This window comes from Saccharothrix stipae, from assembly GCF_054781895.1.
The window spans coordinates 113,912-344,597 of sequence record NZ_BAAGTN010000001.1 but is presented as its reverse complement, the minus strand read 5'-3'; the positions used below and the strand labels follow the sequence as shown (position 1 = coordinate 344,597).

Below are 230,686 nucleotides of genomic sequence, written 5' to 3'. Positions count from 1 at the left end.
GCCGTGGTCACGTCGTCGGGCGCGCGCCGCTCCACCTCGCGGGCGAACGCCAGCGCCGCCCGCCGCACGTCCGCGAAACCCCACTCCGGCTTGATCCGCACGTAGACGTGGAGCCCGGAACCACCCGACGTCTTCGGCCAGCCCACCGCGCCCAACTCGTCCAGCACCTCGTGCGCCACGTGCGCGACCCGCCGCACCCGGTCGAACGGGCAGTCGGGCATCGGGTCGAGGTCGATGCGCCACTCGTCCGGCTTCTCGGTGTCGGCGCTGCGCGAGTTCCACGGGTGGAACTCCACCGTCGACATCTGCACCGCCCACACCACGTCCGCCACGTCGGTCACGCACAGCTCGTCGGCGTGCCGGTTGTACCGGGGGAAGTGCACCCGCACGGTCCGCACCCACGGCGGCGCCCCGCTCGGCAGCCGCTTCTGGTGCACCTTCTCGCCGGTCACCCCGGAGGGGAAGCGGTGCATCATGCACGGCCGATCCCGCAGCGCGCGCACGATCCCGTCACCCACCGAGAGGTAGTACCGGGCGAGGTCGAGCTTGGTCTCCCCGCGTGCGGGGAAGTAGACGCGATCCGGGTTGGAGATCCGCACGGTGCGGTCCCCGACCTCCAGCTCCACCGAAGGCACCTTTCCGGCCATGCGGGCAACCTAACCCGGATCGCGTCGATCAGCGCGTCACCAGCCTCCTCTCCCGGTTCGTGGCGGCGATCGCGGTGGCCGCGACGGCGACGGCGGCGCCCACGAGGGGGACGGCCGGGGCGTCGACCGCGCCGCCGAGCACACCGGCGGCCGCGATGCCCGTGTAGATGGCGGAGGCGTTCAGGGCGAGCAGGAGGTTCGCCCGATCCGGGTCCACCGCGACCAGCGCCGCGAACAGGGGCGGGTTGAACGCCCAGAACAACGCGCCCCACGCGGCCATCACCACGAACCCGCTGGGGCCCGCCACCGTGGCGGGCAGCATCACCAGCACCGCGGCGCAGCCGCCCAGCGCCACCAGCAGCGGTGTTCGCGGCCCGTGGCGGTCCGCGGCCAGCCCGCCGACCGCGTTGCCCACCACCCCGCCCACGCCGTAGGCGAGCAGGTGACCGCCGTCGGGCGGGTGGCCGGTGATCGGGCCGAGGTAGCCGTAGACGCTGAACGTGGCCAGGCACGCCAGCAGCGACACGGCGAGCAGCCGCTGCACGGGCGGGTCGGCCAACGGCGCGAGCCGTTGCCGGAACCCGATCACCGGGCCGGGGCGCACCCTCGGCACGGCGGACCGCACCACCAGTGCCGCCACCACGCACAGCACCGCGACCAGCACGAACGCCGCCCGGTAGCCGTGCCGGTCGGCGACGAACCGCCCGGCCGGCACGCCGAGCAGGGTCGCGGCCGTCAGCCCGGCGGTCACCACCGCCATCGCCTTCGCCTTGTGGTCCGGGTTGAGCTGCGCGGCGACCGCCGTGGCCGCCGGGGTGGCCACCGCCGCACCGCACGCCGTGATCACGCGCGCCACCAGCAGCAGGTCCAACGTCGGTGCGAACGCCGCACCGACGTTGCCCAGCGCGGCGACGAGGAGCGCGGCCACCAGCAGGGCCCGCCGCTCGAACCGCGCGGTGAGCATCGCCAGCACCGGCGAGCCGACCGCGTAGGCCAGGGCGAACGCGGTGATCGTCTGACCCGCCGCGGCGGTGGTGACCCCGTGGTCGGCGGCGACCTCGGTGAGCACCGCCGCGACCACGTACCCGCTGGACCCCGCCGCCACGGTCGTCGCGGCGAGCGCGCAGGTCCGGGAGCGCATCAGGACACCAGTCGGGGCGGCGCCGGGGTCAGGTAGGGCGTCAGGTCGGGTGGTCGGCGGCCGGTGAACGCGACCCGGTAGACGGTCTCGCGGACCAGCGCCACGGGTCTGCCGGCGCTGAGCAGGGTGGCCTGGCACCACAGCGCGGGCACGTCGTCCGGGTCGTCGGGCAGCGGGTCGGCGAAGTCGGGGTCGTCGGGCGCCGGGGTGGTGGTGGCGAAGTGGGTGGCCCGGCGGGCGCCGGTGACCAGCATGCCGAGCGGCGTGTAGCCGCGGCCGAGCTCCTCGCGGCCGGGCTCGTCCAGTTCGAGACCGCGCTGGTGCACCAGCGCGGTGATCGCGGCCAGGCGCGGGCCGCTGTCGCCGAGGTGGGGGACCAGGTAGCCCTCGCGCCGGGTCACCTCCGCGTGCGGGGGTAAGCCGAGCAGGTGCGCTTGACGAGGGGTGAGGTGGTGGCGGGTGTCGGGTTGCCGTGGGTCGCGGCGCAGGCGGTAGCCCACCCACAGGGACAGCACGCGGGTGAAGGGGACGGGTACGTCGCGCAGGAACCGGGCCATGGTCTCGGCCCGGGCCCCTGCCTCGTCCGCGTGAGCGGCGGGTGCTGAAGTGATCATCGGGGTGCACCTTCCGGTGAGGCCGCACACGTCGTTGTGCGGGCGTCGGTGCGATGCACCCACGATGAGGCCGCATTGATGCGGAAACATCGGTCGGGTGACGTAGAAGATCGCGCATTTACTCCACTGTGGACGGCCGAGGGTCGCGTCCGACCGGGTGCACCGCGGTGTGGGCCGTCCGGCCGCGCGCGCTACGTGCTCCCGTACCCCGCCTCGTGCGGCGGTCGCCCGGCACGCGGGGGTCCGGGGTCGCCGGATTGCCCAGGTCCGGGACCGCGGCGCTGGTCGGAGTGCGCTTTCCACGTCGCCCGGCCACCACTTCCGTGGTGCGATCGGTCAATTGTCGTGAACCGTCCTCGCGATTAGCGTGACGCCGCGTTCGCGAAAACACGACGACCGACCGAGGAGAACACCGAAGGCGGGCTGCCGGCCCGTCATCAAAAAGGCGAATGCCGATCACGGCCCCATAGGGGTGGCCTATCAGGTCGTCGCCGACGTCGCTTCGAATTAATTTCTTCGCGACCCCGCGTTAACACATCGGACCAGGTGGTCGGTGCCGTGACCCGGCACGGCGCCCGGTCGGACCAGTGCTGCCCGAAACAGGTCGAGGTGCTATGCGCTCTCTTTTGCTGTTTGACGGTCTGGGTGGGACCAACGATCACCTGATAACCAGCCTGCGCGACCTCCGGTCCCGGCCGGAGAACGCCGCGTTCTTCCACGCCGTCTACCGCGCACTGGACGACGCGGTCGATTACCTGGGCCCCGACGCGCTGCCCGCCGGGCTGCCGTTGGAAAAGTGGCTCGGCGGTGTCGAACCGCCGGCGCTGGACTCCGTCGCGGCCGGGGTGTGCGTGCACGCGCACCAGCTCTGCCTGCTCCAGCGGCAGGACGCGGCCGCCGACGTGGTGGCGGCGCTGGGCCACAGCATCGGCCTGCAAGCCGCGGTGGTGGCGGGGGTGCGGGCGCGCCGGTTGGACGAGTTCCTGGCGTTGACCGTCACGTCGGTGAAGCTCGTCGTGGTCAGCCTGGTCCGGGCGCACGGGATCGCGCCGGACCGGGGAGCCGCCCGGGACGCGACGTTCGGTGACCCGGCGTTCGGTGACCCGGCGTTCGGTGACCCGGCGCTCGGTGACCCGGCGTTCCGTGATTCGGCGTTCCGGGACCCGGCCGTCGGGGGCCGCCGCGGCCGGGGTGGCGCGCCCGGCCCGATGGCGTCGGTGACCGGGATGCGGCGCGAGGAGCTGCACGCCCTGCTGGCCGACTTCGCCGCGGTGTCGCTCGGCTTGGCCAACGCGCCCACCGCGCACGTCGTCAGCGGGCCGACCGCCGACCTGCTCGCCCTGCGGACCGCGCACGCGGACGCGTTCGACCGCCCCGGCGTCTCCTGGGCGTTCCTGCCCAACACGATCCCGTTCCACAGCCCCGCCCTGGCGGACGTGCCCGCCCTGGTCCGCGATGACCTGGCCTTCGTCGGCCCCGCGCCCGCGCCCGACCGGCTGGAGCTGCCCGTCTACGCGGGCGACGGTGCGCGCGACCTGCGGCACGCCGACGACCTGGTCGACGAGTACCTGCGCCAGGTGTTCGTGCGGCCGATCGACTGGGAACCGGCCGTGCGGCACGCCGTCACGGACGCGTCGGTGGACCGGGTCCTCGACTGCGGGCCCGGCGCGGGCGCCCGCCGGTTCACCCGCGAGTGCCTGCGCGCCGGCGATCGGGCCGTGCGCGTCGAGACGTTCCACCCACACCGCCCAGCCGGATAGGAGATCCGCCGTGTTCTGTCTGCTCTTCCCCGGTCAGGGCGTCCAGCGCAAGGGCATGGGCGCCGAGCTGTTCGCCCGGCACCCCGACGCCACCGCGCTGGCCGACGACGTCCTCGGGTACTCGATCGAAGAGCTGTGCGTCCGCGACCCCGACCGGCGGCTGCGCGACACCCGGTACGCCCAACCGGCCGTGTTCTTCGTCAACGCGCTGTCGGCGCTGGAGCTCGAGGCCGAGCACCCCGGCCGGTACGCCTACTTCGCCGGGCACAGCCTGGGCGAGTACAACGCGCTGGTCGCGGGCGGCGTGCTCGACCTCGCCGACGCGCTGCGGCTGGTCAAGCGGCGGGCCGAGCTGATGTCGGCGATCAGCGGCGGCGGCATGTCCGCGGTGCAGGGCGTGCCCACGGCGTTCGTGCGGCGCGCGTTGGCAGAGACCGGCCTGCCGAACGTCTTCCTGGCCAACCTCAACGCCGACACCCAGACCACCATCGCGGGCGACCGCGCGGAGGTCGCGGTGGCGGCCAAGGCGATCGGCGCGCTGCCCGGCGCGCGGGTCGTGCCGATCAACGTCAGCGGACCGTTCCACACCCCGCTCATGGAGCCCGCCGAGACGGCGTTCCGCGAGGTGCTGGCCGGTTTCACGTTCGCGCCCGCGACGACCCCCGTGGTCTCCAGCGTCACCGGCGAGCCGTTCACCGGCCCCGACCTGCTCGCCCGCCAGCTGTCCGCGCCGGTGGAGTGGGTGCGCGCGGTCCGGACCCTGCGCGCGGCGGGCGTCACCGAGTTCGACGAGGTCAACGGCCGGACCTTGACCTCACTCGTCAACAAGATCCACTGAGGGGTACCACCATGAACACCGACATCGCAGTAGTGGGCCTCTCGGTGGACGTGCCCGGCGCACGCGACCTGGACGCCTTCTGGCAGGTCGTCAGCACCGGCGCGAGCACCAGCAGGCCGTTCCCCGCCGACCGGCGGGAGAAGCTCTCGGAGTACATCCGCTACCTGCGGGCCACGAGCATCGACCCGGTGCCCGACCCCGACATCGACTACCACAACGGCTACTTCCTCGACACCGTCGACCACTTCGACCACGCCGCGTTCGGCATGAACCCGCGGCAGGCCACGCTGACCGACCCGCACCACCGGATGGTGCTGCGCGCGATGTACCTGGCGTTCGAGGACGCGGGCTACTCGCTGGACCGGTTGCGCGGCAGTCGCACGGGTGTCTACGTCGGGTTCGCGGTCAACCCCGGCTCCACGTACCTGGACTACATCAGCCGGGTCGACCCGTCGGTCGGCCAGCAGGCCATCACCGGCAACATCCCGGCGATGCTGGCCAACCGGCTGTCGCACTTCCTGGACCTGCGCGGACCCAGCATGGTGGTGGACACCGCCTGCTCGGCCACCCTCGTCGCGGTGCACCTGGCGAAGAACGCCCTGCTGCTCGACGACTGCGACATGGCCGTGGTCGGTGGCGCGCGGATCGTGTTCGCGCCGGTCAAGCACCGGCACTCCAACATCGGCATCGAGTCGTCCGACGGCGTCACCCGCACGTTCGACGAGGCCGCCGACGGCACCGGGTTCGGCGAGGGCTCCGGCGCGGTGGTGCTCAAGCGGCTGGACCGGGCGCTGGCCGACGGCGACCAGGTGTACGCGGTGATCAAGGGCAGCGCGGTCAACCACGACGGCAACACCGAGGGCATCACCAACCCCGACTCCGACTCGCAGGCCGACCTGCTGCTGTCGGCCTGGCGCAACGCCGACGTCGACCCGCGCACCATCGGCTACTTCGAGGCGCACGGCACCGCGACCCGCGTCGGCGACCCGATCGAGCACGAGGGCATGAAGCGGGCGTTCGCCAAGCACACCGCCGACCGCGGCTTCTGCGCCGTGGGCACGGTGAAGGCCAACGTGGGCCACCTGTTCGAGGGCTCCGGCGTGATCGGCCTGATCAAGGCGATCGCCGTGCTGCGCCACCGGATGATCCCGCCGCAGGCGAACTTCTCGACGCCCAACCCGAAGCTCGACTTCGCCTCCGGCCCGCTGTACGTGCCGACCAGCCTGGAGCCTTGGGAGTCCGACGGCCCGCGCCGCTGCGGCGTCAGCGCGTTCGGGCTGGGCGGCACCAACGCGCACGTCGTGCTGGAGGAGTTCACCGCCGCGCCCGACGAGCGCCCGGCGTCGTCCGGCGCGCACCTGTTCACGCTCAGCGCGGCCACCATCAAGTCGTTGACGCGGATCGTGGAGCGGCACATCCGGTTCATCGACGGCGGCGGGCTCGACGGCGTCGACATCGCCGACGTCTGCCACACCAGCCGGGTCTCGCGCGGCGGGCACCGGCACCGGGTCGCGCTCGTCGTCACCGACGCCGCCGACCTGCGCCACCAGCTCGCCGAGCTGCTCGCCGACCGGCCCACCCCGCTGCCCGAGGGGCCGCTGGGCGACCAGGGACGGGTGTTCACCCGCGGCGGCGAGGTGGACTGGAGGTCCCTGCTCGGCGACCGCGCGCCGCACGTCGTCCGGCTGCCCGGGTACGCGTTCGACGAGTCGCCCGCGTGGGTGAGCTTCCCCGACACCTGGCGCGAGAAGCTGAACCTCGACACCACCGACGAGCGGCACCCCGTCACGCACGACGTCGAGTTCCACGAGGCTCCCGCGGCACGGCCGGTGGCCGCGCCCAACGCCAGGGTGCTGGCCCTGGTCGACCCGGACACCGACGCCGAGGCCGTCCTGGCCGGTCTGGGCGACGTCACGTTCCTGCGCCTGGGCGAGCCGATCGGAGCGGGCGCCCCGTTCGCCGCCGACGACACCGCCGCGTACGAGGAGATCGCCCGGCTGGTCGGCGACGGCGTCACGCACCTGGTGCACGCGCTGGCGTTCGAGGACGCGCCGGCGGCCGACGTGGCCGAGCTCGACCGGCGCGCGGGCAAGAACCTGCACAGCCTGTTCCTGCTGACCAAGGCGCTGATGGCGGCTGGGGTGAAGGTCGACCTCACCGTGCTCACGCGCACCGCGGTGTGCGCGGAGGAAGGCGACGCCGTCGTGGCGGAGAACGCCGCGCTGGTCGGGTTCGGCAAGGTGGTCGGCCGCGAGTACCCGTACATCAAGGTCAAGCACGTGGACGTGGACGCGGCCGTGCCGCCCGCGGCGCTGCGGGCCGAGGTGTTCGCCGACGAGCACGGCCTGTTCCTGCTGCGCGCCGACCGACGCCTGCGCGAGGTGTTCGTGGAGGTGCCGGAGGTCGAGCCCGCCGGCGCGGAGGACTACCTCAAGCCCGGCGGCACCTACCTGATCACCGGCGGCACCGGCGCGCTCGGCCTGGCCGTGGCGGAGCGGTTCGCCGCCACCCGGCCGGACCTCGCGCTGGTGCTGCTGAGCCGGTCCGGCGTGCCGCCGCGCGAGCGGTGGGACGACCCGATCGCGGTGCCCACCGGTTCGGTCGCGGCCAAGCGGGTCGCCGCCGTGCGCGCGCTGGAGGCGGCGGGCGCGACGGTGACCGTCGTGGCGGCCGACGCGGGAGACCCCGCGGCGCTGGCCGAGGCCGTCACCGCGATCCGCCGCGACCACGGGCGCATCGACGGCATCGTGCACGCGGCCGGCCTGCCCGGCGGCAGCACGATCATGTTCCGCCGGTCCGCCGACTTCGACGCCGTGGTGCGGGCCAAGCTGCACGCGGCGTTCGTGCTCGACCGGCTCACCCGGGACGACCGGCCGGACTTCATCGCCCACTTCTCGTCCGTGGCCTCGGTGTTCCCCGCGCCCGGCCAGGCCGACTACGCGGCGGCGAACTACTACCTGGACAACCTCGCCCGCGCCCAGGCAGGCGGGCCGTGCCACGTGATCGCGCTGGACTGGGTCGCGTGGAAGGAGATCGGCATGGCCGTCGACTTCGGCACCAACGGCGACACCATGTTCAAGGCCCTGCCCACCGCGGTCGGCCTGGACGTGCTCGACGCGGGCCTGAGGTCGACGCGGTCGCGGCTGTTCGCGGGCGAGCTCCACTACCGGGGCGAGCTGATCCACCTGCTGCGTTCCTACGACGTGACGCTGTCGGCCGACATCGAGGCCAAGGTGGAGGCCGAGATGCAGGCGCTGGAGCAGCGGCTGGTCGAGGCCGCTGACAAGACCAAGGCGAGTGTCGCCGCGGTGTCGGTCGAGCTGGAAGGCCGCGCGGACGGCGGGTACAGCGACGTCGAGCGGTCGGTCGCCCGGTGCCTGGCGCTGGCGTTCGGCTACGACGCGCTCGACGTGGAGGCCGACTTCTTCGACCTGGGCGGCGACTCCATCATGGCCGCCGGCGTGGCGGGCACGATCGCGGTCTGCCACGGGGTGTCCTACGACGTGGCCGACCTGCTGGCCGACCGCACCATCGCCGAGATCGCCTACCACGTCGAGGACCTGGCCGCCTTCGCCGCGGAAGTCGCCTGATGGCGGACGTCTCGGACATGACCGCGGGGCCGGCGCTGCGGCGCATCGTCGGCTTCGCGCTGCCCCTCACCGCGGCGAACCTGCTGCAACAGGGCTACCTGCTGGTGGATGGCATCGTGGTCGGGCACTACGTCGGAGTCCAAGGGCTGGCCGCGGTCGGTGCGAGCGGGCCGTTGTTCTACCTGCTGAACGCGATGTTCATCGGGTTGGGCACGGCCTTCACCATCCGGCTGGCCCACCTGCGCGGCGCGCGGCAGGACGGCGAGCGTCGCGGTGTCGTGCTGTCGTTGGCGCTGCTGACGGCCGTGTGGTCGGTCGGGTGCATCCTGCTGGTCACCGTGCTGGCCCGGCCGACGCTGGCGTTGATGGGCATCGGGGGCGCGCTGGCCGACGACTGCGCGGAGTTCATCGGCGCGCTGTCGCTCGGGTTCCCCGGCATCTTCGGCTCGGCCGCGGTGAGCGCGTACCTGCGCGGCCTGGGCGACTCGCGGGCCGCGATGTGGGTGCAGGGGTTCGGCAGCGTCGTCAACGTGGCGCTGGTGCTGCTGTTCGTGGCCGTGCTGGACCTGGGCATCTCCGGCGCGGCGCTGGCCACGGCCGCGGCCGCCACGGCGGCGCTCCTGATCGGCCTGGTGCACGCCGCGCGCACGCACCCCGTGCCACGCGCGGGGGAGCGGCCGGCCGTGCGGCGGGAACTGGTGGACGCGGTGCGGCTGGGGTTCCCGCTGGCGAGCCAGCACATCATCCTCGCGGTGGGGATCATGGTGCTGGTCTGGATCATCCAGGCGTTCGGGCCGGTGGTGCTGGCCGCGTTCACGATCGTGTCGCGGATCGAGCAGTTCACCGCGATCCTGTTCCTGGACTTCTCCGGCGCGGTCACCGCGTTCACCGCGCAGAACCTCGGCGCGGGCCGGGAGGAGCGCACCCGGCGCGGCCTGTGGCAGACCCTCGGGCTGACGGTGGGCCTCACCGCGGCGCTGGCGGCCGTGGTGCTGCTCGCGCGCGGCCCGATCGCGTCGCTGTTCACCGACGACCCGGCCACCCGCGAGCTGACCGAGCGCTACATCCTGATCATCTACCCGTTCTTCGCGCTCTACACGGTGATGGTGGTGCTGCACGGCCACCTCAACGGCGCCCGCCGCACCACCGCGCCGCTGGTCTGCACGGTGATCGCGTTCGTGCTGGTGCAGATCCCGTTCGCGTACCTGTTCCACGGCGTGTTCGGCATCGAGGCGGTGATGTGGGCGGTCGTCGCGGGCTGGACGGCGGGGCTGGCCTACTCGGTGTGGTGCCTGCGCCGCGTACTGTTCACCCAACCCGCGGGAGTCGTGTCGTGATCACCGAAGGCAGCGCCGAGGTCGAGTTCCACGGTGGCCGGGCCCGCACCGGCCACCTGACCTGGGGCCAACAGGGCACGTGGGACGGCCTGGAGCACTGGCTGCCGGAGATCAAGCCGTTCTTCTTCCTCACCCGGTGGCTGCCCGTGCCGCTCCTGCTGGAACTGGGCGACGTGCTGGAGGTGGTGGGCGAGCTGCTGCGCCGGCACGAGTCCCTGCGCACGCACTTCCACGTCACCCCGAGCGGTGACGTGACGCAGGAGGTGCTGGGCTCCGGGGTGCTGCGGGTCGACGTGCACGACCGACCGGCCGACGACCCCGTGCAGTTCAGCGACATCGTGACCACGTGCTGGCAGCGCGGCACCGCGACCCCGTTCGACCACGCCCGGGAGCTGCCGATCCGGCTGTCGGTCGCGCTGCACGAGGGCATCCCGGTCCTGGTCGTGTTCGCCCTGTCGCACATGGCCGCCGACTACACCGGCACCGAGGTGCTGGTGACCGAGATGGCGGCACTGCTCAAGGCCCGCGCCGACGGCACGCCGCCACCGCCGCCACCGCGCCCGTCGGTGCAACCGGTCGACCTCGCGTCGACCGAACGGTCACCGGACGGCCAGCTGCTCAACGTCGAGGCGATGCGCCGGCTGCGGGCCGAGCTGGAGCGGATGCCACCGGCCACCCCGGCCCGCGCCGAGCCCGCGTCACCCCGGTACGTGGGCGCGGACCTGGACTCGCAGGCCCTGCCGGTGGCGGTGCGGCTGGCCGCGCGCCGCTGCCGGACCACCACGTCCGTGGTGCTGCTGGCGATCACGACCGCGCTGGTCCGCTGCTTCTGCCCGGGCCCGCTGCACCGCCTGGACGTCATGCAGAGCAACCGCGTGACGCCCGAGCTGATGGGCAGCGTCACGACCCTCAACCAGGCCGTGCGCACCGTGGTCGACCTGCGCGCCGACTCGTTCGCCGACCTGCTGGGCCAGGCGCGGCGCACCATGGCCGACGCCCGCGCCCGGTCCCGCTACGACACCCGCGCGGCGCGGGAGGTGGTCCGCGCGTGGGGCGGGACGCTCGAACCCGGCACCCAGTTCAACGACATGTGGTCCACCGTCCCCAAACCCCGGGCCACCAGCTCGGAGATGGACACCTCGGTGTCGGAGCTGACCTGGCCCGCCACCTCCGACGCCGAGGACATGGTGCTGTACCTGGACACCCGGGGCACGGCCGACCGGATGCAGCTGGTGCTGATGGCGGACACGGCGGTGCTGGCGCGGGAGGAGATCGGCGGGTTCCTGCTCGCGTTCGAGCGGATCGCGGTGCTGCTGGCCACGGAGGACGTGCCGTTGGCACGGGTGGGGGAGTTGTTCGCGGAGAGCCGGGTGGAGCCGATGGCGGGCTGACACCCGACCGGATCGCCTGGCCGTTCCGCTGACCGCCGTCAGCTGTCCACCGGGCGGGACGCCAACCACATCCGGTGCTCCCGGTCGATCAACTCCTCGGCCTCCGCGACCGCCTCGGGCCACGCCGCCTCGTCGGCCTCCTCCAGCTTCACCAGCACCAGCACCAACGCCTGCGACGCCGCCGAGTAGCCGGTCGCCTGCGTCGAGTGCCGCCGCACCCCGAGCCACGCCGCGGCACCCGCCACGACCGCGGCGAACATGCCGGACAGGTCCAGCGACCACTCACCGAACGCCCGCCCGCCGGCGAGCACCACGGCGGCCACCTCGCCCACGACCAACGCGGTCCGCCACTGCGCCGCCCGCGTCCGGTTGGTCTTCGCCCGCTCCGCGTACCAGTGCTGCTGCCGCAGGACCCGGTGCTCCAGGTAAGCCGACCGGCGCTGCTCAAACGGTGCCGCCCGCATCTCGGTCATCGCCCGCGTGACGGAGGTGTCGTTGCCGCGCAGCGGCCACTGCTGCTCACCCTGCTCGACCACCTCGACCACGCGGTCCCGGAACAACGCCTCCGGCCTCGCCACGTCGGCCGAGAACGGCGCACCCGCCGCCGCGTACCGCCACGCCAGTGTCTTGATCTCTTCGGCGACCGTGCGCCCGGCGTACCAGTGGCGCTCGGGCTGCTGCACCCACAGCATGATCCCCGCCGCCAACGCCACCGCGAACGCGACCATCGCGAGCGTCCACCACGGGTAGAAGTCGTCGTGGATCTTCGTGTCGAACGCGGCGAACAGACCCGCCGCGACGGCGCTGAGCAGCCGGACCCGGGTCAACCGGAGTGCCGACCGCTGACCGCGCCGCGACGCGTCGTCGGCTTCGTGGAAGAGACCGGGTAGATCGGCATCGGTCATGAAGCTCCGTCCGTCGCGCCCGCCGGGATCACCGCCCGCACCACGGCGCCCACCCCGGTGCCGGCGGCGACGATCATGCCACCGGACGGGGCCCACACGGCCGAACGACCCGCCGCCGACTCGTACCCCTCACCCGTCGAGCCCGCGAAGCTCGCCATAGCCACCCACACACCGTGGTCGGCCGCGATCCGCCGCGCCCGCGCGTCCAGCACGCCCGAGTCCCACGCGTGCTCCAACACGCCCGCCACGTACACGTCCACGCCCAGCGCCACCGTGTCCGCCGCGTGCCGCGGCACGCCGGTGTCCTTGCACACCGCCAACCCCAGCCGCACCCCGTCCACCTCGACCACGGCCGGCGCGTCACCCGGTCGGAAGCGCGTCGGCTCCCCACCACCGAGCCACATCTTCCGGTACGCCACCCGCACACCCGCGCCGGACACCTCCAGCACACCGATGTGCGCTCCCGCCACCGGCGCACCCGCGAACGCCACCGCCCCCGTCTCCGCGCACGCCGCCACCAGCGGCTCCACCAGCTCGAACGGCACCACGGGCGCGTCGAAGTGGTACCCGGTCAACGACAGCTCCGGGAACAGCACCACCCTCGCCCCGGCCGCGCGCACCGCCTCCGCGTGCGCCGCCACGTTGGCGGCCACGTCGTACGGGGTGCAGCGCGGCTGGGCCACGGCGATGGTGATGGGTGCGGTGGTGATCACCACCGCACCCTAACGCCACCCCTAACGCGGCACCTTCGCCCAATCGACGTCCGACGCCAGGTAGAAGCCGGTGTACGCGGGCTGGTTGTAGGAGGTCTGCTGACGCGCCACGTCGACCCGGTACTGAGGGTCGTGCATCAGCGTGTACAGCTTGTGCCCGGTGACCTCCGTGCTCAGGTGGACCCGCAACGCCGAGCTGTCCGCCGTGCGCACCACCAACTCCTCGCGCCAGTCGCCCAGCACGTCCGCCACCAGCGCCGGGTTGCCCTTGGTGCCGTTGTTGGTGCGCGTGCCCTCGGCGGTGAGCAGCGTGCCCCGCCGCCAGTCCTTGATCGTCGGCGTCACGTCCTGCGCCCCGTCCACGACCTGCGTGGTCAGGTCCGCCGCCCAGCGGATGCTCGCGTTCGTGCCGGGGATCGCCGTCGACAGCGGACGCCCGTCCGCCGACCACAACCCCGCCGCGTCCGTGCCGCCCGGCAGCGACGCCCACGTCTCCAGCCCGGGCTCGTCCGGCAGCACGTCGCCGATCATGCCGCGCCCGGTGTCCCGGCCGGTGTACCCGCCGTAGACCACCTCGCCGGTGGCCGCGTCGCGCAGCGCGTAGCCGTAGGGCGCCGAGGTCGCGCCCTCGTGCACCATGTAGATCTCCAGCCCCGGCCGGGCCGGGTCGATGTCGGCCACGTGCAGCGCGTCACCGTGCCCGAGCCGCGCCACCGCGCCGGGGTTCGCGCTGCCCGGCGGCAGCACGTCCGACGAGTGGTAGAGCACCTCGCCGTCGTGGTCGATGGTCGACGCGCCGTAGACGATCTCCTGCTTGCCGTCGCCGTCCACGTCCGCCGCGCTCAACGAGTGCGCGCCCTGCGTGGCCAGCCCGCCGTGCGTCGGCGACGTGCCGTCCCGGCCGTGCACCGGGAAGTTGAACGGGTTGCTCATCGGCACCCAGCCGCTGTCCACGAACCAGTCCTTGACCAGCTTGCGGCCGTTCCACCGGTACGCGGCCAGGGTCGTGCGGGTGTAGTAGCCGCGGGCGAACACCGCCGACGGCCGCTTGCCGTCCAGGTACGCGACCCCGGCCAGGAACCGGTCCACCCGGTTGCCCGGCTCGATCCGGCTCAACGCGTAGTCGCCCCACATCAGGCCGTCGTCGTGCCGACCCGGCTCGTACCGCACCGTCTCCAGCTCACGGCCCGACCTGCCGTCGAACACGGTCAGGTACTCCGGGCCGTCGACGATGAAACCGGCGAACGCCCGCAGGTTGTTGCGCGCGCTGCGACCGGGCGCGTACACGTCGACGAAGTGGTCGGCCAGCGCCCTCGCGTCCACATCGGACAACGGGTAGGCGTAGCGCGGCTCGATGCCGAACGCCTGCTCCAACGTCGCCGGCCACCGGCCCGCCACCACCTCGGGGTGCTCGTGCCAGCCCTGGAACATCGCCACCACGTGGTCGTAGTAGCCCGCCGGGCTGAGCCGGTAGTCGTCGGCGTGCGAGAAACCGGCGCGCACGTCCTCGCGCGGCATCGTCACGTGCCGCTCGGACACCGCGTTCCCGCGCCGGTCGTACGTCGTGACCTTCGACCCGGGCGCGGTCTTCATCATCATCTCCGAACGGCCGTCGCCGTCGAAGTCGTAGACCAGGAACTGCGTGTAGTGCGCGCCGGAGCGGATGTTCACGCCCAGGTCCACGCGGTGCAGCAAGGTGCCGTCGAACCGGTACGTGTCGACGTAGGTCGGCCCGGTGTAGCCGATCTGCGAGACGTCCTTGGAGTTGGACGGGTCCCACTTCACCACGTACTCGTAGCCGCCGTCGCCGTCCACGTCGCCGACGCTGACGTCGTTGGCCGAGTACGTGTACGCCTCACCGGTCGGCGTGACGCCGTCGGCGGGCTTGCGCAGCGGCAGGTCGTAGGACCCGGCGGCCCAGGGCGACACGGGCTTGCTCGCCTCGCCCTGCCGACCGCGGACCACCGGCGCCACCCGGTACTCCCCGCCGCCCTGGGGGTCGAGGTAGTTGGTGCTGTCGGTGACCGTCGCGATGCGCCGGCCGTCGCGGTAGACCGCGAACGCCGGACCGGCCAGGCCGGTGCCGGTGTGGCCGGTGACCTCGTGGCGCAGCAGCCGCCAACTCAGGAACACCCCGCCGTCGGTGCGCGCGGCCACCAGGCCGCGATCGAGCCGTTCCAGCCGCGGGCGGTCGGGCGACGCCACCTCGGGCGACGCCACCTCGGGCGACGCCACCTCGGGCGACGCCGCGACCGGCGACGCGGCCAGGACTAGCGCTAGTGCCGCCAGGACGGCGGGCAGGGGTCGGACACGGGTCATCGGCGGCCTCCCAGGGCGCGACAGTGCGCGAGGTGCGTGACGAGGCCACACGATGAACCGTTTCAACCGGATTGGCAAGAGTGGGTGAGGATCGGGTTGCGGCGGAGGAACACGAGCCTTGACGCCCTGATCGGGCTGAACTAGGTTGCTTGAACCGATTCAATCGAGAGGTGAAGGCCGAAGTGCTGCTGATCGGGGTGCCGGTGAGCGTCGCGGCGCCGCCGGTGCTGCCCGCGCCGCCCGCTGTCGCGGCGGGCGACGTGCTGGGCGAACCGGTGGCCGACGGCCGCACGCCGACCGCGCGGCGGTTCGCCGTGCTGCCGGTCCGGGCCGTGCGCGCCCCGGTCGCGGTCGTGGTCCCGCTCGTGGTGCTGGTGGTCGGCGCGCGGGTCGTGCCGGCGCTGCCGGGCGGGCTGCCGGGCGCGTCCGTGCTGGGTCTGGTGCCGGCCGTGCTGATGCGGGCGGCGGCGCGGTGGCGGCCAGGCGATCGGTGGGCCGAGCCGCGGCGCGACTGGGTGGGCTGCGCCTGCCTGATGTTCGCCGCGGTCGCGGTGGAGAGCCGGTGACGCGGAGGGTGGTGCTCGCCGGCGCCTCCGGGTACGGCCGGCTGTACCTGCGGGAGATCGCCGCGCTGGAGGCGTCCGGCCTGGTCCGGCTCACCGGCGTGTGCGAGGTCGGCCCGCTCGACGGCGAAGCCCGCCGGCTCGTCGGCGACCGCCCGGTGCGCGAGGACCTGTCCACGCTGATGGCGGACGCCGACATCGGCATCGTGTCCACGCCCATGCACACGCACGTGCCGCTGGCGCACCAGGTCCTGGCCGCGGGCCGGCACCTGTTGCTGGAGAAGCCGCCCACGCCGACGTTGGCCGACTGGCGCGACCTGGTCGACCGGTCCGCGGGCCGAGTGGTCCAGGTCGGGTTCCAGAGCCTCGGCTCGCACGCGGTGCACCGGCTGGCCGTGCTGATGCGGTCGGGCGCGCTGGGCGAGATCCGGGGCATCGGCGTGCAAGGCACGTGGTCGCGTGACGACAGCTACTACACGCGTGCGCCGTGGGCCGGCCGTCGCACGCTCGACGGCGTGCCGGTGGTGGACGGCGCGTTGACCAACCCGTTCGCGCACGGCATCGCGACCGCGTTGGCGCTGGACGGCAGCACGGGCGTGGACGACGTGCACGACATCGAGCTGGAGCTGTTGCGCTCACGCGCCATCGAGGCCGACGACACCTCGTGCCTGCGGCTGCGCACCGGCAACGGCACGGTCGTCGTGGTCGCGGTGACGCTGTGCGCCGAGGTCGCCCGGGAACCGGTGCTCATCGTGCACGGCAGCCGCAAGCGCGCCGAGCTGCACTACACCGAGCACCGGTTGGTGATCGACGGCATCGAGGAGCGGTACCGGCACGACTCGCCGCTGCGCAACCTGCTGGACCACCTCGACGACCCCGCCGTGCCGCTGAACGCCCCCCTCGCCGCGACCGGCGGCTTCATGAAGGTGCTGGAGGCGGTCCGCACCGCGCCCGACCCGGCGCCGATCGACCCCGCCTGGTTGCGCCGCAACGGCAAGCGGGTGGACGTCGACGGCGTCGACCACGTGGTGGCCAAGGCCGCCGAGCACCTGCGCACGTTCGCCGAGCTGGACGTGCCGTGGTCGCCGCTGGCCGGCGTGGCCGGGTACGGCTGGGACGGCGTGCGGCGGCCGCTGGTCGTGCCGCGACCGGCGTTGCACCCGGTGCGCACCCTCGGCGGGGTCGTGGTCACCGGGGAGCACCCGGACGACCACCCCTGGCACCGCGGCATCGGCCTCGCCCTGCCCGACGTCAACGGGGTCAACCTGTGGGGCGGGCGCAACTACGTGCCGGGGGAGGGGTACGTGCCGGGCGAGCTGGGTCGGGTCGAGGAGACCGGTCCCGACAGGCTGGCCTGGTGCGACTCGGCGGGCGCCGTGCTGCTGCGCGAGCACCGCCGGGTGCGGCGCCGGCCGGTGACCGGCGGCTGGGAGCTGGAGTGGACCAGCGTGCTGACCGCCGCGGACCACGTGGTGCTGCACAGTCCGGCCGGCCTGGGCCGAGAGGGCGCGGGCTACGGCGGCTGGTTCTGGCGGCTGCCCGACCTCGACCCGCTCTCCGTGCGGGTCTACAGCCCCGACGGCGTCGGGGAGGAGGAGGTCAACGGCCGGAGCGCGCCGTGGCTCGCGGTCGTGGTCGGCGACCCGACCCGCACCACGACCAGACGACCGTGGACCGCCGTGGTGTCCGGTCCGACCGACCCGTGGTTCGTGCGGGTCCGGGAGTACGTGGGCATCGGCTCCGCCCTGGCCTGGGACGCGCCGGTGGTGCTGCGGCCGGGGCAGCAGCGGGAGATCACCGTGCGGGTGGCGTTCTACGACGGTGTGCGTCCCCCGTGAGGCGAGTGGGGTGGTCCAGAGCATTGACAATCTTTGCGGCGCAACAATAGCGTCGTGTGAAACGTTTCATTCCCGGAGGTCGACGTGCGACGTGTCTGCTTCCTGCTCCGGGTGCGCCCGGAGCGGCTGGACGAGTACCGGGAGCGGCACCGCGAGGTGTGGCCGGAGATGCGGGAGGCGTTGCGGGAGACCGGGTGGGGCAACTACAGCCTCTTCCTGGCCGACGACGGGCTGCTCGTCGGTTACCTGGAGACCCCGGACTGGGACGCTGCCCAGCGGGGCATGCGCGACCGCGAGGTGAACGACCGGTGGCAGGCCGAGATGGCCGAGTTCTTCACCGCGCTCGACGGCAGGCAGCCCGACGAGGCCATGAGGCCGCTGACCGAGGTCTTCCACCTCGACTGAGCAGGTAAGGAGTCCGGCGTGGACGCCCAAGCAGGATCGACCGGAACAGGATCGCGATCGCCCGGTGCGGGTGGGGTGGCACGGGCCTTGGCCGGGCAGCGGATCGAGCTGCCCTCCTGGGCGTTCGGCAACTCCGGCACCCGGTTCAAGGTCTTCGCCCAACGCGGTGTGCCGCGCACGCCGCACGAGAAGGTCGCGGACGCCGCGACCGTGCACCGGTTCACGGGTGTGGCGCCCTCGGTGGCGCTGCACATCCCGTGGGACGCGGTGCCCGACTACGCCGAGCTGGCCAAGTTCGCCGAGGACCAGGGCGTGGCGATCGGCACGATCAACGCCAACGTCTTCCAGGACGACGCCTACCTGCTGGGCAGCGTGTGCTCGCCCGACCCGGCGGTGCGCCGCAAGGCGGTCGACCACCTGCTCCAGTGCGTCGACATCATGGACGCCACGGGGTCGCGCGACCTGAAGCTGTGGTTCGCCGACGGCACCAACTACCCCGGCCAGGACAGCATCCGGGCCCGGCAGGACCGGCTCGCCGAGGCGTTGCGCGAGACCTACCGGCGCATCGGGCCCGACCAGCGGATCCTGCTGGAGTACAAGTTGTTCGAGCCCGCGTTCTACACCACCGACGTGCCGGACTGGGGCACGGCGTACGCGCACTGCCTGGAACTGGGGGAGCGGGCGCAGGTCGTGGTCGACACCGGCCACCACGCGCCGGGCACCAACATCGAGTTCATCGTCGCGGTGCTGCTGCGCGCCGGCAGGCTCGGCGGGTTCGACTTCAACTCCCGCTTCTACGCCGACGACGACCTGATGGTCGGTTCGGCGGACCCGTTCCAGCTGTTCCGGATCATGGTGGAGGTCGTGCACGGCGGCGCCCTGGCGGTCGAGTCGGGGGTGGCGTTCATGCTCGACCAGTGCCACAACATCGAGCCGAAGATCCCCGGCCAGATCCGGTCGGTGATGAACGTGCAGGAGGCCACCGCCAAGGCGCTGCTGGTCGACCGGGAGGCGTTGACCGCGGCGCAGCTGGCCGGTGACGTGCTCGGCGCGAACGCCGTGCTGATGGACGCCTTCAACACCGACGTCCGGCCGCTGGTGGCGTCCGTGCGCGAGGACATGGGGCTGGATCCGGACCCGATGGCCGCCTACGCCCGCTCGGGGTACGGCGAGCGGATCGTGGCGGAACGGGTGGGCGGCGAGCAGGCGGGGTGGGGCGCGTGACCCCCGCCGGAGGTGGCGATCGGGTGAACGACCAGGTGCGGGCACTGCTGGCCCGCTCGCACGAGCTGGGCGCGGATCCCGCGACCACGAACTACGCGGGCGGCAACACGTCGGCCAAGGACGTGGAGACCGACCCGGTCACCGGCGCGCCGGTCGAGCTGCTGTGGGTGAAGGGCTCGGGCGGCGACCTGGGCACGTTGACCGAGCGCGGCCTGGCCGTGCTGCGGCTGGACCGGCTGCGCGCCCTGGTCGACGTCTACCCCGGCGTGGACCGCGAGGACGAGATGGTCGCCGCGTTCGACTACTGCCTGCACGGCAGGGGCGGCGCCGCGCCGTCGATCGACACCGCCATGCACGGCCTGGTCGATGCCGCGCACGTCGACCACCTGCACCCCGACGCCGGCATCGCGCTGGCCGCGGCGGCGGACGGCGAGGCGTTGACCAAGGAGGTGTTCGGCGACCGGGTGCTGTGGGTGCCGTGGCGGCGCCCCGGGTTCCAGCTGGGCCTGGACATCGCGGCCATCGCCCGGGAGAACCCGCAGGCGATCGGCGTCGTCCTGGGCGGGCACGGCATCACCGCGTGGGGCGCGACCTCCGCGCAGTGCCAGGAGCGGTCCCAGGAGATCATCCGGCGGGCCACCGAATTCCTGGCCGCACGCGGCCGGCCGGACCCGTTCGGCGCGAAGCTGCACGACCCGCTGCCCGCCGACGAACGCCGCGCGCGGGCCGCCGCGCTGGCCCCGCTGCTGCGCGGCCTGGCGTCCGCGGATCGCCCGCAGGTCGGCCACTTCACCGACGCCGACGTGGTGCTGGACTTCCTGGCCCACGCCGAGCACCCGAGGCTGGCCGCGCTCGGCACGTCCTGCCCGGACCACTTCCTGCGCACCAAGGTGCGGCCGATGGTGCTCGACCTGCCGCCGACCGCGCCGTTGGACGAGGTGACGGCCCGGCTGCGCGAGCTGCACGAGGCGTACCGGGAGGACTACCGCGCCTACTACGAGCGGCACGCCACGCCGGACTCGCCGCCGATGCGCGGCGCGGACCCGGCGATCGTGCTGGTGCCCGGTGTCGGCATGTTCTCCTACGGCAAGGACAAGCAGACCGCGCGCGTGGCGGGCGAGTTCTACGTCAACGCGATCAACGTGATGCGCGGCGCGGAGTCGGTGTCGAAGTACGCGCCGATCGACGAGGCGGAGAAGTTCCGCATCGAGTACTGGGCGCTGGAGGAGGCCAAGCTCCGGCGGATGCCCGCGCCGAAACCGCTGGCCACCCGGGTCGCCCTGGTCACCGGCGCGGGTTCGGGCATCGGCCGGGCCATCGCGCTGCGGTTGGCCGCCGAGGGCGCGTGCGTGGTCGTCGCGGACGTCGACGCCGACGCGGCGCGGGCCGTGGCGGACGAGCTCGGACCGGACACCGCCGTGGCCGCGGTGGCGGACGTGACCGACGAGGAAGCGGTCACGGCGGCCGTCGGTGAGGCGTGCCTGGCGTTCGGCGGGGTGGACCTGGTGGTCAACAACGCCGGCCTGTCGATCTCCAAGCCGCTGCTGGAGACCACCGCGCGCGACTGGGACCTCCAGCACGACGTGATGGCGCGCGGGTCCTTCCTGGTCGCGAAGGCGGCGGCGAGGGCGATGATCGAGCAGGGGATGGGCGGCGACATCGTCTACATCGCCTCGAAGAACGCCGTCTTCGCCGGGCCGAACAACGTCGCCTACGGCGCGGCCAAGGCCGACCAGGCCCACCAGGTCCGGTTGCTCGCGGCCGAACTGGGTGAGCACGGCATCCGGGTCAACGGCGTCAACCCCGACGGCGTGGTGCGCGGCTCGGGCATCTTCGCCGGCGGCTGGGGCGCGCAGCGCGCCGCCGTGTACGGGGTGCCGGAGGAGGAGCTCGGCGCCTTCTACGCGCGGCGGACGTTGCTCAAGCGGGAGGTGCTGCCCGAGCACGTGGCCAACGCGGTGTTCGCGCTGACGGCGGGCGAGCTGTCCCACACGACCGGTGCGCACGTCCCCGTGGACGCGGGGGTGGCGGCCGCGTTCCTGCGGTGATCACCGCGATGGGCCGGCGGGTTCGGGAGGTGAAACGATTTAACGCAGGCCGCGGCCGGTTAGGATGAGAAGTGCGTTGTGCCGGACCGGGAGCGGTACCGGCAGCTAGAGTCGTCTTCTCCACACCTTGAGCCCGCCGAGGAGGCGCGTTGGTGGCACCGGTGAGCATCCGCGACGTGGCGACGCGCGCCAAGGTGTCGGTCGGCACGGTCTCCAACGTGCTCAACCGCCCCGAGGTCGTCGCGCCGGCGACCCGCGACCGGGTCATGGGCGCGATCGAGGAACTGGGTTTCGTCCGCAACGACGCCGCCCGCCAGCTGCGCTCGGGCACGCCGCGCGCCATCGGCCTGGTGGTGCTCGACGTGGGCAACCCGTTCTTCACCGACGTCGCCCGCGGTGTCGAGGACACCGCGAGCGAGGCCGGGCACGCGGTGATCCTGTGCAACAGCGACGAGTCGGCGCAGCGCGAGGCGCGGCACGTGGAGCTGTTGGCCGAGCAGCGGGTGCACGGCGTGCTGATCACGCCCGTGGACACGGACCTGGCCGCGGTGCACCGGCTGCGCGAGCGCGGCATGTCGGTCGTGCTGCTGGACCACCCGACCACCGACCCCGGGCTGTGCGCGGTGGCCGTGGACGACCGGGCGGGCGGCGAGCTGGCGGTCACGCACCTGCTGGCCGAGGGCTACGAGCGGATCGTGATGGTCAACGGGCCGTCGCGCATCCACCAGGCCCGGCAGCGGCACGAGGGCGCGGTGGACGCCGTGCGCAAGGCGGGCCGGGACGAGGGCGTGCTGGAGGAGCTGAAGGTCCCGGCGCTCAACGTGGTCTCCGGGCAGCGCGCCGCCGAGCAGCTGCTGGCCCGCTCCGCCCGGCCGGACGCGGTGTTCTGCGCCAACGACCTGCTCGCCCTGGGCGTGCTCCAGGTGTTGGTGCGGGCGGGTGTGCGGGTGCCGGAGGACATCGCCATCGTCGGCTACGACGACATCGACTTCGCGGCCGCCGCGGCCGTGCCGCTCACCTCGGTGCGCCAACCGCGCCAGCTGATCGGCCGCACGGCCGCGGAGCTGGTGATCGAGGAGACGATGACGCCCGCCGAGCACGAGCACAAGCACGTGCTGTTCGCGCCGGAACTGGTCGTGCGCGAGTCGAGCCGCCGGGTGCAGCGGACGCGCCGCCGTGCCAGGTGAACGCCGGTAGTTGAACCTTTTCATTCCTCCTCCGACCTGGTCGTGACGCACCTCCGCGCTATGTGGGGCGAGCCGGAATGAATCGTTTCATCCTTGACAGCGGCTTGGCGGCGGTGCTGTCATGTGGCGGGCGAGGGCGTTACCCGGGTCACTTCTGGGAGCGCTCCCAGACAATCGGCGACGAAGGAGCAACGGTGCTCACCAACTCGTTCAGAGTGCGGGCGATCGCTGCCGTTACGGCGATCAGCGCACTGACCGGAGGCCTGCTGGTCGCCGGCGTGGCGGCCGCGGCCCCGGGCTGCGGGGTCGACTACGTGGTGCAGAACAAGTGGCAGGGCGGGTTCAGCGCGAACGTGACGATCAGGAACCTCGGCGACCCGGTCGACGGGTGGACCCTGGCCTGGTCGTTCCCCGGCTCCGAGCGCTTCGCCCAGGGGTGGAACGCGACGTTCGCGGCGTCGGGCGCGAGCGTGTCGGCGTCCAACGTGGACTGGAACCGGTCGATCCCGACCGGCGGCACGGCGTCGTTCGGCTTCAACGGGTCGGTGACCGGCGACGTGGTCGGCACGCCCACCACGTTCACGCTCAACGGCACCACGTGCACGGGTGGCGTCGACCCGACGACGACCACCTCCACCTCCACGTCGACCAGCACCACTACCACCACGACGACTACGACCACCACCACGACGACCACCACGGGTCCGGGCCAGTCCGACCCGACCGGGCGCAAGCAGGTCGAACGGCTGGACCGGGGCGTGGTGAGCGTGCGGTCGGGCAGCGGCAACCTGGTGAGCTGGCGGCTGCTGGCCGGTGACCCGCAGAACGTCGGGTTCAACGTGTACCGGGGCGGCACCAAGGTCAACGCCTCGCCCATCACGTCCTCGACGAACCTCCTGGACGGCGGCGCGGCGGCGGATGCCTCCTACACCGTGCGCGCCGTGGTGAACGGGGCCGAACAGCCGGCGTCGCCCACGTCGCTGGCGTTCGGCTCCGGCTACCGGGACGTGCCGATCCAGTCGCCGGGCAGCGGCTACGTCGCGAACGACGCGAGCGTCGGAGACCTGGACGGCGACGGTGACTACGAGTTCGTGCTGAAGTGGGACCCGGACAACGCCAAGGACAACTCGCAGTCCGGCGTCACCGGGAACGTCTTCATCGACGCCTACCGGCTCGACGGCACCCGGATGTGGCGCATCGACCTGGGGCGCAACATCCGGGCGGGCGCGCACTACACCCAGTTCCAGGTCTACGACTACGACGGTGACGGCCGGGCCGAGGTCGCGATGAAGACCGCCGACGGCACGCGGGACGGTCGCGGCACGGTGATCGGCAACGCGAGCGCCGACCACCGCAACTCGTCCGGTTACATCCTGGCCGGTCCGGAGTTCCTGACCATGTTCAACGGTCAGACCGGCGCGGCGATGTCGACGGTGAACTACGACCCGCCGCGCGGCAACGTCGGCTCGTGGGGCGACACGTACGGCAACCGGGTCGACCGGTTCCTGGCGGGCACGGCCTACCTGGACGGCGCCCGACCGAGCCTGATCATGGCCCGCGGCTACTACACGCGCGCGGTGATCGCCGCGTGGGACTTCCGCAACGGCACGCTCACCAAGCGCTGGACGTTCGACTCCAACAGCCAGTCGGGCTACGCGGGTCAGGGCAACCACTCGTTGAGCATCGCCGACGTGGACGCCGACGGCCGCGACGAGATCGTCTACGGCGCGGCCACGATCGACGACAACGGTCGGGGCCTGTGGACCACGGGTCTCGGGCACGGTGACGCCGGGCACGTGGGCGACCTCGACCCGTCCCGTCCGGGCCTGGAGTACTTCAAGGTCTCGGAGGACTCCTCGAAGCCGGGTTCGTGGTTCGCCGACGCCCGCACCGGTCAGCGGTTGTGGACCACCGCGTCGGGCAGCGACAACGGCCGCGGTGTCTCGGCCGACATTCACGCCGGCAGCGCCGGGGCGGAGTCGTGGTCGAACGCCGACAGCCAGCTGCGCAACCCGAGTGGCGCCGGCATCGGCCGCAAGCCGTCCTCGGCGAACTTCCTGATCTGGTGGGACGGCGACCCGACCCGCGAGCTGCTGGACCAGACCCGGATCGACAAGTACGGCACGGGCGGCGACACCCGCCTGCTCACCGGGTCCGGTGTGGCCTCGAACAACGGCACCAAGGCCACCCCCGCGCTGTCCGCCGACCTGTTCGGCGACTGGCGCGAGGAGGTCGTCTGGCGGACCTCGGACAACTCCGCGCTGCGGATCTACGCCACGCCCAACCAGACCGACCGCCGCATCCCCACGCTGATGCACGACACCATGTACCGGGTCGCCATCGCGTGGCAGAACACGGCCTACAACCAGCCGCCGCACCCGAGCTTCCACATCGGCAGCGGCATGGTCACGCCGCCGTGGCCGGACGTGCACTACGCCGGCTGACGGCCATCCGCACGATCACAGCGCGTTGCCGGTGGCCTACCTCACTCGGAGGTAGGCCACCGGCCATTCGGGGTGTGAACCCCACGGTCGGTGGGTACCAGTCCGGGGATCGAGGGAGGTCACACCATGGGCAAGCACAGACTGGGCCAGTCCGAGGGACGTCAGTGGGGCGGTCCCGACCTGGTCAACGGCGCCGAGGACGCGCCGGGCCGGTCCGACGGCGAGCAGTCCGAGGCCGCCGCGGAACGCGTGGAGGACGACTAGACCTCGATGTCCGGGTCCTCGGCGACCGAACGCAGTGGCGTGACGGTCGCCCGACCCTCGGCCAGCAGGGCCGCGTCGGTACCGGGTGCCAGCGCTTCCTCGGAGAGGACGGCGGCGAGGCTGATGCTGCCGTCGTCGGTGTCCTTGACCCTGGTCCGCACCGCGCCGAACTCGGCCAGGCCCGCGCGCTTCGGCGCACCGACCTCGGCGAGGTTGGGCACGTTCAGGTTGAGCACCGCGCCGGGGTCGAGGGCCGCGACCCGGTCGAACAGCTCGGCGGCCACCGCGACGGCGGTGTCCCAGTGGTGCGCGACGTCCGGGTCGAGCCCCACGTCCAGGGACACCGCCATCGCGCGTGCGCCGTTGATCGCGGCGGTCAGCGCGGCGCCGACGGTGCCGGAGTGCAGCACCGCCCGGCCGACGTTGGCGCCTCGGTTCACGCCGGACAGCACGATGTCCGGCGGGTCGCCGAACGCGCCCTGCGACGCGACCAGGGCGATGAAGCCGGGGTGCGCGGAGACCGCGTAGGCGGGCACGTCCGGCAGTCCGGGCAGCTCGCGCCGCCGCACCTCGACGCGCCGGTCGTCCTCGGCGGCGGTCAGGCCCGCGCTCGTGCCGCTGGACTCGCGTGCGGGCGCGGCGACCACGGTCGTCCACCCGTGCGCCACCGCACCGCGCGCCAGGGCGACCAGCCCCGGCGAGTCGATGCCGTCGTCGTTGGTGATGAGCACCCTCATGCGTCCTCCCACGGGCGCAGCCGCACCCGCTCGACCAGCTCGCGCACCACGTCACCGCTGCCGGTGCCGAGCCCGTGCCGGGTCACGTTGACCGCGCCCGCCGCCGCGCCCAGCTTCAGCGACTCCTCCACGGACTGGCCCAGGGCGAGCCCGGCGGCCAGGCCCGCGGTCATCGAGTCGCCGCCGCCGCGCGTGTCGACCGGGCTCAGCTCCGGCACCTCCACCAGGTACAACGCGCCGTCGATGCACGCGAGGGTCTCCTCGGCGGCGCGGGACACGACCACCGTGCTCGCACCGGACTCGGCGACCTTCCGGCAAGCCGCGACGAGGTCGGGCAGCGAGTCGGACGCGGCGAGCCCGTCCGACACCAGCTCCTCGTGGCTGACCTTCACCACCTCCGGCCCGCCCGCGAGCGCGGCGGCGAGCCGTGCGCCGGACAGGTCCACGACCACGCGGCAGCCGTTGCCGCGCAGGTCCTTGGCGAGCCGCTCGTAGACCGAGTCGGGCACCGGGGTGTCCTGCGCGGCGGGCCCGCTGAGCACCGCGATGCCCGCGCCCAGCGCCTCGACCAGCGTCATCTCGTACAGGTCGTCCAGCTCGTGGCGGGACAGCGCGTCCGCGGGCATCCGCACCACCTGGTCGCGCCCGCCGTCGCGCCGGTCGTGCACGTACCCGCCGTTGCGGGCGGCGACGTCACGCGCCTTCAGCTCGACCCCGATCAGGTGTCGCAACACCTGGCCGGTCTCACCGCCCAACGCCGAGCACAGCACCACCTCGGCGCCCAGGGACTCGATCATGCGCGACATCCACACCCCCTGCCCTCCGGCGTGGATGTGGATGTCGGGCGTGCCGTCCAGCTCTTCCACCGTGACGGTCAACTCGGGGGACGGCGCGAATACCGCTACTCGACCGGGCATAACGGACAGCTACCCGGTTCCACCGTGATCGAATCACGCGAGCGGGAGTTCCTCCAGCACGGTCCCGGACGCGTCCTTGACGACGATCCGCACCTCCCGGTCGTCCGACCTGAGCCCGGGCACCACCACGGAGCCGGCCACGGGTCCGACCGTGATCCCGGCCTGGCCGGGGCCGACCAGGGTCACCGTCGCCACCCGGACGTCGGTGATCTCCGCGACCAGGGCTTCGGTGTTCGAGGCGCGGTACGTGGTGTCGCCCCGGGTGACCTCGCCGAAGCCGTAGAACATCCGCACGCCGCGCAGGGTCGTGCCGGTCACGAACGTCCCGGCCGACCGCGGTGCGCCGGCCCGCCGGAAGTCGTGCACGGTGACGGTCCCGTCCTCCCGGCACAGCGCCAGCAGGTCCTGGTAGTGGCCCAGCCGCACCGACTCGGTCGCGGTGAGGGCGGCCGCCTGCCCGGCCCGCCAGGCGGCGGCGTCGGGAACCGGCGGGGACTGGTCGGCGAGGCACTCGGCCGGCCGGTGGTCTTCGGGGCGGTGGGCGTCCTCGACCGCCACCGGCCGGTCGACCACCGTGCCGGACGGCGGTGGCGTGGCCAGCTCGAACCTCTGCACGAGCTCGGCGGAGGTGGCCACCTCCGGTTGGGCGAAGACCCCCTCCGAGACGAGGCCGTTGGGCATCAGGAACACCCGGTCCACGCGCGCCACGACGGCGCCTCCGCGCTGCTCGTCGGTCCGGGGGACGAGTCTGAAGGAACGGGGGTCGGTGCCGGTGAACCCCGCCATCGACCCGGTGGCCGTGGTGAACGCGACGGCGAGCGCGCCGGGATCGGCCTGCGGCGACGACACGGTGACCGACATGGGGGTCGTCTCGCAGAACACCGTCCCCGCGCTCGTCCGGAACGCCGTCAGGTCCACCCGGTGCCGGGAAGCCGTGGCGATCGGGGTCCACCGCTGCGCCGGGGGCAGCCCGTTCGACCGGGCCCGGCAGCGCTGCTCCGCGCCGTCCGGGGCGGAGCCGGTGCGCAGGTCGTACCAGGCGGACGCGTCCTGGAGGGGCAGTTCGGGGACCTCGCGCGCGGTCGAGGAGGTCGCCGAGGTCGAGTCCTCGCGACCGGTGAGCTGCACGGCGAGGGTGGTCGCGGTGACCGCGGCCACCGCGATGGCGGCGACCTTCAGCGGGAGGCGGCGCGGTGGAGGTGCGTCCAGCCCCGCGCGCAGGCGGGTGAGCGCGGCGGCCCGCACCCCGTCGGGCAGCGGGCTGTCCGGTGGCAGGTCCAGGTCAGGCATCGGGATCCTCCTTGATCAGCTCGCGGAGCCGGGCACGGGCACGGGACGTCCGGGCGCGGACGCTGGCCTCGGCGATGCCGAGCAGCCGGGCCGCGTCGGCGGTGGAGACCTCGCCGAGCAGGCACAGCCGCACGACCTCGCGTTCGGCGCGGGGCAGGCGGTCGACGGCCTCGACCACGCGGCGCAGGCGGCGTTCGGCGAAGTCGCCGTCCACCACCGCGTCGGCGTGGTCGCGTTCGGCGGACGTGCGGGACAGCCGCTGGAGCAACGCGGTCAGCCGCCTGCCGGCGCGGCGCTCGTCCCGGGCCAGGCGGGCGGTGACGGTGAACAGCCACGGCCGTGCGGAGTCCCGCGTGAGCACCGCCGCGCCGCGGGTGCGCCAGGCGTTGAGGAACGCGGTCGACAGCAGGTCGTCGGCCTGCGCCCAGGACGCGGTCAGCCGGTAGGCGTAGTTCCACACCGCCTCGGCGTGCCGCTGGAACAGCTCGGTGAACGCGGCGTGCGCCCCGGGTCCGTCGGCCGCGATCGCCCGCCACAGCTCGGCGTCCGACTCGGGCGGTGGGCCGACGCCGGGGGCGTCGGTCAACGCCACCACCCCGCTCGGCTTCGCGGAAGTTTGTCCCATGCCGGGTATGAGGACGCCGAGCGGCGAGTGCTGCGTGACCCGTGTCACATGACGGGCAGGCGTGGCTCCGCCAGCCAGGCGCGGAAGAACGCGGTCAGCGGCTCGGGCGCGCGGCGCTGGGCCAGTGCCACGAAGTCGCCGGTGGTCGCGGTGCCGTGCCGGTGGCCGTCGGTCCACTCGCGCAGCGTGCCGAAGAAAGCCGCGTCACCCAGGCGGGTCCGCAGCCCGTGCAACGTCAGCGCGCCCCGCTGGTAGACCCGGTCGTCGAACAGGTTGGCCACGCCGGGGTCGCCGATCCGGAGGTCCTGCGGCGACCGGGCCAGCCGGGCGTGCGCGCGGGCGGCGTGCGCGGCCGCGGTGTGGCCGCCGGAGCGCTCCGACCACAGCCACTCCGCGTAGCAGGCGAAGCCCTCGTTCAGCCAGATGTCGCGCCAGTCGGCCAGGCCGACGCTGTTGCCGAACCACTGGTGCGCCAACTCGTGCGCGACCAGCCGCTCGTGCCCGCGGTTGCCGTCCACGTGGTTCGCGCCGAACACCGACATGCCCTGCGCCTCGACCGGCACCTCGAGGTCGTCGTCGGTCACCACGACCTGGTAGGTCCGGAACGGGTAGGGGCCGAACAGCTCCTCGAACACGCTCATCATCCGCGGTTGCCGGGCGAAGTCGTGCCCGGCGGCCCGCAGCAGCCGGGCGGGCGCGGCCACGTCCTGGCCGTCGGCCAGCCGCAGCCGTTCGTAGTGGCCGATCTGCACCGACGCGAGGTAGGTCGCCATCGGCTCGGCCTGCTCGTAGACCCACGTCGTGCTGCTGCCGCCGGTGCGGCGCCCGACCGGCACCCCGGTGGCCAGCACCGCGTACGGCGACGGCGCGGTGACCGCGATCCGGTAGGCCGCCTTGTCGCGCACCAGGTCGTTGCACGGGAACCACGAGGGCGCGCCGATCGGCTGGCTCGCCACCAGCGCACCGTCGGCGAGCTGGTCCCAGCCCAGCTCGCCCCAGTGCCGGGAGCGGACCGGGCGGGCGACGCCCGAGTACCGGACCTCGACGGTGAACGGTCCGTCCACCGGCCGCGTCGGGCGCACGCGCAGCTTGCCGCCGCCGTGCACGTGGCGCGCGGGTCGGCCGTCCACCAGCACCCGGTTGACGGTCAGCGTGCCGAAGTCGAGCACCACGCGCGCGCACGGTCCCGCGGCCACCGCCGACAGCGTCGCGCGCCCGGCCAACCGGCCGGTGTGCGGCTTGTAGTCCAGCTCCAGGTCATAGTGCGTGACCCGGTAGCCGCCGTCGCCGTGGTCGGGCAGGTACGGGCCGGTCATCGCCAGGCGGAGATCGGGTTGCCCAGCCACCGCGTGCCCGCGGGCACGTGCTCGCCGCGCATCACCAACGACGCCGGGCCGACCGTCGCGTGCGCGCCGACCGTCGCACCCGGCAGCACGATCCCGTGCGGGCCGAGCGTGGCCCCGTCCGCCAGCTCCACCTCGTCCATGCGCAGGATCCGATCGTGGAACAGGTGGGTCTGCACCACGCACCCCCGGTTGACCGTCGCGCCGTCACCCAGCCGCACCAGGTCCGACTCGGGGAACCAGTACGACTCGACCCACGTGCCGCGGCCGACCCGGGCGCCGAGCGAGCGCAGCCAGACCGCCATCACCGGCGACCCGCCGGCCGAACCGACCAGCCACGGCACCGCGAGCACCTCGACGAAGGTGTCCGCCAGCTCGTTGCGCCACACGAACCCGCTCCACAACGGGTGCTCCCGCGCCCGGAACCGGCCCACCAGCAGCCACTTCGCCGCCGCCGACACCGCGCACGCCAGCACACCGGCCGCCAGCAGCACCAGCCCGGCGAGCAGCGGCCAGGCCCACAGGGACATCACCGCGCGGATCGCGAACAGCACGCCGACGACCAGCGCCACGTGGCACATCACCGGCACGATCCGGCACAGCTCGACCAGCGCCCGGGCCACGACCAGCCGTCGCGGCGGGTCGAACGTGCGGCTCTGGTCGCCCTGCTCGGCCGCGCGGGGCAGCTTCATCGGCGGCATGCCCAGGTACGAGCTGCCCGCCTTGGCGCGCTTCGGCGTCGCGGACAGCACCCCGACCAGGCCCCGGTTGGGCACCGAACGGCCGGGCGCCGTCATCCCCGAGTTGCCCAGGAAGGCGCGCTTGCCGACCCGTGCGGCGGCGATGCGCAACCAGCCACCGCCCAGCTCGTAGGAGGCGACCATGGTGTCGTCGGCGAGGAACGCGCCGTCGCCGATCGTGGTCATCTTCGGCAGGGCGAGCACGGTCGAGGCCTCGACCCGGCGGCCGACCCGCATCCCGAGCGCCCGCAGCCACACCGGCGTGAACAGGCTCGCGTACAGCGGGAACAACACGACCCGGGCGGTGTTCATCAGCCGTTCGGTGGTCCACGCCTGCCAGGCGATCCGGCTGTGCACCGGGTACGTCCCGGCCCGCAGCCCGATGCCGAGCAGCCGCACGCAGACGAGCACCAGCAGCGCGTTCGAGCCGAGCCAGGCCACCGTCGCCAGCGGCACCGCGAGCAGCGCCGAACCGAGCGTCAGCGGCTCGCGCACGACCAGCAGCACCGCGGGCACGGCCGCCGCGACCGGCAGCAGGCCCAGCACCGACGTCGTGAACGCGTAGACCAGCTTCCACCACGTCGACCGCGGCGGCCGCGGGCCGGGACGGGAGGCCTTGCCGTCGCGTTGCGCCGGGACACCGGCCCACCGCTGGCCCGTGGGCACCGAGCCGGTCACGCCCGAACCGGGTGCGACCTCCGCCCGCTTGCCGATCCGCGCGCCGGGGAACAGGGTGCCGCGCGCGCCGACCACGGCGCCCGCGCCGACCCGGATGCGGCCGACGTGCAGCCGGTCGCCGTCCACCCAGTGCCCGGACAGGTCGACCTCCGGCTCGATCGCGCAGCCCTTGCCGAGCTTGAGCATGCCGGTCACCGGCGGCGCGGTGTGCAGGTCGACGTCCGGGCCGATCTTCGCGCCGAGCGCGCGGGCGTAGTGCGTGAGCCAGGACCCGGCCAGGTTCGTCGCGCCGCTGAACTCGGCGAGCCGTTCGGCGGTCCACAGCCGCAGGTGCACGCCGCCGCCACGGGGGTACGTGCCGGGGCGCAGGCCGCGCAGCAGCAGCCGCGCGCCGCCCGCCGCGATGGCGATCTTGCCGGGCGGGCTGACGAACGCCAGCCACCCGGCGGCGATCCACCACCACGACACCGGCGTGGTGAAGCCGAGGACGTTGCCGGCCGCGGCCAGCGCCACCGACCAGCGCAGCCCGACCAGGCTCAGCAACGGCACCAGCAGCAGCGACTGGACCACGCCGGTGCGGCGGGGTGTCGGCACGATCTCGCGGGTGGCGGCGCGGTGGCCGCTGAGCTCGTCCAGCCGCGCGGCCAGCGCCCGCAGCGTCGGGTGCTGGTAGACGTCGTGGACCGACCCGCTGGGGTAGCGGGTGCGGATCGTGGAGACGAGCCGGGCCGCGGCGAGGCTGCCGCCGCCGTGGGCGAAGAAGTCCGCGTCGGGGTTGCCCACCCGTGCGCCCAGCAGCTCCGACCACTGCTCGGCCAGCCACCGCTCGGTGTCGGTGAGCCCTGTCACCTGCACGGCCGCGTCCAGCGACGGCAGCGGCCAGGGCAGCGCGGCCCGGTCCACCTTGCCGGACGTGCGGGTGGGCAGCGTGTCGACGGTGGCCAGCAGCGGCACGATGGCCGCGGGCAGCGCGTCGCGCAGCCGGGCCGACGCGGCGGCCTGGTCGAAGCCCTCGCCCGCCACCACGTACCCGACCAGCACCTGGTTGCCCGCCCTGGTGGTGCGCACCGCGGCGGCGGCGCCGGCGACGGACGGCAGTGCCTGGAGCGCCGCGTCCACCTCGCCGAGCTCGATGCGCCGCCCGCCCAGCTTGATCTGCTCGTCGGCCCGGCCCAGGAACAGCAGGCCCTCGGGCTCGGCGCGGACCAGGTCACCGCTGCGGTAGGCGCGGTCCCAGCCCAACGCCGGCAGCGGCGCGAACTTCTCCGCGTCCTTGGCCGGGTCGAGGTAGCGGGCCAGGCCGACGCCGCCGATCACCAGCTCGCCGTCGCCGCCCATCGGCACCGGCGTGCCGGTCGCGTCGACCACGGCCAGTTCCCAGCCGTCCAGCGGCAGGCCGATCCGGACCGGGCCCTCACCGGTCAGCCGGGCCGCGCACGCCACGACGGTCGCCTCGGTCGGCCCGTAGGTGTTCCAGACCTCCCGGCCGTCCACGGCGAGCCGTTCGGCCAGCTCCGGTGGGCACGCCTCGCCGCCGAAGATCAGCAGCCGGACGTCGTCCAGCGCGTCCACCGGCCACAGCGCGGCCAGCGTCGGCACCGTGGACACCACCGTGACCTCGCGCTCGACCAGCCAGGGGCCCAGGTCGAAACCCGTGCGCACCAAGGCGCGGGGCGCGGGGACTAGGCACGCGCCGTTGCGCCAGGCGAGCCACATCTCCTCGCACGAGGCGTCGAAGGCGACGGACAGGCCCGCCAGGACCCGGTCGTCGGGGCCGATCGGGTCCTCCGGCAGGAACAGCCGGGCCTCGGCGTCCACGAACGCGGCGGCGGCGCGGTGCGAGACCGCGACGCCCTTGGGCTTGCCGGTGGAGCCGGAGGTGAAGATGATCCACGCGTCGTCGTCCGGCGAGGGCGGGCCGACCAGGCCCATCGGCGTGCCGCGCGGCTCCAGCTCATCGGTGATGACCGCGCACACGCCGGCTTCGCCGAACACGAGTTCGGCGCGCTCGTCGGGGTCGTCGGCGTCCACCGGCACGTACGCCGCGCCGGCCGCCAGGACCGCCAGCACCGCCACGTACAGCTCGACCGTGCCGGACGGGACGCGGATCCCGACCCGGTCGCCCACGCCGACGCCGGCCGCGGCCAGCTCGCGGCTCCGCGCGTCGACCACGTCCAGGAGTTCCCGGTAGGTCAACGACGTCGTGCCGTCGTCCAGGGCGGGCGAGTGGGGGTGCCTGTCGGCCGTCTCGGCGAGGATGGCGACCAGGGTGCGCTCGGGCGCGGCGACGCCGGCGCGGAACAGCGCGGGCGTGTCGATCAGCGTGGGCAACGCGGTGTCGGGGGCGATGGTCACCGGCGGGCACCGGTGGGAACTGGACGCACTGTGTAGTCCTCCGAGGAGTGGGATCGCTGCTCCGCACCCGGGGGGACCGGCCAGGCAGCCTCGGTGGTCGCAGCCGCGAACCGCCGACGTGCGACTTTACCGGTGATTCACCCGACCGTCGCGTCCACGTGACCGCAAGTGGGTGGTGTCACACAGCGTCATGGTCGTGCGCCGGGTCGACCCAGGGGAGTGAAAATCCACAGTGGACGGTGGTTTCTCCCGGAGTGCTGTCCCGGCGGGAATGCGTCGGATAATCCGCGCCGCGCAAGGGTTCTCGGCGACCATCGAGTGGTCAGGTCGGGTGTGGAAGCGCCCGACGGAAAGAGGGGGGACCTCATGACACGCATCCAGTTGGACGACACGGACAAGCCCGGCGTAGCCGGGTTGCTCGCGTACCGCCCGGAGGCCGCGGGACCACTGCTCGACCTCACCGAGGTGCTGATGCGCGACGAGAACACGCTGAGCCGGGGTGAGCGCGAGTTGGTCGCCGCCCTCGTCTCGGAGCGCAACGGCTGCCGCTGGACGAGGCGGATCCACGGTTCGTTCGCCGCCGCCCAGTTGGCCGGCGGTGCACGGCTGGTGGACGAGGTCTGCGTGGACCTCGACCACGCGCCCATCCCGGAGAAGCTGCGCGCGTTGCTGCGCCTGGCCGAGACCGTGGCGGTCGGCGGCAAGGCGGTGACCGACGAGGTGGTCGACCGGGCGCGCGACCTCGGTGCGACGGATCGCGAGATCCACGACGTGGTCCTCATCGCCGCGACCTTCTCGATGTTCAACCGGTACGTCACCGGCCTCGCAGCCGTGGTCCCCGACGACCCGGAGGTGTACCGGCGGTACACCGAACGGTTGCTGGCGACCAGCTACCCGGTGCTCGGGGGTGCGCGGACCGCGGCCGAGTGACGGCCGGCCGGGGGCGACCCTGCCGCCCCCGTCACGCGCGCCGCGCCACCCCGCGCGCACCTCGCGTCACCGCCGCCGCGCCATCCGGCCCGCGTCACCGGGCCCGCACCGCCCGACCCCGCCTCACTCGGTCCGCCTCATTCGGCCCGCGTCACCGGGCCCGGATCATCCGGCCCCGCCTTATTCGGCCCGCCTCACTTGGCCCGCGTCATTCGGTCCGCCTCATTCGGCGCCGACCTCCGGCGAGCCGACCTCCGCTGAACCAACCTCCGCTGAGCCGAGTTCCGCGCGCACCAAGGGCATGACCTCGGTGCCGAGCAGCTCGATCGCCTCCATCACCAGTCGGTGCGGCACGCCGGACCAGTCCATCTGCATCGCGTAGCGGTCCGCGCCGACAAGTCGGCCCACCGAGATGAGCCGTTCCGCGATCTCCGCCGGGCTGCCCGCGAAGATCGACCGCGCGCCCCGCGTCCACTCGTCGTACTCCGCCCGCGAGGGCACGGGCCAGCCGCGCGCCCGGGCGCCGTACTTCATCGTCTCCAGCCAGTACGGGTGGAACGCCTCCTTGGCGTCCTGCGAGCGACGGGCGATCAGCCCGATCGCGCTCATCGTCACGTCCGAGCCCGCCGGGTCCTGCTCGCCCGCCTCGCGCGCCCGCCGGTACAGGTCGACCAGCGGCGCGAAGCGCTCCGGCTCACCGCCGATGACCGCGTACACCACCGGCAGGCCGAGCACCCCCGCGCGGATGGACGATTCCGGGTTGCCGCCGGTGCCGACCGAGATCCGCAGCCGCGAACCGTACGGCCGCGGGTACACGTGCGCGTTCCGCAGCGGCTCGCGGAACCGCCCGGACCACGTGATCGGGTCCTCCCGGTCCAGTCGCACCAGCAGTGCCAGCTTCTCCTCGAACAGCTCGTCGTAGTCCTCCAGGCTCGCCCCGAACAGCGGGAACGACTCGGTGAACGACCCGCGCCCGGCCAGCAGCTCGGCCCGGCCCCGGCTGAGCTGGTCGAGCGTGGTGAACTGCTGGTAGACCCGCACCGGGTCCTCCGTGCTGAGCACGGTGACCGCGCTGCTCAACGTGATCCGCGACGTGACGCTCGCCGCGGCGGCCAAGACCGTGCCGGGGTTCGAGATCGCGTAGTCGGCCAGGTGGTGTTCGCCCAGCCCGTAGAACCCCAGGCCCAGCTCGTCGGCCAGCTTGATGCGCTCCAGCGTCTGCGCGAGCTTGTCCGCGACCGAAACCCGCTCACCCGTCAGTGGGTCGGCGTGCCGGTCGCCGAAGCTGTAGACACCGAGCTGCATTCCCTTTGTGGACACGTCAACAACATAGCGCAAGGATTGATGACGCGTCAACATCTTGCTAGCTTGGGCGCATGGACGAACCGCGGTGGCTGGACGAGCGGGAGGCGCGGGTGTGGCAGGCGTACCTGGCGGTCAACCGCGAGCTGCACAGCGCGTTGGAGCGGCAGCTGGTGCGCGACTCGGGGCTGTCCAACGCGGACTACGCCCTGCTGGTGCCGCTGTCCGAGGCGGCGGACGGTGTCGTGCGCTCACGTGAGCTCGGCGCGCTGGTCGGCTGGGAGCGCAGCAGGCTGTCCCACCAGATCGGGCGGATGGAGAAGCGCGGACTGGTCGCGCGCGAGGAGTGCGCGGAGGACGCGCGCGGTTCGATGGTGCGGCTCACGCCCGCCGGGCGTGCGGCGATCGAGTCGGTGGCGCCCTCGCACGTGGAGACCGTGCGGCGGTACGTGTTCGACGGGTTGTCGGCCGAGGAGGCGGACGTGCTGGACCGGGTGTTCCGCCGGGTGCTGGACCGGATCGCCGCCGACGGCTGAACGGACCGGCCTAGGGAAAGGACCCGGCGGCAGGAAGCCCGTGACGGGAAGCCGGCGTCGGGGAAAAGGGGCCGCGCGGGTGCGGCCCCTCCCCGTCCCCCCGGGATGCCGTGCGGTGGCCGGGCGGCCTGCCCGCTCGGCCGGTGTCCGGCCGTCGGGGTGCCGAACACCCTTCAGCGTCCCGTACTCGTGCGGGAGTCCGCATCAGCAAACCTCCGTATGTGCCTCCGTATCCGCGATGTCACGGCTACGTGCACCGATCTCCGTACGCTGTCACCCGGAATACGGAGAGCGGTGGATGCGCGGCGTGTGGCGTTCACACGAAAGTGGACGCCGTATCACCCCGATCGCATCACAAGGAGACGACGTGCAGCTGACCGCGGAGTTCGCCCCGGACCGACAGGCCCTCGTCGGCGGCCCGCTGCGCGGATGGCAGCACCACGCCCACGAGGACGCGCTGGCCCGCATCGGCCCGGCGCACCCGGCCGAGCTGCCCAACGGTCTCGAGGTCTTCGTCACCACCATGGGGTTGGAGGCGACGCGCGCCCTGCTGGGCGACGAGCGGCTGGCCAAGGACGCCGCCGGGCTGCGTGCCGCGATGCAGGACCAGTTGGCGCGCAAGGGCCGGCCGACCGACCTGTCGCGCATCATCGGCCCGTCGATGCTGAACACCGACCCGCCGCACCACCGCAGGCTGCGCGCGCTGGTGTCGCAGGCGTTCACCGCGCGCCGGATCAACGCTCTGCGCCCCGCGGTGGAGAAGGCCGCGCGGGAGATGGTCGCCGCCCTGCCGGACGACGCCGACCTGATCGAGGGCCTCGCGTTCCCGCTGCCGCTGGCGGTGATCTGCGACCTGCTCGGCGTGCCCGCCGAGGACCGCGACCGGCTCCACCACTGGACCGCGGCGATGATGACCGAACGGCCCGAGCTCGTGGTGCCCGCCTCCGACGCCATGTTCGGCTACCTGGCCGGCCTGATCGAGTACAAGCGGGAGCAGCCGGACGACGCGCTGCTCAGCGGGCTGGTGCAGGCGCAGGTCGACGGCGAGCGGCTGACCCCGGAAGAGCTGCTGACGACCGCGATCCTGCTCGTCGTCGCCGGGCACGAGACGACGACCGGTCTGATCGGCAACGCCGCCGTGGCCCTGCTCTCGACGCCGGGCGCGTGGGAGGCGCTCACCCCCGACACGGTGGCCGCCGCGGTCGAGGAGGCGGCCCGCTGGGACCCGCCGGTCCGCGTCACGCCGCACTACCGGGTCACCGCCGACATCGCCCTGCCCGGCGGCGTCCTCCCGGAGGGCTCGGTGGTGATGATCGGGCTGGGCACGGCGGGGCGCGACCCGCTGGTGCACGGCCCGACCGCGGGCCGGTTCGACCCGACGCGCGTGCCGGCGGCGGGCAACGCGGCGCTGGGGCACGCGGCGTTCGGGCACGGCGTGCACTACTGCCTGGGCAACCACCTTGCCCGGATCGAGGCGCAGGCCGCGTTGACCGCGTTGCGGGCACGTGCGCCGCGCGCCCGGCTGGCGGTGGACCCGTCGGAGTTGGAGCGCGGCGACAAGGTCGTGCCCAACACGTTCGCCGCGGCGAACGTGCTGCTGGAGCCGTGATCACGCGGTCGTGATCACGCGGACGGGGATGTGCGGGGGACAGCGGCCGGTCGGACCGACAGACTGCGGGCATGGCTGATCACGACCCGACCGCGCCGGCCGCCGGTTTCCGCGTCAAACCCACCCTGACCGGTGAGCTGGTCGTGCTGCGACCCGTCACCGCGGCCGACCTGCCCGCGCTCCTGCCGATGCTGCTGGACGAGGACGTGGCGCGGCTGACCGGGAGTCACGCCGAGCTGGACGACGCGCGGCTGCGGGCGTGGTACGGGACGCGTGGCCGCCAGGACGACCGGCTCGACCTGGCCGTGGTGGAGCGGGCGACCGGCGAGGTCGTGGGCGAGGCGGTGCTCAACGACTGGGACGCGGCCAACGAGAGCTGCGGCTTCCGCGTCGCCCTGGTGCCGGGCGCGGTCGGTCGCGGCCTGGGCACGGAGGCGACGCGGCTGATCGTCGGCCACGGGTTCGAGTACCTGGGCCTGCACCGCATCTCGCTGGAGGTCTACGCCTCCAACCCGCGCGCCCGCCGCGTCTACGAGAAGGTCGGTTTCGTCGCCGAGGGCGTGCTGCGCGAAGCGCTGCTGTGGAAGGGCGAACGGGTCGACGCCGTACCGATGTCCATCCTGGGCCCGGAGTGGGCCCGCCACCGCGGCCGGCCGGGTGCCGTCGCCCCGACCGGCGTGCGGGTCGACGGCCCCGCTAGTCCGCCATGCTCGCCAGCAGGCTGATCAGCTGGTGGCGGTTGGTGATGTCGAGCTTGCGGTAGATGCGGGTCAGGTGGGTGTGCACGGTGGCGGGGGAGATGACCAGCCGGGTGGCGACCTCCGGGTTGGACAGGCCGTCGCCCACCAGCCTGGCCACGTTCCACTCCGCCGGGGTCAGGCCGCCGGGTCGGCGGTCGGGGTCCGGGGTCGGCACCTCGTCCAGCACGACGGCCAGCGCCTGCTCCACGGACTCCGCCGGGCTCGAGTAGGCCCGCGCGTACTCGTCCTCGCCGAGCACCGCCTTGGCCCGCGCCACGGCCTGCGCGGTGACCCACGCGAACGGCACCAGGCCGTCCACCCGGACACCGGTCACCCGGTGCAGGCCGTGCGCCAGGCCGAGCATCCGGGCGGCGGCGGAACCGTCGCCGGCCCGGGAGTGCGCCCACCCCAGCGCCTCGATCGACCACAGCGGACCCCACTTGTCGCGGATCTCCCGCTGCACCCGCAGACCTTCCATCAGCACGTCCAGCGCGCCGACCGGGTCGCCCCACCGCGTCTGCACCACACCGCGGCACCAGTGCGCCCAGCTCAGGCCCCACAGCGCGCCGAGCCGCCGGCACTCGGCGTGGAACTCCTCCGCCGCGAGCTCGGCCTGCTCCCGGGAGCCGAGCAGCACCAACGACACGGTGAGCAGGATGTGCGCGAGGTGGTGGTCGACGGCGAAGGCCGGGCCCAGCGCACCGAACTCCTCGTGCCCCTGCCGCAGCAGCTCCACCCCGTCGATGGCGCCCAGCGCCAGCACGGCGTACGCGCCGCGCACGAACGTCACCGCGGGCACCGGCCCGCCGACCTCGCGGGCCATGGCGTCGGCTTCGTCCACCCGCCGCGCCACGAGTTCACGCTCCACGCCCAGGCACAGCGCGATCCACGCGTCGAGGGCGATGGCGCTGGCCCGCAACGGGTCCGCGGCCGGCGGTGTGGCGGCCAGCGCGCGTCCCAGCCAGAGCCGTTCCTCGGGTAATCGACCGGCGTAGGTGTACCAGCGGGTGCGGGCCAGGTCGACGCTCATCTGCAGCCCGGCTTGCGCGGTGCCGGGGTGGCGGATCAGGTCGGCCAGCACCACCCGGTGGTTGGCCATGTCCGCGTCGACCGCCGCCAGCAACGCCGCCTCGTTGTGCCCGGCGAACGACTCGGCCAGCCGTGCCGCCTCGCTCCGGAAGTAGTCCTGGTGCCGTTGCCGCACGTCCTGCACCTCGCCGGCGGACCGCAACCGGGCCGCGCCGTGCTGCCGCAACGGCTCCAGCAGATGGTAGCGGCTGCGGTCGGCGGACGGCAGCGCGATCGACTTGTCCAGCAGCCCGGCCAGCGAGTCGGCGACGTCGTCGGCGGCCAGCCCGTCACCGGCGCACACGGCCTCGGCGGCGGTCAGGCTGAACCCGCCCTCGAACACCGACAACCGCGCCCACAGCAGGCGTTCGGCGGGTGTGCAGTGGGCGTGGCTCCAGTCGATGAGCGCTTCCATGGTCTGGTGGTGCTCCACCGCCGTGGTGTCGTTGGCGGTGAGCACCCGCATGACGTCGTCCAACCGGTCGGCCAGCAGCGACACCGGCATGGACCGCATCCGCACCACGGCCTGCTCGATGGCCAGCGGGATGCCCGAGACGCGGCGCAGCACCCGCACCACGTCCGGCCAGTTGTCCGGCGTCACGTGCCAGCCGGGCACGCTCGCCTCGGCCCGGTCGACCAGCAGCGCCACGGACTCGTAGCCCAGGTCCATCGGCGCGTCCTCGGCGGGCACGTCCAGCGGCGGGACCATCACCAGCACCTCGCCGGGCACCCGCAGCCGGGCCCGGCTGGTGGCCAGGACCCGCACGCCGGGCGCCGCGCCGAGCACCGCGCGCACCAGCTGCGCGACCGGCTCGACCAGGTGCTCGCAGTTGTCCAGCACCAGCAGCACCTGCCGGGGTCGCAGGTAGTCGACCAACGTGTCCAACGGCGTCGTGGTGGCCTGGTCGGGCACGCCCACGGCGCTCAGCACGACCTGCGCCAACAACTCCGGGTCACCGCCGCGCGCGGACGCCAGCTCCACCACGCGCACACCGTCGTCGTACGCGCGGTGCACCTGAGCGGCCAGTTCCAGCGCCAGCCGGGTCTTGCCGCCGCCGCCCACGCCGGTGAGCGTGATGAGCGGCGCGACACCTATCCGTCGGCGCAGCTCGGCCAGCAGATCCTTGCGGCCGACGAACGAACTCAGCGCCCGCGGCACCACACCGCCTCCCGCTGCCCGCTCGGTCATCCGGACACCGTACGACATGGACGCGTGCGCACGACGTGAGATCGACGAAGCAACGCGTGGGCGAACCAGTTTGCCAGGAGTCGCGACGATCGACGTGCGTTCGCCCTCGTCACGCCGTCGCCGCCGGTGCGATGCCGGGTCCGGTTCGCACCACGTCGCGGTTCTCGGGTCGGCCGGTGGCCTCGACCGCGCGGCGGGCCCAGGCCAGCACCGACTCCACCTCGACGTCGAGCTCGGCGACCGGGATGTGGCCGAACTGCTCCACCACCACCCGGCCGTCACGACGCCGCCACGTGCCGCGCACCTGGCCGTCCACCACGACGTGCGGGCCCGCGGGCCGGACGAGAGGCGCGTGCGGCGAGTCCAGCAGGAGGGTCCGGTCGGCGTAGCCGAGCAGGAACGTGTCGAACGGCCCGAGGAGGCGGACCGTGCCGTCCAGGTCGGCGGCGTCGGTGGCGGGCGGCTGCCAGCCGTGCTCGCCCTCGACCAGCTCGTCGAACGGGAACGCGGCGCGCACCTCCACCTCCGGCAGGCCGCTCCACGCGGTGAAGTCCTCGACCGTCGCGGGGCCGTACGCGCGCAGGTAGCGGCGGACCAGCTCGGCGGCGCCGCGTGGCTCGTGGTCGGTGCGGGGGAGCAGCCGGTAGGTCGACTCGCCGGCGACGACGACGCCCTCGTTGGCCGCGTAGGCCAGCAGGTAAGAGGGGGCGGCGGTGGCGGGATCGAGCGCCACGCCGACGTCGGCCAGCCGGGTGACGACCTCGGACCTGGGCAGCGGCTCGGTGAGCACTTCGCGCAGGGCCGCCAGGGCCCGCGCGCACACCTCGTCGGTGAGGCCGAGCTCCAGCCGACGACGTCGGGAGCGGGCCACGTTGACCGGGCCGAGCAGCGCCACCAACCAGCCGACGTCCTCCCGGCGCAGCAGGTGCACCGCGCCGCGCATGGCACACGTCCGCACGACGTCGCCGGCGTCGAGCGCGGCCCGCAGGTCGGCGGGGGAGACGTCGGTGGTGCGGGCGCGGACGGCCAGTCCGGCGGCGGTGATGTCCTGCGCCTGCACGGCGAGCACGTCGTGCAGCAGCTCCGCCAGCGAACGGGCCGGGGTCGTCAGGCGTTGCGCCCGCATGCGCAGCGCCCTGGCCCGACCGGCGGTCACCTCGGCCCCGCGCCCGTCGAGCCGCGCACCACGAGCTCGGGCAGGAAGACGAACTCCGCGTGCGTGCCCGTCGGGGAGTGGCCCCGCGCGCCGCCGATCTCCTCCAGCAACGCGTTGACCGCGGCCCGGCCCATCGCCTCGACGGGCTGGCGCAACGTGGTCAGCGGCGGGTCGGCGAACACGATGAGCGGCGAGTCGTCGAACCCGACCACGGACACGTCCTGCGGCACGCCCAGCCCGCGCTGCCGGGCCGCCCGGATCGCGCCGAACGCCATCAGGTCGCTGCCGCACACGATCGCGGTGCAGCCCTCGTCCAGCAGCGACGCCGCCGCGGACTGCCCGCCCTCCACGGTGAACAGCGAGTGCCGCACCAACGCCTCCGCCTGCTCGGCGGTGTAGGGCAGGGCGGTGCGCATGTGCTGCACGAAACCCTCGATCTTGCGCAGCACCGGCACGAACCGGCGCGGGCCCACGGCCAGGCCGATGCGTTCGTGCCCCAACTCGACCAGGTGCGACACCGCGAGCCTCATGGCGGCGCGGTCGTCGGTGGACATGAACGGCGCGGAGATCTTCTCCGTGTAGCCGTTGATCATGACGAACGGGATGCCGCGGCCGGCGAGCTTGGTGTAGCGGCCCATGTCGGCGGTGGAGTCGGCGTGCAGGCCGGAGACGAACACGATGCCGGCCACACCGCGGTCCACCAGCATCTCGGTCAGCTGGTCCTCGGTGGAGCCGCCCGGTGTCTGCGTGCACAGCAGCGGCGTGTAGCCCGCGCTGGTCAGCACCTGCTCCACGACCTGCGCGAGGGCGGGGAAGATGGGGTTGCCCAGCTCGGGGGTGATCAGCCCGATCAGCCCGGCGCTGCGCTGCCGCAGCCGGGGCGGGCGTTCGTAGCCGAGCAGGTCCATCGCGGCGACCACCGCCTGGCGGGTGGCCGCGGACACGCCCGCCTTGCCGTTGAACACCCGGCTGACCGTCGCCTCGCTGACCCCGGCCTGCGCGGCGATGTCGCTCAACCGGGCGGTCGCGCCGTCCATGTCGGTCCTCTCCGTCGCGGCGACGTGCGAACACGAAGGAAAGTCCTTGCAAGGACTTTCAGCAAGACCTTGACGGTCACATTTCCGGCGCCAGGCCCGCTGAACCGAGACAGCGGGCGGCCTGCCCGGCGCCGGCGGCCAGCGCCGAGGGCACGTCGGCGCCGGCGAGGTGGGCGACCAGGAAGCCGGAGAAGAAGGCGTCGCCCGCGCCGTTGGTGTCCACGATCTCCTCGATCGGCACGGCGGGCACGCGGTGCACGGCGCCGTCGGCCACGGCCACCGCGCCGTCGGCGCCGAGCGTGGCCACGGCCCGCTTGTCGAGGGACTTGAGGAACACCAACAGCGCGTCGTCGTCGGGGAAGCCGTCGTTGTTCAGGAACACGTGGTCGGCCGCGTCGAGGAAGTCGCGGTGGAACTCCGCGCCGCCGTCGTAGTCGTGCAGGTCGCACCACACCTCGACACCGGCCTCGCGGGCTGCCGACAGCAGGGGACGGGCGTGGTCGGCGAGGTCGATCACCGCGGCGTCGGCCGCCGCCAACGCGGCCAGCGCGCGCTCGTCGTGCCGCGCCTGGCGCAGCCGGGGGAGTTCGAGGTAGATCGACACCCGACCGCCGTGGGGGTCCATCAGGTTGAGGTGCTGCTCGGTGGCGGTGTCGACGACCTCGGCGATCACCTCGACACCGGCCCGTTCGAGCACGCCGAGCACGGACCGCCCGGCTTCGTCGTCGCCGACGACGGTCCGCAGCGTCACGTCCGCCCCGAGGGAGGCGAGGTTCAGCGCCTTGCCCGCCGACGTGCCGCCGACGGCCATCCGGTGGCCGGTGGCGAACGCGGTGTGCGGCCGCGCGTGCGGCAGCCGGTCCAGCCGCACCAGTCGGTTCCACGACACCGGTCCCGCGACGAACACCTTCGGCTTGTGCATGGGCGCCATTGTGCGGGGTGATCAACAAACCGGCGAGCGAGAAACGAGGCGGACCGCAAGTGCTTTCATGCTCATCTTTATAGCTTCAGTGTTGACTAAAATGGCTTGCCGTCGTGATCGCTTGTGATGAGGTGGGGGAGTACGCGCCACGACCGGTCTCCGCCGCACGAGTCGTCGTCCGCGTGCAGCTCATGGTCTTCTCTGGAGAGGTTCTTCGATGCCGCAGCGCAACAAACCCGGCAGACGGCCGGTCGTTCCCATCGCCACGGCGGTGGCCACGGTGGGAGCGCTCGCCCTGCCCGCTTCACCGGCTCACGCCGCCGACATCGACGTCCCCTGTGATCCGTCCGCGCTGGTCGGCGCGGTGGCCGCGGCCAGCGCCTCGACCGACCCGGACACGCTGTCCCTGGCGCCGAACTGCGTCTACACGCTCACCGCTCCCGCCGTCGCCGGGGGGAAGAGCGGGCTGCCCGAGATCCGGGGCACGCTCACCATCCGCGGGAACAACGCCACCATCCGGCGTGCGCCGGACGCGCCGCAGTTCCGGCTCGTCTCCAACTGGGGCGACCTGACCCTCGACCGGGTCACCCTCACCGGCGGCCACGCGCCGGACGGTGTCGGTGCCGACACCTCCGGGCAGGGGAGGTCCGGTGACAGCGGTGGCGCCATCCAGAACTGGGGCCCGCTGACCGTCACCAACAGCGTCCTGACCGGCAACAGCAGCGGCGCGGGCGGTCGCGGCGCCGACGCGACCGCCACGACCTCGGCCGGTGCCGGTGGGCTCGGCGGGTTCGGCGGCGCGATCTCCTCCTACATCATCGGCGTGGGGACGGTCGCCGTCATCGACAGCCTGGTCAGCGACAACCGCACCGGCGGCGGTGGTCGGGGCGGCGACGGCACGGGCTCGAAGCCGGGCGGTCGGGGCGGCTCGGGCGGTTACGGCGCCGGCGTCGAGGTGATCTCCGGTTCCGTCCTGCGCATCACCGGCAGCACGATCACCGGCAACGTCACGGGGGACGGCGCCCCGGGCGGCTCGGGTGGCAGCGAGGGCGGCGGGGGAGGGGACGGTGGTGGCGGCGGCCTGGGCGCCGGGGTGTTCGCGTCCACCCGGGAGGGCGAGTCGCTCAACCCGAGCATCGCCGCGACCACGACCAGGGGCAACCGGGCGGGCCGGGGTGGCGACGCCGGTGTCGCTGGGCCCGGCGGGTACGCGGGTTGGGCCGGCTCCGGTGGTCGTGGGGCAGGGGTGGCGGTGTTCTACGACAACCTCACCCTCGACGGCGGCAAGGTCACCGACAACACCGCGGGCGCGCCGGGGGCGGGTTCCTCGCCGTTGCGGGCCTCCGGTGGCGGCATCTACACGTTGCAGGGACGGGTCGCGCTGGCCAACGGCGCCGTCGTGACCGGCAACCGGCCCGACAACTGCTACTCCACGGAGGACGTGCCCGGCTGCGTCAACGCTCGGCGTGCGACCGGCGGCCAGGGCACCGTCGCCCCTTCGGTCCGGGATCGTCAGGCCGAGGAGTTCGCGGTCGCGGCCCGTGCGGCCACGGCGCTGTCCCGATAGTGCTGTCCTGGTAGTCAGTCATCTCGATAGCTTCAGTGTTGACCGAAGTTAGCCACTTCGTCGGCGCCGGTCCACGCGAAAACTGAAAAGACGCCTCGAAGCCCTGGACGCGACCCACCGCGTCCAGGGCTTCGAGGTCGGGTCAGGGTTGTTCCGACCACCAGCGGCGGCCGGTGTCGCCGAGGGTGGAGATCGGGTCGTAGTAGGGGTACCGGCGGTCGAGGGCCTCGGGGTCGTCGAGTTCGATGCCGGTGCGGTAGTTCTTGGTCCAGTAGGAGATGCCGAGTTCGCGGTCGTACTCGTGGAGTTGGTGGACCCAGCGCTTGCCGACGTAGGGGACGTCGCAGACGATGCGCGGGGTGGCGTAGCCGGGCAGGTAGCCCATGATCGCGTGTTGGAGTTCCTGCGCTTCCCAGACGGCGACGCGCCAGTGTTCGGCGTTGGGGATCATGTCGCACATGTAGAAGTAGTAGGGCAGGATGTTCGCCTCGCCTTGGAGCGCGAAGCAGAGGTCGAGCAGGTCGTCGGGGGTGGCGTTGACGCCCTTCATGAGCACGCCTTGGTTGCGGACGTCGCGGACGCCGACTTCGAGGGCGGTGCGGGCGGCTTCGGCGACCAGTGGTGTCACCGACTGGACGTGGTTGACGTGGGTGTGGATGGCGAGGTTGACGCCGCGGCGGCCGGCGGTGCGGGCGACGCGTTCGAGTCCTTCGACGACCTTGGGTTGGAGCCAGTGCTGGGGTAGTCCGGCGAGGGCCTTGGTGGCGAGGCGGACGTCGCGGACGGTGTCGATGTCGAGCAGTCGCATGAGGAACGACTCGAGTTGGGGCCAGGGGACGTTGGCGACGTCGCCGCCGGAGACGACGACGTCGCGGACGCCGGGTGTGCGCTTGAGGTAGTCGATCATCCGGTCTTGGCGGTCGACCGGTTTGAGGGTGAGTTTGTGCTTCTGGACCTGGGGTGTGGAGTTGCCGACGAGGTCCATGCGGGTGCAGTGGCCGCAGTACTGGGGGCAGGTGGAGACGAGTTCGGCGAGGACTTTGGTGGGGTAGCGGTGGGTGAGGCCTTCGACGACCCACATCTCGGCTTCGTGGAGGGAGTCGCGGGCGGAGTGGGGGTGGCTGGGCCAGTCCGGGTCGCGGTCTGATCGGACGGGGATCATGTAGCGGCGGATGGGGTCGGCGAGGAAGGCCTCGGTGAACGCCTCGGGGTCGGTGGGGGCGTGGGGTGCCATGGTGTTGAGCATCTGGGGTGGCACGAGCATGGACATGGTGGCCGAGTGCTGTTGGTCGGCGGCGAGGTCGTCGTAGAACCGGTCGGTGAGCAGGTTGCCGGTGAGGGTGCGCAGCTGCTTGGGGTTCTTGACGCAGTTGGCGCGCTGCCATTGGGCGTCGCGCCACTGGGTGTCGGTGGTGTCGCGCCAGCCGGGGAAGCGGCGCCAGTCGGGTTCGACGAGTTCTTGGCGCGCGTAGGTGTAGGGCTGGAGGTCGGCCTTGTGCTGCGGGGGTGTGACCTCGTGCAGCGCAGTCATCCATGCTCCCTATCGGTCGAGTGGCGTGAAGATATGCTGCCAGATGGCCGGTTGGGCGTAAATATTTCGGCGGGGAGCGTTTCGGGGGGTTCGTGCGTTGGGTGGGGTATGCGCGTGTTGGTGGTTGTGCTCATCGGCTTGGCGGTGGAGGTCACCGCCCTGGTGGCGGCGTTCGGCGCCTGGGGGTTGTTGCCGACCTTGGGGCTGCTGGTCCTGGGTGGGGTGGTGGGTTCGGTGTTGATGCGTCGTGAGGGCGCTCGGACGGTGGCGGCGTTCTCGGAGGCGTTGCGGAGTCGTCGTGCGCCGCATCAGGAGTTGGCGGACGGGGTGTTGATCGCGGCGGCGGGGTTCTTGATCGTTGTGCCGGGGTTCGTGAGTGATGTGGTGGGGTTGTTCCTGTTGTTCCCGCCGACGCGGCGGTTGATCAGTCGGCGGATCGCGCGGCGGGCGGAGGAGCGGGAGCGGGCGATGGCGTTGAACTTCCGGTACGGGCAGCACCCGATGGCGGGTGGTGTGGTGGTGGACGGTGTGGTGGACGGCGATGTGGTGGATGTGCGGCCGGAGTCGCCGTCGGGGCGGCCGGAGTTGCCCTGATCGGCGGGGGTGTGCCGGGTTGGTCCGGTTCGTCGGGCGGGTGGTGGGGTACGTGAGACGGCATGACCGTCATCGGTGTGCACGCTTCGCATGAGCAGGTCCACCCGTCGGCGTTGTTGTCGGCGGTGCGGCGGGCGGAGGAGGTGGGGTTCGACGCGGCGATGAGTTCGGACCACTTCTCGCCGTGGAGTGCGAGGCAGGGGCAGAGTGCGTTCGCGTGGTCGTGGTTGGGTGCGGCGTTGGAGGCGACGGGGCTGCCGTTCGGGGTGGTGAACGCGCCGGGGCAGCGGTATCACCCGGCGGTGGTCGCGCAGGCGATCGGGACGTTGGGTGCGATGTACCCGGGTCGGTTCTGGGCGGCGTTGGGCAGTGGTGAGGCGAGCAACGAGCACATCACGGGTGGCGGGTGGCCGCGCAAGGAGGTGCGCAACGCGCGGTTGCGGGAGTGCGTGGACGTGATCCGTGCGTTGTTGGCGGGGGAGGAGGTCAGTCACGACGGCCTGGTGCGGGTGGATCGGGCGAGGTTGTGGACGAGACCGGAGGAGCCGCCGTTGTTGATCGGTGCCGCGGTGAGCGAGGCGACGGCGCGGTGGTGTGCGGAGTGGGCCGACGGGTTGATCACGGTGAACGCGTCCGCGGAGCGGTTGGAGCGGATGGTGGCGGCGTACCGGGATGCGGGTGGTCGGGGGAAGTTGCACTTGCAGGTGCACTTGAGTTGGGCGGAGTCGGAGGACGAGGCGCGGTCGATCGCGCACGAGCAGTGGCGGAGCAATGTGTTCCCGCCGCCGATCTGTTGGGACCTGGACACGGCGGAGCACTTCGACCTGGTGTCGGAGGACGTGTCGGTGGAGCGGGTGGCGGCGGTGGTGAACGTGTCGTCGGACCCGGGGTTGCACGCGAAGACGATCCGGGATTACGCGGAGTTGGGGTTCGAGGAGATCTACCTGCACCACGTGGGGCGGGAGCAGGAGCGTTTCCTGGATGTTTTCGGTGAGCGCGTGCTGCCGGAGGTGCGGGCGTGAAGCTGACCCGGACCGCGGACCTGTGGTGGAAGAACGCTGTCGTGTACTGCTTGGACGTGGAGACGTTCCACGATTCGAACGGTGACGGGCACGGTGATTTTCGGGGGTTGATCGACCGGATCGACCACTTGCACCGGTTGGGGGTGACGTGTTTGTGGTTGATGCCGTTCTTCCCGACGCCGGATCGGGATGACGGTTATGACATCACGGATTTCTACGGTGTGGATCCCCGGTTGGGGACGTTGGGTGATTTCGTGGAGTTCGTGCGGACGGCGCGTGACCGGGGGATGCGGGTGATCGCGGACCTGGTGGTGAACCACACGTCGGATCAGCACCCGTGGTTCCAGGCGTCGCGGGATCCGGGGAGCCCGTTCCATGATTGGTACGTGTGGCAGGACGAGCCGCCGGCCGATCAGCACGAGGGGGTGGTGTTCCCGGATCAGGAGACGTCGCTGTGGACGTACGACCGGAAGGCGAAGCAGTACTACCTGCACCGGTTCTACCGGCATCAGCCTGATCTGAACGTGGCGAATCCCGCGGTGCGTGACGAGATCGCGCGGGTGATGGGGTTCTGGATGGAGTTGGGGCTGTCGGGGTTCCGGGTGGACGCGGTGCCGTTCCTGTTGGAGGCGCCGATCGAGGCGTTGCCGGATCCGCACGATTATCTGGCGGATCTGCGGGCGTTCTTGTCGCGGCGCAACGGCGAGGCGGTGTTGTTGGGTGAGGTGAACCTGCCGTACACCGAGGCGATGGCGTTCTTCGGTGGGTCGGACGGTGTGGGTGACGAGTTGCACATGTGTTTCGATTTCATCGGGATGCAGCAGATGTACTTGTCGTTGGCGCGTGAGGACGCGAGTCCGTTGACGCATGCGTTGAAGGAGCGTCCGCATCCTCCGCGTGATTGTCATTGGGCGACGTTCGTGCGCAATCACGACGAGTTGACGTTGGACAAGTTGACCGAGCCGGAGCGTCAGGAGGTGTTCGCGGCGTTCGGTCCGGATGAGGACATGCAGTTGTACGGGCGGGGTCTGCGGCGTCGGTTGCCGTCGATGTTGGGTGGTGACCTGGGTCGGATCAAGATGGTGTACAGCCTGTTGTTCTCGTTGCCGGGTACGCCGGTGTTGTTCTACGGCGAGGAGGTCGGCATGACCGAGGACCTGTCGTTGGAGGGCAGGTTGGCGGTGCGGACGCCGATGTGGTGGGACGCGGTGGACGAGCAGCGTCGTGAGCCGGATTCGTTGTTGGGTTGGGTGCGGTTGTTGGTGGAGCGGTACCGGGAGTGCCCGGAGTTGGCGTGGGGGACGTTCACGGCGATCGACACGGCGGAGCCGTCGGTGTTCGCGCACCGGTGCGAGATCGACGGCGGGGTGGTGGTGGCGGTGCACAACTTCGCCGGGCGGGACGTGACGGTGGAGGTGCCGAAGGTCGACGGTGTGCTGACGGATCTGTTGGTGGACGGGACGGTGAAGCCGGGGAAGGACGGTACGGCGGTGGTGGAGTTGGGTCCGTACGGGTGTCGGTGGTTCCGTCAGGTGAGCCGGTAGTCGGGTCCGCCACGCGGACCCTGGTCGTCGTGCCCGGTCCGGAGTTCGCTCCGGACCGGGCATGCCCGTGTTCCGTCTTTCGGCGATGTGCGGTCTCTCTTGCGGAATCTCGCTCTTTCACGTGAAGATATCCGCGTCCTGGCCCTGTCGACCGAAGGATTTCCATGGCTTCGCCGTTTGGTCTGCATCGCGTCCTCGAACCCGCCGGGGTGCTGCCGCAGCAGGCCCTGCGGCTGGACGCCACGCCGACGTGCGGACCCGACGAGGTGCTGGTCGACGTGGCGCGCCTCAACCTCGACGCCGCCTCCTACCGGCAGCTGCGCGAGCGGCACGGTGTCGGCGGTGTCCGGCAGGCCGTGCTGGACATCGTCGCCGCGCGGGGCAAGATGCAGAACCCCGTCACCGGTTCGGGCGGGATGCTGCTGGGCACCGTGCGCGAGGTCGGCCCGGCCTCGCCGCTCGGGCTGCGTCCCGGTGACCGGATCGCGACCCTGGTGTCGCTCACCCTCACCCCGCTGCGCATCACCGACGGCCTCGCCCGCTGGGACGGCGACGACGAGCAGGTGCCGTGCGAGGGCACCGCGGTGTTGTTCGGCCGGTCGGTCGCCGCCGTGCTGCCCGACGACCTGCCCGAACGGCTCGCCCTGTCGGTGCTGGACGTGTGCGGGGCGCCCGCGCTGACCGACCGGGTCGTGCGTCGCCGCGCCGCGCCGTCGGTGCTGGTGCTCGGGGGAGGCGGCAAGTCCGGGTCGTTGTCGCTGGCCGCGGCCCGCCGCGCCGGCGCGTCCCGCCTGGTCGCGCTCGTGCCCACCGACTCCGAGGCCGCCGCGGTCCGCGACGCCGGGCTGGCCGACACCGTGGTCGTCGCCGACGCCCGCGATCCCCTGGCGGTGGCCGACGCCGTCGGCGCGCGGGTCGACGTGACCGTGGTGTGCGTCGACGTGCCGGGTTGCGAGCACGGCGCGATCCTGGCCACCGCGGACGGCGGCACGGTCGTGTTCTTCTCCATGGCGACCTCCTTCGCCGCGGCCGCGCTGGGCGCCGAGGGCCTCGCCGCCGACGTGGAGATGCTCGTGGGCAACGGCTACGTGCCAGGTCACGCCGCGTTCGCCCTCGACCTGCTGCGCGCCGAGCCTGCCGTGCGGTCGCTGTTCGAGCACCGGCAGACTCAGCAGGCGTGACTACAGTGAACGGCGCCTCCTCCGCGTCGACCGGTGCGTCGACGCGTCTGCTCGTGGGGGGACGCATCCATTCCCCGACCGCACCCGACGCCACCGCGATGGCGGTCACCGACGGCACCGTGGTGTGGCTCGGCCAGGACGGCGTGGGCCGCGCCCTGCACCCCGACGCCGAGGTCGTGCACCTGGACGGCGCGTTCGTGGCGCCCGCGTTCGTGGACGCCCACGTGCACGCCACCTCCGCGGGTCTGCTGCTGACCGGCCTGGACCTCACCGGGTGCCGGTCGTTGACCGAGCTGCTCGACGCCGTGCGCGCCGCCGACGGCCCCCTGGTGTGGGGTCACGGGTGGGACGAGACCCGTTGGCCGGAGAACCGTCCGCCGACCCGCGCCGAACTCGACGACGCCGCCCGCGGCGCGCGGGTCTACCTGTCCCGCATCGACGTGCACTCCGCGCTCGCGTCCACCGCGCTGCTCGACCTCGCCCCCGCCGCCCGCACCGCCGACGGCTGGCACCCCGACGGGCCCCTGTCCCGCGCCGCGCACCACCACGTGCGCCGTGCCGCGAAGGACGCCATCCCCGTCGACCGGCGCCGCGCCGCGCAACGGGCGTTCCTGGAGCACGCGGCGTCGCGCGGTATCGCGTCGGTCCACGAGTGCGCCGGGCCCGACATCTCCGGCCGCGACGACCTCGCCGACCTGCTGGCCACCGACCTGCTCGACGTCGTCGGCTACTGGGGTGGCCTGGACCCGGTCGACCTGCCCGTGCGGGGCCTGGCGGGCGACCTGTTCGTCGACGGCGCGCTCGGCTCCCACACCGCCGCCCTGTGCGCGCCCTACGCCGACGCCGACACCACCGGCGCCCTCTACCTCGACTCCGACGCCATCGCCGCACACCTGATCGGCTGCACCGAGGCCGGGTTGCAGGGCGGGTTCCACGTCATCGGCGACGCCGCCGTGGCCGCCGTCGTGGAAGGCTTCGACAAGGCCGCCGTCGTCGTCGGCGCACCCGCCCTCGCCGCCCGCCACCACCGCCTCGAACACCTGGAGATGGTCACCGCCGAGCAGGCCGCGGCACTGGCCTCCCGGGGTGTCGTCGCCTCCGTGCAACCCCTGTTCGACCGCGAGTGGGGCGGACCCGACGGCATGTACGCCCGCCGCCTCGGCGTCGACCGGGGCACCGCGCTCAACCCGTTCTCCCACCTCGCCGCCGCCGGCATGATCCTCGCCCTGGGCTCCGACGCCCCCGTCACCGCCGTCGACCCCTGGGCCGCGATCACCGCCGCCGTCCACCACCGCACCGACGGCCACGGCATCTCACCCCGTGCCGCGTTCAACGCCCACACCCGCGGCGGCTGGCGCGCCGCGGGCGTCGACGACGGCGTCACCGGCACCCTGCAACCCGGCGCGCCCGCCACCTACGCCGTGTGGGACGCGGGGGAGCTGGAGGTCGCCGCCCCCGACAGCCGCGTGCAGCGCTGGTCCACCGACCCGCGCTCCCGCGTCCCCGCCCTGCCCGCCCTGCACGGCCCGGCGCCGACGTGCCTGCGCACCGTCCTGCGCGGCCGCACCATCTGGGAGGCGTGAGGTGAAGGTCTTCATCTCGTGGTCGGGCGAGGCGGAACGCGGGTTCGCCCTGTTCCTGCGGGAATGGCTGCCCCTGGTCATCCAGGCCGTCAAGCCCTGGATGTCGGACAAGGACATCGCCAAGGGTTCGCTGAGCATGGCCGAACTCGGCGGCGCGCTCGACGGGACCTCGTTCGGCGTGGTCGTGCTGTCCGCGGCCAACCAGCACTCGCCGTGGATCAACTTCGAGGCCGGCGCCATCTCCAAGAGCGTCGGCCAGGCCAGAGTGGTCCCGCTGCTGCTGGATCTCGCCAAGACCGACGTCGTCGGGCCGATCAGCCAGTTCCAGGCCGTCGACGCGGGGGAGAAGGCGGAACTGCTCGCCCTGCTGGAAGCGGTCAACGCCGAACTGCCCGAACGACTGCCCGCGCAACGCCTGGCCCGGTTCCTGGACCGCGAGTGGGACGACTTCACCGCGAAGGTGGCCGACTTCCGCGCCACCGCACCCGGCCGCGGGCCGGTCCGCTCCGATCGCGACGTGCTCAACGAGATCCTCGAACTGACCCGTGAGATGCGGCGGCCCGCCCCCGCCGTCACGGACCGCCCGCTCCCGCGGGTCACCGATCCGCGCATCCTCGACCAACTGCGGCCCGAGCAGCGTGCGGTCTACACCCTGCGCCAGATCGAGGGCCTCACCGTGGCGGAGACCGCTGCGACGCTCGACATCCCCTGGGAACGCGTGGTCATGCAGCTCGCGCTTGCCCGCGCGGAAATCCGCAGGCTCATCGACCCCGACGGACAGGAGTGAACCCGATGGCGTTGCTCGACCTCGACCCGAAGGTGGTCGCCGCGGCGCGGGACCTCGCCGCCAAGGCCGCCGAGCCGGTGGTGGCGCTGGCCAAGGCCCACACCACGGTGGCGGTCGAGCGCGCCACGCTCCGGCTGGCCGGCATCACCGGCGCCGACACCACCCACCGCGCCGGCGACGTCCCCTGGGTCAACCGGGTCGTGGACACCGTCCGCGAGCACTGCGGCCTCGAACACGGCGTCGCCCTGCCCGTGTTCCACGCCCTGCGCGAACACGACCTCGCCACCCTCACCGACCTCGCCGAGGCCACCGCCGCCGGGCAGGTCCGCTACACCCTGCCCACCGGCCGCGACCGCGACCACGCCCGCACCGCCGCCACCGCCGCCGTCACCGAGGGCCTGCGCACCGTCGACCGCAACCGCGCCGACCGCGACCGGCTCGTCAGCACCCTCGGCGACCCGCCCCGACGCCCCTGGATCTACCTCATCGTCGCCACCGGCGACATCGACGAGGACGTCGTCCAGGCCCGCAACGCCGCCCGCGCCGGCGCCGACATCATCGCCGTCATCCGCTCCACCGGCCAGTCCCTGCTCGACTACGTCCCCGAGGGCGCCACCCACCACGGCTTCGCCGGCACCTACGCCACCCAGGAGAACTTCCGCATCATGCGCGCCGCCCTGGACGAGGTGTCGCACGAGGTCGGCCGCTACGTGCGGCTCACCAACTACGCCTCGGGCCTGTGCATGCCCGAGATCGCCGTCCTCGCCGGCCTGCAACGCCTCGACATGATGCTCAACGACTCCATGTACGGCATCCTGTTCCGCGACATCAACCCCGTCCGCACCTTCGTCGACCAGCGGTTCTCCCGCCAGGTCCACGCCCGCGCCGGCATCGTCATCAACACCGGCGAGGACAACTACCTCACCACCGCCGACGCCGTCGACGCCGCCCACACCGTCACCGTCTCCCAACTGCTCAACGAGCACTTCGCCCACGAGGCCGGCCTGCCCGACCACCTCCTGGGCCTGGGTCACGCCTTCGAGATCAACCCCGACGTGCCCGAGTCGTTCCGCCTCGAACTCGCCCACGCCCTGCTGGCCCGCGAACTGTTCCCCGACGCCCCGCTGAAGTGGATGCCCCCCACCAAGCACATGACCGGCGACGTGTTCCACGGCTACCTGCTCGACGGGTTCTTCAACCTCGCCGGCCTGCTCACCGGCCAATCCATCCTGCTGGTCGGCATGATGACCGAAGCCGTCGCCACCCCCTTCCTGTCCGACCGCGACCTCGCCCTGGCCAACGTGCGCTACGTCCTGGGCGCCGCCGCCGGCCTGCGCGAGGACTTCCGGCCCGCACCCGACGGCCTCATCGTCACACGCGCCCACCAGGTCCTCGGCGAAGCCGTCGACCTGCTGCGCCGCATCGTCGACGACGGCCTGCTCGACGCCATCGCCGACGGCACCTTCGGCCTCATGAAACGCCCCGCCGACGGCGGCCGCGGCGCCGACGGCGTCGTGGCCAAGGCCGACGACTACCTCAACCCCGCCGCGGACCTGCTGGAGGCACACCCGTGAAGCGCCACGTCCGCCCCTACGGCGACACCACCGGCGACGGCATGGTGCAGACCTCGTTCACCCTGCCCATCCCCGCCGGCCCCCACGCCGACGGCGCCGCCCGACAACTGGCCAACAAGATGGGCATCGACCCCGCCATGGTCGTGCACTCCCGACCCCTCGGCGACGACTTCACCTTCTTCGTCGTCTACGGCTCCGTGCGCCACATCGTCGACCTCGACGACGTGCGCGTCGTCGAACGCGACTACCCGCTGCTGCCACCCGCCGAGATCGACACCGCCGTCAAACGGCGACTGCGCCGCAAACTCGTCGTCGTCGGCGCCTGCATCGGCACCGACGCCCACACCGTCGGCATCGACGCCATCCTCAACATCAAGGGCTTCGCCGGGGAGAAAGGACTGGAGTACTACCGCGAACTCACCGTCGTCAACCTCGGCGCCCAGGTGTCCGTGCCCGACCTCGTGCGCCGCGCCCGCGCCGAGAAGGCCGACGCCGTTCTCGTCTCCCAGGTCGTCACCCAACGCGACGCCCACATCCTCAACACCCGTGAGATGTCCGCCGCGTTCCGCGAGGCCATGGGCGACCGCCGCCCCCTGCTCATCGCCGGCGGCCCCCGCTTCGACCCCCTCATGGCCGACGACCTCGGCGTCGACCGCGTCTTCGGCCGCGGCACCACCCCCGGCGACGTCGCCTCCTACCTCGTGCACGCCCTGCACACCACAGCCCCGCGCACCACAGCCCCGCACGCCACACCCGCCACCCAGGAGAACCCGTGAGCCCCACCGAGGGATTCGCCGTCACCCACCGCCGCTACGTGCCCCACTCCAACGCCCACTACGGCGGCAACCTCGTCGACGGCGCCTACGGCCTGGGCCTGTTCGGCGACGTCGCCACCGAACTGCTCATCCGCACCGACGGCGACGAAGGCCTCTTCGCCGCCTACTCCGCCGTCGAGTTCCTCGCACCCGTCCACGCCGGCGACGTCATCGAGGCCACCGCCACCCTCGTCCGCGTCGGCACCCGCTCCCGCGAGATCGACTTCGAAGCCCGCGTCGTGTGCCGCTCCGCACCCCACCGCGGCCCCACCGCCGCCGACGTCCTCGACCCGCCCGTCGTCGTCACCCGCGCCCGCGGCACCGTCGTCGCACCCCCACCCGCACCCTGACGCCACCCCTGAAGGTGGAGGTCACTCCTGAAGGTGGAGGTCACTCCTCCCACGCACCCGGGTCCTCGCACACGTCGACGTGGTTGACCCGGTACTCGCCCCGCAACTCCGCGACGAACCCGTCGACGTCCACCCCGAACGCCTCCACCACCCGCACCGACGCCGGCGTCGACCCCACCCGCGCCGCGTCGGCCAGGTCGTGCCGGCCCTCCGCGCGCAACGCCGCCGTCACCCGGTCGTGGTTCTCCGACTTCGTCCGCTCGTCCCGCACCTCCCGCACCCGCCGGTCACCGCGCAACTCGCCCGCCACCCGCCGCATCTGCTCGTCGGTGTCGAACAACACCCGCACCACCGTGCAGTACGGCACTGGCCGACCCGCCACCGACCGGCCCGGCCCGAGCAGCACCACCAGCACGACCACACCCGTCACCAACGCCGACACCACGGTCAGCGCCAGCACTCGACCCGGCGATCGGCGGAACACGGACACCACCCTGCCACGCCCCGTGCCACACCGGCCACCCAGCGTCACCCCGACCGCCGGCGGACGCGGTGACGCGCACCCCCACCGCCCTCTGCCACTATCGACCACGTGATCAGCATCGACCCGGCCTCACCCGTGCCGCCCTACGAACAGGTGCGGTCCCAGTTCGCCCGCGCGATCACCGACCGCGACCTGGCCGTCGGCGCCCGCCTGCCCACCGTGCGCGCCCTGGCCGCCGACCTCGGCCTCGCCGTCAACACCGTCGCCCGCGCCTACCGCGAACTGGAGGAAGCGGGCCTCATCGAAACCCGCGGCCGCGCAGGCACCGTCGTCAGCGCCGCCGGCCAACGCGGCCGCGAACGCGTCCTGCGCGCCGCCCGCGCCTACGCCACCACCGCCCGCGAACAAGGCCTCGCCGCCGACGAGGCCCTCGACATCGTGCGCGCCGCCCTCACCGACACCCACCACCCGTAGGGTGACGCCGATGGCCACCGAACACGGCGGCGGCGACCCGGCCCGGACCCTCGCGGTGCTGTGGCGCACCACCGGCCGGACCGCCCGCACCGACCTCGACGTCGACCGCATCGTCACCACCGCGATCACCCTCGCCGACACCGAGGGCCTCGACGCGTTGTCCATGCGCCGCGTCGCCCGGGAACTGCGCGTCGGCACCATGTCCCTCTACACCCACGTGCCCGGCAAGGCCGAACTCCTCGACGCCATGGTCGACGCCGTGCACGGCGAGACCCCACGCCCCGCCGACGTGCCCGGCGGCTGGCGCGGCCGACTCGCCCGCATCGCCCGCGACAACCTCGACCTGCACCTGCGCCACCCCTGGCTGCTGCACGTCGTCGCCCACCGCGCCGTCCTCGGCCCCCACGTCGCCGCCAAGTACGACTACGAACTCGGCGCCGTCGACGGCATCGGCCTCACCGACACCGAGATGGACTCCGTCCTCACCCTCGTCCTGGCCCACGTCCGCGCCGCCGCCCGCATCGCCGTCGACGCCGCCCACGTGCGACGCAGCACCGGCCTCACCGACGAACAGTGGTGGCAGGCCGCCGCCCCCGTGCTCGCCAAGGTCCTCGACCCCGCCCGATACCCCACCGCCGCCCGCGTCGGCGCCGCCGCCGGAGCCGCGCACGGCGCCGCCCACGACGCCGAGCACGCGTTCACCTTCGGCCTGGAACGCGTGCTCGACGGCATCGACGCCCTCGTGCGGACCCGTCAATAAGGACGCTTCGGCATCATCACCCACAACAACAGGTAGATCAGGAACTGCGGCCCCGGCAACAGGCACGACACCAGGAACACCACCCGCACCGTCCTGGCCTTCCACCCGTACCGGGCAGCCAGCCCCGCACACACACCCGCGATCACTTTCCGGTCCTGAGGCCTGGTCAACGTGGTCATGCCACCACCATTCCCGCGCTCGACGCCCCCCACATCGGTGGGCACCCTGATCCCTACCCCGACCCGCCACCACCCAACCCCAGGGCAACCACACCCCGCCCCACACGTCCCAACCCACCCGCCGCCCGACCCTCACACCCCGGCACCCGCCCACCGGGTATGCACAACCCGGACACGCACAACCCGGGGGCGCACGACGCCCGGCACCGACCGGCGGTTCCCCGCCCCCACCACCGACCACCGCGGACACCCCGGCACCGGCGGCGGCCCGATGGGGGTCGTGCACCCGTGGGCGGTCGCGGGGGAGGACCTCGCGCCCGTCTCCTACCGCTACCGGGTCCGGTGAGGGGGCGTGACGGGCTGGCTGCGGGTTCGTGACCGCGGGCTCGTAGGCTGGCCCGGTGGTCGCCGCCCCCGTGACGCCGGATCAACCCGTCGCCGACACGCCCCCCGCCCGCCGTCGCCGGGACGTGCGCGGCACGCTCGCGCGGATCGCGGCGGCCGCCGCCGGCGGGGCCGCGGTGTTCCTCAGCTTCCCCCCGCGCACCACCTGGTGGCTGGCCCCCGTCGGGTTCGCCGTGCTCGGCGTCCTGCTGCACGGCCGCCGCGCCCGCGCCGGATTCGGCCTCGGCCTCGTGTGGGGGCTGGCGTTCATGGCGCCGCTGCTGCGGTGGACCGGCGAGTTCGTCGGCCTCATCGCCTGGCTGCCGCTGGCCCTGCTGTGCGCGACGCTCATCGCGATCGGCACCGCCGCCATGGCCGCGGTGTCCCGCCTGCCCGGCGCGCCGCTGTGGATGGCGCTGGTGTGGGTCGCCGACGAGGCGCTGCGCGCCGTCGTGCCGTTCGGCGGATTCCCCTGGGGCAAGATCGCCTTCGGTCAACCCGAGGGCTGGTACCTGCCGCTGGCCGCCCTCGGCGGCGCCCCGCTGATCGGGTTCGCCGTCGCCCTCACCGGCCTGGGCGCCGCCCACCTCGTCCACACCCGCGGCCGCGGCTGGCCGCTCGGCGCGGCCGCCGTCGTGCTGCCCCTCGCCGCCGGCGTCGCCGCCTCGACCCTCGTGCACACCGACCCCGACCAGGGCACCGCCACCGTCGCCGCCGTCCAGGGCAACGTGCCGCGCGCGGGCCTGGACTTCAACGCCCAACGCCGCGCCGTGCTCGACAACCACGTCGCCCGCACCCTGCAACTGGCCGCCGACGTCGACGCCGGCCGCACCGAACGCCCCGACCTGGTCATCTGGCCGGAGAACTCCTCCGACATCGACCCGTTCCGCAACGCCGACGCCGCCGCCCGCATCCGCCAGGCCACCGAGGCCATCGGCGCGCCCATCGCCGTCGGCGCCGTCCTCATCGACCCCGGCGACAACCTGCCCCGCAACACCGTCGTGCTCTACGAACCCGGCGTCGGCCCGACCGACACCTACACCAAGCGGCAGCTGCAGCCCTTCGGCGAGACCATGCCCTACCGCGCGTTCTTCCGGATCTTCACCGACACCGTCGACCGCGCCGGCACCTTCCAACCCGGCACCGACCCCGAGGGCTTCACCATGGGCCCCGCCAAGGTCGCCCTCGACACCTGCTACGAGGTCGCGTTCGACGGCGTGGTCCGCGACTCGGTCACCGCGGGCGCGAACCTCATCGCCATCCCCACCAACAACGCCACCTTCGGCTACACCGAGATGACCTACCAGCAACTGGCCATGTCCCGCGTCCGCGCCGTCGAACACGGCCGATCCGTCGTGGTCGCCGCCACGAGCGGCGTCAGCGCGATCGTGGCCCCCGACGGCACCGTCACCCGGCGGACCGGCCTGTTCACCGCCGACGCGCTGGTGGCGACGGTGCCGCTGCGCGGGGAGGCTACGCTGGCCACCCGGCTCGGCGCATGGCCCGAGTGGGTGATGACCGCCCTGGGCCTCATGGCCGTGGCGTTCACCGTGACGATGAGACGACGACGATCGCGTCCGACCCCTGGTGCGGGTGTCGGCGAGGAGGAAACGGATGGCGGACCAGCAGGCGCAGCCTGACCGCGAGCTCGGGCCGGTGCTGGTGGTGATCCCGACCTACAACGAGCGGGACAACATCGGGAAGATCGTGCAACGGCTGCACACCGCGCTGCCGGACGTGCACGCCCTCGTGGTCGACGACGGCAGCCCCGACGGCACAGGACGGCTGGCCGACGAACTGGCCGCCGCCGACGACCGCGTGCACGTCCTGCACCGCACGGAGAAAGCAGGCCTGGGCGCCGCCTACATCGCCGGGTTCGGCTGGGGCATGGAACGCGGCTACCAGGTCCTCGTGGAGATGGACGCCGACGGCTCCCACGCCCCCGAGGACCTGCCCCGCATGCTCGACGCCCTGCACGACGCGGACCTCGTCATCGGCTCCCGCTACGTGCCCGGCGGCACCGTGGTCAACTGGCCCAAGAAGCGCGAGATCCTCTCCCGCGGCGCGAACCTCTACTCCCGGCTCGCGCTGGGCGCCTCGGTCAAGGACATCACCGCGGGCTTCCGCGCCTACCGCACCGACGTGCTGCGCAACCTCAACCTGCACAACGTCGCCTCGGCCGGCTACTGCTTCCAGATCGACCTGGGCTGGCGCACGATCGAACTCGGCTACCGGGTCGTCGAAGTGCCCATCACGTTCACCGAGCGTGAGATCGGCGTGTCCAAGATGAGCGGCGACATCGTCCGCGAAGCACTCATCAGGGTCACCAAGTGGGGACTGCGCCGCCGCGGCACCCAACTGCGCGACCTGTTCGCCCCGAAGGCCAAGGCGAAGACCCCCACCAACCGCTGAACCACCCCGATACGCCGAGGGGCCCGCCGGGACGATCGTCCCGGCGGGCCCCTCGCACGTCGTGGCGGATCAGGCGGTGCGCGTGCGCCGCCCCTTCAGCTCCTCCAACCGCTCGTCCAGCAGCTCCTCGAGCTCCGGGATCGTGCGCCGCTCCAGGAGCATGTCCCAGTGCGTGCGCGGCGGCTTCACCTTCTTCTGCTCCGGCTCCGCGCCGTCGATGATCTTCGACTCCTGGCCGTGCAGACGGCACTCCCAGGTGTGCGGGACCTCGGCGTCGTCGGAGAACGGGACCTCGAAGTCGTGGCCCTTGGGGCAGGCGTACCGCACCGACCGGCGCGGGGCGAGGTCGTGATTGCGGTCGGTCTCGTAGCTGACTGCTCCGAGCCGGCTACCCCGTAGAACGCGGTCGGCCATGGCGGTGTCCTTTCGCTCGGCTCAGGGCCGGGGCCCAGGCTTGTTGCTCACCGAGTGCAACGATCGGACTGCTCCGTTCGTTCCCGGCTTCACGGTCATCGTCGCCCACAGTGACGTCTTTCACCCGTCAACGAAGGCGTCCACCTAAGGGATGCAATCGCGGCCGGTTCGTGACGCGTTATCAAGCTACCGAGACCATCCATCACACGGACGGAGCAGTCCTGGCACAAGTCGTGCGGCTGCGACAGCTTAGACCGACCACGCAGGGCGACGTCACAGCGGGTTTAACGCAACAGTAGTGACGTCCGTCATGGTCACGGTCACGCAAAGTTATTTCGAGGATTTTCGGGGATCCCGCCACGCTCGGTGGCGGTTCAAGTGTGCTCGGTGGCGGACATGAGGATGAATCACCCGTCCGGACCGCACCCAAACGTCCAATCGGACGCTTTACCCTCTCGATAACTTCAGTGTCACCCGAAAGAGTGGTCTTCGGCGAGTCGGTCGAGGAACTCCCGTTGCCCCTTCACCACTTTCGACCGCGCCTCGACGAGAGAAAACCACGCGACGCGGTCGACCTCCGGGTACTCCCGCAGCCGGCCCGACCCGCGGGGCCACTCCAGGGTGAACGTGCCCGGAACCACCCCGTCGGGATCCAGGTCGCCCGCCAGGGCCCACGCCCGCACCACCTTGCCCCCGGACTGCCGCACCTCGCCCAACGGCACCAGCTCGCCCGCCGGCACCGGCAGCCCCAACTCCTCGACGAACTCCCGACGCGCGGTGACCTCCGGCTCCTCGTCGCCCTCCGGCTCACCCTTCGGGATCGACCACGCCCCCTCGTCCCGGCGCGCCCAGAACGGGCCGCCCATGTGCCCCAGCAGCACCTGCACCTCGCCGTCGACCACCCGGTGCAGCAGGATGCCCGCGCTGAACCGGCCCGTCACCCGGCCACACCCCGCGTGCCCGACCCCGCCGCACCCGTCGTCATGGTCCCCAGTGTGGCGGGCCGCACCACACCCGCGACGATCAGGTCTTGCGGCGGGTCCGCATGTGGATCTGCTCGCCCTGCTTGCCGAACAGGCTCAGGATCTCCACCGGCTCCGGGCCGGCCGGACCGAACCAGTGCGGCAGGCGCGTGTCGAACTCCGCCGCCTCGCCCGCCGTCAGCACCACGTCGTGGTCGGCCAGGATCAACCGCAACCGCCCCGACAGCACGTAGAGCCACTCGTAGCCGGTGTGCGTGCGCGGATCCGGCTCGCCCCGGTCCGGGATGATCATCTTGAACGCCTGCAGACCGCCCGGCTGCTGCGTCAGCGGCAACACCGTCATGCCGTTGCGCCGCACCGGCACCGGACGGATCCGCGGGTCGCCCACCGGCGGCGCGCCCACCAACTCGTCCAACGGCACGCGGTGCGCGCGGGCGATCGGCAGCAACAGCTCCAGGCTCGGGCGCCGCAGACCCGACTCCAACCGCGACAGGGTGCTCTTGGAGATGCCCGTGGCCGCCGCCAGGTCCGCCAGCGTCGCGCCCCGGCTCGTGCGGATGTGCCGCAACCGCTCACCGACCTTGTCCAACACCTCGTCGGTCGGACCGCCACCCGTGTCGGCGTGATCGGTGTCGGTGTCGGTGTCGTTCGCGTCGCTCATCTGGTCGTGTCCCGGTTCCGGCAACGTGGTTTGTCCATTGTGGGACGCCGGGGGAGTGCCGGTCGACCGGGGGTCAGGTGAGGCGCAGCTGGTGGCCGTCCACGGCGTGCGGGCCGAGGTCGCCGGTGCGGTAGTGGGTGCGGCACAGCACCTGGTAGCGGACCTCGACGCCGTCGGCCGCGGTGTGGGCGGTGGTGTCGGCGACCAGGACGGTGTCCCCGGCGCGCACGACGTCGCCGTCGTGGACGCGGGCGTTGAACCGGCCGGGCCGGCCGCACCAGCACAGCACCTCGACCTGGATGGCGTTGAGCTCGTCGGCCAGCTCGAACAGGCGCCGCGAGCCCGGGAACAGCCGGCTGCGGAAGTCGGTGGCCAGGCCGAAGCAGTACACCTCCAGGTGGGCGTCGTCCGCGAGCTCGGCCAGCTGGTCGACCTGCTCGGCGGACAGGAACTGGGCCTCGTCCACGATGAGGTAGTCCACCCGGGCGCCGCCCGCCCACCTCTCGCGCACCAACGCGCACAGGTCCATGTCCTCGTGGACCTCCAGCGCGTTGCGCGCCAGGCCCATGCGGCTGGAGATGGTCGGGGCCCCGGAGCGGTCGTGGCGCACCAGCAGCAGCCCGCGCCGGCCCTGACGGGCCTGGTTGTGGTCGATCTGCAACGCCAGCGTCGACTTGCCGCAGTCCATCGGACCGAAGAAGAACCGCAGCCGCCCGGTGGGCGCGAGACCCCGGCCCGCGCCGGCGGCGGGCACGGAGGACAGCGCGTCGGTCGGGTCCGGGGCGAGCGTGATCGGTTCCACGGCGGGCCACCCTAATGCGCGACACCCGCGGTCGGTGCGCGGGTCGTGCCCACGGGCCGCCCACACGACCTTCCCCGCGCACCACCCTGCCCTGCCGAGGAGGCGGAGGCATCGGTGCGGCGGCCCACCGTGCCCGTACCCCGGCTCGCCTGGCGAGCCGGGGTGCCTCCCGGCCCGGGGCGTCCGGGCTGGGAGGGCACGGCGTCAGCGTGCGGCGACGGCGTCGACCTCGAACAGCATCCCGGGCAGGGCGAGGGTGGCGACGCCGAGCAGCGTCTGGGCGGGTGGCCGGTCGCCCCAGATCCGGCCGACGCGGTCGGCCAGCACGGCGAGCCGGTCGGCGTCGTGGTCGACGACGTAGGTGCCCAGGCGGGCGACGTGGTGGTAGTCGAGCCCCGCCGCGCGCAGCGCGGTGCCGAGGTTGGCGAAGGCGCGGTCGACCTGCTCGGCGAAGTCGTCGGAGACGACGTGGCCGTCGCGGTCGCTGCCGTACTGGCCGGCCACGAGCACCAGGTCGCCGCTGGTGGCGGCGAGGTGGCTGTAGCCGTAGCCGGTGGGGTCGTGCAGTCCGTCGGGGTTGACCAGGGTGTGCGGCACGGTCGGTCGTCCTTCCGGTCGGGTCCGCCCGGGTCCCCGGGATGGGGCCGGCTCGGATGGGTCGGGCTCGGGGAGGGGGTTCAGGCGGGTGGGGCCGACGTGAGCCGGGCTCGGGGGGCGTCGGGGTCGGCGCGGCGCACGTCGGCGTCGAGGTCGGCGAGGGTGCGGCCGGCGAGCTCACGGCGCCAGGCCAGCTCGGCGCGGGTCATGGCGGCGTCGATGGCGCAGCGGGTGGTGTGGGGGCCGCCCGCGCGGATCTCGGTGCAGCGGAACGCCGGGTCGGCGCCTTCGAGCGCGGTGACCACGTCCATGAGGGTCACCGCGTGCGGTGGCCGGTCGAGCAGGTAGCCGCCGCGCGGGCCGGGCGTGGAGCGGACGATGCCGGCGCGACCCAGCGCCTGCAGCTGCTTGGTCAGGTAGGCCGGGGGCAGGCCGTGGTGGGCGGCGAGGCGGGCGGAGGGGACGGGGGTGCCGCCCGCCCACACCAGGTCCAGGCAGCAGTGCAGGGCCCACTCGACGCCCTCGGCCATCTTCACGGTCACACCCTACCCCGATCCTGGACATCCGATATCCAGATTTAGTGGCGAGATATATCGCGAAGCGGTATAACGTGCGGTGTGAGAGGTATGTCGGAGCAGGTGTTCCTGGTGCTCACCGCGTTGGCGGAGGAGCCATTGCACGGGTACGCGATCGTGCGTGCGGTGGAGGAGCTGTCGGAAGGGCGGATGCGGCTGAAGGTCGGCACGCTCTACGGGGCGCTGGACCGGTTGGTCGCGGAGGGCCTGGCCGAGCGCGACCGCGAGGAGGTCCATCAGGGCCGGCTGCGGCGCTACTACCGGCTGACCGACGCCGGGGTGCGGGTGTTGTCGGCGGAGGTGTCGCGGCTGTCGGCGAACGTGCGCGCCGCGTCGTCGGTGCTGCGGGCGAGGGGCGCGCTGTGAGCCGCGCGGTGGGGGGTGCGCTGTGAGGTCGAACCTGGAACGCCGCTACCGGGCGCTGCTGCGGGTGCTGCCCGCCTGGTACCGCGCCGAGCGCGAGGAGGAGATGGTCGGCATCTTCCTGGCCGACCGCACCGACGACACGGACCTGGAGCACGGCTGGCCGGGGTGGGGCGAGACGGGCGCGACGGTGGCGCTGGCGGTGCGGGTCCGGCTGGGCGCGCGGCGCGCGGCGGGGACCGTGCTGCGGGTGCTGGCGTTGACCGGGCTGCTCGGGCAGCTGGTGTCCGCGGCGCAGTCGTGGACGGTGATCGCCCGGATAGGCCCCGCCCCCGACGTGGGCGGCTGGTGGTACGACGCGGTGGCCGCGGTGGCGTTCGCGGCGCTGGTCGCCGGCCGCCGCGCGTGGGGCCGGGTCGCCGGCGGGCTGGCGGGCGCGGTGTCGCTGGTGCCGGCGGCGTGGTCGGTGGCGGCGGGGTTCCCGCCGTGGTGGACGCTGCTGTGGCACGGCCCGGCGCTGCTGACCGCCGTGGCGGTGGTCGCGGCCTTCCACCGGGAGGCGCCGCCCGTGCCGCGGTCGTGGTGGGCGATCGCGCCGGTCGCGCTCGCCGGGGGTGTCGCGTCGGTGGTGTTCGCCCCGGCGCTGTCGACGTGGACGATGTCCGCGGCGTGGCTGATCGCCGCCGCCGCGGTGGCGGTGTTCCGGCCGTGGACCGCCCGGGCGGCCGTGCCCGCGGCGTGACGGCGGGACCCCGCCCGGGTCGACTGCCCGGGCGGGGTCCTGTCGGTCACACCTTCTCGGGTACCGGGTTGCCGGTGGCGACGATCGCCTTGCGCACCGGCACGAAGATCAGCAGCACGAGACCGATGACGAAGAACGCGACCAGCGAGATGATCGCCAGGCGGAACGAGCCGGTCGCCTGCCCGACCGCCGCGAACATCGCCATCCCCAGCGGTGACGACGCCCGTTCGCCGACCTCGTAGAGGGAGAAGTACTGCGCCTCCCGGCCGGGCGGGATCATCTGGCTGAACAGCGACCGCGACAACGCGTTCGTGCCGCCCAGCACCAGCCCGATGCCCACCGCGAGCCCGTAGAACTGGACCTGTTGGCCCGCCTGGACGAAGTACGCCGCCCCGACCACCACGATCCACATGCACAGGCTGGCCATGATCGTGCGCTTGGCACCCCACCAGCGGGCCACCCAGCCGTGCAGCATGCCGCCGAAGAACGCCACGAACTGCACGATCAGGATCGTGGTGATCAGCACCGTCTCGTCCAGTCGCAGCTCCTCGCGGCCGTACTGGGCGGAGACGTTGGCGACCGTCGCGATGCCGTCGGCGAAGATCAGGTAGGTGCCCAGGAATGCCAGGGTGAGCGGGAACATGCGGGCCTGCCGCGCGGTCTGGCGCAGCTCGGAGAACCCGGCGGTGATCACCGACGCACCGGACTCCGTGCCGTGCGGCGGCTGGTGCCGCTTGAGCCGGGCCAGCGGGATCAGGGTGAACCCGGCCCACCACAGGCCCGAGATCACGAACCCGATCCGCACCGCCGCGCTCTCACTCACCCCGACCGCGTCGTGGCCCAGGAACAGCCCCAGTTGCACCACCAGCGCGAGACCTCCGCCCAGGTAGCCGAACGCCCAGCCGCGGGAGGACACCGCGTCGCGTTCGTCGGGGGAGGCGATCTCGGGCAGGAACGCGTAGTAGACGACGACCGACGCGCCGTAGCAGATGTTGGCCAGCACGAACAGCACCACGCCCAGGTGCCAGTCGTCGCCGCCCACCGCGGCCAGGGCGGCGGTGGCGACGGACCCGGTGAACGCCAGGACGCCGAGCATCCGGCGCTTGTTCTGCGTGCGGTCGGCGATGGCACCCATCACCGGCAGCACCACCACCTGCACGATCGTCGCGAACGCCACCAGGTAGCCGAACAGCGACCCGGCGGGGAAGTGCAGGCCGAACAGCGAGACGTCGCAGCGGTCCAGCGCGCCGTCGGCGCAGGCGTTCGGGCCGTTGCGGGCGGTGTCGGCACGGGCGGCCTCCGAAGCCACCGCCGTCAGGTAGCGGGAGAGGAACACGGTGATGACCGAGGTCGGGAACACCGAGTTCGCCCAGTCGTACCAGATCCATCCGCGCTGTTCCCGCCTGCGGTCCACGGCGGGTGCGGTGCTGTCGGCCACGCTCATGGGGGCGGACTGTATATCGCGGGCCACCCGTTGGTGGTGATCACCGCCAAGCTGTTGCCAACCGGTCTCCCGCACGCCACGCGACCCGGCCGGCGGCGAGGGGTGTCAGCCGCTCGCCCACGCCCGCCGGTCGATCAGCACGTCGCGCAACCGGTCGGGCCGGTCGGTGACCAGACCGTCCACGCCCAGGTCGAGCAGCCCCCGCATCCGCGCCTCGTCGTCGATGGTCCACACGTGCACCTCCAGGCCCCGGCGGTGCGCCGCGCGCACGAACCGGCCGTCGACCACCAGCAGCCTGCCCTGGTTCACCGGCACCTGCGCCACCATGCCCCGCACCGGCAGCCCCACCAGCGGCACCCGCCCCGCCGCCCACAGCGCGCCCGCCGACCGCGGCCCCATCGACGTCAGCAACCCCGGGCCGCCCAACCTGCGCAGCCGCGCCAGCCGCCGCTCCGAGAACGACGCCAGGCACACCCGGTGCAGCGCGTTCGCCCGGCGCAGCACCTCCAGCACCGGCACCACCGCCGAGTCGGCCTTCACGTCGATGTTGACCAACGCCTCCGGCAGGTCCTCCAGCAGGTCCTCCAACCGCGCGATCGGCTCCCGCCCGCCCACGTTGGCCGCCCGCACCGCCGACCACGGCTGCGCCGCCACCGGCCCCGTCGCGTCGGTGGTGCGGTCCAGCACCGCGTCGTGGTGCACCACCACGACCCCGTCGGAGGTCGCGTGCACGTCGGTCTCCAGGTACCGGAAACCCTCCCGGGCGGCGCGGCGGAACGCGGCCAGCGAGTTCTCCATCCCCGACAACTCGTCGAGGTGCCAGCCCCGGTGGGCGAACGCGCGGGGGTGCGGTCCGGACAGGTACGGGTGGTTCGCGGTCACACCCGGAGTGTGCCCTGGCGGCGTGGCGTTGCGGTGACCGGTGGGTAGCCGGATACCGTCGCGCGCCATGGAGCTGGTGACCGAGCCCGTCGCGGCGCGCCGTGAGGAAGCCAGGCACTGCGCCTGGTGCGGACGCCGCCTGCCCGACAGCGGCCGGATCGGCCGGCCACGCCGGTACTGCGCGCAGCCCTGCCGGCAGCGCGCCTACGAGCGGCGGGCCGCCGTGCAGCGCGGCGGGCTGCCCGAGGACGCCGTCGTGCTGTCCGCCGGCGAGCTGGCCGACCTGCAGGACCGGTTGTTCCAGCTGAGGTGCGCCGCCGAGGACGTCGCCACCGCGGCCGCCGACGGCGCCGACGGGTCGGAGTTGCGGCGACTGGCCGGGGAACTGGTCGACACCGCACGCGGACTGGAGCGGTTGCGCTGAACGGTGTCGGCTTGCCCACCGCCTGTGGTCTCGACCATCATGACGCGCGGGTGGGCGAGGAGGAGCGCGTGAACGGCAACGGTGCGTTGCACCGCGAGGTGCTCGACCGGGCCGACGTCGGTTTCGGCGTGACCGACGCGAACGGCACGCTGGCGTGGGTGAACCCGGCGCTGGCCGAGATCCTGGGCGTGCCGGTGGACCACGTGGTCGGCCGGTCGCTGCCCGCGCTACTGCCCGGCGCACCCGAACGGCCCCGCTCGGGCCTGGCGCTGCTCACACCCAGCGCCTACCGCAAGGGCCACCGCTGGCTGGAGGTCACCTGCCAGCACCTGCACCCCGACGCCGGACCCGACGCGGCCGCGGGGGAGCAGCTGCTGTACCGGGTGGTGGACGTCACCGCGTGGCGCGACCGGGAGCTGGAGGCCACCCACGAGGCCGACGCGCTGCGCCGCGCCCAGGTGCTGGGCCGCATGGGCACCTGGGAGTGGCACATCACCGAGGACCGGGTGGTGTGGTCGGACACGCTGCTGGAGATGTTCGGGTTCCCGCCCGACACCGAACTGGACTTCGACCGCTACGCCGCGCTCGTGCACCCCGACGACCTGTCGATGATCCAGGCCACCCTGGAGGAGGCCATGCGGTCGGGCGCCGGGTTCTCCTACACCCACCGCATGACCCTGGCAGACAAGGGCACCGAGCGGTGGTTCGAGTGCTTCGGCGAGGTCGTCGTCGACGAGGACGGCGCGCCGCTGCGGGTGCTGGGCACCGCCCACGACATCACCCGCGCCCGCCGCGTGCACGACGAACTGCTCGCCCTGGCCGAGCAGGACCCGCTCACCGGGCTCGCCAACCGGCGCGCGGTCACCCGCGAGCTGGAACGGCAGCTCGCCGGCGGCGGGCCCGGCGCGATGCTGCTGCTGGACCTGGACAACTTCAAGGACGTCAACGACCTGCGCGGCCACGCCGTCGGCGACCGGCTGATGAAGGTGCTGGCCGCCGCGCTGCGGTCGCGGCTGTCAGCGTCGCAGCTCATCGGCAGGCTCGGCGGCGACGAGTTCGCGGTCGTGCTGCCCGGCGCCACCTCCGCCGAGGCGGCCGGGGTCGCCGAAGGGCTGCGCGACGCCGTGGCGTCCCTGCCGCTGGTCGGCGCCGCGCGCAGCGTCACCGTGTCCACCGGCGTCGCCGAGTACGGGCCCGGCGACACCTGGGAACTCGTCCTGGCCAACGCCGACCTCGCCCTCTACGCCTCCAAGGCCGCCGGCCGCAACCGCGTCACCGTCTACGAACCGGGCCACTACGCCGACACCGCCAAACGCGTCTCCGTGCTCGACCGGCTGCGCGCCGCGCTGGACCACGGCGGCCTGGCCCTGCACGCCATGCCCATGGTGCAGCTGGCCACCGGCAAGACCCTCGGCCACGAACTGCTGCTGCGCCTGGAGGACGGCCAGGACCCCTACCTCGGCCCGGCCGAGTTCCTGCCCGAGGCCGAACGCTCCGACCTGGTCCTCGACATCGACCGGTGGGTGCTGTCCACCGCCATCGACGCCCTCGTCGGCCACCCCGACCCCGCCCTGCGGTTCAACGTCAACATCTCCGGCCGCACCCTGGAGGACGAGGACTTCGGCGGGTTCGTCCTGGACCGGCTCGCCACCGCGGGCGTCGCGCCCGGCCGCCTCGGCCTGGAGATCACCGAGACCGCCGCGGTCACCAACCTCGACGCCGCCCGCGCCCTGGCGCTGCAGCTGCGCGGCTTCGGCTGCCGCATCACCCTCGACGACTTCGGCTCCGGGTTCGGCTCCTTCGTCCACCTCAAGCACCTGCCCATCACCGGCATCAAGATCGACGGCGAGTTCGTGCGCGGCATCGACGAACGCTCCACCGACGCCGTCCTCGTCGCCGGCATCGTGCAGATCGCCCAGGGACTCGGGCTGTCCGCCGTCGCCGAGTGGGTCGAACGCCCCGCCCAGGTCGAGGCCCTCACCCGGCTGGGCGTCCGCGTCGGCCAGGGATTCCACCTGGGCCGCCCCCAACCGCTGGCCCAGGTCCTCCCGGCCCAGCCGCAGCCACCGAACGGCGCATTGTCGCCACGCCTGGCCGGTGCGGAGGATGGGGCGCGTTCCTGATCACCGCCCCGACCCCGCACCCGACCACCCGCCGCCCGCCCCGATGGGAAGTCACCGCCGTGCCCGGTACCCCCGACAGCCCCGCACGCGGTGTCCGCCGCGTCGAGCTCAACACCACCGACCCCGAACCCGTCGCCGAGTTCTACGCCCACCTGCTGGGCTGGGTGATCATCGCCGAACCCGACGGCTCGTTCACCGGCTGGGTCGGCGACCGCCTCGCCACCCGCGTGCAACCCGGCGAACCCGGCTGGCACGTCGTGTTCGCCGGCCCGCAGGCCCGCGACCTCGACCGCGGCGCCGCCGTCGACCAGGGCCGCGTGCTGCACGGCCCCTGGGCACCGCAACCCCGCCCCGGCGAACCGTGCTGGGTCGAGCTCATGGCCGACGCCGACGCCGACGACTACTGGGCCGGCCAACTCGGCTGGCAGGTCCGCGACCCCGGCGGCCAGTTCACCCTCTACGACGCCACCGTCGCCGACGACCGCCGCCCCGTCGCCGGCCGCCTCACCGCCGACGGCGGCTGGACCTGCTACTTCGCCGTGCCCGACATCGCCGCGGCCGCCGCCGAGGCCACCGACATGGGCGGCACCGTCCTCATCGGCCCCCGGGAAGTGCCCACCGGCGTCGTCGCGGCCGTCGCCGACCCCGCCGGCGCGGTGTTCGCCCTGCTGGAGAACCCGGCCGGCTGGGGCGGCACCTGGTGCGCCGCCACCCGCCAGGCACTCGCCTGACCCGCACCCCCAGAGGGTCAGTCAGCGAGTTCGGGCGGGAAACCACCCGTCGCCACCGGACCCCACCGGTCGATCGTCACGCGGATCAGCGACTTGCCCTGCCGACGCATCGCCTCCCGGTACTCGTCCCAGTCCGGGTGCTCCCCGGCGATGCACCGGTAGTACTCCACCAGCGGCTCCACCGCCTCCGGCAGGTCCAACACCTCCGCCCGCCCGTCGACCTGCACGTACGGACCGTCCCAGTCATCCGACAACACGCACAACGTCACCCGCTCGTCACGCCGCGCGTTGCGGGCCTTCGCCCGCCCCGGGTACGTCGACACCACGACCCGCCCCTCGCCGTCCACACCACACGTCACCGGCGACACCTGCGGCCGCCCGTCGACCCGGGCGGTGACCAGCAGGGCACGGTGACGCGGCCGCAGGAACGCGACCAGCTCGTCACGGGACACGGTCTCGGCGGTGGCGAAGGTCGGCATGACCACCAGCCTAGGAGAACCCCGCGCCGGCCACTTCCCGTGGCTGGACGACCCCGACTTCCTGGTCGAACACCTGCGATCCTTCCCGACCCCCTGACCCGACCCCACCCACCGGACCCCGGGACCTTGGGACGCGGGGGACAGGACGGTCAGGCGCGACCCAGGATCTCGGCCACCACCGCGGCCTTCGCGTCCGCGTACTGCTGCACGTACGTCCACTCCCGCGCCGCCAACTCCCGCTTCACCCGCTCGTACAACTCCCGATCCGCCACCGAGGCCCGCAACCGGTCCCGGAACGCCAACATCCGCCCCACCTCCGGCTCACCCGCGGTGAACACGTGCAGGTTCACGTTCGTGTCCGGCCCCTTGAACATCCGGTGCTCGAACCACTCCGGCTCACGCACCACCAACACGTACCCCGCCGCCTCCAACGCCGGCACGTACGACACCTCGTCCGCCGAATCCGCGACCGTCAACACCACGTCCACCACCGGCTTCGCCGCCAACCCCGGCACCGACGTCGACCCCGCGTGCTCCAACCCCACCACCACCCCACCCAACGCACCCCGGATCCGCGCCGCCTCCCGCTCGTACAACCCCGGCCACGCCGGGTCGTACTCCACCAACACCACCCGACCGGCCAACCGCGGCGCCTCACCCACGTGCGCCGCCCGGATCTCGTCCTCCGACAACCCCACGACCCGCTCCCTCCCGACCAGGCACAGCCCGACAGGCCAGGATAAAACGATCAGCGCGGCAACGGCGACGGCTTTCCCACCGAGAACAGATCACCCACCGACCCCACCCGCTCCCGCACCTCGTCGGCCAGGAACACCAGGTCCTCCACCACCCGACACGCCTCCACCTCCGCCCACGACACCGGCGTCGACACCGACGGACGCGCCCGCGCCCGCAACGAGTACGGCGCCACCGTCGTCTTCGCCGGGTTGTTCTGCGACCAGTCGATCAACACCTTCCCCGTCCGCTGCGCCTTCGCCATCCGCCACACCACCTCGTCCGGCGACTCACCCGCCAACCGCTGCGCCACCCCCCTCGCGTACTCCGACGTCCGCTCCGCCGACGACACCGACACCGCCGCGTACACCTGCAACCCCTTCGACCCCGACGTCTTCACCATCGGCGACAACCCGTCACCCACCAACACCTCCCGCACCCGGCACGCCACCCGGCAACACTCCACCACCGTCGCCGGCTCACCCGGATCCAGGTCGAACACCACCAGATCAGGGGAGTGCCGCCCACCCCGCGCACCCACCGACCACTGCGGCACGTGCAACTCCAACGCCGCCAGGTTCGCCAACCACACCAACGTCGCCAGGTCGTCCACCACCACGAAGTCCGCGTACTCCGCACCCCGCGACGACCCCGGCGTCTCCACCCGCACCGTCCGCACCCAGTCAGGCGCGTGCGACGGCGCGTTCTTCTCGAAGAACGACTTCCCGTCCACCCCGTTCGGATACCGCCGCACCGTCATCGGCCGCCCCGCCACGTGCGGCAACAGCACCGGCGCGATCCGCGTGTAGTAGTCGATCACCTCCGCCTTCGTGAACCCCACCTCCGGGTACAACACCTTGTCCAGGTTCGTCAGCCTCAACCGACGACCCTCCACCGCCACCACCGCGTCAGCCGTCACCACGCCGCACCTCCCCGGGCACCCGATCCGGCCGCAACCCCCGCCACGTCGGGAACCGCATCCGCCCGTCCGCCGTCCACTGCCGGTACGCCACTTCACCCACCAACACCGGACGCACCCACCGCGCACCCCGCGCCCGCTCCCGCGGCACCCCCGACACGAACGGCGACCCCTCCACCCCCAACGACGACAACCGCGCCGTCAACCGCTCCAACTCCGCCCCGTCGAACCCCGTACCCACCGACCCCACGAACACCAACCCACCCTCACCCGGGATCCCCAACAACAACGACCCCACCACCCCCTCCCGCTTGCCCACACCCGGCCGCCACCCCCCGACCACCACCTCCTGCGTCACCACCGACGTCACCTTCACCCACTGCGGCGACCGCCGACCCGGCACATACCGCGAATCCAGCCGCTTCGCCACCACCCCCTCCAACCCCTGCTCCCGACTCGCCGCCAACACCGCCGCACCCGCACCCGGGAACGCCTTCGGCGTCAACCAATGCGCCCCCCGCAACCCCAACCCCTCCAACAACTCCCGACGCCGCACATACGGCAACCCCACCGTGGGCGACCCGTCCAGGTGCAACACGTCGAACACCAGGAACGTCACCGGCGTCCCCGCCACCAACCCACGCGCCTGCGCCGCCGACGCGTGCATCCGCCGCTGCAACGCCCCGAAACTCGGCCGCCCACCCCGCAACGCCACGATCTCCCCGTCCAACAACACCTCCGTCGCACCCAACTGCGCACCCAACCCCTGCAACTCCGGATACGTCCCCGTCACGTCATTGCCCAACCGACTCGTCAACCGCACCCGACCACCCTCCACCCGCGCCACCGCCCGCACCCCGTCCCACTTGAACTCGAACGCCCACTCCGACTCAGGCCCCGGCAACCCCGCCGCCGGCGTCGCCAACATCGGCGACACCGACTCCGGCAACGCCACCCACCCCGGACGCACCGCCTCGTGCCGCCGCCGCACCATCCAGTCCTTCCCACCCGCGGCATCCCGCCGGAAGAACACGAACTCACCCTCCACCCGCGAACCGTGCAACACCACGTCCACCTCGCGGTCCGACCACTTCACCGTCTCGTACCGGCCACGATCCCAAATCACCATCCGACCCGCGCCGTACTCGCCCTTCGGGATCACCCCCGAGAACGACGCGTACTCCAACGGGTGATCCTCGGTCCGCACCGCCAACCGGATCGTCCCCGGCTCCGACGGCAACCCCTTCGGCACCGCCCACGACACCAACACCCCACCCCGCTCCAACCGCACATCCCAGTGCAACCGCGACGCGTGATGCTCCTGGATCACGAACGTGTCATCACCACCACGCGGCAGCACCGCGTCACCACCCGGCACCGGCTCCGGCGTCCGCCCCGGATCCCGCTTGCGCCGGTACTCCGAAAGATCCCCACCCATCCCACGCCGCCCCGCCTCAGGCGGGCTTCGCCTTCTTCTTCGCCGGAACCTTCCTCGACGACGACGAACCCGAAGCCGACGACGAACCCGCGGCCGCCTTCTTCGCCGCAGGCTTGCGACCCGCCGACTTCCCACCCCGCGCCGACTTCGCCTGCTCCACACTCCGCTCCAACGCCGTCATCAGATCGATCACCTCACCCGCCTGCTCCACCTCAGGCCGCTCCGGCAACTCCGCACCCTCCGCCTTCGCCTCGATCACCTTCTGCATCGCCTCGGTGTAATCATCCGAAAAATCACCCGGATCAAACGACCCGGCCATGCTGTCCACCAACGACGACGCCATCTTCAACTCCTGCGGCCGAACCTCCACATCCGCACCCAAAAACTCGAAATCCGGCTTCCGCACCTCATCCGGCCACAACATCGTGTGCATCACCAACAAATCCTCACGCGCCCGCAACAACGCCAACGTCTCCCGCTGACGAATCGTGATCTTCACCACCGCGAGCTGCCCACTGCGCTCCAAAGCGGTCCGAAGCAACACATACGGACGCGTCGCCGCCTTGTCCGGCTCCAAATAATAGGACTTCTGAAAATAAATCGGATCCACTTCCTCGACCGGCACGAACTCCACCACGTCGATCGCATGATCCGTGTTGATCGGCAACTTGTCGAAGTCCTCGGCATCCATCACCACGACCCGACCGTCGTCCAGCTCGTACCCCTTCGCGATGTCGGCGTACGCGACCTCCTCACCGCACACCTGACACACCCGCTTGTACCGGACGCGCCCACCATCCTCCCGGTGCACCTGGTGGAACCGGAAGTCGTGCTCCTCCGTGGCCGTGTACAACCGGACACCGATCGTCACCAACCCGAAGGAGATCGCCCCACGCCACACGGACCTCATGCCACGTGACTACCCGCGAACAGCACGATCCGCACCAACACGTCACCCGAACGGACTAACAATCCACCTCCCCCCACCACCACAGAGGCACCCCCACACCAGGGGAGCGACCTCAACCACCCTCACGCCACAACCGCCCCGACCGCACCCGCTCCACACTCCGCCGCAACGCACCCAACAGATCCACCCCACCACCCGTCTCCTCCGGCGCCCGCGCCACCGGCACCACCGCCCCGCCCGCCGCCCTCGCCTCGATCAACCCACCCAACGCCTCCCGATACCCATCCCGGAACACCGACCCGTCGAACGGCGCCGTCATCGACTCCACCAACACCTCCGCCACCCCCACCTCGACCCCACCCGACACCACACCCGACAGGTCGAAACCCGGCTCCCGCACCTCATCCGGCCACACCAACGTCTGCAACACCAACACCCCACCCCGAGGCCGCAACACACCCAACACCTCCCGACCCCGCAAACCCACCCTCACCACCGCCACCCGCGACAACCGCACCAACACATCCCGCAACACCACATAAGACCCCACCGCCACCCGCTCCGGCTCGACGAAATAACCCCGACCCAACAACAACGGATCCACCTCACCCGCACCCACGAACTGCACCACCTCGATCGTCCGCTCCACCCCCGCCGACAAACCCGCCACATCCTCCGCCCCCAACACCACCAACCGCCCATCCGGCAACACGTAACCCTTACCCACCTCCGACAACTCCACCCCCGCACCACACACCGAACACACCCGCCGATGCCGCAACCGACCACCATCCACCCGATGCACCTCGTGCAACCGCACACCCCGATCCCGCGTCGCCCCGAACAACCGCACCGGGAACACCACCAGACCGAACGACACCGAACCACGCCACAAAGCCCTCATAACCCCTGCGTACACCCGTGCGAACATCGACTCACCCAAGTCACCCGCACAGCCCAACCCACCCCGCACCACTACTCCCGCCGCGGCAACCGCGCCAACGACGCATACGTCCGATTGCCCGCCACCGCCGCCCGCCGCTCCCGCGCCGTCGCCTCGATGTAGTTCTGCGACGTCGCCAACGACGCATGACCCAACAACGCCATGATCTCCGACGCCGACGCACCGTCCTCCGCCAACCGCGTCGCGAACGTGTGCCGCAACGCGTGCAGATTCGCACCCGACGGCACCCGGTCGTGCAACCCCGCCCACCGGAAGCACGACCGCACCAAGTACTCCAACCCACCACGCCCGATCGGCTCACCATGCCGATCACGCAACAACGCCGAACCTCGATCGAACCGACCCTGCGGGAACCGCCGCCGACACGACGCCAGGTACTGCTCGATGATCCGGTCCATCGCCGGCTCGATCGGCACCGACCGATCCCGGTTCCCCTTGCCCGCCACGTGCAACCGACGCTCACCAGGCCGACCCACCACCGACGCCAGCGTCAACGTCCGCATCTCCGCCGACCGCAACCCCGCCACCAAACCCAACGCCAACACCACCACATCCCGCTCCGGCCACGGATCACGACCCCGCCGCGCACCCTCCGCCGCCGCCGTCAACAACCGCTCCGGCGTGTCCTCACCCCGCAACGGCTTCGGCACCAGGGGAGGGGTCTTCGGCCGCGCCACCGCACCCATCGGATTGCCCGCCACCAACTCCTCCGCCACGCAGAACGTCAGGAACTGGTTCCACGTCGACCACGCCCGCAACACCGACGACTTCGCGTGCGAATCCGCGAACACCCCGAACGCCGCACGCAGGTTGCGCGCCGTCAGGTCCGACATCGTCAACCGGTCCGGGGGAGTGGCGGCCACCTCCGCCAACAACACCATCACACCCGCCAGGTCACGCCGGTACGCCGCGGTGGTGTGCGGCGAATCCTTCCGCGGCCGACGAGCGAGGAAGAACGACTCCTGAGCGGCGAGCACAAGCATGTCGATCTTCATACCGCACACCACCGACAACCAGCCGACCCATGACTGATGGATAATGGCGATTATCCATCAAACAGCGGTCCGGAAGGGGTTCCCGGTCCGACCGGGGGATGCCACTCCCGAACACCGCCGCCGGCCGATTCAGCCCCTGGGAACGCGTACGCGCACCGCGCAACCGCCACGCGCTCGTCCCGCCGCCTGGACCGCTGACGTGTGCCCGGAACTCGACGCCAGGCCGGACACGGGCTGATCGACATTGACCTGAACCCGACGTGCACGCCGCCGCTGCATCCGCTGACACCACCCATGATCCGTCACTGTGACGTTTCTATGGCGGTGGAGACGGACCCGACAGGCCGGCCCCGCCATCGCCGCAGAGCTCCTGCGACCCGGCGGGGCCTCGCCGGCCTTGGCCGCGTGACGCTGTCGTGTCCCGTCGGCGCGTACCCGACCGTGTGTCATCGACGGTGGCGCCGTGCACGCGAAACGACGCGTGGGACCTGTGTGGACGGTCCGTGCCCCGGCCCCTGTCGACCGACCGTTCCGTAGCGCCGATAATCTACATTATGTTAAGTAGATCGTCGGACGGTCTCGTGCTCCTCGTTCGGCCCGGCGGCCGCCGCCGACGCCGAGCACCGTCCGGACTACGCGGGCTGCGGTGCGTTGGTCATGCGGTCGAGGATGGCGTGGTAGTGGGTGTTGGCCATGATGCCGAGGATGTTGCCGAAGGGGTCGATGACGCTGGCGGTGACGTAGCCCTCGCCGCGGACCTTGGGTGCGTCGTGGGGTGTGGCGCCGAGTTGGGTGAGGCGGTCGAGGGTGGTGTGGAGGTCGTCGACGGCCCAGTAGGTGATGGCGCCGGCGGGGCCGGTGTGGACGTCGTGGGGTGCGTAGTCGCTCTTGACGATGCCGAACTCGTGTTCGTAGTCGCCGATGCGGAACTCGATGTAGCCGCCGGGGACGGTGAAGTAGGGCTCGATGCCGAACAGCTGGGTGTACCAGGTGGCCGCGGCGTCGAGGTCGTCGGCGAAGAAGCTGGTGGTGGTGAGTCCGCGGAGCATGGGTTCCTCTTTCGTGGGTGGTCTGGTGTCCCCTACTTTGGCGGTCAAAGTGCTCACCGAGTGAGCACTTTTGGGGCGAGGATGGGTGCATGCGTGCGGACCGGTTGGTGGCTGTCCTGTTGTTGATGCAGGCGCGGGGGCGGGTGACGGCGGCGGAGCTGGCGGGTGAGTTGGAGGTGTCGGTGGCGACGGCGCGTCGGGATCTGGAGGCGTTGTCGGCGGCGGGTGTGCCGGTGTACCCGCAGCCGGGGCGTGGTGGTGGTTGGCGGTTGGTGGGGCGTGCGCGGACGGATTTGAGCGGGTTGACGGCGTCGGAGGCGCGGGCGTTGTTCTTGTTGGTGGGGCCTGCGGCGGCGGGGTCGCCGGAGGTGCGGGCGGCGTTGCGGAAGTTGGTGCGGGCGTTGCCGGAGACGTTCCGGGAGGGTGCGTTGGCGGCGGCGGACGCGGTGGTGGTGGATGTGGCGGGTTGGGGTGGGGTGGGTCGGGTGCGGCCGGAGTTGGTGGAGGTGTTGCAGGGTGCGGTGGTGGGTCGGCGGCGGGTGGTGTTGGTGTACGAGGGGCGTGGGCGGGTGCGGTCGGAGCGGGTGGTGGAGCCGTGGGGGTTGGTGGACAAGGACGAGGTTTGGTACTTGGTGGCGGGTACGGCGGCGGGTGAGCGGACGTTCCGGGTGGATCGGGTGGTGTCGGCGCGGGTGACGGATGAGGTGTTCGTGCGGCCGGCGGGGTTCGACCTGTCGGTGGCGTGGGAGCGGGTGGTGTCGGAGGTGGAGCGGCGGCGGGGGTCGGTGTCGGCGGTGGTGTCGGTGGAGTCGCGGTTCGCCCACGTGTTGCGTGATCAGTTCGGGCGGCAGTGCGAGGTGGTGGAGGAGGTGGGTGGTCGGGTGAGGTTGCGGTTGTCGGCGACCACTCCCCTGATGATCGCGCAGGTGTTGGCGGGGTGGGGTGGCTTGGTGGAGGTGGTGGAGTCGGGTGCGGTGCGGGCGGAGTTGGCGCGGTTGGGTGCGGAGTTGGTGGCGTTGCACGCGGGGCGGTGACGCTCCCCCGGGTCTGGTCAGGTGTCGGGGGTGGTCATGCGGTGGTGGATGCGGTCGCGCATGGGTTTTTCCCGCAGTGCGCGGAGGGTGGCGTCGACGAGGGTGGTGAGGGGGTAGGGCAGTTCGGCGTCGAGGTCGTGGGCGGCGGTGGTGGTGGCGGTCCACTCGGCGTCGAGGGTGGGGAGGATGGCGCGGGCGCGGTCGGTGAGGTGGACGATGCGGGTGCGGGCGTCGTCGCCGGGTTTGAGGTCGACCAGGCCGTCGCGGCGCATCTGGTTGACGGTCTGGCTGATGGCGGAGTGGGTGACGCCGATGGTGTCGGCGAGGTCGCGGATGGAGTGGGGTCCGTTGCGGTGGACGAGGTGGATGATCGGGGTGTAGCGGGGGCGGAAGCCCGGTAGGCCGAGGTCGGTGTAGACGCGGGTGAGGTCGCTTTCGAGCAGGTCGAGCAGGTGGCGCAGGCGGGTGCCGAGGAATTGGCCGGCGGGTGTGTGGTCCACTCCCCTAATGTAACAGTGCTGTTGTTTTCGTGAGGAGGGGTGATGTACCCGGAGATCGAGCCGTACGAGCACGGGATGTTGGACGTCGGTGACGGCAACCTCGTGTACTGGGAGGTGTGCGGCAACCCGGAGGGGAAGCCGGTGGTGTGCCTGCACGGTGGGCCGGGTACGGGCTGCTCCCCCACCATGGCGCGCCAGTTCGATCCGGAGGCCTATCGGATCGTGTTGTTCGACCAGCGTGGCAGTGGGCGCAGCGTGCCGCACGCGAGCGTGTACTCGACGGATCTGTCGGTGAACACGACGGCGCACCTGGTGGCCGACATCGAGCGGTTGCGGGAGCACGTGGGTGTCGAGCGGTGGATGGTGTTCGGCGGGTCGTGGGGTTCGACGTTGGGGTTGCGGTACGCGCAGTCGTTCCCGGAGCGGGTGACGGAGATCGTGCTGGTGGCGGTGACCACGAGCCGGTACGCCGAGTTGGACTGGCTGTACCACGGGTTGGGTGTGTTGTTCCCGGAGGAGTGGTCGAGGTTCCGGGCGGGTGCGGGTGAGGGTGCGACGGATCTGGTGGCGGCCTACGACGCGTTGCTCAACGACCCGGATCCGGTGGTGCGGGAGAAGGCGGCGACGGATTGGACGGACTGGGAGTCGTCGATCGTGTCGTTGGACCCGGAGTACCGGCCGGGGCCGCGGATGGCCGATCCGGCGTGGCGGATGGCGTTCGCGCGGTTGTGCGCGCACTACTTCCGGCACCGGGTGTGGTTGGCGGACGGTGAGGTGATGCGGGACGTGGGGCGGTTGCGGGGTATTCCGGCGATCCTGGTGCACGGCCGGTTGGACTTGCAGGGTCCGTTGTGGACGGCGTGGGAGTTGGACCGGGCGTGGCCGGACGCGGAGTTGGTGGTGGTGCAGGGTGCGTCGCACGCGGTGTCGGACCCGGGTATGGGTGAGGCGGTGGTGGCGGCGACGGACCGGTTCGCGCGGCGGTAGGTCCGTCAGGGGCGCCAGACGGTGGTCGTCCTGACGGTGACGCCTTCCAGGTCCGGGGGTACCGGCACGGGGAAGGCGTCGACGCGGGTCCAGCCGCGGGGCATGAACGACCGGCTCGGGTCGCCCACGAGGACGAGCGTGCCGCGGCGGTGGGCGGCCAGGAGGAATGGTTCGACCCGGGCGGCCATGTCGCGGTCGTAGAACACGTCGCCGGCCAGCAGCACGTCGGTGTCGGGGGTGGTGTCGAGCAGGTCGCCGGGTGTGATCGTGAGGGTGACGTCGTTGGCGCGGGCGTTGAGGGCGATCGCCGTGGCCGCGACCGGGTCGACGTCGTTGGCGGTGACCAGGCCGCCGGCGCGGGCCGCGGCGACGGCGACGAGTCCGGAGCCCGAGGCCAGGTCGAGCACGTGGCGGCGGGTGACCAGGTCGGGGTGGTCGAGCACGTAGCGGGCCAGGGCTTGGCCGCCCGCCCAGGGGAACGCCCAGAACGGTGGTTCCGGCGACCCGGTGCGCTGCCACAGGGCGATGACGTCGTCGGCGGTGTGCAGCGCGATCCCGGGTGTCAGCGGCACCGGGCGCGGGGTGGTGACGGAGCGGATGAACGCCGCGTGGTCGGTCTCCCCCACGTCGGGTTCCCCGGGTCCGGGTTGGTGGGGTCGGGCCACTAGGCGGTGAGCCTCTGCGGCTCCAAGGCCCGCGACAGCCCGTCCATGGACAACCCGACCGCCTCGCACAGGGCGGCCACGGTGAAGAACGCGGGCGTGGGCACCCGGCCGCGTTCGATCTTGCGCAGCGTCTCCACCGAGATCCCGGCGGCGGCGGCCACCTCCACCATGCTGCGTCCGCCCCGGGCGTCGCGCAGGAGCCCGCCGAGGCGTTCGCCGCGGTCGCGGTCGGACTGGGTGAGTGGCTGTCGCACCATGCTGTGATAGTAATACCGGTATAACTATCACGGTAGGGAGCATGTGGTGATCGAGTTGAAGAGCCCCGGCGAGTTGGACGCCATGCGCGCCGCCGGAGTCGTGGTGGCCGACGCGCTGGCCGCGGTGCGCGACCACGCCGAGGTCGGGGTCTCCCTGCTGGAGCTGGACGAGGTCGCCCACCAGGTCATCCGCGACGCGGGCGCCGGGTCGTCGTTCCTGCACTACCGCCCGTCGTTCGCGCCCACCCCGTTCCCCGGCGTCATCTGCGCGTCGGTCAACGACCTCATCGTGCACGGCATCCCCGACGGCTACCGGCTGCGCGACGGCGACCTGGTCAGCATCGACTGCGGCGCCCACCTCGACGGCTGGCACGGCGACTCCGCGGTCAGCTTCGTCGTCGGCCGGGCCGACCCCGCCGACCTGCGGCTGATCGACACCGCCCGGCGCGCCCTGGAGGCCGGGATCGCCGCGGCCGTGCCCGGCGCGCGCATCGGCGACGTCTCCCACGCCATCGGTGTGATCGGCCGCGCCGCCGGCTACGGCATGCCCGCCGACTTCGGCGGCCACGGCATCGGCCGCGCCATGCACGAGGCGCCGGGCGTGCCCAACGAGGGCAGGCCCGGTCGCGGTCTCACCCTGCGTCCCGGCATGGCCATCGCCATCGAGCCGATGTTCCACGCGGGCGGAGGCGACGCCTACTACGCCGCCGAGGACGGCTGGGCCCTGCACACCGTCGACGGCAGCCGTGCCGCCCACGTCGAGCACACCGTCGCCGTCACCGAGGACGGACCCCGCGTGCTCACAGCCCCCCGGCTACCCGCAGCACCGCGCCGGTCGTGAACGACGCGGCGTCGCCCAGCAGCCACGCCACCGCCTCCGCGATCTCCGCCGGCTCGCCGGGCCGGCCCAGCGGGATGGTCGAGGCCACCCGGTCGGGCCGGGCCGGCACCCCCGACAGCTCGTGGATCGCGGTGCGGACGGTCCCGGCCGCCACCGCGTTCACCCGGATCCCCCGCGGCCCCAGCTCCTTGGCCAGGCCCACGGTCATCGCGTCCACCGCCGCCTTGCTCGCCGCGTAGTGCACGTACTCGCCCGGCGACCCCGTCGTGGCCGCCGCCGACGACAGCGACACGATCGACCCGCCCGCCACCAGGTCCCGCGCCGCCCGCCGCGCGCACAGCAACGCGCCCACCACGTTGACGTCGATCACCCGGCGCAGGTCCTCGGTCCGCAGCCGCGCCAGCGGCCCCACCGGGCTGGTGACGCCCGCGTTGATCACCACCCCCGTCACCTGCCCCAGCCCGGCCGCGGTGTCGAACAGGGCGTCCACGTCGGCCTCGTCGGACACCTCCGCCCGCACCGCGACACCGCCCACCTCGCGCGCCAGCGCCTGCGCCTCCCCGGCAGCGGCCCGGTAGCCGATCACCACCCGGTGCCCGTCGGCCGCGACCCGTCGCACCACCGCCGCGCCGATGCCCCGGCTCCCGCCCGTGACCACGATCAGGCCAGCCACGCCGTCACCTCCGCGTCCACCACGTCCCGCGCTGCCACCAGCATGTGCGCCAGGCCGGGCACGTCCACCAGCCGCGCGCCCGGCACCGCCGCGCACAACGCCGCCTGCACCGGCCGGAACGCCGCGTACTCCCCCTCGCCGCGCACCACCAGCAGCGGCACGTCCACCCGCCGCACCGCCACCACGTCCCGCGCGGCCGTGACCAGGCAGACGTGCCCGCCCGCCGAACCGCCGACCAGGTCCACCGGCCCGTCGTCACACCCCAACCGGTCCCGCGCCGCCTCCACCAGGGCGGGCATCGCGGCCACCGCCGACTCCACCATCGCCGCGTACCCGTCGGCCACCGGATCCGGGCCCTCGCCCCACGCCGGCAGCGCCGCGTACAGCCGCCACGCGTCCACACCGGTCAGCGGCAACGCCTCCGCCATGGCCTCCGGTGTCCCCGGCTCGCCCAGCAGGTGCCACACCACGACCAGCCGCCGGCCACCCCGCGCCGGGGGTGCCGCCACGAACCGCACACCCGCCTCGCCCGTGATCATCACGAACCCGAACCTACGTCCCGCCGACACCGTCGGACCACCGCCCGCCGTCCACCCGCCGCGAACATCGCACACGCACAGCGACCTCGTGCCGCCCGGACGTGTGAATCCGGACCCCGGTGTCACTCGAACGGTCCCGCCAGGGCACCCTGGGGACGTGACCGAGCCGCGTTGCGCCGCGATCTCCGCGGACCTCGACGAACCGCTGGCGGGCACCGCCGCCACCGCCGCCGCCTGGCTCTGCCTCGAACAACCCGGACCCTGGGGCCGCGACGCCCTCACCCAGAGCCGGCTCGACCCCGCCCTGGGCGCCGAACTCGCCCGCCGCACCGCCGACACCGGCGTCCGCGTCCTGCTCATCCGCCGCCCAGGCCGCCACGCCGACACCCACCACGACGCGCCCCGCCGCGTCTACCTCGCCGCCACCACCCCCGGCCGGCCCCGCCTGGAACAAGCCGACCTCGCCGCGCCCGCGGACCTGCTCGACCTCGACTTCGCCGCCCTCGCCGCCGGACACCCCACCGGCCTGGGCACACCTGTCACCGACCCGGTGCTGCTGGTGTGCGCCAACAGCCGCCGCGACGTGTGCTGCGCCCTGCTCGGCCGGCCCCTCGCCGAGGACCTCGCCGCGACCCGACCCGACGCCGTCTGGGAGTGCACCCACACCGGCGGCCACCGCTTCGCACCCACCGGCGTGCTGCTGCCCACCGGCTACACCTACGGCCGCCTCGACACCGACCTCGCCGCCCGCCTGCTCGACCACGCCGGCCACGTCGTCACCGACCGCTGCCGCGGCCGCAGCACCCACGCCCCGCACGGCCAGGTCGCCGAGCTCGCCGTCCGCGACCTCACCGGTGAACACCGCGACGTGCTCACCGTGCGCGGCGACACCGTCCACCACACCGACGGCCGCGCCTGGCGCGTCACCGTCGACACCCACGACCTACCCGCCGCCCGCCCCGCCAGCTGCGGCGCGGCCCCCACGCCGGCCGTCGGACTCGTCGCCACCGCCGTGCACCCGCTCGTCGCCGTCGGCTGACCGCGCACCCGGCACCGCCGCGTGGAACAACCCCAACCCCAGCGCGTCCGGGTCGTCCAACCCCACCGCCCGCAACGCCGCCTCCGGCAACGCCAGCAACGACACCGCCACACCCAGGAAGTAGGCGTCCAACAGCCCCGCGTCGCGCACCGTGCCCGCCAACCCCGCCGCCGCGTGCAACCCCGCGCCCGCCCGCGCGTTGGACACCGCCATCCGCCCCAACGCCTCGCGCACCCCCGGCCGCCGCACGGCCTCCAGGTACAGCTCGACCATCGCCAACAACTGCGTCGGGTCCTGCACCACCGCACGTCGCAGCAACGCCGGGTACAGCCGCGCCACCTCCGCCGGCGTGATCCCCTCCGGCGTCGTCTCCCGCAACTGCCGCACCGCCGCCGCGTGCAACGCCGTCATCCGCGCCGCCGCGCCGCCCAACAACGCGTCCCGCGACGGGAAGTAGTTCTTCGTCGTGCCCTGCGGCACCCCCGCCGCCCGGTCCACCGCCCGGTGCGTCAGACCACGACCACCCTCCGCCGCCAACACCGCGATCGCGCAATCGCACAACAGGTCCCGACGGCTCGTCACGGGGACGGGACACTAGCCGACCGCGGCCGACCCGCCGTCGCCACCACCCGCCCCGCCTCCACCACCAACCACACCCCGCACACGCACCGCACGTAGTCCACCGCGCCGTGCGACGACACCGGGTACGCACGCTCGGCACTGGGCCACCCGCACCACGGGCATCTGGTGTTCACCCCACCAGCGTGATGTCATGGTTCAGTGCATTTCAACCCTTACGGCGGGGCCGCGGCCGAACTCGCCGCCGCCCTGGTCAACACCGACCCCGACAGCACCGCCGCCGACCTGCTCGACCTGCTGCGCGACCACGGCTACAAACCCCTCGGCGCCCTCGACGACCGGCAGGCCCGCGAACTCACCGCCTGGGCCGCCCGCCTCTCACCCGTCTTCGACCACACCCCCGACCAGGTCGCCCTCGTCAACGACCTGCTCACCGAGGCCGCCGCCAAGCCCTACATCTCCACCCACGACGACCGACCACCCCACCTGCACTTCGCCCCCGAACACGCACCCACACCCCACCGCGTCCGCGCCTTCACCGCCGCCGGTCTCGCCCAGGCCGTCTGCGAGGACCCCCGCCGCCTCGGCCGCTGCGCCCGACCCGGCTGCCGCACCGTCTACGTCGACACCTCCCGCAACGCCCGCCGCCGCTTCTGCACCACCCGCTGCGCCAACCGCGTCCACGTCGCCGACCACCGCACCCGCACCACCTGACCCCGCACCCACGGCCGGAGGCGGCGCGCGGCGCCTCAGTGCAGGACGCGGCGGCCGAAGCGGGCGTTGCCGAACTCCGCCGCCTCGCCGATCAACGCCGACCCCACATCCGTGCGACCGCGGAACCACGCGTGCCGGAACCACGCGTCCTGGTGGAACACCACCTCGCCGAACAACGCCCGACCACCGAACCGCACGTGCCGGAAATCCGCCCGACCCGACACCTCGGCCCGCCGCAGGTCCGCCCGACCCGACACCTTCGCCCGCGCGAACACCAACTGGTCGGCCACCTGCGCCGACCGCAACGACACGTTCCCCGCGAACACCGCCAACCCGAACGACACCGACCGCGCGAACAACGCGTCGCTGAACACCGCGTGCCGCAGGAACCGCGCGCCCGCGAAGTTCGCGTCCCCCGTCACCGTCATCGCCTCGAACCGGGCGTCACCCAGGAACACCGCACCCACCAGGTCCACCCGGTTCACCCGACACCCCGACAGGTCCACGTCCACCAGGATCGCGCCCGGCGCCACCACGTCCATCCCCGGCCAGAAGTCCTCACCCGGCCGCAGGTGCGACACCAGCTCCCGCTGCACCGCCAGCCGCCACGGCGCGTCCAAACCCCGGCTCACCCCGCCCCGCAACGCCGCCAGCCACGCCGTCACCACCGCCTGCCGCCGCTTCGGCACCCGCCTGCCGATCTCGGCCAACAGCAGCAACCCCTCCGCCTCACCCGCCCGGAACAACCGGTTGGCCTCCCGCCACACCGACACCGGGGCGGGAGCCGCCGCCGCGTCCTGCCCCACCCGCCGCCGCGCGTGCTCGTCCAACAACGTCTCCGCACGCGACGCGCGCGCATGACGCACACCGATCCAGACGACGACCACGGCCACCGCCAACGCCACCAGCCACGACGACATACCCCCGATCATGCCCGTCCTCGTACGTCCGCGGACGTACTTCCCGTCACCGCTTCCCGGCCGACGCCGCGACACCCGCCCGCGCGGAGCATCGAGGACATGCGACCCACACCCGACCCGCACACCCACCAACCCCCGACGGGCCCATCCCTGCCCGCCCCTCCGACCGACCCGCCCCGGACCGACCCGCCCCTGCCGCTTCGGGCCTCCGACGCCGATCGCGACCACACCGCCGCCCGCCTGCGCGACGCCGTCGGCGAGGGCAGGCTCACCCTCGCCGAAGCCGACGACCGCATCGCCGCCGCCTACACCGCCGTCCACCGCCACGACCTCGCCGCGCTCACCGCCGACCTGCCCGCCCCACCACCACCGGCCACCCCGGCACCCGCGCGCCACCGGCCACCCCTGCTGCCCGTCGCGCTGCTGCTGATCACCGTCGCCTGGATCGCCTCACCCCTGCCGTTCCCGTGGCCGTTGCTGCTGATCGCCCTGCTCGTGCACCGCGGCATGCGCCGCCGCACGCACCGCCGTGCCCACCGCGGCCGCCCGCGACCCCACGACGCGATCACCCCGACACCCCGCGGCTGATCCACTCCGACCCCGCTCCTGCCCTACAGTCCGGGCATGGACCTGACCGACGCGTGCTTCGCGGGCGCCGCCCGACAGGCCGAGCTGCTGCGATCCGGCACTCTCACCTCACGCGACCTCGTCGCCGAATGCCTGCGCCGCATCGACCGCCACGACCGCGCGCTCAACGCCTTCCGGCTCGTGTTCACCGACCGCGCCCTCGCCGACGCCGACCACGCCGACGCCCGCCGCGCCCGCGGCGAGGACGCGCCCCTGCTCGGCGTGCCCGTCGCGGTCAAGGAAGACCTCGCCATCGCGGGCCTGCCCACCACCAAGGGCACCGCCGCCGTCGACACCACCGCGCCCGCCGACGCCGAGATCGTCCGCCGCCTGCGCGACGCCGGAGCCGTCATCGTCGGCCGCACCCGCATGCCCGAACTCGGCCTGTGGCCCTACACCGAGTCCACCTGGGCCGGCGCCACCCGCAACCCCTGGTCACCCGACCACTCACCCGGCGGATCCAGCGGCGGATCGGCCGCCGCCGTCGCCGCCGGCCTCGTCGGCGCCGCCATCGGCACCGACGGCGGCGGCTCCGTGCGCATCCCCGCCGCCTGCACCGGCCTGTTCGGCCTCAAACCCCACCGCGACCACATCCCTCTCACCCCCGACCGCGACGTCTGGGGCGGCCTGGTCGCCGCCGGACCCATCACCCGCCACGTCGCCGACGCCGCCCTGCTCCTCGACGTCCTCGCACCCGGCACCGACCACACCGCCGCCGTCACCGACACCCGCACCCTGCGCATCGCGGTGTCCCTGCGCACCTGGGGACCCGGCATCCCGGTCGACCCCGAGGTCCGCGACGCCGCCCTGGACACCGCCGGCCTGCTCGCCGACCTCGGCCACGACGTCACCCGCGTCGACCTCGACCTGCACGACCTCACCGGACCCGCCGCGTTCGCCGCCCGCTACCTGCACAGCGCCGCCACCACCGAACACGCGCTGGACCGACCCGACCGGCTCGACGCCCGCACCCGCGCCGTCGCCGCGCTGGGCCGGTCACTGCCAGCGCCCGCCCTGCGCGCCGCCCACGCCCGCACCGCGAAGCTCACCGACCGCGTCGACCGGCTCTTCGACGACCACGACCTGCTGCTCACCCCCGTGCTCAGCAGACCACCCCTGCGCGTGGGCGAGTGGAACCGCCGACCCACCCTCGCCGCCCTGCTCGCCGCCGCCCGCATGACCACGTTCCTGCCCCTGTGGAACGTCACCGGCTACCCCGCCGCCTCCGTCCCCGCCGGCCACACCCGCACCGGCCTGCCCCTGGCCGTGCAACTCGTCGCCCCCGCCCACGACGAACGCACCATCCTCACCGCCGCCGGCCAACTCCAACGCGCCCGCCCCTGGACCGACCGCCGCCCACCCGCCTACACCTGACCACGCACCCCCGAGAGTCCTACCCCCGGCCCGCGCGTGTCCTACGTCCAGAACGCGCGTGTCCTACGTTCGGAACACCCGAGTTCAACGCTCGGAACACGCCGCTACCGCTCCCGACGCGCCAGTTCCGCCCGCCACCGCCGCAACCACTCCGGCACCCGGTCACCCGACACCGCGGCCAACTCCGCCTCCACCACCTGCCGCAGCACGTCGTCACCCCGCTCGCCCAACTCCGCCAACACCTCCTCGCGCACCGCGGGCCAGTCACCCGACGACGACGCCACCGCCCGCAACCGCGCGTAGTTCTCCCACCCCGGCTGCGCCAGCAACGCCCGCCGCCGCAACCCCACCGCCCGCGCCACCCACCCCGCGCGCAGGCACTCGTCCACCCCCAGATCCACCAACCGCGCCGCCGCGCCGCGCCACCCCGTCGCCGCCAGACCGCGCTCCACCCACCCCAACGCCTCCGCCGACCGGCCCGCGTCCCGCAACACCGTTGCCACCTGCAGGTAGTGCCACCCCGACGACAGATCCTTCGACAACACCGACACCTGCAGATCCACCTCACCGGTGTGCTCGGCCAACTCCTCCATCACCCGCAGCAACGCCCACCGCTCCCGGTCGTACCGCCCCGTCGCCCCGAACCCGATCACCGGCAACCGCTCGAACCGCGCCACCGCCTCCGCCCGGTAGAACGCCAACCCGTCCACGCCCAACGACGACGCGTAGGCCGCCAACCGCACCTCCGGCGGCTCGGCGAACCCCGTCTGCAACCACAACAACCACGCCGCCAACTCCCGACCACCGGGCGGCTCGGCCGCGCACGCCACCGCGTGCAGGTCCAGCACCCGGTCCACCAGGGTCGTCAACGCCGCCCGGTGCTCACCACCCCGCACCGCCGCCACCAACACCTCGGCCAACTCCTGCGCCGCCACCCGCGCGCCCGGACCACCCCGCACCAGCACCGACAGCTCCGCCACCACCGACGCCAACTCGTCCCACCGCGCCGGCCACGGGACGTCGACACGGGCCAGCACGGTCGCCGCACGACCGGCCAAAACGTCCACCGCGACATCCAACCGCACCACGGCCCGCCCGACGAGACCCCACCCGGACGCCCGTCACGTGATCACCCGCCCCCGACCACGCGAAAGGGGGCGCCGGCGACCACGCCGACGCCCCCACCACTGCGTCCAAGATCACTCGACCCGGGAGCCGGGGACCACCCCGGCCCGCGCGTCACTCGTGCAACGACCGCGGCGGCTCCGCCTCCCCGCCCGTCACACCGCCCGCCACCTCGGGCGCCGCCGGACCCCGGCCCAACGCACCCCGATCGGCCGCACCCCGCTCCACCGCCGTGTGCTCCAACGGACCGGGCACCTCCTTGCGCGCCACCGCCTCCGCCGCCCGCACCGCCTCGGCCACCGCCGGATCCGGCGCCGTGTCGAACCAGTCCGCCACCGACGGGTCGTCCTGCTCCGGCGCCGAGGTCACCGACTCCTCGTAGACGGGCGGCTCGTAGCGGAACACCCCGTCCTCGCCCGGCGCGCCCAGCATCTTCGCGAACCCCTCCAGCGCCTTGCCGTAGTCCGACGGCACCAGCCACACCTTGTTCGCGTCACCCTGCGCCATCTGCGGCAACGTCTGCAGGTACTGGTAGGCCAGCACCTCCGGCGTCGGTCGGCCCGCCTTGATCGCCGCGAACACCTTCTCGATCGCCTTCGCCTGCCCCTGCGCCTGCAGGTACCGGGCCGCCCGCTCACCCTGCGCCCGCAGGATCGCCGACTGCCGCTCCGCCTCCGCGGTCAGGATCGCCGCCTGCTTCGCACCCTCCGCCGACAGGATCTGCGCCTGCTTCTGACCCTCCGCGGACTTGATCGCCGCCTCCCGCTGACCCTCCGCGTTCAGGATCATCGCGCGCTTCTCCCGGTCCGCGCGCATCTGCTTCTCCATCGAGTCCCGGATCGACGGCGGCGGGTCGACCGCCTTCAACTCCACCCGCGCCACCCGGATGCCCCACCGCCCGGTCGCCTCGTCCAGCACACCGCGCAACTGGTTGTTGATCTGGTCACGGGAGGTCAGCGTCTCCTCCAGGCTCATCCCGCCCACCAGGTTGCGCAGCGTCGTGGTCGCCAACTGCTCCACACCCACGATGTAGTTCGAGATCTCGTACACCGCCGCCCGCGGATCGGTCACCTGGAAGTAGACCACCGTGTCGATCGACACGGTCAGGTTGTCCCGGGTGATCACCGGCTGCGGCGGGAACGACACCACCTGCTCGCGCAGGTCGATCCGTGCCCGCACCCGGTCCAGGAACGGCATCAGGATGTTCAACCCCGGCGCCGCGGTCGTGCGGTAACGGCCCAGCCGCTCGATCACCGCGGCCGTGGCCTGCGGGATCACCAGCACCGACTTCACCGTCACGATCAGCACGAACAGCACCAGGACCGCGATGACGATCAGCGTCGTGGTCAACTCTCCCAGCCTCCACTCAGGCCCCGGACAGCACCACGGCGGTCGCGCCCGAGATCTCGACAACAGTCACTTCGGCGCCGGGCTCGATGACCTCGCGGTCCAGCGACCGCGCCGACCACACCTCGCCACCGATCCGCACCCTACCGCCGTGCCCGTCCACAGTGGACACGACCACGGCCGTGCTGCCCACCAGGGCCTCCACGCCCGACCGGTGGCCCTGACCCAACGCCATCCGGCGCTTGATCGCCGGCCGCGCGCCCGCCACCAGGCCCAGCGACACCACGCCGAACACGATCGCGCTGATCACCACGTCCGCACCCATCGCCGACGCGCCCGCCGCGCCGAACGCGGCCAGCCCCAGCATGACCAGCACGAAGTCGCCCGACAGGATCTCGGCCGCCACCAGGACGACACCGAGGACCAACCAGATCAGCGCGGCCACACACCCATCCTCGCACTTTCGGCGGCCCCGGGTGGGGCTTTCAGGCCGCGGGCTCGGTCACGAAGTCGATCAACCGCTCCACCGCGCCGATCAACGGCGTCTCCAGGTCCCGGAACCCCGACACCCCCGCCAACACCCGCCGCCACCCCTCGTAGGTCTCGCCCCAGCCGAGAGCGGCGCACACGCCCTCCTTCCACGGCACCCCGCGCGGCACCACCGGCCACGCCGCGATCCCCACCGACCCGGGCTTCACCGCCTGCCACACGTCCACATAAGGGTGGCCCGTGACCAGCACGTTCCCGTCGCGGACCGCCGAGACCAGCCGCGACTCCTTGCTGCCCGGCACCAGGTGGTCCACCAGCACACCCAGCCGCCGACCCGGCCCGGTGCCGAACTCCGCGATCCGGTCGGCCAGCACGTCCACCCCGTCCAGCGGCTCGACCACCACCCCCTCCACCCGCAGGTCGTGCCCCCACACCCGCTCCACCAGCTCCGCGTCGTGCAGGCCCTCCACCCAGATGCGGCTGTCGCGGGCCGTGCGGGCGCGCAACCCCTCGACCCGCACCGACCCCGACGCCGTCCGCGCGGGCCCCGCCGCCGCGGGCGCCGGCCGCACCAACGTCACCGGCTGCCCGTCCACCAGGAAACCCGCCGGTCGCAGCGGGAACAGCCGGTGCCGGCCCCGCCGGTCCTCCAGCACCACCTGCCCGTGCTCGAACCGCACCACCGCGCCGGTGAACCCCGACGCCGGGTCCTCCGCCACCAACCCGACCTCGGCCACCACCTCGGGCACCGTCCTGCGCTTGCGGCCCGACAGCACGTCGCGGCCGTAGTCGTGTGATCGCACGGCCGGCGACGTTACCGGCCCGCGGCCACCGACGGGTGGTCGGGGAAGAACCCGGCGAACACCTCGCACCACGCCGCCAACCGGTCACCGTCGACCACCGCCGACCACCTCTCGACGCCCGCCCGCAGGTCGGGGGAGGCATAGGCGAGATCGACCGCGTCCGCGGCCGGGTCGCCCACGCACGGCCGCGGGTCGATCGCCACCACCCCGCGCGGACCCGCGTCCAGCACGTTGCCGAAGTGCAGGTCGCCGTGCAGCATCGTCGCCGGCACCCGGTCGCGGGCCAGCTCCGCCGCCCGCGCGTGCGCCGCGTCGTGATCACCGGGGTGCCGCGCCCGCAGCAGCCCGAAGACGAAGTCCACCCGCTCGCTCAACGGCGCGAACCCCTCCCGCGGCGGGATGTGCAGCTCACGCAGCACCTCCACCAGCCCCGGGCCGTCCACCGCGGGCGTGCCCGGCACCAGGCCCTCCAGCAGCAACGCGCCCCGCGCCGGATCCGACCGCAGCACCCGCACCACCCGCGGCGACGGCTCCCACGCCCGCAGCGCCGCCTCCTCCAGCACCGCGAGCGGCGGCTCCGGCGTCACCTTGAGCACCACCGGCTCCCCGTCCCGACGGCACAGCAGCGCGTGCGACGTGCCACCCGACAACGGCCGCACCACCTCCAGCCCCCAGTCCCGGCACAAACCCGCCACCAGCGGGTCCAGCCCGGCCAACCACGACCGCACCCCGGCGCCGAACCGCCGCACCATGCGCCGCTCCAACGACACCACTAGCCGTCCAACCTCAGGATGAACTCCTCCACGTCCTCGCCCCGCCCCTCCGCGAACCCCACGTCCTCGCCCACCGCGACGAACCCGCACTTCTCCAACACCCGCAGCGACCCCAGGTTGTCCACCGCGGCCCGCGCGAACAGCGGACGCACCGGCTCCTCCCGCAGCAACGACTCCAACGCCGCCGTCGCCAGCCCCTTGCCCCAGTGCTCCCGGTCGATCCAGAACGTCACCTCGGGCTCACCGAACCGGGTGAACCGGCCCACGTGCCCCACCGCCTCGCCGTCGAACACCACCGTCCGCGCCACCACCGAGTCGTCGGCCAGGATCCGCGCCCACCGCACCAGGAACGCCGCCCGGTCCGACGGGTCCACCGAGGTGAACGCGGCCATCCGCACCGCCTCCGGATCGCGCTGGTGCTCGAAGAACACCAACACGTCCGCGGCGGTCACCTCGCGCAGTTCGACGCCCACGCGGGCAAGTACACCCCATGCGCCCGCACCGCCAGAAGAACCCCGCCCCGATCCACCCCGACGCGGTCCGCGCCGGTCGGACCACCGCTCAGAACGCGGGCCAGGGGATCGCGGGCCAGTCGTCGGACGGCTCCGGGTACGACCCCGCCGCCACCAGCTTCTCCACCCGCTCGGTCAACGACCGCACCTCGGCGCGCGTCACGTGCTCGTGCAGCCCGTCGGCCAACCCACCGTCCAACCCCGACCGCAGCCGCCGCAGCGCCTCCACGGCCTCCGGCGGCAACTGCTCGCCCAACCAACCCCACAGCACCGTGCGCAGCTTGTCGTCGGAGTGCAGGCAGATCCCGTGGTCCACCCCGTACACCGCGCCGTCCACCGCGTGCAGCACGTGACCGCCCTTGCGGTCGGCGTTGTTCACCACCACGTCGAACGCCGCCATCAACCGCACCCGCGGGTGGTCGGCGTGCACCAGCACCGCCGGCTCCCCGTACCGGTCGTGCGCCCGCAACACCGGACGCCACCCCGGCCGCACCTCGTCCACCGGCACGATGTCCACCAGGTCGTCGTCCTCGCGGGTGTCCACCCACAACTGCACCATGCCCGGCCCGAACGGACCCGCCCGCAGCACCGTCGGCGGCACCAGGTGCAGCCCCGCCGCCTCCGACACCAGGTACGTCGCCACCTCGCGACCCGCCAGCGTGCCGTCGGGGAAGTCCCACAGCGGCCGCTCGCCCCGCACCGGCTTGTACACGCACTTCGCGGTCACGCCGTCCAGGCTGATCCCGCAGAACAACGTCGCGTTCGACGCGTCCACCAACCGGCCCTCGACCTCCATGCGGCCACGCCGCAGCAGGTCGAGCACCCCGTCGTCAGCCGGACCCACCGCCGCGCTCAGCCCTCGTCCGAACGACGGTAGCCGTTCTGCCGCGGGCAGACGTGCCCCTCCGGGTCCAACGGCTCCGCGCACAGCGGACACGGCTTGCGGCCCGCCCGCACCACCCGCTCCGCGCGCTCGGCGAACGCCCGCGCCTCCACCGGGCTCAGGAACACCCGCACCGCGTCGGGGCCCTCCTCGGTGTCGTCGAGCACCACCGCCTCGTCGACCTCCTCCTCGGTGATCGCGAGCAGCTCGACGACCACCGCGCGGGACTCCGCGTCCCAGCCCAGCCCCATCGTGCCGACCTTGAACTCCTCCTCGACCGGCACCTCCAGGGGTTCGGTGTCCCGGAGGTCCTCCGGGGCCGCCTCGGGAACCTCCGCGCCGAACCGCCGGTGCACCTCCTCCAGCAGCGAGCCGATGCGCTCGGCGAGTACGGCGACCTGTTGCTTCTCCAGCGCCACGCTGACCAGCCTGGCCTCCTCGGAGGCCTGCAGGTAGAACGTGCGCTCGCCAGGCTGCCCGACGGTGCCGGCGACGAACCGGTCGGGCTGGCGGAATACGTGGATGACGCGTGCCATGACAACGACGACCCTAGGCCACGCGAGCAAGATCGGCAGCCCTGCCCCCGGCTTTTCCACGACCGGCGAACACGACTCACCGCCGATCGGCCCCGACCGGCCCGCGACCGGCACCGATAAGGTCGGCGCGTGGTGACGATCGCACCGTACGGAACGTGGACATCGCCCATCGGCGCGGCCGACGCCGCCGCGGCCGGCGGGGGCCTGCACTGGGTCGACCTGCACGACGGGCGCCCCTGGTGGGCCGAGGGGCGCCCGGCCGAGGGCGGCCGGGTCGCGCTGGTGCGCGACGGCCAGGACCTGCTGCCGCCGCCGTGGAACGCGCGCAACCGCGTCCACGAGTACGGCGGCCGGCCCTGGGTCGTGCTGGACACCCCCGAGGGGACGCGCGTGGCGTTCACCAACTGGGACGACCAGCGCGTCTACGTGTTCGACCCCGACGACCCGCGGCCCGTCCCGCTCAGCCCGCCAACCGTCCGGCACCACGGTTACCGCTACGCCGACCTCACCGCCGGACCCGACCACGCCGAGGTGTGGTGCGTGCGCGAGACCGTGACCGGCGACGCGCGCACCGACGTGCGCCGCGACCTGGTCGCGCTGCCGCTGGACGGCTCCCCGCCCCGGGTGCTGGCCGCCAGCCACCACTTCATGACCGGACCCCGGCTCTCGCCCGACGGCCGCCACTACGCCTGGATCGGCTGGGACCACCCCCGCATGCCGTGGGACGGCACCGAGCTGTGCGTGGCCGAGGTCGGCTCCGCCGAGTACCGCGTGCTCGCCGGCGGCGAGACCGAGGCCGTGTGCCAGGTCGAGTGGGAGGCTCCCGCCCCGGGCGCGGCCGACCCGACACCGTCCATGCTCGCCCTGACCGACCCCGACGGCTGGTGGAACCTGTTCCGCATCGGCCTGGACGGCACCCGCCGCAACCTCGCCCCGTGCGCCGAGGAGCTGGGCGGGCCGATGTGGAGGCTGGGCAACCGGTGGTTCGCCACCATCGGCCCCGGCCGCCACGCCGTGCTGCGCTCCGGCGCGCTGGCCGTGCTCGACGAGCGCAGCGGCACCGTCACCGACGTCGACGTGGACCTGCCCTTCTGGCACGCGCACCTCGCCGTGCACGACGGCGTCGTGGTCAGCGGCGCCGCCGGACCGCGGACCGAGTCCGCCGTGGTGTCGCTGGACCTGTCCACCGGCGTGCTCACCGAACACACCCCCGGCGGGTCGGCGTTGCCGACGCCGTACCTGCCGGTGCCCGAACACCGCGTGTTCACCGGCCCCGGCGGCGACGTGCCCGCCTACGTCTACCCGCCGCGCAACCCCGACTTCGCCGGACCCGACGACGAGAAACCGCCCTACGTCGTGCACGTCCACGGCGGGCCCACCGGCCGCTCGGCGCCCGTGCTCGACGCGGAGCTGGCCTACCTGACCAGCCGCGGCATCGGCGTGGTCGCGGTCGACTACGGCGGCTCCACCGGCTACGGCCGGGCGTTCCGCGAACGGCTGCGCGAGCAGTGGGGCGTGGTCGACGTCGAGGACTGCGCCGCCGTCGCGCAGGCCCTGGCCGACGAGGGCACCGCCGACGGCGCCCGGCTCGGCATCCGCGGCGGCAGCGCCGGCGGCTGGACCTCCGCGGCGTCGCTGACCTCGGTGAAGACCTACCGGTGCGGCATGGTCGCGTTCCCCATCCTCGACCTGGCCGGCTGGACCGGCGAGGGCGGCGAGACCCACGACTTCGAGTCCCGCTACGTCGAGGGCCTGGTCGGGCCGTGGCCCGCGACGGCCGACCGGTACGCCGAGCGGTCCCCGTCGCACCGCGTCGACCGGCTGGCCGGGCCCGTGCTGCTGCTGCAAGGCCTGGAGGACGAGATCTGCCCGCCCGCGCAGGCCGACCGGTTCGCCGGCGCGCTGGAGGGCACCGGCATCCCGCACGCCTACCTGACGTTCGAGGGCGAACAGCACGGGTTCCGCAAGGCCGCGACCATCGTCGCCGCGCTGGAGGCCGAACTGTCGTTCTACGGGCAGGTCTTCGGCTTCACCCCCGACGGGATCCCGGTCCTGGAGCTGCGCCGGTGACACCCGCCGCGCCGCCGTTGCTCCGGCCGGGGGACCGGGTCGCCGTGGTCAGCCCCGCAGGCCCCGTCCCGGCCGAACTCCTCGACGCCGGCACGACGTGGCTGCGCAGGTGGGGCCTGGACGTGCTGCTCGCGCCCCACGTCCTGGACACCCACCCCACCCTGGACTACCTCGCCGGCCATGACGCCGACCGCGCCCGCTCGTTCGAACAGGCCTGGCTCGACCCGTCGGTGGCCGGGGTGCTGTGCGCCCGCGGCGGGTACGGCAGCCTGCGGATGGTGGACCTGGTCGACTGGACCGCCGTCGCCGCGCACCGCAAGGTCTTCGTCGGCTCCAGCGACACCACCGTCCTGCACGAGCGGTTCGGGCGGCACGGCGCACCCACCTGGTTCGGCCCCATGGTCGGCACCAGGGCGTTCGTCGAGGACACCGCCGCCCGCGAACGGCTCCACGCCGCCCTGTTCACCGGTGTGTCCTCCTACGACGGCGTCGGCCTCGTGCCGGGGACCGCCCGCGGTGTCGCCGCCGGCGGCACCCTCAGCCTGTTCGAGGCGCCGCCGCCCGACGGCGCGATCGTGCTGCTGGAGGACGTCAACGAGGAGCCCTACCGCCTCGACCGGATCCTCACCGGGCTGCTGCGGTCGGGGTGGTTCGACCGGGTCGCCGGGCTCGTCCTCGGCTCCTGGACCGGGTGCGGCGACCCGTCCGCGGTGCTCGCCGACCGGTTGGGCGGGCTCGGCGTGCCGATCGTCGCCGACGCCGGCTTCGGGCACCGCGACGGCCAGCGGACCGTACCGCTGGGTGTGCAAGTCGAGGTCGACGGCACCACCGGTGTGGTAGTCGTAGTGGCGTGAAGATCAAGGTCGCCGACGGCGAGTTCGACGCACCCGTGTGGGAACCGGCCTCCGGGCAGGGCCCCGGCATCGTGCTGGTCCACGAAATCTTCGGCCTGGACTCCTACCTGAAGTCCGTCGCCGCCGACCTCGCCGCCCTCGGCTACGTCGTCGCCGTCCCCGAACTGTTCTGGCGCGTCGCGCCCGGCTGGTCCGCCGCCCACGACGAGGCCGGCCTCGCCTCCGCCATGGAGGTCTCCGGCCGCTTCGACTTCGCGGGCGGCGTGGCCGACGTCATCGCCACCCTCGACCAGCTGCGGGCCCGCACCGGGCGCGCCGGCGTCTTCGGCTTCTGCCTCGGCGGGTCCATCGCCTACGAGACCGCGGTGGCCGCCGACCCCGACGTCACCGTGTCGTTCTACGGCTCCGGCGTGCCCGACCGGATCGGCGCGATCGACGCCATCACCTGCCCCACCCAGTTCCACTTCGGCGGCCAGGACCCGTTCATCCCGCGCGACGCCGTGCAGCGCGTGGTGGACGCGGTCGACGGGGCGCCGAACGCGGAGATCCACGTCCAGGAGGACGCGGGCCACGCCTTCCACAACCACGCCGCCCCGAGGTTCCACCACCCGACCGCCGCCGCCACCGCCTGGGACCTCACCACCGGCTTCCTCGCCCGCACCTTCCCGGCCTGACCGTCCGACCCGGTGCCGGTGCGACGGTCACAGGCCGAACGCGAGCAGCACGTCGCCGCCGTCGGGATTGGGGTACTCCGGCGCGTAACCCGCCTGCACGTACACCATCCCGTCGGCCACGACCGCCCCACCGCCGCCACCGGAGATCGTGCCGCCACGACCCGGCAGCCCGTTGACCCCGGTGAAGTCCCGCACGGTGTCGTAGGTCCACAGCACCCGGCCGTCGCGGGCCGAGTACGCCCGCATCTTGCCGTCGTTGCCGCCCTCCCACACCAGACCCGGGCTGGTGGTCACCGCCGGACCGTGACCCAACGTGCAGATCTCCGGGTGCGCGGCGGCACCGCCGGTCGTGCAGCCGTCCGCCGGGTTCGGCGTCTCCCACAGCACCCGGCCCGTCGCCGGGTCCACCGCGAACACCTTGCCCGGATCGGCGAAGTACGTCGCCACGTACAACCGGCGCCCGTCGAAGCTCGTGCCCCACTGGATGCCCGAGATGCCGCCGCTGGGCAGCGGGACACCCAGCTGCCGCCGCCACACCACCTCGCCGGTCGCCGCGTCGAACACGTGGTAGACGCCCAACTTCTGGCCAACCCCGACCAGCTTGCGGCCGCCCGCGGTGAACAGGTTCGGTGTCGCGCCGATGTCGTAGTCCAGCGCCGAGCCGTCCTTCAGGCCGGGGCAGTAGCCCTCCGGGTCGGGGCTGTTGCACAACCCGCGCCACGTGTCGGCCTTCGTGACCTGGTTGCGCCACTTCACCGCGCCCGTGCGGTGGTCCAGGGCGAGCATCGTGTCGAAGTCGCCCGCGCTGCCGGTGTAGTTCTGCCCGGTGCCGACGTAGACCGTCCCGCTGTGCGGGTCCACCACCGGCGAGCTCCACACCCCGGCGCCGGACGGCTCGTACCGGGTCGCGCCGCTCGGCCACGTGCCGGCCGGTTGCGGCTCGGGCACGGTGTAGTGCCGCCACACCAGCTCGCCGGTGCGCGCGTCGAGCGCGTCGATGTGGCCGCGGAACGTGCAGCACGGGTAGTTCGGGTCGTCGGTGGTGCCGTCCGGGCTGTTGGCCGCGTTCTCGCCGCTGGACGTGCCCACGTAGACCTTCCCGTCGTGCACGATCGGTGAACTGGTCACCGTCGCCGACGGGTGCGCGTCGACCTGCTTCGCCCACACCACGCGGCCCGTGGCCTGGTCCAGCGAGTACACGAACCCCCGCAGGTCGCCGAAGTACACCCGCCCGCCCGAGACCGACGGGCTGTCCCACGGGATCGCCGGACGGGCGCCCGGAGCGATCCCCGACAGGTCCGTCGTCCACACCCGCGCGCCCGTCTTCGCGTCGCGCGCGTAGAACTTCCCGTCCGACCCGCCGAAGAACGCGACCCCGCCGACCACCGCGGGCTGACTGCGCACCGGCGCGGCCGACTTCGGGAAGGCGAACGCCCACTTCACGGTCAACTTCGACACCGTGCGCGGCGTGATCCGCCACTCCGCGGCGGCGTACCGCGAACCGGCCGCGTCCTTCGACCACGTGGCCCAGTCACCCGACCGGCCCGGCGAGGCCGACGTGGACGCGGCGGCCGCCAACACCACCGCCGAAGCCACGGCGACCAACGCCACCGCCCGTGCAGAGATCGCCATCCCCGACTCCCCTCCGGCACTGGTGGACGACCTCTCCACCGTGGCAGCAGGAGCCCGACGCCACGATCCGCGAAAGGGGCGGATCCCCTCGGCAGAAGGTCGACCCCGACCAAGCCGATCGGTTGATCCCCCGACCACAGCACAGGACTACCCTCCGCGCCCCGGCCCCGGCGGCTCGCACCGCAGCAAGCCGACACCCCATGACCCGACACCCCATGACCCGCCAACGCAGCCCGGTCAGGACTGGCTGGTCAGGACTGGCTGGTCAGGGCGTGCCGTCACGGGGCGCGGTCGGGGCGGTGATCACGGCCGGGTGGTCGGCAGCACGTTCGTCGCCCGCGCACCGTCCACGCGCGGCCGCCCGCTCAAGTGCCGTCCACGGCGCGGCGCGGTCAGGTTCCGTCCACGCGCGGCCGGGTGAGGTGTGCCGTCACGGGCGGCGTGCCGTCACGGGGTGTCGCGGAGCGTCGGGTTGTTGCGTGAGGTCCGGGTGTCGCGGCGCACCTCCTCCGCCTGGTCGCCGACGGCCTGGATCTCGTCGGCCAGCTCGGGGTGGCTGGCCCGCACTTTGCCCAGCGACGCCAGCAACGGCTCCAACAGGGCCACCGCGTCGTCCTCGGCCAGCGCCGAGTGCACCACCACGTCCATCCGACCGACCTGACCGGCCAGGCTGCGCAGCGACGCGGCGTTGTCGCGCGCCCACTGCGACACCGCCCGGTCGGCCGCCCTCTTGTCCCGCTCGGCCCGCACCCGGCCCTCGGCCGTCGCGCCCAGCTCCGACGGGCGCAGCCTCAGGTACCGCCGCTCGGCGGCCTGTCTGCTGGCCACGCCCAGCGCCGGCGCCAGCTCGGCCCAACTCGTGCCCAGCTCACGCGCCGCGGCGATCAGCTGCGGTTCCCATCCGGTCAGCTCCTCGCGCAGCCGCCGCAGGAGGACCAGCGCGGACAGCACCTGCCCGGCACTGAGGTCTTCCCCGGTCGCCGCCTCTCGGACGGTCTCGTAGTCCCCGATCGCCATGACGTCAACTTACCGATGACGTCAGGTGTTGTCAACGACTTGACGACGTGGTACAACTGAGTCGACAGCGCAGACAGCGCATTGACCCCACAGACCAGGAGGTGTTCCCGATGTTGATGCGCACGGACCCGTTCCGGGAGCTCGACCGGCTGGCGCAGCAGTTCCTCACCGGGCCGGGCACGTGGTCGCGACCCACGCCCATGCCGATGGACGCCTACCGCGCCGGTGACGAGTTCGTGGTCGAGTTCGACCTGCCCGGTGTCGCGCCGGAGGCGATCGACCTCGACGTGGAGCGCAACGTCCTGACCGTCAAGGCGGAGCGCCGCCCGAACCGCACCGACGACGTCGAGATGCAGCTGTCCGAGCGACCGCTGGGCGTGTTCTCCCGCCAGCTGTTCCTCGGCGACTCGCTCGACGCCGACCGGATCAAGGCCGACTACGACTCCGGCGTGCTGACGCTGCGCATCCCCGTCGCGGAGAAGGCGAAGCCGCGCAAGATCACCATCGGCCAGACCGACGGCTCACCCAAGGAGATCAACGCCTGACGACCCGACGCCGTCGGATACCGGATGTGCACCGGGTCTACGGCAGGTAGGCCCGGTGCACGTCGCACCAACGAAAACCAGCGGCCGCGTTCGAAGCCCACACGCCCGACCGACACGGCCGGCACACGGACGCCGACGTGCACGCCAGACGCGCAGACAGCCCGAGCGCGCATGTCGGGCACGGACCTCGCGGGAGCGGACAGGCCTGGCACCGACATCGCGGGCAGAGCCATCGCGGGCACGGGCATGTCGTGCGCGGACGTGTCATGCGGACTGTCCGTGCGCGGACGTGTGACGCGGACTGGCGGGTGCGGCCAATCGGGTGCGGACGCGTCCGGCGGAAATCGGTGGCCGGTGCCCGCGGGCGTGCACGAAGATCCCCGATCATGCGACCGGCGCCCGGCGAAGTGCTGCACTTCTCCGAAGACCCCACGATCACCCGGTTCGAGCCGCACGTCGCGGGGACGGCACGACAGCCCGAGGCCTACGTGTGGGCCGTGGACCACCGGCGGTCGCCCGACTACTGGTTCCCACGCCAGTGCCCACGCGCGATGGCATGGGTCGAGCCGACCACACGCGCCGAGGACCGGGCGTGGCTGGGCGCCGAACGGGTGCACGTGATCGAGTTCGGCTGGCTGCACCGGCTGCGGACCGCCCGCCTGTACGCCTACCGGTTCGACGCACGGGCGTTCCGGCCGTTCGGCGAGCCGCCCAACGCCCACGTGGCCACCGAACCCGTCGAACCGCTCGGCCCGCCCGAGCCGGTCGGCGACCTGCTCGTGCTGCACGAGGAAGCGGGCATCGAGCTGCGGCTGACCGCCGACCTGTGGCCGTTCTGGCACCGGGTGACCGCGAGCACGCTCGGCTTCAGCGGCATCCGCCTGCGCAACGCCCGACCCGAACCGACCTGACGCCGACCCGCACAACCCGACCCCACCACACCCGCTCAGGCGTCGGCGGGCCGGAGGCCGCGTTCGGTTCGCTGCGCGGCCAGTGCCCGGACCTGCTCGATCGGCGCGCAGGGTTCGCAGGTCCACAGCCGCGTCACGCCGTCGGCATGTGCGCTGACCAGCCGCTGCGCGTTCCGGCCGTAGGTGACCGACGGGGCCATCGGCCCGCTCCAGCGGACGACGACCGGCGCCTGACCGTCGCCGACGGGCCAGAACCTGACCGTCTTGTCGCTGCCCGTGCTGGCTACCCACCGGCCGTCCGGGCTGTAGGCCACGTCCCACACCATGCCCTCGTGACCGCGCAGGACGACCGGCGGCCCGGACCCGTCCGCGGCCCACAGCAGCACGGTCCCGTCCTGTGTCCCGGCGACGATCCCGGTTCCGTCCCGGCTGAACTCGACGCTCCACATGACCCGGTCCTCCCCCGCCCCCAGCACGTGCAGCGGCGCACCAGTGCGGGTGTCCCAGACGCGCAGGGTGCCGTCGTCGGACGCGCTCACCAGCCGCCCGCCGTCGGGGCTGAAAGCTGTCCGGCGCACGGAATGCCGGTGCCCTCGCAGCACCGTCGGCCGGATGGGCTCGTCGACCCGCCACAGGTGCACCGACCCTTCCGGCCCGGAACCCGACACCAGCAGGCCGTCCGGGCTCAGCGCCACTCCCAGCGCGTCCGGATTCGACGGCTGGGTGAGCAGCAGCCTGCCGCTGCCGATGTCCCAGACGCGGATGACCCAGTCCTCGGCGAGCGCGGCGGCCCGGCGGCCATCGGCGCTGACGGCGACACGGAGCACCGTGTCCCGACCGCCCTGGAGGACCGTCGGCGACCCACCGGACCCGGTGCTCCAGACCCGCACGGTGCCGTCGTAGCCGCCGCTGACCACGGTCGTCTCATCCGGGGTCACGGCCGTGTCCAGCGCGGGGCCCTGGTGCCCGGCGGGCAGGGCGAGCACCTCCCCGCCCGCGGGATCCCACAGGCGCAGGGTGCCATCGGCCCCGGCGCTGACCAGACGCGTGCCGTCCGGGCTGAACCGCACTCCCGCCACGCCGCCCGCATGCCCGCGCAGCTCGAACGGTTCGGTCCTCGCGGTCACGTCCCAGAGCCGGAGCACGCCGTCACTGCCGCCGGTGACGACGGAACGTCCGTCCGGCCCGAACACCACCGACGTGAGTTCGCTGGTGTGACTGTCGAACACCTCCTCGGGCTGCCCGCCACCGAGATGCCAGACCCGCACCGCGCCGTCCCCGCCCGCACTGGCCAGTCGGCCGCCGTCGTGGCTGAAGACCAGCGCCTTGACGTGGTGGGTGTGGCCGGTCAGCACCTCGGGATCGCCCGGCGTCCCGACCGGCCACATGCGGATGACCCGGTCGTCCCCGCCCACCGCGAGCCGCTGCCCGCTCGGATCGAACGCCAGGGTCAGCACCCGGCCGGGCGCGGGGAGCACCCGCGGTTCGGTGGCCGCCGGATCCCACAGGCGGACGGTGCCGTCGTCACCACCGGTGGCCAGCTGCCCGGAAGGGCCGAACGCCACGGCGTTCACGTTCCCGGTGTGGCCGGGGAGCGCTCGACGCGGGGTGCCCGAACCGACATCCCACAGCGTCGCCGCGCCACCCGCACCCACGGTGGCCAGCAGCAGGCCATCGGGGCTGAAGTCGACCCCGGCGACCGAGCCGCCGGTGGCCAGCACCATGGGCTTCCTGCCGAGCACGTCCCCGGCCCGATCCCAGATCCGGACCGTGCCGTCGTACCCGGCACTCGCCAGCTTGGCGCCGCTGGAGCTCATGGCGAGTCCGGAGAGGTAGCCCTGGCCGGTGTCCAGCGCGGCCCGGCCACGGGAATCGGCCACCGCCTGGCGCAACACCGCCGCCGCCTCGGCGGACGGCGAGCTGTCGAACGCCCGCACGGCCAGCGACAACCCGAGTTCCGGCTGCCTGGCCAGCTCGGCGCGGGCGGCGGCCACCTGCTGCCGGTGCGAGGCCAGGTCGCGTTCGGTCGCCACCCGGTCCGCCTGGACGACGGCGAGCCCGGCCAGGAGGCTGACCACCACCAGCGCGCAGCTCAGGCCCAGGACCACCAGGTTCCGCCGGCGCCGCGCGGCGGCGTGCTCCCGCAGGGCATCGGCTCGGCAGGCCGCCAGGAACTCCCGCTCCTGATCGTTGAGCGCGGTTTCGGGTCGGCGCTCCCAGGCGGCCAGCCGGACGCCGCGGTAGAGCAACCCCGGGTCCCGCCCATGGCTGTCCCAGTCCGCCGCGGACTCGGTCAGCCGCCGGTGCAGGTGCAGCGATTCCCGGTCCTCGGTCAGCCACTCACGCAGCCGCGGCCAGGACCTGATGAGCGCCTCGTGCGCGATCTCGACCGTGTCGCGGTCGAGCGTGAGCAGCCTCGCGGCCGCGAGCCGCTCCAGCACCACGGCGAGATCGGCGTCCTGGCCGTCGAGTTCGGCACGGGTGATGCGGCGCTTGGTGTCCGCGGTGCCCTCGCCCAGCGCGGTCAACCGCAGGAACAGATCCCGCGCCACCTGTCGCTGACGCGGTTCGAAGGAGTGGTACACCGCCTCCGCGGTCTGCCGCAGAGCACCGTCGATCCCACCGGCCGCCTGGAACCCGGCCAGTGAGAGGGAGTTCCCGCGCCGCCGCCGCCAGGTTTCCAGCAGCGCGTGCGAGAGCAGCGGCAGGACGCCGACCTCACTGTCGGCGTGGGTGCACAAGGTCGCCAGCAGGGCCGATTCCACCGAGCAGTCCACGCGCGTCGCCGGTTTCGTGATCGCGTCACGGAGATCCTGTCCCGACATCGGGCCGACCACCACCTGGTGGTCCTGCAACACCTCGACCAGTTCCGGGTACCGGCTGCAATGACCGTAGAAATCGGCCCGGACCCCCAGCACGATCCGCGCCCGGCTGTTCTCCGCGCCCGCCGCGGTCACCAGCAGCTCGATGAACCGCGAGCGTTCCCGCTGGTCACCGCAGAGCGTGAAGACCTCCTCGAACTGATCCACGACGAGGATCAGCTCGGCGTCGTCGGACCGGCCGGTGAGCACCTGCCGTACCAGCCGGTGCAGACCGCGTGCGTCCTCGGACAGGTCGTCGGACAACGTGGCCGGGCTGGTCCCGAGCGGGGTGGCGAGCTGGATCGCGCACTCCTCGATCGGGTGCCGCCCCGGCGTCATCATGATGACCACCGACTTCTCGGCCCGGAGTGCCGGCAGCAGCCCCGCCCGCAACAGCGAACTCTTCCCCGCGCCCGAGGCTCCGACCACCGCGACAAGGCGGTTCGCGCGGACCCGCGCGCTCAGCCTCCCGAGCAGGTCCCCTCTGCCGAAGAACAGGTCCGCGTCACTCTCCCGGAACGCGCTCAAACCCACATAAGGAGCACGAGCCTCGGGGGCGAGCGGCTCGGGTTCCGTCCGCCGTGCGAGTTCGGCGGCGACCTCGTGCCAGCGTTTCTCCCATTCTCCGGAATCCCCGTCACAGGCGCGGACATAGGCCAACGCGATCGCGAGGCTGGGCAGTTTCCGGCCGCCGGCAGCCGCCGACAACGCCGAAGCGGACACATGCGCCCGCGCACCGAGTTCCCGATACGACGGCCGCCCCACCTTCTCCCGAAGTCGCCGGAGATCCCTGGCGAATCGCACGAGTTCGTCATCTTCATCACCCAACGGGCGTTCGCCACGAGGCAACGCGCCACCCCCATCCCCCAGGGCGATTGTGCACGGTCCGTTGTCCAGTGTCCAGCGTCCGATCGTGCACAACCGATCGACGCTACACAGGAATGGTCCACACCGATCGAGGGGGAAATTCCATGGCCAAGAGATACGCTCGGCATACCGGGATCCTGTTCGCCACCGCGATGGTCGCGACACTGCCCGCGCTGGTCGGGTCACCGGCTGCCGCCGACTCGTCGTCGCCGATCACCGGGTACTCCAGCAGCAACGGGACGACGCTCAGCGGGGACTGGAACGGTGACGGCATCGACACGCCGGGCCTGTTCGTGCTAGGCGCCCGCGGCGGGACGAACACGTTCTACCTGCGCAACAGCAACACCACCGGAGTCGCGGACATCACGTTCGCCTACGGCAACGGCGGTTGGCCGGTGGTCGGGGACTGGGATGGCGACGGCGACGACACGCCGGGGCTGGTCCAGTTGAACCCCAACGGTACGAACACGTGGCTGCTGCGCAACAGCAACACCCCCGGATTCGCGAACATCACGTTCGTCTACGGCAACGGCTCTTATCCCGTAGTGGGGGACTGGGATGGTGATGGCGACGACACGCCGGGGCTGGTCCATTTGAACTCCGCCGGCGCGAACACGTGGATGTTGCGCAACAGCAACAGCTCCGGAATCGCGGACATCACGTTCGCCTACGGCACCGGCTCCATTCCTGTGGTCGGTGACTGGGATGGTGACGGCGACGACACCGCGGGCTTGTTCAACTGGAATTCTCCCGCGAACACGTGGATGCTGCGCAACAGCAACACCCCCGGAATCGCGAACATCACGTTCACCTACGGCACCATGGGTCACCAGTTGGTCGGCGATTGGGACGGTGACGGCGACGACACCCCCGGTATCGTCTTCGAGGGGCAGAACCCCAGGCCATGGCACCTGCGCAACTACAACAGCCCCGGCTCGGCCAACATCGTCTTCTTGTTCGGCTGAGCACCGGTCGCAGGTACCGTTCTCGCGCAGCCGACAGCTCACCGTCGCCCCGGAACGGCTGAAGATGACCTGCGCGGCCCGGTTGGAGCCTGACCCGGCCGCGACCGGCGGTGACGTGCGAGCGGCCCGCTCGACCCTCCACCTGCGCACGCCCACCGCGGCCCCGCCGGAACACTCCGGCGGGGCCGCGGTCCACTTCCGGTGGCAACAATCGGCGACCCCCGCCGCGGTTGCCTACATACCGACCGGTCGGTACCCTCTCGGCGTGGACGAACGGCGCATCGACGCGGTGGTGCTGGACTGGGGTGGCGTGCTCACGGTCTCCGTGCCCACCTTCATCGAGGACTGGCTGACTGCGGAGAACATCGACCCGGACCGCTACCGCCGGGCCATCCGGAACTGGATGGCGCGGGACGCGGCGCCCGACAACCCGGTCGCCCGCCTGGAGACCGGCGAACTGACGGTCGCGGAGTTCGAGGCGCTGCTGGCGGCGGAGCTGCTCACGCTCGACGGGCGCGAGGTCGCGACCGAAGGCCTGCTGCGCCGCATGTTCGGCGGCGCCGTCACCGACCCGAAGATGGTGGAGCTGGTCCGCGAACTGCGCGCCGACGGCCTGCGGACCGTGCTGCTGTCCAACAGCTGGGGCGAGGGCTACCCCGAAGAGCTGCTGCTGGAGCTGTTCGACACGATCGTGATCAGCGGCCGGGTCGGGCTGCGCAAGCCGGACCCGCGCATCTTCCACCACGCCCTGGACCTGATCGGCCTGCCCGCCCACCGGTGCGTGTTCTTCGACGACGCACCGGTCAACGTCGAGGCGGCGCAGGCGGTCGGCCTGCACGCCCACCGGCACACCGACGCCGACACGACGCGCGCCGTGATCGCCCGGCTCAGGGGAATCGCCGCATGACCGGACTACCGGGCCTGGACCTCGACCGGCTCGCCGCCCACCTGGGCACCGGCCCGTTGACCGGCGAGCTCATCCCCGGCGGCCGGTCCAACCTGACCTACCGGGTCACCGACGGCGACCGGCGCTGGGTGCTGCGCCGCCCGCCGCTGGGGCACGTGCTGGCCACCGCCCACGACATGGCCCGCGAACACCGGGTGATCAAGGCCCTGGCCGACACCGCCGTGCCGGTGCCGCGCGTCGAGCTGCTGTGCGAGGACACCGAGGTCATCGGCGCGCCGTTCTACCTGATGGAAGAGGTGCCGGGGGTGGCGCTGCGGCACCGCGACCAGTGCCCGTGGCTGACCCCCGACTCCGCCCGCGCCCTGTCCGAACGGCTCGTCGACGTGCTCGCCGACCTGCACGCCGTCGACCCGGCCGAGGTGGGCCTGGCCGACTTCGGCCGCCCCGACGGGTTCCTCAAGCGCCAGGTCGCCCGCTGGGGCAAGCAACTGGACGCCTCCCGCAGCCGCGAGCTGCCCGGCATCGACGAGCTGCGCGATCGGCTCGCCGGCAGCGTCCCCGACTCCGCGCGCGCCACGATCGTGCACGGCGACTACCGGCTGGACAACGTCCTGGTCACCCGTGACCCGCTGGACATCAGCGCGGTGCTCGACTGGGAGATGGCGACGCTGGGCGACCCGCTCGCCGACGTCGGCCTGCTGTGCGTGTACTGGAACGGCATCGGCGCTCGGGAGGAGGACCCGATCACCGGCACCGTGCCCACGCTGCCCGGCTTCGCCGACACCGAGGAGCTGGTGCGCCGCTACGCCGAGCGCAGCGGCGCCGACACCGGCAACCTGGCCTGGTACACGGCGTTCGCGTACTTCAAGCTCGCCGTGATCCTCGAAGGCATCCACTTCCGCTTCACCCGCGGCAAGACCGTGGGCGCGGGGTTCGACCAGATCGGCCAACTCACCCTGCCGCTGGTGCGGCAGGGACTCGCCGCGACCTCAGGGGAGCATTGATGGACTTCGCCTACGACGCCGAGACCGAGGAACTGCGCGAGAAGCTGCTGCGGTTCATGGACGAGTTCGTCTACCCCGCCGAACCGGTCGCCGAGCGGCAGCTGGCCGAGGCCGAGGACCCGTGGGCCCGGCCGGCGGTGCTGGAGGAGCTGAAGGCCGAGGCCCGCAGGCAGGGCCTGTGGAACCTGTTCCTGCCCGACGCCGAACACGGCGGTGGCCTGACGAACCTGCGGTACGCGCCGCTGGCCGAGATCACCGGCCGCAGCCCGCACCTGGCGCCCGAGGCGCTCAACTGCGCCGCGCCGGACACCGGGAACATGGAGGTGCTGGCGATGTTCGGCACCGAGCAGCAGAAGAAGCAGTGGCTGCGGCCCCTGCTGGACGGCGAGATCCGGTCCGCGTTCTGCATGACCGAGCCCGACGTCGCGTCCTCCGACGCCACCAACATCGCCACCAGCATCGTGCGCGACGGCGACGAGTACGTCATCAACGGCCGCAAGTGGTGGTCGTCGGGCGCGATGAACCCGAACTGCGCGATCTTCATCGTGATGGGCAAGACCGACCCCGACGCCGAACGGCACCGCCAGCAGGCCATGATCCTGGTGCCGCGCGACACGCCGGGCGTGCACGTCAAGCGCGGCATGCACGTGTTCGGCTACACCGACGCCTCCCACGGCGGCCACGCCGAGATCGTGTTCGAGGACGTCCGCGTGCCCGCCGACAACCTCATCGCCGGCGAGGGCGAGGGCTTCGCGATCGCCCAGGCCCGCCTGGGCCCCGGCCGCATCCACCACTGCATGCGGCTGATCGGCATCGCCGAACGGGCCTTGGAACTCATGTGCCGCCGCGTCGTCTCGCGGGTGGCGTTCGGCCAACCGATCGCCCGCCAGGGCGTGGTGCAGGAGTGGATCGCCGAGGCGCGGGTGCGCATCGAGCAGGCCAGGCTGCTGGTGCTCAAGACGGCGTGGCTGATGGACACCGTCGGAAACAAGGGCGCGCACACCGAGATCCAGGCCATCAAGATCGGCACGCCGATCATGGCGGAGTGGGTGCTGGACAAGGCGATCCAGGCGCACGGCGCGGGTGGCGTGAGCCAGGACTTCCCGCTGGCCGAGCTGTGGGCCGCGGCGCGGACGCTGCGCCTGGCCGACGGGCCCGACGAGGTGCACCGGATGTCCTTGGCGAAGCGGGAGCTCAAGCGGTACCTGTGACCGGCCGGCGCCGGCCGTCACGCTCGGGCTCCGCCCACACGATCAAGCTCGGCGACCACGGCGGCGTAGGCGTCCGGCCGGAGCCCGACAACCTCCTCGACGTGGTACCGCCAGTCCTCGGTCGTGAGTCTCCACGCCAACGTGCGCTCGGGTACCGGGACGAGGTGGGAGCGGAACATGTCGCGGACCGGGACGACGTTGGCGATGTCGTCGTCCGAGAGCCCGGCGGTCCGGGGCGTGATCTGTTCCAGTGCCTCTTCGAGTTCCGTGGCGGTCCTGACCCGGGCGGGGAGCAGGCGTGCGACCTGCCTGGCTCCGAGGGTGGACGTGCGGTCGTCGGTGCTGTCCTCGATGGCCTGCGCGACGGCATGAGCCTGTGCCGTGAGGGCGGTCGCGCGCTCGTCGTCGGCGAGCCGCGCGGCGAACATCAGCAGGTGCAGCACGGTGTCGAGGCGTTCAAGCGGATCTGTCAGGGACGCGGCGATGCACGCCGCGTCATCCAATAGGGCGTTCTCGCGGAACGCCTGGGCGACCAGACCCAACGCGACGGCTCGGTGCGCGTCGTGTGCCGCGGCGCGAGCGATGGACGTCGCCTGGTCCACGTCACCGACCACGGCCAGCCGACGGATCAGCTCCAACCGGGCACGTCGCTGCAAGGCAGGCACGGAGACCCGCTCGAGCGCGTGCGCGGCCACGTCGAGCATGCCCCGACCCGCCGTGCCTTCCGCGATTGCCGCCCACGACGCTGACCGGGCGGTCTCGTCACCCAGCGACCCGGCCAGCCGTTCGGCGCGCTCGACGTCACCGACGTCGACCATGGTCCTGATCCACAGGACCCACCGCTGCTCGTCGGCGCCCCCGTCGAGACCGGACCACGTGGACGCCAACTCCTCTGTCAGCAGGAGGAACTCGCGCCCGGCCGCCAGGTCGTTCTTCCGCAGCGCGGCGGCGGCGACGGACAGCACCCGTTCGGGTGCGTTCCGGGCCTGCGACGCGTGCCTGCGGGTGATCGCCGACGCGCGGTCGACGTCGCCGATCTCGGCCAGCGCGCCGGCCAGGAACAGCATGGCCTCGCTCCGACGCGCCGGGTCCGGCAGGCGGTCGGCGACGTCCTCGATGTCGGCGACGAGTTGCCGCGCGCGGTCGCCGTGCTGTGGGGCGATGACGCGGACCACTTCCGCGAATCCGGCACACAGGTCGACGTCGTCGTCGGTCGCGCGGGCGAGCGACTCGGCCCGCGCGGGGTCGTCGCGGGCCACGATCCGGATCACCGACCTCGACGCCCAGTCGGGCACCCGGTGGTCGACCGGCCGCATGAGCCGGATGGCGCGGTCGTGGTCGCCCACGCTCGCGATCCCGGTGATGGCCGACGCCAGGCTGGTCAGACGCTCTTCTTCCGACAACCGTTCCTCGACGTCCTGGAGAAGGCTCGTGACGCGATCGGAGTCGCCGAGTTCCGCCGCCGCGAGCATTGTGGCGACGAGGTTGTCCACGGCGGGCCTGCGCAAGGTGAAGGAGACCGATTCCTCGGACGCACCCTGGATGAAGGAATCCAGGATCTCGTCCGATTCGGCGAGCAGATCGGCGGCCGCGGCGCGATCCCCGGCAGCAGCGGCTTGGGCGGCCAGGTCGGCCAATGCCTCGGCACGCTCCATGTCGGAGCCGATGTGGTCGACGCAATGCCGCGCACCGTCGTGGTTCCCCGCCGCCGCGTACGCCTTGGCCACGGACGTCAGGGACCACGCCCCCAGAAACTGGTTGAGCGGCAGCGCGAGTTCCGCGGCCTTGTCCAGCAGCGCGTCCGCGCGATCGGGATCTCCCCCACCCCGCGTCGTGGAGGACATCAGCAAGAGGGCGTCGACGCGGTGGAGGAGGTCGGGCATGGCCTCGACCAGCTGTTCCGCCCGCTCGTGCTCACCGAGGCGCGACCAGCCCGCCGGCAGGTTCGAAGGCACCGCGCTGTTGCGCTGGTGCAGGCGGTTCCGGTGTACCGCCAGGCGGATCAGCGCCACCACGTCCGGTTCCTCCTGACGGAGGAGGAGGTCCTGGGCAGCGGCGATGTCGCCCAGTGCGGCACCGTCCGTGCCCGTGAGGACGCGCAGGCGGCGGTGGCGATCGGGGTCGGTGGCGTGCTCCACCACCCGGTCGACGTCACCGGTCGCCGTCAGCAGGGCGTAGTGGTCGAGCAGTACGTAGCCGGGCGTGTCCGGGGGCCAACGCCGGTCGCGGTAGCTGTCGGCCCAGCGGTGCAGCCGTTCCCGGTAGGTGTCCACCTGCGGCCCCAGGACGTCGACCGCCGTGCGCCGCAGTCCCTCGTGCGCCAGCAGGTAGACGTCCGACGAGGCACCCGGGCGGCTGACGAAGCTCCGGCCCGCGACGGTGTGGAGCCGGTCCTCGACCTGCCGCACCGAGGTGCCGGTCAACTCGGCGAGGTCCCGGATCGAAAGGCCGCCGCCGGAGGCCGTGAGCATGCCCAAGAGGTCCCGGTCGGTCGCCGTGCCGCCGACGAGCCGTTTCAGATCCCTTTCCATCTCGATCCGCATCGTCCGGGCCTCCGAGGACGGGGTGAGCCGGTGCACGACTCCCGGATCACGCAGCGGGTGGTCCTCCGGTACGTCTTGCGGGATCGGCGGGAACGGTCGGCCGGACACGATCACCCTCATCCCTCCCGGCGGTCTGACCGGCAGGAACGCGGCGACGCTGTGCGCGTCGGGGCTCCCGTCGAACCCGCGGTCCTCGTCCAACCCGTCGACGATCAGCACGAAGTGCTCGCCTCGCGCGCGGCACAGCTCGGCGGCTTCCGCCAGCAGACCCAGCACCTCGATCTCCAGGGTCGGGGTGACCGGCTGGTACCGGGGTCGGCGGAGCAGTGCCAGGAGCTGGACGAGCAGGTTGTTCAGGAACGCGTACCGGTCGTTCTGGCCGGCCAGTCGCGCGGTGACGAAGAACGACACCACCCGCACCTTCGGCGGCGGGTTCAGCACGAACCACGACAGCAACGCCGTCTTGCCCGACCAGGCGTCCGCGCGCCACCACGTGTACCGCCCCTCGGTCTCGGGTGACGTGCAGAACTCCGCCAGCAGACGGCGCTCGGCGTCGCGGCCGACCAGCTCGGCCGGCGCGATGCGTTCCACCTGCCGCAGGTACTCGCCGGCGGCTGACGCGCCACCGTGCAGGTGGACCCCGCCGTGGATGGTGTGCGCTTGGACCACGGGGCCGTTGACGCCGCCGGCCACCCTGTTCTTCCACCGCACGAGCCGATGATCCGGCACCACGCGTCACGCGAGGCCGCAGAACGGCGGACAACGGTGATCGGGTCAGTCGGTGACGGGCACGTCGTGGTGTGGCACGGCGGCGAGCAGGGTGCGGGTGTAGGCGTGCCGCGGTGACAGCAGCACCTGCTCCACCGTGCCCTGCTCCACCAGCTCACCCCGGTACATCACCGCGACGCGGTCGGCGATGGTCCAGGCCAGGCCCAGGTCGTGGGTGATCACCAGCGCCCCCAGGCCCAGCTCCCGCCGCAGCCGCAGCAGCAGCGCCAGGATCTCGCCGCGCACCGAGGCGTCCAGCGACGCCACCGGCTCGTCGGCGATCAACAACCGCGGCCCCAGGGCCAGCGCGCCCGCGATCACCACCCGCTGGCGCTGCCCGCCCGACAGCTCGTGCGGCAACGACGGGAAGAACAGCTCCGGTGGGCGCAGCTCGGCCTGCGACAACGCCTCGGCCACCCGCTCGGCCTCGTCACCGGGCACCCGGTGGATCCGCAGACCCTCCGCCACCGACTCGTACACCGAGTGCCGCGGGTTCAGCGCGCTCGTCGGATCCTGCAACACCAGCTGCACCTGCCGCCGATAGGCACGCAGGCGCGACGCCGAGCGCGGGATCTCGGCACCGTCGAACAGCACCCGCCCGGCGGTGGGCCGGCGCAGTCCCAGCAGCGTGCGGGCGAGGGTGGTCTTGCCCGACCCGGACTGGCCGACCAGGGCGACGATCTCGCCCGCCCGCACCTCCAGGTCCACCCCGGCCACGGCGGTGGTCGCGCCGAAGTCCACCCGAACGCCCTCGGCGCGCAGCACCGGCCCGGCGGAGGGCGCCTCGGCCGGGGCGACGTGCCGTGACGCCGGATCACCCACGGTCGGGAACGCGGCGGCCAGCGCCCGGGTGTGCGGGTGGGCCGGCGAGGTGATCACCTGCCGCGCCGGGCCCTCCTCCACGACCTGCCCGTGCCGCATCACGGCCAGCCGGTCGCACGTCGAGGCCAGCACCGACAGGTCGTGGCTGATCATCACCAACCCGATGCCACGCTCGGACACCAGCCGGGTCAGCACGTCCAGCACCTGCGCCTGCACCACCACGTCCAGCGCCGTGGTGGGCTCGTCGGCGATGACCAGCCGCGGCCCGCACGCCAGCGCCATCGCGATCATCACCCGCTGCTTCTGCCCGCCGGACAGCTCGTGCGGGTAGGCGCGGGCCGCCCGCGCGGGCAGGTCCACCTGCTCCAGCAGCGCCGACACCGACCCGGTCACGCCGTGCAGCCGCATCGGCTCGGCGATCTGCTCGCCCACCCGGTGCACCGGGTTCAACGCGTGCATCGCGCCCTGGAACACCACCGACGCCGCCGCCCACCGCACCGCCCGCAGCCGGCCCCACGACATGCCCTGCACGTCCTCCCCGTCGAGCAGCACCCGCCCCTCGACGCGGGCGTTGCGGGGCAGCAGCCGCAGCACCGACATGGCCACGGTCGACTTGCCGCAGCCCGACTCGCCCGCCAGCCCCAGCGTCTGCCCCGCCTGGAGCGCGAGCGACACCGACCGCACGGCCGTCACCTCGCCGCGCGCGCCCCGGTAGTGCACGCTCAGGTCCCGCAACTCCAGCAGGCTGCTCACCGCTCCCCCTTCAGCCGCGGGTTGAGCACCGTCTCCAGGGCCCGCCCGCACAGCGTGAACGCCAGCACCACGCACACCACGCCCAGACCGGGCGGCACCAGGAACCACCACGCCCGTTGCGACACCGCGCCGTGCATGTTCGCCGCGTGCAGCAACGATCCCCACGACACCCGCGTCGGGTCGCCCAAGCCGAGGAACGACAGGGTCGACTCCGCCACGATCGCGCTGGCCACCGTCAACGTCGTGTTCACGAACACCAGCGGCAGCACCGCGGGCAGCACGTGCCGGCCGATCACGTGACCGTGCCCGCCGCCCAGCGCCCGCGCCCGCTCGATGAACGGCCGCGCCTCCACCGCCAGCGTCTGCGCCCGCACCAGCCGCGCCGTCGCGGGCCACGCGGTGACCCCGATCGCCAGCACGATCGTGCCCAACCCGCGCGGCAGCACCGTCGACAGCGCGATCGCCAGCACCAACGACGGCAGCACCAGGAAGAAGTCGGTGAACCGCATCAGCACCGCCGACACCCACCCGCCGAAGTGCGCCGCCGCGATCCCGACCACGGTACCGATCAGCACCGACAACACCGTGGCCGCCAGACCCACCACGAGCGAGATCCGCGTGCCCCACCACGTCAGCAGCAGCACCGACCGCCCGTTGTGGTCGGTGCCCAGCCAGTGCTCGGCCGACGGCGGCTCCCACGGCCGCGCGGTCACCCGCGTCACGTCCAGGCCCGACGCGTCGGTCACCAGCGGCGCGAGCACCGCCAACGCCGTGATCACGCCCAGCCCGACCAACCCGGCCAGGCCGCCGCGCCGGGACGCGAACTCCCGCCACGTCGCCCCCGCCGCGGCACGGCGCCGTTGCCACGCGATCGCCGTCATGCCGCACGCACCCGCGGGTCCAGCACCCGGTACAGCAGGTCCGCGAACACGTTCATGGTGATCACCGCTCCCGCCAGCACCACGAACGTGCCCTGCAGCAGCGGCAGGTCCGGCCCGGTCAGCGCCTCGTAGGTCAACAGCCCCAACCCGGGCCAGGAGAACACCGTCTCCACCGTGATCGCCCCCGACACCACCAGCCCCAGGTGCAGGAACACCAGCGTCACGGTCGGCAGCAGCGCGTTGGGCACGGCGTGGCGGCGGCGCACCAGGTCCTCGCGCAACCCCTTCGCGCGGGCCGTGGTCAGGTAGTCGGCGTGCATCTCCTCCAGCAGCGAGGACCGCATCACCAGCAGGTACTGCGCGTAGACCACGGCGATCATGGTCAGGCACGGCAGCACCATGTGGTGGGCGACGTCCAGCGCCTGCGACAGGAAGTCCGGCGGCGTGTCCGGGTAGCGCATCCCGCCGCTGGGGAACAGGTCGCCGGTCGCCAGCGATAGCAGCATCCCCAGCCAGAACGTCGGCATCGCCCACTGCGCCAGCGCCAGCCCCGTGGAGATCCGGTCCGACCGCGACCCGCGCCGCCACGCGCCCCGGATGCCCAGCCACAGCCCGACCACCACGGCCAGCACGGTCGACGTGCCGGTCAGCAGCACGGTCGGCCACAGCCGCTCGCCGATCAGCTCCAGCACCGGCCGGCTGTAGACGTAGGACGTGCCGAAGTCGCCGCGCGCGGCCGCCGCCAGGTAGTCCAGGAACTGCTCGGTCAACGGCTTGTCCACGCCCAGCCGCGCGCGCAGCTCGGCGATCTGGTCGCCGGTGACCGGACGGCCCCGCGTCATCGCGACCACCGGGTCGCCGGGGATCACCCGGAACAGCAGGAAACCCAGCGTCACCACGAACAGCAGGCTGACCAGCGCGCCGCCGACCTTGCCCGCCAGGTGCCGGATCACTCGCGGTCCTCCGCGCGCAGCCCGCGCCGCCGACCCATCAGCCACGCGCCGCCGACCAGCACGAGCAACGCGCCGCCGACCACGCCCACCACCAGACCGGTGTCGGGGCCGGTGTCCCCGCCGGTCGCCGAGACCGGCGTGGCCCCGTAGTACCCCCACACCCCGTTCTGCGCCATGATCACGCCGCCGGGGTCGGGCTGCACGGGGAACGAGGCGAACTTGTCGCTGCGGTAGGCCTCCAGCGCGTTGTCGTAGCCCAGGATCACCGCCGGGACCTGGTCGTAGAACCGCTGCTGCATCTCCAGCACCAGCTCACGCCGCTTGGCCGGGTCGAACTCGGTGCGCTGCCGGGCGTAGAGGGCGTCGTACTCCGGGTCGCAGAAGAACGTGTCGGTGGTGCCGCCCTTGCCGTCGGCGTTGGGCCGCTGGCCGCACGTGTGCAGCGACAGGATGAAGTCCGGGTCGGGGTTGGTGCCCCAGCCGGAGAACACCAGGTCGAACGTCCCGGCCGTGCTGGACTCGTTGAGCTGGTTGTCCGACACGACCTGCACGTCGACCGCGATGCCCAGGTCGGCCAGCGACCGCTTGACGAACTCGCCGGTCTGTTCGTCGTAGGCGCGGCCGGCGTGCCCGAGCAGCCGCAGCTCCATCCGCCTGCCCTGCGGCGAGACGCGGATGCCGTCCGCGCCGCGCGCGTACCCCGCCCGGTCCAGCTCGGCGTTCGCCGCGGCCGGGTCGTGGGGGCGGACCGACTCGGGTTCGAGGTGGTAGTCGGCGAACACCGGCGGGATCGGGCCGGTGCCGCGCTGCGCGTAGCCGCCGTTGACCCGCTCGATGATCGCGTCCAGGTCCAGCGACTTGGCGATCGCCCGGCGCACCACGACGTCCTTCAACGCCGGGTGGCCGTCGCCGATCGGCTCGCCGGTGCGCGTCGCCGCACCCGAGTTGATCACCAGTTCGTTGAAGCGGCGCCCCTGCGCCTGGTTGCGGGTGATGCCGCTCTTGTCCTCGAGCGAGTCGAACTGCGCCGGACCCATCCGGTTGACCAGGTCGACCTCGCCCTTGCCCAACGCCTGCACCGCGGCGTCGGCGGACTTGTAGTAGGTGAAGATCAGCTCGTCGTACTTCGGCGCGCCCCGCCAGTAGTCCCGGTTGGCCTTGAACCGGATGAACTCGTTGGCCCGGTACTCGGTCAGGACGAACGGCCCGCTGCCCACCACGGGGGTCTGGTCGTTGCGGTACCCGCCGATGTCGGCGACCTTCGACCACACGTGCTCGGGCACGATCGGCACGTCCAGCGCCAGCATGGTCGCCTGCGGCTGCTTGGTCTTGATCACCAGCGTGCGGTCGTCGGTCGCGGTGACGGACTCGAAGTCGGCGGTGAAGCTGCCGTTGGCCGTGGCGGCGGTCTCGTCGCGCATCATCAGGTCGTAGGTGAACGCCGCGTCCCTGGCGGTGATCGGCTGCCCGTCGGACCACTTCTTGCCCTCGGGCACGTGGAAGGTCCAGGTCAACCGGTCCTCGGAGGACTCCCACCGGTCGGCCAGGCCCTCCACCGGGTGCTGGTCCTTCACGTCGTAGGCGGTCAGGTAGTCGTACATCAGCCTGCCCACCTCGGTGCCCGCCTGGAAGATCGACAGGAACGGGTTGAGCGAATCCACCTGCTGGGTGATGGCCACCCTCAGCGTCACCGGCTGTTGCGCCCGCGCCGGTGTGGGCGCGAGCAGCACCACCAATGTCATCGCCGCCGTGACCGCGCCGAATCGCCGGATACCCACAGTGACCGCCTCCCGCCCGTGCGTGGAAGTCAAGAAGTAACCACCATGGTGAGGCTTGCGTCAAGAACCGACATGACCTCGGTACGGTGAACCCATGCGGATCTTGATCTCGGCGGACATGGAAGGGGCGACGGGGGTCACCTGGACCGCCGACGTCGTCCCGCAGACCGAGCAGTGGCAGCGGTTCCGCCGGCTGTTCACCGGTGACGTCAACGCCTGCGTCGCGGGCGCCCACGCGGGCGGCGCGACCGACGTGGTCGTCAACGAGGCCCACTCCTCCCAGCGCAACCTGCTGCTGGAGGACCTCGACCCGCGCGCCCGGCTGCTCACCGGACGGCACAAGCCGCTGTCGATGATGCAGGGCATCGACTCCGGCGTGGACGGCGTGGTGTTCCTCGGCTACCACGCGGGCGCGGGCCAGGAGGGCGTGCTCGCGCACACCTACCTGGAGAACTCCATCACCGGCGTGTGGTTGGACGGCGTGCCCGCGAGCGAGGGCAGGCTCAACGCCGCGCTCGCCGCCGAGCACGGCGTCCCGGTGCTGCTGGTGACCGGCGACGACAAGGCCTGCGAGGACGCCCGCGACTACGCGCCCGACGCCGGGCTCGTCGCCGTCAAGGAGTGCGTCAGCCGCTACGCCGCGCTCTGCTCGCCCCCTCGGGTGACCTCCGAACTGATCACCGCCGCCGCCCGGACCGCCATGAGCCGCTCGGGTCGGCGGGCGGGCGCGGTCGCGCCGCACCGCGTCGAAGTGGAGTTCGACGCCACCCACCTGGCGGCCGCTGCGGCGGTCGTGCCTACGGTGGAGCAGACCGGAGCACGCCGGGTCGGGTTCGACGCGGCCTCCATGACACTGGCGATGCAGGCGTTCAAGGTCGTCACCGCGATCGCGGCGGGGGCGGTGGAGGGTATCTATGGCTGAGGACGTCGTCGACCTGTGCGCCGCGCTGCTGCGGTTCGACACCACCAACCACGGCGGCGGCCGGTCCGCCGGCGAACGGGAGGCCGCCGAGTTCGTCGCCGCCCACCTGGACGCGGTCGGCGTGCCCGCCACCGTGCTCGAACCCGCGCCACGCCGCGGCAACGTGCTGGCCCGCGTGCCCGGCACCGAACCCGACCTGCCCGCGCTGCTCGTGCAGGCGCACCTGGACGTGGTGCCCGCCGACGCCGCCGAGTGGAGCGTGCCGCCGTTCGCCGGGATCGAACGCGACGGCTACCTGTGGGGCCGCGGCGCGGTCGACATGAAGGACATGGTCGCCATGGTGCTGGCCGTGCTGGGCGACTGGTCGCGCGAGGGCCGGCGGCCCCGCCGCGACATCGTGCTCGCGTTCGTCGCCGACGAGGAGGACCGCGGCGAGTTCGGCGCGCACTGGCTGGTCGACCACCACGCCGACTTCTTCGCCGGCTGCGCCACCGCCATCAGCGAGTCCGGCGGCTACTGCTACCCCGTCGGCGAGCACCGCGTCTACCCCATCGGCACCGCCGAACGCGGCACCTCCCACCTGCGGCTCACCGCCACCGGCCGGGCCGGGCACGGGTCGCGGCGCAACGACGACAACGCCGTGGCCACACTGCTGGCCGCGCTCGCCCGGGTCGCCGCCATCGAGCACCCCGTGCGGCTCACGCCCACCGTGCGGGCGTTCATCGAACGCGTCGGCGCGGCGCTCGACGTCCCGGTCGACCTGACCGACGTCGACGCCACCATCGCCCGGTTCGGACCCGCCGCGAAGCTGGTCGAGAACACCATCCGCAACAGCGTCACGCCCACCGTGCTGCGGGCCGGCTACAAGGTGAACGTGATCCCCGGCACCGCCACCGCCGAACTGGACGTGCGCACCCTGCCCGGCACCGCGGACGAGCTGCTCGCCTCGATCGACGTCGCCCTCGGCGCCGACGTGCGGCGCGAGTTCATCGCCGACGAACCGCCCGTGCAGGCGCCGATCGACTCGCCGTGGTTCGACGCGATGGCCGCCGCCCTGCGCGCCGAGGACCCCGATGCCGTGGTCGTGCCCTACTGCATGGGCGGCGGGACCGACGCCAAGGCGTTCAGCCGGCTGGGCATCGACTGCTACGGCTTCGCGCCGCTGTCCCTGCCGCCCGGCTACGACTACCGCGCCATGCCGCACGGCGTCGACGAACGCGTGCCCGTGGAGGGCCTGCGGTTCGGCACCCGCGTCCTGGACCGCTTCCTGTCGTCCTGACCACCACCGCGAATCACCCGAAAGGGGACACGGGTCGCGGTATTCCTCCCTCCGCCGGACGCTCATCAGAGTGAAGGCGAAGGGAGGCCGACGCCATGTGGCCACGAATCGCAAGCAGCACACTCGCGGTGGCGGTCGTGCTCGGCGTCGCCGCGTGCGGGAGCGGGGTGTTCGGCAGTCCGACCGGCCGCACCACCACCGACTCGGCGACCACCACCCAGACCACCGGCAGCGGTGGCGAGACGAGCGGCACGACCGGCGGGGAGACGACCGGCGGGACCGGCACCCGCTACGGCTGGTTCCTGCCCGACGGACCCCAGTCCCCGAGCACCCGCGAAGACCTCGTCTACCAGCACCTGGCCAAGTACCGCAGCTGCGGGGCGGCGCAGGCGGAACTCGACGACGGCGACGGGTGGGCGGGCATGATGACGCCGCGCAACGTGCTGCTCTACCAGGCCGCCATCGACCTGTGCCTGGGCAACGAGTCCCGGGCCCGCGCCGTGTACGGGCGCATCGCCCGCCACGGCTGGAACCTGGAGTTCGGCTACACCGAGCCGGTCGACTGCCCGACCTACCAGGCCGTGCGCAGCGTCCTGGACCAACGCGACCCCGAGAGCTTCACCTGCACCAAGGGCTCGCCACCCGAGTGGCCGGACCGGCAGGGCAAGGACGACCCGCGCACCGACTCGAACGAAGCGACCACCACCACCACGGTCACGACCACCTCGCCGACCGGCACCACGACCACCCGCACCACCACGACCACCCGCACGGCGACCACGACGCCGTCATGACCGGTCCGGCCGACCGGGACGCGCCCGACGCCACGCCCACCGATGCCACGCCCACCGATGCCACGCCCACCGGTACCAGGACCGCCGACCCGCCGGACGCGGTGCAGCGGGTGGGCGAGGCGCTGGCCAACGTCACGGTGATCACCGGCCTGCTGGTGTACTTCGGCTGGCGGCGCAGCGACGTGCAGGCCCGCGAGCTGGGCATCGACAGCGCCGTGCTCGGCATGTCCACCACCGACTACGTGCTGCGCAGCGTCGGGCCGGTGTTCCTGCTGCTGGCCGTCGTCGTGGCGATCGCCCTGGTCTGCCGCTGGCTGGAACCGCGCGTGCGCGCGGTGGGCAGGAAACCCGGCAAGGCCGGCCGGGTGCTGTCGGTCGTGCTGGCCCTGGCCTGGCTGCTCCTGCCCGCCCTGACCGTCGTCCTCGGCCTGCTGTTCCCGGTCACCAGCTTCTACGCCTTCCCGCTCGCGGTCGGCGGCGGGATCCTGCTGTCGCTGTACGGGAGCCGGCTGCGCCACCCGGACAGCCACCCCACCTGGACCAGGACGCTCGCCTTCGCCGTGGTGTCGCTGTCGCTGTTCTGGTCGGCGGGCAACTACGCCGAGGTCCGGGGCGTCGACCTGGCCCGCCACTACGCCGCGGACGTGCGCGGCAAGACCGCCGTGGTCGTCTACGCCGCCGAACGCCTGCACATCACCGCGCCCGGCGCCTGCGAGGAACCCCTGCCCGCCGACGGCTCCCGCTACCGGTACCGCTACCTGGGCCTGCGCCTGTTCGACAAGGTCGGCGCCAAGTACTTCCTGGTCTCCGACGGCTGGACCCGGGACCGCGGCACGGTGGTGGTCCTCGCCGACAACGACGACATCCGCGTGGAACTGGGCCACGGACCGCAACACCGACCGCCGACCTGCGTGTGACTACCGGTCGAGGTCGGTGATCTCGCGCAACCGGGCCAGCGCGTCGAGCAGCGCCGCCATCCGCGGCCTGCCCAGGTGCGCGGCCCACTCCCGTTCGACTTCCGCGATCGCGGCCGAGCAGACCGGGATCGTCTCGCGCCCGCGCTCGGCCACCCGGATCAACCGGGCCCGCGCGTCGGTCGGATCCGGGCCCCGTTCCACGTACCCCGCGCGTTCGAGCTGGTCGACCAGGAAACCGGCGGTCTGCTTGGTGATCCGCGCGGCCTCCGCGAGCTCGGCCAACCGCGACCCGTCCGGGCCGATGCGGTGCAGCACCCGGGCCTGCGCGGGCGTCACGTCGTCGAAACCCGCCCCCGTCAGGGCGGCGAACACCCGGTCCTCCAACTCGCGGTGCGGCAGGTACAGCAGCAGGCCGAGGTCGTCGGGCACGTCACTCCTCGACATCGGTCGGCGAAGTCGATCACCCTATCGTGTCGTGCCCGGGCGGTCGCGCCGCTAGCCGAAGCGGATGTGCTTCACCGAAGTCCACGTCCGCCGCAGCCCGCCGCGCAGCCTGCCGTCGGTGTTCGGCCGCAACGTGAGCCCGGCCGACGCGGCGATGCGATCGGCGACCTGCGGCACCGCGAGGTGGTCGGTCAACACGTGCTCGGCGAACTCCGGCTCGCGCAGCCGTTCCAGGCAGCGGTCCAGCACCCTCATCGCGAAGCTCTCCCGCCGCAGCAGTGCGTCGTCACCAACGCGACCCTGGCCGAGCACCACGCGCGCCGCGTGCACCAGACTGCGTTCCCGCAGCCGTTGCACCACCGTCTCCCGCTCGGCCATCAACGCGAAGTGCCGCACGTCGTGGCCGCGGCCGCGCAACCCGCCGACGATCTCCCGGAAGTAGGCGGGCTCCACCACCGTCATCGGCACGACGATCACCCCCTCGTGCCCGGTCAGCGCCCGGTCCAGCACCTCGACCACGCCCTGCCGCCACGCCGCCACGTCCTGGAAGTCGCCGCGCAACGCGCGCGGTGTCATCCGGTGCAGCGCGAACCCGACGTGCTCGGGATCGCTGAGGAAGCTGCCCGGCAGCCTGCGCCGGAGCTCGTGCGCGGTCTGCGTCTTGCCGCCCCCGAAAGGGCCGTTGATCCACAGGAGCACCCGGTCGACCCTACGCACGCCGCGCCAACCGGACGAGCTTGAGCGCCAGGTGCAGCTCCAGCCGGGCGCCGCCGTCGGCCAGGTCGCGGCCGGTCAGCTCGGCGATCCGGCCCAGCCGGTAGTACAGGCTGGTGCGGTGCAGGTGCAGGCGTTGCGCCGCGACCCGGACCTCGCAGCCCGCGTCCAGGTACACCTCCAACGTGCGCAGCAGCACCTCCGACAGCCCCGCCAGCACCTCCTCCGGCGCCGCGCCGAGCAACAACCGGTACGCGCCCAGCTCCGACCACCGCACCAGGTCGGGCAACGCCGGGTCCAGCCGCGCCAGCTCCGCCGCCGCCAACGCCTGTTGGTACGCCGCGCCGGTCCGGTCCGGCGGGTGCGGATCGCTGATCCCGACGTGCCCCGGCAGGTCCGGCAGGGGGTCACCGGCGGGCACCGTGCGCACCACCCGCGGCTGCAACGCCACCACCACCCGCACCGGCGTCCGCTCACCGGCGGGCACCCGCGCCGCCAACGCCGCCAGCCGCCCGCCCAGGTCGAGCTCCGGCAGGTCACCGAGCACCCACAGGTAGCCCACGAGGACACCGTGGTGCCGCAACGGGAACCCCACCCGCTGCTGGAAACCCAACTCCGGGTTCGCCGGCACCCGCACCGGTCCCGTCGCCGCCGCGATGCCGTGCTGCTCCTGCCACGCCGCCACGTCCGCCGGCACCCGCCTGGTCAGGATCGCCCGCACCCGGGCCTGGTCCACGTCGTCGGTCTGGGCGCTGTGCCCGACCACCCGGCCCGCCACGTCGTCCACCGACACCCCGCGCCCCAGCACCAGGGACAGCTCGTCCAGCAGCTCCTGCATTCCGACAACTGTAGGAACAACTCCAGTCGCCGGACGGTCGCCCCACCCCGCGCCGACGCCCTAGCGTGCTGGATCGTGACGAACAGCAGGATCGCCCCCTGGGCCTCGCCGCAGGCGCAACGCAGGCTCGCCGAGGTCGAGGCCGCCGTCGGCGCCGACCTGTCCGCCGCAGGCGTCGCGGGCACCGTGCGCAAAGCCCTCGAAGCCCACGCCGCCCAGGTCGACGACGACGGGATCGTCCTCTACGCGGGCACCAACGTGCTCAGCCCCGCCGCCGCGGCGGCCGTGGCCGCCGGCGTGTCCAGCCGGCCGAGCATGGGCTGGCCCGGCGAGAAGTACCAGGTCGGCCTCGACCACCTGGACACCCTCGAAGTCCTCGCGCCGCTGCTCGTCGCCTCGCTCATGGAAGGCCGGTTCGCCGAAGTCCGGTTGCAGAGCGCCACCCTGGCCAACCTCGCCGTCTACACCGCGTTCGCCCGCGCCGGCGACAAGATCGCGGTGCTGCCCGAGTTCGCCGGCGGCCACGCCAGCCACCACGCCCAGGGCGTGCCCGCGATCCGCGGCCTCACCGTGGTCGACCTGCCCTACCTGCCCGACGAGCTCGACATCGACTACGGGAAGCTGCCCGGGTTCCTGCGGGTGCACCGGCCGCGGATCGTGGTGATCGGCGCGAGCCTGATGCTGTTCCCGCACGACGTCGCCGCGGTGCGCGCGGCCGCCGACGAGGTCGGCGCGATCCTGCTCTACGACGCCTCGCACATGGCCGGGCTCGTCGCCGGCAGGCAGTTCCAGCGGCCCCTGCACGAGGGCGCGCACCTGATGACGTTCTCCACCTACAAGTCGTTCGGCGGCCCGTCCGGCGGCTGCGTCGTCACCCGCGACCCCGACCTGGCCGAACGCGTCTCGAACGTCGCCTACCCCGGGATGCTCGCCAACTACGACGCCGGACGCCTCGGCGCGCTCGCCGTCACCGCCGCCGAACTCGCCGAGCACGGCCCCGACTACGCGCGGGCGTGCGTCGCCAACGCGCAGGCGCTGGGCAGGGCGCTGGCCGACAACGGGTTCGACGTCGCCCGCCACGACGGCGTGTTCACCCGCTCCCACCACCTGGCCGTCGACGCCCTCACCCTGGGCGGTGGCGACGCGGCGGCCGTGCTGCTCGGCGAGGCGGGCGTCTACCTCAGCGGCATCAGCCTGCCGTGGCAGCGCATCGACGAAGGGCTGCGCGGCCTGCGCATCGGCACCCAGGAGATCACCCGCCGCGGCTTCACCCCCGCCCACCAACCCGCCGTCGCCGACCTCGTGCGCCGTGCCCTGATCGACCGCGAACCACCCGAGCGGGTCCGGGCGGACGCCATCGCGCTGCGCCGGGAGGTCAACGGGACCGCCTGATCCGCCTGATCCGCCGGCCGCGGCGTCGACCGGCGAAGGGACCGTCCGCCGGCCGACGGCGGCCCGGCAGGTCCGGCCCTCGACGTGCGGACCCGCCGAGCGGTGTCGGGCCGGCGGCTCGTCCCCGGCAGGTCCGACACGGCCGCCGCCGGCGCGTCTCGGTACCTCCGGCAGGCCCGCCCGCAGGACGTCGCGCACCGCGTGCCCGACCCCGACCTGCGCTTCCCGCGTCGGCCCGAACGTGGACCCACGTCACCCAGGACGGGAACTGTCCGCAATGCCGGCTAACGTGGACCCGTGACCGAGAAGCTGACGACCCGGGCGTTGAACCGGGCGACCCTGCACCGGCAGTTGCTGTTGGAGCGGGTGGACCGGACCGCCTGCGACGTGGTGGAACACCTGGTCGGGATGCAGGCGCAGGAGCCGTTCTCGCCCTACTACGGCCTGTGGTCGCGCATCCGGTCGTTCCAGGCCGACGAGCTGGGATCGCTGCTGCTGGACCGCCACGTGGTCCGGGCCTCCCTGCACCGCGCCACGATCCACCTGGTCACCGCCGCCGACCACGGCCGGTTCGAACCGCTGCTGCGGCCGTTCCTGCACCGCCGGTTCGCGTCCTCGCCGTTCGGGTTCGTGATGGACGGGCTCGACGTCGACGAGTTCACCGGGGCCGTCACCGCGCTGCTGGAGGAGCAGCCGCGCACCCGCCGCGAGATCAGCGACGCGCTCGGCGCACGGTGGCCGGACCACGACGCCTCGGCGCTGGGTTACGCCGGGAGCTTCCTGGTGCCGTCCGTGCAGGTGCCCCCGCGCGCGGTGTGGGGCCGTTCGGGCGCGGCGAAGTGGACCACGGCGCGGCACTGGCTCGGTGCGGCCGGACCCGCCGCGCCGATCGAGGAGTTCGTGCGCCGCTACCTGGCCGCGTTCGGCCCGGCCTCGGTCAAGGACGTGCAGACCTGGGCGGGCATGAGCCGCCTCAAGCCCGTGGTCGAGGCGATGGACCTGCGGATCTTCACCGACGAACGCGGTCGGACGCTGTACGACGTGCCGGACGCGCCGCGGCCCGACCCCGACACGCCCGCGCCGGCGCGGTTCCTGCCCGAGTTCGACAACGTGCTGCTCGGCCACGACGACCGCACCCGGGTCATCTCCGACGAGGACTACCGGCGCGGGATCGTCATCGGCGGCAAGCCGACGCTGCTGGTGGACGGCTTCGTGCACGGCACCTGGAAGCTCGCCGGCGACGGGCTGGACATCGAGGTGTTCCGGCCGCTGACCCGTGCGCAGCGGGCCGACGTGGAGGCCGAAGGCGCCCGGTTGCTGCGGTTCGCGGGCGTGGACGGCACCGTCCGGCTCTAGATTTGGACGATCGTCCAGTACGATCGTCCAATGACGGTCAGGGAACGGCTGCTGCACGCGGCCACGGAGCTCATCGCCGAGAAGGGCTGGGGTGCGGTGAGCACCCGGATGCTCGCCGAACGCGCCGGCGTCGGATCCGGCGTCGTGCACTACCACTTCGACTCCACGCAGGCCGTGCTCGTCCAGGCCGCCGTCGGCGCGCTGCGGTCCGCCGTGGACGGTCTCGCGCCGGTGCTGGAGCGCGCCTCCACACCCCCGGAGGCGTTGGCGCTGCTGCTCGGGGCGTTGGACGGGCACGGCGGGCAGGAGCTGTTCACCGAGACGTTCCTCGCCGCGACCCGCAACGACGAGCTGCGACAGGCCGTGGCCGAGGTGCTGGTGGAGTTCCGCCGCACGCTCGCCACCTGGCTGGAGTCGCGGGACGTGCCGACACCCGCGGCGACCGCCGCCGTGCTGGCGGCGGCCGTGGACGGCGTGCTGCTGCACCGCGCCCTGTCACCCGACCTGTCCGCGGACGTCGTCGTGCCGGTCCTGGGGCGGGTGCTGCGATGAAGGTCGTGATCAGCGGCGCGGGGATCGCCGGGCTGGCGCTGGCGCACCGGCTGGGCACGCTCGGGCACGAGGTCGTCGTGGTCGAACGGGCCGCCGCGCCGCGCACCTCCGGCTACATGATCGACTTCTTCGGGCCGGGCTACGACGCCGCCGAGCGGATGGGCGTGCTGCCCCGGCTGCTCGACCTGGGCTACCGGGTGGACGAGGCCGCCTACGTCGACTCACGCGGGCGGAGGGTGGCCGGGCTGCGGTTCGACCGGCTCGCCCGCGCCGTGGACGGGCGGCTGCTCAGCATCATGCGCCCGGACGTCGAACGCGCGTTCCGCGAGGACCTGCCCGCCGGTGTGTCGCTGCGGTTCGGCGCCGCGGTGGTCGGCGTCGACGATCGGGGACCGGAGGTGACCGCGCGGTTGGCCGACGGGTCGACGGTGTCCGGCGACCTGCTGGTCGGCGCCGACGGCGTGCACTCGACGGTGCGACGGCTGGTGTTCGGCGACGGGCACCTGCGGTACCTCGGGTTCCACACGGCGGCGTTCACCTTCGAGGACCCGGAGGTGCACGCGCTGGTGGCCGGGCGGTTCCACCTCACCGACACCGTCGGCCGCCAGGTCGGGTTCTACGCGTTGCGCGACGGCCGGGTGGCGGCCTTCACCGTGCACCGGACGTCGTCACCCGAGATGCCCGCCGATCCGCGTGCGGCGGTGCTGGAGGCGTACGGGTCGTTGGGGTGGGTCGTGCCGCGGGCACTGGTGCGGTGCCCGGAGGACATCTACTACGACCAGGTCGCGCAGGTGGAACTGCCCCGGTGGACGTCCGGGCGGGTGGTGCTGGTCGGTGACGCGTGCGGCGCGGTGTCGTTGCTGGCGGGGCAGGGCGCGTCGCTCGGCATCGGCGGCGCGTACGTGCTGGCCGAGCACCTGGCCGACCCGGCCGCGTACGAACGCGCCTGGCGGCCGGTCGTGGTGGACAAGCAGCGGGTGGCGCGGTCGGGCGCGCGGTGGTTCCTGCCCGCGTCGCCGTGGCGGCTGCGGGCGCGGCGGGTGGCGGTGCGGCTGTCGAACCTGCCCGGCGTGGACCGGCTGGTGGCCACGAGCCTGGTCGGCAAGCCCGTCATGCTCGGCTGAGCCGAAGAGGCAGGACAGCACCGCGGACGGCTCAGGTGCGTTCCGCGCGCAGCGCGTCCAGTTCGGCTTGCAGCCGGTCGAGTTGGGTTTCCGCGCGTTCTGCCCGGACGAGGGTCTGGACGCGGGCTTGGTCCACGGCGTCGAGGCGTTCGCGGGCGGCACGTTCGGCCTGGTCGAGCTGGACGCGGTGGGTGTCGCGCTGTTCGGTCAGCTCGGCTCGGGCGCGGTCCAGTTCGGCGCGGGCGTCCTGGGCGGCCTGCTCGGCGCGTTCGGCCTTGACCCGGGCCTCGTTCGCGGCGTCCGCTTCGGCGCGTGCGGCAGCACGGGCCTGGTCGACGTTCGCCTTCGCCTCGTCGCGGGCCTGCTCGACGCGGGCCCGTGCCTCGGCTTGGGCGCGTTCGACCTGCGCCTGTGCGTCTTGTCGGGCTTGATCGACCTGGGCCTGGGCGTCGGTGCGGACCTGCTCGACCTCCCGCACCGCCTGCCGCCGGGCCTGCTCGGCGTGCGCGACCGCGTCGGCCTTGGCCTGCTCGACCCGGGCTTGGGCGTCGCGCCGGATCTCGTCCACGGCGGCCGCGGCCTCCACGCGGATGGCGGCGATCTCCTCCTCGGCCCGTTCGACCGCCGCGTCGGCTTCGGCCCGCGCGGCGTCGCGCTGCCCGTAGGCGGCCTCCGCGTCCTGTTCGGCCTGTTCGGCGGCACGCACCGCGTCCTCGGTGGTCTGCTCGGCGGCCTGCCGGGCCTGCTCGGCGTCGCGCCGCCGCCGTTCCGCCTTGGCGACCGCCGCCTCCGCCTCGGCGACCCGTCGCGCGGCTTCGGCCTCGACCGCCTGCACCTGGCTCTCGGCCACGCTCGGGTCGGCGATCGCGGACAACTCGGCCACGGCCCCGGTGAGCGTGGTCGACATCTGCTCGGTCAACACCCGGAACCGCTCCAGCAGTTCCTCGGCCCTGATCTTGCCCGCGGTGATCCCCTGCGGGCCTTTCGTCACGGTGACGACCTCCTGCTCCGCCTCCGCCGCCTGCGCCAACCGCTGCCGCTCCCGCCACGCCCGCCACCGGGTGTGCTCCGGCAGATCGCAGTACTCGGCAGGCCTGCCAGGCCCACTACCCCGGAACACCGGCCGTGTGCAGCCGGGGTAGTTGCAGGTCAGCGCGGAGTTCTCGGTCGTCGTCACGGCGATATCGTAGCAGAAATACGTTAGATCAAACGTTATTGGACACAACGTAACGAATTTGCCGACCTAGATCCTGGCTTCCGATAAGGTTCACTTATCGGAAGCCAGGACGGCGGCTGGTGTTGGTGGTCGTTCACCCGGTTGCGAGGAACGGGTTGGGCTTGGGGGCGTAACGAAGGCTCCGCCGGCGCGACCCTGCCTGTAGGACGGCGAGGCGGGGAGGCTGCGGATGAGCACGCGGTTCCGGATCAAGGTGGCCCGGTTCATGTGGCCGACTCCCCCGCCGGGTGCGGTGGGCAGTTGGCCGTGGCCCCAGCAGGTGTACCGGGCGATCTTCGCCGGATTGGTGCGCGACTACTGGGCGCGCGCCACCTTCGGCATCGTCGACCTCGACTTCGACCTGACGTGGTCCACCTTCGTCCGGTTGGGCGATCTCGACCCGGCGTTGGCCGTGGACAGGGGCCGGGCGCTCAGCGCGATCCGCCGGTACGCGGAGAGCGAGTTGGACCTCGACACCGACGGCTACGACGGTTTCGTCGCGATGGTGAACCCGCCGCCGTGCGACGCGGGCGCGCTCGGCAAGGACGCGCTGCTGGACCAGGGTGGCTCGCTGGAGTTCTTCCAGCACGAACTCGGCCACGTGCTGGGGTTCGAGCACGCGTTCCCCCTGTACGACGACCGCTACTGCCTGATGGGCGAGACCTGGTCCTGGGACCACGCGATCGCACCACCGCCGGAGGCGCAGGGCATCCAGTTCCTGTCACCGCACATGTGGCGCAGCGGGCGCAGGCTCAGCGCGGCCTCGTTGTTCCGCCGGTTCGGCCGGTTCGGCATGCCCGGGAACCCGCTGTTCGCCGAGCCGTACGTGGTCGACGTCGGACTGGGGCAGAGCGTGTTGCTCAGCGCGTTGAGCGAGACGACCACGCCGCGACCGGTGGTGGCGATCGTGCCGATCGTGCTGGGGCTGGGCGGTCTGCTGACCGTGGAGTACCGCACCGCGACCCACGACGACGTCGGCCTCGGCGAGGACGCGGTCGTCGTGCACTCGATCGGCCACCGCAATCCCGGCCCGGGGCACCACGAGGTCAAGCCCGTGTGGCGGGAGGCCTCCCTGCCGATCGAGCTGGGCGCATCGGCCTCCGTGCCGGGCGCACGCATCACCGTCGGTCGGATCCAACCACCCGCGCTCTTCGGCCCTCCGCTGCCGGACGGACCGAGCCGGGTCTACGTGAGCGTCGACCGCGACGTCTGAGCCGGCGCACCCCACCCAACCAACGTGAGACAGGGAGTTCCCATGACGACGAAGGCGATCATCACGCCGCGCTCGGCGGCGACGGGTCGGTTCCGGCCGAGCGAGGCGGAGTCCGCGGCGGGCGTGGAGGTCGAGGCCGTGCTGCCCGAGGGCGCCGTGGTGAAGGGCGGTCGGGAGCGGCTGGAGGCGTTGGAGGAGCAGGGTTACCGGGTCAAGCTGCTGCCCGACGCGGGCATCATCGACCTCGGTGCGACTCGCGTCGACACGGAGAGCGAGGAGGAGAGACCGCCGGTTCCGGAGGAGCTGGAGGTGCCGGTGGAGCTCGCCGAGGAGTGGCCGCACCACCTCGTGCAGCTGGTGGCGCCGCCGCGGGCCGAGTGGCTGGCGGAGATCGCGGCCCGCGGTGTCGAGGTGATCGAGCCGACCGGTGCCTACGGGGTGCTGGTCGGCGGGACCCCGGACGTGGTCGGGCGGCTGCGTGAGCTGGGCTTCGTCACGTGGACCGGGCCGATGAAGCCCGCCTACCGGATCCACCCGAACCTGGTCGGTGCGAGCGGCACCCTCTCGTACGTGAGCGTCTCGGTCCACCCGCCGTCGGCGGCCGACGAGGTGCGCGTGGCCGTGCGGGAGGCGGGCGGGAGGGTCGTGAGCGACTCGCGCACGGAGTCCGAGGCGCCGCTGTACGCCACGGTCGTGGTCGAGATCGACGCGGACGCCGTCGCGGTGATCGCGCGCCTGCCGCACGTGCGGTTGCTCGAACGGGTCGACGATCGGCCCGGTCTGGACGGCGAGCGGGAGTCGCAGCTGGTCCGTGAGCAGATTCCGCCGACGACCGGCTACCTGTCGTGGCTGGCGTCGGTGGGGCTCGGCGGTGGCACTGGGGTGAACGTGGCGATCTGCGACACCGGTGTGGACGAGAACGCGACGAACAACACGACCGGTCACCTCGACATCCGCGGTCGTCAGGTCACGTTCGTCAACTACGACGGCAACCCGGCGATCCAGGACGTGGAGGGGCACGGCACGCACGTCGCGGGCATCGCGCTCGGCAACGGGGGCAGCGGTGACACCGAGGGTGCGGCGCCGGACGACTTCCTGAGCGGTCTGGGTGTCGCGCCGCAGGCCGGTCTGGTGACGCAGAACGGGCTTGAGGGTCCGTGGCCGCCGGCGGACTTCGGGCAGTTCACGCGGGACGCGGTGAACAACGGGGCGGCCGTGCAGAACAACTCGTGGTTCTCGTCGCCTGCGGGGAGCGGGTACACCGCGACCGCGCGGCGGTACGACCAGTTGGTGCGCGATCCGGATGACGCCACGGCGGGGTTGGACTCGTTGGTGATCGTGTTCTCGGCGGGCAACGCGGGTGGTCGGTCGGGGACGATCACCGGTCCCAAGGAGGCCAAGAACGTCATCGTGGTCGGCAACTCGCTCAACGCGCGTCCCGGGGAGGGGTTCCCGAGCGACGACGTGCAGGGCATCGCGTCGAGTTCGAGTCGTGGTCCGGCCGCGGACGGCCGGATCCTGCCGAACGTGTGCGCGCCGGGCACCGACGTGAACTCGGCGCAGGCGGGCACGGACGGCGGTCACGTGCTGCTGACCGGGACGTCGATGGCCGCGCCGCACGTCACGGGCGCGATCGCGGTGATGATCGAGTGGTGGCGGGCCCGCACGGGTGGTGCCACGCCGAGCGCGGCGATGGCGAAGGCGTTGGTCGTCAACGGTGCGGAGGACATGGCGGGTGGCGCGAACTGGAGGTCGTACTCGGCTTCGGAGTGGGCGAACCTCGGTGGTGGTCTGCGGTCGGTGTCCTCGCTCGGGCACGTCCCGGCGGAGGCGGTCGACCAGGCGCCGGGTGGGGTGTTCGGGGCGATGACGGAGGTCGCGAGCGCGGCGGCGGTGGTGAGCCCGGGTCATTGGCACTACGACCAGGGCACGGACGTGATGACGTTCCGGACCGTCTCCCCCGGTGCGACCAGGCTGAACCTGCGGGACAGCGCTCCGCTGGCGCCGATCCCGAACAACGACCAGGGGTGGGGGCGGGTGAGCCTGGAGAACGTGCTCGAACAGGCGCCCGCCTCGGACCGGGGGCCGAAGATCTTCTCCGATCAGCGGCACGCGTTCACGGCCGCGGGTCAGGAGCACCTGATCCGGGTCGCGCCGGCCGACGCGAGCCGTCCGTTGCGCATCACGCTGGTGTGGACCGACTCCCCCGGTGCCGTCGCCGCCAGCCCGGCGATCGTGAACGACCTGGACCTCGAGGTGACCGAGTTGGACAGCGGTGTCGCGTTCAAGGGCAACGTGTTCGCGGGCGGGTTCTCGGTGCCGGGTGGCGCGTTCGACAACGTGGACAACGTGGAGTGCGTGTACGTCCAGAACCCGACGGGCACCTACGAGGTCCGGGTGATCGCCGCGGCCGTGTCGGCGAGTGCCCGGCCGGACATCGCGACGCCGTGGCAGGACTTCGCGCTCGTGATCGACAACGCCGAGGTGCCGCCGGCGGCGCCGGTGAGCGTCGTGCCGGTGATCGACCGCTCGGGCAGCATGATCGTGTACGGGTACGAGGCGGTGACCCGGACGGCGTCGAAGCAGTTCCTGGACCTGATGTCGGTGGACGACGAGGTCGGTGTGGTGAGCTTCGGCAGCACGGGGGACGTCGCGTTCCCGACGGGTCCGGGTCCGGCGGTGCGGACGATCACGGGTCAGCCGGTTCGTGACGCGGCCAAGGCCGAGGTCGACGCGACCGTGTTCGGTGGTTGCACGTTCATGGGTGACGGCATCGTGGAGGCGCGGGACCTGTTGGCGACGTCGTCGGTGGCGAGCCGGGCGATGGTGCTGCTGTCGGACGGGTACGACAACAAGGGTTGCGACGCGGGGAACCCGGCGAAGCCGTCGGCGCTCGACGCGGTGGCGACGTTGCCGAGCGCGGTGCCGGTGTACACGTGCGCGATGGGGCCCGCGTCGGACCAGGCGTTGTTGGAGCAGATCGCGGACATCTCCGAGGGTCGTTACTACTTCATGCCGACGATCGACGACCTGTTCGAGATCTACAACTACATCCGGGGTCAGGTGTCGGGTGACGGGATCGTGGTGAACGAGTCGGCGATGGCGTCGACGAGTCGGGTCGCGGCGTTCGTGGACGACGCGGCGTCGCAGGCGACGTTCACGGTGTCGTGGGCCGACACCTCGTTGCACTTCGTGCCGGAGAGCGCCACGAAGGGTGATCGGATCTGCGTGCGCCTGCGGGATCCGAAGGGCAGGTTGGTGCCGGCGCATTCGAGCCTGGTGCGGCGGACCGAGGGCCGCGGGTACGTGGCGTTCGACGTGGCGGAGCCGTTGGCGGGGCGGTGGTTCATCGAGGTGTCGACGGCGCGGGAGCGGCACACGCGGTTCACCGCGGCCGGGTTCGTGCGGTCGCCGGTGCGGCTGCACGTCGACCTGGGTCCGCGTCGGTTCACGGCGGGCAGCCCGCTGCTGGTGACGACGAAGATGACGGACGGCAACCGGGTGTTCAACCCGGGCAGGCCGGCGGGGCTGGTGGTGGCGCCGGTGCTCGGCCTGGACAGCCTGGGCAAGGTCCATGCCGACGCCCTGAGCCGGGTGGACCCGGTGAAGGTGCCCGACGGGGACTCGCTGCCGGAGAAGGTGGGCAGGTTGTTGGCGTTGCGGGCGCGGTTGCTGGCGGCGGGCAAGCCGGACTTGTTCCAGTTCGCCGTCGGCCGGTTGTCGCTCTCGGACACGATGCCGCGGCGCAACGGTGCCGGTGGCGGGCCGGAGTCGGCGTTGCCGCTGGTCACCGGTCGCTTCACGGCGACCGCGGAGACGGGCAGCTACAACGTCCGGGTCACCGCGGCGGGTCGGTCGCCGCACTCCGGGTCCCGGTACGTGCGCACGCAGCTGGCCTGCACCGTCGCGACTCCGTAGGCGGGACATCGGGGGATCGTGTGGGGTTGCACGGGTGATCCGCCGGGGTAACCGGCGGATCACCTCGTGGAAAGGATGGCGGCATGATCGTTCCCCTGGATCTCACCGACGACGAGACGGCGAAGGCGGTGCACCGGATCGCGCGGTTGTCGTACGCGGTCGAGTCGGAGTTGATCGGCAGCACGGCGATACCCGGGTTGTACGAGTCGGTCGAGGACATCCGGCCGCTGCCGTTGAGATGGCTCGGCGGGTACGTCGACCAGGAGTTGGTGGCGTTCGTCGGGTACGCGAAGGTCGACGGTGTGCTGGACATCGACCGGTTGTGCGTGGCGCCGAGCCACTTCCGGTTGGGGTTCGCGCGGCGGTTGGTGGAGCAGGTGCTGGCCGAGGGTGGGCCGGCGATCGTGTCGACGGGTGCGGCGAACGCGCCGGCCATCGCGTTGTACGAGAGCCTGGGGTTCCGGTTGGTCGACACGGTGGTGGTGGACGGGGGGCTGAGGATCGCGCAGTTCGGGCATCCGGGGCTGATCTAGGACGGTTGTCGTCCTACTTGGGCTCTAGCGTCGTCGTCGTGACCGAGATCCGAGAGTTCCGCATCGCCGTGCCGCAGACCGACCTGGACGACCTCGCCGACCGCCTGGCCCGGGCCCGTTGGGTGGATCCGCTGCCCGGTGACGGGTGGCGGCGGGGTGTGCCGGTGGACTACCTGCGCGACCTGGTCGGGTACTGGCGCACCGGGTTCGACTGGCGGGCGCACGAGGCGCGGCTGAACGCGTTCCCGCAGTTCACCGCGTTGGTCGACGGGTTGGAGGTGCACTTCCTGCACGTCCGCAGCGCGAACCCCGACGCGTTGCCGCTGCTGCTGGTGCACGGGTGGCCGAACACGTTCGTGGAGTTCGCGGAGGCGTTGGGGTACCTGCGGGACTTCCACGTGGTGGTGCCGAGCATCCCGGGGTTCGGGTTCTCCGGGAAGCCGACCGGGCCGTTCGACGTCGCGCGGGCGGGGCGGGTGTTCGCCGGGTTGATGGCGGGGCTGGGGTACGGGCGGTACGGGGTGCAGGGCGGTGACCTGGGCGCCTACATCGCGCCGGAGGTGGCCAAGGCCGCGCCGGAGCACGTGGTGGGGGTGTTCGTGAACGGTGGTCTGGGTTTCCCGACCGAGGCGGACCTGCCGGTGCTGACGGCGGACGAGCGGGAGTTCTACCGGCAGATGCAGCGGTGGGCGGGCGCCGGGGTGGATCACCACGCGATGCTGCGCGCCGCACCGCAGACCTTCGCGTTGGGGTGGCACGATTCGCCGGTGGCGCTGCTGGCGTGGTTGATGCAGAAGTTCCAGGAGTTCACCATCACGGTGGACCTGCCGGAGCAGGCCATCGACCGGGACCTGCTGCTGGTCAACGCGACGCTGTACTGGTTGACGGGGACGGCCGGGTCGTCGTCGTGGTTCATGTACGACAACGAGCGGTTCGCGTGGCCGGAGGGGCAGGAGCTGGTGCCGACGGGTGTGTACAGCGGTCCGCCGGGGATCCGGCGGCTGGCCGAGCGGCACAACGACGTCGTGCACTGGCCCGATGCCCGGCCGGGTGGTCACTTCGTGGCGATGGAGGTGCCCGAGGTGTTCGCGGGCGAGGTGCGGGCGTTCTTCGGGAAGGTGCGGTGAACCCGGTCATCGGGCGGCGGTTGCGGCGGCACTCGTTGCTGGAGCCGTCGCCGGACCCGGTCGCGGTGGTGCGGGCGATGTGCGGTGCGCACGCGCAGGTGATGTCGGCGGCGGAGTTGTCGATCGGGCTGCGCACGGGGATGACGCGGCAGCGAGTGCGGGACGCGTTGTGGGTGGACCGGACGTTGGTGAAGACGCGGGGGCCGCGCGGCACGGTGCACCTGTTGCCCGCGGCGGACCTGCCGATGTGGACGGGTGCGTTGGCGGGGTTGCCGCAGCGGCTCCAGCTGCTCACCGAGGAGCAGGCCGCCGAGGTGGTGGCGGCGATCGGGGACGCGTTGCGGGACGCGGAGCTGACCGGGGAGGAGTTGACCGAGGCGGTGATCGCGCGCACCGGTGCGTGGGCGGGTGAGCGGGTGATGGAGGCGTTCGGGGGGACGCCGTGGCCGCGATGGGTCGAGGCGATGGGTGTGGCGTCGAACCTCGGCGCGCTGTGCTTCGCGCCGAACAAGGGCCGCAAGACCGCCTACACCAGTCCGCGGCGGTGGCTGCCGGGGTTCGAGCCCCTCGCCGACGGTGCGGTGGCGCTGCTGCACGACTACCTGCGGTCCTACGGGCCGGCGACGGAGGCGCACTTCGCGAAGTGGCTGGCCGCGCCGAAGCGGTGGGTGGACGAGGTGTTCGAGCGGGCCGACGTGGAACGGGTCGAGGGCGGGTGGGTGGTGCGCGGCGACACGTCGTGGCCGGACGAGGCGCCGGGCGGGGTGCGGTTGCTCCCCTACTTCGACGCGTACGTGGTGGGCAGCCACCCGCGTGAGGTGGTGTTCCCCGGTCGGGCGTTCGAGCGGGCGTTGTCGCGTGGGCAGGCGGGGAACTTCCCGGTGCTGCTGGTGGACGGCGTGGTGGCCGGGGTGTGGCACCAGAAGCGGTCGGGTCGGCGGATCCTGGTCACGGTGGAGCCGTTCGGGACGTTGTCCCGGGCGCGGCTGGCCGAGCTGGACGGGGAGGTGGCGCGGGTCGGCGGGTTCCTGGAGGGGCGGCCGGAGCTGACGATCGGCACGGTGTCGGTCGGCGGGCACGCCTGAGACGCACCGGGGGTCGGGGCGGCGCTCAGACGGGGCCGACGGGTTGGCGCAGGACCGTTCTGAGCTTCGCGGGCTCGCTCTTGCGGGGGTCGCCGACGTAGACCTCGTGGTGCAGGCCGGTCATCCGCAGGCCGTTGGCCCGCAGCCACTCGTCGTGCAGCCGGGCCAGCACCGGTCCTTCGTCGTCGTAGGGCCCGATGTGCAGGACTTGGGCGCTGCTCCCCTCGTGCAGGACTTCGCGGCGGACGTCGGCGAGGGCGGGCAGGTCCTTCTTGGCGGCGACGAGCCGGCGGGCGTCCGCGATGGCCTCCTCGGTGATCCAGTCGGGTTGGCTGATGAGCATCCGCCACTGCCAGGAGTCCTTGGCTCGGGTGGTGAAGACCTCCGGTCGGTCGGCCCACCACAGCCCTTCCAGCGGTGCGACGACGAGGTCGCGGCCGGCGCGCTTGCTCGCGAACTTGATCGCGTAGGCGACGGAGTAGAGCGCTTCGACGGCGTGGGCGTAGACGGCGCTGGTGTTGGGGTCGCCGTGCCCGTCGACGGCGATGAACTGCTGTTCGGGCACGTCGACGAGCGCCCAGTCGGTGTTCTTGGGCGCGTAGAGCTGCTTGAGCTCCCGCTTGACGTCGTAGCGGTCCGGGTTCACGGCCGGCCGTCCTCCTGGTCGGGTGCGTCGGCGAGTTCGGCCTGGTAGGCGGACAGCCAGCGCTGTTCGGCGTCGAGTTGGGCGAGCGAGTAGTCGAAGATCGCGCGGGCGAAGCCGGGTGCGTGGGGTTGGGCGGCGAGGGCCGTGCGGAGTTCCGCGATCTTGGCGGTGACCGCGTCGCCGCGGTGGGCGAGCGCGGCGCGGAGCCGGTCGGGTGGGATGACGGGTTGGTTGGCCAGCCCGACGAGGACGCGTGGGAACACCGGGTGGAGTTCGGCCACCGCCGCTTCGGCCGCCCGTGCGCAGGCTCGGCGTCCGTCCGGCGTGGGGCCGTAGACCTTGCGTGCCTTGCCCCGTCCCGGTCCCGGTGCGTCGATTTCGGCCACCAGGCCGCGGTCGCGCAGCTTGGCCAGCAGGTAGTAGATGGAGCTGAACCCGATCTCGGTCCACTCCCTCATCCCTCGTGCGGTGATCACCTCTTCGAGCTCGTATCCGTGCCGCGGTTTCTCCACCAGCAGGCCGAGCAGGGTGAGTTCGGCGGGGGTCAGCTCTGCGGACACCCGATTACTCTAGCACTAGGATAATCGCCGTTCCGCTACCGCAGTTGGTCGCGGCGGCGGGTCAGGTAGGCGGTCTCGGCGGTGTTGCCCGCCAGCTCGATGGCCCTGTCGTACGCCGCGCGCGACTGCCGGCCGAGGCCCAGCCGACGCAGCAGGTCGGCGCGGGTGGCGTGGTAGGGGTGGTAGCCGGCCAACCGGTGTTCCAGGCGGTCGACGGCCGCGAGTGCCACCTCCGGGCCGTCGAGCTCGGCGACCGCGATGGCCCGGTTGAGGGCGACGATCGGCGAGGGGTCGAGGCGGACGAGCTGGTCGTAGAGCGCGACGACCTGTGACCAGTCGGTGTCGCGGATGTCGCGGGCGGAGGTGTGCACGGCGTTGATCGCGGCGAGGATCTGGTAGCGCCCCGGAGCCACCCCGGCCGCCGCGGCGGCGAGGCGCTCGCGCACCAGCCGGTGGCCCTCGGCGATCAGCGCCGCGTCCCAGGCGCCGCGGTCCTGCTCGTCGAGGGCGACCAGTTCGCCGGTGGCCGAGATCCGGGCGGTGCGGCGGGCCTCGGTGAGCAGCATCAGCGCCAGCAGCCCGGCCACCTCGCCGTCCTGCGGCAGGAGCGCGCGGATCAGGCGGGTGAGCCGGATCGCCTCGGTGGTCAGGTCGTGCCGGACGGGGTCGGTGTCGGGGCCGCCGGCCAAGTAGCCCTCGTTGAAGACGAGGAACAGGACGGTGAGCACGCCGGAGACGCGGGCCGGGAGGTCCTCGGCGGACGGCACCCGGTAGGGGATGCGCGCCGCTTTGATCTTGGCCTTCGCGCGGGTGATGCGCTGCTCCATGGTGGTCGACCGGACCAGGAAGGCGCGGGCGATCTCGGGCACGGTCAGCCCGCCGACCATGCGCAGCGTCAGCGCCACGCGGGCCTCCGCGGCCAGCGCCGGGTGGCAGCAGGTGAAGATCAGGCGGAGCCGGTCGTCGTCGATGGCGCCGAGAGGCTCGGGCGGGGTGTCGTCGTGCAGCATCAGAGCCTCCCTGTGCCTGTCGTCGCGCTTGTTCTCGCGCCGGATCCGGTCGATGGCCTTGCGGTTGGCGGTGGTGGTCAGCCAGGCGCCGGGGTTGGGTGGCACGCCGTCGGACCGCCACCGCTCGACGGCGGTCGTGAACGCCTCGGCGGCGGCTTCCTCGGCGATGTCGAGGTCGCCGAATCGCCTGGTCAGCGCGGCGACCAGGCGGGCCCACCCGTCGCGGTGGGCCCGCGCGACCGCTTCCTCGACGTCGCTCACCGGAACGGCCGCACCTCGATCTTGCGATCGCAGATCCTCGACGCCTCGGCGGCGAGCTCGAGCGCCACGTCCAGGTCGGGGGCCTCCCACACCCAGACGCCGGCGAGGTACTCCTTCGACTCCACGAACGGCCCGTCGGTGAACACCGCCTGCTCGCCCCGGTTGTCGACGACCGTGGCCGCCTCGGTGTCCGCGAGTCCGCCGGCGAAGACCCAGTGGCCCTCGGCGATGAGTCGTTCGTTGAACGCGCTGATGGCGGGTTGCCGGTCCGTGCGGCCGGGGTCGTCCTTGTCGTCGATCACGGAAACCAGGTACTGCATCTGCGGATCATCTCCTGTGGTGTCGGGACTGCGGGGTTGGTCGGGGACTTCAGGCGGTGGCGTACCGGGGGCGCGCGCCCGTGTTCTCCCAGCGCGCCGCGTTGAGCGCGGTCGGGGCAACGTGCTCGGGGGTCTCGTCGTCGCCCGTGCCCCGGGTCGTGGTCGTCGGCTTCATGATCGCGGTTCCCCTGCCTGGCGCCGCCCCGTGTGGGCGGCCTCATCCCTGCTACGAGCGGCACCGCCCCGATCCGACACCGGACCTTCCGGAATTCTTGAGGATCTCCGAATCGTTGGCATGGCCAACAAGTGGGTAGACTGCGGTCGCATGGAGACTTCAGGCGCGCCCCTGCGGCTGCGCGGCGCGGCGAGTTGGCTGCTGGGCCAGGCCACGACCCACGCGCACCGGCTCGTGTCGGAGGCGTTGGGCGCGGTCGACGCGCGGCGCTACCACTACTCGCTGCTGGCCGCGCTGGACGAGTTCGGCCCGGCCAGCCAGGCGGACCTCGGGCGGCGGGGCGGGCTGGACCGCAGCGACGTGGTGGCCACCGTCAACGAGCTCGCGGACAAGGGGTTCGTGGAGCGCAGGCCGGATCCCGGCGACAAGCGGCGCAACATCGTGACCGTCACCCCGTCGGGGGTGGCGCACCTGCGTCACCTGGACCGGGTGCTGGGGCAGGCTCAGGACGCGTTGCTGGCGCCGTTGTCGGCGGCCGAGCGGGAGGAGTTGGTGCGGGTGTTGAACGTGGTCTTGGCGCACCACGGATGACCGGGTCGATGCGGGCGGTCGTGGTGAGCGGGCCGGGTCCGGTGGAGGACCTGGCCGTGGCGGAGCGGCCGGTTCCGAGATTTTTCCGCCGTGGTGTCGATGTGGTCGCGCGCCGTTCGTGTGGAGGGTGCGTCAGACCCGACCTGAGGAGCACGAGATGACCCAGTACTTGATCAGCGTGATCGAGCCGACCGGCTACGACATCCCCGAGCCGGCGGCCTTGGAGCGGATCATGAAGGACGTGCAGGCGGTGGACGCCGACATGCGCGAGGCGGGCGTGTGGGTGTTCGCGGGCGGTCTGCACGCCCCGGAGACGGCGACCACGCTGCGTCCGCAGGCGAACGGCGAGCTCGTCGTCACCGACGGCCCGTTCACCGAGAGCAAGGAGCACATCGGCGGGTTCAACATCATCGACGTGCCGGACCTGGACGCGGCGCTGGAGTGGGGCCGCCGGATGAGCGTGGCGTGCGAGCTGCCGGTCGAGGTGCGGCCGTTCCAGGACTTCCCCGGCTGACGACGTGACGGCGGTCGAGCGGGTCTTCCGGGCCGAGTACGGCCGGTCGGTGGCCGTCCTGGTCCGCGTCTTCGGCGACATCGCGATCGCCGAGGAGGCGGTCCAGGACGCGTTCGCCGAGGCGGTGCGGCGCTGGCCGGAGACCGGTGTGCCGCCGAGCCCGGCCGGCTGGATCATCACCACGGCCCGCAACCGGGCGATCGACCGGCTGCGCCGGGAGTCCAAGCGCGACGACCGGCAGGCCCAGGCCGCGCTGCTGCACGTGCGCGACGACGCGGTGGAGGTGGACGCGGTGGGCGACGAGCGGCTGCGGTTGATCTTCACGTGCTGCCACCCGGCGCTGAACCCGGCGGCCCGGGTGGCGCTGACGTTGCGGCTGCTGGGCGGGTTGTCCACGGCGGAGATCGCGCGGGCGTTCCTGGTGCCCGAGACCACCATGGCGCAGCGGTTGGTGCGGGCCAAGGCGAAGATCCGCGACGCCCGGATCCCCTACCGGGTGCCGGGCGAGCGGGAGTTGCCCGGCCGGCTGCGTGCCGTGCTGGCGGTGGTGTACCTGGTGTTCAACGAGGGCTACTCGGCGAGCTCGGGTGGCGCGTTGGTGCGCGAGGAGCTGTGCGCGGAGGCGGTGCGGCTGGGGCGGGTGCTGGCGGAGCTGATGCCCGACGAGCCGGAGGTCGTCGGGCTGCTGGCGCTGATGCTGCTGCTGCACGCCCGGAGCCCGGCGCGCACCGGCCCGGACGGCGACCTGGTGCGGTTGGCCGACCAGGACCGAGCGTGCTGGGACCGGGCGATGCTGGCCGAGGGGCGCGCGCTGGTGCGGTGGTGCCTGCGCCGCGACCGGCCCGGCCCGTACCAGGTGCAGGCCGCGATCAACGCCGTGCACAGCGACCCGCCGCCGACGGACTGGACCCAGGTGGTGCGGCTGTACGACCACCTGCTGGCGTTGACGCCCAGCCCGGTGGTGGCGTTGAACCGGGCCGTCGCGGTGGCCGAGGTCGACGGCCCGGAGGCGGCGTTGGCGTTGGTCGACGCCCTGGCGCCGGGCAACTCGCCGATGGCGGGCTACCACCCGTTCCACGCCGTGCGCGCCGACCTGCTGCGCCGCCTGGGCCGGGACGCCGAGGCGGCGCGGGCCTACCGGCGGGCGTTGGACCTGGCCGGGAACGACGCCGAGCGCGACCTTTTGCGGCGTCGGCTCGGCGCGGTCACCGGGCCGGCGCACGGGGCCGATTAGCGGCGCGTCGCGCGACGTGATCGGTAATGCACCCGGGATTTGCGGGTGCATCGGAATCCAATTCATTTTCGGCTCGTCGCGTCCGACGTGGAACTACTCGCGGAACCGACGCCGTAGATCCCCTCGCCCGATCGCCGTCCCGGTGACCGCTGCTGCCGACGGGGGTGCACCATGCGTCCATTCGGGGTACGGCGGTATCGATCCTTGCTGCTAGAGGAGTAATCTCTTGGTACACACCCCAGACCTCGGTGACGTGAACATCCGCCAGGACCGCGGATCCACGAACCGGGGTTTTTCTGTGTGTGCATGAAGCGGACGCCGGCAGTCAGGCCACTGCGGCGGCGCGTGAATCGCACGAACCCCATCCCGCCGGCGCGCGCCGCGCCGTGCGAGCCACCGCTGGTAATAATTTCCAAGGAATGCAGCCATGAGAATTCATCAGAGTCGGATCCACCGGAGAATCGTCGCCACGCTGGCCGGGGTCCTCGTGATCCCCGCCTGGTGGGCGGTCACCTCCCCCGCCGCCCATGCCGCCGTCGACTGCGTGGTGAGCGCCGGCGTGACCCAGACCGACACGGTCGTGACCGGGACTCCCGGCAACGACACGATCGACTGCGGCGGCACGAACCCCGCCAAGACGATCAACGGCAACGCCGGCAACGACACCATCACCGGCTCGGACTTCGACGACACGATCAACGGCGGTGACGGCAACGACACCCTCACCGGCGGTACCGGCGCCGACACCCTCCAGGGCGGCTTGGGCATCGACACGATCTCCGGCAGCGCCGGCAACGACACCCTCGTCGGCGCTGCCAACGACGGCAGCCAGGACAGCCTCGACGGCGGCCTCGGCACCGACACCTGCCAGGGCCCCGCGCCGGACCCCGACATCCACGCGAGCTGCGAGAACACGAGCACGCCGCCGGGATCGGGTCCGGGCTCGGGCCTGGGCAACGCGACCGCGCTGTGCATCGCGACCGGCGGCGTCCTCTCCGTCACCGTGAACCCGGTGGGGTACGTCTGCGTGTTCGACCCCCTCAACCCGGCCAACCGCCGCGTCCCGGAAGCCCGGAGGATCTGCACCGGTGCCGGCGGGACGTTCGTGAGCCTGCTCCCGCTGAGCTACTCCTGCCTGCTGCCGACCACGCCGTAGGTCATCCGTTCCACCGGTCGACCCTGGCTCGTTACCCGACGAGAGTCGCGTGACGAGCCAGGGTCGACCAGCCGCTAGCGCAGTTGCCGGATCAGGTCGGCCACCTCCCGCGGGGTGAAGTCCAGCGACACCACGCCGATGGTCAGCTCGATGCTGCACCGCGCCGGGTCGGGCGTGGCCTTGGGGTGCTGGGGCAGTTCGACGCCGGTCTCGGCGAGGATCCGCCGCGCGGCGGCGGCGACGGCGTCCTTCGGCGCCGGGATGTGGACGTGGAACAGCGGCGTCTGCGGCACCTCGGGGCGGGTGGTGGCGTAGCCGTCGGCGTTGATGGCGGCGGCCACGGCCACGGCGTGGTCGCGGAACTCGGCCATCCTCGGCAGCACCTCGTCCAGCCCGGCCAGGGCGGTGACCGCGGCGGGCCAGGAGTCCGGGGTCGCGCCGCCGAGCCTGCGCCGCCACACCGACGCGGCGTCGATGGTGGCCCGGTCACCCGCGAGGACCGCGCCCCGCACGCCTTCGAGGCCCTTGTAGAGGGAGACGTAGACGGTGTCGAACAGGCCGGCGATCTCGGCGAACGGCCGGTTGTAGCCGGTCTGCGCCTCCCAGAGCCGGGCGCCGTCCATGTGCGCCGCCGCGCCGCGGTCGCGGGCCCACGCGGTCTGCGCGACCAGGTCCTCCCAGGTGGGCAGGAGGCCGCCGATGTCGCGTTGCGGCAGTTCCAGCAGCAGGGCGGCGAGCGGTTCGCGGACCTCGGCGAGGTCGTCGAGGGTGATCAGGCCGTGGTGGTCGCCGACGGCCTTGTGGCGCAGGCCGTGCACCGCGTGGTAGCCCCCGTCCTCCCAGACGGCGAGGTGGCATTGGGGGTGCGCGGCGAACGTGCGGCGGCCGGTGCGTTCGGCGTGCACGCGCAGCGCGGTCTGCTGGGCCATGGTGCCGGTGGGGAAGAACAGGGCGGCCGGTGTGCCGAGCAGGTCGGCGATCCGCCGTTCCAGCTGCGCGGTCGGCTCGTCCGCGATGGTGCCGGGCGGCACGCGGTCGAGCATGCGGCGCAGCACCGCGTGCGGTTCCCGGCGGAGCCGGGAGTGCTGGACCAGGGAACGCCGGATCTCGGGTGTCATGGCGGAAGTCTGAGCGTTGTCGCCAGTAATGTGCAACAACCGGTGACCGGTCACCTGACCGATTCGAGCGCCCCGACGGCGCGCCTAGCGTCGTCGGCATGGATCCGGCCCGCACCGACTCCGCGCTCGTCCTGCTCCACCACGGCTCCGTGCCGTTCGAACCACGCCCGGCCGGGTTGCTGGACGTGGTTCGGCTGGAGCACCTGGACGGTGGCGAGGTCGTCACGTTCTCGCAGTGGTCCGGCCCGGCCGAGGCCGGCGGCGCGACCGCCTACCGCCGGTACCGGTCCACCGGCCTGGCCTCCCCCGACCGGCCGGTCGGGTGCGTGGTGCTGGTGTCGGTGCGGTTCGACCGGCCCGGGATCGCCGAGGAGTGGGTCGACCTGGTGTTCTCGGCGTTGGCGGCGGAACGGGAGCCGCACCCGGGCGGGATCTCCGGGCACTTCCACGTCAGCGTGGACGGGACGCGCGTGCTCAACTACGCGGAGTGGACGTCGGCGCGGGCGCACCGCGACGCGATGGCACGCGGCAACGGATCGGTGGGTGTGTCGCCGGCGTGGCGACGGGTGCACTCCTTCGCGGGCTTCGAGGAGAGCGACGTCCGGCGGTACCGGGTCGTCGACGGGTGATAATGGCCCCATGGGGAAGACCTATGAACGGATCGACGGACGTCTGCGCGAGTTCATCGAGCAGCAGCCGGTGTTCTTCACCGCGACCGCGCCGCTGTCGGCCGACGGGCACGTGAACCTCTCGCCGAAGGGCCGCCGCGGCACCTGGCGGGTGCTGGACGAGCGGCGGGTGGCGTACCTGGACTTCGGCGGCAGCCACGCCGAGACGATCGCGCACCTGCGGGAGAACGGCCGGATCACGCTCATGTGGTGCGCGTTCGACGGTCCGCCGAACATCGTGCGCGTGCACGGCACCGGTGAGCCGGTGTTCCGGGACGACCCGAGGTTCGCCGAGCTGGTGGCCGGGTTCGGCGACGCCGACGGGCCCGCGTTGCGCGCGGTCGTGGTGGTGACCGCCAAGCTGATCAGCGACACCTGCGGCTTCGCGGTGCCGTTCCTGGACTACCGGGGTGAGCGGACGCTGCACGCGGACTACTTCGGCCGCAAGTCCGACGAGGAGTTCTCCGCGTACTGCGAGGGCAAGGACTTCAACGCGGTCAGCATGGACGGCCTGCCCGCCCTGCCGCTGCCCCTGCCGCCGCGCTAGCGGTCCGGCGTCCCGGACCCGCCGGAAAGAGGCCCTGATGGAGATCCGTCGTCGGCTCCATCAGGGGTGGGTGTGTCACCCGATGAGCTCGGACCGATGAGGCCGTACCGGCCGGTCGGGTCCAATCGCGTCCCGATTGGTGGATTTTCGATCTACGCTGTCTGAGCGGGGAGTGGCGCCGATCACCTCGGGAAGGGGGCGGTCGTGCTGGTCGAGGCTCAGCGGAACCGCGCGGCCCTGCGCCGGGTGACCGGCCTTGCCCGCAGCACGCCGGGCAGGTTGAGCCTGCTGGCCCTGCTGCTGATCCTGGTGAGCCTGCTGGTGGGGGCGTCGACCGCGACGTCGGTGCAGCGCCGGTCGGAGGCGCTGGAGGCGTTGGCCGACCGCAACGAGCCGCTGGCGTTCGCCGCCCAGGAGGTCTACCGGGCGATGGCCGACGCGGACGCCACCGCGTCCAGCGCGTTCCTGTCCGGCGGGGTGGAGTCCTCGACGCTGCGCGGGCGGTACGAGGCGGACGTGGCGAAGGCGGCCGCGGCGTTGTCGGCGGCGACCAGCGAGATCACCCGCTCCCCCGAGCTGACCGAGGCCCTGTCGACGTTGTCGGGCCAGTTGCCGGTCTACACGGGCCTGGTGGAGACGGCCCGCGCGCACAACCGGCAGGGCAACCCGGTGGGCGCGGCGTACCTGCGGGAGGCGTCCACGCTGATGCGCACGCGGTTGCTGCCGGCGGCGCAGGAGCTGTACGGGGTGGAGACCGGCAACGTGGTGCGGGGCCTGGAGGACGCCGGGTCGCTGCCGTGGCTGGAGTTCCTGATGGGCGCGGGCGCGCTGGCGGTGCTGGTGCTCGCGCAGCGGTACCTGACCCGACGGACGAACCGGGTGCTCAACCCCGGGCTGGTGGTGGCGACCGCGTTGACCGCGATCTCGTTGCTGTGGGTGTTGGTGTCGAGCCTGCTCGTGGTTTACAACGCCTCGGCCAGCAAGAACGAGGCGACGCTGGTCGACCTGCTCGCGCGGGCCCGGATCGCGACGTTGACCGCGCGCGGCGACGAGACGTTGACGCTGGTGGCGCGGGGCAGCGGCACGATCTACGAGGCGGAGTTCGTCGAGGCGGACAAGGCGTTGGACGAGCTGCTGGGGCGGGTGCGGGCGACCGAGGGCGCGCCGCCGGTGGCCGAGGCGGTCGAGCACCACGCGCAGTGGCAGCAGGCGCACCGCCGGATCCGCGAGGCCGACGACGCCGGGGACCACACCGCGGCGGTGGCGTTGGCGCTCGGTCCGGACGAGGCGGGCGCGGCCACGGCGTTCGACGCGTTGGACTCCGACCTGGTGGAGGCCATCGGCGCGGCGCGGGCGGAGTTGACCGACGCGATCGGGCGGGCGCGGGCCGCGTTGGGCGGCGTGGTGCCCGCGGTGGCGGTGTTGGCGTTGCTGGCCGCGGCGGCGTCGACGTTCGGGTTGTGGCAGCGGTTGAAGGAGTACCGATGAGACGGCTGCGCGCGGTGCCCGCCCTGCTGTTGGCGTCGGTGCTCGCGGCGTGCGCGCCGGTGCCCAGTGCCGCGCCGCCGATCGGCGGTGGTTCGGCGGTGCCGCCGCGCCCGGCGGAGGCGGTGGAGCTGACCGCGCCGCCCAGCACGGCGGAGGTGCCGCCCGCGTCGTGCGACCCGACGGCGAGCCTGCGCCCGACCGGTGCGCTGCCCGCGCCGGGGCAGATGCCGGGCGGGTCGACCATGGCGCGCGTCCAGGCGCGGGGCCGGCTGATCGCGGGGGTGGACCAGAACACGTACCTGATGGGGTTCCGCAACCCGTTCTCCGGCGAGTTGGAGGGTTTCGACGTCGACCTGGCGCGCGAGGTCGCGCGGGCGATCTTCGGCGACCCGGGCGCGATCCAGTTCAAGGTGCTCACCTCCGAGCAGCGCATCCCCACGTTGGAGCGGGGCGAGGTCGACATCGTGGTGCGCACCATGACGGTGACCTGCGAGCGCTGGCAGAAGGTCAACTTCTCGACCGTGTACCTGCAGGCGGGCCAGCGGGTGCTGGTGCCGTCGAACTCCGAGGTGACGGGCATCGAGTCGCTGGGCGGCAAGCGGGTGTGCGCGACGAAGGGGTCCAGTTCGCTGGTCGCCGTGGCGACCGCGCCGTCGGGGCCGGTGCCGGTGTCGGTGCCGAACTGGACGGACTGCCTGGTGATGTTGCAGCAGGGCCAGGTGGACGCGATCTCCACCGACGACACGATCCTGGCCGGTTTCGCCGCGCAGGACCCCTACACGAAGGTGGTGGGCCCGCAGTTCACCGCCGAGCCGTACGGGATGGCGTTCCCGAAGGCGGACGAGGACTTCGTGCGGTTCGTCAACGCGCTGCTGGAGCGGCTGCGGGCGGACGGCACGTGGACGCGGCTGCACGAGCGGTGGCTGGGTCCCGCCCCGGCCGCGCCCGTCGCGGTGTACCGGGATTGACATGGACGGTCTGGACGCGGAGTTGGCGGAGTCGCTGCGGGAGAGCGACCGGGTGGCCGGGTCGTTGCTGGCGATGGAGGACCACCCCGGGCACCGCCTGCTGCGCGGCGCCGAGCTGACCGGTGCGACGGCGCGGCGGTGGCGGGCGGCGAACGCGGGCATGGTGCGGCTGTGGGAGTGGTTCGACGCCTACCGGGCGCTGCTGCGGCAGGCGTCGGACACCCGTGACCCGGCCGAGCTGGAGCGGCTGCTGCGTGGGCCGGCGATCGCCCTGCACGAGCGGGAGGCGGCGGTGCGGACGTTGACCGGCCCGGCGGTGGTCGCCGAACGGGTCACGCTGCGTGCGCTGGTGGCCCGGATGAAGACGGAGTACGCCGAGGTCACGGCCGTGCTGGCGGAGGCGCACGAGGCGTGGACGCGGCGGTTGGAGCAGCTGGACCCGGTGGCCGGGCAGCTGGCCGGGATCGACGTGCCGGCGGCGCGGCGGCTGCGGGCGGAGGTGGCGCGGGCGCACGCCCGCGCGGTGGCGGACCCGTTGACGCCGGACCCGGCGGTGGCGGACCTGGTCGCGCGGGTGGCGTCGCTGAGCGCGCTGCACCGGACGTTCGAGGACCGTGCGGCGGCCGTGGCGCGGCGGGTCGCCGAGGTGGAGTCGGTCCGGGCGCGGGCCCGGGAGGTGCGGGCGGTGGTCGTGGCGGAGATCGCCGGTCACCACCCGCCGGTGCCCGGCGGTGACGTGGCCGGGGCACTCGACGGGCTGCGCGCGCGTTTTCCGGACGTGGCGGAATCGGACGTGGCCGCGGTGGAGACGGCGGTGGGCGTGGCGCTGGACGGGGCGCGGGAGGTGTTGGCGCACCTGACCGGGTCGCTGGAGCGACGCGCGGAGCTGCGCGGCCGGTTGGACGCCTACCGGGCGAAGGCCACCGGGCGGGGTTTCGCCGAGGACGCGGAGCTGTCGGCGCTGCACCGGCGGGCCCGGGACGTGCTGTCGGGCGCGCCGTGCGACCTGTCGGCGGGCACGGTGGCGGTGCGGCGGTACCAGCGGGCGGTGCTGGCCAGGACGGAGGCCCGATGAGGACGTGTCCACGTGCCGGTTGCGACGGGACGATCGAAGACGACGGTTTCTGCGACTTGTGCGGCCTGGAGGCGCCCGCGCCGGCCGCCGTGCCCGCGACCGGGGCGGGTGCCCGGTCCTCGACCGGGCAGGGCACGTCCGCCGTTGTGGCGGGTGGAGCGGCTGTCGGCGTCGTCGGCGCGAGCTCTGGTGTTGCGATGGGCTCTGGTGCTGCGACGGGCGTTGGGGACGCGGCGCGCCCTGGTCCGGCGAACGCGGGTGGTCCGGGTGCGGGCTCGCATGGGGGTCCGGGTGCCGACAGCGGCCCGGTGACGGGCGCGTACAGCGGGCCCGCGACCGGCCCGGACACCGGTCCCGGCACGGCGCCGTGGTCGGCCTCGGCGTCGTCGGCGGGCCGGACGCGGCGGGCGTCGGCGTCGACCCGGTCGTCGGGGCGCGGCCGGTTGGGCGCGGGGCTGGTGGAGGTGCCGCGGGTGCCGTACCGGGATCCGAAGGTCGCGGTGCTGACCGACCCGGAGGTGCCGGAGGCGAAGCGGTTCTGCTCCAGCTGCGGCAAGGAGGTCGGTCGCGGCCGTGAGGGCCGGCCCGGCCGGGTGGAGGGGTTCTGCGCGCACTGCGGGCACCACTACTCGTTCACGCCGAAGCTGGCGCCCGGCGAGGTGCTGCACGACCAGTACGAGGTGCTGGGGTGCCTGGCGCACGGCGGGTTGGGCTGGATCTACCTGGCGGCCGACCACGCGGTCAGCGACCGGTGGGTGGTGCTGAAGGGTCTGCTGGACTCCGGTGACGCGGACGCGATGGCCGCGGCGATGGCGGAGCGCCGGTTCCTGGCCGAGGTGGAGCACCCGAACATCGTGAAGATCCACAACTTCGTGCGGCACGCCGACCGGGCCAGTGGCGAGCTGGTCGACTACATCGTGATGGAGTACGTCGGCGGCACGTCGGTCAAGGAGATGATCAAGCAGTTGCGGGCCGACGGCACGGGCACCGAGTCGTTGCCGGTGCCGCAGGCGATCGCCTACGCGCTGGAGGTGCTGCCCGCGCTGGGCTACCTGCACGGGGTGGGCCTGCTGTACTGCGACTTCAAGCCGGACAACGTGATCCAGACCGAGGAGCAGTTGAAGCTGATCGACCTGGGCGCGGTGCGGCGCATCGACGACCGCCACTCCCCCATCTACGGCACGATCGGCTACCAGGCGCCGGAGATCGGCCGGGACGGCCCGTCGGTGGCCTCCGACCTGTACACGGTGGGTCGGGCGTTGGCGGTGATGAGCTTCCAGTTCGACTTCCGGGGCCGGTACAAGGAGTCGTTGCCCGACCCGGAGGAGCAGCCGTTGCTGCGCCGGCACGACTCGTTGCACCGGTTCCTGCTGCGGGCCACGCACCCGGACCCGGAGCAGCGGTTCGCCACGGCCGAGGAGATGGCCGAGCAGCTGACCGGTGTGCTGCGGGAGGTGTTGGCGCAGCAGGACGGTGCGCCGCGGCCGGGTGTGTCGCGGCAGTTCACGCCGGAGCGGCGGGCGTTCGGCACGGAGGGCGGGCTGGACCTGCGGGCGGCGGCGACGGGGTTGCCGGTGCCTCAGGTGGACACCTCCGACGCGGCGGCCGGGTTCCTGGCCACGGCCGCGACCACGGGTGATCCCGATCAGGTGGTGGCGGCGTTGCGGGTGGCTCCGGTGCAGACGGTGGAGGTGCGGTTGCAGGTGGTGCGGGCGTTGATCGAGGCGGGCCGGGTCGCCGAGGCGGTGGGCGAGCTGGACGCGTTGGCCTCGCCGTTCGACCCGGACGACCCGCAGACGCCCGCGCCGGACGACTGGCGGCCGGGCTGGTACCGGGGTGTGGCCGCGTTGGTGGACAGCCGGGAGGACCGGGCGCGGGCCGAGCAGGCGCGGGCGGCGTTCGAGCAGGTGCGTGACGCGTTGCCGGGTGAGGCGGCGCCGAAGCTGGCGGTGGCGGTGTGCGCGGAGTCGCTGGGTGACCGCGACGCGGCGGCGGCCGGGTACGAGGTGGTGTGGCGGACCGACCACGCGTACGTGTCGGCGGCGTTCGGGCTGGCCAGGGTGTTGTTGGCGCGGGGCGACCGGGAGGCGGCGGTGACCGTGCTGCACCGCGTGCCCGACACGTCGATCCACCACGTGGCGGCGCAGGTGGCGGCGGTGCGGGCGCAGCTCGGCGCGGCCCGCGACCGCGCGGGCGGGACCGATGCGCTGGCGGAGGTGATGGCGGCCGGTGCGAGGCTGTCGGGGTTGGAGTTGGACGTGGCGAGGCGGGCCGGGTTGACCGTGGAGTTGTTGGGTGTGGCGTTGGAGTCGTTGCCGGGCAACGGGTCGGCGCCCGCGGGGAGGCTGTTGGACTGCGAGGTGAGCGAGTCGGGTCTGCGGTTGGGCCTGGAGCGCTGCTACCGGCAGTTGGCGCGGCTGGCCGACACCCCGGAGGAACGCATCGCACTCGTCGACCGCGCGAACGCGGTCCGGCCCAGGACGTTGGTGTAGCTGATGGAGTCTTGTCCGGGGTGCGCGTCGCCGGTGGCGTCGCAGGATCGTTTCTGCGAGGCGTGCGGGCGCAACCTGCGGGTGCAGCGGACACCGGTGGGTGGTCCGGGCGCGCAGTGGCCGCCGTTGTGCGCGTGCGGTAGCCAGGAGTTCGACGCCGACGGGTTCTGCGAGCAGTGCGGCCGGGCGCGGCCGTCGGCGCGGGACCGGGTGGAGTTCGTGCTGGCCGGGGTGGCCGGGGTGAGCGACCGGGGCAAGCGGCGGCAGCGCAACGAGGACTCGATGGCGTTCGGCCGGGTGCGCGGGCGTGGTGTCGCGGTGGTGGTGTGCGACGGGGTGGCGTCGTCGGAGCGGGCCGAGCAGGCGTCGCAGACGGCGGTGGACACGGCGGCGGACGTGCTGCTGACGGGGTTGCAGTCGGGGATGGACGCCGAGGCGCTGACCGCGGACGCGGTGGTGGCGGCGAACGAGGCGGTGGGCCGGTTGGCGCGGCCGGAGGCGGCGGAGGTGGCGCCGTCCTGCACGTTCGTGTCGGTGGTGGTGACCGACGACTCGGCGACGGTGGGCTGGGTCGGCGACAGCCGCGCGTACCTGGTGGCCGAGGCGGGTGCGGCGCGGTTGACCACGGACGACACGTGGGCGGCGCAGTTGGTCGCGGAGGGGGTGTTGACCGAGGAGGAGGCGCTGACCGACCGGCGGGCGCACGTGCTGTCGCGGTGGTTGGGCGCGGACTCCGGGGTCGAGGCGCCGCAGACGGTGACGTTCAAGGTGGAGACGCCGGGGCTGCTGGTGCTGTGCAGCGACGGGTTGTGGAACTACGTGCCGGAGCCGGAGGACCTGCTGGAGGTGCTGCCGCGCGGGGTGCCGCCGATCGAGGTGGCGCGGGAGCTGGTGGAGGTGGCGTTGAAGTCCGGTGGGCACGACAACATCACGGTGGTCGTCGTTCAACTGCGGGGTGGGCATGGCGCTTGATTTCGCGGTCGAGGTGTTCCAGAACGAGTACCTGCCCGAGGGGGCGGCCGAGGTCGACGCGATCGTGACGGTGACGACCACCGGGTCGGCCGAGGGGGTCGCGGAGGTGGTGTCCGGTGACGCGGCCGAGGTGATCGTCGTGGACACGTCGGGGTCGATGCGGTACCCGCCGGCGAAGTTGGCGGCGGCGAAGCAGGCGACCGAGGCGGCGATCGACACGCTGCGCGACGGGGTGTCGTTCGCGGTGGTGGCGGGCACGGACTCGGCGCGGGTGGTCTACCCGCGGTCGGGTGGGCTGGTGGTGGCCGACGGGCGGACGCGGCTCGCGGCCAAGCAGGCGGTGCGCCGGTTGCGGGCCGACGGCGGCACGGCGATGGGCCGGTGGCTCGCGCTGGCCGACGAGTTGTTCGCCGGGTACTCGGGCGGGCCGAAGCACGTGATCCTGTTGACCGACGGGGAGAACCAGCACGAGTCGCCGCGGCAGTTGGCGCGGGTGCTGGACGAGGTGGCGGGCCGCTTCACCGGCGACTGCCGCGGTGTGGGCACGGACTGGCAGGTGGCGGAGCTGCGGCGGATCGCCGAGGCGTTGTTGGGGACGGTGGACATCGTGGCCGACCCCGACGGGTTGGCCGAGGACTTCCGGTCCATGGCGGCGACCGCGATGGGCAAGGCGGTGGCGGACGTGTCGCTGCGGCTGTGGACGCCGGAGGGGGCGCGGGTCCGGTTCGTCAAGCAGGTGTCGCCGGGGTTGCTGGACCTGACCGGGCGGCGGGTGGAGTCGGGGCCGCGCACGGGCGACTACCCGACCGGCGCGTGGGGCGGCGGGGAGAGCCGCGACTACCACGTGTCGGTGCGGGTGCGGCCGGCGGACGTGGGCGACCGGATGCTGGCGTCGCGGGTGAGCCTGGTGGGGCCGTCGGGCGACGTGCTGGGCCAGGGCCGGGTGCTGGCGGTGTGGACCGAGGACGCGGCGTTGTCGACCCGGATCAACGCCGAGGTCGCCCACTACAACGGGCAGGCGGAGCTGGCCGAGGCGATCCAGGACGGTCTGGAGGCGCGCAAGGCCGGTGACGTGGGCCGGGCGACGGCGAAGCTGGGGCGGGCGGTGCGGCTGGCGCACGAGTCGGGCAACACGGACACGGCGAAGCTGCTGGCCAAGGTGGTGGAGGTGCAGGACCCGGGCACGGGGACGGTGCGGCTGCGGGCGCGGGTGGCCGACGCCGACGAGATGACGCTGGACACCCGGTCGACGGTGACCAAGCGGGTCGGGAAGGGCTAGCCATGGCGACCTGCCCGGCGGGCCACGACTCGGCCACCGACGACTACTGCGACGTGTGCGGCGCGCCGATGCCGGGTGCCGGGGTCGTGGCGCCGGCGCGGGTCGAGGCGTCGGCGCCGGGTGGTGGGGTCGAGGGGACGTGCGCGGCGTGCGGCGCGGTGCGGGTGGGTCGGTTCTGCGAGGAGTGCGGGCACGACTCGCTGAACCCGGTGCCCGCACCGGCCCCGGCGGCGACACCGACACCGGTGTCGTGGCACGTGACGGTGGAGGCGGACCGGGCGTACTTCGAGCGGGTGGTCGCGGCGGGCGGGCCGGACGCCGCCGCGATGGCGTTCCCGCGGTTCTGCCCGCCGCGCCGGTTCGAGCTGTCGGGGCGGCAGGTGTCGGTGGGGCGGCGGAGCCGGTCGCGGGGCATCTTCCCGGAGATCGACCTGGTGGGTCCGCCGGAGGATCCGGGCGTCTCGCACCACCACGCGCTGCTGGTGGCGTCGGAGGGTGGTTGGGCGGTGGTGGACCTGGACTCGACGAACGGGACCACGGTGAACGAGGGCGGGGAGCCGCTGCGCCCGGATCGTCCGCACCCGCTGGAACCGGGTGACCGGGTCCACGTGGGGGCCTGGACCACGATCACCCTGCACCGGTCGGGCGGACCGGCCGACGGACCGTCCCGAGGCGACCGGTCCTAGCGCGGCCGAGGCGGACGGCGTTCAGGACGGTGTTGATGGCGCCGCGTTCAGGGCTCCGCGTTCACGGTTCGGCCCGGAACGCGTCGGCGTGGTCGGCGGCCCAGTCGGCGAAGGTGCGGGCGGGGCGACCGGTAACGCGTTGGACGACGTCGGTGACCGTGTACCCGGCCTCGGGGACGTCGGCGTAGAGCCCGAGGACGAAGTCGGCCTTCTGCGCGGGTCCGCCGGGCGCGACGCGGTAGATCTGCAGCGACGGCGGTTCGGCGGTCCACAGGGCGCGGGCGCGGTCCGGGGTGAGTTCCTCGAACCGCAGGTCGCGACCGGTGGCCTCGGCGAGGTGGCGCACCTTGTCGCGCGGGGTGAGCGCTTCGGGGCCGGTGAGGGTGTAGGTCTGCCCGGCGTGGCCGTCGGTGGTGAGCGCGGTGGCGGCCACGGCGGCGATGTCGGCTTCGTGGACGCAGGCGCTGCGCCGGTCGCCGTGCGGTTCGCGGATGACGCCGTGGGCGCGCAGGGGCGGCCCCCAGTCGGTGAGGGTGTTGGCCATGAACTCCAGCGGGTGCAGTTGCGTCCACTCCAGGCCGGTGGCGCGCACGGCGGGTTCGAGGGTGCCTTCGGCCCAGCCGCCCAGGAGGGTGACGCGACCGACGCCGGCGCGCACCGCGGCGGCGGCGATCCGGTCGCCGTCGTCCAGCGGCCGGTAGCCGTGGCCGAAGTTGATCAGGTGGGCGGCGGTGACGCCGGCGAACGCGGCGGCGAGGCTGTCGACGTCGGTGGTGTCACCCCGCACGACCTCGACGTCGTCGGGCAGGCGGGCGGCCTCGGGGCGGCGGCTCAGGGCGCGGACCCGGTGTCCGGCGGCGAGCAGGTGGGTGACGAGGTGGCGGCCGACGGTGCCGGTCGCGCCGGTCACGAGGACGGTCATGGGTGGTCCCCCCGGATAGACTTCGTGCGGATCGGATACGATACGGAGACCATATCATATGAGTTCCATAGATTCTGTGGGTGGGCGGGACCGGCGGCGGGCCGTGGCGGGCATCAAGGACGCGCTGCGGGAGTTGCGCAACCAGTTGTCGCTGCTCAACCACCAGGTCTCGCGGCGGTTGGAGCTCAAGGACGTCGACCTGGACTGCCTGGAGCTGGTGCAGCGGCTGGGGCCGATGACGCCGGGTGAGTTGGCGCGGGTGGCGGGGCTGCACCCGGCGACGTTGACCGGCATCCTCGACCGGTTGCAGCGGGCGGGGTGGGTGGTGCGGGAACGTGACGCGAACGCGGCGGACCGGCGGGCGGTGGCGGTGCGCGCGCTCAAGGACCGCAACCCGGAGTTGTTCGGGCTGTACGCGGGGATGAACTCGGCGCTGGACGGGCTGTTCGACGGCTACAGCGAGGCGGAGCTGGCGTTGCTGGCGGACTTCCTGCGGCGCACCGCGGCGTTGGGCCGCACGGCCGCGGAGGAGTTGGGGCGGGACTAGCGGGCGCGAACGGAGTCCGCGACTGGGCCGGCCGCGCGGGGGTCGGTGGGCCGTCGCGCCGGTTTTCGGTCGGAGGCCCGCACGCGTTGTCGATCACGAATACGGTGGGTCCGTGCGGATCAAAGGGGGGCCCGCCGTCGGTGTGGCGTTTTCGGGCGCACGTCGTCGGTCATGCCGGGTCGGGGAGGCGTGATGGCCGACGCGGTCGACCTGGTGCTGGCGCAGTGGTCGGTGCAGCGCCCGGACGTGGACACCTCGCCGATGGCGGTGCTGGCGCGGGTGACGCGGTTGGCGCGGCTGCTGGAGCGCGAGCTGCGGGAGTTCGTGGGTCGGTTCGACCTGGAGCCGGGCGAGTTCGACGTGCTGACCACGTTGCGGCGGGCGGGGTCGGCGCACGGCATGACGGCGGGCGCGTTCCTGTCCGCGTCGCTGGTCACGGCGGGCGCGATCACCAACCGGGTCGACCGGATGGAGGCCAAGGGCCTGGTGGAGCGCGTGCCGGACGCCGCGGACCGGCGGGTGGTGCGGATCAAGCTGACCGACCGGGGCGCGCGGCTGGTGGACGGGATGCTGGCCGAGCACATGCGGCACTACGCGCGGCTGCTGGAGCCGTTGGACGGCGAGGCGAAAGCGGTGGTCGCCGACGCGTTGCGGACGCTGCTGGAGCAGTGCGAGTAGCACCGGATCCGGCGACTCGGCCGCGCCGCGGGCGAGTCTGGTGTACACCACAACCGGAGGGTTGGCACGAGAGCCGGGGGCGGGCGTGGCGGACGACGGGAGCGGGTCGAAGGCCGGGACCGAGAAGGTCAAGCTGTACGGGACGGTGATCTCGGCGGTGTCGTCCCTGATCGCGATCGCGGTGTTCCTGGGGTGGGACGACGAGATCAAGGGCGCGATCCCGTTCGCGCAGTCCTCGTCCTCGGTCGTGCCGACCCCGACGCGCGCGCCGATCGGGTCGCCGGGCGAGGTGGCGGTGACGACGGACGAGGACACCACTGCGGAGGACACCGCCACGGAGGACGAGACCACCACGACGACGACCGAGGAGTCGCCGTCCCCGGAGGAGTTGCGGCTGGACTACATCAGGCGGGCCGACGCGGCGTGCGCCCCGGCGATCCAGGACCGGCCGGCCGCGGTGACGACCCTGGACTACGGCTACATGATGGCGGTGCTGGACGCGCGCAACCGGATGTTGCAGGACTGGTCGGCGGTGGTGGTCGAGCCGCGCGAGGCGGGCAACTACAGCCGCATCCAGCAGATGTGGAACGACTTCCGCAACGCGAGCACGTTCTGGAACTACATGGCGGACAACGTGCTGGCGAGGAACTCCGCGGGCTTCCAGGCGGAGTTGGAGCGGTACCGGGCGGCCACGGCGGCGTTCGTGGGCGCTGCGGGCCGCTACGGCTTCGGGATGTGCGCGTTCGGCTGGAACTCGGTGTCGGGCTAGCCCGACACCTCCCGGGCCGGGCCGGCGCCGATCAGCGGGGCACGGCGTCGAGGGCCTTGAAGATCCGCTTGTCGGAGACGGTGTAGCGGGTGCCGATGGTCTGGGCGAAGTAGCTCAGCCGCAGTTCCTCGATCATCCACCGCACCTCGTCGAGCTCGTCGTGGGGTTCGTCGGCGGGCAGGGCGGCGCGCAGTTCGCGGTACTCGGCGTGCACGGCGTGGACGCGGTCCATCCACTCCTGGTCGCGGCGGACGTTCTCGGGCAGCTTCTCCAGCCGCCGCGCGATGCCCTGCAGGTAGCGGTGCACGTCGACGAGCCGGTCGGCGCCCGCCTCGGTGACGAACCCCCGGTGGACCAGGCCGGTGAACTGGGCCCGGACGTCGGCCAGGGACTCCTCGAACACCGGGCCGCGCACCGCGTTGAGGCGCAGTTCGACGTCCTGGGCGGCTTCCAGCACGCGGCGGACCTTGTGCACCACGTCGAACGTGGTCTCGCCCAGGCCGCGGCGGACGTGGTCGGTGAGCTTGGTGAACGCGGCCTGGTCCCACACCGGGCCGCCGGCCTGGCGCAGGAGTTGGTCGACGGCGGCGGCGATGCAGTCGGCCAGCAGCGGTGCGACGCCGCCGTGCGGGTTGCGGGTGAGGGCGAGCTTCTCGGCGTTGTTGAGGCCGCGTTGGAGGGTCTTGACCGGGGACGGGGTGTTGAGCAGCAGCAGTCGGCGGGTGCCGCGCCACATGGCCTGCCGTTGGCGGCCGGGGGTGTCGAGGATCTCCACCGCGACGGTGTCGCCCTTGTCGACCAGGGCGGGGTAGGCGGTGACGACGATGCCGGAGCGCTGCCGCTGCACGGTGCGGGGCAGGTCGCCGACGTCCCAGGTGGTCAGGCCGGTGCGGGCGAGGTTGCTCGCGGCGGCGGCCAGCGTTTCGCGCAGTTGGCCGCGCAGTTGGGCCTTGAGGGCGGCGAGGTCCTTGCCCCGGGCGAGTTGGCGGTCGTTCTCGTCGACGACGGTGAAGGTGAGCTTGAGGTGTTCGGGCACCTGGTCGAGCTGCCACTCGCCGCGGGGCACCACGACGCCGGTGAGCGTGCGCAGTTCACGTTCCAGGGCGGGCAGGAGCGGTTCGTCGGGGTCGATGCCCGCCAGCGCGGCGGCGGCGACGTCGGGCACGGGCACGAAGTTGCGGCGCACCGGTTTGGGCAGCGACCGGATGAGCGCGACGACGAGGTCGGTGCGCAGCCCGGGTACCTGCCAGGACAGCGAGTCGTCCGGCACGGTGGTCAGCGCGGGCAGCGGCAGCGTGACGGTGACGCCGTCGACGGACGTGCCGGGTTCGAACCGGTAGGTCAGCGGCAGGGTGAGCCCGCCGCGGCGCAGTTCGTCGGGGTAGGCGTCGGGGGTGACCGCGGCGCGGTCGTTGACCAGCATCGCCTTGTCGAAGGTGAGCAGGTCGGGTTCGGTGTGGCGGGTCTTCTTCCACCAGGTGTCGAAGTGCCGGGCGGACACGACGTCGGCGGGCACGCGCCGGTCGTAGAACTCGTAGACGGTGTCGTCGTCCACGACGATGTCGCGGCGGCGGGCCCGGTTCTCCAGTTCCTCGACCTCGGCGAGCAGCTCGCGGTTGTGGTGGAAGAACTTGTGGTGGGTGGTCCACTCCCCCTGCACGAGGGCGTGGCGGAGGAACAGCTCGCGGGACAGCTCGGGGTCGATGCGCCCGTAGTCGACCTTGCGCGAGGCGACGATGGGCACGCCGTAGAGGGTGACCTTCTCCAGGGCGACGACGGAGCCGCGCTTGGCTTCCCAGTGCGGTTCGCTGTAGGTGCGCTTGACCAGGTGTTCGGCGAGCTTCTCGGCCCACTCGGGTTCGATCTTCGCCACGGTGCGGCCCCACAGCCGTGAGGTCTCGACCAGTTCGGCGGCCATCACCCACTGGGGTGGTTTGCGGAACAGGGCCGAGCCGGGGAAGATCGCGAACTTCGCGTTGCGGGCGCCGAGGTACTCGGTGGCGACGCGCTTGCCCTGCTCGTTCTTGCCGGGGCGTTTGGGCACGTCCTTGACGCCGATGTGGGACAGCAGCCCGGACAGCAGCGACAGGTGGACGTTGCGGGGGTCGGCGGGCTGGTCGTTGACGTGCACGCCGAGGGTTTTCGCGACCTGCCGCAGCTGCTGGTAGATGTCCTGCCACTCGCGCACGCGCAGGTAGTTGAGGAACTCGGTGCGGCACAGCCGGCGGAACTGGTTGCTCGACAGCTCCTTCTGCCGTTCGCGCACGTGCTGCCAGAGGTTGAGGTAGGCGGTGAAGTCCGAGTCGGGGTCCTTGAAGCGGGCGTGGAACTCGTCGGCGGCCTGCTGCTTGTCCGAGGGGCGTTCGCGGGGGTCCTGGATGGACAGGGCGGCGGCGATGACCATGACCTCGCGGACGCAGCCGTTGCGGTCGGCCTCGACGACCATGCGGGCCAGGCGAGGGTCGACGGGGAGCTGGGCGAGCTTGCGGCCCAGCGGGGTGAGCTTCTGCTCGGCGGGCAGGATCGCGCCGAGTTCCTGGAGCAGCTGCACGCCGTCGCTGATGTTGCGGGCCTCGGGCGGGTCGATGAACGGGAACGCGGCGATGTCGCCCAGGCCGATGGAGGTCATCTGCAGGATGACCGAGGCGAGGTTGGTGCGCAGGATCTCCGGGTCGGTGAACTCGGGGCGCGCGTCGAAGTCGTCCTCGGCGTACAGGCGGACGCAGATGCCCTCCGACACGCGGCCGCAGCGGCCCTTGCGCTGGTTGGCCGAGGCCTGGGAGACGGGTTCGATGGGCAGCCGCTGGACCTTGAGGCGGTGGCTGTAGCGGGAGATGCGGGCGGTGCCGGGGTCGACGACGTACTTGATGCCGGGCACGGTCAGCGAGGTCTCGGCGACGTTGGTGGCGAGCACGACGCGCCGGCCGCGGTGGGGTTGGAACACGCGGTGCTGCTCGCCGAACGACAGCCGCGCGTACAGCGGCAGGATCTCGGTGTCGCGCAGGTCGAGCGCGGCCAGGGCGTCGGCGGTGTCGCGGATCTCGCGTTCGCCGGACAGGAACACCAGCACGTCGCCGGGTCCTTCGGCCTGCAGTTCGCGCACGGCGTCGCAGACGGCCTGGGTCTGGTCGCGGTCCGGGTCGGCGTCGGGGTCCTCGGGGTCGACGATCGGGCGGTAGCGGACCTCGACGGGGTAGGTGCGGCCGGAGACCTCGATGATCGGGGCGTCGCCGAAGTGCCGGGAGAACCGCTGCGGGTCGATGGTGGCGGAGGTGATGACGACCTTGAGGTCGGGTCGCCGGGGCAGCAGCTGCCTGAGGTAGCCGAGCAGGAAGTCGACGTTGAGGCTGCGTTCGTGGGCCTCGTCGATGATGATCGTGTCGTAGCGCGACAGCATCCGGTCGGTCTGGATCTCGGCCAGCAGGATGCCGTCGGTCATGAGCTTGACCAGGGTGTCCTCGCCGGACTGGTCGGTGAACCGGACCTTGTAGCCGATGGCGCTGCCCAGCGGGGTGTCCAGTTCCTGGGCGACGCGTTCGGCGACGGTGCGCGCGGCGAGGCGGCGGGGCTGGGTGTGGCCGATCTGGCCGAGCACGCCGCGGCCGAGTTCGAGGCAGATCTTGGGCAGCTGGGTGGTCTTGCCCGAGCCGGTCTCGCCGGCGACGATCACGACCTGGTGGTCGCGGATGAGCGCGGCGATGTCGTCCTTGCGGGCGCTGACGGGCAGCTCGGCCGGGTAGGTGATCTTCGGCACGGCCTCGCGGCGCAGGGCGACGCGCAGTTCGGCGGCCTCGACGTCGGCCTCGATCCCGGCGAGGACGGCGGCGCGGGCGGAGTCGTCGCGGACCTTGCGCGCGCCGTCGAGCCTGCGTGCCAGCCTCCGCTGGTCCCGCGTCATCAGGTCGGACAGGCGTTTGCGCAGGTCAGCGTGCGACATCTGGTTCATTTGGGTCAAGGATATCGAGGGTGGGCCGGCGGGGCTGCCGATTATCGGCCGGCTCGCGCCCGCCGCTCGCCGCGCAGGGCGAGTTGGCGTGCCTGGGCGACGAGCTGCCCGGTGGTGTCCCACAGCTCCAGGTCCTCCACGTAGTGGCTGCCGGCCAGGTGGCGGGTGGCGGTGCGGGCGGCCAGCCACCCGGCCGCGGGCCGGGCGTGGACCTGGACGGTCAGCTCGATGGTGGCCGCGTCGAGCACGCCGAGCTCGATGGCGGCCGGCGCGGCGCAGTCCGCCAGGGTCGCCAGGCTGGCGGTGTCGGCGGGGCGGCCGTCGGCGAAGCGCATCCAGAACTCGGCGTCCGGCGCGCCGGACGGGCGTCCCCGTGCCCAGCCGTGGGGTTGCGGGGCGCGCACCTCGACGCGGTCGGCGACGGTCGCGCCGGGCAGGCGCAGGCCGTCGTAGGCGTCGACGCACTCGTCGGGCGGCGGCAGGTCGGGGGCCTTGCCGAGGACGTGGGTGGGGCCGGTGGCGGTGCCGTAGGTGGCGACCACCCGGAGCACCTCGTGGTGGCCGCAGGTCAGGCGGGCCTCGCCGGTGGAGACCCGGCGGCCGGTGCGGACCACCTCGGTGTCGACGCGGGCCGGTCCGAGGACGCCGGGGCGCAGGTAGTGGGCGCTGACGACGAGCGGGTCGGGGTGCGGCAGCACCCCGCCGAGGGCGCGCAGGCAGGACGCGACGAGGTAGCCGCCGTTGGGTCGGCCGCCCGCGCCGCCCCAGCGGTCGGTGAGGTGGGCGGTGAACCGCCCGTCCCCCGCCGCGTCCACCCGCGTGTCGGTGTCCCACTCGTGCATGGCGATCACACTAATGGGTGATTCCGACGGGTGTTTCAGTCGCCGTACGGGCTTCCGCCGTCGCGCTTGACGTCGGTGACGATCGCCTTGAGCCGGTTCATCAGCAGGTTGTGCAGGCCGGGGCCGAAGCTGACCCGCGCCACGCCCAGCGCGGCGAGTTCGGCCGGTGCGGGCGTGCCGGGGCCGTGGCCGATGTTCACCGGGCGGCCGCCGACGGCCTCGACGAACTCGGCGGTCCGGTCGGCGGGCAGCCGCAGCGGGTAGACGCAGTCCGCGCCGGCCTCGAAGTAGGCCAGCGCGCGTCGCACGCCGTCCTCGAACGAGTGGTCGCCGTGCAGGTACACGTCGACGCGGGCGTTGATCACCAGGTCGTGGTCGGCGGCGCGGACGGCGGCCAGGAAGTCGGCCTGCTCGGCGAGCTCGACCATGGTCGCGGTGGCGGGGTCGGAGTCCTCCAGGTTGCAGCCGACCGCGCCCGCCTCCGCCAGCCGGGCCGCGACCTGCGCGGGCGGCAGGCCGTAGCCGCGTTCGATGTCGGCGGTCACCGGCACGTCGACCGCGGCGGTGATCCGGCGCACGGCGGCGAACGCCTCGTCGGCGGGCATGCCGTGCCCGTCGCGGAACCCGAGGGCGGCGGTCACCGCGGCGCTGGCGGTGGCCAGGGCGGGGTAGCCCGCCTCGGCGACGACCCGCGCGGACGCGACGTCCCACACGTTGGGCAGCACGAGCGGGTCGCCGGGCACGTGCAGCGCCCGCAACGCCCGCGCCGACCCGGTCAGGTCGGTTCGGGTCGCTCTGGTCTCGGTCACTTCGCTCTCCTGTCACGGCAGGGGTCGCGGGCGCGCGAGAGCCCCCGACCCGGTTCCACGTCTTCGTCACGACGGTCACCCGCGCCACTCCGGCCGTCGACCCTCCCCAGGGGTGCCGTGGCGGTCCGCCTCCGTGGGTGTCGCTCCACCCGATGATCACGGTACGCGCCGCCCGAGGCCCCGGTGCAGGGATCGGGTGGCGGCGCGGCAGGGCGTGGTCGTGGGGTGCGCGACCCCGGCCGAGCACGCCTGCCGCGCCGCGCTGCACGCGGTGGCCCGGACCCTTACGGCGTGAGGTCCAGGGCGGCGCTGAAGGTGCCGTCCATGTGGAACGGCGTGGAGGTGTGCTCGTGGGCGATGCGCCACGCGCCGTCCACCCGCCGCAGGCACACCGTGGCGCGGAACCACAGGTCGAACGCCTCGTCGTGGCCGCGCGGGACCGCGGACATGCGGTTGAGGCTGTGGCAGAACGCGAGGTCCCCCTCGGCGGTGATGTCCAGGTCGCGGACCTCGTAGTCCACCGCGGAGTCGAACGTGGCGAACCAGGCGCGCATCGCCTCGGGGTCGACCACCTCGGGCGCGGTGTGCCGCAGCGGCGGCGCGAGGGTGAAGGTGACGGCGTCGGGCAGGTAGTCGGCGACGAGGCGGTCCGCGTCGCCGGCGCGCATCGCCGCGGCGCGCCCGTCGAGCAGGTCCCTGATGTCGGTGTGCTCGCTCATGGTGGTCTTCCCTCTCCGACGGGGCACCCCGGTCGGGCGCCCTGCACGGGGGACGTAGAAGCTGGACCGGCGTTCTCGACATCCCGGTCCGGATTTCCGCGGAGGGTTCTGGTGAGGTACCTCGTCCTGATCTACAGCAACCCGGAGTCCCGCGCGATCTGGGACCGGATGGGCAACGACGAGCGGTCCGCCGGCCTGGACGCCTACGCGGCGTTGGACGAGGAGCTGGCCGCCTCCGGCGAGCTGGTGGTGTCCGAGGCGTTGGCCGACCCGGCGCAGACCGCCCGGGTGACCGTGCGCGACGGGCGGGCCTTGGCCACCGACGGCCCGTTCGCCGAGGCCAAGGAGCTGCTGGCCGGGTTCTACCTGGTGGAGGTGCCGACGCGGGAGCGGGCGGTGGAGATCGCGGCGCGCGTCCCCGAGGCCCGCCTGGGCCTGGTGGAGGTACGGCCGGCGCTGTCGTCCCTGGACGACTTCCTGCGGTGACCGACCCCGGCATCGGCCCGCTGCTGCGGGAGCTCGCGCCGCGCGTGCTGGGCGCGCTGGTGCGCCACCACGGCGGCTTCGACGCCTGCGAGGACGCCGTGCAGGAGGCGTTGCTGGCCGCGGCGACCCGCTGGCCCGTCGACGGGGTGCCGGACAACCCGACCGGCTGGCTGGTCACGGTCGCGTCGCGGCGGCGGATCGAGCGGTGGCGGGCGGACACCGCGCGACGACGGCGGGAGGAGGCGGCGTTCGCGCTCACCCCACCCGACCCGCAACCCGTGCCCGGCACCGACGACACGCTGACGCTGCTGGTGCTGTGCTGCCACCCGTCGCTGACGCCGCCGTCGCAGGTGGCGTTGACCCTGCGCGCGGTGGGCGGCCTCACCACCGCCGAGATCGCGCGGGCGTTCCTGGTGCCCGAGACCACGGTGGCGCAACGCATCAGCCGCGCCAAGCAGCGCATCAAGGCCGCCGGCGCCCGCTTCGACCTGCCGCCCGACCCGGAACGCGACCGGCGGTTCGACGCCGTGCGGCACGTGCTGTACCTGGTGTTCACCGAGGGCCACACCGCCAGCTCCGGCGCCGACCTGCACCGCGTCGACCTCTCCGGCGAGGCGGTCCGCCTGGCCCGCGAGCTGCACGCGCGGCGTCCCGGCGACGGCGAGTCGGCCGGGCTGCTGGCGTTGATGCTGCTCACCGACGCCCGCCGACCAGCACGCACCCGGCCCGACGGATCGCTGGTGCCCCTGGCCGAGCAGGACCGCACCCGGTGGGACGCGGCCATGATCGCCGAAGGCACCCGGCTGGTGCACGACGCGCTGACCACCACCGCGATCGGCCCCTACCAGCTCCAGGCCGCGATCGCCGCCCTGCACGACGAGGCCCACGACGCCGCCGACACCGACTGGAAGCAGATCCTGGGCCTGTACGACCTGCTGCACGCGCTCACCCCCGGCCCGATGGTCGCGCTCAACCGGATCGTCGCCGCCGCCATGGTGCACGGCCCCACCGAGGGCCTGGCCCGACTGCGCGACGCCGCCGCCGACCCCGCGCTGGCCGGGCACCACCGGGTCGACGCCGTGCGCGCCCACCTGCTGGAGCTGGCCGGCGACCGGGAAGCGGCCCGCGAGCACTACGCCCGCGCCGCCCGCGCCACGCTGAGCCTGCCCGAACGCCGCTACCTCGAACAACGCGCCCGACAGCCCTAGCCCACCCGACCGCGACCCGCCGTTCGGCGGCTGGCGGATCGGCAACCCGCCGTTCGGCGGCTGGCGGATCAGCGGCGCGGCCGATGAGCTGGATCACGCGATGAGTCGGGGGACGGCCCATCGAGGGGGAATTGGCTTGTTCCGACCCGTGCCGGTGCCCGTGCTGCCACCCAGCACCGCACTGGCCGACCTGGCGACCGCCGGCGAGCACCACGCGTGGCTGGCGGGCACCACCGGCGTGTTCACCAGCCACCCGTCGGCGCCGCTGGTGCTGAGCTGGACCGGCGAGACCTGGCGCGTCGAACCGCTGCCCGACCTGCCCGCCGCGGCCAGCCTGTCCGGGGTGTCGGCCACCGCGCCCGACGACGTCTGGGCGGTCGGCAACAGCGCCGGCCGCCCCCTGGTACTGCACTACGACGGCACGGCCTGGCAGGTCGTCACCACACCCCGCATCACCTGGGCCAAAGCCGTCGCCGCGGTCCGCGGCGACGACGTGCACGTGGTCGGCACCGGCCGCGACGCCCTCCACTTCGACGGCGCGGCCTGGCGACTGCGCACCGCGCTGTCCTCGGCCCGCGAAGGATTGCAGACCGTCACCGCCGCCGGACCCCACGACGTGTGGGCGGGCGGCGGCGGCCTCGCCGGCACCGGACCCGGCACCTACGAGTACCCGGTGCTCGTGCGCTGGGACGGCCGCACCTGGACCGAGGTCGCCGGACCCCGCCACGAACGCGGCCACGTCGCCCGCCTCGCCGCCACCGCCCCCGACGACGTGTGGCTCGGCCACGTCCGCGACACCGAAGGCCTGCGCGTGCACCGCTGGGACGGCGAGCAGTGGAACGCCGTGCCCACACCCGAGGACCCCGACCGGCTCAGCGTGCACGGCGTCGCCGCGGGCTGGACCTGGGGCGTGCGCGCCGCCCGCCGCTCCTTCGAGACCAGACCCGCGTTCCACCGCTGGACCGGCCGCGGCTGGACCGCCGTGGCACTGCCCGACGACCTCGCCCGCACCTCCGCCTCCCACGTCGGCCTCACCACCACCGGCGCCACCACCTGGGCCTACCTCAAAACGGCGGCCGGCGTGCACGTGCTGCGCCACACGGTCCCGTGACCCCGCGCCACGCGCTGAGGCACACTGCCCCGTGACCTTCCGCCTCACCGTCCTGGGCACCGCCACGCCCTACCCGCGCCCCGGCAACCCCTGCTCCGGCTACCTGCTGCGCAGCGAGCACACCGCCGTGTGGGTCGACGCCGGCCCCGGCACGCTCGCCGAGCTGCAACGCCACCACCGCCCCGACCTCCTCGACGCCGTGTGGATCTCCCACACCCACGCCGACCACGCCGCCGACCTGCTGCCCTACTACTACGCGCTGCTGTTCGCCGACCGACAACCGCACGCGCCCATCCCGCTCTACGGCCCACCCGGCCTCGCCGACCGACTGGAAACCTTCCTCGAAGGCGCCTCGCCCAACCCCGCCGCCGCCGCGTTCGACGTCCACGAACTGCACGACGGCCACCGCGCCGAGATCGGCGACATCACCCTCACCAGCCGCGCCGTACACCACGGACTGCCCGCGTTCGGCCTGCGCGCCACCCGCGACGACGCCGTGTTCGCCTACTCCGGCGACACCGGCCCCTGCCAGGCCCTCGACGACCTCGCCGACGGCGCCGGCCTGTTCCTGTGCGAAGCCGACGGCGACGGACCCCACCACTGCTCCCCCGAGGACGCCGCCCGAGCCGCCCGCGGCGCCCACCGCCTCCTGCTCACCCACGTCGGCCACACCCTCGGCACCGCCGAAGCCGCCGAACGCGCCCACGCCCCCGTCGCACGACCAGGTGAAACATTCACCATCAGGTGACCTCCAGCGGGTGAACGTCGCCTACACCCGTCCCACCGCGCCCCACCGCGCCAACCGACGCGCCAACGCCACCGCCATCCCCGCCGCCACCAGCAACGGACCCGCCAACTGCGCCACCGTCGCCACCACCACCGGCGACCCCGGCAACACCAGCACCACCAACAACACCACCGTGCCCACCACCCACGACCCGGTGATCGCCGACCGCGCACCCAACGCGATCAACGCCGGCTGCAACACCTGCGCCACCATCAACAGGATCGTGCCCACCCCCAACGCACCCATCACCACCCACGACAACCGCGCCTCCGCGCCGAAGAACACCCGCACCGCCCACGGACCCAACACCGCAGACCCCACCGCGCCCACCACACCCACCACCAACACCCACACCGAGATCCGCCGCAACACCGCCCGCACCGCACCCACGTCACCCCGCGTGGCCGCCTCCGTCAACCCCGGCAACAACAACGCCTGCACCGGCGAGAACACGAACAACGGCACCCTCACCAGGATGAACGCCGACGAGAACGCCAACGCCAACGCCGCGTCCCCCGGCAACCGCGCCGTCACCACGATCGGCGCCACGTTCGCCACCGCCTGCACCAACAACCCCGCCAACACCAACAACGCCAAACCCTCCACCCGCCCCGACCCCGCCACCCCGTCCGGCCCGGCCACCCCACCCGCCACGGGCACCGACCGCGACCGCAACCACACCAACCCCGCCGCCACACCCACCACGGTCCCCAACGCGAACGTCAGCCCGAACACACCCGCACTCGCCACACCCACCGCGGCCACCACGATCGCACCCGACAACCGGGCGAAACCCTCACCCGCCAAAGTCGCCGCATAACCGGAGAACCGACGCATTCCACCCAACACACCACGCGCCAGGTAAATAGCCGCCGAAGTCACCACCGCCACCACCACCGCCACGAACAACGGCCACGAACCTTTCAACGACCGTTCCACCAACACCGGCGACACCACCACCAACACACCCACCACCACCAGCGTCAGCACCACACCCTCACGACCCACCCGGCGCACCGCCCCACCAGGCCGTTCACCCCCCGCCAACGCCCGCGACGTGGCATGGCTGGCCTGCTGCTCCAACGCCGAGAAGATCCCCGGACCCACGATGTTCGCCAACAGGTAGAACGCCGCCACCGCCGCCGCGTCCGCCGCCGACAACGAATGACCCGCGATCGCCACGAACGCGTAACCCGACCCACCGAGAACCAACGTGCCCAACCCCATCACGACAGCGGGGCTCAACCGACGCGGGGGCATGATGTCTGCGCTCACCGCCAACACAGTAGGCTGCCTCGTCGCCACCTCCTGAAAGCCGGTGTCCCCGGTGCTCGGGTGGAACCACGAGGGGCAGGCGCAAGGGGAAGGGTCGTGGCAAGGGGATGGGTGTTCCACACCGCAGCCTGATCGTCGGTCGTACGAGGTGACCATGAACGGCATCGACATCATGCTCCCCCACTACGGGGACATCTCGTACCTGAAGACCGCCGTGCGCAGCGTCATCGCCCAGGACGACGAGAACTGGCACCTCACCGTCGTCGACGACAGCGTCACCGACAACGACCTGCCCGACTGGTTCCACTCACTGCGCGACAGCCGCATCACCTACCAGCGCAACGAGCACAACCTCGGCATCAACGCCAACTTCCAGAAGTGCCTCGACCTCGCCGAACGCGACTTCCTCGTGGTCATGGGCTCCGACGACGCCATGCTGCCCAACTACGTCAGCACCATCCGCCGCGCCACCCAGCGCTACCCCGACGCCGACGTGGTCCAAGCGGGCGTCGAGGTCATCGACAGCACCGGCCAGGTCGTCCGCCCCCTCACCGACCGCGTCAAACGCGGCCTCTACGCCCCCGACACCACCACCCCCAGGACCATGAGCGGCGAAGACCTCGTCGTCAGCCTCCTGCGCGGCAACTGGACCTACTTCCCCTCCCTGTGCTGGCGCCGCGAAGCCCTCAAAGACCTCGGCTTCCGCCAAGGCCTGCGCGTCGTCCTCGACCTCGCCCTCATGCTCGACCTCGTCGAACGCGGCGGCCAACTCGTCGTCATCCCCGACCTCTGCTTCCAGTACCGCCGCCACAACGCCAGCGTCTCCTCCTCCCTGGCCTCCCTCGGCGGCCGGTTCACCGAAGAACACGACTTCTTCGTCGACGTCGCCGAACACATGGACCGCATCGGCTGGCACCGCGCCGCCAAAGCCGCCCGCCTGCACCTCTCCTCCCGGCTCCACGCCCTGCTCCTGCTGCCCGGCGCCGTCACCTCCCGGCAGAGCGCCAGCGCCAAGGTCCTCGTCCGCCACGCATTCGGATCCACCAAACCCGTGAGGAAGTGATCGACGGTGCTGTCCACCGCGCCAGAACAACCGCCGCGGACCAGCCCCGAGCACACCCCGCCGCCGCCGCGCACCACCGCACAACCCCGCCGAGGCCTGCTCTTCGCCGCCGAAGCCCTCGTGTCCGTGGCCGCCGCAGCGCTGATGGTGTTCCTCGCCCGCGGCATCGACGTCAACCCGCTCGACCGGATCGGCCAGATCAGCGGCCTGGCCGCACTCCAACTCCGCTTCGCCCTCATCGCCGCGGTGCTGCTCCTGCTCACCATCCTCACCGCCCGCGCACGCTGGATCACCCACACCCCCCTCGCCCGCCGCATCGCCGCCGCCGCGGCCGCCGGCCTGTTCAGCGGACTCGTCGCCGGCGCCGTCCTGGTCGCCCTGCGCGGCACCACCTGGGGCCTCAACGCCGACGGCGGCGACTCCGGCGCCCTCACCCGCTGGGCCCACACCCTCATCGACACCGGCACCATGCAGGCCGACTACCCACCCGGCTGGGTCCACGCCATCGCCTGGTACTCCCAACTCACCGACACCGCCCCCGAACACTCCCTCAAGGTGCTGCAAATCCTCGGCACCGCCCTGTTCGGACCCGTCGCCTACCTGTCCTGGCGACTGCTGCTGTCCCCCCTGTGGGCACTGGGCCTCGGCGTCGTCCCCGGCATGGTCCTGATCGACCCCTACAAGCCCTACACCAACCTCATGCTCGTCGCGATGATCCCCGTGCTGCTCGCCCTGCTGCGCCGCCTGCGCCGCGCCGGCGACACACCCTGGCGCGGCATCGCCCTGCACGGCATCGGCATCGGCGCCGCCCTCGGCCTGATCTTCCTCGTCTACTCCGGCTGGTTCGTCTGGTCCGCGCCCGGCGTGCTGCTCTCCACCCTCGTGCTCTTCCCCTGGCGCACCGGCCGGCTCAAAGGCCTCGCCCTGATCGCCATCACCGCCGCCGTCTTCGTCGCCGTCTCCTTCCGCCACCTCTTCGGCCTGCTCACCGCCTCCGGCTCGGTCAAGGACCGCTACTTCTACTGGGACACCTGGACCGAACCCACCTACATCGCCATGTGGCGCAGCGACCTGCCCGGCAACACCGGCCCCTGGCCGCCACCCGGCGAACTCGGCGGCGTCGGCCTGTTCACCGTCCTGGCCCTCGTCGGCCTCGCCGCCGCCATCGCCGTGGCCCGCAGCCGCACCGCCGTCATCGTCCTCACCTCCGTGTTCGCCGGCGCCTGGCTCCTGCGCTTCTACTTCGGCTCCCAGATGTACGCCGCCGACGCCGTGCAGCTGTGGCCCCGCAGCACCGCCGAACTGCTCTACTGCCTGCTGCTGCTCACCGGCTTCGCCGCCTACTACGGCGTGCGCCGCTTCGACGGCGTCGCCCGCGTCCGCACCGCGCTCACCTCACCGTCCACCGGCATCGGGGTGCTCGCCGCACTGCTGCTGCTCATCGCCTCCGCGGGCTCCTCCACCGGCGACCGGTACATGCCGCGCACCGACAACTCCCTCGGCTACCTCGCCACCGCCTCCCACCTGATCAAGCAACCCGACGGCAGCTGCTCGGCCTACGCCCACACCCTGGGCAAGGGCTGCTTCGAGCTGAGCGACCCCCGCTTCGGCGAGACGCTGCTGGAGCTCGCCGAGCTCGGGCCCAAGCGCGGCGAGCTGCCGCACCCGCCACCGGGCGGCTGACCCGCGGCACGTGACGGCGGTGGGGGTGGTCGGAGCGATCCGACCACCCCCACCGCCATGTCGGCCCGATCACCACGCCGTCCCGACCGCGCGGGTGCCGGTCGAAGTGCGGGGGCCACCCGGCCGGGTCAAAATCACCATCGTGCTGAAGCTGACCGCGACGGTGCTCGACGCACCCGACGCCCAAGCCCTCGCCCGCTTCTACCGCGACCTGCTCGGCTGGCCGCTGCGCGACGACGAACCCGGCTGGGCCACCCTGCGCCCGCCCGACGGCAGCGCCGGGCTGTCGTTCCAGACCGAGCCGGACTACCGGCGACCCACCTGGCCCGCCGCCGACGGCGCGCAGCGGATGATGGCGCACCTGGACATCATGGTGGACGACCTGGACATCGCCGGGGCGCACGCGACCGGTCTGGGTGCGACGCTCGCCGAGTTCCAGCCCCAGGAGGGCGTGCGCGTCTACCTCGACCCGGCGGGCCACCCGTTCTGCCTGTTCCTCGAAGGCTGGTGAGCCCCCGGCGTCAGGGCGACCCGATGGCCCGGGTGATGGAGTCCAGCACGCCAGGGAAGCGGAGTTCCATCTCCTCGCGCCGCAGCTGGTGCGTGCGGTAGCTGCCCTGGGGCGTCACCCGCAGCACCCCGGCCTCGCGGAGCACTTTCAGGTGATGCGACAACGTCGACATGCTGACCGGCACGTCGAACTGCCCGCAGACGATCCCACCCGATCGTGCGAGCTCGGCCACGATCCGCAGCCGAACGGGATCCGCCAGCGCGCTCAGCACGGTGGCGAGGCGCATGTCCTCCACGTCCGGGTGTTGTAGGGCGCGCACGATTTCGCATAGTAGCGACCCGGGTCAAGTGGTCTATTAATTCACACTGAAGATATTAAGAGGATCGACGGTGTTAGGGTGACGTGGTGACCTTGCCGGAGCCGGTGCGCGCGGAACTCGACCGCGTGACGCACGGGCCCCTGGTCGACTTCGCCGCGTTGGAGCAGGTGCGACGGCGCTTCGACGCCGAGCAGGCCGACGCCCTGTCGACGTACCTGCGGGCGGCGCAGTCGGCGAACACCCTGCGCGCCTACCGCTCGGACTGGGTGGCGTGGGCCGCGTGGTGCGAGGCGGAAGGTCGGGTGGCGCTGCCCGCGGACCCGGTCGACGTCGCGGTGTACCTGGCGGTGGCCGCGAACGCGACGAAGGCCGACGGCTCCCCCGCGTTCGGCCCGTCGACGCTGGAGCGCAAGGCCGCCGCGATCGCCGCGGTGCACGCCGCCGGCGGCCTGCCCTCCCCCACCCGGTCGGACGTGGTGCGGTTGACGTTGCGCGGTGTGCGCCGCACCCGGCAGGCGCAGCCGCGGCGCAAGCGGCCGGTGCTGCTGGGCACGTTGGAGGCGTTGTTGGCCGAACGGCCGCCGCCGGGCTGGCCGACGGGCGTGGCCCGGCGGCGGGACGCGCTGCTGCTGTTGGTGGGGTTCGCGGGGGCGTTGCGGCGCAGCGAGTTGGCGGCGGTGGCGCTGGAGGACGTCACGGTGGACGTGGACCCGCGCACGCACGAGCCGCTGCTGCTGGTCGAGCTGGGCGTCACCAAGACCGACCAGACCGGCGCGCACCGCCAGCGGGTGGTGCTCCCCCGCGGCGCGCGGCGCCCGACGTGCCCGGTGTGCGCGTTCGCGGACTGGGCGGACGTGCTGACCGCCCCGGACCCGCGGGCGGTGCTGGAGGGCGAGGGCGACCCGGAGGCGACGCACCGCTGCCACGCCTACCGGCCGGGCCCGTTGCGCGGCCCGCTGTTCCCGTCGGTGAGCAGGCACGGGCGGCTGGGCGGTCGGTCGATGTCGGACCGGGCGGTGTCGGACGTGGTGAAGCGGTACGCGCAGCGGGCCGGGTTGGACCCGGCGCTGTTCGGCGGGCACTCGTTGCGGGCGGGGTTCGCCACCCAGGCGGCGTTGGGCGGGGCGAGCGACCGGGAGATCATGCGGCAGGGCCGCTGGACCAACCCGCGCACGGTGCACCGCTACATCCGCACGGCGAACCCGTTGGAGGACAACGCGGTCACCCGCCTCGGACTGTGATCAAGGGCGCACGGTGGGTTGTTAACTTCTAACACGTCACGTCCGTCCGGCCTGAACCGAACGGTCTAGCGGGTTAGCGCGCCGGGCCGCTTGCGCGGTTTGTTTCCGAGATGTTTCCACCCGCGTTGATCTGCGGTTATGCCGGTTTTCGGTGCGGGGCCGCGCGCGCTGACCTGCACGGGTGCCGCGGCCCCGTCGGGAACCGGGCCCGCAGGAGGGCGTTCACCTGCGCTTTGACGCCCATACGATCGTCTTCACGCGGCCGCCCGCCCCGGCCAAGCACACCGTGGCCCCCGGACTACCCTGCACTGTCCGGGGGCCACGCGCTGTTCGTGCCGGCCCGAGGACCGGGCTCGTGATCAAGCGCCGGTTCAGGCGCCGGTGGTGCCGCCCACGACGGCGTCGGAGGACGGCGGCTGCTCCGCCTTCTCCGGTGCGGGCGCGAGGCCGGACAGGTCGCCGCCGTTGTCGTTCACGCGCAGCACGAACGGCCGGGTCTGGGTGTACTGGACGATCGACACCGACGCGGGGTCGACCACGATGCGCTGGAACCCGTCGAGGTGGACGCCGAGCGCGTCGGCCAGCACCGACTTGATGACGTCGCCGTGGCTGCACGCCAGCCACACCGCGCCGGGGCCGTGCTCGGCGGTGATCCGGGCGTCGTGGGCCCTGATGGCGGCCACCGCGCGGGACTGGACGGCGGCGAGGCCCTCCCCGTCGGGGAACACCGCCGCGGACGGGTGCTGCTGCACGACCGACCACAGGGGTTCGGAGAGCAGTTCCTTGATCTCGCGGCCGGTCCACTGGCCGTAGTCGACCTCGGCGAGGTCTGGGTCGACCACGGGGTCGAGGCCGCGGTCGGCGAGCAGGGGCGCGAGGGTCTGCCGGCAGCGTTGCAGCGGCGAGGTCACCACGGCGGCGACGGGCACGCCCGCGAGCCGGGTGACCAGCGCCGCGGCCTGTTCCTCGCCGCGGTCGGACAGCTGCACGCCGGGTTGGCGGCCCGCGAGGACGCCCGCTCCGTTGGCGGTGGAGCGGGCGTGTCGCAGCAAGATCACGGTAGCCACGGGGCCACCCTATGCCGGGTTGAGCAGTCCCATGGACAGCAGCCCCATCAGCACGATGCCCAGCAGCAGCCGGTACCACACGAACGCCGAGTAGCTGTGCTTGGAGACGTAGCGCAGCAGCCAGGCGATGGTGGCGTAGCCGACGGCGAACGCGACGACCGTGGCGACGATCATCTGCGGCACGGACGCGGCGTTGGGCTCGGAGCGGTCGAGCACGTCGGGGATGCTGAACAACCCGGCGCCGAACACCGCGGGCAGGGCCAGCAGGAACGAGTAGCGGGCGGCGGCGGCGCGGTCCAGGCCGAGGAACAGGCCCGCGGTGAGGGTCCCGCCGGAGCGGGACACGCCGGGGATCAGCGCCAGCGCCTGGGCCAGGCCCATGCCGACGGCGTCCTTGAGCTGGAGCTTGTCGCGCACGTGCGTGGCGAACTGGTCGGCCAGGCCGAGCAGCAGGCCGAACACGATGAGCACGGTGGCGGTGATCCACAGGTTGCGGAACGAGGAGCGGATCTCGTCCTTGAACAGGTAGCCGAGCACGCTGATCGGGACGGACCCGATGATCACGTACCAGGCCATCCGGTAGTCCTGGGTCTGGCGCGCGGCCCGGCTGAACAGGCCGCGGAACCAGGCGGCGATGAAGTTGCCGATGTCCTTGGCGAAGTAGATCAGCACCGCGACCTCGGTGCCCAGCTGGATGACCGCGGTGAACGACGCGCCCGCGTCGTTGCCGAAGAACAGCGTGGAGACGATCCTGACGTGCGCCGACGAGGAAATGGGCAGGAATTCCGTGAGTCCTTGGACGAGTCCTAGGACGAGGGCCTGCAACCAGCTCAACTACCCACTCCTGCCAGATCCAGAGCTTCGGTCGCCGTGCGGAGCGCGGCGATCCCCTGCTCGAGATCTTGCAGCATGGGCGAAAGGGTGAGCGTGGTGACCCCTGCTTCGGCGTAGGCGCGCATCCGGTCGGCGATGCGGTCCTTCGGGCCCAGCAGGGATGTGCCGTCGAGGAACTCGACGGGCAGCGCGGCCATGGCGCCGTCGTAGTCCTTGGCCAGGTACTTGTCCTGCACCTCGGCGGCCTCGGCGGCGAAGCCCATGCGGGCGGCGTTGTCGTTGTAGAAGTTCTTCTGCCTGCTGCCCATGCCGCCGACGTAGAGCGCGGCGTAGGGGCGGATCCGGTCGGCGCAGGCGCGCCAGTCGTCGCCGACGACCATGGGGACGGTGGCGGCGATGTCGAAGCCGTCGAGGGTCCGGCCCGCCTTCGCGCGGCCCGCCTTGAGCGAGGCGACGGTGTCGGCGGAGTGCTCGGGCGACAGGAACAGCGCGAGCCAGCCGTCGGCGATCTCGCCCGCGAGCTCGACGTTCTTCGGCCCGACGGCGGCGAGGTAGACGGGGATGTGCTCGCGCACCGGGTGCACGGTGAGGGTGAGGGCCTTGCCGGGGCCGTCGGGCAGCGGCAGCGTGTAGTGCTCGCCCTCGTAGCGCAGCCGGTCGCGGCGCAGGGCGGCGCGGACGATGTCGACGTACTCGCGGGTGCGGCCCAGGGGCTTGTCGAACCGCACGCCGTGCCACCCCTCCGACACCTGCGGGCCGGACACGCCCAGGCCGAGGCGGAACCGGCCGCCCGACAGGGAGTCCAGGGTGGCGGCGGTCATCGCGGTCATCGCCGGCGTCCGCGCGGGGATCTGCAGGATCGCGCTGCCGACGTCGACGCGTTCGGTCTGCGCGGCCACCCAGGCCAGCACGGTGGGCGCGTCGGAGCCGTAGGCCTCGGCGGCCCACACCACCGAGTAGCCCAGTCGGTCGGCTTCCTTGGCCAGTTCGAGGTTCGCGGCGTCGTTGCCCGCGCCCCAGTACCCGAGGTTCAGTCCCAGTCGCACGACCGCAGACCCTACCGGTCGGTAACCTGCTTGGCCAGGTGGGACGGCGGCCGGTGTGTCCCGATCGTGACGGGATTCGGCCTTGACACCGCGCGTGCCACGACCCGCCGGAAAGACGATCACCCTTTAGGCTCCCCGGCGTGGAACAGCGATACCTCGGGCGCAGCGGACTCCGGGTCTCCCGGATGGCCCTGGGCACGATGACCTGGGGCCGGGACACCGACGCGGACGAGGCGGCCACCCAGTTGCTGGCGTTCGCCGAGGCGGGCGGCACGCTGGTGGACACCGCCGACGTGTACGTGGAGGGCGAGAGCGAGCGGATCCTCGGCGGTCTGCTGGGCGAGGTGGTGCCGCGCGACGAGCTGGTGATCGCGACGAAGGCGGTGGCGCGGCGCAACGACGGCCCGTTCGGCGGTGGCGCGTCGCGGGGCGCGCTGCTGCACGCGCTGGACGGGTCGCTGCGCCGGTTGGGCGTGGAGCACGTCGACCTGTGGCAGCTGCACGCGTGGGACGCGAACGTGCCGTTGGAGGAGACGTTGTCGGCGCTGGACGCGGCGGTGGCGTCGGGCCGGGTCCGCTACGCGGGGGTGTCGAACTACTCGGGGTGGCAGCTGGGCACGGCGGCGGCGCTGCCGGGGCACACGCCGCTGGTGTCCACGCAGGTGGAGTACTCGCTGCTGGAGCGGGGCGTGGAGCGGGAGGTGGTGCCGGCGGCGCGGCACCACGGGATCGGCCTGCTGCCGTGGGCGCCGTTGGGGCGGGGTGTGCTGACCGGGAAGTACCGCAACGGCACGCCGTCGGACTCGCGGGGCGCGTCGGCGCACTTCGCGGGGTACGTGGAGCAGCACCGCACGGAGCGGGCGGCGCGGATCGTGCAGGCGGTGGCGACGGCGGCGGACGGGTTGGGCACGAACGCGTTGTGCGTGGCGCTGGCGTGGGTGCGGGACCGGCCCGGTGTGGTGGCGCCGGTGGTCGGCGCCCGCGACACCGGCCAGTTGCTGGGGTCGTTGGCGGCGGAGGAGCTGACGTTGCCGCCGGCGATCCGGGCCGCGTTGGACGACGTGAGCGCGGTCGAGTTCGGGTACCCCGAACGACCCCTCGGCTGATTCGGGCCGTTGTGTCCGGTTGGGCCGCGATGGCCCACCTTGGGCGTATTGTCACTTTCGGTGACTGTTTTTGTGACTTCTGTGACCCTGCGTCACACTGTGCGTCCAGTCGGGTCTAGGTTCGGTTCGTGCTTGAGACGAGTGGTGAGCCGACCGCGGTGACGCGGCGTCGGTTGTTCGGCATCACGGCCGGGACCGCGGCGACCTTCGTGGCCGCCGGGGCGCCCGCGGCGGCCGAGGGCGGCGGCCCGCCCCGGAAGGCCCCTCCCCCGGAGGCCACGTCGTTGGACGCGGAAGGCGCGTGGCGCAAGCTCGCGGAGGGCAACCACCGGTTCGTCACCGGCCACCAGACCCACCCGCACGAGTCGCTGCGGTGGCGGGAGTCCCTGGTGGCCGGCCAGCACCCGTTCGCGGTGGTGCTGGGCTGCGCGGACTCGCGGGTGCCGCCGGAGCTGGTGTTCGACACCGGGTTGGGCGACCTGTTCACCATCCGCGCGGCGGGCGAGGTGCTGGACAACAGCGTGCTGGGCAGCATCGAGTACGCGGTGGAGCACCTGGGTGTACCGCTGGTGGTGGTGCTGGGGCACGCGAAGTGCGGCGCGGTGTCGGCCACGGTGGACGTGGTGCGGGGCCGGTCGGCGGTGTCGGGTGACGTGAGCGTGCTGGTGCGGTCGATCGAGCCGGCGGTGCTGTCCACCCCGGCCGACGCCGACGAGGCGCGGTTCCTGGCCGCGGCGGTGGACAACCAGGCCAAGCGGGTGGCGTCGTTGATGCTGGAGCGGTCGGTGACGATCCGCACGGCGGTGCAGCACCACGGCGTGCGGGTGGTCGCGGCGAGCTACCAGCTCGTCACCGGCGAGGTCGCCCGCCTGGCGTGAGGCTCGGCCGGCCCTCACGGTCGTGGTGGGGGCCGGCCTCCGTTCCTCACCGGGCCGAGAACCCCGGCGCCGGGGTCGGGGCCCACGGCGTCGGGGTTCTCGGCGTCGGTGTCGTCCCGGTCGCGGGGTGGTCAGCCGGAGAACGAGCCCCGGTAGCCGACCGGACCTTCGCCGGGGAACTGCGCGGTGCCCTGGAAGCTGGCGCCGCTGTCGAAGAACGTCACGCTGCCGTTGCCCTGCTCGCCGCTCCAGCTGACGGTGGTGCCCGTGCTCGGCCTCCCTCCGTCGGGCACGACGTCCTTGCGGTTGGTGATGTGCACGGTCAGGTCCGCGTCGGGCTGCCAGCCGCCGCCACCGGTGCCGATCTCCGTCTGGTACGTGGCCACAGGGTCCTCCTTCGATGAGTGCGGGCCGCTACCCGCACTCGGATCGCACCAGCCGCGTGCCGCACGCCGACGGGCGCCGACCACCTGCCAGACCTCCGAGTGAACGGCACCACCCGACCGGGAAGCGCGGTCGTCGCCGCCTGTCGTGGGTGCGGGGCCGATCGGGTGACCTCGCGGGGCGACACGCCTCAGCCGAGGGCTTCGTCGACGAGCCGGAACCAGTCCCGCACGCCGCCGAGCTGCGCTTCCAGCCAGGTGGCGACGTCGGCGGCGAGGTCGAGCGCGCGCGGTGTGCGGACCCGGCCGGCGAGGTGTTCGACGAGGCTCTGGATGCGCCGCACGGGCGGCGGGTGGTTGCCCGCGAACGGGACGGCGAGGCCGAGTTCGTCGGCGAGCCGGTCGGTGACCTCGTGCAGGAACAGCACCAGCAGCACCGCCCCGACCAGGCACGGCTCGTGCGCCTCCAGTTCGCGGGCGCCGAGGCCGTCCAGGCTGTGCAGCATGATCGTGGCGGCGACGCGGTCGGCCTCGTGCTCGCGGGCCCAGCCGACGGACTGGGCGTCGAGGGGGCCGACGGGCGTGCCGGGGTCGGTGCGGCGGCGGGCGTGCCGCAGGTGGCCCGCCAGCACGTGCGCGACCTCGTGGGCCAGCACGAACTGGGTCGCCCGCCGCGCCATCAGCGCGACCAGCGCGGCGCGTTGCCCGGACAGCTCCGGCAGCCGCCGGGCCTGGACCGCACCGTTGCCGTACAGGTGGGCGTTGAGGGCCTCGGCCAGCGCGTAGGACGCCTGCTCGGTGGTGAGCAGGGGTGGGGTGCCGTAGTTCGGCAGCGCCCCGGTCATGATCTTCAGCACGGTCGTGAGCAGGTCCAGCAGCGAGGTGTCGACCAGCACGAGCACGCCGCGGCCGGGCACCGGGACGCTGAGCCCGTCGAGGGTGCCGGTGGGGAACACGCCCGCCAGCACCGGGACGGTGGGTCGCCACCCGGCGGCGCGGGCCAGGTGCAGCACCTCGGGCTGCACGGCGTCGAGGGTGCGTTGCTGCTCGTGCAGGTGCGCGGGCCGGTAGGCGGCGGGCCGCACCCGCGCGTCGACCAGCCGCGCGAGCCTGCCCGGCACCGGCTCGGCGGCCACCTGGTTCCAGGTGTGGTAGCGCGCGGCGGTGTCGGCGTGCGGTGCCGGCGGGTCGAGGTGGTCGGCCACCCGACGGTCCCGCAGCAGTCGCACGTGCCTGCTCCGCAGCTCCTCGACGGTCATCGCGACGCCTCCCCGTTCACCTGGGATAGTCGTCGGGACGGGGCGGGGTGTACGGGTGGAGCGCGACTATCACCTTCCCAGACCAACGACAACACCCGCCCCCTGCGTGACGATGGTGGTTCGGTGATGGATGCTGGGAGGGCTGAACGGGGTCGACTGGGAGGTCCGACGTTGCGCCGACTGGCGGCGGTAGTGCTCACCGGGGTCGCGTTGGTCTCGGGCTGCGCGACCGAGGAGAACCCGGCCGATCCGTTGCAGGTGGCGGCCACCCTGGAGCCCGCGCGGCCGGCCGAGTCGCCGGAGCAGGCCGTGCCGCCGCAGGGCCGGGTGCTGCCGCTGGGGCGGGCGACGTCGGTCGTGGTGGCGGGCGGCCGGGTGGCGGTGGCGGTGGCAGATCCGCCGTCGGTGGCCCTGTACCCCCTGGACACGCTGGGTGACCCGCTGGTGGTGCCGTTGCCCGGTCCGGCGGAGCGGCTGGTGGCCGACGGTGACGAGGTGCGGGCCGTGGTGCCGGCGGGGGCGGTGGTGACGGTGCGGCCCGACGGGTCGACGTCGCGGCAGGCGGTGGACGGCGCGCCGGTGGACGTGGCCCGGGTCGACGGCCGGACGTTGGTGGCGCAGCGCGACCTGCGGCAGGTGTCGGTCGACGGGCACGCGGTGCGCGGCATCTCCAGCCCGGACCGGCTGGTCGCGGTGGGTGGCGCGGCGGTGGTGCTGGACCGGCCGCGCAGCGCGGTGTTCGACCTGGACCCGGCGGCGGACGGCCCCGGTGCGGGGCTGCGGGCGGGCGAGGGCGCGACGAACGCGGTGGCCGACCGGTTCGGCCGGGTGCTGGTGGTGGACACGCGCGGCGGTGAGCTGATGGCGTTCTCCACCGATCCGTTGATCATGCGGCTGCGCTACCCCGTGCCGGGCGCGCCGTACGGGATGGCCTACGACGAGGCGCGCGACCTGGTGTGGGTCACGCTCACCGCGCGCAACGAGGTGGTGGCGTTCGACGTGGCGGGCGCGGAACCGGTGGAGCGGCACCGGTTCGCGGCGGTCCGCCAGCCGGACTCGGTGGCGGTTGACCCAGGCAGCGGGCGCGTGTTCGTCGCGTCCGGGGACGGCGCAGGGATGCAGGTGATCGGATGATGGGCGATGGGGTGGTCGACGGGGACTGGGAGTACCGGCCGCTGCGGCTGCCGGCCGGTGTCTCCCGTCGCACGGCGACCACGCAGCTGGCGATCCACGCGGAGTTCGCCGGGTGGGAGCTGTCGCGGACGTTGTTGTTCGGGGACGGTTCGCGCAAGGTGTGGTTGCGGCGCAAGCGGACGGCCGCCGTGATGCCGGGCGTGATCACCTAGGGGCGGTCCCCGCCCGGTTCTGGCGTCACGGCCGCGGCGGTGGCGGCGGGCACGGGTGGCCCGCCGCCGTGAACGACGGGTTCCACCACAGCTGTGGTACCACAGCTGTGGTGGAACCCGGTGGGTCGGCCGGCTACCGCCGGACGGCGCCGTCGAGCGTGCTCCGGTGCCTGATCATCCACCCGGCCGCCCGGGCCCGCCAGGCCAACGCCCACAGGGGCACCGGGTCGGTCGACTCCGGCGTGATGCCCGCGCGGGTGGCCTCGGCGGCGCAGTCCCGGATGGCGGTCTCGATCATCCGGTCGACCAGGTCGGCCCGATCCCCCGGCGGGAGTTCGTAGCCGTCCAGGAACAGACCCGCCTGCCGGGCGCGGTGGGCCGCGTCGGGCAGGCCGTTGCGCTCGGCGACGTCGTCGTCGTGCAGCTGGGCGTTCCACCAGGTCGCGGCGGCGACCTCGGTGAGTCGGTCGACCGGACCGGCGAGGGTCCAGTCGATCAGCCCGACGGGCAGCCCGTCGCGGGCCACGATGTGCCACGGGCCCGCGTCGCAGTGCCCGATCACCGTGTCCGGACCGGTGTCGTCGTGCATCCACCAGGGCTGCCACGTGCCGCCGGGCGGTGGCCGGAAGCCCGCGGTGGCGGTGTGGAGTGCGCGCAGCAGCGCGCCGGCGTGCCAGACCCCTTCGTCGGTCCACGCGTGCGGGTGCACGACGGAACCTCCGAGGTAGGTCAGGACCTCGTTGCCGTCCGCGTCGATACCGTCGCCGACCACGCGGGGTGCGCCGGTGAACCCGGCGTCCGCGAGGTGGCGCAGCAGTGCGTGGACGGTGGGGGTCCAGGGTTGGGCCGGCCGCCTGGTGGTCTGGCCGGATCGGGTGACCTTGCTCGGTCCGCCCTCGGCCGCGGTGAGCGGACGACCGGGAGGTTGTGCGGGAGGTCGTGGTGTGGGTTGCACGGTCGTTCTCCTCGTGGAGTTCGGTTCCGGTCCCCGGGCACCGCGAGAGCGGGCCGGGGAGGTCGCCGGGAAGTGACCCCGGGAACCGCCACGAAGCGAGGAGTGCGCCTGACGACGCGGCTGCCGAACGGTTCGGCAGCGTGGTCAGCGCGTGGCGCGCTCCCGCGTCGAAGCGGTCGCGACGTCACCGGGAACCGTGCAAGCCATGTCCATCCCCCTCCGGCAGCCAACGGGCGTCACCGTAGCGGGATCGGTCGTGCACCCCCAACCCGTTTTCGCCGGGTGTGGGGGTCAGTCGGTGTCGGTGAGGGCGGCGGTGGGGTCGCGGTGGGGCGTGCCGGTGGGCCACCAGTCGCCGTCGGCGGCGCGGTAGGGGTACCAGCGGCCGTCGGGGCCGTAGCGCAGTTGTCGGTCGTGGACGGTCCAACGGTTGCGCCACACGGTGGGTTCGGGGAGTTCGCCGCGGGCCCAGTCGGCGCGGGCGCGGGCGTTGTCGGTCCGGCCGGGGGTCCAGGGGTGTTCGAGGACGTCGAGGGCGGCCGCGCCGCCTTGTTGCCAGGCGCGCACGGCGCGGGGGTCGGCGTCGAGGCGGTCGCGCAGCGCGGGGTGGGCGGCGGCCATGCGGATGTGGTCGCGCCGGTCGTCGGGCGCGGGCCACCGGCCGGTGGCCAGGACGTCGCGGGCCTTGGCGGCGGCGTCGGCGACGAGCAGCCGCAGGACCTCGACGTCCAGGCCGGGTGCGGGTTCGAAGTCGGGCAGTGGGCCCAGGTCGGCCGGTGGCGGGTCGTCGGGCAGGTCGGCGACGGGTCGAACGTAGGCGGCGGTGGCCAGGACGCCGGTGGTGGGACTGGCGCCGGCGACGACCTCGTCCTGGTCGCGGCCGCGCAGGAGCAGCAGCACCCACGGGTCGGCGTCGAGCAGCCACGACGCCTGGTGGCACAGCGCGGCGGCGTGCTTGCAGGGCAGTTCCCAGCCGGGGCAGGTGCACTCGGGGTCGAGGTCGCCGATGCCGGGCAGCAGCGGCACGCCCGCGTCGGCGGCGGCGTCGGCCAGTTCGCGGGGCATCTCGCGGTCGAGCAGCGCGGCGAGGTGGCCCGCCTTGGCGGCGATCTGGCCGAGGAACCGGTCCCACTCGGCGTCGGTGAGCGGGGTCAGGTGGACCGAGGTCCGGTAGGTGTCCTCGGTGTCGTAGACGGTGGCGGCGAGGCGGCCGGGGCTGACGGTGATGGTGCCGACGAGCCCGGCGTGGGCGTACTTGCGGCCCTGCCGCAGGGGCGCCTGGTCCAGCGAGGTGTCCTCCAGGGCCTGCAACCACGCCTTGCCCCACCAGGAGCGGGCGCGACGCACGCCCTTGCCGAACGCCGGGAAGCCCTTGACGCGGTCGCTCACGTGCCGCTCCTGAGTTCGACCAGGTTGCCGAGTTCGTCGTCGGACAGTTCGGTGAACGCGGCGTCGCCGCGGGCCAGGACGGCGTCGGCGAGATCGCGCTTGGCGCGCAGCATCGCGGCGATGCGGTCCTCGATGGTGCCCTCGGCGATGAGCCGGTGGACCTGCACGGGCCGGGTCTGGCCGATGCGGTGGGCCCGGTCGGTGGCCTGGTCCTCCACGGCCGGGTTCCACCACCGGTCGTAGTGCACGACGTGGTCGGCGCGGGTGAGGTTCAGGCCGGTGCCCGCGGCCTTGAGCGAGAGCAGGAACACCGGGCACCCGCCGTCCTGGAAGCGGCGCACCATGTCCTCGCGGGCGGGGACGGGTGTGCCGCCGTGCAGCAGTTGCGAGGTGATGCCGCGGCCGGTGAGGTGGCGTTCGATGAGGCGCGCCATGGCGACGTACTGGGTGAACACGAGCACGGCGCCGTCCTCGGCGAGGATGGTGTCGAGCAGTTCGTCGAGCAGTTCGAGCTTGCCCGAGCGGCCGGCGAGCTTCGGCGAGGTCTCCTTGAGGTACTGGGCGGGGTGGTTGCAGACCTGCTTGAGGCCGGTGAGGAGCTTGACGACGCGGCCGCGGCGGGCGATGCCGTCGGCCTCGCGGACCTCGGCCATGAGTTCCCGCACGACCGCCTCGTAGAGCGCGGCCTGTTCGCGGGTGAGGGCGACGGGCTGGTCGGTCTCGGTCTTGGGCGGCAGTTCGGGCGCGATGCCGGGGTCGGTCTTGCGGCGGCGCAGCAGGAACGGCCGCACGAGCCGGGCGAACCGGTGGGCGGCCTCCTGGTCGTGGTCGGTTTCGATGGGGCCGGCCCAGCGGGCCTTGAACCGCGCCATGGTGCCGAGCAGGCCGGGCGTGGTCCAGTCGAGGATGGCCCACAGCTCCGACAGGGCGTTCTCCACCGGGGTGCCGGTGAGGGCGACGCGGGCGCGGGCGGGGATGCGGCGCAACGCCTTGGCGGTGTCGGAGGCGGGGTTCTTCACGTGCTGGGCCTCGTCGGCGACGACCATGCCCCAGCCGACGTCGGCGAGCCGGTCGGCGTCCAGGCGCATGGTGCCGTAGGTGGTGAGCACGAAGCCCTCGTGCGCGACCTCGCGGCGGGGGCCGTGGAAGCGGCGGACCGGGACACCGGGCGCGAAGCGTTCGATCTCGCGCTGCCAGTTGCCCATCAGGGACGCGGGGCAGACCACGAGGGTAGGGCCGTCGTCGCGGTGCAGGTGCAGCGCGATCAACGTGATGGTCTTGCCCAGGCCCATGTCGTCGGCCAGGCACGCGCCCAGGCCGAGCGAGGTCATCCGGTCCAGCCAGCGCAGGCCGTGCAGCTGGTAGTCGCGCAGGGTGGCGCGCAGCGCGGGCGGCTGGGCGATCGGGTCGGCGTCGAGGTCGGCGAGCCGGGACTTGAGCTCGTCGAGCCAGCCGGTGGCGGCGACCTCGACCTCGACGCCGTCGATCCGGGTGGTGCCGGTGAGGGCGGCGCCGAGCGCGTCGATCGCGGTGACGGGCTTGAGGGCGCGCTCGCGGGCGCGGCGGGCGAGTTCGGGGTCGACCAGGGTCCAGCGGTCGCGCAGCCGCACGACGGGCCGGGTGGCCTCGGCCAGCTGGTCCAGCTCGTCGGGGGTGAGCGGGTCGTCGCCCAGGGCGAGCCGCCAGTCCACGGAGGTGAGCTGGTCCGGGCCGAAGAACGCGGGCCGGTCGGCCGGGCGTTCGCCGATGACGACCTTCGCGGACAGGTCGCGCACCAGGTCCTTGGGCCAGTGCACGTCGACGCCCGCGCCGGCCAGGCGCACCGCGCCGGTGGTGAGCAGGTGCTCCACGTCGGAGTCCAGCAGGGTGACCTCGTCGGGCACCGGCTGGTCGAGCAGCCGTTCCAGCGGCGCCCAGGCGCGGGCGGCGCGGCGCAGCGCGACCGTGGCGTCGGCCCGGGACCGCTGGTTGGCCGAGGACCACAGCTCGGCGGCGTCCACCACGCGGGCCGGGTCGGCCAGGCTGTGCACCTGCACGACCGCGCGGAACGGGCCGAAGCCCTCGATCCGCAGCGAGATGCGCACGCCCTGGTCGGCCCAGTCCCGCAGGTGCGGCACGTGCTGGGGCGCGACGGCGGCGAACGCGGGCGCGCCGGCGGCGTGCACGGCCGCCGCGCCGCGCGGCATGGTGTCGGCGACGGCGTCGAGGAACGCGCGCAGCAGCGGTTCGGCGTCGGGCAGTTCGAGCGGGTCGCGTCCGGGCAGGGGGACGGCGCGGGCGGGCGCGGGCATCGCCTCGGCCAGGTCGCGCACGCGGGCGTGGTCGGCGGCGTCGAGCGGGCCCAGCAGCCAGGCGTCGAAGTCGCCGTCGGTGACCGCGGGCCGCACCCGGCCGCGTGCGACGAGCTGCAACGCCACCACCACGGCCGCGCCCCAGAACGCGGTGGCCGGGTGGGCGTGCGCGGTGCGGCGGGCCCGGCTGAGCAGCGGGATGGCCTCGGCCACCGGCAGCCGCAGGGCCGCGACGGTCCGCCTGGTCCCCTCGGGGGTGGCGACGGTGAGCCGGTCCGCGCCCACCGCGTCGGGTGGCGTGCCCTCCGACGCGGGCGCCGAGTTCCGGTCCTGGGCGGGGTAGAAGGTGACCGTGGACGTGCGTGGCGGGTCGGCGGCCTCGAAGACGGCCGCGTACCGCTCCAACCCTGTGTTCAGCACTCCCCCTCGCTACTCAAGTTTGAGTATAGCCCAGCTGCCCGGCGCACCCGGCGATCCCGGCTCCCCCGCCATCGGATAGGCACCCGCTTCGAGGCGCCGCACCAGGCCCCGCGTCCACTGCGCACCACCGGCCGCCGTGTGCTCCCACAGCCCGAACAACTCCTTCACGTGCGGCGGCTCGCGCCACCGCGCCGCCTGCTCACGGGCCGCGTCACGCCGCGCCTCCAACGCCGCCAACCGCTCGGTGAGCAGACCCACCGCCTCCTCCCGCGACAACGACGGCAGCAACGCCAACCCGGCGGCCAGCAGGTCCGGCCGCGTCTCCGGGCGGCGCAGCGCGTCCCGCAGCAACGCGCGGTACTCCGCCTCCCCCCGGGAGGTGATCTCGTAGTCGGTGCGGCCCGGCGGCACGCCGTGGTCGGCCAGGCAGCCGTCCTTCGTGAGCTGCTTCAACGCGTGGTAGATCGAGCCCCACTTGACGTTGGCCCACTCCCCCGCGCCCCACGACATCAGGTCGTTGCCGATCAGGTAGCCGTGGGCGCGCCCGTAACCGCGCACCACGCCGAGCACCAGCAGCCGTGTTGCCGACATCGCGTCCTCGTCCGGCGGTATCCGGGTTCCGCATCCCCGGTTTCGGCGATCAGGGTAGTTCGCGCAGGATGGACCGGTGACGCCCACCAAGATCGACGACGCCGCCCGGCGGGCCCGCCTCGCCCGCCGACACCGGCTGGCCACCCGCGCCGCCGCGGTCGAGGACGTGGTCGACGCGGTGGTGGGTCTGCACGCCACCGACCCGGCCACCGTCTACCTGTCCGCGTGCGCCCGCCTGGACGACCCGTCGGTGACCGAGGTCGAGGCCGCGTTCTACGACCGGCACACCCTGGTCCGGCTGCTGTGCATGCGCCGCACGATGTTCGCCGTCACCGCCGCGACGGCCCCGGTCGTGCAGGCCGCCGCGGGCGCGGCCATCGCCGCCAAGGAGCGGCAGCGGCTGCTGACCTACCTCGCCGAGGGCGTCGGCTGGGACGCCGCCCGCCTCGCCGACGTCGAGGAGGCCACGCTGGAGGCACTGCGGCTGCGCGGCGAGGCCACCACCGTCGAACTCACCCGCGACGTCCCGGACCTGCTCGAACAGGTCCTCGTGGCACCCGGCAAGCCCTACGAGACCCGCCAGAACGTGTCCAGCCGCATCATCCGCGTGCTGGCCGCCGACGGCCGGATGCGCCGCGGCCGCCCCCTCGGCACGTGGCTGAGCACCCAGTTCCGCTGGGCGCCCGCCACACCCTGGCCGGAGGTCGACCCCGCCCACGCCCGCGCCGAACTCGCCCGCCGCTGGCTCGCCTCCTACGGCCCCGGCACCGAGGCCGACCTCAAGTGGTGGACCGGCTGGAACCTCGGCCACACCCGCGCCGCCCTCGCCGCGGCCGGCGCCGTCCCGGTCGAGCTGTCCACCGGCACCGGCCACGCCCTGCCCGACGACCTCGACCCGGTCGAGGACCCCGAGCCGTGGGCGGCGCTGCTGCCGGCACTGGATCCGACCCCGATGGGGTGGCAGGCTCGCGACTGGTACCTCCCCGCCCGGCACCGGCCACGCCTGTTCGACACCGCGGGCAACGTGGGACCGACCGTCTGGTGGAACGGCGCGGTCGTCGGCGGGTGGGCCCAACGCGCCGACGGCGGACTCGTGTGGGAACTCTTCGAGGACGTGGGCGCGGACGCACGGGCGGCGATCGGCCGGGAAGCGGACCGGTTGACGTCCTGGATCGGCGGGGCGCGCGTGATCCCCCGCTTCCGGACCCCGTTGGAGAAGGAGCTGGTGAGATGATCGTGTTGCGGAGGTTGGACGACGAAGCGGTGGAACGCCTGCTCGGCCTCGCGGTGGCCGACACCGACCCCGCCGACGTGATGCCGCCCGGCTGGACGGTCGACCGGTCCGACGAGTTCCGCGAGTTCTACCGCGGCATGCGGGACGACGCCTACGAGATCGTCGAGGACGACCGCACCGTCGGCATGGTCCGCCTCACCGCCAAGGGCGAGACCGGCATCTGGGTCGCCCGCTGCGCCCGCGGCAACGGCATCGGCCTCGCCGCACTGCGCCGCGTCGTGCAGGAAGCACCCAGACGCGGCGTCACCACGATCGTCGCGGACACCACCACCGACAACGTCGCGGCCCTCACGACCCTGCGCAAAGCCGGCGCCACCCTCGACATCGACGGCCGCCGCGTCTGCGCCCGCATCGCCGTGCCTACCGAACCGCCGGCGGACACCACCCGCCACCCCTGACCGGGTCCCCCGGACCGCGGACCTCGACAGGCGGCGCGACCAGCGGCTACGCCACCACCGAACCGATCACCACGGTCGCCGACAACTCCTCGTCCGACACGACCTCCGCGCACAGACCACCCGCCGCGAACGCCTCCGCCGTCCCCGACGCCTGCCGCGCACCCGTCTCCACCAACAACCGCCCACCCGGCGCCAACCACCGCGCCGCACCCGCGATCACCCGCCGCTGCACGTCGAGACCGTCCGCCCCACCGTCCAACGCCACCCGCGGCTCGTGCTCCCGCGCCTCCGGCGGCATCAACCCGATCGCCCCGGTCGGCACATAGGGCGCGTTCGCCACCAGGACACCCACCCGCCCCACCAACGACACCGGCAACGGCCCGTAAAGATCACCCTCGTACACCCGACCCGCACCCACGTTGCGACGAGCGCACCGCACCGCCACCGGATCCACGTCCACCGCGTGCAACTCCACCCCCGCCACCCGATCCGCCACCGCGGCACCCACCGCACCCGAACCACAACACAGGTCCACCACCACCGCACCCGGCCGCGCCACACCCACCGCCACCCGCACCAAGAACTCCGTGCGCCGACGCGGCACGAACACCCCCGGCCCCACCACCACCCGCAACCCGCAGAACTCCGCCCACCCCACCACGTGCTCCAACGGCAACCCGGCCACCCGCCGCGCCGTCAACGACTCCAACTCCTCCGGACCACGCGCCGCGGCCACCAACAACCGCGCCTCGTCCTCCGCGAACACACACCCCGCCGCACGCAACCGCGCGACCACAACACCGACATCGACACCCATGGACCGCGCAACGCCTCTCGCGAGAAACCGCGGGCGCCTCACCCCACCACGACGCGGCCGGAGGCGACCCGATGTGCACCAGCAGAAATGGGTCTCACCTCCCCGATCCGCGCGAACCGCCACACCGTATCCCACCCACCACCGGCCCCACCCACCACGACCACCGACAGGTCAGCCCCCACCCGCCCGCGCCACCGCCGCCTCCACCCCGTCCAACAACACGTCCAACCCCGTCACGAAATTCCGCACCGCATCCCGCTCCAGGTACGGCACGCACTCATCCCCCTCCACCGCGGGCGGCTCCTCCGCACCGATCACCGCCGACAACGGGAACCGCTCCGCGAAATCCGGCGCCACCTCCTCGAACACCCCCGCCCGCGCGAACCACCACTCCTCATCCGTCATCCCCGTCTCCCGCGCCGCCCGCCGAGACTCCGCGATCACCCCCGCCGCTCCCCGCACGAACTGCACCACCGCACCCACCACGCCCCGCAACACCGACGACCGCAACCCCGTCGACCACAGGATCCGCACCAACGCCTCCAGCATCGCGAACTCGTTCGGCCCCAACACCGGCCGCGCCTGCGACACCTGCAACACCCACGGGTGGGCCAGGAAGAACACCCGCGCGTCCTCCGCCCACGCCCGCAACGCCGGCCGCCACCCGCCCTCCAGCGAGTACTCCGTCGGCAACTCCCCCAACACCCGGTCGTACATCAGATCCAGCAACTCGGCCTTGCTCGGCACGTACGTGTACAACGCCATCGCCGAACGCCCCAACCGCTCCCCCACCGCACGCATCGACAACGCCGCCATGCCGTCCCGATCAGCCACCTCGATCGCCGCGTCCACGATCGCGTCCACACTCAGCCCCGCCCCCGAACCCCCACCGGGCGCACGCCACAACAACCGCATCGACCGACCCGCGTCACCCTGCCCGGCGAACACCGCCACTTGCCGCCCCTTACACCGTAAAGTAACGTGCCGCCCGTCACCTTACGACATAAACAAACCAGGGGGAAGCCAGGCGATGGCCGCACCAGCAGACAGCCACGACGTCATCCAAGTACGCGGCGCCAGGGAGAACAACCTCGCCGACATCTCCGTCGACATCCCCAAACGACGACTCACCGTCTTCACCGGCGTCTCCGGCTCCGGCAAGTCCTCCCTCGTCTTCGGCACCATCGCCGCCGAGTCCCAACGACTCATCAACGAGACCTACACCGCGTTCATCCAGTCCTTCATGCCCAACCTCGGCCGACCCGACGTCGACGCCCTGCGCAACCTCAGCGCCGCCATCATCGTCGACCAGGAACGCATGGGCGCCAACTCGCGCTCCACCGTCGGCACCGCCACCGACGCCCACACCATGCTCCGCATCCTCTTCAGCCGCCTCGGCCAACCCCACGTCGGCACCTCCGGCGCCTTCAGCTTCAACCTCCCCGAAGGCATGTGCCCCACCTGCGAAGGCCTCGGCCGGGTCTCCACCGTCGACGTCGACCAACTCATCGACCGCACCAAGTCCCTCACCGAGGGCGCCATCACCATCCCCGGCTTCACCGTCGACAACTGGTACGTCCAGACCTACGTCCAATCAGGCTTCTACGACCCCGACAAAAAACTCCTGGACTTCACCGACGAAGAATGGGACGCCTTCCTCCACCGGGAAACCACCAAGGTCAAAATCGGCAAGACCAACGTCACCTACGAAGGCCTCCTGGTCAAGGTCCAACGCCTCTACCTCGGCAAAGACCGAGAATCCATGCAACCCCACATCCGCGCCTTCGTCGACCGCGCCGTCACCTTCACCCAGTGCCCCGACTGCCACGGCGCCCGCCTCAACGCCGCCGCCCTCTCCGCCAAGATCGACGGCCGGAACATCGCCGACTGCTCCACCATGCAGATCAGCGACCTCGCCGACTGGGTCGCCAAGATCACCGACCCCTCCGTCGGCCCCATGCTCACCACCCTGAAAGAACTCCTCGACAACCTCGTCGAGATCGGCCTGGGCTACCTCAGCCTCGACCGACCCGCCGCCACCCTCTCCGGCGGCGAGGCCCAACGCGTCAAGATGGTCCGCCACGTCGGCTCCGCCCTCACCGACGTCACCTACGTCTTCGACGAACCCACCATCGGCCTGCACCCCCACGACATCCAACGCATGAACGACCTCCTGCTCCGCCTGCGCGACAAGGGCAACACCGTCCTGGTGGTCGAGCACAAACCCGAGACCATCCGCATCGCCGACCACGTCATCGACCTCGGCCCCGGCGCCGGCGTCAACGGCGGCCACATCACCTTCACCGGCACCGTCCCCGAACTCCGCGCCTCCGACACCCTCACCGGCCGCCACCTCGACCACCGCGCCCGACTCCGCGACCACGTCCGCACACCCACCGGCCGACTCCCCATCACCGGCGCCACCCTGCACAACCTCAAGGACGTCGACGTCGACATCCCCCTCGGCGTCCTCACCGTCGTCACCGGCGTCGCCGGATCCGGCAAGAGCTCCCTCATCCACGGCTCCCTCGCCCGCCGCGACGACGTCGTCACCGTCGACCAGGCGCCCATCCGCGGCTCACGACGCTCCAACCCCGCCACCTACACCGGCCTGCTCGACCCCATCCGCACCGCCTTCGCCAAGGCCAACGGCGTCAAGGCCGCCCTGTTCAGCGCCAACTCCGAAGGCGCCTGCCCCAAGTGCAAGGGCATCGGCCTCGTCTACACCGACCTCGCGATGATGGCCGGCGTCGCCACCGTCTGCGAGGAGTGCGAGGGCAAGCGGTTCACCGCCGAAGTCCTCACCCACACCCTGCGCGGCCGCAACATCAGCGAGGTCCTCGGCATGTCCGTCACCGAGGCCCGCGACTTCTTCACCGAGAAGCAGGCCAAGGCCATCCTCGACCGGCTCGTCGACGTCGGCCTCGGCTACCTCTCCCTCGGCCAACCCCTCACCACCCTGTCCGGCGGCGAGCGGCAACGGCTCAAGCTCGCCATCCACATGGCCGAGAAGGCGTCCACCTACATCCTGGACGAGCCCACCACCGGCCTGCACCTCGCCGACGTCGACCAGCTGCTCGCCCTGCTCGACCGACTCGTGGACGACGGCAACACCGTCATCGTGATCGAGCACCACCAGGCCGTCATGGCGCACGCCGACTGGATCATCGACCTCGGTCCCGGCGCCGGCCACGACGGCGGGCGGATCGTCTTCACCGGCACCCCGGCCGAACTGGTCGAGAACGCCTCCACCCTGACCGCCCAACACCTCCGGACCTACGTGGGCGCCTGACCGTCCTGGCGGTTTTGAGGGGCTCTTCCTCCGGTGCTGACGTCCACACCGGAGGAAGAGCTGGTTTTAATCAACACTGAAGTTATCGAGACGTTTGACCAGTGGGGCGGGGGTCACCCCATCGGGGCCGGTACGTCGTTCGGAATACCGCAGGTCGTTCCTACTGCCGGCCGATTGTCCGGCCCCGAGCACTCCTCTAATGTTGCCGATCACGTCCGCGCGAACGTGATCGCAGAACCTCCGCTCCCCGGCCGACCCGTGCCGCTCTCGGGTCTGCCGGAAACCCTGCATGAGGGAGAACCCTGCAATGGGAGACGTTCGCGGATCCAGACGAGCCCTGATCGCGTTAGCCACGGTCGCGGTGACGGCCACGGCGCTGGCCACCGGCGCCACACCCGCCGCGGCCGAAGGCGACATCCTCGGCACGACCAACCCGACCGCCATCAAGGACAGCTACATCGTCGTCTACAACGAGCTGTCCACCCAGAGCGTCGACGCGCTCACCGCCGACCTCAGCGCCAAGTACGACGCCAAGGTCGACTTCACCTACCGCCACGCGCTCCAGGGCTTCGCGGGCACGCTGTCCGAGAAGGACGCGCGCCGCCTGGCCGCCGAGCCCGGCGTGGCCTACGTCCAGCAGAACGGCGAGGTCGAGGCGACCGGGACGCAGCCGAACCCGCCGTCGTGGGGCCTGGACCGGATCGACCAGCGCGACCTGCCGCTGGACTCGTCCTACACCTACCCCAACGACGGCACCGGCGTCACCGCCTACATCATCGACACCGGTATCCGGACCACCCACACCGACTTCGGCGGCCGGGCCACCTGGGGCACCAACACCGTCGACACCAACAACACCGACTGCAACGGCCACGGCACCCACGTCGCCGGCACCGTCGGCGGCACCTCCTACGGCGTGGCCAAGGGCGTGCGGCTCATCGCGGTCAAGGTGCTCAACTGCGCAGGCTCCGGCTCGTTCGCCGGCGTCGCCGCGGGCATCGACTGGGTCACCGGCCACCACACCTCCGGCCCGGCCGTGGCGAACATGAGCCTCGGGGGCCAGGGCAGCGACCCGACCGGCGAGACCGCGGTCCGCAACTCCATCGCCGACGGCGTCACCTACGCGATCGCGTCGGGCAACTCGAACGCCAACGCGTGCAACTTCACCCCGGCCCGCGTCGCCGAGGCGATCACCGTCAACGCCTCCACCAACACCGACGCGCGCGCCTCGTTCTCGAACTTCGGCACGTGCACCGACATCTTCGCGCCGGGCCAGAACATCACCTCGGCGTGGATGACCAACGACACCGCCACCAACACCATCAGCGGCACGTCCATGGCGGCGCCGCACGTGGCGGGCGGTGCGGCGGTCCTGCTCGGCGCCACCCCCTCGTTGACGCCCGCGCAGGTCGCGAGCGCGATGATCGGCAACGCCACCCCGAACAAGATCACCAGCCCGGGCACCGGCTCGCCGAACCAGCTGCTGTTCGTCAACACCGGCGGCCCCGTCCCCGGTAACCCGTCGGTCACCCCGCCGGGCAACCAGACCGGCGCCGTCGGCACTCCCACCAGCCTCCAGCTGAAGGCCTCCGGCGGCACGCCGCCGTACACGTGGTCGGCCATCGGCCTGCCGCCCGGCCTGACGCTCGCCGCGGCCACCGGCCTGATCTCCGGCACGCCCACCACCGCCGGCACCTACACCGTGACCGCCACGGCGACCGACAGCGCGGGCAAGTCGGCGGGCACCACGTTCACCTGGATTGTCAACCCGCCCGGCGGCTCGTGCGCGGCGCCCGGTGAGAAGCTGGTCAACGGCGGCTTCGAGAGCGGCACCACCGGCTGGTCGAACGCCACCCACACCATCGCCGCGTGGACCGGCGAGGGCGCGCCGCGCTCCGGCTCCCGCTCCTCCTGGATCAGCGGCTACGGCTACAGCAACACCGAGACGCTGACCCAGACCGTCACCGTCCCGGCGGGCTGCGCCAACACCACCCTGTCGCTGTGGCTGAAGATCAGCACCGAGGAGTACGAGCCGGAGGTGTTCGACACCTTCACGGTCAAGGCGGGCGCGACCACCCTGGCGACCTACACCAACCTCAACCCGTCGGGCTACCAGGTGCGCACCTTCAGCCTGGGCGCCTACGCGGGCCAGAGCGTCACGCTGAGCTTCACCGGCACGGAGGACTGGTCCTACCAGACCTCGTTCGTGCTGGACGACGTCTCGGTGAACGCGGCCTGATCACGAGTGTGGGGAGGGCGGGCGCACGCCCGCCCTCCCCCGCCGGTCAGCAGGCGATCGGGGACCTGCCGACCACGACGTCGTCGTACCAGAGGGTGTTCGCGCCGTCGCCGTAGCTCTCCCAGCCCAACCGCAGGTCGGTGACCGCGGGCCGCCAGTTGGTCTTGCGCAGCCACTGCGCGTCGACGTCGGCCGTCGGCACGCCGTCGGCCACCAGGCCCTCGACCACCGCGCCGTTCAACGAGGTGGAGAGCCGACCCGCCGGGTCGACGGTGAACTGCACGCAGTTCCACTGGCCGGTGGGCAGCGGCTTGCTCTTGGACACGCCCACCGGGCTCTGCTCGGGCAGGGTGGCGTCGTCGGACTCGCGGTTCCACTGCAACGCCGCGCCCTGGCCGCCCATCCGCAGGTCCTTGCCGCCGTCGGCGGAGTCCTTCATCGCCATGAACGTCACGTGCTGCTGCGGCAGCGCCGTGGTGTGGCGGACGTAGAACCGGCCGTGCACGGTGGCCGACCCGGTCACCGGGGTGCCGAAGAAGATGTGGTTGCAGTAGCCCGACGCGCCGTTGACCCGCACCGACTTCGAGCCGCTGTGCGCGACCGAGTTGTCGATGGCGACCGTGCCCTGGCCGGTGCAGTTGGCCGCGCCGACCGTCCAACGGCCCGACGGGGCGGATCCGGTCTGCTGTTCGAAGTCGTCGCACAGCAGCGCGGTGCCACAGTCGACCGGCACTTCCGATGTCGTCGTCGTGGTGGTCGTAGTAGTAGTGGTCGTGGTGGTGGTGGTGCTCGTCGGACCGTCACCACTGCACGAGACGCCGTTGAACGCGAAGTCGGTCGGTGCCGCGTTCGTGCCGCTGTAGGTGGCCTGGAACCCGAACTGGGCGCTCGCGCCCGTGGCCAACGTGCCGTTCCACGGCATGCTCGATGCCGTCACCTGCGCGCCGGACTGCTTCACGTCGGCGCTCCACCCGGAGCTGATCGCCTGGTTGCCGGCGAACGTCCAGCTGAGCTTCCACGAGGTGACCGGAGCGGACTGGTTGGTCACGGTCACGTTGGCGGTGAACCCGGTGGACCACTGGTTGAGCTTGTAGTCCACGGCGCAGACGGGAGCCGCACCCGCGGTGCTGGCCCCGCCGATCACCACCAACCCGGCTATCGACACCACAGCGGCCACCGCCGCCAGAAGATTTCGCACAACAACCCCTTCGTTGTCGTTTCTGGGAGCGTTCCCAGAAACCGACTGTAACGATTCCGTCACCCCAGCGGAATACTCCGCCTGCCGCAACGGTCGCTCGACCGGGCGGCTACCCCGGCGGGAGCGGGGCGTCCAGCACGGTCACGGTGCCGCGTCCGCCGTCCACGCGGAGGCGGTCGCCGGTCTTGATGCGGGTGGTGGCGTTGCCGCAGCCGACGACGGCGGGGATGCCCAGCTCGCGCGCGACGATCGCGGCGTGCGACAGCGGCGCGCCGACGTCGGTCACCACGGCGGCGGCGCGCGGGAACAGCGGTGTCCAGCCGATGTTGGTCACCGTGGTGACCAGGACCTCGCCCCGTTGGAGGGCCTCGCCGTCGGCGACGTCGTGGATCACCCGCGCCACGCCCTCCACGACGCCCGCCGCGCCGGGGAACCCGGACACGGCGTCGCCGAGAGGTGCCGCGGCCGCGTCGTGGACGTCCGACCTGCGGTCCGGGTCCGCGGCCCAGGCCTCCGGGTCGAACCGGCCCCGGATCACCGTCGGGTACGGCGGCAGCGCGCGGTAGCGGTCGTACGCGGCACGGCGTGCGGGCACCGACGCCAACGGCGACTCTTCACCCGCCAGGACCCGCACGGTGTCCTGGATCGGCAGGAAGAACAGGGCGTCGCCGTGCCCGGTCACCTCGCCGGCCCGCACCAGAAAGGCCCGCAGCACGGCGAACGTCCGGGCGAACTCCGACCGGGCCCGTTCCCGTTCGCGGGCTCGCGCGGCGAGCGCGTCCACCTGGCGGCGCAGCCGCGCCGCCTTGCCGGGGTGGGCCGCGCGCAGCCGTTCCCACGCCGCGTCGCGCACGGCCGCCTGCCGGGCCAACAGCTCGTCGGGGTCGACGCCGAGGTCGCCCGGGTGGGGCCAGGCCGGATCCTCGGCCGGGCGGGGCGCCGACACCTCGAACTCGTCGGCGAACCGGTGCCCGTGCTGCCGGACGTACTCCTCGCGGGTGATCTCGCCGCGGCGCAGCCGCGCCAGACCCAGCACCGGGCCCAGGCTCTCCAACTCGCCCGCCGTACCGTGCGCGCCGGTCAGCAACGCGGTGGTGTCGTCCTCCCCCACCAACTCCACCAACCGGCGGCGGACCCTGACCGACGACGTCGAGCCGGTGCGCGCGCCCGCGTCGAACACCCTGGCGTCCACGTGCAGCAGCTCGTCCACATCGGACTCCCACAGCGCGAGCAGCCCGGCGGGCGTCGTGGCGGCCCGGAAGGCGGCGCGCAGCCGGTCGGCCCGACCCGGGGCGGACGCCAGCAGGCCGTCGATCCTGGCCCGGAACTCCCGGCCCTGCCGGAGGAACGGCAGCGCCGCGCCGACCGCCGCGCGCAGCACGGCCAGGCGTGACAGCGGCAGCGGCGGCACCCGCACGCCCGCCGGGATGCGGCCGAAGTACTGCTCGACGGCCCGGAGGGCGAACCCGCCGAGGCCGAGCGCCCGGCCGACCGCCAGCGCGGCGCTGAGGTTGAGGTAGAACCGGCCGCCGATGTTGCCCGCGGTCGGGTGCCCGGCGATCGGCGGCTGCGCGAGCACCTCGGGCCAACGACCACGTCGCGGGCGTCATCACGCTCGGCACGGCTTCGCGCAGGTTGGCGCACGTCCACAGGTAGTCGCCGCGCAGGGTGTCGTTCCAGACCTCGGGCAACGCGGTGATCGGGCGGGCCTGCAACACGGCGATCCGACCGCCGGCCACGGCCCACTCGACGTCCACCGGCACGCCGTGGAGGTCCTGGATCCGCGCGCCGAGCCCGGCCAGCTCCCGCACCCGCGCGTCGGACAGCAGCGAACCACCCGACCGGCGCACCACGCCGTCGGCGGACACCACGTACTCGTCGGGGGTGACCGTGCCGCCGACCAGGGCCTCGCCGAGGCCGGGCGCGGCGTTGACGACCGTCTCGGTCCGCGAGCCGGTGACCGGGTTGGCGGTGAACAGCACACCGGCCGCGTCCGCCGGGACCATCCGCTGCACCACCACCGCGAGCGCCACGTCGGTGATGCCGTTGCGGGCGCGGTAGGCGATGGCGCGTGCCGTCCACAGCGACGCCCAGCACCGCTTGACCGCGTCGAGCACGTCGTCCCCGGACACGTCGAGGAACGTGTCGTGCTGGCCCGCGAACGACAGGTCCGGCAGGTCCTCGGCGGTCGCCGACGACCGCACCGCCACCGGCCCGGGCGGCAGGGCCGCACGGATGGCCTCGGCGATGTCGTCGGGCACGTCGCGGCGTTCGAAGGCGGCGGCGATCGCGTCCTCGTCCGACTGCCCCGCACGGATCTCCACGTCGAGACCGGCGGTGAACCGGCGGTAGGCGTGCGTGGTCAGGTGGAAGCCGTCCGGCACGGGCAGGCCGGCGGCGGCCAGCCTGGCCAGCGAGGCGCCCTTGCCGCCGACGGTCTCCAGGTCGGCGCCGGGATCGGCGAGCGGCAGCACCAGCGCGGTGGTTCCCATGCCCCCGATCCTCGCACCGGCGGCGACGGGCCGATCACGTGCGGCGATCGTCACGCCGCCCGCGAGCCGCCGTCGGGGTCGGCCGGACTCGCGGGTGGGCCAGGTCGAGGGCGATGGTGATGCCCAACGCGACCGCGACCACGCCGGTGGCGACGACGAGAGCGGCGACGTGCCCGGACGCGGTGAACGCCAGGCCGACGACCGCCACGCCGAACCCGCCCGCCAGTTCACGGCTCGCGGTGACGGTCGCCGCCGCGACGCCCGCGGTCCGCTCCGCCGCCACGTCCAGCACGACCGTGGTCAGCGGGGTGGTCAGCGCCGAGCCGAAACCGATCACCACCAGGCACGCGAGCAGCACCGGCGGGCCCCCGAACGGCATCACCGCCAGCCCGGACGTCACCGCCGCGAGCCCGCACGCCGCCGTCCGCCACGGCCCGAGCCGCCCGACCAGGGCCGGCACGACCGGCGCGCCCGCGATCACGGCCAGCGCGGCGGGCACGAAGAACAGGCCGGTGCCCAGCGGGGTGAAGCCCTCGGCGCGGTGCAGGTGCAGCGGCAGCACGAACAACATCCCGCTGACCGCCAGGCCCCACAACGCCTGCGCGACCGTGCCGCCGACGAAGACCGGCCGGGCCGTCCCGGCGGCGAACAACGGGTGCGCGGCCGACCGCTCCACTGACACGAACAGCAGGCACGCCGCACCGGACAACGCGGCCAGCGCCGCCACCGGGCCTTCGCCGCCGACGCTCAGCACGGTCGCGGCCACCGTGAACACGGCCGCGGTCAACGCCGCCGTGGACCGGATCGGCAATGGAGTCGGCCGCACGACCCGCCGGGAGGGCAGTGCCACGTACGCCAGGACGGCCACCGCCACGCACGCGGGCACGTTGCCGAGGAAGATCCACCGCCAGTGCGCCGCCTCGCTCAGCAGACCGCCCAGCGCGGGGCCGACCGCGAGCGCCACCGCCAACGCGCCGGTCCACGCCACGATCCCCGTCCGGCGGCGTGCCTCGTCCAGGCAGGTCCGCAGGACGGCCAACCCGGTCGGCACGATCGCCGCCGCCGCCGCGCCCTGCGCCGCCCGCCACGACGCCAACGCCCACCCGGAGTCCGACGTGCCGCAGCCCAGGGACGCGGCGGCGAACCCGAGCAGCCCCACCAGCAGCACCCGGCGGTGCCCGAACCGGTCGCCGACCGCGCCCGCCGCGACCATGAGGCTCGCGAACACCAGCATGTAGCCGACCACGGCCCACTGGAGGTCGTTCGTGGACAGGCCGAGGTCGCGGCCGATGGTCGGCAGGGCGACCATCAGGACGCTGTTGTCCAGGGCCGTGACGAAGGCCGCGAAGCAGGCCACCAGCACGACCGGCAGGGTGCGGTTCACGCCAGCGCGGTCATCAGCACCGGCCAGGACGCCCGCAGCTCCCGTTGCCAGTACTTCCAGGTGTGCGTGCCGCCGCCGTAGGCGTTGACCGTGACCGGGATGCCCAGCGAACGCACCCTGGCCACGAAGTCCGGTGAGGTGGTGCCCACGATCGTCTCGAACGGGTCGTAGGACCACCAGTCGGTGTCGAGCGCGCCCTTGAACCCGTTGCCGTAGGACACGTAGAGCGCGGTGCCGCGCAGGTTGGCCGCCAACTGCCTGGGGTTGTGCGCCGCCCAGACGGCGGGCGCCAGCGACTCGCGGCCCCACGGCCCGTACGGGTCGAGGCCTTCGCGCAGGATCGTGGTGTAGATGAACTGGGGCACGCCGACGAACTGCGTGGACAGCAGGCCGCTGTAGGAGGCGGCGGCGCGGAACATGCCGGGGTGCTTGGCCGCGTACCCGAACGCGCCCGTGCCGCCCGCAGACAGCCCGGCGATCGCGCGTGCCGTGCCACCCCGGTAGTTCCGCTCGACCAGTTGCGGCAGTTCACCGGTGTGGAAGGTCTCCCACCTGGGCGTGCCACCGCGTCCGCCGTTCCACCAGTCGGTGTACCAGCCGGCGCGCCCGCCGTCGGGCATCACGACGAGGACGTCGTGGGACGCACTGAGCTCTTCGACGTCGGTTTCCCTGGTCCACGAGGTGTAGTCGTCGCCCACGCCTTGCAGGAGGTAGAGGACCGGCCACGTGCGCGACGCGGTCGGCGACCAGCCGGGTGGGGTGAGGACGCGGACCGGGACGTGGCCGCCGATCGCGGGCGAGGACACGGTGAGGTCGACGGTCCGGGCGTCGAGCCACCTCTCACCGACGACCAGCGCCCCGTCGTCGGCCGCGACGGGCGTGGCCTGCGCGGGGACGACCACGAGGGCGACGGCGGACAGGGCCAGCAGCAGCACGCGCAACATCACTTCTCCCGGAATTGTCGGACCCCGTCGGTAGAATCAAGAACAGGGGTCCCCTGGGCGGGGACCTCTTTAAGAGGCGTCGTCCTGAGGCCGTCATCGAGCGCGTCATGAGGCGGGCAGCAGGCCGGCGAGGTACTGCGACCGGCAGGCGGCGCGCGAGAGCTTGCCGCTGGAGGTCCTGGGCACCGAGCCCGGTTCGACCACCAGCACGTCACGCACCCGCACGTCGTGGTGCCGGGACACGGCGGCACGCACGCGGGCCCGGACACGGGCGTGGTCGACGGCCTCGCGCGGCACCTTCGAGGATCGTTCGGCGACCACGACCATCGCCTCGCCGTCGGCGGAGGGCACGGCGAACGCGGCGACGTGGCCACGCCGGATCACGTCGTCGGCCTCCGCCACGACCGCCTCGACGTCCTGCGGGTAGTGGTTGCGGCCGTCGATGACGATCAGGTCCTTGATCCGGCCCACCACGTACAACCGGCCGTCCCTCAGCACGCCCAGGTCACCGGTGCGCAGCCACGGGCCGGTCGGCAGATCGGGGGCGTCGAGCCGGGCGCCGAACCCGTCGCCGCCGGACCAGTAGCCCGGCGAGACGTTCTCCCCGCACACCCACACCTCGCCGACCCGGTCATCGTCGACCGGCTCGCCGGTGACCGGGTCGACGATCGCGAGGTGCTGGTCGACCGCGCCGCCGCAGTCGACCAGCACGCTCGCCCGCTCCGGGTCGTCCTGGCGGACCGCGCGTCCTCGGGCGAGCGCGGCGCGATCGAACCCGGTGGTCGCGGGCCCCGCCGCGGCGGTCACGAACACCGTCGCCTCGGCCAAGCCGTAGGAGGGCCGCTGGGCGTCCGGCCGCAGCCCGCACGGCCCGAAGGCCGCCTGGAACCGGGCCAACGTCGCCGCCCGCACCGGCTCGCTGCCGTTGATCAGCGCGACCACCCCGCCGAGGTCCAGACCGGACCGGTCGGCCGCCGAGACCCGCCGCACGCACAGGTCGTAGGCGAAGTTCGGCCCGGCGCTGATCACGTTGCGGCGCCCGTGCATGGCCCGCACCCAGCGGGCCGGGCGGTAGAGGAACGCGAGCGGATCCATCAGCACCGCCTCGACACCGGTGGTCAGCGCGACGCCGACGCCGAGCACCAGCCCCATGTCGTGGAACAGCGGCAGCCAGCTGACCGGCGCCGCGACGGCGTCGGCCAGGCCGTAGGCGGTGAGCGCCTGGCGCACGTTGACCTGGAAGTTCCGGTCGGTCACCACCACGCCGGCCGGGGTGCGCGTCGAGCCGGACGTGTACTGGAGGTAGGCGGGGCCGCCGAGCCGCCGCACGGGTGGTTCGGCGGACGGCTCGACCTCGCCGACCACCACCACGTCCAGGTCGAGCGGGACGTGGGCGGCGGTGAGCGCGACCCTGGGCGTGCAGTCGCGCAGGATCCCGTCCAGGCGTGCGCGGTGGCCGTCGCCGGTGGCGGGGAACAACGGCACGGCGAGGACGTCGGCGTACAGGCAGCCGACGAACGCCACGACGTAGTCCAGTCCCTGGGGCAGCAACAGCAGCGCGCGGTCGCCCGGCGCGCACCTGCGGCGCAGCTCGGCGGCCACGCCGCGGGCGCGGGCGTCGAGGTCGGCCCAGGTGATCGACACCGGCAGGCCGTGCGGGTCCGCCTCGTGGTCGAGGAACGTGAAGGCGGTGCGGCCGGGCCGTTCGCGTGCCCAGCGCCGCACGGCGTCCACGACCGTGCCGGTGGTGGTCGCGGTGACCGTCATGAACACCCTCGCTTCCCCGCGGTGATAAATCCGGAAATAGCTTTTGTGCGGTCGTCACAACTTTTGAGGAAGTGATTCCCAGCACTTCGGGCGCAGAAGCTACCGGCGAGTACAACAACTGTCAACGACTACTTCCCGCGATTGACTGTTGACCCGTTCGGCGTATTGTTCACAGAGGTTCGACCAGGCCACGATCGTTCGCACTTCGCCGCAACACGGATCACGGACATTTCCTCAACGGCCTCGCGCATTCATCGCGGCGTTGTTGTGAAAATCGCACGAAAGGTGAACCATGACCGGCTCCGGCACGCCTGCGGAAGCGGAACTGCGCGCGTGGTTGGTGCGCGGCGTCGCGGAACTCGTCGACCTGCCCGACGGCTCGGTCGACGTCGACCAGCCGCTGGCCGAACTCGGCCTGTCGTCCCGTGACGCGGTCGTGCTCGCGGGCGCCCTGGGCGAGTTCCTGGACGCGGAGCTGCCCGCGACGGTGTTCTACCAGCACCCGACCATCGCCCGACTGGCCCGCCACCTCGCCACCGGCACCCCGGCGGTCGTCGCCGAACCCACCCGGCCCGTCGGCGAGGGCATCGCCGTGGTCGGCGTGGGCTGCCGGTTGCCCGGCGGCGTCGACGGCCCGGACCGGCTGTGGGACTTCCTGCGCTCGGGCGGTGACGCGATCACGCCCGCGCCGCCGGACCGGTGGCCCGGCCTGCCCGACGGCACGCCCCGGTTCGGCGGTTTCCTGGCCGACATCAAGGGCTTCGACGCCGAGTTCTTCGGCATCGCGCCGCACGAGGCGGCGTTGATGGACCCGCAGCAGCGGCTGGTGCTGGAGGTGTCCTGGGAAGCGCTGCACCACGCGGGCATCGCGCCGGACGCCCTGCGCGGCAGCCGGACCGGCGTGTTCGTCGGCATCTCGACCGGCGAGTACGGCGCGGCGATCGCGACCGACCTGGGCCGGGTGGAGCCGTGGACGGCGACCGGCGCCGCGCTGAGCATCGCCGCGAACCGGCTGTCCTACCTGCTCGACCTGCGCGGGCCGAGCCTGGCGGTGGACACCGCGTGCTCGTCGTCGCTGGTGGCCGTGCACCAGGCGTGCCAGAGCCTGCGCGCGGGTGAGACCGACGCCGCCGTGGTCGCCGGGGTGAACCTGCTGCTCGGTCCGGCCGTCACGCTGACCTTCCACCGGGCGGGCCTGGTGTCGGCGGACGGGCGGTGCAAGCCGTTCGACGCCTCGGCCGACGGCATCGCCCGCGCCGAGGGCTGCGCGGCGGTCGTGCTCAAGCGGCTGTCCGACGCGCGGCGCGACGGTGACCGGGTGCTCGCGGTGATCCGGGGCACCGGGGTGAACTCCGACGGGCGTTCCAACGGGCTGATGGCGCCGAACCCGCGGGCTCAGGCGGACCTGCTGCGCCAGGTGTACGCGGACGCGGGCGTCGACCCGTCCCGGGTGGACTACGTGGAGGCGCACGGCACCGGGACGCTGCTCGGCGACCCGATCGAGGCCGGGGCGTTGCGCGAGGTGCTCGGCCGGGACACGGCGGCACGGGCCGACGGGCCGCTGCTGCTCGGGTCGGCCAAGTCGAACTTCGGCCACACCGAGTCGGCGGCCGGGCTGGTCGGGCTGGTGAAGGTGGTGCTGGCGGTGCGGCACGGCGAGATACCGCCCAGCCCGCACTTCCGCGAACCCAACCCGCACATCGACTTCACCGGCCTGCGCGTGGTGACCGGGCCGATGCCGTGGCCGCGCTACTCGGGCCGGATCACGGCGGGTGTGTCGTCGTTCGGGTTCGGCGGCACCAACGCGCACGTCGTGCTGGAGGAGCCGCCCGCGCCCGAACCGGTGGACCGCCCCGGCGGCCCGGCCTTCCTGGTGGTGTCGGGCACGTCCGAGGGACGCGTGCGGCGGCACGCCGCGAACCTCGCGGATTGGCTGGCCACCACGCACGCCGACCTGCACGACGTGGGCGCCACGCTGGCCCGGCGGCGGGGACGTGAACCGCACGCCGCGGTGGTGACCGGCACGGATCGGGCGGACGTGGTGGCCGGGCTGCGGGCGTTGGCCTCGGGCGAGCGCCCCGTGAGCCGGGTCGAGCCCCGCGGCGGCGCGGTGTGGGTGTTCTCCGGGTACGGCTCGGGGTGGGCGGGCATGGGACGTCGGCTGCTGGCCGACGAACCCGTGTTCGCGGCCGCCGTGGACGAGGTGGACCGGCTGATCGCGCCGCACTCGGTGCGGGCGTTGCTGGAGACGCCGTCGGACGCGCTGGGCGACGGGCAGATCGCGTTGTTCGGCGTGCAGGTCGCGCTGGCGCGGCTCTGGGAGTCCCGCGGGTCGCGGCCGGCCGCGGTGATCGGGCAGTCCGCGGGCGAGGTCGCCGCGGCGGTGGTGAGCGGCGCGCTGTCCCTGGCCGACGCCGCGCTGGTGATCACCACCCGGGCCCGGCTGCTCGACCTGGTCGACGCCTCCGGCGGTGGTGGGATGGCCGCGGTCGACCTGGCCCCGCACGAGGTCCACGACCCGGCGTTGTCGGTGGCGGTGCACGCCGCGCCACGCCGCTGCACGGTGTCCGGCCCGGCGGACCGGCTCGCCGCGCTGGTCGCCCGGGTCGAGGCGGACGGCGGCGTGGCGCGCCTGCTGCCGCTGCGCACCAGCGGCCACTCCCCCGCCGTCGAGCCGGTGCTGGACGAGTTGGCGTCGGCGCTGCGGGACGTCGCCGGGCGGCGTGGCGAGGTGCCGCTGTACGGGACGGTGCTGGCCGACCCGAGGCACGCGCCGCCGTTCACCGCCGCCTACTGGACCGCGCACATGCGCCACCCGGTGCGGTTCACCGGGGCCGTGACCGCCGCGCTGGAGGACGGCTTCACCGCGTTCCTGGAGGTCTCGCCGCACCCGGTGGCGCTGTCCGCGATCGCCGAGCACGCAGGAGGGCTCGCGCTGGTCGGCTCGCTGCGCCGCGGCACCGACGACGTGGCGACCTTCCACGACAACCTCGCGCTGCTGCACCTGCACGGCCTCGTGCCGGCCCGTGGCGTCGCCGACGTGCCCGCGGCGCCCTGGGAACACCGCCCGCACTGGACCGCCGCCTCCACCCGCCGGGCCGGCCACCCGCTGCTCGGCGACCACGTGGAGCTGCCGGACGGCACGCACGCGTGGCAGGCCGACGTGGGTCTGGCGGCGTTGCCGTGGCTGGGCGACCACCGGGTGCGGGACACCGCCGTGCTGCCCGGCGCGGCGTACGTGGAGCTCGCCCTGGCCGCCGGCGCACAGGTGCTCGCCGGTCCGCCGGCCGTGCGTGACGTGGTGTTCGAGGCGCTGCTGCCGCTGGCCGACGAGGTCGTCCTGAGCACCACGCTGCGGGCCGGTCGGGTCGAGGTGCATGCCAAGACCGACGACGGGTGGGTCCGGCACGCCACCGCGACCGTCGTCCCGGGCGAGGAGCGCGGCGCGCCGCCGCCGGTCCGCTCCGGACTGGAACCGGTCGCCTTGTACGACCGGTTGGCCGAGGTCGGGATGAACTACGGTCCGGCGTTCCGCGGTGTCCGGTCGGCACGGGCGGGCGCGGGCGTGGCGAGTTGCCTGGTGCACCGGCCGGACGGCCCGGACCGCGCGCTGCGGCTGCCGCCGACGCTGCTGGACTCGTGCCTGCACGCGCTCGCCGCCGCCGCGCTGGACGTCGCCGCCGGCGGGCCGTACCTGCCGGTGGGCATCGGGGCCGTGCGGCTGCACGGCGACCCCCGTCGCGCGGACCGGTGCGAGGCGGTGGTCCGGGAGGCCGGTGATGAGCTGACCGGGTCGGTGTGGCTGTACGACGACGCGGGCACGTTGCTGGTCGAGGTGGTCGACGTCCGGGTGCGGCCGGCGTCGCTGGTGTTGCCCGGGTCGGCGTTGTCCGGATTGGCGTTGTCCGGGTTGGCGTTGGAGACCCGGTGGGAACGGCACGACCTGCCTGCCGTCGAGGACGCGCCCCGCACCTGGCTCCTGCTGTCCGGTGACCGCGACCTCGCCGACGCCCTGCTCGACGCCGGGCACCGGGTGACCACCGATCCCACGGCGGCGGCGGACGGGATCGTGTTCGGCGCGGGTGGTCTCGAACAGGATCTGCCGCGGCTGTCGGCGTTGGCGCACGACACGCGGCGGTTGTGGATCGTCACACGGAACGCGGCGTGCGTCCTGGACGGTGAGGCGGGCGTGCCGGAGCAGGCCGCGTGGCGCGGCGCGGTCCGGGTGCTGGCGTTCGAACGGCCGCGGCTGCGGGCCACCGTCGTGGACGTGGACGACGTCGCCGCGTTGCCGGGTGAGCTCCTCGCCGACCAGGACGACGACGAGGTCGCCTGGCGCGGTGGTGCGCGGTACGCGGCGCGGTTGCGGCGGGCCGAGGTCGGCGTGCCGCCGACGGGGTCCGCGGTCGACTCGGGCGCGTACCTGGTCACCGGCGGGTTGGGCGCGTTGGGCCTGGTCATGGCCCGGTGGCTGGCCGAGCGCGGTGCCGCGCGGATCGTGCTGTGCGGACGCCGCGGGCCGTCGCCGGACGCGCGGGCCGAGGTGGCGAAGCTGCGGGCACTCGGCGCGGACGTGGTCGTGGTGACCGGTGACGTCGCCGAACCCGGGGTGGCCGACCGGGCCGTGTCCGCGGCGGTGGACGGCGGGCTGCGGCTGTGCGGCGTGGTGCACGCCGCCGGGGTGCTGGCCGACGCGCCGTTCGACCGGCTCGACCCGGCCGACGTGCGGCGCGTGCTGCGGCCCAAGGTCGACGGCGCGCTGCGGCTGCACGAGGCGACGGCCGGGCACCGGCTGGACTGGTTCGTGGTGTTCTCCTCGGCCGCGGCGCTGCTCGGCTCGCCCGGCCAGGCCGCGTACGCGGTGGCCAACGCGTGGCTGGACGGGTTCGCCCGGTGGCGACGCGCGTCCGGGCTGCCCGCGACGACGATCGGGTTCGGGGCGTGGAGCCGGGTCGGGTTGGCCCGGGACAACGACAACCCGCTGCTGCGGCCGATCTCGCCCGCCGAGGGCGTGCAGGCGGTGGAGGCGTTGCTGCTGTCCGGGCGGGTGGCGACCGGCGTGGTGCGGTTCGACCGGCGGCGGGTGGCGGAGCTGTTCCCGCGCCTGGCGCACCGGCCGTTCTTCGAGTCGTTCCTCCGACCGCCGTCCGACCGGCCGGCGGCGAACCGGGTGAGCGCGATCGTGGCGCGGGTGATGGGCGCCGAGCCGGACCCCTCGCTGCCGTTGACCACGCTGGGGTTGGACTCCCTGATGGCGATGCGGCTGCGCAACGCGATCGAGCACGACCTGGGCGTGCAGCTGCCCGTGCCGCTGCTGCTGCGCGGCGCGAGCCTGCGGGACGTGGAGCGGCACCTCGCGGGCCTGGCGCCGGAGACGTCGACGCGGGTGGCACCGCGTGACCCGACCGAGCGGTGGGTGTTCGGCCAGTGGGCCGAGGTGCTGGGACGGCGCGACTTCGGCGTCCACGACGACTTCTTCGCCCTCGGCGGCTCACGCGAGCGGCTGCTGGCGCTGGTTCGCCGGCGGGTGGCGGGGGCGGACGACTCGCTGTTCACCGTGCCCACCGTGGAGGCGATGGCCGAACGGCTGCGGGCGGCGTTCGAGGACGCGGGCGGTCCGGTGCGGGTGTTGCGCGCGGGCGGGTCGCGGCGACCGCTGCACCTGTTCCACCCGGCGGGCGGTCCGACGAGCGTGTACGAGCCGTTGGTGGAGCTGTTGGAGGACCGGCCCTGCTTCGGGTACGAGCGGATCGACGACGTGCCGGACATCCCGGGCAAGGCCGCGCGGTACGTGGAGCTGGTGCGGTCGGTGCAGCCGACCGGGCCGTACGTGCTGGGCGGCTGGTCGTTCGGCGGGTGCCTGGCGCACGAGGTGGCGTGCCTGCTGGGCGCCGAGGTCGACCTGGTGGTGATGATCGACACCGTCCGCCCGCTGCCCGCTCCCGACGTCGCGCCCGCCGACCTGGTGCGACACCGGTTCGCCCGGTACGTCCGGCACGTCGAGGAGGTCTACGGGGCGTCGGTGGAGCTGCCGTGGGAGTCGTTGGCGGAACTGGACGACGTCGGTCAGGTCGACGCGGTGCTGGCCGCGCTCGTGGCGGCCGACCTGGGCATCAGCGCGGGCGCGCTGCGGCACCAGCGCACGTCCTACCTGGACGCGCGGGCCGCCGAGCGCTTCACGCCGCGGCACTTCCCGGGGCGGGTGGTGTTCTACCGGGCGACCGACCGGGAGACGCTGACCACCGTGCTCGACTCGCGCTACCTGCGCCGGCAGGACGACGACGACCTCGGGTGGGCCGACGCGTGCGGTGTGCTGGAGGTCGTGCCGGTGCCCGGCGACCACCTGTCCATGGTGGACCCGCCGCACGTCGCCGCGGTGGCTCGGCACCTCTCGGCGGTGCTGGACGCCGGAGGACCGCCACGCGACTGATCACGTGGTCAGTGGTTCGAGATGTCGCGATCGCCCTCGTCCTCGTGGTGCCGGCGGGGTGGCGTCCTTCCTGCGCTTGCGAAGCCAGGTCACGGCCTTCCACGCGGCCGCGGCGAGCACCGGGATGCTCAACCCGGTGAGCGCGCCGTAGTCCTTGACCCACGTGCCGACGCGGTGGATGAAGTTGACCTCGACCTCCACGGAGTGGTCGTAGGTCCGGTGGTAGATCGGGCCCGGTCAGGTCGGCGGTGAGCCGGTTGCCGACCTTGCCGGGTGTTGTGGTGACGCCGCCGGTGCCGGGCAGGCCCGAGGCGAAGCCCGGCGGCACGTCGGTTCCGGCAGAGCCGGCCAGGTCCCGACCGGCGTGGGTGTCGGGCGCACAGGGGCGGGCGTCGGGTCGAACGTGGGCCGCGCGGTCGAAGTCGACGGCTGCTGCTGCGGCCCGCAGGAAGCCGCGGTCATCGTGAGGAGTGCGCGTCGCTCGCGCGGCCGCACCGTTACCGGGTGGTGCCCGGCGCGCGGGGCGGGGTGCGGCCCCGCGCGCCGGGGGCGGTCACAGGCCGTTGGTGAACAGCAGCCGGTTGACCGTGCCGCCGGTGCCGCCGCCGCTGATGACGTTCGGCGTGGCGCTGGAGTTCAGCCAGTTGTGCACGGTGGCCGACGGCTGGTCGCCGAACCGCTGCTTGTACAGCGCGGCCACGCCCGCGACGTGCGGCGTCGCCATCGACGTTCCGCTCATCGTGCCCGAGCCGCCGGTGCGCACGGTCGAGACGATGGCGTTGCCCGGGGCGTAGATGTCGACGCACGCGCCCGTGCTGGAGGAGGACGACCGGGCGTCGGTGCTGGTGGAGGACGCCACCACGCTGGCCGTCTCCACCTTGCGCGGCAGCCGGTCGCACGAGTTGCCGCCGGTGTTGCCCGCCGAGGTGGCCAGGAAGACGCCCGCGGCGATCATGTTGCGGATCGCGGTCTCCAGGCCGGCCGACGCGGTGAAGTTCCACGACGTGTTCGCCACGGCCGGCTTGGTGTGGTTGGCCGTCACCCAGTTGATCGCGTTGAGCGCCGAGGTGGTGGTGGCGCTGCCGGAGCAGCTCATCATCTTCACGCCGTGCAGCCGCACGCCCTTGGCGATGCCGTAGGTGGCGGAGCCGATCGTGCCGGCGACGTGCGTGCCGTGGCCGTGGCAGTCGGTGTTGTTGGTGTCGTAGCCGTTGTAGTCGAACGTGGCCCGGCCGCCGTAGTCCGCGTGGCCGGGCGTGATGCCGGTGTCGATGATGTAGGCGTGGACGCCCGCGCCGGTGTAGGCGTAGGTGTAGGAGTTGGACAGCGGCAGGTTGCGCTGGTCGACCCGGTCGATGCCCCACGACGGCGGGTTGGCCTGGGTGGCGTCGAGCGCGTCGGTGACCAGCACGTCCTGTTCGATCGTGGTGACCGCCGGGTCGCGGCTGAGCTTGCGCAGCTGCGCGGGGGTGAGCTTGGCGGCGAACCCGTTGAGCGCGGCGTTCCAGACGTGGGTCGGTGTGACACCGGCCGTCGCGGCCACGCTCGCACCGCTGCGCGCGGACGGGTTCAGCAGCACGATGTAGGAGTCCTTGACCGGGTGGACGGTCGCGGACGCCGTCGCCATGACGATGTCCGCCTGGTGCAGGGGTTCGGCCGCGGCGGCACCGGTGGTGAGTCCCACGACGGTGGTCGCGGCGGCCAGGACGGCGAGTGTTCGGTGGAGAGGACGCACGGTTCGGCTCCTTCGGGTGAACCCGGACCAGTGCGCTCCGACGCAGGGTTGACGGAGTCGACTTCTCACTCGTCCGTGATTCAGACCAGCAGCCTGACCAGCGGTTATGCCATGGTCAACGGAGGTCGGCCGAACGGCCGCCCGGCCCGTCACGCTCGGTGGACATAACGGACAACTGGTAACGCCCGGTTCGCTCTGGTGGCGCTAGCCGGACGCCGACCGGCCCAGTGCGACACACGGGCGCCGAACGTAGGACTCTCGCGAGAGTCCTACGTCCAGCACGCGAGAGTCCTACGTTCGGCGCACCCGAGTTCAACGCTCAGCGCGGTTCGACGCTCAGCGCAATGCCACCTTCAGCGCGGTGCGACGCTCAGCGCGTGTGCACCAACAGCGAGTCGACACCGTGGACGATCGACGCGGTGCGGAACGCGGGCCGCTCGTCGGCCAGGCGCAGCCGGGGGAACCGGCGCAGCAGGGCCGGGTACGCGGCACGCAGCTCCAGCCGCGCCAGCTCCGCCCCCACGCAGCGGTGCGCGCCGTGCCCGAACGCCAGGTGCGACGAAGCCGAGCGGCTCGGGTCGAAGTCGGACGCTTCCTCGCGGTTGGCCGCCGACAGCGACACCACGACCACGTCCCCCTCCTCGATCTGCTGGTCGCCGACCAGCAACGGGTGCCGGGCGAAGCGCGGGAACGCCACCTGCACCACGCTCAGGTGCCGCAGCAGCTCCTCGACCATCGGCGCGGCGGCCGCGTCGTCGTCACGCATCGCCGCACGCGCGGCCTCGTCCTTCAGCAGCACGATCGCGCCCAACGCGAGCATCGACGCCGTGGTGTCGAACCCGCCGGTCAGCACGCCGTCGGCCAGACCGGCCAGCTCGACGTCGCTGACGTCGTCGCCGTGCTGGCGGATGATCGAACCGATCAGCCCGTCACCCGGCGACCGGCGCTCGCGGCGCACGATCTCCTCCATGTAGGACAGCGACTCGGAGATCGCGCCCAAGGCCTGCCCCGCTCCCCCGAACAGGTCGAACCGCGCCGCCGCCAGCTCCTGGAACCGGTCGCGGTCCTCATAGGGCACGCCCAGCAGCTCGCAGATCGTCAGCGACGGGATCGGCAGTGCGAACTCCTCGACCAGGTCGACCGGCCCGTCGGCGGCCTCCATGGCGTCCAGCCGCTCGGTGACGATCGCGTCGATGCGCGGCACCAGCCGCGACAGCCTGCGCATGGTGAACTCCGGCGTGAGCAGCTTGCGCAGCCGGGTGTGGTCGGGCGCGTCGGCGAAGCCGAGACCGCCGGGCGTCTGCTCGACCCGACCGACCGCGGCGCCGAGCCGGGCGTAGTCGTTGCTGAACGCGCCTGTGTCGGAAAGCACCTTCTTCGCCTCGTCCTGCCCGGTGACCAACCACACGCGCAGGCCGAACGGCACCGGGATCCGGTGCACCGCGCCGGCCTCCCGCATCCGCTCCAGCTCGGCGACCGGCACCACCCCGTCCCGCTTCAGCGGAACCAGCGCACGGTCCGGGAGCAGCGCAAACGCCCGCGAACCGATCTTGCCCAACACCCACCGCGTCGCCGAACGCCGTGCGACCCACGCCACCAAGCCGTCGCGCACGGACGCCAGAGTCGTCATCGAACACCCCTCTTCCCCAGGTCGAATGACCGACGGTAACCGCACGCCGGGGTGAGCAGCATCGCGCTAGAGGCGGATTGACACGCCAAGGCCCGTGACAGACGATCGGCAATCGCGCGTGAAACGGGGGAAGCCGGTCGAAATCCGGCGCTGACCCGCAACGGTAGGTCCCACCCGGGACGAGCCCGAACACCCGTCGCGCGTGCCACGCTCCTGACACCGTCGAGGTCAACGGGTCGGAGCCCGGGGGAAGTCGATCACGGCTGTCCGGGGTCCGCCCACGCCTCGGAAAGGCCGACCATGTCGTTGAGACGGACCGCCGCCGTCATCGCCACCGCCGCCGTCGCCGCGCTCGCGTCGGCTCCCGCCGCCCGGGGTGAGGCGCCGGCCGTGCCGACGACCGACGTGAGCGACGCCGCCGCCGGGTGGCTCGCCCGGCAACTCGTCGACGGCGACCACTTCGAGCACGTGTTCGAGGGCGTCCCCTACCCCGACCAGGGCCTCACGCTGGACGCACTGTTCGCCTTCACCGCGGCCGGCGTCGCGTCCGACAGCGCGGACCGGGCCGCCGCCTGGGTCGCCGAGCCCGCGGTGATCGACAACTACCTGCACTTCGGCGACCCCGACCAGTCCTACGCGGGCGCGCACGCCAAGCTGGCGTTGGCGGCGCAGGTGCGCGGCCAGGACCCGACCGACTTCGGCGACGTCGACCTGATCGCCGGTCTCACCGCGCTGCAGGCGCCGTCCGGCCGGTTCCAGGACAAGTCGCAGCACGGCGACTACTCCAACGGCTTCACCCAGGCCTTCGCGGTGCTCGCGCTGGACCGCTGGCAGGGCGCGCCGAAGGCCGCCGTCGACTACCTCGTCGGCGCCCAGTGCCCGGACGGCGGGTTCCCGCTGGTCCTGGAGGCCGCGACCTGCGCGTCCCACGTGGACGCCACGGCGATGGTCGCGCAGGCGTTGCTCGCGGCCGACCGGACGGCCGAGGCGGGCAGGGCGCTGGACTGGCTGACCGGCGTGCAGCAGCCCGGCGGCGGGTTCCGCGACGAGGGCAAGACCGACGAGGGCAACGCCAACAGCACCGGTCTCGCGGCGCAGGCGCTGCGCGCGGGCGGCCGCACCGCCGCCGCGGACCTGGCCGCGAAGTTCCTGAGGTCGTTGCAGGTCGGTTGCACGGCCGCGGCGGCCGACCGGGGTGCGATCGCGTTCGACAAGACGGGGTTCACGCAGCCCACGTCGCTGCGCGCGAGCGCCCAGGGCGTGCTCGGGCTGGTCGGCGTCGGCTTCGCGGACCTGACCGCCGAGGGCGGCGAACCGGGCGCGCCGGTGCTCGACTGCTCGGCCACCACGACCTCCCCGAGTTCGTCCACGTCGACCACTTCGGCCACCACGACGGCCACGTCGACCACCTCCTCCACCACCGGGACGACCGCAGGCAGCACGACCACCACGACCGCGGTGGTGGCCGTGGTGGCCAACCGCGGCGCCCTGGCCCGGACCGGCGCGGCCGTCGGCCCGATGCTGTGGATCGGCGCGTTGCTGCTGGTCGGCGGTGTGCTCGCGGTCGTGCTGGCACGCAAGCGGTATGCGGGCGCACGCAGGTGACGAGCTGGTGGCGGCGCGTGCCGACGGCGTTGGCCGTCATGGGGCTCGCGCTGCTGAACGCACCGGTGACCGCCCGGGCGGCGGACTGCGCGGGCGTCACGGTGGTCGTGGACTTCCGCGCGCTGGGCGGCGGCGTGCAGACGGGTTGCGCGCCGGGTGATCCGGCCTCCGGCACGGCCGCGCTGAGCGGCGCCGGGTTCGGCTACACGTTCGCGGCCCGGCAGCCGGGGTTCGTGTGCCGGGTCAACGGCAAGCCCGGCAGCGACCCGTGCGTCAACACCTCCCCGCCCACGGCGTACTGGGGCTACTGGCACGGCCAACCCGGCGGGTCGTGGGTCTACAGCGGCACGAGCGCGAGCGCCCACGACCCCGCGCCGGGGAGCGTCGAGGGCTGGTCGTTCGGTGCGGGTGAGCAGCCGGGCATCGCGCCACCGGCGCCCGCGCCGAAGCCGACCCAGCCCGCGCCGCAACCTCCGGCGCCCGAGCCGGGCGGGCCCGTGCCACCGGCGCCGCAACCCCAGCCCGGTCAACCGGCGCAGCAGCCCACGCGGCAGTCGGAGACCGCCGCGCCGACCACGACCGAGGCGACGACGACCGCGCCGTCCTCCGCCGAGGCGACGACGGGCAGCACCACTCCCAGCCCTGCCTCCTCCCCGACGAGCTCGTCGAGCCCGACCGCGGTGGCGGTGCGGCCGACGGCGGGCACGTCGTCCGGCGGCACGGTCGGGTTGGTGATCGGGATCGTGGTGATCGCCGCGCTGGCGGGCCTGGGCATCCTGACCGCGCGGCGACGGGCCAAGGCGGCGGAGTGAGGCTGCACCCCGGCGCGTGGTGGCTGTGGGCGTTGTGCCTGGCCGCCGTCGCCAGCCGCAGCACCAACCCGCTGCTGCTGGCGTTGGTGATCGCGGTCGCCGGGTACGTGGCCGTGTCGTGCCGCGAGGACACGCCGTGGGCGAGCGCCTACGGCGTGTTCCTCAAGTTCGCCCTCGTGGTGATCGCCATCCGGATGGTGTTGCACGTGCTGCTCGGCGGGGTCGGCGGGCCCACGGTGCTGGTGACGCTGCCCGAGATCCCGTTGCCGGCGTGGGCGAAGGGCATCCGGCTGGGTGGACCGGTCAGCGCGGAAGGACTCGCGTTCGCGCTGTACCAAGGGCTTCAGCTGGCGACGTTGCTGTGCTGCGTGGGCGCGGCGAACGCGCTGGCCAACGCCAAGCGGCTGCTGCGGTCGTTGCCGGCCGCGTTGTACGAGGTGAGCGTGGCGGTGGTGGTGGCGTTGACGGTGGCACCGCAACTGGTGGCCAGCGCGCGCTCGGTGCGCCGGGCCCGGGCGTTGCGGGGTGACGCGGTGCGCGGCGTGAAGGCGATGCGGGTGCTGATGGTGCCGGTGCTGGAGGACGCGTTCGAGCGGTCCCTGGAGTTGGCCGCGGCGATGGACTCGCGCGGGTACGGCCGGACGGCGGGGTTGCCCGGGCGGACCAGGGTGGTGACCGGCGTGCTGGTGCTCGGCGGGCTGGTCGGGCTGTGCGTCGGGGCGTTCGGGCTGCTCGGTGGCGGCGGGCCGGGCGCGGTGGCGACGCCGACGCTGGTTGCGGGCTCGGTGCTGGCGATCGCGGGCCTGTGGACCGGCTCGCGGCGGGTGCGGCGCAGCCGGTACCGACCGGACCGGTGGGGTCCGCGCGAGCTGCTGATCGTCACGTCCGGCGTGGTCGCGACGCTGGCGACGTTCCTGGCGCCGGACGGTCTCGGCGGTACCGCGCTGACACCGGACACGGTGCCGCTGGTCGCGCCCGGACTGCCGTTGCTGCCCGCGATCGGCCTGCTGTGCGCGCTCGCACCCGTGGTGATCGTCAGGAACAGGGTGAACGCGTGATCCGGTTCGAGAACGTCTCCGTCACCTACCGCGACGCCGCCGCGCCCGTGTTGGCCGGGGTGGACCTGCACGTGCCCGAGGGCGAGCTGTGCCTGGTGGTCGGGCGCACCGGATCGGGCAAGTCGACGCTGCTGCGCGCGGTCAACGGCCTGGTGCCGCACTTCACCGGCGGCACGCTCACCGGCCGGGTCGTGGTGGCCGGCCGCGACACCCGCGACCACCCGCCGCGCGAGCTGGCCGACGTGGTCGGCATGGTGGCGCAGGACCCGAGGTCCGGCTTCGTCACCGACTCGGTCGAGGAGGAGCTGGCGTACTCGATGGAGTCGCTGGCGCTGCCGAACCCGGTGATGCGCAAGCGGGTCGAGGAGACGTTGGACCTGCTCGGCCTGGCCGACCTGCGGCACCGACCGCTGGCGACGCTGTCCGGCGGGCAGCAGCAACGGGTGGCCGTCGGCGCCGCCCTCACCGCCCACCCGCGGGTGCTGGTGCTGGACGAACCGACCTCGGCGCTGGACCCCGGTGCGGCGGAGGACGTGCTGGCCGCGCTGCACCGGCTGGTGCACGACCTCGGCATGACCGTGGTGATCGCCGAGCACCGGCTGGAACGGGTCGCGCAGTACGCCGACCGCGTGGTCTGGCTGCCCGGCGGTGGTCTGCCGCCGGTCACCGGCGAACCCGGCCCGGTGCTGGCGGACGCGCCGGTCGCGCCGCCCGTGGTGCGGCTGGGCCAGCTGGCCGGGTGGGAACCGGTGCCGGTGTCGATCCGGGACGCACGGCGGCTGGCCGGCCCGTTGCGCGAGCGCCTCGCCGAACCACCCTCGGTGGCCTCGTCACCCTCCGCGGAGTTGGTGCGAGTACGCGACCTGCGGGTTCGCTATTCCACTGTGGACGCGGTGCGCGGTGTGTCGTTGAGCGTCGGCGCGGGTGAGCGGGTAGCGGTGATGGGGCGCAACGGGTCGGGCAAGTCGAGCCTGCTGTGGGCGGTGCAGGGCACCGGCAAGCGGTCCGGCGGCGAGGTCGCGGTGGCCGGCGTCGACCCGGCGACGCTCAAGCCCGGTCCGCGCCGCGAGGTCGTCGGCCTGGTCCCGCAGCAGCCCGGTGACCTGCTGTACCTGCACACGGTCGGCGGTGAGTGCGCGCAGTCCGACCGCGAGTCCGGCAGGCCTCGCGGCACGTGCCGGGAGTTGCTGGACCGGCTCGCGCCGGGCGTCCCGGACGACCGGCACCCGCGTGACCTGTCCGAGGGGCAACGGCTCGCGCTGGTGCTGGCGGTGGCGCTCACCCCGTCGCCGCGCGCGGTGCTGCTGGACGAGCCGACCCGGGGCCTGGACTACCCGGCCAAGACCCGGTTGGCCGCGGCGTTGCGCGCGCTCGCCGACGACGGTCACGCGATCGTGCTGGCGACGCACGACGTGGAGTTCGTGGCCGAGTACGCGAGCCGGGTGGTCGTGCTGGCCGAGGGCGAGGTGGTGGCCGACGGCCCGACCGCCGAGGTGGTCACCGCGTCCCCGGTGTTCTCGCCGCAGGTGGCGAAGGTGCTCGCGCCGCGGCCGTGGCTGACGGTGGCGGACGTGCGCGCGGCCCTGGCGGCGCGGTGAGCCGGCCGATCCGCGTCCGGCCCCGCGCCACGCTCGCCCTGGCCGTGGCGGCGGCGATCAGCGTGGTCGCGTTCGGGTGGCCGTTGCTGGTCTCCCCCGACGCCGCCATCGCGCAGGGCGTGACCGCGCCGTGGACGTTCGCGCTGCTCCTGCCCCTCGTGCTGGCCGTGGTGCTGGCCGAGCTCAGCGAGGGCGGGTTGGACGCGAAGGCGGTGGCGATGCTGGGCGTGCTGTCCGCGCTGGGCGCGGCGATCCGGCCGCTCGGCGCGGGCACGGCGGGTGTCGAGACGGTGTTCTTCCTGCTCGTGCTCGGCGGCCGGGTGTTCGGGCCGGGGTTCGGGTTCGTGCTCGGCAACACCATGCTGTTCGCGTCCGCCCTGCTCACCGGCGGCGTCGGGCCGTGGCTGCCCTACCAGATGCTGGGCGCGGCGTGGGTGGCGTTGGGCGCGGGGCTGCTGCCCTCGCTGCGGGGCAAGGCCGAACTCGCGGCGCTCGCCGCGTACAGCGCCGTCGCGTCCCTGGTCTACGGGCTGCTGCTGAACCTGTCGTTCTGGCCGTTCGCGTTGAGCGCGGGCAGCACGTCGTTGTCCTTCCAGCCCGGCGCGCCGATCCCGGACAACCTGGTGCGCGTGGTGGCCTTCAGCCTGGCCACGTCCCTCGGCTGGGACGTCGGCCGCGCGATCACCACCACGATCCTGGTGCTGGTGACCGGCCCGGTGCTGCTGCGCACGTTGCGCCGCGCCGCCCGCAGGGCGTCGTTCGGCGATCCCTCGTTCGGAGCTTCTCCGGTAGGTGATTCTCCGGTAGGCGGTTCTCCGGTTGCCGGTTCTCCGGTTGCCGGTTCTCCGGTTGCCGGTTCTCCGGTCAGCGGGGCAGCTGTGCCGCCACCTCCGCCAACGCGTCCAGCACCTCCGGGGTGAGGTAGCCGGTGGCGAGCTCGGCCTCGGCGACGGTGACCGTGGTCCGGTCCCGACCCGAGCCGTAGTTTGCGCCGCTGAACGCGATGTCCGCCAAGCCGACCTGCGCCGTGCCGAGCGGCTTCACGTCCCCGGTGCCCGGCGCGTCCACGACGTCGTGGAACTCCCGCGCGTCACCCCGCGAGCCGAACCCGACCCAGGCCACCGCGATCACCGCCGAGTTGCCCGCGTCGTCCCCGACCGCGAACAGCACCCGGTCCATCGACGTGCACCCGGTCCGCCGCAGGAACTCGCGCACGCCGCCGAACGACGCCGCCACGCACTCGGCCTGCTGCTTCTCGGTCCGCTTGAGCTCGTGCAACCCCATCAGCCGCCACGCGCCCTCCGCGTCGCCCCGCCGGGCGAGGTCTCCGCCCTCGGCCTTGCGCGCCTCCACGCTCAGCCCCGGACCGCCACCACCGGAACCTCCCGCGCTCAGGCCGACCGCTCCCCCGTACCCGACCGCGCTGAGCGCGACCAGTCCGGCCAGCAGCGCCGACCTGCTCCGCCTGCCCCCGCCGGCGACCGGCCGCACGCGACCCCTGTCGTCGGTGTAGAAACCCTTCGGCACGGCTGCCTCCTCCCCCTCAGGAAGGTTTAGCAACGCCGAGGGGCCGCAGACCCGAATTTCGCGGAGAACCGCTCGAAGAGCGCAAACCAGACGGTCGGTTCACTTGCGGCGCGCGGACAGCAGGAGAACCAACCCGAGCACCGACATGACCAGGCCCATCCCGTACGCGGCGCGGTAGCCGAGGTGCTGCGCGAGGCCCAGCAGCGGTCCGGCGAGCATCGCGCTGGTCTTGTAGGTGTTGCTGTAGAGCGTGCTGGCGTAACCCGGTCGGTCGGGCGCGAGGTCCTGGAAGTACGAGATGCCGACGCCCATCACCGCCGAGATCACCACCGCGTGCAGCACCTGGGCGGCCATCACCTGCCACGTCGCCTGGGTGCCGAGCATGACCGCGTAGTACACCGGCGCGACCGCACCACCCGCCAGCACCAGCACCCGGTGGTTCATCCGGACCGCCAACGCGCCGAAGCCGAGCATCAGCGGGATCTCCAGGGCCGCGCACAGCCCCAGCACCAGCCCGGCGTCCCGGGTCGTGCCACCCAGGTCCTCGGTGACGAACAACGGCATCGCCACCACGCCGACCGACGTCGCGCACTGCAGCAGCACGAACCCCAGGGCCGCGAGCACGACCTCCCGCCGCAACCCGGACTCCCGCGCCACCTCACCGGTCGGTGCCGCGGCCGGGCCCAGCCGCGGCAACCACACCAGGATCACCACGACGCCCAGCGCGTACACCGCGGCGCTGACGCCGAACAGACCGGTGAACCCGCCCCCGGCGATCAGCAGGGCGCCCAGTGGCGGACCGCCGACCCACGCGATCGACATCGTCGTCCGCAGGCCGCTCATCGCCAGCGGCGCCCGGGCCGAGCCGCTGCGTTCCAGCAGCTGCCGCGCGTAGGCGTACATCTGCGGTATCTGCGAGGACGCGATGGCGAAGAACGTGATCGACACCACCAGCAGCAACCAGTAGTCGCGGAACACGGCGAACAGCACCCACGACAGCGCACCCGACGCGCCCGCGACCGCAAGCAGCGTGCGGCGGACCGCCCGCGAGTCGGAGAACCGCCCGATCACCGTGCTCACCAACATCGATCCCAGCGCGCTGATCAGCAGGAACGCCCCGACCGCGACCGGCCCGGCGCCGACTTCCTTGATCAGGAACAGCGACAGGAACGGACCGGCCAACGCGTACCCGACACCGGTCAGGAGGCTCACCGACAGCAGCGGGACGAAGGACCGCGACCCGGACGGGGCAGGACGTTCACTCAGTGCGGGCACACCGGCGATCCTCGTCGTCCATTCGGGTGACGAGGAAGCCGATTTCCAGCATCCGGACTCGTGAGAGCGCTCACACCGTGGCGCGTGCGACCAGCACCGCCATGTCCAGCGGCAGTTCCCGGACGTCCTCCAGCACGAAACCGCCGGCCGCCAGCAGCCGCCGGTGGTGCTCGGTGGTCCGCTCGCCGCCCTGCACGGTGTTGACCATCATGTGCACGTTGAACGCCAGCGGCAACAGCGTGCGCGGGTCGTCCCGGATCGGCCGCTCCACCACGGCCAGCACCGCGCCCTCGGCCATCGCCGCGCGCACGTTGCCCAGGATCACCGAGCACCGCTCGTCGTCCCAGTCGTGCATGATCCGCGACAGCAGGTAGAGGTCGCCGCCTCGCGGCACGGGGTCGTGGAAGAAGTCGCCCGCGACGACCGCGGCCCGCCCGCCGTGCGGTGCCAGCACGTCGACCGCCGCGCCGACCACGTGCGGCCGGTCGAACAGCACGCCGCGCAGGTCGGGCCCGGCGCTCAGCACCAGGTCGAGCAGGCGCCCGTCGCCGCCGCCCACGTCGACCACCGTGCCGCTCGCGGGCAGGTCCAGCAGGTCGGGCACCAGTTCGAGGAAGGTCGTGCCCGCCGCCATCGCGCCCTCGAACAGCCGCGCGTCGGCCGGGTGCGCGGCGAAGTGCTCGAACGGCTGGGCGCCGTAGACGTGGCTGAACCCGCTCTCACCGGTGCGCAGGGCGTGCTCCAGCCCGCTGAACGACCGGTAGAACAGGCCGCCGTAGATGCGGGCCAGGTCACGCTGTGACCCGGGCACGTCGCCGCGCAGCAACGTGCCGACCTCGGTCAACGACCACCGCTCGCCGGCCCGGCGCAACACGCCGAGGGCGGCCAGGAAGGCCAGCACGCGGCGCAGCTTGTCCGCCCTGGTGCCGGTGCGCTCGGCCAGTTCGGCGGTGTCGAGCGGACCGTCGGCGAGCAGGTCGGCCACGCCCAGCTCGGCGGCCGCCGCCACGGCACGGGTGCGCCACGCGCCGGTCATCAGGTCGAGCATCGAGCGCCGCGGCTGGTCCGGCCGGCCGACGTGGCGTGCCACCGGGGCGGCGTGGTGGCCGGGCACCCGCAACTGCACCCGGGTGGGGTTCGCGCCGCGGAAGTACAGCACCGTCGCGTCCTCGTGGTAGCCGCCACCGTCGGCGGTGAGGCCGGCGTCGAGCAACGTCGCGCACACACCCCGCAGCACCACGTCGTCGTCGGTGACGTGGAAGGCCACGTGCGACTCGGCCTCCCGGTCGTCGTGCGACAACGCCGACCCGCCGCACACCACGGACAACCGCAGCTCACGCGGTCCGCCGGCGACGGTGCCGCGCACGGCCCACACGTCGAGCTCCTGCCCGGTCCGGCCGCGGAGCCGGTCGCGCGCCACCGCGTTCGGGATCGGGTCCCGCGCGTCGACGCCCAGGTCGGCCAGCACCCCGTAGACGTCCGACGGCTGTTCGGCGGCCACCAGCACCGCCGCGTGCGCCGGCTCCAGGTGGCGCAGGACGGGCGCCGGCGCGTCACGGCCCAGCACGGCCGCCAACGCGTCCCCGGCGTCGCCGTCCCGGACGAAGCCCACGGCCTCCGCCAACCGGCGGAGGTCCTTCTCCCCCAACGCGCCGGGCGCGCCGCCAACCGTCACCGACATCGCTGATACTCCCAACGGATGGCCGTGCCCCGCACGCGGGCGGGGCACGGCGGACTGGGGCCCCGTGACCGGGGCTACGGTCTGTCGAGCTCCGGGTGGAGTTCGATGTCGCACCACCGGACCAGGCCCGCGATGCGCGGCTGCCCGTCGTGCCGCCACACCATCGACGGCTTGGCCATCGCGCCGGGCGCGCAGATCCGGCTCGCGCCCAGGACGGCCAGTTCGCGCGCGGTCCGCCGGAACTGCTCACCGACCGCGCCGAGGCCCACGTTCTGGAGGTGCTCGGCGAACGGGCGCACGGCGTCGACCGCCGCGGCCACGTCCGGCACCGACACGATCCGCGCGACCCGGTTGCCCGCGCCGCTGAGCGGCATCAGCGCGTCGTCCAGCACGACCGTCCACTCCAGACCGTCGGGCGCCCACACCCCGCCCGCGTCCGACGTGGCGGCCCGCCACTCGGCGATCAGCCTGCGGTGCTGCAACGCCGTGGCGTCGTGCACGTCGATCGTCCCGGGTGGGCTGTCCCGCGCCTCGCGGCGCATCGCGACGGCCAGGTGTTCGGCGACCGCGCGGGCGTGGTCGGCCTGCACCAGGTAGACCTGCGGCGAGAGGCAGGCGTGCTGGTCGAAGTCGCTGCAGTCGGCGGCGATCCGCCTGGCCACCTCGGCCGCGCCGTGCTCGGCCGCGTACTCGGCGCTCACGATGCCGAACGACAGCTTGTGCGCGTGCTCCTCGTAGATCTGGTGCGGCCCGACTTTCGCGCGGATCGCGGCGCACGCCTGGTCGCCGCCGTAGGCGATCACCGCGTCGGCCTGGCCCAGCGCGGCCGCCAACGTCGCCTCGTCGTCGCGGTCCCAGTAGGTGGCCACGACCGCGTCGGCGAGCACCGGCTCCACGTCGTGCAGGGTGCGCAGGAACGCGGCGGTGAAGTGCGGCTCCCGGGCCGGGATCTTGGCGATCACGCTCGCCTTCACCAGCAGCGCCCGCACCAGCGAACGCGCGGGCAGGCCGGGCACGTTGCCGGAGAACACCGCCAGCACGGTGCGCGGCCCCACCGCGGTCGTGCCGCCGCGGAAGCCGTCCAGCACCTCCGGGCCGCCCAGCTCGCGGGTCAACGCGGCCAGCAGCTGCCCGGCGTGCAGGTTGCCCAGCTCCGCGTCGAGCGCGCGGTCGATCGTCTCCTCCGACATGCCGGTGACCAGCGACGCGTTGCGCACCGCGGCGCGGCGGGCGGTGAAGTCCCGCTTGGCCCACAGGTCCACGACCGCGTCGACGGCCTCCACGATCCGCCGCACGGGCAGCCGCCGGAGGTCCTCGTGCGCGTCGCGGAGCCCTTCGCCCACCGCGGCCCAGTCGGCGGGCCGCACGCCACGCCACTCGTGCGGGCCGGCGGCGAGGGTGAACGGCACGCCGTCGCCCGTCAGCCAGCCGGGCGTCCACGACACGGTCATGCGGCGCCTCCCGTCATCTCGTCCAACGTCAGCGAGCAGCCGCGGCTGGTGCTGCCCGCGATCCGGCCCGCGATCGCCACGCCGTGCGGCCCGGCGATGCCGAGGTCGCCGGTGAGCAGCACGTGCGGCCGGTCCAGCAGGGACAGGTCGGTGATCTCCAGCAGGCCGTGGCCCTCGGTCAGGTGCTCGCGGGTGCGCGGATCGCGGACCTTGGGCCCGCCGGCGGGGTGGCTGCCCTTGGGTCGTTCGCCGAGCGGGCCCACGGGGGTGTCGGCGGCGTCGAAGAGCTGGTTGGCCAGCTCCGTCATGCCGAAGATGTTGCCGTGCTCCTGGATGCCGAACACCCGGCGCACGGTGTCGTGCAGCTCGTCCACGGGCATGACCCGCGAGCGGCCCTTGAACCCGCCGCCGTCCCACATCCGCGAGCCGGGCGGCAGTTCCCAGCGCTTGCCCCGCGCCTCCAACGCGTCGCAGACGTTGACGAACGCGAAGGTCCCGCCGATGAGCACCACCGGCAGGCCTTCGGCGACCGCGGCGTCCAGGCGGCTGCCCAGCAGGTCGAAGTCCACCCCGTGCGCGCCGATGACGGCCGTGCTGAGCCGGGGGTCGCCGCACGACTCGGCGATCCGGACCATGTCGAACGCGATGGCCATCTCCGGCGCGGCCTCCTGCGACGGCACGAACGCCAGGACCACCGGCCGCACGCCGTCGTCCGGCCGCAGGTGGCGCCGGGCGTTGGCCTCGATGGCCAGGCCCTTCAGCTCCAACCCGAGCTTGGAGTAGCGCACGGTGCCCCGGACGCTCCCGGTCGTCCCGCTGGTGCGGAACACGCGGACCGGTGGCGCGTCGGGGAACAGGTGCGGTCCCCCGTCCTTGTAGGCGGTGTCCGGCACGCCGACGCCCACCCCCACCTGCTTCCAGTAGCGGGCGACGTCCGGGGAGTTCGCCATGGCCAGTTCGACCAGCTGCTCGTGGAGGTCGTCGGGATCGCCGACGCCATCGCAGACGAGTCGTGCCATGCGTTCGAAGAGCCGCGCGACGTGGGGATCGTCGTGGGCAACGGTCATCGAGGTTTCCTCCTGCGGTGAAGGTCAACTCGGACAGGTCAGCAGCGGTGGACGCGTCCGACAAGGTCGGTCCCCGGAACGGGGCACCGCTGACCGGGGGGTTGTCGAGGGAGAACAGGATGACTGAGCAACGGCGCAGGTAGGACCGAATGTGCGCGTTCCGCTACGGGAACCGGAACGCTGACCGGTCCCGGTGGTGCTGACGGCCGACCGCGGAACGACCCGGAACGCCTGCGAACGTCCGTGAACGGCACCCGAGGCGGTCGACAGGGGCTTGACACGCGCGCTGACACGTGCCTGCACGCCCGATGACATGCCCGCCCCGGACCGTCTCCCCCGAACGAACGGGAAGGGGACGGACATGGAGTACGCGTTCCAGGCGGAGGGCCTGGTCAAGCGGTACGGCCGGACGACCGCGCTGGCGGGTGTCGACCTCGCCGCGCGCACGGGCACGGTGCTGGGGGTGCTGGGGCCGAACGGCGCGGGCAAGACGACCGCGGTGCGCATCCTGGCCACGCTGCTGCGGCCGGACGCCGGTCGCGCCACCGTCGGCGGGTTGGACGTGGTGGCGGACGCGGCGCGGGTGCGCCGGATGATCGGGCTGACCGGGCAGTACGCCTCGGTGGACGAGGACCTGACCGGCGTGCAGAACCTCGTGCTGATCGGGCGGTTGCTCAACCTGCGCGGCCCGCGGGCCAAGGCGCGGGCCGCCGAGCTGCTGCGCGACTTCGAGCTCACCGAGGCGGGCGGGCGGCAGGTCAAGACCTACTCCGGTGGCATGCGCCGGCGGCTCGACCTGGCCGCGAGCCTGGTCGGCCGGCCGGACGTGATCTACCTGGACGAGCCGACCACCGGGCTGGACCCGGCCAAGCGGGACGACATCTGGCGGGTGGTGCGCGCGCTGGTCGCCGACGGCGCGACCGTGCTGCTGACCACGCAGTACCTGGAGGAGGCCGACGCGTTGGCCGACGAGATCTCCGTCGTCGACCACGGCCGGGTGATCGCGCACGGCACGCCCGCGGAGCTCAAGCGGATCGTCGGCGGGCAGACCGTGCTGGTGCGGCCGGCGGACCCGGGACGGTTGGCGGAGGCCGCCGCAGTGCTGGCCGAGGTGTCCGGGCACCAGCCTGAGTCGACCGGGCGGGGTGTGGTGACCGTGCCGGTGGACGGTGACGCGGCCTTCACGGAGGTGGTGCGGCGGCTGGACCGGCGGCGGATCGCGGTGACCGAGCTGTCGCTGCGGCTGCCGAGCCTGGACGAGGTGTTCTTCACGTTGACCGGCAAGCACACGGAGGTGGCGGCATGACGGCGTTGGCGACACGACCGGCGGTGGTGGACCGGGAGGCCGCGCGGCGGCCGTTCGCGTTGGCGCGGCACAGCCTCGCCCTGGCCCGGCGCAGCCTGATCAAGACGATGCGGTCGCCGGAGCAGCTGCTGGACGTGACGTTGCAGCCGGTGATCTTCGTGGTCCTGTTCGTGTACCTGCTCGGTGGCGCGGTGTCCGGGTCGACGCACGACTACCTCCAGCTGTTGCTGCCCGCGATCATGGTGCAGACGACGGTGTTCGGCGGGATGGCGACCGGGGTGAACCTGAACGCCGACATCGGCAAGGGCGTGTTCGACCGGTTCCGGAGCCTGCCGATCGGCCGGTCCGCGCCGTTGATCGGGTCGGTGCTCGGTGACCTGATCCGGTACGTGGTGGCGGTGGTGTCGCTGCTGGTGTTCGGCTCGCTGATGGGGTTCCGGGTGGAGACCGGCGTGCTGCCCGCGCTGGCGGCGTGCCTGCTGGCCATCCTGTTCGCGTTCTCGCTGAGCTGGGCGTTCGTGCTGGTGGGGATGGTGGTGCGGCAGCCGGGCGCGGTGCAGGGCGTGGGGTTCCTCGTGCTGTTCCCGTTGACGTTCGGGACCAGCATGATCGCGCCGGCGGAGACGTTGCCGGGGTGGCTGCGGTCGTGGGTCGAGGTGAACCCGGTGACGCACGTGATGGACGCGGCGCGCGGCCTGATGGTGGGCGGTCCGGTGGCGTCGGCCGCGGCGTGGGCGTTGGCGTGGTCGGCGCTGTTCGTGGCGGTGTTCGCGCCGCTGGCCGTGCTGGCCTACCGGCGTCGCGCCTGATCGCGGTCGGGCGGCGGGTGTTGCCGGTAGGGTCGTCCGCGTGGATCTGGACGACACCGCCGCCCGGCTCGGGGTGCCCGTCGAGGACGTCGACCGCGTGCGGCGG

205 protein-coding genes, 1 pseudogene and 1 riboswitch (2 of these 207 cut by a window edge) are annotated in these 230,686 nt (G+C 73.0%); of the genes and pseudogenes, 105 read left to right on the top strand and 101 right to left on the bottom strand.

Annotated features, from left to right (window positions below; genetic code table 11):
• The 3 genes in view from ligD (ACYVLT_RS01520) to ACYVLT_RS01510 are tightly spaced (at most 28 nt apart) and all read right to left on the bottom strand, a layout consistent with a single transcriptional unit that may run on beyond the window.
• Positions 1–647, bottom strand: partial view of a non-homologous end-joining DNA ligase gene (gene ligD / locus ACYVLT_RS01520; protein ID WP_461118232.1) — the 5' portion only. The gene continues 295 nt to the left of window position 1, outside the view; only the first 647 of its 942 coding nucleotides appear in the window; its start codon is at positions 645–647; its stop codon lies off the left edge, out of view.
• 28 nt (positions 648–675) lie between these two features.
• Positions 676–1,788, bottom strand: coding sequence for an MFS transporter (locus tag ACYVLT_RS01515; RefSeq protein ID WP_461118231.1), 1,113 nt, complete (start codon positions 1,786–1,788; stop codon positions 676–678).
• The gene (locus tag ACYVLT_RS01510; RefSeq protein WP_461118230.1) at positions 1,788–2,402 is read right to left on the bottom strand and encodes a hypothetical protein; all 615 of its coding nucleotides are present in this window, start codon (positions 2,400–2,402) and stop codon (positions 1,788–1,790) included. The genes ACYVLT_RS01515 and ACYVLT_RS01510 overlap by 1 nt, the downstream gene beginning before the upstream one ends.
• 614 nt (positions 2,403–3,016) lie before the next feature.
• Between ACYVLT_RS01510 and ACYVLT_RS01505 the strand changes: the two genes are divergently transcribed.
• From ACYVLT_RS01505 to ACYVLT_RS01485, 5 genes are read left to right on the top strand one after another with little or no spacing between them, the layout of a single operon-like run.
• Complete coding sequence (locus tag ACYVLT_RS01505; protein ID WP_461118229.1) at positions 3,017–4,162, top strand: ACP S-malonyltransferase; 1,146 nt, start codon at positions 3,017–3,019, stop codon at positions 4,160–4,162.
• Between the two features lie 10 nt (positions 4,163–4,172).
• Positions 4,173–5,000: an ACP S-malonyltransferase gene (locus ACYVLT_RS01500; protein ID WP_461118228.1), complete on the top strand. Its 828-nt coding sequence runs from the start codon at positions 4,173–4,175 to the stop codon at positions 4,998–5,000.
• An 11-nt stretch (positions 5,001–5,011) separates the two neighbouring features.
• Entirely contained in the window at positions 5,012–8,590 is a 3,579-nt protein-coding gene (locus ACYVLT_RS01495) for an SDR family NAD(P)-dependent oxidoreductase (RefSeq protein ID WP_461118227.1), read from the top strand.
• The gene (locus ACYVLT_RS01490) at positions 8,590–9,927 is read left to right on the top strand and encodes an MATE family efflux transporter (protein WP_461118226.1); all 1,338 of its coding nucleotides are present in this window, start codon (positions 8,590–8,592) and stop codon (positions 9,925–9,927) included. Before ACYVLT_RS01495 ends, ACYVLT_RS01490 begins: the two co-directional genes overlap by 1 nt.
• Entirely contained in the window at positions 9,924–11,318 is a 1,395-nt protein-coding gene (locus ACYVLT_RS01485; protein WP_461118225.1) for a hypothetical protein, read from the top strand. The genes ACYVLT_RS01490 and ACYVLT_RS01485 overlap by 4 nt, the downstream gene beginning before the upstream one ends.
• A 38-nt stretch (positions 11,319–11,356) precedes the next feature.
• On the opposite strand, the gene ACYVLT_RS01480 is transcribed toward ACYVLT_RS01485, so the two are convergent.
• Genes ACYVLT_RS01480 through ACYVLT_RS01470 form a run of 3 tightly spaced genes read right to left on the bottom strand, consistent with a single transcriptional unit; the run spans position 11,357 to position 15,255 of the window.
• Positions 11,357–12,223, bottom strand: coding sequence for a DUF4231 domain-containing protein (locus ACYVLT_RS01480; RefSeq protein ID WP_461118224.1), 867 nt, complete (start codon positions 12,221–12,223; stop codon positions 11,357–11,359).
• Positions 12,220–12,936, bottom strand: a complete 717-nt coding sequence (locus ACYVLT_RS01475; protein WP_461118223.1) for a carbon-nitrogen hydrolase family protein — start codon at positions 12,934–12,936, stop codon at positions 12,220–12,222. Before ACYVLT_RS01475 ends, ACYVLT_RS01480 begins: the two co-directional genes overlap by 4 nt.
• 21 nt (positions 12,937–12,957) lie before the next feature.
• Positions 12,958–15,255, bottom strand: coding sequence for a rhamnogalacturonan lyase (locus tag ACYVLT_RS01470; protein ID WP_461118222.1), 2,298 nt, complete (start codon positions 15,253–15,255; stop codon positions 12,958–12,960).
• Between the two features lie 170 nt (positions 15,256–15,425).
• Between ACYVLT_RS01470 and ACYVLT_RS01465 the strand changes: the two genes are divergently transcribed.
• The 8 genes from ACYVLT_RS01465 (at position 15,426) to ACYVLT_RS01430 (ending at position 25,228) form a co-directional block, all read left to right on the top strand.
• Positions 15,426–15,821, top strand: coding sequence for a hypothetical protein (locus tag ACYVLT_RS01465; protein WP_461118221.1), 396 nt, complete (start codon positions 15,426–15,428; stop codon positions 15,819–15,821).
• Positions 15,818–17,656 carry a DUF6807 family protein gene (locus ACYVLT_RS01460; RefSeq protein ID WP_461118220.1) on the top strand — a complete coding sequence of 613 codons (1,839 nt, stop codon included), beginning with the start codon at positions 15,818–15,820 and terminating at the stop codon, positions 17,654–17,656. Before ACYVLT_RS01465 ends, ACYVLT_RS01460 begins: the two co-directional genes overlap by 4 nt.
• An 84-nt stretch (positions 17,657–17,740) precedes the next feature.
• The gene (locus tag ACYVLT_RS01455) at positions 17,741–18,061 is read left to right on the top strand and encodes an L-rhamnose mutarotase (RefSeq protein WP_461118219.1); all 321 of its coding nucleotides are present in this window, start codon (positions 17,741–17,743) and stop codon (positions 18,059–18,061) included.
• A 75-nt stretch (positions 18,062–18,136) separates the two neighbouring features.
• Positions 18,137–19,285: an L-rhamnose isomerase gene (rhaI, locus tag ACYVLT_RS01450; protein WP_461118218.1), complete on the top strand. Its 1,149-nt coding sequence runs from the start codon at positions 18,137–18,139 to the stop codon at positions 19,283–19,285.
• A gap of 23 nt (positions 19,286–19,308) precedes the next feature.
• Positions 19,309–21,333 carry a bifunctional aldolase/short-chain dehydrogenase gene (locus tag ACYVLT_RS01445; RefSeq protein WP_461118217.1) on the top strand — a complete coding sequence of 675 codons (2,025 nt, stop codon included), beginning with the start codon at positions 19,309–19,311 and terminating at the stop codon, positions 21,331–21,333.
• A 149-nt stretch (positions 21,334–21,482) separates the two neighbouring features.
• Positions 21,483–22,520, top strand: coding sequence for a LacI family DNA-binding transcriptional regulator (locus tag ACYVLT_RS01440; RefSeq protein WP_461118216.1), 1,038 nt, complete (start codon positions 21,483–21,485; stop codon positions 22,518–22,520).
• A 194-nt stretch (positions 22,521–22,714) separates the two neighbouring features.
• Positions 22,715–24,964, top strand: a complete 2,250-nt coding sequence (locus tag ACYVLT_RS01435) for a rhamnogalacturonan lyase family protein (protein WP_461118215.1) — start codon at positions 22,715–22,717, stop codon at positions 24,962–24,964.
• Positions 24,965–25,090: 126 nt separating this feature from the next.
• Positions 25,091–25,228 carry a hypothetical protein gene (locus ACYVLT_RS01430; protein WP_461118214.1) on the top strand — a complete coding sequence of 46 codons (138 nt, stop codon included), beginning with the start codon at positions 25,091–25,093 and terminating at the stop codon, positions 25,226–25,228.
• On the opposite strand, the gene surE is transcribed toward ACYVLT_RS01430, so the two are convergent.
• The 6 genes from surE to ACYVLT_RS01400 are packed head-to-tail and all read right to left on the bottom strand — an operon-like array spanning position 25,225 to position 33,913.
• The gene (gene surE, locus ACYVLT_RS01425) at positions 25,225–25,965 is read right to left on the bottom strand and encodes a 5'/3'-nucleotidase SurE (RefSeq protein ID WP_461118213.1); all 741 of its coding nucleotides are present in this window, start codon (positions 25,963–25,965) and stop codon (positions 25,225–25,227) included. The two genes, ACYVLT_RS01430 and surE, sit on opposite strands and share 4 nt — an antisense overlap.
• Positions 25,962–26,882, bottom strand: a complete 921-nt coding sequence (locus ACYVLT_RS01420; RefSeq protein WP_461118212.1) for a PfkB family carbohydrate kinase — start codon at positions 26,880–26,882, stop codon at positions 25,962–25,964. Before ACYVLT_RS01420 ends, surE begins: the two co-directional genes overlap by 4 nt.
• Before the next feature lie 33 nt (positions 26,883–26,915).
• Entirely contained in the window at positions 26,916–28,172 is a 1,257-nt protein-coding gene (locus tag ACYVLT_RS01415) for a hypothetical protein (RefSeq protein ID WP_461118211.1), read from the bottom strand.
• Positions 28,165–28,797 carry an RNA polymerase sigma factor gene (locus ACYVLT_RS01410; RefSeq protein WP_461118210.1) on the bottom strand — a complete coding sequence of 211 codons (633 nt, stop codon included), beginning with the start codon at positions 28,795–28,797 and terminating at the stop codon, positions 28,165–28,167. Before ACYVLT_RS01410 ends, ACYVLT_RS01415 begins: the two co-directional genes overlap by 8 nt.
• 44 nt (positions 28,798–28,841) lie before the next feature.
• Positions 28,842–30,113, bottom strand: coding sequence for a M1 family metallopeptidase (locus ACYVLT_RS01405; protein ID WP_461118556.1), 1,272 nt, complete (start codon positions 30,111–30,113; stop codon positions 28,842–28,844).
• The gene (locus ACYVLT_RS01400) at positions 30,110–33,913 is read right to left on the bottom strand and encodes a Pls/PosA family non-ribosomal peptide synthetase (protein WP_461118209.1); all 3,804 of its coding nucleotides are present in this window, start codon (positions 33,911–33,913) and stop codon (positions 30,110–30,112) included. The genes ACYVLT_RS01405 and ACYVLT_RS01400 overlap by 4 nt, the downstream gene beginning before the upstream one ends.
• Positions 33,914–34,279: 366 nt before the next feature.
• Between ACYVLT_RS01400 and ACYVLT_RS01395 the strand changes: the two genes are divergently transcribed.
• Entirely contained in the window at positions 34,280–34,843 is a 564-nt protein-coding gene (locus ACYVLT_RS01395) for a carboxymuconolactone decarboxylase family protein (RefSeq protein WP_461118208.1), read from the top strand.
• A gap of 222 nt (positions 34,844–35,065) precedes the next feature.
• Here ACYVLT_RS01395 and ACYVLT_RS01390 read toward each other — a convergent pair whose 3' ends face one another.
• Complete coding sequence (locus ACYVLT_RS01390; RefSeq protein ID WP_461118555.1) at positions 35,066–36,148, bottom strand: LLM class flavin-dependent oxidoreductase; 1,083 nt, start codon at positions 36,146–36,148, stop codon at positions 35,066–35,068.
• Between the two features lie 71 nt (positions 36,149–36,219).
• Here ACYVLT_RS01390 and ACYVLT_RS01385 point away from each other — a divergent pair, with 71 nt between their 5' ends.
• The 3 genes from ACYVLT_RS01385 (at position 36,220) to ACYVLT_RS01375 (ending at position 39,015) form a co-directional block, all read left to right on the top strand.
• Entirely contained in the window at positions 36,220–36,681 is a 462-nt protein-coding gene (locus ACYVLT_RS01385) for a MarR family winged helix-turn-helix transcriptional regulator (protein ID WP_461118207.1), read from the top strand.
• A 367-nt stretch (positions 36,682–37,048) separates the two neighbouring features.
• A complete protein-coding gene (locus tag ACYVLT_RS01380) occupies positions 37,049–38,290 on the top strand; it encodes a cytochrome P450 (RefSeq protein ID WP_461118206.1) in 1,242 nt (413 codons plus the stop codon).
• Positions 38,291–38,361: 71 nt separating this feature from the next.
• Positions 38,362–39,015: a GNAT family N-acetyltransferase gene (locus ACYVLT_RS01375; protein ID WP_461118205.1), complete on the top strand. Its 654-nt coding sequence runs from the start codon at positions 38,362–38,364 to the stop codon at positions 39,013–39,015.
• Here the strand turns inward: ACYVLT_RS01375 and ACYVLT_RS01370 are convergent.
• The 4 genes from ACYVLT_RS01370 to ACYVLT_RS01355 form a co-directional block, all read right to left on the bottom strand.
• Positions 38,987–41,287, bottom strand: coding sequence for a helix-turn-helix transcriptional regulator (locus tag ACYVLT_RS01370; RefSeq protein WP_461118204.1), 2,301 nt, complete (start codon positions 41,285–41,287; stop codon positions 38,987–38,989). The genes ACYVLT_RS01375 and ACYVLT_RS01370 overlap by 29 nt on opposite strands.
• 109 nt (positions 41,288–41,396) lie before the next feature.
• Positions 41,397–42,443: a winged helix DNA-binding domain-containing protein gene (locus ACYVLT_RS01365; protein WP_461118203.1), complete on the bottom strand. Its 1,047-nt coding sequence runs from the start codon at positions 42,441–42,443 to the stop codon at positions 41,397–41,399.
• Complete coding sequence (locus ACYVLT_RS01360; protein ID WP_461118202.1) at positions 42,440–43,480, bottom strand: LacI family DNA-binding transcriptional regulator; 1,041 nt, start codon at positions 43,478–43,480, stop codon at positions 42,440–42,442. Before ACYVLT_RS01360 ends, ACYVLT_RS01365 begins: the two co-directional genes overlap by 4 nt.
• 76 nt (positions 43,481–43,556) lie before the next feature.
• Positions 43,557–44,402 (bottom strand): carbohydrate kinase family protein, encoded by an 846-nt coding sequence (locus ACYVLT_RS01355; RefSeq protein ID WP_461118201.1) that lies wholly within the window; start codon positions 44,400–44,402, stop codon positions 43,557–43,559.
• Positions 44,403–44,619: 217 nt separating this feature from the next.
• Here ACYVLT_RS01355 and ACYVLT_RS01350 point away from each other — a divergent pair, with 217 nt between their 5' ends.
• Positions 44,620–45,969: a hypothetical protein gene (locus ACYVLT_RS01350; protein WP_461118200.1), complete on the top strand. Its 1,350-nt coding sequence runs from the start codon at positions 44,620–44,622 to the stop codon at positions 45,967–45,969.
• Positions 45,970–46,111: 142 nt separating this feature from the next.
• On the opposite strand, the gene ACYVLT_RS01345 is transcribed toward ACYVLT_RS01350, so the two are convergent.
• The gene (locus ACYVLT_RS01345; protein WP_461118199.1) at positions 46,112–47,500 is read right to left on the bottom strand and encodes a KamA family radical SAM protein; all 1,389 of its coding nucleotides are present in this window, start codon (positions 47,498–47,500) and stop codon (positions 46,112–46,114) included.
• A 108-nt stretch (positions 47,501–47,608) separates the two neighbouring features.
• On the opposite strand from ACYVLT_RS01345, the gene ACYVLT_RS01340 reads away from it, so the two are divergent.
• The 9 genes from ACYVLT_RS01340 (at position 47,609) to kal (ending at position 56,950) form a co-directional block, all read left to right on the top strand.
• Positions 47,609–48,094 carry an FxsA family protein gene (locus ACYVLT_RS01340; RefSeq protein WP_461118198.1) on the top strand — a complete coding sequence of 162 codons (486 nt, stop codon included), beginning with the start codon at positions 47,609–47,611 and terminating at the stop codon, positions 48,092–48,094.
• A 62-nt stretch (positions 48,095–48,156) separates the two neighbouring features.
• The gene (locus ACYVLT_RS01335) at positions 48,157–49,116 is read left to right on the top strand and encodes a TIGR03885 family FMN-dependent LLM class oxidoreductase (RefSeq protein WP_461118197.1); all 960 of its coding nucleotides are present in this window, start codon (positions 48,157–48,159) and stop codon (positions 49,114–49,116) included.
• The gene (locus ACYVLT_RS01330; RefSeq protein ID WP_461118196.1) at positions 49,113–50,660 is read left to right on the top strand and encodes an alpha-amylase family protein; all 1,548 of its coding nucleotides are present in this window, start codon (positions 49,113–49,115) and stop codon (positions 50,658–50,660) included. Before ACYVLT_RS01335 ends, ACYVLT_RS01330 begins: the two co-directional genes overlap by 4 nt.
• Positions 50,661–50,824: 164 nt before the next feature.
• Positions 50,825–51,841 (top strand): L-erythro-3,5-diaminohexanoate dehydrogenase, encoded by a 1,017-nt coding sequence (gene kdd, locus ACYVLT_RS01325; RefSeq protein ID WP_461118195.1) that lies wholly within the window; start codon positions 50,825–50,827, stop codon positions 51,839–51,841.
• Positions 51,838–53,424, top strand: a complete 1,587-nt coding sequence (locus tag ACYVLT_RS01320; protein WP_461118194.1) for an amidohydrolase — start codon at positions 51,838–51,840, stop codon at positions 53,422–53,424. The genes kdd and ACYVLT_RS01320 overlap by 4 nt, the downstream gene beginning before the upstream one ends.
• Before the next feature lies 1 nt (position 53,425).
• A complete protein-coding gene (locus tag ACYVLT_RS01315) occupies positions 53,426–54,211 on the top strand; it encodes a TIR domain-containing protein (protein ID WP_461118193.1) in 786 nt (261 codons plus the stop codon).
• A 5-nt stretch (positions 54,212–54,216) separates the two neighbouring features.
• Positions 54,217–55,785 (top strand): lysine 5,6-aminomutase subunit alpha, encoded by a 1,569-nt coding sequence (gene kamD, locus ACYVLT_RS01310; protein WP_461118192.1) that lies wholly within the window; start codon positions 54,217–54,219, stop codon positions 55,783–55,785.
• Complete coding sequence (gene kamE, locus ACYVLT_RS01305; protein ID WP_461118191.1) at positions 55,782–56,561, top strand: lysine 5,6-aminomutase subunit beta; 780 nt, start codon at positions 55,782–55,784, stop codon at positions 56,559–56,561. Before kamD ends, kamE begins: the two co-directional genes overlap by 4 nt.
• Positions 56,558–56,950, top strand: a complete 393-nt coding sequence (kal, locus tag ACYVLT_RS01300; RefSeq protein ID WP_461118190.1) for a 3-aminobutyryl-CoA ammonia lyase — start codon at positions 56,558–56,560, stop codon at positions 56,948–56,950. The genes kamE and kal overlap by 4 nt, the downstream gene beginning before the upstream one ends.
• Before the next feature lie 40 nt (positions 56,951–56,990).
• On the opposite strand, the gene ACYVLT_RS01295 is transcribed toward kal, so the two are convergent.
• Entirely contained in the window at positions 56,991–57,434 is a 444-nt protein-coding gene (locus ACYVLT_RS01295; RefSeq protein WP_461118189.1) for a hypothetical protein, read from the bottom strand.
• Between the two features lie 108 nt (positions 57,435–57,542).
• Here ACYVLT_RS01295 and ACYVLT_RS01290 point away from each other — a divergent pair, with 108 nt between their 5' ends.
• Positions 57,543–57,908, top strand: coding sequence for a GntR family transcriptional regulator (locus ACYVLT_RS01290; RefSeq protein WP_461118188.1), 366 nt, complete (start codon positions 57,543–57,545; stop codon positions 57,906–57,908).
• 10 nt (positions 57,909–57,918) lie between these two features.
• Positions 57,919–58,668, top strand: a complete 750-nt coding sequence (locus ACYVLT_RS01285; RefSeq protein ID WP_461118187.1) for a TetR/AcrR family transcriptional regulator — start codon at positions 57,919–57,921, stop codon at positions 58,666–58,668.
• On the opposite strand, the gene ACYVLT_RS01280 is transcribed toward ACYVLT_RS01285, so the two are convergent.
• Positions 58,662–58,847, bottom strand: coding sequence for a PspC domain-containing protein (locus tag ACYVLT_RS01280; RefSeq protein ID WP_360451693.1), 186 nt, complete (start codon positions 58,845–58,847; stop codon positions 58,662–58,664). The genes ACYVLT_RS01285 and ACYVLT_RS01280 overlap by 7 nt on opposite strands.
• A gap of 401 nt (positions 58,848–59,248) precedes the next feature.
• On the opposite strand from ACYVLT_RS01280, the gene lnt reads away from it, so the two are divergent.
• Positions 59,249–60,871, top strand: a complete 1,623-nt coding sequence (lnt, locus tag ACYVLT_RS01275) for an apolipoprotein N-acyltransferase (RefSeq protein WP_461118186.1) — start codon at positions 59,249–59,251, stop codon at positions 60,869–60,871.
• Complete coding sequence (locus ACYVLT_RS01270) at positions 60,846–61,643, top strand: polyprenol monophosphomannose synthase (RefSeq protein WP_461118185.1); 798 nt, start codon at positions 60,846–60,848, stop codon at positions 61,641–61,643. Before lnt ends, ACYVLT_RS01270 begins: the two co-directional genes overlap by 26 nt.
• Before the next feature lie 69 nt (positions 61,644–61,712).
• Here the strand turns inward: ACYVLT_RS01270 and ACYVLT_RS01265 are convergent, their stop codons facing one another.
• From ACYVLT_RS01265 to ACYVLT_RS01240, 6 genes are all read right to left on the bottom strand, one after another.
• Positions 61,713–62,057 carry an RNA polymerase-binding protein RbpA gene (locus tag ACYVLT_RS01265; RefSeq protein WP_360451685.1) on the bottom strand — a complete coding sequence of 115 codons (345 nt, stop codon included), beginning with the start codon at positions 62,055–62,057 and terminating at the stop codon, positions 61,713–61,715.
• A 470-nt stretch (positions 62,058–62,527) separates the two neighbouring features.
• Positions 62,528–62,998 (bottom strand): NUDIX domain-containing protein, encoded by a 471-nt coding sequence (locus ACYVLT_RS01260; protein ID WP_461118184.1) that lies wholly within the window; start codon positions 62,996–62,998, stop codon positions 62,528–62,530.
• 82 nt (positions 62,999–63,080) lie between these two features.
• The gene (locus tag ACYVLT_RS01255) at positions 63,081–63,701 is read right to left on the bottom strand and encodes a helix-turn-helix domain-containing protein (RefSeq protein ID WP_461118183.1); all 621 of its coding nucleotides are present in this window, start codon (positions 63,699–63,701) and stop codon (positions 63,081–63,083) included.
• A gap of 73 nt (positions 63,702–63,774) precedes the next feature.
• Positions 63,775–64,503, bottom strand: coding sequence for a thymidine kinase (locus tag ACYVLT_RS01250; protein ID WP_461118182.1), 729 nt, complete (start codon positions 64,501–64,503; stop codon positions 63,775–63,777).
• 204 nt (positions 64,504–64,707) lie between these two features.
• Positions 64,708–65,100 (bottom strand): RidA family protein, encoded by a 393-nt coding sequence (locus tag ACYVLT_RS01245; protein WP_461118181.1) that lies wholly within the window; start codon positions 65,098–65,100, stop codon positions 64,708–64,710.
• Between the two features lie 80 nt (positions 65,101–65,180).
• On the bottom strand, positions 65,181–65,630 hold the full coding sequence (locus ACYVLT_RS01240) for an RrF2 family transcriptional regulator (RefSeq protein ID WP_461118554.1): 450 nt from the start codon (positions 65,628–65,630) through the stop codon (positions 65,181–65,183).
• 96 nt (positions 65,631–65,726) lie between these two features.
• On the opposite strand from ACYVLT_RS01240, the gene ACYVLT_RS01235 reads away from it, so the two are divergent.
• Positions 65,727–66,041 carry a PadR family transcriptional regulator gene (locus ACYVLT_RS01235; protein WP_461118180.1) on the top strand — a complete coding sequence of 105 codons (315 nt, stop codon included), beginning with the start codon at positions 65,727–65,729 and terminating at the stop codon, positions 66,039–66,041.
• A gap of 22 nt (positions 66,042–66,063) precedes the next feature.
• Positions 66,064–66,780 (top strand): hypothetical protein, encoded by a 717-nt coding sequence (locus tag ACYVLT_RS01230; protein WP_461118179.1) that lies wholly within the window; start codon positions 66,064–66,066, stop codon positions 66,778–66,780.
• A gap of 46 nt (positions 66,781–66,826) precedes the next feature.
• Here ACYVLT_RS01230 and ACYVLT_RS01225 read toward each other — a convergent pair whose 3' ends face one another.
• Together ACYVLT_RS01225 and ACYVLT_RS01220 are read right to left on the bottom strand one after the other, a co-directional pair.
• The gene (locus ACYVLT_RS01225; protein WP_461118178.1) at positions 66,827–68,224 is read right to left on the bottom strand and encodes an MFS transporter; all 1,398 of its coding nucleotides are present in this window, start codon (positions 68,222–68,224) and stop codon (positions 66,827–66,829) included.
• A 105-nt stretch (positions 68,225–68,329) separates the two neighbouring features.
• Positions 68,330–69,106, bottom strand: coding sequence for a glycerophosphodiester phosphodiesterase (locus ACYVLT_RS01220; protein ID WP_461118177.1), 777 nt, complete (start codon positions 69,104–69,106; stop codon positions 68,330–68,332).
• A 67-nt stretch (positions 69,107–69,173) separates the two neighbouring features.
• On the opposite strand from ACYVLT_RS01220, the gene ACYVLT_RS01215 reads away from it, so the two are divergent.
• The 3 genes from ACYVLT_RS01215 to ACYVLT_RS01205 all read left to right on the top strand — a co-directional run bounded on the left by ACYVLT_RS01215 (position 69,174) and on the right by ACYVLT_RS01205 (position 72,384).
• The gene (locus tag ACYVLT_RS01215) at positions 69,174–69,530 is read left to right on the top strand and encodes a hypothetical protein (protein ID WP_360451669.1); all 357 of its coding nucleotides are present in this window, start codon (positions 69,174–69,176) and stop codon (positions 69,528–69,530) included.
• Positions 69,531–69,598: 68 nt separating this feature from the next.
• Positions 69,599–71,653, top strand: a complete 2,055-nt coding sequence (locus ACYVLT_RS01210) for a putative bifunctional diguanylate cyclase/phosphodiesterase (protein WP_461118176.1) — start codon at positions 69,599–69,601, stop codon at positions 71,651–71,653.
• Between the two features lie 59 nt (positions 71,654–71,712).
• Complete coding sequence (locus ACYVLT_RS01205; RefSeq protein ID WP_461118175.1) at positions 71,713–72,384, top strand: VOC family protein; 672 nt, start codon at positions 71,713–71,715, stop codon at positions 72,382–72,384.
• Between the two features lie 17 nt (positions 72,385–72,401).
• Here the strand turns inward: ACYVLT_RS01205 and ACYVLT_RS01200 are convergent, their stop codons facing one another.
• The 8 genes from ACYVLT_RS01200 to ACYVLT_RS01165 form a co-directional block, all read right to left on the bottom strand.
• Complete coding sequence (locus ACYVLT_RS01200) at positions 72,402–72,863, bottom strand: PPOX class F420-dependent oxidoreductase (RefSeq protein WP_461118174.1); 462 nt, start codon at positions 72,861–72,863, stop codon at positions 72,402–72,404.
• 149 nt (positions 72,864–73,012) lie between these two features.
• Positions 73,013–73,561, bottom strand: a complete 549-nt coding sequence (locus tag ACYVLT_RS01195; protein WP_461118173.1) for a GrpB family protein — start codon at positions 73,559–73,561, stop codon at positions 73,013–73,015.
• 50 nt (positions 73,562–73,611) lie between these two features.
• Complete coding sequence (gene ligD / locus ACYVLT_RS01190; protein WP_461118172.1) at positions 73,612–74,520, bottom strand: non-homologous end-joining DNA ligase; 909 nt, start codon at positions 74,518–74,520, stop codon at positions 73,612–73,614.
• Positions 74,507–75,955 (bottom strand): non-homologous end-joining DNA ligase, encoded by a 1,449-nt coding sequence (gene ligD, locus ACYVLT_RS01185; RefSeq protein ID WP_461118171.1) that lies wholly within the window; start codon positions 75,953–75,955, stop codon positions 74,507–74,509. The genes ligD (ACYVLT_RS01190) and ligD (ACYVLT_RS01185) overlap by 14 nt, the downstream gene beginning before the upstream one ends.
• Positions 75,956–75,971: 16 nt before the next feature.
• Positions 75,972–76,865, bottom strand: a complete 894-nt coding sequence (gene ku, locus ACYVLT_RS01180; protein ID WP_461118170.1) for a non-homologous end joining protein Ku — start codon at positions 76,863–76,865, stop codon at positions 75,972–75,974.
• 112 nt (positions 76,866–76,977) lie between these two features.
• Positions 76,978–77,769, bottom strand: coding sequence for a non-homologous end joining protein Ku (gene ku, locus ACYVLT_RS01175; protein ID WP_461118169.1), 792 nt, complete (start codon positions 77,767–77,769; stop codon positions 76,978–76,980).
• A 71-nt stretch (positions 77,770–77,840) separates the two neighbouring features.
• Entirely contained in the window at positions 77,841–78,824 is a 984-nt protein-coding gene (locus ACYVLT_RS01170) for a tyrosine-type recombinase/integrase (protein ID WP_461118168.1), read from the bottom strand.
• Positions 78,825–79,456: 632 nt separating this feature from the next.
• Positions 79,457–79,873 (bottom strand): VOC family protein, encoded by a 417-nt coding sequence (locus ACYVLT_RS01165; RefSeq protein ID WP_461118167.1) that lies wholly within the window; start codon positions 79,871–79,873, stop codon positions 79,457–79,459.
• An 89-nt stretch (positions 79,874–79,962) separates the two neighbouring features.
• Here ACYVLT_RS01165 and ACYVLT_RS01160 point away from each other — a divergent pair, with 89 nt between their 5' ends.
• On the top strand, positions 79,963–80,907 hold the full coding sequence (locus ACYVLT_RS01160; protein WP_461118166.1) for a helix-turn-helix transcriptional regulator: 945 nt from the start codon (positions 79,963–79,965) through the stop codon (positions 80,905–80,907).
• Between the two features lie 17 nt (positions 80,908–80,924).
• Here ACYVLT_RS01160 and ACYVLT_RS01155 read toward each other — a convergent pair whose 3' ends face one another.
• Positions 80,925–81,407: a MarR family winged helix-turn-helix transcriptional regulator gene (locus ACYVLT_RS01155; protein ID WP_461118165.1), complete on the bottom strand. Its 483-nt coding sequence runs from the start codon at positions 81,405–81,407 to the stop codon at positions 80,925–80,927.
• A gap of 42 nt (positions 81,408–81,449) precedes the next feature.
• On the opposite strand from ACYVLT_RS01155, the gene pip reads away from it, so the two are divergent.
• Positions 81,450–82,394: a prolyl aminopeptidase gene (pip, locus tag ACYVLT_RS01150; protein WP_461118164.1), complete on the top strand. Its 945-nt coding sequence runs from the start codon at positions 81,450–81,452 to the stop codon at positions 82,392–82,394.
• A 5-nt stretch (positions 82,395–82,399) separates the two neighbouring features.
• On the opposite strand, the gene ACYVLT_RS01145 is transcribed toward pip, so the two are convergent.
• Positions 82,400–83,020 (bottom strand): class I SAM-dependent methyltransferase, encoded by a 621-nt coding sequence (locus ACYVLT_RS01145; protein ID WP_461118163.1) that lies wholly within the window; start codon positions 83,018–83,020, stop codon positions 82,400–82,402.
• Positions 83,021–83,058: 38 nt separating this feature from the next.
• Positions 83,059–83,316 (bottom strand): helix-turn-helix domain-containing protein, encoded by a 258-nt coding sequence (locus tag ACYVLT_RS01140; RefSeq protein WP_461118162.1) that lies wholly within the window; start codon positions 83,314–83,316, stop codon positions 83,059–83,061.
• Between the two features lie 46 nt (positions 83,317–83,362).
• On the opposite strand from ACYVLT_RS01140, the gene map reads away from it, so the two are divergent.
• Positions 83,363–84,157, top strand: a complete 795-nt coding sequence (map, locus tag ACYVLT_RS01135; protein ID WP_461118161.1) for a type I methionyl aminopeptidase — start codon at positions 83,363–83,365, stop codon at positions 84,155–84,157.
• On the opposite strand, the gene ACYVLT_RS01130 is transcribed toward map, so the two are convergent.
• The gene (locus ACYVLT_RS01130) at positions 84,117–84,830 is read right to left on the bottom strand and encodes an SDR family oxidoreductase (RefSeq protein ID WP_461118160.1); all 714 of its coding nucleotides are present in this window, start codon (positions 84,828–84,830) and stop codon (positions 84,117–84,119) included. The two genes, map and ACYVLT_RS01130, sit on opposite strands and share 41 nt — an antisense overlap.
• The gene (locus ACYVLT_RS01125; RefSeq protein WP_461118553.1) at positions 84,818–85,369 is read right to left on the bottom strand and encodes a hypothetical protein; all 552 of its coding nucleotides are present in this window, start codon (positions 85,367–85,369) and stop codon (positions 84,818–84,820) included. Before ACYVLT_RS01125 ends, ACYVLT_RS01130 begins: the two co-directional genes overlap by 13 nt.
• A 157-nt stretch (positions 85,370–85,526) precedes the next feature.
• Between ACYVLT_RS01125 and ACYVLT_RS01120 the strand changes: the two genes are divergently transcribed.
• Entirely contained in the window at positions 85,527–86,408 is an 882-nt protein-coding gene (locus ACYVLT_RS01120; RefSeq protein WP_461118159.1) for a sucrase ferredoxin, read from the top strand.
• Here the strand turns inward: ACYVLT_RS01120 and ACYVLT_RS01115 are convergent.
• Complete coding sequence (locus ACYVLT_RS01115; protein WP_461118158.1) at positions 86,313–86,990, bottom strand: TetR/AcrR family transcriptional regulator; 678 nt, start codon at positions 86,988–86,990, stop codon at positions 86,313–86,315. The genes ACYVLT_RS01120 and ACYVLT_RS01115 overlap by 96 nt on opposite strands.
• 198 nt (positions 86,991–87,188) lie before the next feature.
• Between ACYVLT_RS01115 and ACYVLT_RS01110 the strand changes: the two genes are divergently transcribed.
• A complete protein-coding gene (locus ACYVLT_RS01110) occupies positions 87,189–87,701 on the top strand; it encodes a CGNR zinc finger domain-containing protein (RefSeq protein WP_461118157.1) in 513 nt (170 codons plus the stop codon).
• Between the two features lie 35 nt (positions 87,702–87,736).
• Here the strand turns inward: ACYVLT_RS01110 and ACYVLT_RS01105 are convergent, their stop codons facing one another.
• Positions 87,737–88,633 (bottom strand): pentapeptide repeat-containing protein, encoded by an 897-nt coding sequence (locus ACYVLT_RS01105; protein ID WP_461118156.1) that lies wholly within the window; start codon positions 88,631–88,633, stop codon positions 87,737–87,739.
• Between the two features lie 87 nt (positions 88,634–88,720).
• Between ACYVLT_RS01105 and ACYVLT_RS01100 the strand changes: the two genes are divergently transcribed.
• Positions 88,721–89,209, top strand: a complete 489-nt coding sequence (locus ACYVLT_RS01100; RefSeq protein ID WP_461118155.1) for a DUF1707 SHOCT-like domain-containing protein — start codon at positions 88,721–88,723, stop codon at positions 89,207–89,209.
• Positions 89,210–89,245: 36 nt separating this feature from the next.
• Positions 89,246–90,622 (top strand): amidase family protein, encoded by a 1,377-nt coding sequence (locus ACYVLT_RS01095; RefSeq protein WP_461118154.1) that lies wholly within the window; start codon positions 89,246–89,248, stop codon positions 90,620–90,622.
• 104 nt (positions 90,623–90,726) lie between these two features.
• Here ACYVLT_RS01095 and ACYVLT_RS01090 read toward each other — a convergent pair whose 3' ends face one another.
• From ACYVLT_RS01090 to ACYVLT_RS01055, 8 genes are all read right to left on the bottom strand, one after another.
• A complete protein-coding gene (locus ACYVLT_RS01090) occupies positions 90,727–91,689 on the bottom strand; it encodes a hypothetical protein (RefSeq protein WP_461118153.1) in 963 nt (320 codons plus the stop codon).
• A 172-nt stretch (positions 91,690–91,861) separates the two neighbouring features.
• A complete protein-coding gene (locus tag ACYVLT_RS01085) occupies positions 91,862–93,097 on the bottom strand; it encodes an SPFH domain-containing protein (protein ID WP_461118152.1) in 1,236 nt (411 codons plus the stop codon).
• A gap of 16 nt (positions 93,098–93,113) precedes the next feature.
• Complete coding sequence (locus ACYVLT_RS01080) at positions 93,114–93,539, bottom strand: NfeD family protein (protein ID WP_461118151.1); 426 nt, start codon at positions 93,537–93,539, stop codon at positions 93,114–93,116.
• A gap of 40 nt (positions 93,540–93,579) precedes the next feature.
• A complete protein-coding gene (locus tag ACYVLT_RS01075; protein WP_461118150.1) occupies positions 93,580–94,386 on the bottom strand; it encodes a DUF3097 domain-containing protein in 807 nt (268 codons plus the stop codon).
• An 11-nt stretch (positions 94,387–94,397) separates the two neighbouring features.
• Positions 94,398–95,138: an aminoglycoside phosphotransferase family protein gene (locus ACYVLT_RS01070; RefSeq protein WP_461118149.1), complete on the bottom strand. Its 741-nt coding sequence runs from the start codon at positions 95,136–95,138 to the stop codon at positions 94,398–94,400.
• 20 nt (positions 95,139–95,158) lie between these two features.
• Positions 95,159–95,632 (bottom strand): GNAT family N-acetyltransferase, encoded by a 474-nt coding sequence (locus ACYVLT_RS01065; protein WP_461118148.1) that lies wholly within the window; start codon positions 95,630–95,632, stop codon positions 95,159–95,161.
• Between the two features lie 88 nt (positions 95,633–95,720).
• A complete protein-coding gene (locus tag ACYVLT_RS01060) occupies positions 95,721–96,515 on the bottom strand; it encodes an SCO1664 family protein (protein WP_461118147.1) in 795 nt (264 codons plus the stop codon).
• A gap of 8 nt (positions 96,516–96,523) precedes the next feature.
• Entirely contained in the window at positions 96,524–97,090 is a 567-nt protein-coding gene (locus ACYVLT_RS01055) for a DUF3090 domain-containing protein (RefSeq protein WP_461118146.1), read from the bottom strand.
• Positions 97,091–97,219: 129 nt separating this feature from the next.
• Here ACYVLT_RS01055 and ACYVLT_RS01050 point away from each other — a divergent pair, with 129 nt between their 5' ends.
• The 3 genes from ACYVLT_RS01050 to ACYVLT_RS01040 are packed head-to-tail and all read left to right on the top strand — an operon-like array spanning position 97,220 to position 100,688.
• Complete coding sequence (locus ACYVLT_RS01050) at positions 97,220–99,160, top strand: prolyl oligopeptidase family serine peptidase (protein ID WP_461118145.1); 1,941 nt, start codon at positions 97,220–97,222, stop codon at positions 99,158–99,160.
• Positions 99,157–100,014, top strand: coding sequence for a S66 peptidase family protein (locus ACYVLT_RS01045; RefSeq protein ID WP_461118144.1), 858 nt, complete (start codon positions 99,157–99,159; stop codon positions 100,012–100,014). The genes ACYVLT_RS01050 and ACYVLT_RS01045 overlap by 4 nt, the downstream gene beginning before the upstream one ends.
• Positions 100,011–100,688 (top strand): dienelactone hydrolase family protein, encoded by a 678-nt coding sequence (locus ACYVLT_RS01040; RefSeq protein WP_461118143.1) that lies wholly within the window; start codon positions 100,011–100,013, stop codon positions 100,686–100,688. The genes ACYVLT_RS01045 and ACYVLT_RS01040 overlap by 4 nt, the downstream gene beginning before the upstream one ends.
• 27 nt (positions 100,689–100,715) lie before the next feature.
• Here the strand turns inward: ACYVLT_RS01040 and ACYVLT_RS01035 are convergent, their stop codons facing one another.
• Both ACYVLT_RS01035 and ACYVLT_RS01030 read right to left on the bottom strand, forming a co-directional pair.
• Positions 100,716–102,320, bottom strand: a complete 1,605-nt coding sequence (locus ACYVLT_RS01035) for an outer membrane protein assembly factor BamB family protein (RefSeq protein WP_461118142.1) — start codon at positions 102,318–102,320, stop codon at positions 100,716–100,718.
• Positions 102,321–102,767: 447 nt separating this feature from the next.
• Entirely contained in the window at positions 102,768–103,337 is a 570-nt protein-coding gene (locus ACYVLT_RS01030; protein WP_461118141.1) for a hypothetical protein, read from the bottom strand.
• Between the two features lie 110 nt (positions 103,338–103,447).
• On the opposite strand from ACYVLT_RS01030, the gene ACYVLT_RS01025 reads away from it, so the two are divergent.
• The gene (locus ACYVLT_RS01025; protein WP_461118140.1) at positions 103,448–103,882 is read left to right on the top strand and encodes an Hsp20/alpha crystallin family protein; all 435 of its coding nucleotides are present in this window, start codon (positions 103,448–103,450) and stop codon (positions 103,880–103,882) included.
• A 386-nt stretch (positions 103,883–104,268) separates the two neighbouring features.
• Positions 104,269–104,793 (top strand): DUF6886 family protein, encoded by a 525-nt coding sequence (locus ACYVLT_RS01020; protein ID WP_461118139.1) that lies wholly within the window; start codon positions 104,269–104,271, stop codon positions 104,791–104,793.
• Between the two features lie 35 nt (positions 104,794–104,828).
• Here the strand turns inward: ACYVLT_RS01020 and ACYVLT_RS01015 are convergent, their stop codons facing one another.
• Positions 104,829–108,182: an nSTAND1 domain-containing NTPase gene (locus ACYVLT_RS01015; protein WP_461118138.1), complete on the bottom strand. Its 3,354-nt coding sequence runs from the start codon at positions 108,180–108,182 to the stop codon at positions 104,829–104,831.
• Between the two features lie 443 nt (positions 108,183–108,625).
• Between ACYVLT_RS01015 and ACYVLT_RS01010 the strand changes: the two genes are divergently transcribed.
• The 4 genes from ACYVLT_RS01010 (at position 108,626) to ACYVLT_RS00995 (ending at position 112,608) form a co-directional block, all read left to right on the top strand.
• Positions 108,626–109,486 (top strand): hypothetical protein, encoded by an 861-nt coding sequence (locus ACYVLT_RS01010; RefSeq protein WP_461118137.1) that lies wholly within the window; start codon positions 108,626–108,628, stop codon positions 109,484–109,486.
• A gap of 265 nt (positions 109,487–109,751) precedes the next feature.
• The gene (locus ACYVLT_RS01005; protein ID WP_461118136.1) at positions 109,752–110,393 is read left to right on the top strand and encodes an HAD family hydrolase; all 642 of its coding nucleotides are present in this window, start codon (positions 109,752–109,754) and stop codon (positions 110,391–110,393) included.
• Entirely contained in the window at positions 110,390–111,397 is a 1,008-nt protein-coding gene (locus ACYVLT_RS01000) for a phosphotransferase family protein (RefSeq protein ID WP_461118135.1), read from the top strand. Before ACYVLT_RS01005 ends, ACYVLT_RS01000 begins: the two co-directional genes overlap by 4 nt.
• A complete protein-coding gene (locus ACYVLT_RS00995; RefSeq protein ID WP_461118134.1) occupies positions 111,397–112,608 on the top strand; it encodes an acyl-CoA dehydrogenase family protein in 1,212 nt (403 codons plus the stop codon). The genes ACYVLT_RS01000 and ACYVLT_RS00995 overlap by 1 nt, the downstream gene beginning before the upstream one ends.
• Before the next feature lie 17 nt (positions 112,609–112,625).
• On the opposite strand, the gene ACYVLT_RS00990 is transcribed toward ACYVLT_RS00995, so the two are convergent.
• From ACYVLT_RS00990 to ACYVLT_RS00970, 5 genes are all read right to left on the bottom strand, one after another.
• On the bottom strand, positions 112,626–115,862 hold the full coding sequence (locus ACYVLT_RS00990) for a hypothetical protein (protein ID WP_461118133.1): 3,237 nt from the start codon (positions 115,860–115,862) through the stop codon (positions 112,626–112,628).
• A gap of 63 nt (positions 115,863–115,925) precedes the next feature.
• Positions 115,926–117,494, bottom strand: coding sequence for a nickel ABC transporter ATP-binding protein NikE (gene nikE, locus ACYVLT_RS00985; RefSeq protein ID WP_461118132.1), 1,569 nt, complete (start codon positions 117,492–117,494; stop codon positions 115,926–115,928).
• Positions 117,491–118,375, bottom strand: coding sequence for an ABC transporter permease (locus ACYVLT_RS00980; protein WP_461118131.1), 885 nt, complete (start codon positions 118,373–118,375; stop codon positions 117,491–117,493). The genes nikE and ACYVLT_RS00980 overlap by 4 nt, the downstream gene beginning before the upstream one ends.
• Positions 118,372–119,373, bottom strand: coding sequence for an ABC transporter permease (locus ACYVLT_RS00975; RefSeq protein WP_461118130.1), 1,002 nt, complete (start codon positions 119,371–119,373; stop codon positions 118,372–118,374). Before ACYVLT_RS00975 ends, ACYVLT_RS00980 begins: the two co-directional genes overlap by 4 nt.
• Positions 119,325–121,070, bottom strand: a complete 1,746-nt coding sequence (locus tag ACYVLT_RS00970; protein ID WP_461118552.1) for an ABC transporter substrate-binding protein — start codon at positions 121,068–121,070, stop codon at positions 119,325–119,327. Before ACYVLT_RS00970 ends, ACYVLT_RS00975 begins: the two co-directional genes overlap by 49 nt.
• A 130-nt stretch (positions 121,071–121,200) precedes the next feature.
• Here ACYVLT_RS00970 and ACYVLT_RS00965 point away from each other — a divergent pair, with 130 nt between their 5' ends.
• The 4 genes from ACYVLT_RS00965 to ACYVLT_RS00950 all read left to right on the top strand — a co-directional run bounded on the left by ACYVLT_RS00965 (position 121,201) and on the right by ACYVLT_RS00950 (position 125,018).
• Positions 121,201–122,028: a M55 family metallopeptidase gene (locus ACYVLT_RS00965; RefSeq protein ID WP_461118129.1), complete on the top strand. Its 828-nt coding sequence runs from the start codon at positions 121,201–121,203 to the stop codon at positions 122,026–122,028.
• Positions 122,021–123,307 (top strand): M20/M25/M40 family metallo-hydrolase, encoded by a 1,287-nt coding sequence (locus tag ACYVLT_RS00960; RefSeq protein ID WP_461118128.1) that lies wholly within the window; start codon positions 122,021–122,023, stop codon positions 123,305–123,307. The genes ACYVLT_RS00965 and ACYVLT_RS00960 overlap by 8 nt, the downstream gene beginning before the upstream one ends.
• A gap of 128 nt (positions 123,308–123,435) precedes the next feature.
• Positions 123,436–124,101, top strand: a complete 666-nt coding sequence (locus ACYVLT_RS00955) for a hypothetical protein (RefSeq protein ID WP_461118127.1) — start codon at positions 123,436–123,438, stop codon at positions 124,099–124,101.
• Positions 124,098–125,018: a hypothetical protein gene (locus ACYVLT_RS00950; protein WP_461118126.1), complete on the top strand. Its 921-nt coding sequence runs from the start codon at positions 124,098–124,100 to the stop codon at positions 125,016–125,018. The genes ACYVLT_RS00955 and ACYVLT_RS00950 overlap by 4 nt, the downstream gene beginning before the upstream one ends.
• Here ACYVLT_RS00950 and ACYVLT_RS00945 read toward each other — a convergent pair whose 3' ends face one another.
• The 3 genes from ACYVLT_RS00945 to ACYVLT_RS00935 all read right to left on the bottom strand — a co-directional run bounded on the left by ACYVLT_RS00945 (position 125,019) and on the right by ACYVLT_RS00935 (position 127,014).
• On the bottom strand, positions 125,019–125,447 hold the full coding sequence (locus ACYVLT_RS00945) for a MarR family winged helix-turn-helix transcriptional regulator (RefSeq protein ID WP_461118125.1): 429 nt from the start codon (positions 125,445–125,447) through the stop codon (positions 125,019–125,021).
• Between the two features lie 66 nt (positions 125,448–125,513).
• Positions 125,514–126,161, bottom strand: a complete 648-nt coding sequence (locus tag ACYVLT_RS00940) for an AAA family ATPase (RefSeq protein ID WP_461118124.1) — start codon at positions 126,159–126,161, stop codon at positions 125,514–125,516.
• Between the two features lie 10 nt (positions 126,162–126,171).
• Positions 126,172–127,014 carry a helix-turn-helix domain-containing protein gene (locus ACYVLT_RS00935; protein ID WP_461118123.1) on the bottom strand — a complete coding sequence of 281 codons (843 nt, stop codon included), beginning with the start codon at positions 127,012–127,014 and terminating at the stop codon, positions 126,172–126,174.
• A 75-nt stretch (positions 127,015–127,089) separates the two neighbouring features.
• Between ACYVLT_RS00935 and ACYVLT_RS00930 the strand changes: the two genes are divergently transcribed.
• The 4 genes from ACYVLT_RS00930 to ACYVLT_RS00915 all read left to right on the top strand — a co-directional run bounded on the left by ACYVLT_RS00930 (position 127,090) and on the right by ACYVLT_RS00915 (position 131,438).
• Positions 127,090–128,406, top strand: coding sequence for a DegT/DnrJ/EryC1/StrS family aminotransferase (locus ACYVLT_RS00930; RefSeq protein ID WP_461118122.1), 1,317 nt, complete (start codon positions 127,090–127,092; stop codon positions 128,404–128,406).
• 297 nt (positions 128,407–128,703) lie between these two features.
• A complete protein-coding gene (locus ACYVLT_RS00925) occupies positions 128,704–129,762 on the top strand; it encodes a winged helix DNA-binding domain-containing protein (RefSeq protein ID WP_461118121.1) in 1,059 nt (352 codons plus the stop codon).
• 30 nt (positions 129,763–129,792) lie between these two features.
• Positions 129,793–130,314, top strand: coding sequence for a TetR/AcrR family transcriptional regulator (locus tag ACYVLT_RS00920; protein ID WP_461118120.1), 522 nt, complete (start codon positions 129,793–129,795; stop codon positions 130,312–130,314).
• Positions 130,311–131,438 (top strand): FAD-dependent oxidoreductase, encoded by a 1,128-nt coding sequence (locus ACYVLT_RS00915; protein ID WP_461118119.1) that lies wholly within the window; start codon positions 130,311–130,313, stop codon positions 131,436–131,438. The genes ACYVLT_RS00920 and ACYVLT_RS00915 overlap by 4 nt, the downstream gene beginning before the upstream one ends.
• 31 nt (positions 131,439–131,469) lie before the next feature.
• Here ACYVLT_RS00915 and ACYVLT_RS00910 read toward each other — a convergent pair whose 3' ends face one another.
• On the bottom strand, positions 131,470–132,615 hold the full coding sequence (locus ACYVLT_RS00910) for a hypothetical protein (protein ID WP_461118118.1): 1,146 nt from the start codon (positions 132,613–132,615) through the stop codon (positions 131,470–131,472).
• A 229-nt stretch (positions 132,616–132,844) separates the two neighbouring features.
• Here ACYVLT_RS00910 and ACYVLT_RS00905 point away from each other — a divergent pair, with 229 nt between their 5' ends.
• The 5 genes from ACYVLT_RS00905 (at position 132,845) to ACYVLT_RS00885 (ending at position 140,530) form a co-directional block, all read left to right on the top strand.
• Entirely contained in the window at positions 132,845–133,867 is a 1,023-nt protein-coding gene (locus ACYVLT_RS00905; RefSeq protein WP_461118117.1) for a hypothetical protein, read from the top strand.
• Between the two features lie 42 nt (positions 133,868–133,909).
• Positions 133,910–137,785: a S8 family serine peptidase gene (locus ACYVLT_RS00900; protein ID WP_461118116.1), complete on the top strand. Its 3,876-nt coding sequence runs from the start codon at positions 133,910–133,912 to the stop codon at positions 137,783–137,785.
• Positions 137,786–137,868: 83 nt separating this feature from the next.
• Positions 137,869–138,318 (top strand): GNAT family N-acetyltransferase, encoded by a 450-nt coding sequence (locus ACYVLT_RS00895; protein ID WP_461118115.1) that lies wholly within the window; start codon positions 137,869–137,871, stop codon positions 138,316–138,318.
• Positions 138,319–138,356: 38 nt separating this feature from the next.
• Positions 138,357–139,445: an epoxide hydrolase family protein gene (locus ACYVLT_RS00890; protein WP_461118114.1), complete on the top strand. Its 1,089-nt coding sequence runs from the start codon at positions 138,357–138,359 to the stop codon at positions 139,443–139,445.
• Positions 139,442–140,530, top strand: coding sequence for a winged helix DNA-binding domain-containing protein (locus ACYVLT_RS00885; protein WP_461118113.1), 1,089 nt, complete (start codon positions 139,442–139,444; stop codon positions 140,528–140,530). The genes ACYVLT_RS00890 and ACYVLT_RS00885 overlap by 4 nt, the downstream gene beginning before the upstream one ends.
• 25 nt (positions 140,531–140,555) lie before the next feature.
• Here the strand turns inward: ACYVLT_RS00885 and ACYVLT_RS00880 are convergent, their stop codons facing one another.
• The 5 genes from ACYVLT_RS00880 to ACYVLT_RS00860 are packed head-to-tail and all read right to left on the bottom strand — an operon-like array spanning position 140,556 to position 143,502.
• Positions 140,556–141,176: a GyrI-like domain-containing protein gene (locus tag ACYVLT_RS00880; protein WP_461118112.1), complete on the bottom strand. Its 621-nt coding sequence runs from the start codon at positions 141,174–141,176 to the stop codon at positions 140,556–140,558.
• A complete protein-coding gene (locus tag ACYVLT_RS00875; protein ID WP_461118111.1) occupies positions 141,173–141,736 on the bottom strand; it encodes a PadR family transcriptional regulator in 564 nt (187 codons plus the stop codon). Before ACYVLT_RS00875 ends, ACYVLT_RS00880 begins: the two co-directional genes overlap by 4 nt.
• Positions 141,737–141,771: 35 nt before the next feature.
• Entirely contained in the window at positions 141,772–143,007 is a 1,236-nt protein-coding gene (locus ACYVLT_RS00870) for an RNA polymerase sigma factor (protein WP_461118110.1), read from the bottom strand.
• Positions 143,004–143,327, bottom strand: a complete 324-nt coding sequence (locus tag ACYVLT_RS00865; protein ID WP_461118109.1) for a YciI family protein — start codon at positions 143,325–143,327, stop codon at positions 143,004–143,006. Before ACYVLT_RS00865 ends, ACYVLT_RS00870 begins: the two co-directional genes overlap by 4 nt.
• Before the next feature lie 49 nt (positions 143,328–143,376).
• Positions 143,377–143,502 (bottom strand): hypothetical protein, encoded by a 126-nt coding sequence (locus ACYVLT_RS00860; protein WP_461118108.1) that lies wholly within the window; start codon positions 143,500–143,502, stop codon positions 143,377–143,379.
• Between the two features lie 150 nt (positions 143,503–143,652).
• On the opposite strand from ACYVLT_RS00860, the gene ACYVLT_RS00855 reads away from it, so the two are divergent.
• The 4 genes from ACYVLT_RS00855 to ACYVLT_RS00840 all read left to right on the top strand — a co-directional run bounded on the left by ACYVLT_RS00855 (position 143,653) and on the right by ACYVLT_RS00840 (position 146,997).
• Positions 143,653–144,093: a MarR family winged helix-turn-helix transcriptional regulator gene (locus ACYVLT_RS00855; protein WP_461118107.1), complete on the top strand. Its 441-nt coding sequence runs from the start codon at positions 143,653–143,655 to the stop codon at positions 144,091–144,093.
• A gap of 157 nt (positions 144,094–144,250) precedes the next feature.
• A complete protein-coding gene (locus ACYVLT_RS00850; RefSeq protein ID WP_461118106.1) occupies positions 144,251–144,607 on the top strand; it encodes a YciI family protein in 357 nt (118 codons plus the stop codon).
• A gap of 4 nt (positions 144,608–144,611) precedes the next feature.
• Positions 144,612–145,841, top strand: coding sequence for an RNA polymerase sigma factor (locus ACYVLT_RS00845; protein WP_461118105.1), 1,230 nt, complete (start codon positions 144,612–144,614; stop codon positions 145,839–145,841).
• A 427-nt stretch (positions 145,842–146,268) separates the two neighbouring features.
• On the top strand, positions 146,269–146,997 hold the full coding sequence (locus ACYVLT_RS00840; RefSeq protein ID WP_461118104.1) for a calcium-binding protein: 729 nt from the start codon (positions 146,269–146,271) through the stop codon (positions 146,995–146,997).
• A gap of 74 nt (positions 146,998–147,071) precedes the next feature.
• Here the strand turns inward: ACYVLT_RS00840 and ACYVLT_RS00835 are convergent, their stop codons facing one another.
• Positions 147,072–148,115: a threonine aldolase family protein gene (locus ACYVLT_RS00835; protein WP_461118103.1), complete on the bottom strand. Its 1,044-nt coding sequence runs from the start codon at positions 148,113–148,115 to the stop codon at positions 147,072–147,074.
• A 98-nt stretch (positions 148,116–148,213) separates the two neighbouring features.
• Here ACYVLT_RS00835 and ACYVLT_RS00830 point away from each other — a divergent pair, with 98 nt between their 5' ends.
• The 9 genes from ACYVLT_RS00830 to ACYVLT_RS00790 all read left to right on the top strand — a co-directional run bounded on the left by ACYVLT_RS00830 (position 148,214) and on the right by ACYVLT_RS00790 (position 158,290).
• Entirely contained in the window at positions 148,214–148,744 is a 531-nt protein-coding gene (locus ACYVLT_RS00830; protein WP_461118102.1) for a hypothetical protein, read from the top strand.
• Positions 148,745–148,754: 10 nt separating this feature from the next.
• Entirely contained in the window at positions 148,755–149,330 is a 576-nt protein-coding gene (locus ACYVLT_RS00825; protein ID WP_461118101.1) for a pyridoxamine 5'-phosphate oxidase family protein, read from the top strand.
• 204 nt (positions 149,331–149,534) lie between these two features.
• Positions 149,535–150,818, top strand: a complete 1,284-nt coding sequence (locus ACYVLT_RS00820; RefSeq protein WP_461118100.1) for a hypothetical protein — start codon at positions 149,535–149,537, stop codon at positions 150,816–150,818.
• A complete protein-coding gene (locus ACYVLT_RS00815; RefSeq protein WP_461118099.1) occupies positions 150,815–151,786 on the top strand; it encodes a glutamate ABC transporter substrate-binding protein in 972 nt (323 codons plus the stop codon). The genes ACYVLT_RS00820 and ACYVLT_RS00815 overlap by 4 nt, the downstream gene beginning before the upstream one ends.
• 1 nt (position 151,787) lies before the next feature.
• On the top strand, positions 151,788–152,861 hold the full coding sequence (locus ACYVLT_RS00810; RefSeq protein WP_461118098.1) for a hypothetical protein: 1,074 nt from the start codon (positions 151,788–151,790) through the stop codon (positions 152,859–152,861).
• The gene (locus tag ACYVLT_RS00805) at positions 152,858–155,353 is read left to right on the top strand and encodes a serine/threonine-protein kinase (RefSeq protein WP_461118097.1); all 2,496 of its coding nucleotides are present in this window, start codon (positions 152,858–152,860) and stop codon (positions 155,351–155,353) included. The genes ACYVLT_RS00810 and ACYVLT_RS00805 overlap by 4 nt, the downstream gene beginning before the upstream one ends.
• Positions 155,354–155,386: 33 nt before the next feature.
• Entirely contained in the window at positions 155,387–156,325 is a 939-nt protein-coding gene (locus ACYVLT_RS00800; RefSeq protein ID WP_461118096.1) for a PP2C family protein-serine/threonine phosphatase, read from the top strand.
• Positions 156,315–157,604 (top strand): vWA domain-containing protein, encoded by a 1,290-nt coding sequence (locus ACYVLT_RS00795; protein WP_461118095.1) that lies wholly within the window; start codon positions 156,315–156,317, stop codon positions 157,602–157,604. Before ACYVLT_RS00800 ends, ACYVLT_RS00795 begins: the two co-directional genes overlap by 11 nt.
• A gap of 2 nt (positions 157,605–157,606) precedes the next feature.
• Complete coding sequence (locus ACYVLT_RS00790) at positions 157,607–158,290, top strand: FHA domain-containing protein (protein ID WP_461118094.1); 684 nt, start codon at positions 157,607–157,609, stop codon at positions 158,288–158,290.
• 61 nt (positions 158,291–158,351) lie between these two features.
• Here ACYVLT_RS00790 and ACYVLT_RS00785 read toward each other — a convergent pair whose 3' ends face one another.
• Positions 158,352–159,212, bottom strand: coding sequence for an NAD(P)H-binding protein (locus ACYVLT_RS00785; RefSeq protein ID WP_461118093.1), 861 nt, complete (start codon positions 159,210–159,212; stop codon positions 158,352–158,354).
• A 58-nt stretch (positions 159,213–159,270) separates the two neighbouring features.
• Here ACYVLT_RS00785 and ACYVLT_RS00780 point away from each other — a divergent pair, with 58 nt between their 5' ends.
• From ACYVLT_RS00780 to ACYVLT_RS00770, 3 genes are all read left to right on the top strand, one after another.
• A complete protein-coding gene (locus ACYVLT_RS00780) occupies positions 159,271–159,759 on the top strand; it encodes a MarR family winged helix-turn-helix transcriptional regulator (protein ID WP_461118092.1) in 489 nt (162 codons plus the stop codon).
• 192 nt (positions 159,760–159,951) lie between these two features.
• Complete coding sequence (locus ACYVLT_RS00775; protein ID WP_461118091.1) at positions 159,952–160,437, top strand: MarR family winged helix-turn-helix transcriptional regulator; 486 nt, start codon at positions 159,952–159,954, stop codon at positions 160,435–160,437.
• A 61-nt stretch (positions 160,438–160,498) separates the two neighbouring features.
• Positions 160,499–161,206 (top strand): hypothetical protein, encoded by a 708-nt coding sequence (locus ACYVLT_RS00770; protein WP_461118090.1) that lies wholly within the window; start codon positions 160,499–160,501, stop codon positions 161,204–161,206.
• Between the two features lie 31 nt (positions 161,207–161,237).
• Here ACYVLT_RS00770 and hrpA read toward each other — a convergent pair whose 3' ends face one another.
• The 4 genes from hrpA to ACYVLT_RS00750 all read right to left on the bottom strand — a co-directional run bounded on the left by hrpA (position 161,238) and on the right by ACYVLT_RS00750 (position 167,522).
• A complete protein-coding gene (gene hrpA / locus ACYVLT_RS00765) occupies positions 161,238–165,152 on the bottom strand; it encodes an ATP-dependent RNA helicase HrpA (protein WP_461118089.1) in 3,915 nt (1,304 codons plus the stop codon).
• Positions 165,153–165,193: 41 nt separating this feature from the next.
• Positions 165,194–165,994, bottom strand: a complete 801-nt coding sequence (locus ACYVLT_RS00760; protein ID WP_461118088.1) for a thioesterase family protein — start codon at positions 165,992–165,994, stop codon at positions 165,194–165,196.
• Positions 165,995–166,029: 35 nt separating this feature from the next.
• The gene (locus ACYVLT_RS00755) at positions 166,030–166,803 is read right to left on the bottom strand and encodes an isocitrate lyase/PEP mutase family protein (protein WP_461118087.1); all 774 of its coding nucleotides are present in this window, start codon (positions 166,801–166,803) and stop codon (positions 166,030–166,032) included.
• A gap of 284 nt (positions 166,804–167,087) precedes the next feature.
• On the bottom strand, positions 167,088–167,522 hold the full coding sequence (locus ACYVLT_RS00750; RefSeq protein WP_461118086.1) for a YybH family protein: 435 nt from the start codon (positions 167,520–167,522) through the stop codon (positions 167,088–167,090).
• A 111-nt stretch (positions 167,523–167,633) separates the two neighbouring features.
• Between ACYVLT_RS00750 and ACYVLT_RS00745 the strand changes: the two genes are divergently transcribed.
• The 4 genes from ACYVLT_RS00745 to ACYVLT_RS00730 all read left to right on the top strand — a co-directional run bounded on the left by ACYVLT_RS00745 (position 167,634) and on the right by ACYVLT_RS00730 (position 171,075).
• Positions 167,634–168,008, top strand: a complete 375-nt coding sequence (locus ACYVLT_RS00745) for a YciI family protein (protein WP_461118085.1) — start codon at positions 167,634–167,636, stop codon at positions 168,006–168,008.
• Positions 168,005–169,216: an RNA polymerase sigma factor gene (locus tag ACYVLT_RS00740; protein ID WP_461118084.1), complete on the top strand. Its 1,212-nt coding sequence runs from the start codon at positions 168,005–168,007 to the stop codon at positions 169,214–169,216. Before ACYVLT_RS00745 ends, ACYVLT_RS00740 begins: the two co-directional genes overlap by 4 nt.
• 136 nt (positions 169,217–169,352) lie before the next feature.
• The gene (locus ACYVLT_RS00735; RefSeq protein WP_461118083.1) at positions 169,353–170,327 is read left to right on the top strand and encodes a hypothetical protein; all 975 of its coding nucleotides are present in this window, start codon (positions 169,353–169,355) and stop codon (positions 170,325–170,327) included.
• 31 nt (positions 170,328–170,358) lie between these two features.
• Positions 170,359–171,075 carry an MBL fold metallo-hydrolase gene (locus ACYVLT_RS00730; RefSeq protein WP_461118082.1) on the top strand — a complete coding sequence of 239 codons (717 nt, stop codon included), beginning with the start codon at positions 170,359–170,361 and terminating at the stop codon, positions 171,073–171,075.
• A gap of 21 nt (positions 171,076–171,096) precedes the next feature.
• On the opposite strand, the gene ACYVLT_RS00725 is transcribed toward ACYVLT_RS00730, so the two are convergent.
• Positions 171,097–172,389, bottom strand: a complete 1,293-nt coding sequence (locus tag ACYVLT_RS00725; protein WP_461118081.1) for a hypothetical protein — start codon at positions 172,387–172,389, stop codon at positions 171,097–171,099.
• A gap of 154 nt (positions 172,390–172,543) precedes the next feature.
• On the opposite strand from ACYVLT_RS00725, the gene ACYVLT_RS00720 reads away from it, so the two are divergent.
• The 3 genes from ACYVLT_RS00720 to ACYVLT_RS00710 all read left to right on the top strand — a co-directional run bounded on the left by ACYVLT_RS00720 (position 172,544) and on the right by ACYVLT_RS00710 (position 175,646).
• Positions 172,544–173,452 (top strand): glycosyltransferase family 2 protein, encoded by a 909-nt coding sequence (locus tag ACYVLT_RS00720; protein ID WP_461118080.1) that lies wholly within the window; start codon positions 172,544–172,546, stop codon positions 173,450–173,452.
• 6 nt (positions 173,453–173,458) lie between these two features.
• Positions 173,459–175,135, top strand: a complete 1,677-nt coding sequence (locus ACYVLT_RS00715; RefSeq protein ID WP_461118079.1) for a hypothetical protein — start codon at positions 173,459–173,461, stop codon at positions 175,133–175,135.
• Between the two features lie 145 nt (positions 175,136–175,280).
• Positions 175,281–175,646, top strand: coding sequence for a VOC family protein (locus ACYVLT_RS00710; RefSeq protein ID WP_461118551.1), 366 nt, complete (start codon positions 175,281–175,283; stop codon positions 175,644–175,646).
• 10 nt (positions 175,647–175,656) lie between these two features.
• On the opposite strand, the gene ACYVLT_RS00705 is transcribed toward ACYVLT_RS00710, so the two are convergent.
• A complete protein-coding gene (locus tag ACYVLT_RS00705) occupies positions 175,657–175,965 on the bottom strand; it encodes an ArsR/SmtB family transcription factor (RefSeq protein WP_360451458.1) in 309 nt (102 codons plus the stop codon).
• An 86-nt stretch (positions 175,966–176,051) separates the two neighbouring features.
• Between ACYVLT_RS00705 and ACYVLT_RS00700 the strand changes: the two genes are divergently transcribed.
• A complete protein-coding gene (locus ACYVLT_RS00700) occupies positions 176,052–177,206 on the top strand; it encodes a site-specific integrase (RefSeq protein WP_461118078.1) in 1,155 nt (384 codons plus the stop codon).
• A gap of 371 nt (positions 177,207–177,577) precedes the next feature.
• Here ACYVLT_RS00700 and ACYVLT_RS00695 read toward each other — a convergent pair whose 3' ends face one another.
• From ACYVLT_RS00695 to ACYVLT_RS00685, 3 genes are read right to left on the bottom strand one after another with little or no spacing between them, the layout of a single operon-like run.
• The gene (locus ACYVLT_RS00695; protein ID WP_461118077.1) at positions 177,578–178,273 is read right to left on the bottom strand and encodes a histidine phosphatase family protein; all 696 of its coding nucleotides are present in this window, start codon (positions 178,271–178,273) and stop codon (positions 177,578–177,580) included.
• Positions 178,274–178,282: 9 nt separating this feature from the next.
• Positions 178,283–179,107 (bottom strand): undecaprenyl-diphosphate phosphatase, encoded by an 825-nt coding sequence (locus ACYVLT_RS00690; protein WP_461118076.1) that lies wholly within the window; start codon positions 179,105–179,107, stop codon positions 178,283–178,285.
• Positions 179,104–180,153: an LLM class F420-dependent oxidoreductase gene (locus tag ACYVLT_RS00685; protein ID WP_461118075.1), complete on the bottom strand. Its 1,050-nt coding sequence runs from the start codon at positions 180,151–180,153 to the stop codon at positions 179,104–179,106. The genes ACYVLT_RS00690 and ACYVLT_RS00685 overlap by 4 nt, the downstream gene beginning before the upstream one ends.
• A 140-nt stretch (positions 180,154–180,293) precedes the next feature.
• Here ACYVLT_RS00685 and ACYVLT_RS00680 point away from each other — a divergent pair, with 140 nt between their 5' ends.
• On the top strand, positions 180,294–181,259 hold the full coding sequence (locus ACYVLT_RS00680) for an aldo/keto reductase (RefSeq protein ID WP_461118074.1): 966 nt from the start codon (positions 180,294–180,296) through the stop codon (positions 181,257–181,259).
• A gap of 128 nt (positions 181,260–181,387) precedes the next feature.
• Positions 181,388–182,137, top strand: a complete 750-nt coding sequence (locus ACYVLT_RS00675) for a carbonic anhydrase (protein WP_461118073.1) — start codon at positions 181,388–181,390, stop codon at positions 182,135–182,137.
• Positions 182,138–182,268: 131 nt separating this feature from the next.
• Here ACYVLT_RS00675 and ACYVLT_RS00670 read toward each other — a convergent pair whose 3' ends face one another.
• Both ACYVLT_RS00670 and ACYVLT_RS00665 read right to left on the bottom strand, forming a co-directional pair.
• Positions 182,269–182,523 carry a hypothetical protein gene (locus ACYVLT_RS00670; protein ID WP_461118072.1) on the bottom strand — a complete coding sequence of 85 codons (255 nt, stop codon included), beginning with the start codon at positions 182,521–182,523 and terminating at the stop codon, positions 182,269–182,271.
• Between the two features lie 188 nt (positions 182,524–182,711).
• Complete coding sequence (locus ACYVLT_RS00665; protein ID WP_461118071.1) at positions 182,712–183,779, bottom strand: M48 family metalloprotease; 1,068 nt, start codon at positions 183,777–183,779, stop codon at positions 182,712–182,714.
• 171 nt (positions 183,780–183,950) lie between these two features.
• On the opposite strand from ACYVLT_RS00665, the gene ACYVLT_RS00660 reads away from it, so the two are divergent.
• On the top strand, positions 183,951–184,913 hold the full coding sequence (locus ACYVLT_RS00660) for a YncE family protein (protein ID WP_461118070.1): 963 nt from the start codon (positions 183,951–183,953) through the stop codon (positions 184,911–184,913).
• Positions 184,913–185,125: a DUF5703 family protein gene (locus ACYVLT_RS00655; protein WP_157620563.1), complete on the top strand. Its 213-nt coding sequence runs from the start codon at positions 184,913–184,915 to the stop codon at positions 185,123–185,125. Before ACYVLT_RS00660 ends, ACYVLT_RS00655 begins: the two co-directional genes overlap by 1 nt.
• A gap of 133 nt (positions 185,126–185,258) precedes the next feature.
• On the opposite strand, the gene ACYVLT_RS00650 is transcribed toward ACYVLT_RS00655, so the two are convergent.
• The 4 genes from ACYVLT_RS00650 to ACYVLT_RS00635 all read right to left on the bottom strand — a co-directional run bounded on the left by ACYVLT_RS00650 (position 185,259) and on the right by ACYVLT_RS00635 (position 190,771).
• Positions 185,259–186,080 carry an aminoglycoside phosphotransferase/kinase family protein gene (locus ACYVLT_RS00650; protein WP_461118069.1) on the bottom strand — a complete coding sequence of 274 codons (822 nt, stop codon included), beginning with the start codon at positions 186,078–186,080 and terminating at the stop codon, positions 185,259–185,261.
• A gap of 291 nt (positions 186,081–186,371) precedes the next feature.
• Positions 186,372–187,469: an SWIM zinc finger family protein gene (locus ACYVLT_RS00645; RefSeq protein WP_461118068.1), complete on the bottom strand. Its 1,098-nt coding sequence runs from the start codon at positions 187,467–187,469 to the stop codon at positions 186,372–186,374.
• Positions 187,466–190,180, bottom strand: coding sequence for a DEAD/DEAH box helicase (locus ACYVLT_RS00640; RefSeq protein ID WP_461118067.1), 2,715 nt, complete (start codon positions 190,178–190,180; stop codon positions 187,466–187,468). Before ACYVLT_RS00640 ends, ACYVLT_RS00645 begins: the two co-directional genes overlap by 4 nt.
• A 9-nt stretch (positions 190,181–190,189) precedes the next feature.
• Positions 190,190–190,771 carry a PadR family transcriptional regulator gene (locus ACYVLT_RS00635; protein ID WP_461118066.1) on the bottom strand — a complete coding sequence of 194 codons (582 nt, stop codon included), beginning with the start codon at positions 190,769–190,771 and terminating at the stop codon, positions 190,190–190,192.
• A 76-nt stretch (positions 190,772–190,847) separates the two neighbouring features.
• Here ACYVLT_RS00635 and ACYVLT_RS00630 point away from each other — a divergent pair, with 76 nt between their 5' ends.
• Together ACYVLT_RS00630 and ACYVLT_RS00625 are read left to right on the top strand one after the other, a co-directional pair.
• Entirely contained in the window at positions 190,848–192,005 is a 1,158-nt protein-coding gene (locus tag ACYVLT_RS00630) for a winged helix DNA-binding domain-containing protein (protein WP_461118065.1), read from the top strand.
• Positions 192,002–192,463, top strand: coding sequence for a GNAT family N-acetyltransferase (locus ACYVLT_RS00625; RefSeq protein WP_461118064.1), 462 nt, complete (start codon positions 192,002–192,004; stop codon positions 192,461–192,463). Before ACYVLT_RS00630 ends, ACYVLT_RS00625 begins: the two co-directional genes overlap by 4 nt.
• Positions 192,464–192,509: 46 nt before the next feature.
• Here the strand turns inward: ACYVLT_RS00625 and ACYVLT_RS00620 are convergent, their stop codons facing one another.
• Together ACYVLT_RS00620 and ACYVLT_RS00615 are read right to left on the bottom strand one after the other, a co-directional pair.
• The gene (locus ACYVLT_RS00620; RefSeq protein WP_461118063.1) at positions 192,510–193,280 is read right to left on the bottom strand and encodes a putative protein N(5)-glutamine methyltransferase; all 771 of its coding nucleotides are present in this window, start codon (positions 193,278–193,280) and stop codon (positions 192,510–192,512) included.
• A gap of 171 nt (positions 193,281–193,451) precedes the next feature.
• The gene (locus tag ACYVLT_RS00615; RefSeq protein ID WP_461118062.1) at positions 193,452–194,234 is read right to left on the bottom strand and encodes a TetR/AcrR family transcriptional regulator; all 783 of its coding nucleotides are present in this window, start codon (positions 194,232–194,234) and stop codon (positions 193,452–193,454) included.
• 76 nt (positions 194,235–194,310) lie between these two features.
• On the opposite strand from ACYVLT_RS00615, the gene ACYVLT_RS00610 reads away from it, so the two are divergent.
• The gene (locus tag ACYVLT_RS00610; protein ID WP_461118061.1) at positions 194,311–196,572 is read left to right on the top strand and encodes an ATP-binding cassette domain-containing protein; all 2,262 of its coding nucleotides are present in this window, start codon (positions 194,311–194,313) and stop codon (positions 196,570–196,572) included.
• Between the two features lie 361 nt (positions 196,573–196,933).
• Positions 196,934–198,811 carry a S8 family peptidase gene (locus ACYVLT_RS00605; RefSeq protein ID WP_461118060.1) on the top strand — a complete coding sequence of 626 codons (1,878 nt, stop codon included), beginning with the start codon at positions 196,934–196,936 and terminating at the stop codon, positions 198,809–198,811.
• 46 nt (positions 198,812–198,857) lie between these two features.
• Here the strand turns inward: ACYVLT_RS00605 and ACYVLT_RS00600 are convergent, their stop codons facing one another.
• From ACYVLT_RS00600 to ACYVLT_RS00575, 6 genes and pseudogenes are all read right to left on the bottom strand, one after another.
• Complete coding sequence (locus ACYVLT_RS00600; protein WP_461118059.1) at positions 198,858–200,009, bottom strand: cellulose-binding domain-containing protein; 1,152 nt, start codon at positions 200,007–200,009, stop codon at positions 198,858–198,860.
• 109 nt (positions 200,010–200,118) lie between these two features.
• Positions 200,119–201,588 (bottom strand): PEP-utilizing enzyme, encoded by a 1,470-nt coding sequence (locus ACYVLT_RS00595; RefSeq protein WP_461118058.1) that lies wholly within the window; start codon positions 201,586–201,588, stop codon positions 200,119–200,121.
• Positions 201,589–201,754: 166 nt separating this feature from the next.
• A pseudogene (locus ACYVLT_RS00590) lies at positions 201,755–202,501 on the bottom strand (PEP/pyruvate-binding domain-containing protein); the annotation flags it as partial.
• A gap of 34 nt (positions 202,502–202,535) precedes the next feature.
• Entirely contained in the window at positions 202,536–203,885 is a 1,350-nt protein-coding gene (locus ACYVLT_RS00585) for an MFS transporter (RefSeq protein WP_461118057.1), read from the bottom strand.
• A complete protein-coding gene (locus ACYVLT_RS00580) occupies positions 203,882–204,829 on the bottom strand; it encodes an alpha/beta hydrolase (protein WP_461118056.1) in 948 nt (315 codons plus the stop codon). Before ACYVLT_RS00580 ends, ACYVLT_RS00585 begins: the two co-directional genes overlap by 4 nt.
• A 105-nt stretch (positions 204,830–204,934) precedes the next feature.
• Complete coding sequence (locus ACYVLT_RS00575; RefSeq protein WP_461118055.1) at positions 204,935–206,596, bottom strand: fatty acyl-AMP ligase; 1,662 nt, start codon at positions 206,594–206,596, stop codon at positions 204,935–204,937.
• 292 nt (positions 206,597–206,888) lie between these two features.
• On the opposite strand from ACYVLT_RS00575, the gene ACYVLT_RS00570 reads away from it, so the two are divergent.
• Entirely contained in the window at positions 206,889–213,026 is a 6,138-nt protein-coding gene (locus tag ACYVLT_RS00570; RefSeq protein ID WP_461118054.1) for an SDR family NAD(P)-dependent oxidoreductase, read from the top strand.
• Here the strand turns inward: ACYVLT_RS00570 and ACYVLT_RS00565 are convergent, their stop codons facing one another.
• From ACYVLT_RS00565 to ACYVLT_RS00555, 3 genes are all read right to left on the bottom strand, one after another.
• The gene (locus ACYVLT_RS00565; RefSeq protein ID WP_461118053.1) at positions 213,027–213,227 is read right to left on the bottom strand and encodes a hypothetical protein; all 201 of its coding nucleotides are present in this window, start codon (positions 213,225–213,227) and stop codon (positions 213,027–213,029) included.
• A 352-nt stretch (positions 213,228–213,579) separates the two neighbouring features.
• Positions 213,580–214,761 (bottom strand): S8 family peptidase, encoded by a 1,182-nt coding sequence (locus ACYVLT_RS00560; RefSeq protein ID WP_461118052.1) that lies wholly within the window; start codon positions 214,759–214,761, stop codon positions 213,580–213,582.
• 370 nt (positions 214,762–215,131) lie between these two features.
• Positions 215,132–216,391, bottom strand: a complete 1,260-nt coding sequence (locus tag ACYVLT_RS00555) for a cytochrome P450 (protein ID WP_461118051.1) — start codon at positions 216,389–216,391, stop codon at positions 215,132–215,134.
• A 78-nt stretch (positions 216,392–216,469) separates the two neighbouring features.
• A riboswitch (cobalamin riboswitch) is annotated at positions 216,470–216,606 on the top strand.
• Positions 216,607–216,691: 85 nt separating this feature from the next.
• Between ACYVLT_RS00555 and ACYVLT_RS00550 the strand changes: the two genes are divergently transcribed.
• From ACYVLT_RS00550 to ACYVLT_RS00535, 4 genes are read left to right on the top strand one after another with little or no spacing between them, the layout of a single operon-like run.
• Positions 216,692–217,996: a prenyltransferase/squalene oxidase repeat-containing protein gene (locus ACYVLT_RS00550; RefSeq protein ID WP_461118050.1), complete on the top strand. Its 1,305-nt coding sequence runs from the start codon at positions 216,692–216,694 to the stop codon at positions 217,994–217,996.
• On the top strand, positions 217,993–218,808 hold the full coding sequence (locus ACYVLT_RS00545; RefSeq protein WP_461118049.1) for a hypothetical protein: 816 nt from the start codon (positions 217,993–217,995) through the stop codon (positions 218,806–218,808). Before ACYVLT_RS00550 ends, ACYVLT_RS00545 begins: the two co-directional genes overlap by 4 nt.
• Positions 218,805–219,866: a CbiQ family ECF transporter T component gene (locus tag ACYVLT_RS00540; RefSeq protein WP_461118048.1), complete on the top strand. Its 1,062-nt coding sequence runs from the start codon at positions 218,805–218,807 to the stop codon at positions 219,864–219,866. The genes ACYVLT_RS00545 and ACYVLT_RS00540 overlap by 4 nt, the downstream gene beginning before the upstream one ends.
• Complete coding sequence (locus tag ACYVLT_RS00535) at positions 219,863–221,464, top strand: ABC transporter ATP-binding protein (RefSeq protein WP_461118047.1); 1,602 nt, start codon at positions 219,863–219,865, stop codon at positions 221,462–221,464. Before ACYVLT_RS00540 ends, ACYVLT_RS00535 begins: the two co-directional genes overlap by 4 nt.
• Positions 221,465–222,328: 864 nt before the next feature.
• Here the strand turns inward: ACYVLT_RS00535 and ACYVLT_RS00530 are convergent.
• The 5 genes from ACYVLT_RS00530 to ACYVLT_RS00510 form a co-directional block, all read right to left on the bottom strand.
• Positions 222,329–222,991: a hypothetical protein gene (locus tag ACYVLT_RS00530; RefSeq protein WP_461118046.1), complete on the bottom strand. Its 663-nt coding sequence runs from the start codon at positions 222,989–222,991 to the stop codon at positions 222,329–222,331.
• 99 nt (positions 222,992–223,090) lie between these two features.
• Positions 223,091–224,266, bottom strand: coding sequence for a sugar efflux transporter (locus ACYVLT_RS00525; protein ID WP_461118045.1), 1,176 nt, complete (start codon positions 224,264–224,266; stop codon positions 223,091–223,093).
• A 70-nt stretch (positions 224,267–224,336) separates the two neighbouring features.
• Complete coding sequence (locus ACYVLT_RS00520) at positions 224,337–225,947, bottom strand: methyltransferase (RefSeq protein ID WP_461118044.1); 1,611 nt, start codon at positions 225,945–225,947, stop codon at positions 224,337–224,339.
• Positions 225,948–226,021: 74 nt separating this feature from the next.
• Positions 226,022–227,398 (bottom strand): acyl-CoA reductase, encoded by a 1,377-nt coding sequence (locus ACYVLT_RS00515; RefSeq protein ID WP_461118043.1) that lies wholly within the window; start codon positions 227,396–227,398, stop codon positions 226,022–226,024.
• Complete coding sequence (locus ACYVLT_RS00510; protein WP_461118042.1) at positions 227,395–228,465, bottom strand: acyl-CoA reductase; 1,071 nt, start codon at positions 228,463–228,465, stop codon at positions 227,395–227,397. Before ACYVLT_RS00510 ends, ACYVLT_RS00515 begins: the two co-directional genes overlap by 4 nt.
• Before the next feature lie 361 nt (positions 228,466–228,826).
• On the opposite strand from ACYVLT_RS00510, the gene ACYVLT_RS00505 reads away from it, so the two are divergent.
• The 3 genes in view from ACYVLT_RS00505 to ACYVLT_RS00495 are tightly spaced (at most 40 nt apart) and all read left to right on the top strand, a layout consistent with a single transcriptional unit that may run on beyond the window.
• Positions 228,827–229,771 carry an ATP-binding cassette domain-containing protein gene (locus ACYVLT_RS00505; protein ID WP_461118041.1) on the top strand — a complete coding sequence of 315 codons (945 nt, stop codon included), beginning with the start codon at positions 228,827–228,829 and terminating at the stop codon, positions 229,769–229,771.
• Positions 229,768–230,580 carry an ABC transporter permease gene (locus tag ACYVLT_RS00500; protein ID WP_461118040.1) on the top strand — a complete coding sequence of 271 codons (813 nt, stop codon included), beginning with the start codon at positions 229,768–229,770 and terminating at the stop codon, positions 230,578–230,580. The genes ACYVLT_RS00505 and ACYVLT_RS00500 overlap by 4 nt, the downstream gene beginning before the upstream one ends.
• 40 nt (positions 230,581–230,620) lie before the next feature.
• Positions 230,621–230,686, top strand: the 5' end (the start) of a protein-coding gene (locus tag ACYVLT_RS00495) for an acyltransferase domain-containing protein (RefSeq protein WP_461118039.1). Its footprint extends 879 nt past the window's final position; the window shows 66 of its 945 coding nt (coding positions 1–66); it begins with the start codon at positions 230,621–230,623; the stop codon falls past the right edge of the window.

What these genes read in the sequence shown, in the direction of transcription:
- ACYVLT_RS01515 (WP_461118231.1), bottom strand. Translation starts at nt 1,788, where the DNA reads ATGCGCTCCCGGACCTGCGCGCTCGCCGCGACGACCGTGGCGGCGGGG.
- ACYVLT_RS01510 (WP_461118230.1), bottom strand. Translation starts at nt 2,402, where the DNA reads ATGATCACTTCAGCACCCGCCGCTCACGCGGACGAGGCAGGGGCCCGG.
- ACYVLT_RS01505 (WP_461118229.1), top strand. Translation starts at nt 3,017, where the DNA reads ATGCGCTCTCTTTTGCTGTTTGACGGTCTGGGTGGGACCAACGATCAC.
- ACYVLT_RS01495 (WP_461118227.1), top strand. Translation starts at nt 5,012, where the DNA reads ATGAACACCGACATCGCAGTAGTGGGCCTCTCGGTGGACGTGCCCGGC.
- ACYVLT_RS01490 (WP_461118226.1), top strand. Translation starts at nt 8,590, where the DNA reads ATGGCGGACGTCTCGGACATGACCGCGGGGCCGGCGCTGCGGCGCATC.
- ACYVLT_RS01480 (WP_461118224.1), bottom strand. Translation starts at nt 12,223, where the DNA reads ATGACCGATGCCGATCTACCCGGTCTCTTCCACGAAGCCGACGACGCG.
- ACYVLT_RS01470 (WP_461118222.1), bottom strand. Translation starts at nt 15,255, where the DNA reads ATGACCCGTGTCCGACCCCTGCCCGCCGTCCTGGCGGCACTAGCGCTA.
- ACYVLT_RS01430 (WP_461118214.1), top strand. Translation starts at nt 25,091, where the DNA reads ATGGGCAAGCACAGACTGGGCCAGTCCGAGGGACGTCAGTGGGGCGGT.
- surE (WP_461118213.1), bottom strand. Translation starts at nt 25,965, where the DNA reads ATGAGGGTGCTCATCACCAACGACGACGGCATCGACTCGCCGGGGCTG.
- ACYVLT_RS01420 (WP_461118212.1), bottom strand. Translation starts at nt 26,882, where the DNA reads ATGCCCGGTCGAGTAGCGGTATTCGCGCCGTCCCCCGAGTTGACCGTC.
- ACYVLT_RS01415 (WP_461118211.1), bottom strand. Translation starts at nt 28,172, where the DNA reads ATGCCTGACCTGGACCTGCCACCGGACAGCCCGCTGCCCGACGGGGTG.
- ACYVLT_RS01410 (WP_461118210.1), bottom strand. Translation starts at nt 28,797, where the DNA reads ATGGGACAAACTTCCGCGAAGCCGAGCGGGGTGGTGGCGTTGACCGAC.
- ACYVLT_RS01405 (WP_461118556.1), bottom strand. Translation starts at nt 30,113, where the DNA reads ATGACCGGCCCGTACCTGCCCGACCACGGCGACGGCGGCTACCGGGTC.
- ACYVLT_RS01395 (WP_461118208.1), top strand. Translation starts at nt 34,280, where the DNA reads ATGACACGCATCCAGTTGGACGACACGGACAAGCCCGGCGTAGCCGGG.
- ACYVLT_RS01390 (WP_461118555.1), bottom strand. Translation starts at nt 36,148, where the DNA reads ATGCAGCTCGGTGTCTACAGCTTCGGCGACCGGCACGCCGACCCACTG.
- ACYVLT_RS01385 (WP_461118207.1), top strand. Translation starts at nt 36,220, where the DNA reads ATGGACGAACCGCGGTGGCTGGACGAGCGGGAGGCGCGGGTGTGGCAG.
- ACYVLT_RS01375 (WP_461118205.1), top strand. Translation starts at nt 38,362, where the DNA reads ATGGCTGATCACGACCCGACCGCGCCGGCCGCCGGTTTCCGCGTCAAA.
- ACYVLT_RS01370 (WP_461118204.1), bottom strand. Translation starts at nt 41,287, where the DNA reads ATGACCGAGCGGGCAGCGGGAGGCGGTGTGGTGCCGCGGGCGCTGAGT.
- ACYVLT_RS01360 (WP_461118202.1), bottom strand. Translation starts at nt 43,480, where the DNA reads ATGGACGGCGCGACCGCCCGGTTGAGCGACATCGCCGCGCAGGCCGGG.
- ACYVLT_RS01355 (WP_461118201.1), bottom strand. Translation starts at nt 44,402, where the DNA reads ATGCACAAGCCGAAGGTGTTCGTCGCGGGACCGGTGTCGTGGAACCGA.
- ACYVLT_RS01350 (WP_461118200.1), top strand. Translation starts at nt 44,620, where the DNA reads ATGCCGCAGCGCAACAAACCCGGCAGACGGCCGGTCGTTCCCATCGCC.
- ACYVLT_RS01345 (WP_461118199.1), bottom strand. Translation starts at nt 47,500, where the DNA reads ATGACTGCGCTGCACGAGGTCACACCCCCGCAGCACAAGGCCGACCTC.
- ACYVLT_RS01340 (WP_461118198.1), top strand. Translation starts at nt 47,609, where the DNA reads ATGCGCGTGTTGGTGGTTGTGCTCATCGGCTTGGCGGTGGAGGTCACC.
- ACYVLT_RS01335 (WP_461118197.1), top strand. Translation starts at nt 48,157, where the DNA reads ATGACCGTCATCGGTGTGCACGCTTCGCATGAGCAGGTCCACCCGTCG.
- kdd (WP_461118195.1), top strand. Translation starts at nt 50,825, where the DNA reads ATGGCTTCGCCGTTTGGTCTGCATCGCGTCCTCGAACCCGCCGGGGTG.
- kamD (WP_461118192.1), top strand. Translation starts at nt 54,217, where the DNA reads ATGGCGTTGCTCGACCTCGACCCGAAGGTGGTCGCCGCGGCGCGGGAC.
- ACYVLT_RS01285 (WP_461118187.1), top strand. Translation starts at nt 57,919, where the DNA reads ATGGCCACCGAACACGGCGGCGGCGACCCGGCCCGGACCCTCGCGGTG.
- ACYVLT_RS01280 (WP_360451693.1), bottom strand. Translation starts at nt 58,847, where the DNA reads ATGACCACGTTGACCAGGCCTCAGGACCGGAAAGTGATCGCGGGTGTG.
- ACYVLT_RS01270 (WP_461118185.1), top strand. Translation starts at nt 60,846, where the DNA reads ATGGCGGACCAGCAGGCGCAGCCTGACCGCGAGCTCGGGCCGGTGCTG.
- ACYVLT_RS01265 (WP_360451685.1), bottom strand. Translation starts at nt 62,057, where the DNA reads ATGGCCGACCGCGTTCTACGGGGTAGCCGGCTCGGAGCAGTCAGCTAC.
- ACYVLT_RS01255 (WP_461118183.1), bottom strand. Translation starts at nt 63,701, where the DNA reads ATGAGCGACGCGAACGACACCGACACCGACACCGATCACGCCGACACG.
- ACYVLT_RS01240 (WP_461118554.1), bottom strand. Translation starts at nt 65,630, where the DNA reads ATGGCCGAGGGCGTCGAGTGGGCCCTGCACTGCTGCCTGGACCTGGTG.
- ACYVLT_RS01235 (WP_461118180.1), top strand. Translation starts at nt 65,727, where the DNA reads ATGTCGGAGCAGGTGTTCCTGGTGCTCACCGCGTTGGCGGAGGAGCCA.
- ACYVLT_RS01225 (WP_461118178.1), bottom strand. Translation starts at nt 68,224, where the DNA reads ATGAGCGTGGCCGACAGCACCGCACCCGCCGTGGACCGCAGGCGGGAA.
- ACYVLT_RS01215 (WP_360451669.1), top strand. Translation starts at nt 69,174, where the DNA reads ATGGAGCTGGTGACCGAGCCCGTCGCGGCGCGCCGTGAGGAAGCCAGG.
- ACYVLT_RS01200 (WP_461118174.1), bottom strand. Translation starts at nt 72,863, where the DNA reads ATGCCGACCTTCGCCACCGCCGAGACCGTGTCCCGTGACGAGCTGGTC.
- ligD (WP_461118171.1), bottom strand. Translation starts at nt 75,955, where the DNA reads ATGGGTGGGGATCTTTCGGAGTACCGGCGCAAGCGGGATCCGGGGCGG.
- ku (WP_461118170.1), bottom strand. Translation starts at nt 76,865, where the DNA reads ATGAGGTCCGTGTGGCGTGGGGCGATCTCCTTCGGGTTGGTGACGATC.
- ku (WP_461118169.1), bottom strand. Translation starts at nt 77,769, where the DNA reads ATGAGGGCTTTGTGGCGTGGTTCGGTGTCGTTCGGTCTGGTGGTGTTC.
- ACYVLT_RS01170 (WP_461118168.1), bottom strand. Translation starts at nt 78,824, where the DNA reads ATGAAGATCGACATGCTTGTGCTCGCCGCTCAGGAGTCGTTCTTCCTC.
- ACYVLT_RS01165 (WP_461118167.1), bottom strand. Translation starts at nt 79,873, where the DNA reads ATGCTCCGCGGACTCACCACCACCAGCTTCTTCGCCGACGACCTCGAC.
- ACYVLT_RS01160 (WP_461118166.1), top strand. Translation starts at nt 79,963, where the DNA reads ATGCGTGCGGACCGGTTGGTGGCTGTCCTGTTGTTGATGCAGGCGCGG.
- pip (WP_461118164.1), top strand. Translation starts at nt 81,450, where the DNA reads ATGTACCCGGAGATCGAGCCGTACGAGCACGGGATGTTGGACGTCGGT.
- ACYVLT_RS01140 (WP_461118162.1), bottom strand. Translation starts at nt 83,316, where the DNA reads ATGGTGCGACAGCCACTCACCCAGTCCGACCGCGACCGCGGCGAACGC.
- ACYVLT_RS01125 (WP_461118553.1), bottom strand. Translation starts at nt 85,369, where the DNA reads ATGATCACGGGCGAGGCGGGTGTGCGGTTCGTGGCGGCACCCCCGGCG.
- ACYVLT_RS01105 (WP_461118156.1), bottom strand. Translation starts at nt 88,633, where the DNA reads ATGATCGGGGGTATGTCGTCGTGGCTGGTGGCGTTGGCGGTGGCCGTG.
- ACYVLT_RS01100 (WP_461118155.1), top strand. Translation starts at nt 88,721, where the DNA reads ATGCGACCCACACCCGACCCGCACACCCACCAACCCCCGACGGGCCCA.
- ACYVLT_RS01095 (WP_461118154.1), top strand. Translation starts at nt 89,246, where the DNA reads ATGGACCTGACCGACGCGTGCTTCGCGGGCGCCGCCCGACAGGCCGAG.
- ACYVLT_RS01070 (WP_461118149.1), bottom strand. Translation starts at nt 95,138, where the DNA reads ATGGTGCGGCGGTTCGGCGCCGGGGTGCGGTCGTGGTTGGCCGGGCTG.
- ACYVLT_RS01055 (WP_461118146.1), bottom strand. Translation starts at nt 97,090, where the DNA reads ATGGCACGCGTCATCCACGTATTCCGCCAGCCCGACCGGTTCGTCGCC.
- ACYVLT_RS01035 (WP_461118142.1), bottom strand. Translation starts at nt 102,320, where the DNA reads ATGGCGATCTCTGCACGGGCGGTGGCGTTGGTCGCCGTGGCTTCGGCG.
- ACYVLT_RS01030 (WP_461118141.1), bottom strand. Translation starts at nt 103,337, where the DNA reads ATGGCGATCGGGGACTACGAGACCGTCCGAGAGGCGGCGACCGGGGAA.
- ACYVLT_RS01025 (WP_461118140.1), top strand. Translation starts at nt 103,448, where the DNA reads ATGTTGATGCGCACGGACCCGTTCCGGGAGCTCGACCGGCTGGCGCAG.
- ACYVLT_RS01020 (WP_461118139.1), top strand. Translation starts at nt 104,269, where the DNA reads ATGCGACCGGCGCCCGGCGAAGTGCTGCACTTCTCCGAAGACCCCACG.
- ACYVLT_RS01010 (WP_461118137.1), top strand. Translation starts at nt 108,626, where the DNA reads ATGGCCAAGAGATACGCTCGGCATACCGGGATCCTGTTCGCCACCGCG.
- ACYVLT_RS01000 (WP_461118135.1), top strand. Translation starts at nt 110,390, where the DNA reads ATGACCGGACTACCGGGCCTGGACCTCGACCGGCTCGCCGCCCACCTG.
- ACYVLT_RS00995 (WP_461118134.1), top strand. Translation starts at nt 111,397, where the DNA reads ATGGACTTCGCCTACGACGCCGAGACCGAGGAACTGCGCGAGAAGCTG.
- ACYVLT_RS00980 (WP_461118131.1), bottom strand. Translation starts at nt 118,375, where the DNA reads ATGACGGCGATCGCGTGGCAACGGCGCCGTGCCGCGGCGGGGGCGACG.
- ACYVLT_RS00970 (WP_461118552.1), bottom strand. Translation starts at nt 121,070, where the DNA reads ATGACATTGGTGGTGCTGCTCGCGCCCACACCGGCGCGGGCGCAACAG.
- ACYVLT_RS00965 (WP_461118129.1), top strand. Translation starts at nt 121,201, where the DNA reads ATGCGGATCTTGATCTCGGCGGACATGGAAGGGGCGACGGGGGTCACC.
- ACYVLT_RS00960 (WP_461118128.1), top strand. Translation starts at nt 122,021, where the DNA reads ATGGCTGAGGACGTCGTCGACCTGTGCGCCGCGCTGCTGCGGTTCGAC.
- ACYVLT_RS00950 (WP_461118126.1), top strand. Translation starts at nt 124,098, where the DNA reads ATGACCGGTCCGGCCGACCGGGACGCGCCCGACGCCACGCCCACCGAT.
- ACYVLT_RS00935 (WP_461118123.1), bottom strand. Translation starts at nt 127,014, where the DNA reads ATGCAGGAGCTGCTGGACGAGCTGTCCCTGGTGCTGGGGCGCGGGGTG.
- ACYVLT_RS00920 (WP_461118120.1), top strand. Translation starts at nt 129,793, where the DNA reads ATGACGGTCAGGGAACGGCTGCTGCACGCGGCCACGGAGCTCATCGCC.
- ACYVLT_RS00915 (WP_461118119.1), top strand. Translation starts at nt 130,311, where the DNA reads ATGAAGGTCGTGATCAGCGGCGCGGGGATCGCCGGGCTGGCGCTGGCG.
- ACYVLT_RS00905 (WP_461118117.1), top strand. Translation starts at nt 132,845, where the DNA reads ATGAGCACGCGGTTCCGGATCAAGGTGGCCCGGTTCATGTGGCCGACT.
- ACYVLT_RS00900 (WP_461118116.1), top strand. Translation starts at nt 133,910, where the DNA reads ATGACGACGAAGGCGATCATCACGCCGCGCTCGGCGGCGACGGGTCGG.
- ACYVLT_RS00895 (WP_461118115.1), top strand. Translation starts at nt 137,869, where the DNA reads ATGATCGTTCCCCTGGATCTCACCGACGACGAGACGGCGAAGGCGGTG.
- ACYVLT_RS00865 (WP_461118109.1), bottom strand. Translation starts at nt 143,327, where the DNA reads ATGCAGTACCTGGTTTCCGTGATCGACGACAAGGACGACCCCGGCCGC.
- ACYVLT_RS00860 (WP_461118108.1), bottom strand. Translation starts at nt 143,502, where the DNA reads ATGAAGCCGACGACCACGACCCGGGGCACGGGCGACGACGAGACCCCC.
- ACYVLT_RS00855 (WP_461118107.1), top strand. Translation starts at nt 143,653, where the DNA reads ATGGAGACTTCAGGCGCGCCCCTGCGGCTGCGCGGCGCGGCGAGTTGG.
- ACYVLT_RS00850 (WP_461118106.1), top strand. Translation starts at nt 144,251, where the DNA reads ATGACCCAGTACTTGATCAGCGTGATCGAGCCGACCGGCTACGACATC.
- ACYVLT_RS00840 (WP_461118104.1), top strand. Translation starts at nt 146,269, where the DNA reads ATGAGAATTCATCAGAGTCGGATCCACCGGAGAATCGTCGCCACGCTG.
- ACYVLT_RS00835 (WP_461118103.1), bottom strand. Translation starts at nt 148,115, where the DNA reads ATGACACCCGAGATCCGGCGTTCCCTGGTCCAGCACTCCCGGCTCCGC.
- ACYVLT_RS00830 (WP_461118102.1), top strand. Translation starts at nt 148,214, where the DNA reads ATGGATCCGGCCCGCACCGACTCCGCGCTCGTCCTGCTCCACCACGGC.
- ACYVLT_RS00825 (WP_461118101.1), top strand. Translation starts at nt 148,755, where the DNA reads ATGGGGAAGACCTATGAACGGATCGACGGACGTCTGCGCGAGTTCATC.
- ACYVLT_RS00815 (WP_461118099.1), top strand. Translation starts at nt 150,815, where the DNA reads ATGAGACGGCTGCGCGCGGTGCCCGCCCTGCTGTTGGCGTCGGTGCTC.
- ACYVLT_RS00810 (WP_461118098.1), top strand. Translation starts at nt 151,788, where the DNA reads ATGGACGGTCTGGACGCGGAGTTGGCGGAGTCGCTGCGGGAGAGCGAC.
- ACYVLT_RS00805 (WP_461118097.1), top strand. Translation starts at nt 152,858, where the DNA reads ATGAGGACGTGTCCACGTGCCGGTTGCGACGGGACGATCGAAGACGAC.
- ACYVLT_RS00795 (WP_461118095.1), top strand. Translation starts at nt 156,315, where the DNA reads ATGGCGCTTGATTTCGCGGTCGAGGTGTTCCAGAACGAGTACCTGCCC.
- ACYVLT_RS00790 (WP_461118094.1), top strand. Translation starts at nt 157,607, where the DNA reads ATGGCGACCTGCCCGGCGGGCCACGACTCGGCCACCGACGACTACTGC.
- ACYVLT_RS00785 (WP_461118093.1), bottom strand. Translation starts at nt 159,212, where the DNA reads ATGACCGTCCTCGTGACCGGCGCGACCGGCACCGTCGGCCGCCACCTC.
- ACYVLT_RS00780 (WP_461118092.1), top strand. Translation starts at nt 159,271, where the DNA reads ATGAGTTCCATAGATTCTGTGGGTGGGCGGGACCGGCGGCGGGCCGTG.
- ACYVLT_RS00775 (WP_461118091.1), top strand. Translation starts at nt 159,952, where the DNA reads ATGGCCGACGCGGTCGACCTGGTGCTGGCGCAGTGGTCGGTGCAGCGC.
- hrpA (WP_461118089.1), bottom strand. Translation starts at nt 165,152, where the DNA reads ATGAACCAGATGTCGCACGCTGACCTGCGCAAACGCCTGTCCGACCTG.
- ACYVLT_RS00760 (WP_461118088.1), bottom strand. Translation starts at nt 165,994, where the DNA reads ATGCACGAGTGGGACACCGACACGCGGGTGGACGCGGCGGGGGACGGG.
- ACYVLT_RS00750 (WP_461118086.1), bottom strand. Translation starts at nt 167,522, where the DNA reads ATGAGCGAGCACACCGACATCAGGGACCTGCTCGACGGGCGCGCCGCG.
- ACYVLT_RS00720 (WP_461118080.1), top strand. Translation starts at nt 172,544, where the DNA reads ATGAACGGCATCGACATCATGCTCCCCCACTACGGGGACATCTCGTAC.
- ACYVLT_RS00665 (WP_461118071.1), bottom strand. Translation starts at nt 183,779, where the DNA reads ATGACCGTCGAGGAGCTGCGGAGCAGGCACGTGCGACTGCTGCGGGAC.
- ACYVLT_RS00655 (WP_157620563.1), top strand. Translation starts at nt 184,913, where the DNA reads ATGGGCGATGGGGTGGTCGACGGGGACTGGGAGTACCGGCCGCTGCGG.
- ACYVLT_RS00635 (WP_461118066.1), bottom strand. Translation starts at nt 190,771, where the DNA reads ATGTCGGCAACACGGCTGCTGGTGCTCGGCGTGGTGCGCGGTTACGGG.
- ACYVLT_RS00625 (WP_461118064.1), top strand. Translation starts at nt 192,002, where the DNA reads ATGATCGTGTTGCGGAGGTTGGACGACGAAGCGGTGGAACGCCTGCTC.
- ACYVLT_RS00620 (WP_461118063.1), bottom strand. Translation starts at nt 193,280, where the DNA reads ATGGGTGTCGATGTCGGTGTTGTGGTCGCGCGGTTGCGTGCGGCGGGG.
- ACYVLT_RS00610 (WP_461118061.1), top strand. Translation starts at nt 194,311, where the DNA reads ATGGCCGCACCAGCAGACAGCCACGACGTCATCCAAGTACGCGGCGCC.
- ACYVLT_RS00580 (WP_461118056.1), bottom strand. Translation starts at nt 204,829, where the DNA reads ATGTTGCGCGTGCTGCTGCTGGCCCTGTCCGCCGTCGCCCTCGTGGTC.
- ACYVLT_RS00575 (WP_461118055.1), bottom strand. Translation starts at nt 206,596, where the DNA reads ATGACGGTCACCGCGACCACCACCGGCACGGTCGTGGACGCCGTGCGG.
- ACYVLT_RS00570 (WP_461118054.1), top strand. Translation starts at nt 206,889, where the DNA reads ATGACCGGCTCCGGCACGCCTGCGGAAGCGGAACTGCGCGCGTGGTTG.
- ACYVLT_RS00555 (WP_461118051.1), bottom strand. Translation starts at nt 216,391, where the DNA reads ATGACGACTCTGGCGTCCGTGCGCGACGGCTTGGTGGCGTGGGTCGCA.
- ACYVLT_RS00550 (WP_461118050.1), top strand. Translation starts at nt 216,692, where the DNA reads ATGTCGTTGAGACGGACCGCCGCCGTCATCGCCACCGCCGCCGTCGCC.
- ACYVLT_RS00520 (WP_461118044.1), bottom strand. Translation starts at nt 225,947, where the DNA reads ATGTCGGTGACGGTTGGCGGCGCGCCCGGCGCGTTGGGGGAGAAGGAC.
- ACYVLT_RS00515 (WP_461118043.1), bottom strand. Translation starts at nt 227,398, where the DNA reads ATGACCGTGTCGTGGACGCCCGGCTGGCTGACGGGCGACGGCGTGCCG.
- ACYVLT_RS00510 (WP_461118042.1), bottom strand. Translation starts at nt 228,465, where the DNA reads ATGACCGTTGCCCACGACGATCCCCACGTCGCGCGGCTCTTCGAACGC.
- ACYVLT_RS00505 (WP_461118041.1), top strand. Translation starts at nt 228,827, where the DNA reads ATGGAGTACGCGTTCCAGGCGGAGGGCCTGGTCAAGCGGTACGGCCGG.
- ACYVLT_RS00500 (WP_461118040.1), top strand. Translation starts at nt 229,768, where the DNA reads ATGACGGCGTTGGCGACACGACCGGCGGTGGTGGACCGGGAGGCCGCG.